The sequence below is a fragment of the Streptomyces paromomycinus genome (genome assembly GCF_003865155.1).
Taxonomy (GTDB): Bacteria; Actinomycetota; Actinomycetes; order Streptomycetales; family Streptomycetaceae; genus Streptomyces; species Streptomyces chrestomyceticus.
The window spans coordinates 3,141,229-3,371,081 of record NZ_BHZD01000001.1 but is presented as its reverse complement, the minus strand read 5'-3'; the positions used below and the strand labels follow the sequence as shown (position 1 = coordinate 3,371,081).

At 72.5% G+C, this 229,853-nt stretch carries 183 protein-coding genes, 1 tRNA gene, 2 pseudogenes and 2 riboswitches (1 of these 188 running past the window's edge); of the genes and pseudogenes, 102 read left to right on the top strand and 84 right to left on the bottom strand.

What is annotated here, in order from left to right:
• Positions 1 to 49: 49 nt before the first annotated feature.
• The 3 genes from OEIGOIKO_RS13600 to OEIGOIKO_RS13590 form a co-directional block, all read right to left on the bottom strand.
• A complete protein-coding gene (locus tag OEIGOIKO_RS13600) occupies positions 50 to 1,474 on the bottom strand; it encodes a cytochrome P450 family protein (protein WP_125054273.1) in 1,425 nt (474 codons plus the stop codon).
• A 35-nt stretch (positions 1,475 to 1,509) separates the two neighbouring features.
• Positions 1,510 to 2,220 (bottom strand): TetR/AcrR family transcriptional regulator, encoded by a 711-nt coding sequence (locus tag OEIGOIKO_RS13595; RefSeq protein ID WP_125054272.1) that lies wholly within the window; start codon positions 2,218 to 2,220, stop codon positions 1,510 to 1,512.
• Between the two features lie 156 nt (positions 2,221 to 2,376).
• Positions 2,377 to 3,222 (bottom strand): protein phosphatase 2C domain-containing protein, encoded by an 846-nt coding sequence (locus OEIGOIKO_RS13590; protein WP_125054271.1) that lies wholly within the window; start codon positions 3,220 to 3,222, stop codon positions 2,377 to 2,379.
• Between the two features lie 707 nt (positions 3,223 to 3,929).
• Between OEIGOIKO_RS13590 and OEIGOIKO_RS13585 the strand changes: the two genes are divergently transcribed.
• The 5 genes from OEIGOIKO_RS13585 (at position 3,930) to OEIGOIKO_RS13565 (ending at position 9,832) form a co-directional block, all read left to right on the top strand.
• Complete coding sequence (locus tag OEIGOIKO_RS13585) at positions 3,930 to 6,941, top strand: sensor histidine kinase (protein ID WP_246177329.1); 3,012 nt, start codon at positions 3,930 to 3,932, stop codon at positions 6,939 to 6,941.
• On the top strand, positions 6,938 to 7,435 hold the full coding sequence (locus OEIGOIKO_RS13580) for a roadblock/LC7 domain-containing protein (protein WP_125044989.1): 498 nt from the start codon (positions 6,938 to 6,940) through the stop codon (positions 7,433 to 7,435). The genes OEIGOIKO_RS13585 and OEIGOIKO_RS13580 overlap by 4 nt, the downstream gene beginning before the upstream one ends.
• On the top strand, positions 7,432 to 7,833 hold the full coding sequence (locus tag OEIGOIKO_RS13575) for a DUF742 domain-containing protein (RefSeq protein WP_031001293.1): 402 nt from the start codon (positions 7,432 to 7,434) through the stop codon (positions 7,831 to 7,833). The genes OEIGOIKO_RS13580 and OEIGOIKO_RS13575 overlap by 4 nt, the downstream gene beginning before the upstream one ends.
• A gap of 4 nt (positions 7,834 to 7,837) precedes the next feature.
• On the top strand, positions 7,838 to 8,503 hold the full coding sequence (locus OEIGOIKO_RS13570) for a GTP-binding protein (RefSeq protein ID WP_174857156.1): 666 nt from the start codon (positions 7,838 to 7,840) through the stop codon (positions 8,501 to 8,503).
• A 72-nt stretch (positions 8,504 to 8,575) separates the two neighbouring features.
• A complete protein-coding gene (locus OEIGOIKO_RS13565; RefSeq protein WP_125054270.1) occupies positions 8,576 to 9,832 on the top strand; it encodes a styrene monooxygenase/indole monooxygenase family protein in 1,257 nt (418 codons plus the stop codon).
• A gap of 58 nt (positions 9,833 to 9,890) precedes the next feature.
• Here the strand turns inward: OEIGOIKO_RS13565 and OEIGOIKO_RS13560 are convergent, their stop codons facing one another.
• The 6 genes and pseudogenes from OEIGOIKO_RS13560 to OEIGOIKO_RS13535 form a co-directional block, all read right to left on the bottom strand.
• Positions 9,891 to 10,388: a hypothetical protein gene (locus OEIGOIKO_RS13560; RefSeq protein WP_125054269.1), complete on the bottom strand. Its 498-nt coding sequence runs from the start codon at positions 10,386 to 10,388 to the stop codon at positions 9,891 to 9,893.
• Positions 10,389 to 10,493: 105 nt separating this feature from the next.
• Entirely contained in the window at positions 10,494 to 11,900 is a 1,407-nt protein-coding gene (locus OEIGOIKO_RS13555) for a C40 family peptidase (RefSeq protein WP_125054268.1), read from the bottom strand.
• Between the two features lie 191 nt (positions 11,901 to 12,091).
• Positions 12,092 to 13,108: pseudogene (locus OEIGOIKO_RS13550) on the bottom strand (chitinase); the annotation flags it as partial.
• Between the two features lie 405 nt (positions 13,109 to 13,513).
• A complete protein-coding gene (locus tag OEIGOIKO_RS13545; protein ID WP_125054266.1) occupies positions 13,514 to 13,777 on the bottom strand; it encodes a hypothetical protein in 264 nt (87 codons plus the stop codon).
• Between the two features lie 136 nt (positions 13,778 to 13,913).
• On the bottom strand, positions 13,914 to 14,654 hold the full coding sequence (locus OEIGOIKO_RS13540) for a TetR/AcrR family transcriptional regulator (protein ID WP_125054265.1): 741 nt from the start codon (positions 14,652 to 14,654) through the stop codon (positions 13,914 to 13,916).
• A gap of 231 nt (positions 14,655 to 14,885) precedes the next feature.
• Positions 14,886 to 15,833 carry an AurF N-oxygenase family protein gene (locus OEIGOIKO_RS13535; protein ID WP_125054264.1) on the bottom strand — a complete coding sequence of 316 codons (948 nt, stop codon included), beginning with the start codon at positions 15,831 to 15,833 and terminating at the stop codon, positions 14,886 to 14,888.
• A 171-nt stretch (positions 15,834 to 16,004) separates the two neighbouring features.
• On the opposite strand from OEIGOIKO_RS13535, the gene OEIGOIKO_RS13530 reads away from it, so the two are divergent.
• On the top strand, positions 16,005 to 17,123 hold the full coding sequence (locus OEIGOIKO_RS13530; RefSeq protein ID WP_125054263.1) for a ferritin-like domain-containing protein: 1,119 nt from the start codon (positions 16,005 to 16,007) through the stop codon (positions 17,121 to 17,123).
• Positions 17,124 to 17,207: 84 nt separating this feature from the next.
• On the opposite strand, the gene OEIGOIKO_RS13525 is transcribed toward OEIGOIKO_RS13530, so the two are convergent.
• The 4 genes from OEIGOIKO_RS13525 to OEIGOIKO_RS13510 all read right to left on the bottom strand — a co-directional run bounded on the left by OEIGOIKO_RS13525 (position 17,208) and on the right by OEIGOIKO_RS13510 (position 21,823).
• Positions 17,208 to 18,062, bottom strand: a complete 855-nt coding sequence (locus OEIGOIKO_RS13525; protein WP_371858916.1) for an ABC transporter ATP-binding protein — start codon at positions 18,060 to 18,062, stop codon at positions 17,208 to 17,210.
• 86 nt (positions 18,063 to 18,148) lie between these two features.
• The gene (locus OEIGOIKO_RS13520) at positions 18,149 to 18,583 is read right to left on the bottom strand and encodes an HD domain-containing protein (protein ID WP_176602595.1); all 435 of its coding nucleotides are present in this window, start codon (positions 18,581 to 18,583) and stop codon (positions 18,149 to 18,151) included.
• A gap of 184 nt (positions 18,584 to 18,767) precedes the next feature.
• Entirely contained in the window at positions 18,768 to 20,222 is a 1,455-nt protein-coding gene (locus tag OEIGOIKO_RS13515) for a penicillin-binding transpeptidase domain-containing protein (protein WP_125054261.1), read from the bottom strand.
• The gene (locus OEIGOIKO_RS13510; RefSeq protein ID WP_125054260.1) at positions 20,219 to 21,823 is read right to left on the bottom strand and encodes an FtsW/RodA/SpoVE family cell cycle protein; all 1,605 of its coding nucleotides are present in this window, start codon (positions 21,821 to 21,823) and stop codon (positions 20,219 to 20,221) included. Before OEIGOIKO_RS13510 ends, OEIGOIKO_RS13515 begins: the two co-directional genes overlap by 4 nt.
• 981 nt (positions 21,824 to 22,804) lie before the next feature.
• Between OEIGOIKO_RS13510 and OEIGOIKO_RS13505 the strand changes: the two genes are divergently transcribed.
• A complete protein-coding gene (locus OEIGOIKO_RS13505) occupies positions 22,805 to 24,043 on the top strand; it encodes a cytochrome P450 (protein WP_206504065.1) in 1,239 nt (412 codons plus the stop codon).
• A gap of 344 nt (positions 24,044 to 24,387) precedes the next feature.
• On the opposite strand, the gene OEIGOIKO_RS13500 is transcribed toward OEIGOIKO_RS13505, so the two are convergent.
• Positions 24,388 to 25,620 (bottom strand): cytochrome P450, encoded by a 1,233-nt coding sequence (locus OEIGOIKO_RS13500; RefSeq protein ID WP_125054259.1) that lies wholly within the window; start codon positions 25,618 to 25,620, stop codon positions 24,388 to 24,390.
• A 1,236-nt stretch (positions 25,621 to 26,856) separates the two neighbouring features.
• Here OEIGOIKO_RS13500 and OEIGOIKO_RS13495 point away from each other — a divergent pair.
• The 10 genes from OEIGOIKO_RS13495 to OEIGOIKO_RS13450 are packed head-to-tail and all read left to right on the top strand — an operon-like array spanning position 26,857 to position 38,950.
• The gene (locus OEIGOIKO_RS13495; RefSeq protein WP_125054258.1) at positions 26,857 to 27,690 is read left to right on the top strand and encodes a sugar phosphate isomerase/epimerase family protein; all 834 of its coding nucleotides are present in this window, start codon (positions 26,857 to 26,859) and stop codon (positions 27,688 to 27,690) included.
• 25 nt (positions 27,691 to 27,715) lie between these two features.
• Positions 27,716 to 28,102, top strand: a complete 387-nt coding sequence (locus OEIGOIKO_RS13490; protein ID WP_218039992.1) for an acyl carrier protein — start codon at positions 27,716 to 27,718, stop codon at positions 28,100 to 28,102.
• Entirely contained in the window at positions 28,099 to 31,566 is a 3,468-nt protein-coding gene (locus tag OEIGOIKO_RS13485) for a thioester reductase domain-containing protein (protein ID WP_125054257.1), read from the top strand. Before OEIGOIKO_RS13490 ends, OEIGOIKO_RS13485 begins: the two co-directional genes overlap by 4 nt.
• 4 nt (positions 31,567 to 31,570) lie before the next feature.
• A complete protein-coding gene (locus OEIGOIKO_RS13480; protein WP_125054256.1) occupies positions 31,571 to 32,479 on the top strand; it encodes a 3-hydroxyacyl-CoA dehydrogenase family protein in 909 nt (302 codons plus the stop codon).
• Positions 32,476 to 32,772, top strand: a complete 297-nt coding sequence (locus OEIGOIKO_RS13475; RefSeq protein WP_125054255.1) for an acyl carrier protein — start codon at positions 32,476 to 32,478, stop codon at positions 32,770 to 32,772. Before OEIGOIKO_RS13480 ends, OEIGOIKO_RS13475 begins: the two co-directional genes overlap by 4 nt.
• Entirely contained in the window at positions 32,769 to 33,881 is a 1,113-nt protein-coding gene (locus OEIGOIKO_RS13470) for an acyl-CoA dehydrogenase family protein (protein WP_125054254.1), read from the top strand. Before OEIGOIKO_RS13475 ends, OEIGOIKO_RS13470 begins: the two co-directional genes overlap by 4 nt.
• Positions 33,878 to 34,882, top strand: a complete 1,005-nt coding sequence (locus OEIGOIKO_RS13465; RefSeq protein WP_125054253.1) for a 3-oxoacyl-[acyl-carrier-protein] synthase III C-terminal domain-containing protein — start codon at positions 33,878 to 33,880, stop codon at positions 34,880 to 34,882. Before OEIGOIKO_RS13470 ends, OEIGOIKO_RS13465 begins: the two co-directional genes overlap by 4 nt.
• Positions 34,879 to 36,042: an HAD-IIIC family phosphatase gene (locus OEIGOIKO_RS13460; protein WP_125054252.1), complete on the top strand. Its 1,164-nt coding sequence runs from the start codon at positions 34,879 to 34,881 to the stop codon at positions 36,040 to 36,042. The genes OEIGOIKO_RS13465 and OEIGOIKO_RS13460 overlap by 4 nt, the downstream gene beginning before the upstream one ends.
• Positions 36,039 to 37,316, top strand: a complete 1,278-nt coding sequence (locus OEIGOIKO_RS13455) for an MFS transporter (protein ID WP_125054251.1) — start codon at positions 36,039 to 36,041, stop codon at positions 37,314 to 37,316. Before OEIGOIKO_RS13460 ends, OEIGOIKO_RS13455 begins: the two co-directional genes overlap by 4 nt.
• Positions 37,313 to 38,950 carry an amino acid adenylation domain-containing protein gene (locus tag OEIGOIKO_RS13450; protein ID WP_125054250.1) on the top strand — a complete coding sequence of 546 codons (1,638 nt, stop codon included), beginning with the start codon at positions 37,313 to 37,315 and terminating at the stop codon, positions 38,948 to 38,950. Before OEIGOIKO_RS13455 ends, OEIGOIKO_RS13450 begins: the two co-directional genes overlap by 4 nt.
• A 10-nt stretch (positions 38,951 to 38,960) precedes the next feature.
• On the opposite strand, the gene OEIGOIKO_RS13445 is transcribed toward OEIGOIKO_RS13450, so the two are convergent.
• Positions 38,961 to 39,740: a 4'-phosphopantetheinyl transferase family protein gene (locus tag OEIGOIKO_RS13445; protein WP_218039991.1), complete on the bottom strand. Its 780-nt coding sequence runs from the start codon at positions 39,738 to 39,740 to the stop codon at positions 38,961 to 38,963.
• Positions 39,741 to 39,848: 108 nt separating this feature from the next.
• Between OEIGOIKO_RS13445 and OEIGOIKO_RS13440 the strand changes: the two genes are divergently transcribed.
• On the top strand, positions 39,849 to 50,546 hold the full coding sequence (locus OEIGOIKO_RS13440) for a non-ribosomal peptide synthetase (protein WP_125054248.1): 10,698 nt from the start codon (positions 39,849 to 39,851) through the stop codon (positions 50,544 to 50,546).
• Between the two features lie 197 nt (positions 50,547 to 50,743).
• Positions 50,744 to 51,223 (top strand): MSMEG_6728 family protein, encoded by a 480-nt coding sequence (locus OEIGOIKO_RS13435; RefSeq protein WP_125054247.1) that lies wholly within the window; start codon positions 50,744 to 50,746, stop codon positions 51,221 to 51,223.
• Between the two features lie 926 nt (positions 51,224 to 52,149).
• Here OEIGOIKO_RS13435 and OEIGOIKO_RS13425 read toward each other — a convergent pair.
• Positions 52,150 to 52,221: transfer RNA gene (locus OEIGOIKO_RS13425), tRNA-Arg, on the bottom strand.
• Positions 52,222 to 52,412: 191 nt separating this feature from the next.
• Here OEIGOIKO_RS13425 and OEIGOIKO_RS13420 point away from each other — a divergent pair.
• The 25 genes from OEIGOIKO_RS13420 (at position 52,413) to OEIGOIKO_RS13300 (ending at position 79,953) form a co-directional block, all read left to right on the top strand.
• A complete protein-coding gene (locus OEIGOIKO_RS13420) occupies positions 52,413 to 52,925 on the top strand; it encodes a response regulator (protein WP_125054246.1) in 513 nt (170 codons plus the stop codon).
• A 97-nt stretch (positions 52,926 to 53,022) separates the two neighbouring features.
• Positions 53,023 to 54,213, top strand: coding sequence for an ArgS-related anticodon-binding protein NrtL (nrtL, locus tag OEIGOIKO_RS13415; protein WP_125054245.1), 1,191 nt, complete (start codon positions 53,023 to 53,025; stop codon positions 54,211 to 54,213).
• Positions 54,214 to 54,495: 282 nt separating this feature from the next.
• Complete coding sequence (gene lysA / locus OEIGOIKO_RS13410) at positions 54,496 to 55,887, top strand: diaminopimelate decarboxylase (protein ID WP_125054244.1); 1,392 nt, start codon at positions 54,496 to 54,498, stop codon at positions 55,885 to 55,887.
• 193 nt (positions 55,888 to 56,080) lie between these two features.
• The gene (locus OEIGOIKO_RS13405) at positions 56,081 to 57,409 is read left to right on the top strand and encodes a homoserine dehydrogenase (RefSeq protein ID WP_125054243.1); all 1,329 of its coding nucleotides are present in this window, start codon (positions 56,081 to 56,083) and stop codon (positions 57,407 to 57,409) included.
• Between the two features lie 8 nt (positions 57,410 to 57,417).
• Positions 57,418 to 58,494, top strand: a complete 1,077-nt coding sequence (thrC, locus tag OEIGOIKO_RS13400) for a threonine synthase (protein WP_125054242.1) — start codon at positions 57,418 to 57,420, stop codon at positions 58,492 to 58,494.
• 377 nt (positions 58,495 to 58,871) lie between these two features.
• Positions 58,872 to 59,789, top strand: a complete 918-nt coding sequence (gene thrB, locus OEIGOIKO_RS13395) for a homoserine kinase (RefSeq protein WP_125054241.1) — start codon at positions 58,872 to 58,874, stop codon at positions 59,787 to 59,789.
• Between the two features lie 361 nt (positions 59,790 to 60,150).
• The gene (gene rho, locus OEIGOIKO_RS13390) at positions 60,151 to 62,208 is read left to right on the top strand and encodes a transcription termination factor Rho (protein ID WP_125054240.1); all 2,058 of its coding nucleotides are present in this window, start codon (positions 60,151 to 60,153) and stop codon (positions 62,206 to 62,208) included.
• Between the two features lie 383 nt (positions 62,209 to 62,591).
• Complete coding sequence (locus tag OEIGOIKO_RS13385; RefSeq protein WP_125054239.1) at positions 62,592 to 63,716, top strand: LCP family protein; 1,125 nt, start codon at positions 62,592 to 62,594, stop codon at positions 63,714 to 63,716.
• Between the two features lie 173 nt (positions 63,717 to 63,889).
• The gene (rpmE, locus tag OEIGOIKO_RS13380; protein WP_030017736.1) at positions 63,890 to 64,114 is read left to right on the top strand and encodes a 50S ribosomal protein L31; all 225 of its coding nucleotides are present in this window, start codon (positions 63,890 to 63,892) and stop codon (positions 64,112 to 64,114) included.
• 183 nt (positions 64,115 to 64,297) lie between these two features.
• Positions 64,298 to 65,377 carry a peptide chain release factor 1 gene (prfA, locus tag OEIGOIKO_RS13375; RefSeq protein ID WP_030017735.1) on the top strand — a complete coding sequence of 360 codons (1,080 nt, stop codon included), beginning with the start codon at positions 64,298 to 64,300 and terminating at the stop codon, positions 65,375 to 65,377.
• A 113-nt stretch (positions 65,378 to 65,490) separates the two neighbouring features.
• Positions 65,491 to 66,330, top strand: coding sequence for a peptide chain release factor N(5)-glutamine methyltransferase (gene prmC / locus OEIGOIKO_RS13370; protein WP_030017734.1), 840 nt, complete (start codon positions 65,491 to 65,493; stop codon positions 66,328 to 66,330).
• 53 nt (positions 66,331 to 66,383) lie between these two features.
• Positions 66,384 to 67,031: an L-threonylcarbamoyladenylate synthase gene (locus OEIGOIKO_RS13365; protein WP_030017733.1), complete on the top strand. Its 648-nt coding sequence runs from the start codon at positions 66,384 to 66,386 to the stop codon at positions 67,029 to 67,031.
• A complete protein-coding gene (locus tag OEIGOIKO_RS13360; protein ID WP_031011585.1) occupies positions 67,028 to 67,690 on the top strand; it encodes an arsenate reductase/protein-tyrosine-phosphatase family protein in 663 nt (220 codons plus the stop codon). The genes OEIGOIKO_RS13365 and OEIGOIKO_RS13360 overlap by 4 nt, the downstream gene beginning before the upstream one ends.
• Positions 67,691 to 68,362: 672 nt before the next feature.
• Entirely contained in the window at positions 68,363 to 69,700 is a 1,338-nt protein-coding gene (locus OEIGOIKO_RS13355; protein WP_125054238.1) for a serine hydroxymethyltransferase, read from the top strand.
• A gap of 99 nt (positions 69,701 to 69,799) precedes the next feature.
• Positions 69,800 to 71,182 (top strand): MraY family glycosyltransferase, encoded by a 1,383-nt coding sequence (locus OEIGOIKO_RS13350; RefSeq protein ID WP_125054237.1) that lies wholly within the window; start codon positions 69,800 to 69,802, stop codon positions 71,180 to 71,182.
• 289 nt (positions 71,183 to 71,471) lie between these two features.
• Complete coding sequence (locus tag OEIGOIKO_RS13345) at positions 71,472 to 71,909, top strand: hypothetical protein (RefSeq protein WP_125054236.1); 438 nt, start codon at positions 71,472 to 71,474, stop codon at positions 71,907 to 71,909.
• Between the two features lie 279 nt (positions 71,910 to 72,188).
• Positions 72,189 to 72,986 (top strand): F0F1 ATP synthase subunit A, encoded by a 798-nt coding sequence (gene atpB, locus OEIGOIKO_RS13340; protein ID WP_030022193.1) that lies wholly within the window; start codon positions 72,189 to 72,191, stop codon positions 72,984 to 72,986.
• 79 nt (positions 72,987 to 73,065) lie between these two features.
• The gene (atpE, locus tag OEIGOIKO_RS13335) at positions 73,066 to 73,308 is read left to right on the top strand and encodes an ATP synthase F0 subunit C (protein ID WP_030595669.1); all 243 of its coding nucleotides are present in this window, start codon (positions 73,066 to 73,068) and stop codon (positions 73,306 to 73,308) included.
• 61 nt (positions 73,309 to 73,369) lie between these two features.
• Positions 73,370 to 73,918, top strand: coding sequence for a F0F1 ATP synthase subunit B (locus tag OEIGOIKO_RS13330; RefSeq protein WP_371859019.1), 549 nt, complete (start codon positions 73,370 to 73,372; stop codon positions 73,916 to 73,918).
• The gene (locus tag OEIGOIKO_RS13325) at positions 73,915 to 74,730 is read left to right on the top strand and encodes a F0F1 ATP synthase subunit delta (protein ID WP_125054234.1); all 816 of its coding nucleotides are present in this window, start codon (positions 73,915 to 73,917) and stop codon (positions 74,728 to 74,730) included. Before OEIGOIKO_RS13330 ends, OEIGOIKO_RS13325 begins: the two co-directional genes overlap by 4 nt.
• 151 nt (positions 74,731 to 74,881) lie before the next feature.
• Positions 74,882 to 76,474 (top strand): F0F1 ATP synthase subunit alpha, encoded by a 1,593-nt coding sequence (atpA, locus tag OEIGOIKO_RS13320; RefSeq protein ID WP_125054233.1) that lies wholly within the window; start codon positions 74,882 to 74,884, stop codon positions 76,472 to 76,474.
• A gap of 20 nt (positions 76,475 to 76,494) precedes the next feature.
• Complete coding sequence (locus OEIGOIKO_RS13315; protein ID WP_125054232.1) at positions 76,495 to 77,415, top strand: F0F1 ATP synthase subunit gamma; 921 nt, start codon at positions 76,495 to 76,497, stop codon at positions 77,413 to 77,415.
• Positions 77,416 to 77,420: 5 nt separating this feature from the next.
• A complete protein-coding gene (atpD, locus tag OEIGOIKO_RS13310; RefSeq protein WP_125044946.1) occupies positions 77,421 to 78,863 on the top strand; it encodes a F0F1 ATP synthase subunit beta in 1,443 nt (480 codons plus the stop codon).
• A 107-nt stretch (positions 78,864 to 78,970) separates the two neighbouring features.
• Positions 78,971 to 79,354: a F0F1 ATP synthase subunit epsilon gene (locus OEIGOIKO_RS13305; RefSeq protein WP_003981308.1), complete on the top strand. Its 384-nt coding sequence runs from the start codon at positions 78,971 to 78,973 to the stop codon at positions 79,352 to 79,354.
• 149 nt (positions 79,355 to 79,503) lie between these two features.
• Entirely contained in the window at positions 79,504 to 79,953 is a 450-nt protein-coding gene (locus OEIGOIKO_RS13300) for a DUF2550 domain-containing protein (RefSeq protein WP_031008108.1), read from the top strand.
• A gap of 180 nt (positions 79,954 to 80,133) precedes the next feature.
• Here OEIGOIKO_RS13300 and OEIGOIKO_RS13295 read toward each other — a convergent pair whose 3' ends face one another.
• From OEIGOIKO_RS13295 to OEIGOIKO_RS13285, 3 genes are all read right to left on the bottom strand, one after another.
• Positions 80,134 to 82,263 carry a glycoside hydrolase family 18 chitinase gene (locus OEIGOIKO_RS13295; RefSeq protein ID WP_125054231.1) on the bottom strand — a complete coding sequence of 710 codons (2,130 nt, stop codon included), beginning with the start codon at positions 82,261 to 82,263 and terminating at the stop codon, positions 80,134 to 80,136.
• A 178-nt stretch (positions 82,264 to 82,441) separates the two neighbouring features.
• Positions 82,442 to 83,137, bottom strand: coding sequence for a response regulator (locus OEIGOIKO_RS13290; protein ID WP_125054230.1), 696 nt, complete (start codon positions 83,135 to 83,137; stop codon positions 82,442 to 82,444).
• Positions 83,134 to 84,366, bottom strand: coding sequence for a sensor histidine kinase (locus OEIGOIKO_RS13285; RefSeq protein WP_246177328.1), 1,233 nt, complete (start codon positions 84,364 to 84,366; stop codon positions 83,134 to 83,136). The genes OEIGOIKO_RS13290 and OEIGOIKO_RS13285 overlap by 4 nt, the downstream gene beginning before the upstream one ends.
• Positions 84,367 to 84,530: 164 nt before the next feature.
• On the opposite strand from OEIGOIKO_RS13285, the gene OEIGOIKO_RS13280 reads away from it, so the two are divergent.
• The gene (locus OEIGOIKO_RS13280; protein ID WP_125054228.1) at positions 84,531 to 85,145 is read left to right on the top strand and encodes a hypothetical protein; all 615 of its coding nucleotides are present in this window, start codon (positions 84,531 to 84,533) and stop codon (positions 85,143 to 85,145) included.
• Positions 85,146 to 85,151: 6 nt separating this feature from the next.
• On the opposite strand, the gene OEIGOIKO_RS13275 is transcribed toward OEIGOIKO_RS13280, so the two are convergent.
• The 3 genes from OEIGOIKO_RS13275 to OEIGOIKO_RS13265 are packed head-to-tail and all read right to left on the bottom strand — an operon-like array spanning position 85,152 to position 87,317.
• On the bottom strand, positions 85,152 to 85,724 hold the full coding sequence (locus OEIGOIKO_RS13275; RefSeq protein WP_125054227.1) for a cob(I)yrinic acid a,c-diamide adenosyltransferase: 573 nt from the start codon (positions 85,722 to 85,724) through the stop codon (positions 85,152 to 85,154).
• Between the two features lie 10 nt (positions 85,725 to 85,734).
• The gene (locus tag OEIGOIKO_RS13270) at positions 85,735 to 86,490 is read right to left on the bottom strand and encodes an ABC transporter permease (protein WP_125054226.1); all 756 of its coding nucleotides are present in this window, start codon (positions 86,488 to 86,490) and stop codon (positions 85,735 to 85,737) included.
• Positions 86,491 to 86,534: 44 nt separating this feature from the next.
• A complete protein-coding gene (locus tag OEIGOIKO_RS13265; protein WP_125054225.1) occupies positions 86,535 to 87,317 on the bottom strand; it encodes an ABC transporter ATP-binding protein in 783 nt (260 codons plus the stop codon).
• Positions 87,318 to 87,399: 82 nt separating this feature from the next.
• On the opposite strand from OEIGOIKO_RS13265, the gene OEIGOIKO_RS13260 reads away from it, so the two are divergent.
• The 4 genes from OEIGOIKO_RS13260 to OEIGOIKO_RS13245 all read left to right on the top strand — a co-directional run bounded on the left by OEIGOIKO_RS13260 (position 87,400) and on the right by OEIGOIKO_RS13245 (position 92,405).
• Positions 87,400 to 88,041 carry a TetR/AcrR family transcriptional regulator gene (locus OEIGOIKO_RS13260; RefSeq protein ID WP_125054224.1) on the top strand — a complete coding sequence of 214 codons (642 nt, stop codon included), beginning with the start codon at positions 87,400 to 87,402 and terminating at the stop codon, positions 88,039 to 88,041.
• 126 nt (positions 88,042 to 88,167) lie between these two features.
• Positions 88,168 to 89,016, top strand: a complete 849-nt coding sequence (locus OEIGOIKO_RS13255; protein ID WP_031008088.1) for a 3-hydroxyacyl-CoA dehydrogenase family protein — start codon at positions 88,168 to 88,170, stop codon at positions 89,014 to 89,016.
• Between the two features lie 266 nt (positions 89,017 to 89,282).
• On the top strand, positions 89,283 to 89,606 hold the full coding sequence (locus OEIGOIKO_RS13250; protein ID WP_031008086.1) for an STAS domain-containing protein: 324 nt from the start codon (positions 89,283 to 89,285) through the stop codon (positions 89,604 to 89,606).
• Between the two features lie 273 nt (positions 89,607 to 89,879).
• Entirely contained in the window at positions 89,880 to 92,405 is a 2,526-nt protein-coding gene (locus OEIGOIKO_RS13245) for an ATP-binding protein (RefSeq protein ID WP_125054223.1), read from the top strand.
• Between the two features lie 141 nt (positions 92,406 to 92,546).
• Here the strand turns inward: OEIGOIKO_RS13245 and nucS are convergent, their stop codons facing one another.
• The gene (gene nucS / locus OEIGOIKO_RS13240) at positions 92,547 to 93,209 is read right to left on the bottom strand and encodes an endonuclease NucS (RefSeq protein WP_031008081.1); all 663 of its coding nucleotides are present in this window, start codon (positions 93,207 to 93,209) and stop codon (positions 92,547 to 92,549) included.
• A gap of 215 nt (positions 93,210 to 93,424) precedes the next feature.
• Between nucS and OEIGOIKO_RS13235 the strand changes: the two genes are divergently transcribed.
• The gene (locus OEIGOIKO_RS13235; protein ID WP_125054222.1) at positions 93,425 to 93,817 is read left to right on the top strand and encodes an SCO5389 family protein; all 393 of its coding nucleotides are present in this window, start codon (positions 93,425 to 93,427) and stop codon (positions 93,815 to 93,817) included.
• Between the two features lie 246 nt (positions 93,818 to 94,063).
• On the opposite strand, the gene OEIGOIKO_RS13230 is transcribed toward OEIGOIKO_RS13235, so the two are convergent.
• Positions 94,064 to 95,092, bottom strand: a complete 1,029-nt coding sequence (locus OEIGOIKO_RS13230; RefSeq protein ID WP_125054221.1) for an LLM class flavin-dependent oxidoreductase — start codon at positions 95,090 to 95,092, stop codon at positions 94,064 to 94,066.
• A 189-nt stretch (positions 95,093 to 95,281) separates the two neighbouring features.
• Here OEIGOIKO_RS13230 and OEIGOIKO_RS13225 point away from each other — a divergent pair, with 189 nt between their 5' ends.
• Complete coding sequence (locus tag OEIGOIKO_RS13225) at positions 95,282 to 95,599, top strand: hypothetical protein (protein WP_031008074.1); 318 nt, start codon at positions 95,282 to 95,284, stop codon at positions 95,597 to 95,599.
• Positions 95,600 to 95,609: 10 nt separating this feature from the next.
• Here the strand turns inward: OEIGOIKO_RS13225 and OEIGOIKO_RS13220 are convergent, their stop codons facing one another.
• From OEIGOIKO_RS13220 to mce, 7 genes are all read right to left on the bottom strand, one after another.
• Positions 95,610 to 97,052: an ABC transporter permease subunit gene (locus OEIGOIKO_RS13220; protein WP_125054220.1), complete on the bottom strand. Its 1,443-nt coding sequence runs from the start codon at positions 97,050 to 97,052 to the stop codon at positions 95,610 to 95,612.
• The gene (locus tag OEIGOIKO_RS13215) at positions 97,049 to 98,332 is read right to left on the bottom strand and encodes an ABC transporter ATP-binding protein (protein WP_125054219.1); all 1,284 of its coding nucleotides are present in this window, start codon (positions 98,330 to 98,332) and stop codon (positions 97,049 to 97,051) included. The genes OEIGOIKO_RS13220 and OEIGOIKO_RS13215 overlap by 4 nt, the downstream gene beginning before the upstream one ends.
• A gap of 160 nt (positions 98,333 to 98,492) precedes the next feature.
• Complete coding sequence (locus tag OEIGOIKO_RS13210) at positions 98,493 to 99,266, bottom strand: ABC transporter permease (RefSeq protein WP_125054218.1); 774 nt, start codon at positions 99,264 to 99,266, stop codon at positions 98,493 to 98,495.
• A gap of 2 nt (positions 99,267 to 99,268) precedes the next feature.
• The gene (locus OEIGOIKO_RS13205) at positions 99,269 to 100,327 is read right to left on the bottom strand and encodes an ABC transporter ATP-binding protein (RefSeq protein ID WP_125054217.1); all 1,059 of its coding nucleotides are present in this window, start codon (positions 100,325 to 100,327) and stop codon (positions 99,269 to 99,271) included.
• 255 nt (positions 100,328 to 100,582) lie between these two features.
• Complete coding sequence (locus OEIGOIKO_RS13200; RefSeq protein ID WP_031008063.1) at positions 100,583 to 101,521, bottom strand: coiled-coil domain-containing protein; 939 nt, start codon at positions 101,519 to 101,521, stop codon at positions 100,583 to 100,585.
• Between the two features lie 114 nt (positions 101,522 to 101,635).
• Positions 101,636 to 105,913 (bottom strand): polarized growth protein Scy, encoded by a 4,278-nt coding sequence (gene scy / locus OEIGOIKO_RS13195; RefSeq protein ID WP_125054216.1) that lies wholly within the window; start codon positions 105,911 to 105,913, stop codon positions 101,636 to 101,638.
• Positions 105,914 to 106,113: 200 nt separating this feature from the next.
• Entirely contained in the window at positions 106,114 to 106,587 is a 474-nt protein-coding gene (gene mce, locus OEIGOIKO_RS13190) for a methylmalonyl-CoA epimerase (RefSeq protein ID WP_125054215.1), read from the bottom strand.
• Between the two features lie 173 nt (positions 106,588 to 106,760).
• Between mce and OEIGOIKO_RS13185 the strand changes: the two genes are divergently transcribed.
• Positions 106,761 to 107,936 carry an acetyl-CoA C-acetyltransferase gene (locus OEIGOIKO_RS13185; RefSeq protein ID WP_125058667.1) on the top strand — a complete coding sequence of 392 codons (1,176 nt, stop codon included), beginning with the start codon at positions 106,761 to 106,763 and terminating at the stop codon, positions 107,934 to 107,936.
• A gap of 88 nt (positions 107,937 to 108,024) precedes the next feature.
• Positions 108,025 to 108,993, top strand: a complete 969-nt coding sequence (gene meaB, locus OEIGOIKO_RS13180; protein WP_125054214.1) for a methylmalonyl Co-A mutase-associated GTPase MeaB — start codon at positions 108,025 to 108,027, stop codon at positions 108,991 to 108,993.
• 880 nt (positions 108,994 to 109,873) lie between these two features.
• Here meaB and OEIGOIKO_RS13175 read toward each other — a convergent pair.
• The gene (locus tag OEIGOIKO_RS13175) at positions 109,874 to 110,512 is read right to left on the bottom strand and encodes a PepSY domain-containing protein (protein ID WP_125054213.1); all 639 of its coding nucleotides are present in this window, start codon (positions 110,510 to 110,512) and stop codon (positions 109,874 to 109,876) included.
• 126 nt (positions 110,513 to 110,638) lie between these two features.
• Between OEIGOIKO_RS13175 and OEIGOIKO_RS13170 the strand changes: the two genes are divergently transcribed.
• Positions 110,639 to 111,301 (top strand): response regulator transcription factor, encoded by a 663-nt coding sequence (locus OEIGOIKO_RS13170; protein ID WP_125054212.1) that lies wholly within the window; start codon positions 110,639 to 110,641, stop codon positions 111,299 to 111,301.
• Positions 111,294 to 112,730: a sensor histidine kinase gene (locus tag OEIGOIKO_RS13165; RefSeq protein ID WP_125054211.1), complete on the top strand. Its 1,437-nt coding sequence runs from the start codon at positions 111,294 to 111,296 to the stop codon at positions 112,728 to 112,730. The genes OEIGOIKO_RS13170 and OEIGOIKO_RS13165 overlap by 8 nt, the downstream gene beginning before the upstream one ends.
• A 161-nt stretch (positions 112,731 to 112,891) precedes the next feature.
• Here OEIGOIKO_RS13165 and OEIGOIKO_RS13160 read toward each other — a convergent pair whose 3' ends face one another.
• The 4 genes from OEIGOIKO_RS13160 to OEIGOIKO_RS13145 all read right to left on the bottom strand — a co-directional run bounded on the left by OEIGOIKO_RS13160 (position 112,892) and on the right by OEIGOIKO_RS13145 (position 115,575).
• Positions 112,892 to 113,368 carry a MarR family winged helix-turn-helix transcriptional regulator gene (locus OEIGOIKO_RS13160; RefSeq protein WP_031008046.1) on the bottom strand — a complete coding sequence of 159 codons (477 nt, stop codon included), beginning with the start codon at positions 113,366 to 113,368 and terminating at the stop codon, positions 112,892 to 112,894.
• 115 nt (positions 113,369 to 113,483) lie between these two features.
• A complete protein-coding gene (locus OEIGOIKO_RS13155) occupies positions 113,484 to 114,257 on the bottom strand; it encodes an AIM24 family protein (protein WP_125054210.1) in 774 nt (257 codons plus the stop codon).
• Complete coding sequence (locus OEIGOIKO_RS13150; RefSeq protein WP_125054209.1) at positions 114,254 to 114,937, bottom strand: AIM24 family protein; 684 nt, start codon at positions 114,935 to 114,937, stop codon at positions 114,254 to 114,256. Before OEIGOIKO_RS13150 ends, OEIGOIKO_RS13155 begins: the two co-directional genes overlap by 4 nt.
• A complete protein-coding gene (locus OEIGOIKO_RS13145; protein ID WP_125054208.1) occupies positions 114,937 to 115,575 on the bottom strand; it encodes an AIM24 family protein in 639 nt (212 codons plus the stop codon). Before OEIGOIKO_RS13145 ends, OEIGOIKO_RS13150 begins: the two co-directional genes overlap by 1 nt.
• 129 nt (positions 115,576 to 115,704) lie before the next feature.
• On the opposite strand from OEIGOIKO_RS13145, the gene OEIGOIKO_RS13140 reads away from it, so the two are divergent.
• A complete protein-coding gene (locus OEIGOIKO_RS13140) occupies positions 115,705 to 116,049 on the top strand; it encodes a DUF3817 domain-containing protein (RefSeq protein WP_125054207.1) in 345 nt (114 codons plus the stop codon).
• Positions 116,046 to 116,351, top strand: coding sequence for an MTH1187 family thiamine-binding protein (locus tag OEIGOIKO_RS13135; RefSeq protein ID WP_125054206.1), 306 nt, complete (start codon positions 116,046 to 116,048; stop codon positions 116,349 to 116,351). Before OEIGOIKO_RS13140 ends, OEIGOIKO_RS13135 begins: the two co-directional genes overlap by 4 nt.
• 23 nt (positions 116,352 to 116,374) lie before the next feature.
• Here the strand turns inward: OEIGOIKO_RS13135 and OEIGOIKO_RS13130 are convergent, their stop codons facing one another.
• Positions 116,375 to 117,382, bottom strand: a complete 1,008-nt coding sequence (locus OEIGOIKO_RS13130) for an ArsR/SmtB family transcription factor (RefSeq protein WP_125054205.1) — start codon at positions 117,380 to 117,382, stop codon at positions 116,375 to 116,377.
• Between the two features lie 118 nt (positions 117,383 to 117,500).
• On the opposite strand from OEIGOIKO_RS13130, the gene OEIGOIKO_RS13125 reads away from it, so the two are divergent.
• From OEIGOIKO_RS13125 to OEIGOIKO_RS13090, 8 genes are all read left to right on the top strand, one after another.
• Positions 117,501 to 118,787, top strand: a complete 1,287-nt coding sequence (locus OEIGOIKO_RS13125; RefSeq protein WP_125054204.1) for an MFS transporter — start codon at positions 117,501 to 117,503, stop codon at positions 118,785 to 118,787.
• A 146-nt stretch (positions 118,788 to 118,933) separates the two neighbouring features.
• Entirely contained in the window at positions 118,934 to 119,620 is a 687-nt protein-coding gene (locus OEIGOIKO_RS13120; RefSeq protein ID WP_125054203.1) for a WXG100-like domain-containing protein, read from the top strand.
• Positions 119,617 to 120,426 (top strand): hypothetical protein, encoded by an 810-nt coding sequence (locus OEIGOIKO_RS13115; RefSeq protein WP_125054202.1) that lies wholly within the window; start codon positions 119,617 to 119,619, stop codon positions 120,424 to 120,426. The genes OEIGOIKO_RS13120 and OEIGOIKO_RS13115 overlap by 4 nt, the downstream gene beginning before the upstream one ends.
• The gene (locus tag OEIGOIKO_RS13110) at positions 120,419 to 120,970 is read left to right on the top strand and encodes a hypothetical protein (protein ID WP_246177327.1); all 552 of its coding nucleotides are present in this window, start codon (positions 120,419 to 120,421) and stop codon (positions 120,968 to 120,970) included. Before OEIGOIKO_RS13115 ends, OEIGOIKO_RS13110 begins: the two co-directional genes overlap by 8 nt.
• A 65-nt stretch (positions 120,971 to 121,035) precedes the next feature.
• Positions 121,036 to 121,566: an SUKH-4 family immunity protein gene (locus tag OEIGOIKO_RS13105; protein WP_125054201.1), complete on the top strand. Its 531-nt coding sequence runs from the start codon at positions 121,036 to 121,038 to the stop codon at positions 121,564 to 121,566.
• A 95-nt stretch (positions 121,567 to 121,661) separates the two neighbouring features.
• Positions 121,662 to 122,171 carry a MarR family winged helix-turn-helix transcriptional regulator gene (locus tag OEIGOIKO_RS13100; RefSeq protein WP_031008030.1) on the top strand — a complete coding sequence of 170 codons (510 nt, stop codon included), beginning with the start codon at positions 121,662 to 121,664 and terminating at the stop codon, positions 122,169 to 122,171.
• Positions 122,172 to 122,224: 53 nt separating this feature from the next.
• Complete coding sequence (locus OEIGOIKO_RS13095) at positions 122,225 to 122,557, top strand: DUF3817 domain-containing protein (RefSeq protein WP_125054200.1); 333 nt, start codon at positions 122,225 to 122,227, stop codon at positions 122,555 to 122,557.
• 145 nt (positions 122,558 to 122,702) lie between these two features.
• A complete protein-coding gene (locus OEIGOIKO_RS13090; RefSeq protein WP_125054199.1) occupies positions 122,703 to 124,403 on the top strand; it encodes an acyl-CoA mutase large subunit family protein in 1,701 nt (566 codons plus the stop codon).
• A gap of 57 nt (positions 124,404 to 124,460) precedes the next feature.
• Here the strand turns inward: OEIGOIKO_RS13090 and secD are convergent, their stop codons facing one another.
• From secD to OEIGOIKO_RS13070, 4 genes are all read right to left on the bottom strand, one after another.
• Positions 124,461 to 126,803 carry a protein translocase subunit SecD gene (gene secD / locus OEIGOIKO_RS13085; protein WP_125054198.1) on the bottom strand — a complete coding sequence of 781 codons (2,343 nt, stop codon included), beginning with the start codon at positions 126,801 to 126,803 and terminating at the stop codon, positions 124,461 to 124,463.
• A gap of 120 nt (positions 126,804 to 126,923) precedes the next feature.
• On the bottom strand, positions 126,924 to 127,448 hold the full coding sequence (locus OEIGOIKO_RS13080; protein ID WP_125054197.1) for a hypothetical protein: 525 nt from the start codon (positions 127,446 to 127,448) through the stop codon (positions 126,924 to 126,926).
• A gap of 245 nt (positions 127,449 to 127,693) precedes the next feature.
• Complete coding sequence (locus OEIGOIKO_RS13075) at positions 127,694 to 129,091, bottom strand: sensor histidine kinase (RefSeq protein ID WP_125054196.1); 1,398 nt, start codon at positions 129,089 to 129,091, stop codon at positions 127,694 to 127,696.
• On the bottom strand, positions 129,088 to 129,870 hold the full coding sequence (locus tag OEIGOIKO_RS13070) for a response regulator transcription factor (RefSeq protein WP_246177326.1): 783 nt from the start codon (positions 129,868 to 129,870) through the stop codon (positions 129,088 to 129,090). The genes OEIGOIKO_RS13075 and OEIGOIKO_RS13070 overlap by 4 nt, the downstream gene beginning before the upstream one ends.
• A gap of 63 nt (positions 129,871 to 129,933) precedes the next feature.
• On the opposite strand from OEIGOIKO_RS13070, the gene OEIGOIKO_RS13065 reads away from it, so the two are divergent.
• On the top strand, positions 129,934 to 131,100 hold the full coding sequence (locus OEIGOIKO_RS13065; protein ID WP_125054195.1) for a UDP-N-acetylglucosamine--N-acetylmuramyl-(pentapeptide) pyrophosphoryl-undecaprenol N-acetylglucosamine transferase: 1,167 nt from the start codon (positions 129,934 to 129,936) through the stop codon (positions 131,098 to 131,100).
• Between the two features lie 62 nt (positions 131,101 to 131,162).
• Positions 131,163 to 132,158, top strand: coding sequence for a GDP-mannose 4,6-dehydratase (locus tag OEIGOIKO_RS13060; protein WP_125058664.1), 996 nt, complete (start codon positions 131,163 to 131,165; stop codon positions 132,156 to 132,158).
• 115 nt (positions 132,159 to 132,273) lie between these two features.
• Here the strand turns inward: OEIGOIKO_RS13060 and OEIGOIKO_RS13055 are convergent, their stop codons facing one another.
• Positions 132,274 to 132,972: a TetR/AcrR family transcriptional regulator gene (locus OEIGOIKO_RS13055; protein WP_371858915.1), complete on the bottom strand. Its 699-nt coding sequence runs from the start codon at positions 132,970 to 132,972 to the stop codon at positions 132,274 to 132,276.
• A 344-nt stretch (positions 132,973 to 133,316) separates the two neighbouring features.
• Between OEIGOIKO_RS13055 and OEIGOIKO_RS13050 the strand changes: the two genes are divergently transcribed.
• The 4 genes from OEIGOIKO_RS13050 to OEIGOIKO_RS13030 all read left to right on the top strand — a co-directional run bounded on the left by OEIGOIKO_RS13050 (position 133,317) and on the right by OEIGOIKO_RS13030 (position 137,570).
• Complete coding sequence (locus OEIGOIKO_RS13050) at positions 133,317 to 134,279, top strand: tetratricopeptide repeat protein (protein WP_125054193.1); 963 nt, start codon at positions 133,317 to 133,319, stop codon at positions 134,277 to 134,279.
• A gap of 626 nt (positions 134,280 to 134,905) precedes the next feature.
• On the top strand, positions 134,906 to 135,538 hold the full coding sequence (locus OEIGOIKO_RS13040; RefSeq protein WP_125054192.1) for a DUF6230 family protein: 633 nt from the start codon (positions 134,906 to 134,908) through the stop codon (positions 135,536 to 135,538).
• Between the two features lie 144 nt (positions 135,539 to 135,682).
• Positions 135,683 to 136,189, top strand: a complete 507-nt coding sequence (locus OEIGOIKO_RS13035; protein ID WP_125054191.1) for a DUF6114 domain-containing protein — start codon at positions 135,683 to 135,685, stop codon at positions 136,187 to 136,189.
• On the top strand, positions 136,179 to 137,570 hold the full coding sequence (locus tag OEIGOIKO_RS13030) for a hypothetical protein (protein ID WP_125054190.1): 1,392 nt from the start codon (positions 136,179 to 136,181) through the stop codon (positions 137,568 to 137,570). Before OEIGOIKO_RS13035 ends, OEIGOIKO_RS13030 begins: the two co-directional genes overlap by 11 nt.
• An 80-nt stretch (positions 137,571 to 137,650) precedes the next feature.
• Here OEIGOIKO_RS13030 and pyk read toward each other — a convergent pair whose 3' ends face one another.
• The 3 genes from pyk to pta all read right to left on the bottom strand — a co-directional run bounded on the left by pyk (position 137,651) and on the right by pta (position 142,548).
• Positions 137,651 to 139,078 (bottom strand): pyruvate kinase, encoded by a 1,428-nt coding sequence (pyk, locus tag OEIGOIKO_RS13025; RefSeq protein WP_031008005.1) that lies wholly within the window; start codon positions 139,076 to 139,078, stop codon positions 137,651 to 137,653.
• A 115-nt stretch (positions 139,079 to 139,193) separates the two neighbouring features.
• Entirely contained in the window at positions 139,194 to 140,405 is a 1,212-nt protein-coding gene (locus tag OEIGOIKO_RS13020; protein WP_125054189.1) for an acetate kinase, read from the bottom strand.
• Positions 140,406 to 140,448: 43 nt separating this feature from the next.
• Positions 140,449 to 142,548, bottom strand: a complete 2,100-nt coding sequence (gene pta / locus OEIGOIKO_RS13015; protein WP_125054188.1) for a phosphate acetyltransferase — start codon at positions 142,546 to 142,548, stop codon at positions 140,449 to 140,451.
• Between the two features lie 229 nt (positions 142,549 to 142,777).
• Between pta and OEIGOIKO_RS13010 the strand changes: the two genes are divergently transcribed.
• The 4 genes from OEIGOIKO_RS13010 (at position 142,778) to OEIGOIKO_RS12995 (ending at position 145,075) form a co-directional block, all read left to right on the top strand.
• A complete protein-coding gene (locus tag OEIGOIKO_RS13010; RefSeq protein WP_125054187.1) occupies positions 142,778 to 143,803 on the top strand; it encodes an ATP-dependent 6-phosphofructokinase in 1,026 nt (341 codons plus the stop codon).
• A gap of 170 nt (positions 143,804 to 143,973) precedes the next feature.
• Entirely contained in the window at positions 143,974 to 144,405 is a 432-nt protein-coding gene (locus OEIGOIKO_RS13005; RefSeq protein ID WP_125054186.1) for a phage holin family protein, read from the top strand.
• A complete protein-coding gene (locus tag OEIGOIKO_RS13000; RefSeq protein ID WP_125054185.1) occupies positions 144,402 to 144,815 on the top strand; it encodes a DUF3618 domain-containing protein in 414 nt (137 codons plus the stop codon). The genes OEIGOIKO_RS13005 and OEIGOIKO_RS13000 overlap by 4 nt, the downstream gene beginning before the upstream one ends.
• Positions 144,815 to 145,075 carry a DUF4235 domain-containing protein gene (locus tag OEIGOIKO_RS12995; RefSeq protein WP_125054184.1) on the top strand — a complete coding sequence of 87 codons (261 nt, stop codon included), beginning with the start codon at positions 144,815 to 144,817 and terminating at the stop codon, positions 145,073 to 145,075. Before OEIGOIKO_RS13000 ends, OEIGOIKO_RS12995 begins: the two co-directional genes overlap by 1 nt.
• Before the next feature lie 136 nt (positions 145,076 to 145,211).
• On the opposite strand, the gene OEIGOIKO_RS12990 is transcribed toward OEIGOIKO_RS12995, so the two are convergent.
• From OEIGOIKO_RS12990 to OEIGOIKO_RS12965, 6 genes are all read right to left on the bottom strand, one after another.
• Positions 145,212 to 145,517 carry a hypothetical protein gene (locus tag OEIGOIKO_RS12990; protein WP_125054183.1) on the bottom strand — a complete coding sequence of 102 codons (306 nt, stop codon included), beginning with the start codon at positions 145,515 to 145,517 and terminating at the stop codon, positions 145,212 to 145,214.
• A 134-nt stretch (positions 145,518 to 145,651) separates the two neighbouring features.
• On the bottom strand, positions 145,652 to 147,310 hold the full coding sequence (locus tag OEIGOIKO_RS12985; RefSeq protein ID WP_125054182.1) for a catalase: 1,659 nt from the start codon (positions 147,308 to 147,310) through the stop codon (positions 145,652 to 145,654).
• Positions 147,311 to 147,448: 138 nt separating this feature from the next.
• Positions 147,449 to 148,441, bottom strand: a complete 993-nt coding sequence (locus OEIGOIKO_RS12980) for a YihY/virulence factor BrkB family protein (protein WP_125054181.1) — start codon at positions 148,439 to 148,441, stop codon at positions 147,449 to 147,451.
• A gap of 134 nt (positions 148,442 to 148,575) precedes the next feature.
• Positions 148,576 to 151,146 carry an ABC transporter permease gene (locus OEIGOIKO_RS12975; protein WP_125054180.1) on the bottom strand — a complete coding sequence of 857 codons (2,571 nt, stop codon included), beginning with the start codon at positions 151,144 to 151,146 and terminating at the stop codon, positions 148,576 to 148,578.
• 42 nt (positions 151,147 to 151,188) lie between these two features.
• Positions 151,189 to 151,971 carry an ABC transporter ATP-binding protein gene (locus tag OEIGOIKO_RS12970; RefSeq protein ID WP_125054179.1) on the bottom strand — a complete coding sequence of 261 codons (783 nt, stop codon included), beginning with the start codon at positions 151,969 to 151,971 and terminating at the stop codon, positions 151,189 to 151,191.
• A gap of 199 nt (positions 151,972 to 152,170) precedes the next feature.
• Positions 152,171 to 152,884, bottom strand: coding sequence for a mycothiol-dependent nitroreductase Rv2466c family protein (locus OEIGOIKO_RS12965; RefSeq protein WP_371859018.1), 714 nt, complete (start codon positions 152,882 to 152,884; stop codon positions 152,171 to 152,173).
• 357 nt (positions 152,885 to 153,241) lie between these two features.
• On the opposite strand from OEIGOIKO_RS12965, the gene OEIGOIKO_RS12960 reads away from it, so the two are divergent.
• A complete protein-coding gene (locus tag OEIGOIKO_RS12960; RefSeq protein WP_125054178.1) occupies positions 153,242 to 157,204 on the top strand; it encodes an nSTAND1 domain-containing NTPase in 3,963 nt (1,320 codons plus the stop codon).
• A gap of 34 nt (positions 157,205 to 157,238) precedes the next feature.
• Here the strand turns inward: OEIGOIKO_RS12960 and OEIGOIKO_RS12955 are convergent, their stop codons facing one another.
• The 6 genes from OEIGOIKO_RS12955 to OEIGOIKO_RS12930 form a co-directional block, all read right to left on the bottom strand.
• Positions 157,239 to 157,946, bottom strand: coding sequence for a S1 family peptidase (locus tag OEIGOIKO_RS12955; protein ID WP_125054177.1), 708 nt, complete (start codon positions 157,944 to 157,946; stop codon positions 157,239 to 157,241).
• Between the two features lie 26 nt (positions 157,947 to 157,972).
• Positions 157,973 to 158,833, bottom strand: a complete 861-nt coding sequence (locus OEIGOIKO_RS12950) for a carbohydrate ABC transporter permease (RefSeq protein ID WP_371858914.1) — start codon at positions 158,831 to 158,833, stop codon at positions 157,973 to 157,975.
• Positions 158,830 to 159,747, bottom strand: a complete 918-nt coding sequence (locus OEIGOIKO_RS12945) for a carbohydrate ABC transporter permease (protein ID WP_125054176.1) — start codon at positions 159,745 to 159,747, stop codon at positions 158,830 to 158,832. Before OEIGOIKO_RS12945 ends, OEIGOIKO_RS12950 begins: the two co-directional genes overlap by 4 nt.
• Complete coding sequence (locus OEIGOIKO_RS12940; protein WP_246177325.1) at positions 159,744 to 161,090, bottom strand: extracellular solute-binding protein; 1,347 nt, start codon at positions 161,088 to 161,090, stop codon at positions 159,744 to 159,746. The genes OEIGOIKO_RS12945 and OEIGOIKO_RS12940 overlap by 4 nt, the downstream gene beginning before the upstream one ends.
• 81 nt (positions 161,091 to 161,171) lie before the next feature.
• Positions 161,172 to 161,870 (bottom strand): response regulator, encoded by a 699-nt coding sequence (locus OEIGOIKO_RS12935; protein ID WP_125054174.1) that lies wholly within the window; start codon positions 161,868 to 161,870, stop codon positions 161,172 to 161,174.
• Positions 161,867 to 163,573 (bottom strand): sensor histidine kinase, encoded by a 1,707-nt coding sequence (locus tag OEIGOIKO_RS12930; RefSeq protein WP_125054173.1) that lies wholly within the window; start codon positions 163,571 to 163,573, stop codon positions 161,867 to 161,869. Before OEIGOIKO_RS12930 ends, OEIGOIKO_RS12935 begins: the two co-directional genes overlap by 4 nt.
• Positions 163,574 to 163,755: 182 nt before the next feature.
• Here OEIGOIKO_RS12930 and OEIGOIKO_RS12925 point away from each other — a divergent pair, with 182 nt between their 5' ends.
• Positions 163,756 to 165,168, top strand: coding sequence for a cation:dicarboxylate symporter family transporter (locus tag OEIGOIKO_RS12925; protein WP_125054172.1), 1,413 nt, complete (start codon positions 163,756 to 163,758; stop codon positions 165,166 to 165,168).
• 79 nt (positions 165,169 to 165,247) lie between these two features.
• On the opposite strand, the gene OEIGOIKO_RS12920 is transcribed toward OEIGOIKO_RS12925, so the two are convergent.
• Positions 165,248 to 165,913 carry a TetR/AcrR family transcriptional regulator gene (locus tag OEIGOIKO_RS12920; protein WP_125054171.1) on the bottom strand — a complete coding sequence of 222 codons (666 nt, stop codon included), beginning with the start codon at positions 165,911 to 165,913 and terminating at the stop codon, positions 165,248 to 165,250.
• 172 nt (positions 165,914 to 166,085) lie between these two features.
• On the opposite strand from OEIGOIKO_RS12920, the gene OEIGOIKO_RS12915 reads away from it, so the two are divergent.
• The 3 genes from OEIGOIKO_RS12915 (at position 166,086) to OEIGOIKO_RS12905 (ending at position 169,599) form a co-directional block, all read left to right on the top strand.
• Positions 166,086 to 167,795: an MFS transporter gene (locus tag OEIGOIKO_RS12915; protein ID WP_371858913.1), complete on the top strand. Its 1,710-nt coding sequence runs from the start codon at positions 166,086 to 166,088 to the stop codon at positions 167,793 to 167,795.
• Between the two features lie 143 nt (positions 167,796 to 167,938).
• The gene (locus OEIGOIKO_RS12910) at positions 167,939 to 168,358 is read left to right on the top strand and encodes a DUF4259 domain-containing protein (RefSeq protein ID WP_125054169.1); all 420 of its coding nucleotides are present in this window, start codon (positions 167,939 to 167,941) and stop codon (positions 168,356 to 168,358) included.
• 176 nt (positions 168,359 to 168,534) lie between these two features.
• Positions 168,535 to 169,599, top strand: coding sequence for an aldo/keto reductase (locus OEIGOIKO_RS12905; RefSeq protein ID WP_125054168.1), 1,065 nt, complete (start codon positions 168,535 to 168,537; stop codon positions 169,597 to 169,599).
• A 45-nt stretch (positions 169,600 to 169,644) separates the two neighbouring features.
• On the opposite strand, the gene glgB is transcribed toward OEIGOIKO_RS12905, so the two are convergent.
• The 4 genes from glgB to OEIGOIKO_RS12885 all read right to left on the bottom strand — a co-directional run bounded on the left by glgB (position 169,645) and on the right by OEIGOIKO_RS12885 (position 178,068).
• A complete protein-coding gene (gene glgB, locus OEIGOIKO_RS12900; RefSeq protein ID WP_125054167.1) occupies positions 169,645 to 171,840 on the bottom strand; it encodes a 1,4-alpha-glucan branching enzyme in 2,196 nt (731 codons plus the stop codon).
• Positions 171,841 to 172,514: 674 nt separating this feature from the next.
• Complete coding sequence (locus tag OEIGOIKO_RS12895; protein WP_125054166.1) at positions 172,515 to 174,086, bottom strand: maltokinase N-terminal cap-like domain-containing protein; 1,572 nt, start codon at positions 174,084 to 174,086, stop codon at positions 172,515 to 172,517.
• A 281-nt stretch (positions 174,087 to 174,367) separates the two neighbouring features.
• Complete coding sequence (gene treS, locus OEIGOIKO_RS12890) at positions 174,368 to 176,068, bottom strand: maltose alpha-D-glucosyltransferase (RefSeq protein WP_125054165.1); 1,701 nt, start codon at positions 176,066 to 176,068, stop codon at positions 174,368 to 174,370.
• Entirely contained in the window at positions 176,065 to 178,068 is a 2,004-nt protein-coding gene (locus tag OEIGOIKO_RS12885; protein WP_125054164.1) for an alpha-1,4-glucan--maltose-1-phosphate maltosyltransferase, read from the bottom strand. The genes treS and OEIGOIKO_RS12885 overlap by 4 nt, the downstream gene beginning before the upstream one ends.
• Before the next feature lie 1,044 nt (positions 178,069 to 179,112).
• Between OEIGOIKO_RS12885 and glgP the strand changes: the two genes are divergently transcribed.
• Positions 179,113 to 181,830: an alpha-glucan family phosphorylase gene (glgP, locus tag OEIGOIKO_RS12880; protein ID WP_125054163.1), complete on the top strand. Its 2,718-nt coding sequence runs from the start codon at positions 179,113 to 179,115 to the stop codon at positions 181,828 to 181,830.
• A gap of 91 nt (positions 181,831 to 181,921) precedes the next feature.
• Here glgP and OEIGOIKO_RS12875 read toward each other — a convergent pair whose 3' ends face one another.
• Both OEIGOIKO_RS12875 and OEIGOIKO_RS12870 read right to left on the bottom strand, forming a co-directional pair.
• A complete protein-coding gene (locus tag OEIGOIKO_RS12875; protein WP_125054162.1) occupies positions 181,922 to 182,209 on the bottom strand; it encodes an antibiotic biosynthesis monooxygenase in 288 nt (95 codons plus the stop codon).
• 96 nt (positions 182,210 to 182,305) lie between these two features.
• On the bottom strand, positions 182,306 to 183,286 hold the full coding sequence (locus OEIGOIKO_RS12870) for a GlxA family transcriptional regulator (protein ID WP_125054161.1): 981 nt from the start codon (positions 183,284 to 183,286) through the stop codon (positions 182,306 to 182,308).
• Positions 183,287 to 183,371: 85 nt separating this feature from the next.
• Here OEIGOIKO_RS12870 and OEIGOIKO_RS12865 point away from each other — a divergent pair, with 85 nt between their 5' ends.
• On the top strand, positions 183,372 to 184,304 hold the full coding sequence (locus tag OEIGOIKO_RS12865; RefSeq protein ID WP_125058661.1) for an NADP-dependent oxidoreductase: 933 nt from the start codon (positions 183,372 to 183,374) through the stop codon (positions 184,302 to 184,304).
• 13 nt (positions 184,305 to 184,317) lie between these two features.
• On the opposite strand, the gene OEIGOIKO_RS12860 is transcribed toward OEIGOIKO_RS12865, so the two are convergent.
• Entirely contained in the window at positions 184,318 to 185,934 is a 1,617-nt protein-coding gene (locus OEIGOIKO_RS12860; protein WP_125054160.1) for a sensor histidine kinase, read from the bottom strand.
• A 67-nt stretch (positions 185,935 to 186,001) separates the two neighbouring features.
• On the bottom strand, positions 186,002 to 186,163 hold the full coding sequence (locus OEIGOIKO_RS41580; RefSeq protein ID WP_170251698.1) for a hypothetical protein: 162 nt from the start codon (positions 186,161 to 186,163) through the stop codon (positions 186,002 to 186,004).
• Positions 186,164 to 186,296: 133 nt separating this feature from the next.
• Here OEIGOIKO_RS41580 and OEIGOIKO_RS12855 point away from each other — a divergent pair, with 133 nt between their 5' ends.
• Positions 186,297 to 187,535 (top strand): helix-turn-helix domain-containing protein, encoded by a 1,239-nt coding sequence (locus OEIGOIKO_RS12855; protein WP_125054159.1) that lies wholly within the window; start codon positions 186,297 to 186,299, stop codon positions 187,533 to 187,535.
• A gap of 79 nt (positions 187,536 to 187,614) precedes the next feature.
• On the opposite strand, the gene OEIGOIKO_RS12850 is transcribed toward OEIGOIKO_RS12855, so the two are convergent.
• From OEIGOIKO_RS12850 to OEIGOIKO_RS12840, 3 genes are all read right to left on the bottom strand, one after another.
• The gene (locus OEIGOIKO_RS12850) at positions 187,615 to 188,289 is read right to left on the bottom strand and encodes a response regulator (RefSeq protein ID WP_125054158.1); all 675 of its coding nucleotides are present in this window, start codon (positions 188,287 to 188,289) and stop codon (positions 187,615 to 187,617) included.
• A 158-nt stretch (positions 188,290 to 188,447) separates the two neighbouring features.
• The gene (locus OEIGOIKO_RS12845; protein WP_125054157.1) at positions 188,448 to 190,091 is read right to left on the bottom strand and encodes a M4 family metallopeptidase; all 1,644 of its coding nucleotides are present in this window, start codon (positions 190,089 to 190,091) and stop codon (positions 188,448 to 188,450) included.
• Positions 190,092 to 190,370: 279 nt separating this feature from the next.
• Positions 190,371 to 192,638: a M4 family metallopeptidase gene (locus tag OEIGOIKO_RS12840; protein ID WP_125054156.1), complete on the bottom strand. Its 2,268-nt coding sequence runs from the start codon at positions 192,636 to 192,638 to the stop codon at positions 190,371 to 190,373.
• Positions 192,639 to 193,205: 567 nt separating this feature from the next.
• On the opposite strand from OEIGOIKO_RS12840, the gene OEIGOIKO_RS12835 reads away from it, so the two are divergent.
• The 4 genes and pseudogenes from OEIGOIKO_RS12835 to OEIGOIKO_RS12820 form a co-directional block, all read left to right on the top strand.
• Complete coding sequence (locus tag OEIGOIKO_RS12835; protein WP_125054155.1) at positions 193,206 to 193,712, top strand: DinB family protein; 507 nt, start codon at positions 193,206 to 193,208, stop codon at positions 193,710 to 193,712.
• Positions 193,713 to 193,777: 65 nt separating this feature from the next.
• A complete protein-coding gene (locus OEIGOIKO_RS12830; RefSeq protein WP_125054154.1) occupies positions 193,778 to 194,668 on the top strand; it encodes an RNA polymerase sigma-70 factor in 891 nt (296 codons plus the stop codon).
• 54 nt (positions 194,669 to 194,722) lie between these two features.
• On the top strand, positions 194,723 to 195,829 hold the full coding sequence (locus tag OEIGOIKO_RS12825; RefSeq protein ID WP_125054153.1) for an NAD(P)/FAD-dependent oxidoreductase: 1,107 nt from the start codon (positions 194,723 to 194,725) through the stop codon (positions 195,827 to 195,829).
• A 63-nt stretch (positions 195,830 to 195,892) separates the two neighbouring features.
• A pseudogene (locus tag OEIGOIKO_RS12820) lies at positions 195,893 to 196,492 on the top strand (Rossmann-fold NAD(P)-binding domain-containing protein); the annotation flags it as partial.
• Here the strand turns inward: OEIGOIKO_RS12820 and OEIGOIKO_RS12815 are convergent.
• On the bottom strand, positions 196,483 to 197,091 hold the full coding sequence (locus tag OEIGOIKO_RS12815; RefSeq protein ID WP_170252031.1) for a TetR/AcrR family transcriptional regulator C-terminal domain-containing protein: 609 nt from the start codon (positions 197,089 to 197,091) through the stop codon (positions 196,483 to 196,485). The pseudogene OEIGOIKO_RS12820 and the gene OEIGOIKO_RS12815 sit on opposite strands and share 10 nt — an antisense overlap.
• Positions 197,092 to 197,169: 78 nt before the next feature.
• On the opposite strand from OEIGOIKO_RS12815, the gene OEIGOIKO_RS12810 reads away from it, so the two are divergent.
• Positions 197,170 to 198,417, top strand: a complete 1,248-nt coding sequence (locus OEIGOIKO_RS12810; protein ID WP_125054151.1) for an FAD-dependent monooxygenase — start codon at positions 197,170 to 197,172, stop codon at positions 198,415 to 198,417.
• Between the two features lie 135 nt (positions 198,418 to 198,552).
• Here OEIGOIKO_RS12810 and OEIGOIKO_RS12805 read toward each other — a convergent pair whose 3' ends face one another.
• From OEIGOIKO_RS12805 to glgX, 3 genes are all read right to left on the bottom strand, one after another.
• Positions 198,553 to 200,544 carry an ABC transporter ATP-binding protein gene (locus OEIGOIKO_RS12805; protein ID WP_125054150.1) on the bottom strand — a complete coding sequence of 664 codons (1,992 nt, stop codon included), beginning with the start codon at positions 200,542 to 200,544 and terminating at the stop codon, positions 198,553 to 198,555.
• Entirely contained in the window at positions 200,541 to 202,469 is a 1,929-nt protein-coding gene (locus tag OEIGOIKO_RS12800; protein ID WP_246177324.1) for an ABC transporter ATP-binding protein, read from the bottom strand. The genes OEIGOIKO_RS12805 and OEIGOIKO_RS12800 overlap by 4 nt, the downstream gene beginning before the upstream one ends.
• 83 nt (positions 202,470 to 202,552) lie before the next feature.
• Positions 202,553 to 204,739, bottom strand: coding sequence for a glycogen debranching protein GlgX (gene glgX / locus OEIGOIKO_RS12795; protein ID WP_125058659.1), 2,187 nt, complete (start codon positions 204,737 to 204,739; stop codon positions 202,553 to 202,555).
• A gap of 644 nt (positions 204,740 to 205,383) precedes the next feature.
• On the opposite strand from glgX, the gene OEIGOIKO_RS12790 reads away from it, so the two are divergent.
• The 7 genes from OEIGOIKO_RS12790 to OEIGOIKO_RS12760 all read left to right on the top strand — a co-directional run bounded on the left by OEIGOIKO_RS12790 (position 205,384) and on the right by OEIGOIKO_RS12760 (position 212,399).
• Positions 205,384 to 206,565 (top strand): L,D-transpeptidase, encoded by a 1,182-nt coding sequence (locus tag OEIGOIKO_RS12790; RefSeq protein WP_170251697.1) that lies wholly within the window; start codon positions 205,384 to 205,386, stop codon positions 206,563 to 206,565.
• Positions 206,566 to 206,789: 224 nt separating this feature from the next.
• Entirely contained in the window at positions 206,790 to 208,013 is a 1,224-nt protein-coding gene (locus OEIGOIKO_RS12785) for a L,D-transpeptidase (protein WP_246177991.1), read from the top strand.
• 210 nt (positions 208,014 to 208,223) lie between these two features.
• The gene (locus tag OEIGOIKO_RS12780; RefSeq protein ID WP_125054148.1) at positions 208,224 to 208,991 is read left to right on the top strand and encodes an enoyl-CoA hydratase/isomerase family protein; all 768 of its coding nucleotides are present in this window, start codon (positions 208,224 to 208,226) and stop codon (positions 208,989 to 208,991) included.
• Positions 208,992 to 209,255: 264 nt separating this feature from the next.
• The gene (locus tag OEIGOIKO_RS12775) at positions 209,256 to 209,807 is read left to right on the top strand and encodes an ATP-binding protein (RefSeq protein ID WP_125054147.1); all 552 of its coding nucleotides are present in this window, start codon (positions 209,256 to 209,258) and stop codon (positions 209,805 to 209,807) included.
• A 461-nt stretch (positions 209,808 to 210,268) separates the two neighbouring features.
• Positions 210,269 to 210,685 carry a hypothetical protein gene (locus OEIGOIKO_RS12770; protein ID WP_125054146.1) on the top strand — a complete coding sequence of 139 codons (417 nt, stop codon included), beginning with the start codon at positions 210,269 to 210,271 and terminating at the stop codon, positions 210,683 to 210,685.
• Positions 210,686 to 210,744: 59 nt separating this feature from the next.
• The gene (locus OEIGOIKO_RS12765; protein WP_125054145.1) at positions 210,745 to 211,572 is read left to right on the top strand and encodes a DsbA family protein; all 828 of its coding nucleotides are present in this window, start codon (positions 210,745 to 210,747) and stop codon (positions 211,570 to 211,572) included.
• Positions 211,569 to 212,399 carry a cytochrome c biogenesis CcdA family protein gene (locus OEIGOIKO_RS12760; protein ID WP_125054144.1) on the top strand — a complete coding sequence of 277 codons (831 nt, stop codon included), beginning with the start codon at positions 211,569 to 211,571 and terminating at the stop codon, positions 212,397 to 212,399. The genes OEIGOIKO_RS12765 and OEIGOIKO_RS12760 overlap by 4 nt, the downstream gene beginning before the upstream one ends.
• Before the next feature lie 103 nt (positions 212,400 to 212,502).
• On the opposite strand, the gene OEIGOIKO_RS12755 is transcribed toward OEIGOIKO_RS12760, so the two are convergent.
• The 3 genes from OEIGOIKO_RS12755 to OEIGOIKO_RS12745 all read right to left on the bottom strand — a co-directional run bounded on the left by OEIGOIKO_RS12755 (position 212,503) and on the right by OEIGOIKO_RS12745 (position 214,524).
• Positions 212,503 to 212,850, bottom strand: coding sequence for a hypothetical protein (locus OEIGOIKO_RS12755; protein ID WP_125044867.1), 348 nt, complete (start codon positions 212,848 to 212,850; stop codon positions 212,503 to 212,505).
• Positions 212,851 to 213,063: 213 nt separating this feature from the next.
• Positions 213,064 to 213,894, bottom strand: a complete 831-nt coding sequence (nadE, locus tag OEIGOIKO_RS12750) for an ammonia-dependent NAD(+) synthetase (protein ID WP_125054143.1) — start codon at positions 213,892 to 213,894, stop codon at positions 213,064 to 213,066.
• Between the two features lie 75 nt (positions 213,895 to 213,969).
• A complete protein-coding gene (locus OEIGOIKO_RS12745; RefSeq protein WP_125054142.1) occupies positions 213,970 to 214,524 on the bottom strand; it encodes a GH25 family lysozyme in 555 nt (184 codons plus the stop codon).
• 535 nt (positions 214,525 to 215,059) lie between these two features.
• Between OEIGOIKO_RS12745 and OEIGOIKO_RS12740 the strand changes: the two genes are divergently transcribed.
• Positions 215,060 to 215,785 carry a phosphatase PAP2 family protein gene (locus OEIGOIKO_RS12740; protein ID WP_125054141.1) on the top strand — a complete coding sequence of 242 codons (726 nt, stop codon included), beginning with the start codon at positions 215,060 to 215,062 and terminating at the stop codon, positions 215,783 to 215,785.
• 98 nt (positions 215,786 to 215,883) lie between these two features.
• Positions 215,884 to 216,147 (top strand): hypothetical protein, encoded by a 264-nt coding sequence (locus OEIGOIKO_RS12735; protein ID WP_125054140.1) that lies wholly within the window; start codon positions 215,884 to 215,886, stop codon positions 216,145 to 216,147.
• 82 nt (positions 216,148 to 216,229) lie between these two features.
• On the opposite strand, the gene OEIGOIKO_RS12730 is transcribed toward OEIGOIKO_RS12735, so the two are convergent.
• The 7 genes from OEIGOIKO_RS12730 to gcvT all read right to left on the bottom strand — a co-directional run bounded on the left by OEIGOIKO_RS12730 (position 216,230) and on the right by gcvT (position 223,456).
• Positions 216,230 to 216,622: a type II toxin-antitoxin system VapC family toxin gene (locus OEIGOIKO_RS12730; RefSeq protein ID WP_125054139.1), complete on the bottom strand. Its 393-nt coding sequence runs from the start codon at positions 216,620 to 216,622 to the stop codon at positions 216,230 to 216,232.
• On the bottom strand, positions 216,619 to 216,891 hold the full coding sequence (locus tag OEIGOIKO_RS12725; RefSeq protein ID WP_125054138.1) for a hypothetical protein: 273 nt from the start codon (positions 216,889 to 216,891) through the stop codon (positions 216,619 to 216,621). Before OEIGOIKO_RS12725 ends, OEIGOIKO_RS12730 begins: the two co-directional genes overlap by 4 nt.
• 187 nt (positions 216,892 to 217,078) lie before the next feature.
• Positions 217,079 to 218,461: an L-serine ammonia-lyase gene (locus OEIGOIKO_RS12720; protein ID WP_030018260.1), complete on the bottom strand. Its 1,383-nt coding sequence runs from the start codon at positions 218,459 to 218,461 to the stop codon at positions 217,079 to 217,081.
• A 141-nt stretch (positions 218,462 to 218,602) separates the two neighbouring features.
• Positions 218,603 to 220,267 (bottom strand): APC family permease, encoded by a 1,665-nt coding sequence (locus OEIGOIKO_RS12715; RefSeq protein ID WP_125054137.1) that lies wholly within the window; start codon positions 220,265 to 220,267, stop codon positions 218,603 to 218,605.
• Between the two features lie 281 nt (positions 220,268 to 220,548).
• Entirely contained in the window at positions 220,549 to 221,808 is a 1,260-nt protein-coding gene (gene glyA / locus OEIGOIKO_RS12710) for a serine hydroxymethyltransferase (RefSeq protein WP_125054136.1), read from the bottom strand.
• A 57-nt stretch (positions 221,809 to 221,865) separates the two neighbouring features.
• A complete protein-coding gene (gene gcvH / locus OEIGOIKO_RS12705) occupies positions 221,866 to 222,240 on the bottom strand; it encodes a glycine cleavage system protein GcvH (protein ID WP_031004355.1) in 375 nt (124 codons plus the stop codon).
• Between the two features lie 88 nt (positions 222,241 to 222,328).
• The gene (gcvT, locus tag OEIGOIKO_RS12700) at positions 222,329 to 223,456 is read right to left on the bottom strand and encodes a glycine cleavage system aminomethyltransferase GcvT (RefSeq protein ID WP_125054135.1); all 1,128 of its coding nucleotides are present in this window, start codon (positions 223,454 to 223,456) and stop codon (positions 222,329 to 222,331) included.
• Positions 223,457 to 223,488: 32 nt separating this feature from the next.
• Positions 223,489 to 223,597: riboswitch (glycine riboswitch) on the bottom strand.
• A riboswitch (glycine riboswitch) is annotated at positions 223,598 to 223,693 on the bottom strand.
• 250 nt (positions 223,694 to 223,943) lie between these two features.
• On the opposite strand from gcvT, the gene OEIGOIKO_RS12695 reads away from it, so the two are divergent.
• Positions 223,944 to 224,696: an AAA family ATPase gene (locus OEIGOIKO_RS12695; protein ID WP_170251695.1), complete on the top strand. Its 753-nt coding sequence runs from the start codon at positions 223,944 to 223,946 to the stop codon at positions 224,694 to 224,696.
• A 199-nt stretch (positions 224,697 to 224,895) separates the two neighbouring features.
• Here the strand turns inward: OEIGOIKO_RS12695 and OEIGOIKO_RS12690 are convergent, their stop codons facing one another.
• Positions 224,896 to 225,696, bottom strand: a complete 801-nt coding sequence (locus OEIGOIKO_RS12690) for a hypothetical protein (protein WP_125054133.1) — start codon at positions 225,694 to 225,696, stop codon at positions 224,896 to 224,898.
• 201 nt (positions 225,697 to 225,897) lie between these two features.
• Between OEIGOIKO_RS12690 and OEIGOIKO_RS12685 the strand changes: the two genes are divergently transcribed.
• The 4 genes from OEIGOIKO_RS12685 to OEIGOIKO_RS12670 form a co-directional block, all read left to right on the top strand.
• Complete coding sequence (locus tag OEIGOIKO_RS12685; protein ID WP_125054132.1) at positions 225,898 to 226,695, top strand: enhanced serine sensitivity protein SseB; 798 nt, start codon at positions 225,898 to 225,900, stop codon at positions 226,693 to 226,695.
• 185 nt (positions 226,696 to 226,880) lie between these two features.
• Entirely contained in the window at positions 226,881 to 227,687 is an 807-nt protein-coding gene (locus OEIGOIKO_RS12680) for an enhanced serine sensitivity protein SseB C-terminal domain-containing protein (RefSeq protein ID WP_030018267.1), read from the top strand.
• A gap of 964 nt (positions 227,688 to 228,651) precedes the next feature.
• Positions 228,652 to 229,653: an ABC transporter permease gene (locus OEIGOIKO_RS12675; protein ID WP_125054131.1), complete on the top strand. Its 1,002-nt coding sequence runs from the start codon at positions 228,652 to 228,654 to the stop codon at positions 229,651 to 229,653.
• Between the two features lie 71 nt (positions 229,654 to 229,724).
• Positions 229,725 to 229,853, top strand: partial view of an ABC transporter substrate-binding protein gene (locus OEIGOIKO_RS12670; RefSeq protein WP_125054130.1) — the 5' end (the start) only. 1,620 nt of this gene lie beyond the right edge of the window; the window shows 129 of its 1,749 coding nt (coding positions 1-129); its start codon is at positions 229,725 to 229,727; its stop codon lies off the right edge, out of view.

Sequence of the window (229,853 nt, the reverse complement as noted above, 5' to 3'; positions counted from 1 at the left end):
CCTGTACGGGCCCCGGTAGGGTCTCCCCGTCCGGGTCTCCCCGTACGGGTCAGCTCTGCGCGTGCAGCCTCAGTGGCAGCCGCCGCAGGCGCCAGGTGCCGGGCTGCCGCAGGCGTTCCTGGTCCTCCAGCTGTTCCGGGGTGAGGGCGAGCGCCAGGTCCGGGTAGCGGGTGAGCAGCTTGCCGTAGGCCACCTCGGCCTCCTGCCGGGCGAGTGAGGCACCCAGGCAGTAGTGCATGCCGTGCCCGAAGCCGACGTGGTCCTCGGCGCGGCCGGCCGGCTGCCGCGTCAGGTCGAGCCGCTCCGGTCCGGTGTAGTGGCGCGGGTCGTGGTTGGCCGCGACGAGGCTGAACATCAGGGCGTCGCCCTGGCGGACCTGGACACCGGCGACCTCGGTGTCCTCCATGGCGTACCGCAGCTGGGTGGCCTGGATCGGCCCGCACCAGCGCATCAGCTCATGGACCGCGCGCGGCAGCAGCGCCGGGTCCTCGTCGATCAGCCGCCGCTGGTCGGGGTGGGTGAGCAGGGCGAGGGTGCCGTTGCTGATGAGGTGGGCGGTGGTCTCGTGACCGGCCAGCACCAGGGTCAGGACCAGGGTGACCATCTCGACGTCGCTCAGCCGGCCGCCGTCGTCGTCCTGCGCCCGGATGAGCCCGCTGAGCAGGTCGTCCCGCAGGGCCGCGCGCCGCTGGTCGATCACCTCGTGGATGTGCGCGATCATCTCCGGCATGGTGGCGCCGATGCGCTTGGGGTTCAGCGAGGCGAGCTCGGTACCGAACCGCCGCCACAGCGCCCGGTCCTCCTCGTCGATGCCGACCAGCTCGCAGATGACCGTGATGGGCAGCGGGTAGGCGAAGTGCTCGACGAGGTCGACGACGCCGTCCTCGGCATGGTCCGGCAACCGCGCCAGCAGCTCGTCGGTGATCCGCTCGACGCGCGGCCGCAGGTCCTGGATACGGCGCGCGGTGAAGGCACGGGAGACCAGGCGGCGCAGCCGGGTGTGGTCCGGCGGATCGCTGGTGAGGATGGTGTCGGTGAGGTACGGGGCCAGGTGCTCGGGGATGCCGAACAGCTCGATCAGCCGGGCACGCGGGTCCTGCTCCGCGCCGATACCGGGCACCAGGGTCGGGTTGTTGACGAAGCGCTGGTCGCGCATCACCTCGCGCACCACGTCGAAGCGGGTCACCAGCCAGATGGGCGAGTCGTCGAGGAACCGGGCGCGCACGAGCGGGGCCTGCTCGCGCAGCGTGCCGTAGCCGGTGTACGGGTTGTCCAGCAGCTCCGGTTCCATCAGGTTCGGCTCGCCCGGGTGGAGGCCGACGTAGGAGGGGAGCGAGGTGCGGTCGGTGGTGGAAGAGGTGGTGTCCGCAGAGGCGGCGGCCGAAGGGGTGGTGGCCGGGGCGGACGCGGTCGAGGGGGAGGCGGTGGAGGCGGGCGGGGTGGCCGCCCGGGACTCGGTGGGCGATGTGGTCATCGTGCGTTCTCCTCCTGATCAGGCGTGACCGGGGGTCACGGGCGGAGCTGGCGCCGTACTTCCTGCCGGCTCAGCTCCTCCAGACGCGCATAGCGCGTGATGACGACGGGGGCCGCCGCGGCGACGGCCTCCGGGTCGGGGTCGCCGGGCGGCTCCAGCGCGGTGCGGACCGTGTGGCACAGCAGGTCGGCCCGCTCCTCCGGGGCGCCCGGAGCGCGGTCGGGAAGCAGCACCTCGGCCTGGACGTAGCCGGTGACCGTCGCCATGCAGACGTACATCTGCTGGTCGACGCTCAGGTCTTCGCGCACCAGGCCGTGGGCGCGCAGGGTGGTCAGCTGCGAGCGCAGCGTCTCGTGGCTCGCCTCCACCAGTTCCACGAGTTCCTTCTTGGCGATGTCGTTGAGGCGCCCGAGGATGTCGGAGTCGTCGAGGTAGAGGGCGCGCAGCACCGGGTCGTCCATGAAGTCCAGGAGTGACCCGCGCAGCGCCCGGCTGGGCAGGATGCAGCGGCGGTCGGCCCGCATCCGGTCCAACTGCCTGCGGTGGGCGGCCGCCTTGGCGCGGAGCACCACGGCCAGCAGCAGCGCGTCCTTGTTCTTCCAGTGCAGGTAGACCGTGCCTTTGCCGACGTCCGCCCGGCGGGCGATCTCGTCGGTGGTCACGCGACGGTAGCCCCAGGCGAGCAGCAGCTCGCATGCGGCGTCCAGGATGCGTTCGCCCCGTTCCGCGCGTTCGTCGGCTTCCACGGCCCCTCCTGACTGTATGACCAGATGTCGAATCTGGTCATACAGTCAAAGCTAGGCCGGGCGGTGCCTGTCGTGACAGGCCCTTTCCAGCCTTACGGGCGGAATTGCGGCGGCTGCTGCCCCGCCCGGCGGCAATTGCCGCCGGGCCCGGCCGGATCACGGCTCGACCAGCACCACCGTCGCGTCGTCGCGGGACTTGCCGCGCGGGAAACGGGCGCCGCCCGGATCGGCGTCCTCCAGCGCCCGCACCCTGTCGACCAGCGCCTGCGGCCCCTCCTTGCGCACCAACGCGAGGCAGTCCGCCCACGAGCCTTCACCGAAGACCTCGACCCACCGTGACGCCCCGTCACTGAGCGCGGCCAGCGACCGTACTTCGGTACGTGGGAGGGAACCGGTGACCGCGCGCGCCGCCACCGCCGGGTCGGCCGCCGCGGTGAAGAACCCGCCCTCGGCGTTGCGCAGCGCCTCCACGGCCGCTCCGTACTCGCGGCCTGCGGCGACGCGTTCGGCGGAGCCGCGCGGCAGGGCCCGTACGGTCTCGCGCAGGGCCTGTACGGCGGGCGGCAGTTCGTCCAGGCGGGTGTCCAGAATGGGCCGTACCGTACCGTCCGGATGCTCGGCGAGCAGGACGGAATCGGACAGGACCAGGTACTCGACGGTGGCCGGCGACCACCGGACGGCCACCGCGGTTGCCTGTGGTGTGCGGGGGTGAGAAAGGTCACAGGTCGACCGGTGAACTTCAGCCGTCCGGGAGATGGCGGCCGACAGCACCTCAGGGAGTGTCATATCCCGGAATGAACCGGACAGTTCGAGCATCGCGCCCCCGAGGCGCGCGGTGTACCACGGCACCCCGTGCGGGCAGCCGGTCCCGTCCGGGGGCGGGGTCACGCCGTCCAGCAGGACCATGACTCCGCCCTGGCCGGAGGCGGGCAGGGCGACGGACGCGTAGTCCTCGTTCGGGTGTTGGGGGTCTCCCGGCTCGGTGGCCAGTTCGATGCGCATGGCGGCCAGTCTGCCGCAGCGCGTCCGGTTTCCCGCGGTGTGCGGACTTCGCCGGGCTCCGGGGCGTATCAGCAGGTCAGGGGCGTGCGGTGGGGCTGAAAATCGCGGTCTGCCGGGATGCGGGCGGGCATCCTTCCAGGCGCCGCACGGTTCTCCAAACCCGCTCGGGGGTTGCGCGAGGTTGCATCCCGGAGCAGTCATGATCGGAAGTTGATGGTCAACTTCCGATTGATGTTCACTCATTCGAGTGGCCGGGTGTACGTTGCCGGGCCGCTGCGCGATGCCGGTGGAATGGTCGTGGCCCGGATCATGGGAGGCGCCAGGCCACTCGTCGCGACGCGCAGAGCCGGGCTGCTTCCCTCGCGGACGTGTGAATTGCTGCGGTCTTCGCACGGGTACGCGCCGCGAGCGAGAGCGAACCGGGTCCGCGGGACCACACGGTGTGGGCAGGCGAGACAGGAATGCGAGCAGCGGTGCGGAAGAAGCGGCTTCGGGACGGCGCGGTCGGGCCGGGATCACCGGCCGGTTCGTTTTCGGGTACGGCGCCGGGCGCGGGTCCGAGCGTGCCGCCGGGGACCGGTGTGCCTGCGGGAGCCAGTGTGCCTCCTGAGGCAGGCATGCTTCCGGGCACCGGTGCGCCTTCCGGAACTGGTGTGCCTCTCGGGACCGGCGTGCCTTCTGGGACCGGTATGTCTCCGGGTACCGGTGTGCCAGCCGGGGCGGCCACGACGCCTCCCGCTGCCGACGCCGTGACCGGAGCGGCCGTCCCCCCGCGCGCGCCCGAGAACACCCCCAAGAGCACCCCGAAGAAGGCCCCGGCGACCCCTGCCCCTGTTCCTGCCCCCGCCCCGGCCGGCCGCCGCGCGCGCGTGCGCAACCGGCTCGTCGGCGCCGTGGCCGTCGCCGCGCTCGCCGTCCTCGGGGCCGGCGCGCCCGCCGTCGTCTCCGCCCTGGACGACGTCCACGACTCCCAGCAGCTCGTCGACCTGGCCGGCCTGAACGCGCACGCGGTCACCCTCGCGCACTCCCTCGCCGACGAGCGCGACGCGATGACCGAGTACGTCGCCGGCGGACGCTCCGCCAAGAACGGCGGCGCCGGGCTCCCGGAGGCCCAGCGGGCCCGGGTGGACCGGCAGATCACCGAACTGCGGGCCGCGTCCCACGGCGCCGCCGGTGCCACCGAGACGTACCGGGCGGCCGACAAGCTCCTCGCCGCGCTGCCGCAGACCCGCCAGAAGGCGCTCTCCGGGCCGGGCCAGGTCACCGAGACCTTCGACGCCTACACGGCCGCCGTCCAGGCGCTCGGCGCGCTCTCCGACGCCATCGCCCGCGGCCTGCCCGCCCGCGCGAGCGACGTCGCCCCGGACGTACGGGCCCTGCCGCAGCTCGGCCGCGCCACCGACCAGGCCGCCGCGGCCCGCGCCCTGCTCGTCCCGGCCCTCGCCGCCGGCGGCCCGCAGGCCCGGCTGACCGCCGCCGCACAGCAGGCGTACGTACGGGAACAGGCCGCGCTGTCGGCCTTCAAGCAGTCCGCGAGCACCAAGGCCCGGGACGCCTACGACCGCACCGTCAACGGCGGCGACGTCAACACCGCCGACAGCTACCTCGCCCAGCTCACCGACCAGCCCCGCCTGGACGCCGACGACCAGCGGCTGAGCAGCGCGCGCGTGAAGACCGCGCTCACCGCCCGGATCGGCCTGATGCGCGGCGTCGAGGCGTCGATGGCCACCGCCGACATCGACCGGCTGGGCGCGCTGCGCGACGACGACGTGACGGCGATGGAGATCCGTATCGCCCTGGTCGGCGTCTGCCTGCTGCTGGCGGTCGGCGCGAGCATCTCCGCGTGGCGCTCGGTGACCCGGCCGCTCGCGGCGCTGCGGCTGGGCGCCGGGCGGGTGGCGGCCGACCCGGCGGGCGAGCCGCCGGTCACCTTCAAGGGCCGCAACGACGAGTTCGCCGACGCCGTACGGTCCGTCAACGCCCTGCACGCCCAGGTGGGCGAGGCCACCCGCCGGGCCGCCGAACTGGAGGGCGAACGCGCCCGGCTGGTCGGCGGGCGCAAGCGGCTGGCCGCCGAGCGCGAGGCGCTCCAGGAGGAGCGGGAGTCGCTGCGCCAGGAGGTCGCGGACCTCACCGCCCGGATGGCGGCCCTGCGCACCGGTGTGCACGGCCGGTTCGTCAACCTCGCGCTGCGCACCCTGAACCTCGTCGAGCGCCAGCTGACCGTCATCGAGTCGCTGGAGCAGAAGGAGCAGGACCCGGACCGCCTGGAAACCCTCTTCAAGCTGGACCACTTCGCCGCCCGGATGCGGCGCAACAGCGAGAACCTGCTGGTCCTGGCCGGTACGGAGCACAGCGCCGGGCAGCCGGGGCCGGTGCCGCTGCTGGACGTGCTGCGCGCCTCGATCAGCGAGATCGAGCGGTACGAGCGGGTGCGCGTCCAGTCGCTGCCGCCGCACGCCCAGGTCGCCGGGTTCGCCGCCGACGACATCAGCCACCTCGTCGCGGAACTCCTGGAGAACGCCACCGCGTTCTCCCCGCCGGACGCCCATGTCGAGCTGTCTGGCTGGCTGCTGGAGAGCGGCGAGGTGATGCTCTCCGTGCAGGACGAGGGCATAGGGATGACCGCGGACCGGCTGGCGGAGCTGAACGACCGCCTCGCGGACGGGTCCGGGAGCGACGACAGTCTGGACACGGCGGACGAGACCCTCGGCCTGGGCCTGTACGTCGTCGTACGGCTCGCCGCCCGCCACGGTGTGCGCGTGCAACTGCGCGACCAGAAGCAGGGCGGGATCACGGCCGTCGTCGTGCTGCCCGCCGCCATCCTGCCCACCCGCCCCGCGCCGGGCTCCGTGGCGCCCCCGCTGCCCGGCGAGGCCGTCCAGAACCTGCCCGGCTCGGTCGCCGAGGCCAACTCCAACACGCTCCAGACGCGGCTGCCGCGCCTGGAGCAGGGCGGGATGGACACCGGGCGGCCGCCCGCCGAGACGGACACGCACGCGGGTACGAACGCGGACGACCCCCTGGTCGAGGCGGCGGAACGCGCGGTGGAGGCGGCGGCGCCCGAGACACCGGCCGGCACCGGTGCGCCGGCCGGTCCCGACGCGCCCGCAGACACCGGCGTGCCCACCACCGGCCCCGGGGTGCCCGCAGACCCCGCGTCCGGTGACGGTGGTGGCGGCCCCGTGGCCGGCGACGCCCCGGCCGCCGGAACGAGCCCGTACGGCCCGCAGTCGCCCGGCCCGTACGCCAAGGAGACCGCGGAGCACGACCGGCCCGCGGAAACGGCACCCCAGGCACCCGGCGCGACACCTTCCGGCACCGCCGCCCCGGCCTCGGCCACGACCGGCGGTCCCGGCACGGCCGGCCCGTACGCCACCGGAACCGGCGAGCCCGCCGGGCCCGGTGCCGCACCCGCCGGGGACGAGAGCGCCGACGCGCCGCGTTGGACCCGGGTGACCGACCAGGGCCTGCCCAAGCGCACACCGCGCATCGTGGCGCAGAAGCCGCCCGCCGTCCCCCGTACGGGCAACGCGGCGGCCACCGCCGAGTCGCTGCGGGCCCGGCTCGGCGGCTTCCAGCGGGGGGCGCGGGACGGCCGGCGCGACGTCGAGGCCGAGATCGCGGAACGTACAGCGGAGCAGACCATCCCACAGACGGACACCGACGGAGCGGGGGCCCCGGGACAGAGCCATGTTGTCGAGGAGGCACGCGATTGAAGGCGCAAGCGCCGGCTGCTTACGGACTGAGCAGTGAGGCACGGAATCTGCACTGGTTGCTGACCAACCTGGTCGACGAGGTACCGGGCATCCGCTCGGTGGCCGTGGTCTCCTCCGACGGGCTGCTGCTGCTCTCCTCCGACCCGGGAGCGGCCGCCGCGGCCCTCCCGGCCGGGCAGCCGGGTGCCCCGGCGGGGCCCCGCGGGTCCAGCGCGGACCTGGCGACCATCGTCTCCGGGCTGGGCAGCCTCACCACGGGCGCCGCCCGGCTGATGGACGGCGGAACGGTCAAGCAGACCATGGTCGCGATGGAGGAGGGCAGCCTCTTCGTCATGTCGGTCAGCGACGGCTCGCTGCTCGGGGTGCACGCCACGCCGGACTGCGACATGAGCGTCATCGCCTACCACATGGCGCTGTTCGTCGGCCGGGCCGGCCACGTCCTGACCCCCGAACTCCGCAGCGAGCTGCGCAAGTCGATGGAGAGCGCCCAGTGAGCACCCCGCCCCAGCTCCCCGTACGCGGCGGGGACAAGAAACCCGCGCGCGTGCGCCCGTACTCGCTGACCGGCGGGCGCACCCGCTTCGGCCACGTCCTGCTCGTGGAGACGTTCGTGGCGGCGCTGGACGCTCCCGAGGAGCGGCGGGAGCTGACGTCCGGCGGCTGGGGCGACCGGGTGATGCCGGAGATGCGGGCGATCGTGGAGCTGTGCCGCCGGATGCGTTCGGTGGCGGAGATCTCCGCGCTGCTCAAGATGCCGCTGGGCGTGGTCCGCGTCCTGCTCAGCGACCTCGCCGACCAAGGAAAGATCCGCGTCTACGGCACCGGGCACGGCACCGGCCGGCCGGACCGCGCGCTGCTCGAAAGGGTGTTGGGTGGACTTCGCAGGCTCTGACACGATGACGGCCGGTACGGCCGGGGTGGCCGGAGCGCCGCGTGGATCCACCGGGGCCGGGGCGCCCGCCGTCGCCGTCGACGACGAGGCGGGGCTGCAGAGCTGGCAGACGGATCGTTCCCGCGCCCCCATCGCGACCAAGATAGTGGTGGCGGGCGGCTTCGGCGTGGGCAAGACGACGTTCGTGGGCTCGGTCTCGGAGATCACTCCCTTGCAGACCGAGGCGGTGATGACGCAGGCCAGCGAGGGCACCGACGACCTGTCCGCCACCCCGCACAAGACCACCACCACGGTCGCGATGGACTTCGGGCGGATCACCCTCGACTCCGACCTGGTGCTGTACCTGTTCGGTACGCCGGGGCAGCAGCGGTTCTGGTTCATGTGGGACGACCTGGTACGCGGCGCGATCGGCGCCGTGGTGATGGCCGACACCCGCCGGCTGGACGACTGCTTCCCCGCGCTGGACTACTTCGAGAGCTGCGGCCTGCCGTACATCGTCGCGGTCAACCACTTCGAGGGGACGGCCGCGTACGCCGTCGAGGACGTGCGCGAGGCGCTGACCGTACCGCCGCACGTGCCCGTCGTGATCATGGACGCGCGCCGGCGGATCACGGTCGTCGAGTCGCTGCTCGCGCTCGTCGCCCACGCCCTCGAAGCCACTCCCGAATAACCCCCGAGCCCCTGCGCCGCCCGCGCACACCCCTGTACCGCCGCCCCCCGTACCTGGGAAGAGAGCACCACCATGCGGAAGATACTCATCGTCGGAGCCGGCCAGTCCGGTCTCCAGCTCGCCCTCGGGCTGCAGGCCCAGGGCTATGAGGTCACCCTCATGTCCAACCGCACCGCGGACGAGATCCGCTCCGGCCGGGTCATGTCCACGCAGTGCATGTTCCACACCGCCCTCCAGCACGAGCGGGACCTGGCGCTGAACTTCTGGGAGAGCCAGGCCCCGCGCATCGAGGGCCTCGGCGTCTCGGTGGCGGCGCCCGGGAGCCACGCGGAGCCCGGCGGCACCCAGCGCGCCGTCGACTGGGTCGGCAAGCTGGACGGCTACGCCCAGTCCGTCGACCAGCGCCTGAAGATGGCCGGCTGGATGGAGACCTTCGCGCAGCGCGGCGGACAGCTGGTCATCCACGGCGCCGCCGTCTCCGACCTCGACTTCTTCGCGAGCCGCTACGACCTGACGCTGGTCTCCGCCGGCAAGGGCGAACTGGTGTCGATGTTCGGCCGGGACGCCTCCCGTTCGCCGTACGACGCCCCGCAGCGCGCGCTGTCCGTCGCGTACGTGCACGGCCTGGCCCCCCGCCCCGAGCACCCCGACTTCGACGCGGTGCGCTGCAACCTCGTACCGGGCGTCGGCGAGCTGTTCATCATGCCGACGCTGACCAACTCCGGCCGTGCCGACATCCTCTTCTGGGAGGGCATACCCGGCGGCCCGCTGGACGCCTTCGCGGGCATGCGGGACCCCGACGAGCACCTGGCGACGACCCTGGAGCTCATGGAGCGCTTCACCCCCTGGGAGTACGCGCGCGCCACGAAGGTCGAGCTGACCGACGCCAACGGCACCCTGGCCGGGCGGTACGCCCCGACCGTGCGCAACCCCGTCGGCCGGCTCCCCTCCGGCGGCCTGGTCCTCGGTGTCGCGGACGTCGTCGTCGCCAACGACCCGATCACCGGCCAGGGCTCCAACTCGGCGTCCAAGTGCGCCGCTTCCTACCTGGCCTCGATCATCGAGCACGGTGACCGCCCCTTCGACGCGGAGTGGATGCAGACCACGTTCGACCGCTACTGGCGGACCGCCCAGCACGTCACGAAGTGGACCAACGCGATGCTCGCCCCGCCGCCCGAGCACGTACTGAACCTGATCGGCGCGGCAGGCCAACTCCAGCCGGTGGCCGACCGCTTCGCGAACGGGTTCAACGACCCGGCGGACTTCGAGAACTTCTTCTACGAGCCGGAGAAGACGGAGGCGTACCTGGCTTCGGTGGCGGGGGCCTGACGGTTCCCTGGCCGGCGCCGGGCTGTCCGGGTGCGGCCGGGTACGAGGCCGGCCGCTCTCACGCGAGAGTTCTGAGCGCTCTGCGGAGCGCGTAGGACGCGAGTGCGGCCGGCGGGACGGCGGTGACGGCCACGAGGAGCCACTGCTGGGCGTAGTGCGTGGCCATGGTGGGGGTTCTGCTGAAGGAGATCATCGGCTTCCACGTGTAGTAGGCCAGGACCATGATCACCTGGGAGAGCGTCGCCCGGCTCGCAGCGTGCACGGCGGTGGGGGCGGTGACGCCGAGCACGAAGACGATCACCGCGTACGGGAGGTAGCCGGAGGCCAGGCGGGAAGCGGCGTCGACGGTCCTTCCGTCGCCGTCGCCGGCGATGGCGATGTAGGCGGACAGGGCGCCTGCGGCGGTGCCGGTGACGAGGGTGGTGACGGTACGGGGCAGTGCCCGTGCCCGCAGGAACGCGGCGCCGGGCCTGGTGGGAGCGGGTGCGGGGCCGGTTACGGGGGCGGAGGCATCGGCGGGGCCGGCGCCCGGGGGAGCTGTGGGATGCGAAGCCATGAGGCCAGTTCACGGCGGGAATGTGCGCGCACGGTGCGCTGTGGATGACCGATTGGTTGCAAAGGCGTAGGCATTGCGCGACCGGTGCCGACCGGTGCCGACTGGTCAGGCCGGTCTCGCCGCCGAGCCGTAGCCCGTGTCGGCGCCCGCCGTCGCGTCGTCCGGCAGGGGCGGCGGGACGTAGGCGCGCAGGGACGGCGCGCCCTGGTCCGGGCGGACGGCGCCCAGCAGGGGGTTCGACGCGACGGGGGAGACCTTGACCCGGGCGCCGGGCCGGGGCGCCTGGACCACCATGCCGTCGCCCAGGTACATCGCGACATGCGTGGCGCCGGGGAAGTAGATCACCAGGTCGCCGGGGCGCAGCGCCCGCAGCGGCACGTGCGGCAGCCGGCGCCACTGCTCCTGGCTGGTGCGCGGGACGGGCCGCCCGGCGTGCGACCACGCCTGCGACGTCAGGCCGGAGCAGTCGAAGGAACCGGGCCCCTGCGCTCCCCAGACGTACGGCTTGCCGACCTGCCGGAGGCCGTACCGCACGGCCCGGTCGCCGCTCGCCGACGGTGCCCGGGACCCGCTCAGCTCGCCGGAGGACACCAGGCCGCGCTGGGCCTCGTCCGTACCCTGCTGCTCCATCCTTCCCAGTTCGGCGAGCTGGTCCTCGGAGAGCGTGGAGAGCAGTTCCTCGACCTCCTTGAGGCGGCCCTCGACCGCGTCCCGCTGCTTCCGGCGCCGCTCGGTGAGCACCTGCTGCTCGTCCAGCGCGGCGCGTGACGCCTTCGCCAGCTCGTCCGCCCGCTTCTCGTTGCCGGTGAGCCGGGCGACGGTGGCGGCCTGGCTGCCGGCCGCCTCCTTGAAGAGATGGCCCTCCTCCAGTACCTCCCGCGGGTCGGCGGAGAGCAGCATCCGCAGGTATGTGGAGAGCCCGGCGGCGGCGCCGCCCTGGTACTGCTGGCGGGCGAGCCGCCCCGCGTCGGCCTGCCCGTCGGCGAGCCGGGTACGGGCGCGGGCCAGCCGGACGTTGAGGTCCTGCGACTCCTTGCGCTGGGCTTTCAGGTCCTCCTCGGTGGCGTTGTACGCCTCGGTGGCCTGCTCGGTCCGCCGGTAGAGGTCCTGGAGCCGGGTCAGCAGGCGGCGGAGGGAGGGGTCCTCGCCGGCGCCGGGGCCGGGGCCGGGGCCGGAGCCGGAGCCGGGGCCGGATGCGGTGCCGGTGTCGGAGTCGGTTACTTCGGTGCCGTTCGGCGCAACGGGTGCGTCCGGTCCGGCGACTCCGTCCGGTCCGGCAACTCCGTCCGGTGCGTCCGGTCCGTCCGGCAGCTCCAGCGCTCCGGTCGCGGCCGGGTCCGGCTCCGGTACGGCGTGCACGGGCGCGGCGGGCAGGGCCAGGGCGACCGCGCCCACCAGCGCCGTCGCGCAGACCGACCGTACGAGCCGGGACGGCCCCGACCGCCCCGGCCCGGTCCGGAGCGGCCTGAACCGCCCCGACGCGCACTGCCCCGACGTGCACCCCTGCGACACGAACCCACCTCCGACGGACAGCTGCGGCTCCGGCGGACCCGCGGTCCGCCGCCCGGTTCGTTCGGATCGTGCCACGGTGGTCGTATCTTCGCCGTGGCGATGGGGCCACCGGAGCGGTACGGTCACCCGATCGGCGGCCGGGGGCGTGTCCCGGCGCCGGACGGCGGCCCGGACGTGCTGCTGAGGGGTGGTCAGCTCCCGTAGTAACGGTCGAAGTTCTTCTGGAACTCCCAGTTGCCGAACCGGTCCCAGTTGACGGACCAGGTCATCAGTCCGCGCATGCCGGGCCAGCGGCCGTGTGTCCGGTAGCTGCCGCAGTCGGTGCCCCGGGTGAGGCAGTTGAGGGCCTTGGTGACCTCGCCGGTCGGGGTGTGCCCGTTGCCCGCGTACGGGGAGGCGGGCAGACCGATGGCCACCTGGGACGGCTTGAGCGCCGGGAAGACGTTGTTCTGGTTGCCGGCGACCGGGAAGCCGGTCAGCAGCATGTCGGTCATCGCGATGTGGAAGTCCGCGCTGCCCATGAAGTGGTACTGGTTGTCCAGGCCCATGATCGGGCCGGAGTTGTAGTCCTGTACGTGCAGCAGGGTCAGGTCGTCGCGCAGCGCGTGGATGACGGGCAGGTACGCGCCGGCGCGCGGGTCCTGGCCGCCCCAGGGCCCCGAACCGTAGAACTGGTAGCCGAGCTGGACGAAGAACGTCTCCGGCGCCATGGTGAGGGTGAACCCGGCGCCGTACTTGGCCTTGAGGGTCTTGACCGCCGAGATCAGGTTGACGATCGCGGGGGTCTTCGGGTTCTTGAAGTCGGTGTCGCCGGTGGCCAGTGAGAGGGAGTGGCCCTCGAAGTCGATGTCCAGGCCGTCCAGCCCGTAGCGGTCGATGATCGCGCCGACCGACTGGACGAACCGGTCGCGGGCGGCGGTGGTGGTGAGCTGCACCTGCCCGTTCTGCCCGCCGATCGAGATCTGCACCTTCTTGCCCGCGGCCTGCTTGGCCTTGACCGCGGCCTTGAACTCGGCCTCGGTCTCCACGCCGGGACACTCGGACTTCGGGCAGAGCGCGAAGCGGATGTCGCCGGAGGTGACGGAGGTCGGCTCGCCGAAGGCGAGGTTGATCACGTCCCAGCTGTCCGGGACATCGGCCAGGCGGGTGTATCCGGAGCCGTTGGCGAAGCTCGCGTGGAGATAGCCGACGAGGGCGTGCTCGGGGAGGGCCTGGGTGCGGGCGGCCGGTGCGGCGGGAGCGGCCGCGGCGGGCGGCGGGCCGGCCTGGGCGGGGGTGACGAACAGGGCCGTGGCGCCGAGGAGGCCGGCGGCCGCGGCGGCCAGGGTTGAGGCCAGTGGTCTTCCGGACAGGCCGGGTCTGTGACTGCGGGTACGGCTGCGGCGCATGGGGGGCTCCTTGTCGACGGCGGTACGGAGGGGCGTACGCGGGTGCCGAAGGGGGTGGAGGGGCCGCCCCTGCGGGGTGGGGCCTTGCCAGGGAGGCGCAGGCGCGGCTCCCCCTGGGCAGGCAGCAAACAGGACTAGACCAGTACTGTCAATGGTCCGGACCAAGTAGGGTGACGGGCGGCCGGGGTTACCGAGCCGTACGGCCGGTGCGCGCCCGCCGTGCGGTCAACGCCGCTTCGTCCACGGCCACTTCGGGCCGCCCGGTGGCCGGCCCGCCGGGTCGTACTCGTACTTCCAGCCCCTGGGCAGGCCCAGCCGCCCCACCCGGCCCGGCGCGCGCCGGTACAGATGCACCGTCGGCGGGCGGCCGTCGTCGTTCGGTACCGGAATCTCGTACGTCTTCGGCGGCTGGCCCGTCGCGCCGACGAGGACCGGCAGCACCCGCCCGTCCAGCGGGCCGCCGACGAACGGGGTGTTCTCGCTTCTCACCCCACCAGTCTCACATCGATGGACAGCCCGGTGAAAGCGCAGGTCAGGCCAGCCCGAGCGGAAACGCGCCCGAGGCGCCCCGGTTCACGGGAGACCCGAGCGGCCCCGGTTCGCAGGGGCCCCGAGCGGCCCCGGTTCAGAGGAGATGGGCCGCGTCGGCCACGATCGGCAGGATCCGCCGGGCCAGCTCGCCGACCGGGCCCTCGGCGGTCTCCATCGCCAGCGCCGACCGCGCCACCCGCCCGGCCTGCTCGTCGGTGGCCGCCGTCGCGGTCAGCAGTGCGACGAAGTGGTCGACGAGCCAGTCCCGCAGCTCGTCCAGCGGCGGCCGCTTGTCCTCGTCCAGCCAGATCAGGGAGGCGGCCTCGACGGCCGTGATCCACGTACGGACCGCCATCCGCAGCCGGGGCGAGGGGGACGCGGCGCCGAGGTGGTGCAGGATCTGCTCGGCGGCGGTGCGCCGCACCTCGTCGACGATCGCGGACGTACGGGCCGTCTCGACGACGCTGCCGCCCTGGAGGAGGGCGCTGAACCCCGCGTCGTGCTCGTCGACGAACGCCAGGTACCGGTCGAGCGCCCGGCCGAGGCGCTGGGTCAGCGGACCGTCCTCCGGCTCGTCGAAGCAGCCCTCCAGGATGTCGGCCGCGCTGCGCAGGGCGGCCTCGTACAACTGCTGCTTGCCGCCGGGGAAGTAGCGGTAGACCAGCGGCCGGGACACCTGCGCGGCGGCCGCCACGTCGTCCAGCGACACGTCTTCGGGAGCGCGCTGGGCGAACAGGCCCAGGGCGGCGGTCAGGAGCTGGGAGCGGCGCTGCTCGACGCTGAGCCTGCGGTAGGCGGGTCGGGGTACTGCTGGGGCGGTGCCGCTGCCGTTCATCCCAGCAGCGTAACCGGCCTGCGGGGAAAGCGCCGGGGCGGGTGCGGGGGGCCTTGGCGCGTTCGTGCGCACGGCCCGCGCCGCGCCGGTGCGCCCTGGAACCGCGTCGGTGCGCACCGGGACCTGGCTGTGCCGGTGCGCACCGAGCCCCGGGTCGTGCCGGTGCGCTGCCGGGCCGGGCCGGCAGCGGTGCCGGGCGTTCCGGCCCGAGTTGCCGCCGCACCCCGGCGGTTACGCCAGCAGCCCCGAGCTCTTCCAGAGCTTGCGGCCCACGCCGCGCAGGACGCCGATGTCGTCGAGGAACTCCGTCAGCCGGCCGGCGCCGGACTGCATCACCTCGCGGCGGTGACCGCTGGCCTTCACCTGCGCGACCGCCTCCCGCCGGTCCAGCCCGACGTTCGTGTAGACCTGCGGGTTGACGAAGGCGATGGAGAAGACGCGGGCCGCCTCGCCGCAGCTGACGCGGGTCAGTTCCTGCTCCCAGCGCGGCGCGGTGACCATCTGGCGGCGCAGTTCCTCGCGCGCGTACCGGACGTGGCGGGCCTCCTCGACGACGTGGATGCGGGTGACGCCGCGCACGATCGTCTGGACCCGCTCGTCCGGGAAGGTCAGCCGCTGCATCCAGTCCAGGATCTCCTCGCCGAGCAGCGTGCAGGCGAACGAACCGGGCGTCGTGGAGACGGTCTTGAGGATGCGCGCGAGGTTGTGGTTGAGGCGGGAGACGGGGTACGCGGGCGCCTCGCCCTTCTGGATCATGCGCGCGAACATCTTCGAATGCCGGCACTCGTCGGCTATCTCGGTCAGGGCGTAGCGGACGTGCGCGCTGGTGACGGACTTGTCGTAGATGTGCCGTACCAGCAGCTGCATCAGGATGATCTCGAACCAGATGCCCAGCGAGGCCAGGGAGGCGGCCTCGTGCCGGGACAGCTCCATCCGCTGCTCCTCGGACATCTTCTTCCACAGCGGGGTGTCGTAGAGGGACACCAGCTCCGGCGGCCAGAACCACTTGCCCTCTTCCAGGGGCGCGTCCCAGTCGAGTTCGGTGTCCGGGTCGAAGGAGTGCTTGGCGGAGGAGTCGAGCAGTCGTTCCGCCACCTGCTCGCGGTCCTTGAGCAGCCCGAGGGCGTCCCGGAGGACTTCCGGCTCCGTCACGGTCGTCGCTGTCGTCACGGTTGTCATGGCTGTGGCTACCTCGCTCGTGGGTTACCCGCGGTCACCGTCTTATGAGACTGCTTGTCAGCAAGCCCGTCAATCCCCTGCGCGCGAATTGTTGACCCGCCGGTAAGTCCGTGTGAGCCTGCCAACGACCGTCACCGGTACGGGGGTCGGAAGCGAAGCGAGGAGGCGCGAGTGTCGAGCCGCGAGCTGTACACGCAGGACCCGGGCGCGTACCTGTGGACCGTGCCGGCGGGCAGTCCGGCCCGTTTCAGCTGGGAGTACGACGACGGCCGGGAGCGGCTGCTGGCCCTCTACCAGAAGGGCAAGGACAAGCAGTGGGACGCGAACCTGCGCATCGACTGGGCGCAGGAGGTGGACCCGTACGACCCGCTCGGCACCCCGGACGAATCGGTTTCCCTGTACGGCACGCCGTACTGGGACAGGATGTCGGACAAGGAACGCGGCGAACTGCGGCAGCACTACGCGGCCTGGCAGTTCAGCCAGTTCCTGCACGGCGAGCAGGGTGCGATGGTCTGCGCCGCGCGGATCGTGGAGACCGTCCCCGACCTCGACGCGAAGTTCTACTCCGCGACCCAGACCATGGACGAGGCACGGCACGCCGAGATCTACAGCCGCTTCCTCAAGGACAAGATCGGGATGCTCTACCCGGTCAACGACAACCTCCAGGCGCTCCTGGGCGACACCCTCAGGGACTCCCGCTGGGACATGCCCTACCTCGGGATGCAGGTACTGATCGAGGGCCTCGCGCTGGCCGCCTTCGGCATGATCCGCGACACCACCACCCAGCCGCTGCCCAAGCAGATCCTGACCTACGTCATGCAGGACGAGGCCCGGCACGTCGCCTTCGGGCGGCTGGCGCTGCGCGACTACTACAAACAGCTCTCCGACGCCGAACTGCGCGAACGCGAGGAATTCGTCATCGAGGGCTGCTACCTGATGCGCGACCGGCTGCGCGGCCTGGAGGTCCTGGAGAACTTCGGCGTCCCCCACCAGGAAGCCGCCGACATCACCGAGAACTCCGAATTCCTCCACCTGTTCCGCAAACTGCTCTTCAGCCGCATCGTCCCGTGCGTGAAGGACATCGGCCTGTGGGGCGAACGCCTCCAGCGCGCCTACGTGGACATGGGCGTCTTCGACCTCGGGAACTCCAACCTGGACCAGCTGATGGCCCAGGACGAGGAACTGGCCGAACAGCTCGACGCGGAGCGCTTCGCGGAGGAGGAGCGCGCACGGGTCGGTGAGGTGGCGGAGGCGATCGCGCTGGGGGAGGAGGACGGGGACACGGCCTGAGAGCGCGGCCCGGACTCGTACCGCCTTGACAGCGCGGCCCGGCCGCGTACCGCGCCGCGCTGTCAAGGCTGCTCAGTTGGACGGTCAGCGACGTCCCGAGCGCGCCAGCCACCGGCCGTCGTGGCAGGTCACCTCGACGGGCCGGCCGAAGCACGCCGTCATACGCTCGCCGGTGAGGACGTCCGCCACCGGGCCCTGCGCCTGCACGCGGCCTTCGCGCAGCAGCAGCGCGTGGCCGATGGCGGGGGAGAGCTCCTCCAGGTGATGGGTGACGGTGACCGTCGACAGACCGGGGCGGCCTTCGGCCAGGCGGTGCATGGTGTCGATCAGATCCTCCCGGGACGGCAGGTCGAGCGCGTTGAACGGCTCGTCCAGGAGGAGCAGCGACGGCTCGGCCATCAGCGCACGGGCGATGAGGAGACGGGCCCGCTGGCCGCCGGAACACACACCGTACGGCCGGTCCGCCAGCTCCTTGCAGTCCAGCTCGGCCAGCAGTTCGTGAGCGCGCTCGCGGGTGGCGTCGTCGTACTTTCCCCAGAGCGGCTGCACGGTGCCGGTCGCGCCGGTGAGGACGACTGTATGGCCGGTGGCGTCCTGGGGTACCTTCTGCGCGCTGGAGACCAGGCCGATCGCGGCGCGCAGTTCGCGTACGTCGACGGTGCCGAGGCGGTGGCCGAGCACCTCGACCGTGCCGGTCGTGGGGAACATCAGCGCGCCGACCAGCCGCAGGACGGTGGTCTTGCCCGCGCCGTTGGCGCCCAGCAGGGCCCAGTGCTCACCGGTGCGTACGGTCCAGTCGATGCTGTCGAGGATGACCTGCCCGGTGGTGAGACGGCGGACGCTCGCGTCGTGGAGGGCCGCGATCACCCGGCTGCCGGGGGCCGAAGGGACTGAGGGGGTCGGAGGGGCGGTGGGGTCCGAGGGCTCCGAGGTCGTCATGGCGGGCAGGTTAGCTGTATGGGGCAGCTTTGTGAGAGTGGTGTCCGGGGTGTGGACCGTGTGGGCCGTGGAGCGCCGGCGGTGCCCTAGGCCAGCCCCAGCAGGCCCCGGACCCGGCGGTACTTCACGGTCAGCCGCTCCCGCGTCGCCGCGTCCAGCACCGCGAGCCGCACCGGGTCCGCGTTGTGCGCCAGGTCCGCTTCCTTGATCAGCAGCGCGCCCGGGGTGGCCAGGATGCGCGCCGTGTACGCCTCGACCGGCTCGCCCGGGCGCTTGGTCACCGCGCGGACCATCGCCTTGGTGCGCGCCGTCAGCGCGGCGCCGGCCAGCCACGCGGGGGTGAGCGCGCCGTCCTCGACGGCGTCGTGCAGCCAGGCCGCGGCGATCTGCTCGGCGTTGCCGCCGCGCGCCCGTACACCTTCGGCGACCGCCGCGAGATGCTCCGCGTACGGGCGGCCGGCCTTGTCCGTCTGCCCCTCGTGGGCCCGGCGGGCCAGCGCCTCGACCTCGGTGAGGGTCAGGAGTGCCCGGTCCCGGTCTCCGGCCTGATGTCCGGGGCCCGGTCGTCCCGTACGTCCCGGTCGTCCCGTACGTTCCGGTCGTCCCGTACGTTCCGGCCGTCCCGTACGTTCGTCTCCCGGCTGCCCCAGCCGACCCGGCTGTCCCATGCGTCCCCCTGCGCATCGCGGTTTATTTCCCCTTACGTCACCGTAGCGCGGCCCGCATCACCGCGCGGGCGATCGGCGCCGCGCTGCCGCCGCCGCTGATGTCCGCGCGGTCGGCGGCGGCGTCCTCGACGACCACCGCCACGGCCACCGCCGGGTCGGCCGCGCCGTCCTTCTTCGCCCAGGAGACGAACCAGGCGTACGGCGTGCCCTTGTTGTCCACCCCGTGCTGGGCGGTGCCGGTCTTGCCGCCGACGGTGGCGCCGTCGATCGCGGCACCGGTGCCGGTACCCCGCGTGACCACGCCGGTCATCATCTCCTGGAGGTGCCGCGCGGTGCCGCGGCTCATGGCCCGGTGCAGGGTCTTCGGCCGGGTGGCGGAGACCGTGTCGCCGTGCGCGTCGATCACCTTGTCCACCAGATAGGGGGCCCGGACCTCGCCGTCGTCGGCCACCGCCGCGGCGACCATCGCCATCTGGAGCGGAGTGGCCGTGGTGTCGTACTGGCCGATGGACGAGAGGGCCACCTGCGCGTCGTTCATGTCGGTGTCGAAGACGCTGCGGGCCGCGGTGGAGGGGATCTTCAGGTCCGCGTCGTTGAAGCCGAACTTCTCCGCGGCCTCCGCCATGCCGTCCAGGCCGACGTCCACGCCCAGGCGGGCGAAGACGGTGTTGCAGGAGACCTCGAAGGCGTGCCGCAGCGACGCGTTCGCGCAGTCGCCCGCCTCGTTGGTGAGCCGGGTGGACGTCCCCGGAAGGGTGTACGGGCTCGGAGTGTCGGTGGCCGCGTCGATGTCGGTGACCTTCCGGTGGTCCAGCGCCGCCGCGGCCGTGACGACCTTGAAGGTGGAGCCCGGCGGGTACGTCTGCTTCAGGGCTCGGTTGATCATCGGGTGGCCGCCGCTCCGGTTGAGCCGGTTCCAGGTGTCGGTCACGGACCGCTCGGTGCCGGACAGCTCGTTCGGGTCGTACGACGGCGTGCTGACCAGCGCGAGGATCTTGCCGGTGCGCGGCTGCACGGCGGCCACCGCGCCCTTTTTGCCGCCCAGCCCCTCGAACGCGGCCTGCTGCACCGCCGCGTCGACCGTGCTGACCACGTCGCCGCCCGGCTGCTGCGCGCGGCTGATGTCGTTCCACAGCGGGACCGGCGCGAGCTGCGGATCGGTGCCGGACAGCACGTCGTCCTCGGCGTTCTCCAGCAGCGAGGTGCCGTAGATCTGGGAGGCGTAGCCGGTGACGGGCGCGTAGAGCGGCCCCTCGGCGTACGTCCGCTCGTACCGCAGTGTGCCGCCGCTGTCGCGCGAGCCGGTCACCGGCTCGCCGTCGACGAGGATGTCACCGCGCGGCTGGCTGTAACGGGCCAGCGCGCCGCGCCGGTTGGCGGAGTTGTCGTCGTAGCGCCCGGCCTCGAAGACCTGGACGCGGACGGCGTTCAGGAGCAGCGCCACGAGCAGGATCAGGCAGAAGACGCTGGCGCGGCGGATGTAGCGGTTCACCGGCGGCTGCCCTGGTCGTCGTGGTCGTCGTGGTCGTCGGGGACGCCGGGGGCGTCGGGGGCGCTCCGGTCGTGGCGGGCGTCGGCGGTGTCGCGGCCGGCAGAGGTGTCGCCGGGGCTGCCACTGTCTCCGCCCCCACCGCCTCCGCCTCCGTATCCGTATCCGTATCCGTATCTGTACGGGAGGTCGTCCTCCTCGTACGGCGGGGCGGAGGCGCCGGACCGGGCGCCGCCGGGGCCCGCCGCCGCGACCACCCCGGTCTCCGCGGCGCCCGGGAGCGGTCGGCGGGCGCTGTCGCTGACCCGGACGAGCAGCGCGACGATGACCCAGTTGGTGACGACGGACGAGCCGCCCTGGGCGAGGAACGGCATCGCCATGCCGGTCAGCGGGATCAGCCCCATCACGCCGCCCGCGATGACGAAGACCTGGACGGCCAGGAGGGAGGCGAGGCCCACGGCCAGCAGCCGGCCGAACGGGTCGCGCAGCGCGAGGCCGGCCCGGAAGCCGCGGGCCACCAGGAGCGCGTAGAGGAGGAAGAGGGCCGTGAGGCCGGTCAGGCCCAGTTCCTCGCCGTAGGTGGCCAGGATGAAGTCGGACTTCATGGCGAAGCCGATGAGGGCGGAGTGGCCCTCGCCCAGGCCGGTGCCGAGCAGGCCGCCGGCGGCGAAGGCGAACAGCGACTGGGCGAGCTGGCTCGCGCCCCGGCCCGTCGAGATGCTCGCGAACGGGTGCAGCCAGTCCGCGACCCGGCTGTGCACATGCGGTTCGAGGACGCCGACGGCGGCGGCACCGGCGGCGGCGAGCAGCAGGCCCACCGCGATCCAGCCGGTGCGGCCGGTGGCCACGTACAGCAGGACGACGAAGACGCCGAAGAAGAGCAGCGAGGTGCCCAGGTCGCGTTCGAGGACCAGGACGCCGACGCTGACCAGCCAGACGGCGACGACCGGGCCGAGCACCCGGCCGGCGGGGAACTGGAGCTTCCACATCCGCTTGCCGGTGTGGGCGAGGGCGTTGCGGTTGGCCGCCAGGTACGCGGCGAAGAAGACGGTGATGAGGATCTTCGCGAACTCGCCGGGCTGGAAGGAGAAGCCCGCCACCCGGATCCAGATCTTGGCCCCGTTCACGGCCGGGAAGAAGATCGGGACGACCATCAGGGCCAGACCGGCGGCGACCGACACATAGGCGTAGCGCTGGAGAGTGCGGTGGTCCCGCAGCAGCAGGACGACGGCGGCGAACAGGCCGACACCTAGTGCGGACCAGACGAGCTGGGTGGGCGACGCCCGGTCGGCGGGCGTCTCCAGGTCGAGGCGGAAGATCAGCAGCAGCCCGAGCCCGTTCAGCAGGATGGCGATGGGGAGCAGCAGGGGATCGGCGTAGGGGGCGCGGAACCGGACGGCGAGGTGGCCCAGGAGGGCCAGGGCGGCCAGGCCCGCCCCGTAGCTCGCGGCGTCGCCCGGGACGGCGTTCTGCCGGGCGAGCCCGACATCGATGTACCCGCAGACGCTGATCAGGACGGCGCCGGCGAGGAGGGCCAGTTCGGTGCCCCGGCGTCCGGGCATCCTCAGGCCCGGTGGGGGAGCGTCCGCCGTGGGTGCGGTCATGACAGGCAACGTAGCAAGCGTTGGGGCATATGTCCTTTATGTCGGGTTCGGTGGGATGGGCGTGGTGCGGTGTGGCGTGGCGTGGGGGTGTGGGGGTGTGGGGGAGCGTGTGCGGGGTGGGGTGGGGTGAGGCGGGATGAGGTGGGGGCGGGGTGGGGGTGGCGGTCGGCGGGTGGAGGCGAGGCGGGTGCGTCGGAGCCGCGCGTACGGTCGTGTGCCGGGGCCGCGTGTACGGCCGCGCGCCGGAGTCGTGCGTCGGAGCAGTGTGCGGCCGTGTGCCGGAGCCGTGTGCCGGAGCAGTGTGTGCGGCCGGGTGCAAGGGGCGTGCGGGTACGGTCGCCCGGTGAACGGGTCACGCGCCGCGCCGGCCCGCGAGGGCTGTCGGGCACGATGCCGGGTCCGGGCGGGCATGGTTGCCGCGGCCGTACGGCGCTGGGCGGGCCTGGTCGGTCCGGTGGTGTCCGGCCGTATCCCTGGCCGGGCGGGGCGGACGCGCGGAACGGTGCGTGGGTTGCCTCGTTCGCCCGTGACGGAAACGGTGGGCCGCGCACCCCGCGTACGGTTGGCTTTCGTCCATGACGCCCGGTAGCTCCACAGCCTCGGCGGTGCGTCGCGGCGCGGCTGCCTACTGGCCCGCGAGCAGGGCCGGTTCGCGCGGACCGGGTCGCGCCGCGGCCGTCTCCGGGGAAGCCCCTAGGGGGCGAACAGGGGTTGTTCCGTGATTGCGCGCAATGGCAGTTTGTAAACTCGCCCTCAAGACCACGCGCACACATATGTACAAGGCTGAGCTCGTCACGCTGGATGCGGCCGACCGGTCCATGGCGCACGTCACATCCGCGAACGCCGAGCGGATGTCCCGGCGTTCGGCAGCCCTTACCGGGGCCCGCCGAGGGCGGGTGACCGTCCCCCTCGACGAAAGGCAGTATTAGCGTCATGACGACTCTCCGTTCCCGGATCATCGCCTGGGCCGGCCGTATGTATATGGCACGGACACGGAAGAAGGGCTTCGACCTGTCTCGGATGTCTTTCTTGCCCGAGTCTGTGTTGATGCCGCTGCGGCGGGACGGGCTGGACCCGGTGGGCGAGCTGGCGACGGTGCGGGAGAAGGAGCCCATCAGCAAGCTGCCGGTGCCGATCGCCGCCAATGTGTGGCTGGTCACCGGCTACGACGAGGTCAAGGCCGTCCTGGGCAAGGGCAACGCCTTCAGCTCCGACTTCACCAACCTCATCGGACAGGCCGGCGCCAGCACCGACCAGAACCCCGGCGGCCTCGGTTTCGCCGACCCGCCGGTGCACACCCGGCTGCGTCGGCTGCTGACGCCCGAATTCACCATGCGCCGCCTCAACCGGCTCACGCCCCGTATCCACGAGATCGTGGAGGAGCGGCTGGACGCCATGGAGAAGGCCGGCGCCGCCGGCGACCCGGTCGACCTGGTCGAGATGTTCGCCCTGCCCATTCCCTCACTGGTCATTTGTGAACTCCTCGGAGTTCCGTACGAGGACCGCGCGGACTTCGAGCGGCTGAGCGCCGCCCGCTTCGACCTTTTCAGCGGCGCCAACGCCTCCTTCGGCGCCATATCGGAATCACTCTCGTATTTCCGTGAGGTGGTGAAGAAGCAGCGGCAGAATCCGGGCGACGGCCTGCTCGGCATGATCGTCAAGGAGCACGGTGACTCGGTCAGCGACGAGGAGCTGGCGGGCCTGGCCGACGGCGTGCTGACCGGCGGCTTCGAGACGACCGCGAGCATGCTCGCGCTGGGCGCCCTGGTGCTCCTCCAGGACGACTCGCACTTCGCGGCCCTCAAGGACGGCGACGAGGCGGCCGACCGCTACGTGGAAGAGCTGCTGCGCTACCTCACGGTCGTGCAGGTGGCCTTCCCCCGGTTCGCGCGCGAGGACCTGGAGATCGCCGGTGTGCAGATCGCCAAGGGCGACGTGGTGCTGTGCTCGCTGAGCGGCGCTGACCGGGACGGCAAGCTGGGCCCCGACATGGAGCGCTTCGACCCGTCCCGCAACGTGCCCTCGCACCTCGCCTTCGGCTACGGCATCCACCGCTGCGTCGGCGCCGAGCTGGCCAAGATGGAGCTGCGCGCCGCCTACCCCGCGCTGGTGCGGCGCTTCCCCGCCATGCGGCTCGCGGTGCGGCCCGAGGAGCTGGCGTTCCGCAAGCTGTCGATCGTGTACGGGATCGAGTCGCTGCCGGTCCGCGTCGACGGCTGAGCCGGAATTTTCCCGTCGTACGCGCTTCAACCGCTTTACGTGTTTCGTCGGCTCTACGTGTTTCGCCGGCGCTGTGCGCTGCACCGGCGCTATGCGCTGCGCCGGTCCGGGTCGGGAGGGCGGAATTTCGCCCTCCCGGCGCACGCAAGGCCTCGATAATCGATTATTTGCAATAATCGATTATCCGCCCGCGCTCGCGCCTGGCCGAAAAGGACGAGGGGTCGGCCAGCGCAATCGTTTCTTTCCGCTTTCCGGAAAGACGGAGGCGTGCCACCCGCAGATTACGGATTCGCGCCGCCCGCGGACTCATCGCGGCCCTGCCCTCACTCCGCCTCCCCCTGCACTCACTCCGGCCGCAGGGTCACCGGCAGGCTGGTGATGCCGCTCAGGAGGTTGGAGTAGTTGCGGCGGGTGTCGCCGCGCAGTTCCACCGAGGCGACGAGCTCGCGCAGGCCGGTCAGCATGGCGGCGATCTCCGCCCGGCCGAGGTAGGCGCCGAGGCAGAAGTGCGGGCCGTACCCGAAGGACAGGTGCTTGTTGGGGGTGCGGCCGAGCAGGAACCGCTCCGGGGCGTCGAAGACCTCCTCGTCCATGTTGGCCGAGTCGCTCCACAGCGTGACGACGTCCCCGGCCCTGATCACCTGCCCCTGCCCGCCGACCGGGACGTCCTCCATGGCCGTACGGCCGAAGTGCAGCGCGGGCGTCGTCCAGCGCAGGATCTCGTCGACGGCGGTGGCGATGTCCGCCTCGCCGCTCTTCAGGGCCCGCCACTGGGCCGGGTGTTCGACGAGGGCGAGTACCCCGCCGGTCATCGACATCCGGCTCGTCTCGTCACCGCCGATGATCAGGCTGTAGCAGTTGACCACGATCTCGTCCATGGTCAGCGGCCGGCCCTCGATGAGGCCGGTGGCCAGCACGCTGACCGCGTCGTCGCCCGGGTTCCTGCGCCGCTCCTCGGCCAGCGTGCCGAAGTACGCCAGGATGTCGTTGCGCGCCTGCCAGGCCGCGACGGGCGACTGGGCGGCGCCGTCGTTCCCGAGTGCCGTCGCGGTCAGTTCCAGCACCTTCGCGCGGTCCGCCTCGGGCACGCCCATCAGGTCGCAGATCGCGGTGAGCGGGATGTCCGCCGCGACGTCCCGGGCGAAGTCGCACTCCTCGCGGGCCACCGCGTCGCGGAGCAGCTCACGGGTGGACTGCCGGATGTGGTCCACCACGCCTTCCAGCGCGCGTGGCGAGAACGCCTTGAGCAGGATCTTGCGGATGTCGGCGTGCCGCGGCCCGTCCGTCACCGCGGCCATCATGCCCGCGGCGGAATCCCCGCCCATCAGCAGCGTGGTGAGGACATTGCCCTTCTCGGACGTGAACCGCTTGTCGTCCCGGTAGATTTCGGAGACGTCCGCGTGCCGGGAAACGACCCAGAACCCCGGCGCACCGCCGACGGAAGGGTGCCAGTAGAACGGCTGCGTCCGCCGCAGATGGCGCCAGACCTCGCTCAGGTCGTACTCGGCGTGGGTACGCGGGTCCGTCAGATCCAGCGTCGCTATGTCCGCAGGGCTCAGCATGATGCGGCTGGGCATGGATTCACCTGCTCCTTAGGCTCCTCGGCCGGAGTCGCCCAGGCGGCCGCTCCGCATTCGCACAGTAGCAACTCGCCACGTGGCGGCGGAGGTCGGTCGTGGCCGGAGTTCATGGACACACACCCCGATGCCGGACTCCGCCTTCGGTCTCTGCCGTCGGTCTCTGCCTTCGGTCTCCGTCGTCGGACTCCGCCGTCGGTCTACGTCGTCGGAATGCTCCGTCGGTCTCCGCCGTCGGACTCCTCCGTCGGTCTCCGCTGCCCGACTTTGTTTCCCCGCATCATGGCCGACCGGCCGGTGCGGTAATCGCCGCGCCGCATTCCCGCACCTTTTCCGGCGCCTCGTTCTCCGTCAACTGCCCATGTCCTGTACGACATCTCGACGTCCCCTCCGTGGTGTGCGCCCCGCACCGGAAGCCGGGCTCCACGACGACGCTGTGACGACATCGCGGCGACATCGCGGCGACATCGCGGCGGCATCGCTGCCGTCGGCCCGACCGGCCGCGTGGGCCGCGACCCGGCGTGCGCCCCGCGGCCGTCGCCGGTGCGGTGCGCCGGTTCCGTCCACGGACGCACGGCCTCCGCGCCGTGTCCGCCGGGCGCGCGGCGCCGTGCTGTCCACGCCGTCCGCCCGGCCCGTCCGGCCTGTTCGGACCACCCGCTCCCGCTTTCGGTCGCTTCGTCCAACTACCCCCTCTGAGCTGCGACTACGTGACCGGACGCGACGTCATGGGGCGACATTTCGCCATATGGTGCGCACAGCGCCGCGTGCTAGCATCCCGGTGTTCGACAGGGCCGGAACAAGGTCGTCAGGATCGTTGGCCGACGGGGGCGCGAATGATGGCAATCGACGAGAGAGCGGACGCGGTGCCGGGCACCGGTGCCCGCTTCGACGGCGCTGTCCGGTGGGCGGCCGGCCGCCGTACCGCACCACCACGCCGCCCGGCGGCCACCGCCTCGTAGCGGACCCCGGACCGGCCTTTCGACCGGATCACCGACAGCCTTCCTTCCCGTGAGCGGACCGTGCCCTGCCCGGAACGGCAGCGGCCGGCACGCGCACCGGTGTGCGGCGCGGCAGCGAGCGGGAAATGCCGCCCCGTACCCGCACACTGCGCCCGTCACGGCCCGACCACCTTTGCGGACGACGGAATTTCGCGCCGGGTCTTTTCCGCGGAAGAAGACCGAAGCTCTCCCGGCCTGCGGGCGGGACGCGCACCGACTAGGAGCGGAACCATCCATGACCAGTCAAATCAGCCTCGGGCTGCTGGTGGACCAGGCGTTCTACGGTTCCCCGTACCAGGGCAAGGACGCGTGGCGGGCCGCCGCCGAACTGGGCGCCGAATGGATCTGCATCGTCGAAGAGGCGATGGACATCGCGCCGGAACGGCTGCTGCAATTCCGTGACGACGCCGACGCGGTGGGCCTGCCCATCAGCCTGACGGCCTGTCACGCATTCGGACTCAGTGATTTCCGCGACGTCGTGCGGGAATTCCACCTCAAGCGCGCCGAAGCCCATGTCGACCTCACCAGGGAACTGGGCGGCGGGGTCATGAAACTGCTCCTCGGCGACTGGTTCTGGCGCGGCATGTGGCCCGAGGAGGCGCAGTGGCAGCTGCTCGCCGCCTCGGTCCGGCGGCTCGCCGACTACGCCGAGTCGCGTGGCATCGCGCTCAGCGTCAAGCCCGAGCCGATGGAGACCTCCCTGGTCACCGACGTCGACGACCTCGTGAGGCTGCTGGACGACGTCGCCTCCCCGGCCCTCCAGGCCAACGTCGACGTCTCCCACCTCGTCGTCGCGGGGGTGGCCGCCTCCGAGGTGGGCCGGCTGCCCGGCCGGGTCAACAGCGTCGACTACTCCGACTCCAACGGCACGTACCACGAGCACCTGGTGCCGGGCGAGGGCGTCGCGGACATGGCCGCCTTCACCGACCAGCTGCTCGCCGTCGACGCCGCCTGGATCGGCGTCGAGGTCGGCCCGTTCGCCGACCCGGAGAACGCCTACGACAAGGTCGGCCGGGCGATGGCCCGGTCCCGCGACTTCTTCGACACCGCGGCCGCGCGGCGTGTCTGACACCGAAACCCTCCCGGAGGCCCCCGTGGCGAATCCCGCAGACCCCGAAGACACCGCGTCCATACCCGCGGACGCGGATCCGCTCCAGCTCGTCCGCCAGGCGTGGCAGGACGTCCTGGGCACCGACGAGGTGCCCCTGGACACCGGCTTCTTCGAAGCGGGCGGCAACTCGATGCTGCTGGTGATGCTCAGCGACGAGCTGTCCGACCGGACCGGCCGCGAGCTGGAGGTCGCCGAGCTGTTCCGGCACGACACGGTGCGCGCCCAGGCCCGGCTGCTGGACCCGTCGTACGAGCCCGAGGCACCGGCCCCGGCAGCAGCCGCCGCCGGACGCGGGCGGCTGCTCGGCAGCGCCCGGCGCGGGCGCGCGGACAGCGGCCCGCAGCAGCCGGAAGGGTCCGCCGCGCGATGAACAGCGAGACCGCCGTAGCGGTGGTGGGCGTCGGCTGCCGGTTCCCGGAGGCCGCCACCCCGGAGGAGTTCTGGAGCAACCTCGACAAGGGCGTGGTCTCGCTCCGCGACATCCCCGCCGAGGATCTGCGCCGCTGCGGTGTGTCCCCGGAGGCGGCCGCCGCGCCGGACTTCGTGACCCGGTCCGGCTGGATCGCGGACCCGGAGCTGTTCGCCGCCGAGTTCTTCGGCCTCACCCCCGTCGAGGCCGAGCTGATCGACCCGCAGCAGCGCCTCTTCCTGGAGGCGTGCCGGGACGGCCTGGAGCGGGCCGGGCACCTGCCGAACGGCGAGCACGGACCGCAGGTCGGCGTGTTCGCCGGGGCGAGCAACAGCACGTACAACACGCTGCTCCAGTACGCCCGCGCCCGTACGGAAGGCCCCGCCGCCTTCGACGACCTGGCCACCCAGCTGGGCGGCGGCATCGACTTCATGGCCCCCCGGGTCTCCTACAAGCTCGGCCTGCGCGGCCCGTCCCTGGCCGTGCAGACCGCTTGCTCCTCCTCGCTGACCGCCGTGCACTACGCGGTCCTCAGCCTGCTGTCGGAGGAGTGCGACATCGCCCTGGCGGGCGGCAGCGGACTGTCGTACCCGTCCGTCGGCTACCGGTACCAGCCCGGCGGCGTGCTCTCCGAGGACGGCTTCTGCCGCGCCTTCGACATCCGCTCCACCGGTACGGGCGCGGGCTCCGGCATCGGCGTCGTCGTCCTGCGCCGCCTGGCCGACGCGCTCGCCGACGGCGACCCGGTGCTCGCGGTGATCGGCGGCAGCGCGGTCGGCAACGACGGCGCCCGCCGGCCCGGCTTCACCGCGCCCAGCCCGGACGGTCTGGCCTCGGTCGTCGCCGCCGCGCTCACGGTGGCCGGCACCGACCCGGCGGACCTGCGCTACGCCGAGGCGCACGGCTCCGGCACACCCCTGGGCGACCAGGTCGAACTGCGCGGCCTGATCGACGGCCTGCGCGCGGCGGGCGCCCGTGCGTCCGACCGCAACCACTGCGCGCTCGGTACGGTCAAGGCGAACATCGGGCACGCCGGGTCGGCCGCCGGCATCGCCGGACTGATCAAGGCGATCCACGTCGTCCGCACCGGCCATCTGGTCCCGCACCCGATGTTCGAGCACGCCCGGGACCCCGGCGTCCTCGCCGACAGCCCCTTCCGCGTCCCCACCGAGCTGGAACGGTGCACCGACGCCGGCCGCCGGGTGCTGGTGAACTCGATGGGCCTGGGCGGCGCCAACGCCTCCGTCGTCCTCGCCCCGCCGCCGGAGCCGGTGCGTCCCGCCGCACCCGTCCGGCCCGTCGTACGGCTCCAGCTCTCCGCCCGGACCCGTACCGAACTGGACGCCCTCTCCCGCGATCTGGCCGACGAGATCGACCAGGACCGGGCCGCGCCCGGGGACATCGCCCACACCCTGCGCGTCGGACGGCAGGTCTTCGCCGAGCGCCGGGTCGTCACGGCGGCCCCCGACCGGCTGGCCGCCGCCCTGCGCCTGCCCCGCCCGCCCGCCGCCCGTACGGTCCGCGCCGGGACGCGCCGCCCCGTCCTGGCCGTCACGGCGGACGGCGAGCACGCGGAGGCGATACGCACCGCGCTGCTGGCGGCCCTGGGCAGCCGTACCGAGCAGCACACCGGCGTGCCCGACGCGCTGCCTGCCGACGCCTACCTGATCGTCGTCGGCGAGGGCGAGAGCGGACCCGGCCGGTACGTGATCCCGGCAGCGGACGGCGCCGACCCCGGCGACCGGATCGCCGCCGCGCTCGCGGACGCCTGGCTGCACGGCGTTCCGGTGGACGCCCGCGCGTTCGACGACGGCAGCGGCCGCCGCGTCACGCTGCCCACGTACCCGTACACCCGGCGGCGCTGCTCGGCGCTGGACGACTCGGTGTTCGACGTGCCGGGCGCCGCTCGCCAGGAACCCGCCCGCCCGAGTGCGCCGGCCGACCGGCCCGCCGGTCTCGAAGGCGAACTGGTCGCCCTCTGGGAGCAGCTGTTCGGCACCGGAGGCATCGGCCCGCACGACACCTTCGGCGCCCTCGGCGGCACGTCCCTGCTCGGCCTGCGGATGACCCTGGAGGTGCAGGAGCGGTACGGCATCCTCCTCAACCTGCACCGCACCGGCGGCAGCCAGGCCACCGTCGCCCGCGTCGCCGAGGCGATCCGCGGCGCGTCCGACCGTACGGAGACGGAAGGCGCCGACGGCGGTACGGACGGCGCGTCCACGGAGGCCGCGGGCGCCTCGCGGGACGCCGCCCTCGTCGACGCCGACCTCGCCCTGGAACTCCCGCCCCGCGCCCCGCGCGACACCCCGCCCGGCACGGACGTCCTGCTCACCGGCGCCACCGGCTTCGTCGGCGCCTTCCTGCTGCACGAACTCCTCCAGGACCCCGGCCACCGCGACAGCCGCGTCTACTGCCTGGTCCGCGCCGACGACGAGGACCACGGCCGCCGGCGCCTGCGCGAGGCCGCCGCCCGCTTCCGGCTCCCCGAGCCCGACCCGGAGCGGGTCCACGTCGTCCCCGGCGACCTGCGGGACGTCGCCGAGGTGTGCGAGACCTACCGTGACGGCGAACTGGCCCGCCGCACCGGCCACGTCGTGCACTGCGGCGCCCACGTCGTCTTCACCGAGCCGTACGAGGTGCTGCGCCCGGCCAACACCCTGGCCACGTACCACCTCCTCGGCTGGATGCGCCGCCACGGCATCACCGACATCAGCTACATCTCCACTCTCGCCGCCTGCGGCCAGGCCCTCGGCTCCGAAGGGCGGCTGCTGGAGCGCCGGGAGCAGCCCCTGGACCCCGAGGCCGGCGGCTACGGCATCTCCAAGTGGGTCAGCGAACGCCTCCTGGACAAGGCCGAACGGGACGGGATGCGGGTACGGGTCTTCCGCCCCGGCCTGATCGGCGGCGACACCACGACCGGCGCCTGCAACGACCTGGACATGCTCTGGCGGCTGGTGGCCGCGTGCCTGGCCGTCGGCGCCCACCCGGCGGACGACATGCCGCTGCCGGTGGCGCCCATCGACCTGGTGGCCCGCGCGGTCGTCCAGCTCGGCCGGGAGCCCGGCTCGGCGGGCCGCGCCTACCACCTGGTCGGCGCGGAGGCCACCACCTTCGCCGCGCTCTTCGCCGAACTGGGCGCGCTCGGCGCGCCGACCCGGCCCGTCCCGGTCGCGGAGTGGGCGCGGCTGGCCGGCCGGCGGGCGCTGGAGACCGGCGACCCGGTGCTGTCGACCATGGCCCTGTACGAGACCCACGACCTGGACACGCCGCGGGTGGACGTGGAAGCCCGGCTGTGGGGGGAGTGGCTGCGCGAGCGCGGCCTGGACCCCCGGCTGGACGGCGGACGGGCCTTGCAGGCTCTGCGTCATCTCGCCGGACACCCCACCTTCGCGGACTTGTTGACCGATGTGACGGAAGGCGCCTGACTCAGTGAGCACCCACAGGACCACCGACAAAACCGCTGACGGGGCGGCGACGGACGACGGATGGGGCGACGGCCGGCCGGCCGTCGTCGGCGCCGGCGTCATGGGCACCGCGCTGGCCACGCTCGCCGTCGGCCGCGGCCTCCCGGTCCTGCTGATCGACGTGTCCGAGGCACAGCTGGAGCGGGCCCGCGACAACGTGCGCCAGCAGCTGCGGCACGCCCGGCTGCTGGGCAAGCTGCCCAAGGGGCCGGACGGCGAGCTGACGCTGAGCACCTCCTACGAGCAGCTGGGCACCGCGGCGGCCGTCATCGAGGCGGTCACCGAGACCACCGAGGCCAAGGTCGAGGCGCTCGGCGCCATCTCGGCCGCGGTCCGCCCCGGCACGCTGATCGCCTCCAACACCTCGGCCGTGCCCGTCGACGAGCTGGCGGGCTACACCCAGCGCCCCGAGGACGTCGTCGGCACCCACTTCATGAACCCGCCCTACCTGATCCGGGCGGTGGAGGTGATCCGCGGACCGCGCACCGGCGACGCGGCGATGGCGGCGCTGGACCGGCTGCTGACCGCCCTGGACCGGGAGGCGATCGTCGTCGGCGACGGCCCCGGCTTCGTCTCCAACCGCATCCTGATGCGGGTGATCAACGACGCGGCCCGGCTGGTCGCCGAGGGCCGCGCCGCCGCCGAGAACGTGGACCGCGTCTTCACCGGCTGCTTCGGGCACCGTACGGGGCCGCTGGCCACCGCGGACCTGATCGGCCTGGACAACATCGTCGACACCCTCAAGGTGCTGCACGACCGCACCGGCGACGACGGGTACCTCGCCTGCGACCTGCTCCTGGACAAGGTGCGGGCCGGCGACTTCGGCCACAAGACCGGCAACGGCTTCTACTCCTACGGAGGAACGCGCGCATGACCACTGTCGACAACCAGACCGACGCGGCGACCGGACCCGGCGCCGGGGACGTCCAGCAGCGCCTGGTGGCGTTCCTCGGCTCCCGTACCGGCGGCGACTGGGACGTGGACCAGGACCTGTTCGCCTCCGGGGCGTTCTCCTCGCTGTTCTCCCTGGAACTGCTCCAGTACGTCGAGCAGGAGTTCCAGGTCACCGTCGAGGGCGACGACCTGAGCCTGGACAACTTCCGTACCGTCCCGGCCATCACCGCGCTGGTCCAGCGGCTGCGCGGCGAAGGAGCGGCAGGGCAGTGACGGCACAGGCGACCGCGGACGCCGCCACCGCTCTCGGCGAACTGGTCGGTGACCGCGCCGAGGAGTGGGACCTGGCCGGCCGGATTCCCGGGGAGACGGTACGGGAGGCGTCCCGGCGCGGCCTGCTGTGCGCCCAGGTCGCCGCGGAACACGGCGGCCTGGGTCTGGACAGCCGGGCCAACGGCGAACTGACCGCGCACGCCGGTTCCCTGTGCGGCTCCCTGCGGTCCCTGATGACCTCGCAGGGCATGGCCGCGTGGACCGTGCAGCGCTTCGGCACCGCGGTCCAGCGCGGCACGTTCCTGCCCCGGCTGACCGGGGGCGAGACGGCCGGCGTCGCGTTCTCCGAGAGCGGCGCGGGCAGCGACCTGTCGGCGATGCGCACGGAGATCCGCCGGGACGGCGACACCGTGCACGTCACCGGTCAGAAGGTCTGGGTGACCGGCGCCGCCTACGCGAGTCTGCTGGTGGTCTTCGGGACGTACGGGGACGGGGCCGCCGTCGTCGTGGTGCCCGCCGACGCCCCGGGCGTACGGATCGAGCGCGTGCCGGACCCGATGGGCTGCCGGGCCGCCGGCCACGCCGACGTGCGCCTGGACGACGTACGGGTGCCCGCCGGTCATCTGCTGTCGGGCGCGGGCCTGCCGGTCGCCCTGCTCGCCACCGCCGCGCTCACCTACGGGCGGCTCTCGGTCGCCTGGGGCTGCGCGGGCATCCTGCGCGCGTGCCTGGACAGCACGGCGGCGCACACCCGCACCCGGGAACAGTTCGGCAAGCCGCTCGCCGACCACCAGCTCGTCGCCCGGCACCTGGCCGAACTGGCCGTCGCCGAGCAGGTCGCCCTCCGGTGCTGCGAGCACGCCAGCGCCTGCTGGGACGAGAACCGGCCGGAGCTGGGCACCCAGGCCGTCGTCGCCAAGTACGTCGCCTCCCGGGAAGCCACCAAGGGCGCCGCCACGGCCGTCCAGGTACTGGCCTCCCGGGGCGCGCGCGACGGCCACCCGGTGGCGCGGGCCTACCGCGACGCCAAGCTCATGGAGATCATCGAGGGCAGCACGGAGATCAGCCAGCTGCTCCTCGCGGACCACGTACGGACGGGCCGGGGATGACGACGACGGACACGGGCAGCAGCGCGGACACGGCCGTCGGGGTGGGGGCGGTGCACTGCCTCCTGCCCGACGAGCTGGTACCTGTCGAGAAGCTGGACGAGATCGCCGGACTGCCGCGCGAGGAGGCCGAGTTTGCGCGCGACTGCGGCATCCGTACGGTCGGCCGGTTCGCCGAGGGGACGACGGCCGCGGGGCTCGCCGCCCAGGCCGTACGAGAACTGCGCGAGCAGGCCCCGGCGGCCCCGGACCCCGACGTCCTGGTGGTCGTCGGCGCCCGCGCCCCCGAGGTGCTGCTCGGCTCCGGCTCCGGCCACGTCGCGCACGAGGCCGGGCTCACCTCCGCGTTCTCCTTCGTCCTGGACGGCCTGGGCTGTACGGGCTCCAGCGCGGCCTGGGCCCTGGCCAGGGACCTCCTCGTCGCCGACCCGGCCCGGCAGTCCGTGATGGTCGCGCACGCCAGCCGCCCGGTCGCCCTGGACCGGGTGCGCCACCCGGTCACCGTCGTCGGCGACGGCGCTTTCGCCATGACCCTGGTGCGCGGTGGCCGTCCCGTACTGCGCGCCCACCGCCAGCACACTGACGGCCGCTTCCACGACCTTCTCCAGGTCGACTACAAGAACGCCCCCTGGTACGAGTGGCGCGAAGAGGTCAGCTCCGCCGACCGCTACCGCTTCGAACTGGCCCTGCACAGCCAGCAGCACCTCAAGCGCCTGGTCGGGCAGGTGCTGGACGACGCGGGCGTGGAACGGCAGCGGATCGCCGCCACGCTCATGCAGAACGTCACCGCGCCGGCCTTCCAGTTCTACGAGACCCTGCTCGGCGTGCCGGTCCACCCCGTGTGCACCGAAAACCTCCAGGCGTACGGCCACACCGGCGCCATGGACGTGGTGCTCAACCTCGACCGGCTGCTGGCCCGCGGCGAACTGGCCCCCGGTGACCTCGTCCTCGTCCTGAACAACAGTCCCGTCGCGGCCTGGGCCGTGACCCTCTGGGAGGTATGACCGGCATGGCGGCCACCGAGACGGCGGAGACCGGCACCCTCACGGACGCGGCGGAGACAGCCGTACGTCCCGCGGTGAAGTGCCTGGTCTGGGACCTGGACAACACCCTGTGGCAGGGCACCCTGCTGGAGCACGACGAACTCGCCCTGCGGCCCGGCGTACTGGAGACGCTGAAGGCCCTGGATGAGCGCGGCATCCTCCAGTCGGTGGCCAGCCGCAACGAGTACGACGACGCCTGGGCCCGGCTGGGAAGCCTCGGCGTCGCCGACTACTTCGTCCTGCCGCACATCGGCTGGGGCCGCAAGTCCGACGCCGTACGCGCCGTCGCCGAGCAGCTGAACTTCGCGCAGAACACCATCGCGTTCATCGACGACCAGCACACCGAACGCGCCGAGGTCGCCTACCACCTGCCGGACGTGCGCTGCTACGACGCGCCCGATGCGGCCGGACTGCCGGGCCTGCCGGACTTCGCGCCCACCGTCACGAGCGACGCACGCCGCCGCCGTGCCATGTACCAGGAGAAGTTCCGGCGCGAGGCCGCCCAGAGCGAGTTCAACGGCCCGGACGAGGACTTCCTGCGCACCCTGGACATGCGGATGCGCATCGACCGCGCAGCCGAGCACGACCTCGCACGCGTCGAGGAACTGACCCTGCGCACCAGCCAGATGAACGCGACCGGCGTGCACTACTCCGACGCCGACCTGCGCGCCCTGCTCACCGACCCGGACCACGAGGTGCTGATCACCACCGTCGAGGACCGCTTCGGTTCGCACGGCGCGGTCGGCGTGGCCCTGCTGGAGCGGCAGCCGGGCCGCTGGCGCCTGAAGCTGCTCGCCACCTCCTGCCGGGTGGTCAACTTCGGCATCGGTACGCAGCTGCTGCGCTGGACCGCCGACCAGGCCACCCGGGCCGGAGTGCACCTGGAGGCCGACTTCCGGCGCACCGACCGCAACCGGATCATGGAGGTCGCGTACCGGTTCGCGGGCTTCGACTCGAAGCCGTGCGCGTGCCAGGAGGACGGGCGGCAGGCGGCTGCCGGAGCCCCGGCGGACGTCCAGCGCCTGCACCTGGTCCCGCAGCGGCAGACCGCGCCGACGACACTGACCGTGACCGGCCCCGCCCTGTGGTCGGGCGACGGCACCGGGACACCGTGGGCATGACGGGCGGGGCCGCGGCGGGCCCGGCGGGCTCCGGCCAGGGCGCCTTCGGGCGGCTGTGGGCGTCCACCGCGGTCTCCGCGCTGGGCGACGGCGTACGGCTGACCGCCCTGCCGCTGCTCGCCCTCTCGCTCACCACCGACCCGCTGCTGATCTCCCTGGTGACGGTCGCCAACTGGCTGCCGCTGCTGCTGTCGCCGCTGGCCGGCGTCTGGGCGGACCTGGCCGACCGGCGCGCGCTGCTCATCGGCGTCGACCTGATGCGCGCGGCCGCGGTCCTGGTCCTCACGCTGACGGTGGTTACCGGTGTGGTGAGCCTGCCGGTGGTCTGCGCGGTGGCGGCGGTGCTCGGGCTGGGCGAGACGGTGCACATCGTGGCGTCCCAGTCGTACCTGCCGATGGTGGTGGACACCTCCCGGCTGGCCGCCGCCAACGGGCGGCTGCACGTGGCCCAGCTGATCTTCCGCGACTCCGCCGGGCAGCCGCTCGGCAGCCTGGCCTTCGTCGCCGGGGCGGGCCTGCCGTTCCTGATCGACGGGGTGTCGTTCCTGTTCGGCGTGGCCCTGCTGGTCACCCTGCCGCGCTCGCCCGGCCCGTCCGCCGGGCCCGCCGGGCCGGGTGCCGGGCCGCGCTGGCGCACCATGATCCTGGACGGCGTCCGCCTGCTGCGCACCGACCGGCTGCTGGCCACTCTGGCGGGCATGCTCGGCGCGCTGAACTTCTGCATGGCCGTCACCGGCACCCTCGAAGTCCTCTACGTCGTGCGCTGGCTCGGCCTCCCGGAAGCCGCCTTCGGCGTGTTCCTGGCCGTCGGCGCGCTCGGCGGCATCGCCGGCGGACTGCTCAACGCGCGGCTGGCCGACCGGTTCGGCACCTTCCCGGCGGCGCTCGGCGGCATGGTCCTGATGGGCGTCGCGATGGTGCTGACGGGCCTGGTGCACCACGCGGTCGTCGCGGCCGCGGGCTTCGCCCTGATGGCGCTCGGCGCCGCCGTCTACCAGGCACTGACCGTCTCCTTCCGCCAGGCCACCACCCCGCCCGACCAGCTCGGCCGGCTCAACGGCGTCTACCGGCTGGTGGGCACCGGCACCATCCCGCTGGGCGCGCTGGCGGGCGGCGCGCTCGCCAAGGCGGTCGAGGTCAACGTCCCGTACACGGCCGCCGGAGCCGTGGTGCTGCTGCTGTTCGCGCTGGTCGCCCGGCCGGTCGTCCGCATGGGGACGGCGCAGGAGCGGCGCGCCGGGGCTCCGGACGCACCGGCGGAGGCCGCCTCGTGAACCTTCCGCCCGCCGTCGGCACCACCCCCGTCCCGCCCGCCGAGGACCCCGTACGCCAGGAGCCCGCCTTGGAAGACCGCACCCTCTACCAGTGGTTCGCCGACTCGGCCCGCCGGTGGCCGGACGCCCCGGCCCTCGAAGTGGGCGAGCAGACCCTGACCTACGGCGAACTGCACCGCCGGGTGCTGGACCTGGCGGCCCGCATCCTCGACGAGCAGCCCGCGGCCGACGGCCCGGTCCGCCCGCCGGCCCGGATCGCGCTGGTCGCCACCCGGACGGTGGCCGCGTACGTGGCGTACCTGGCCGTGCAGCGCCTCGGTTCCTCCGCCGTGCCCCTCAACGCCGACCACCCGCTGCCCCGCAACGTCGGCATCGCGCGCCGTGCCGGGGTCGGCGCCGTCCTCGTCGGCAAGGAGCACCGCGACACGTTCGCCGGGCTCCCCGCGGACTTCCGGCTGCCGGTGACCGTCGTACCGGACGACGCCGACCACCTCCCGGAGCAGCCCGCCGACCCCCTGCCCGCCCACCCCGGCGACCCGGAGGCCGAGGCGTACCTGCTGTTCACCTCCGGCTCCACCGGCCGCCCCAAGGGCGTGCCGGTCCGCCACCGCAACGTCTCCCCGTACGTGGCGTACAACATCGCCCGCTACGAGGCGGGCCCCGGCTGCCGCATGTCGCAGACCTTCGGCCTGACCTTCGACCCGTCCGTGTACGACCTGTTCGTCGCGTGGGGCTCCGGCGCCACCGTCGTCGTCCCGGACAAGGACGAGCTGTACCGGCCCGTGGACTACGTGGTACGCCGCCGCCTCACCCACTGGTTCTCCGTACCGTCGCTGGTCACCACCGCCGAGCGGTACGGCAATCTGCCGCCTGGCCGCGTCACCACGCTGCGCCACAGCTGCTTCAGCGCGGAGCCGGTCACCGCGCAGCTGACCGCGCGCTGGCACGAGGTCGCGCCCGGCAGCCGTATCCACAACCTGTACGGGCCGACCGAACTGACCATCACCTGCACCGACCACGAACTCGCCGACGGCGGAGCCGCCGCGGCGGGCAGCGCCAACGGCACGGTGCCTGTCGGCCGGCCGTACCCGCACATGGAGGCGGTCCTCCTGGACGAGGCGGGGCAGCCCTGCGACGACGGCGAGCTGTGCGTGCGCGGCGCCCAGCGCTTCGACGGCTACCTGGACCCGGCCGACAACGCCGGCCGCTTCGTCCGCTACGAGCCCGGCACGCCCGCCGTCCCGTACGACGGCACCGGCCCGCTCACCCGCGAGCACTGGTACCGCACCGGCGACCGGGTGCGCCGCGAGGACGGCCTGCTGGTGCACCGGGGCCGGCTGGACAACCAGGTCAAGATCATGGGGCACCGGGTGGAGCTGGGCGAGGTGGAGGCCGCGATGCGGCGCCACCCCGAGGTGACCGAGGCCGCCGTGGTGGCCGTCACGGTCAAGGACGAGGTGCGCCTGCTGGCGGCCTACCTGGGCAAGGAGATGCGGGCGCACGAGTTCAGCCACTGGCTGCGGCAGCACGTGCCGCTGCACATGGTGCCGCGCCGCATCCGGCGCCTGGAGGAGCTGCCGCACAACGACAACGGCAAGCTCAACCGGCAGCGGCTCGCCGAGCTGCTGGCGTGAAGGGCGGCGGTCAGGTGCTGCGACGTTGCAGGTCAGCGGGGTGTTCGGGGCCAGCGGGGCATTCGGGGCCAGCGGGGTGTTCCGGGCCGGCGGGGTGCTTCGGGCCGGTGTGCGGGACGGCCGCCCCGATGCGGGGGCGCGCCGTGCTCACCACGGCCGCCACGGCGTCCCGGCGCGCGTCCGTGTGGTCGAGCACGTACAGGTCGCCGTGGCGGGACGGGACATCGCTTTCGTCGGGAAGCCCCGAGAGGTCCAGCGCGGCCAGCCCGCCCAGTGTCGTCCTGCCCAGCTTCACGAAGCACTCCTTGCGCACCCACTGGCGCAGGAAGTACGCGTCCGGGTCGGCGTGTTCGCGCATCGCCGCCCGCTCGGCCGCGCTCAGCACCCGGCCCGCCGCGCCGCGCACGCTGTCCGGCAGCGTCCGCCGCTCCACGTCCACGCCGACCGGCTCGTGGCCCGCCACGGCGGCCACCACGCCCGTCGTGTGCGACAGGCTCACGTACACCTGCGGCAGCCCGGCGAGACCCGGCCTGCCGTGCTCGCCGGAGCCGCAGCCGGGACACCGCTGCTCCAGTACGAGGGAGCCCGCCGGCCGGTCCAGCAGCCGGGCGGCGCAGAGCCGGACGAGGACATGCGCGGCGACGAAGTCGGCCCGCAGAGCCGGGGTCAGGAACGCGTCCGCGCGCCGCCGCTCCACGCCGGTGAGCAGCCGCTCGTACGCCGGGACCGGCCCGAGCACCTCGTCCGTCCCCGCCACCACTGCCGTCGGCTGTCCGCCCGTCCCCGTCACGGAGATCACCCTTCCAGTGCGGCCACGGACCGGGCAAGCCACCCCCATCAGCGCTTTCGCACCTTTTGAACGGCCCGCTCCAGGCGCCGGCCGACGAGTGGAGGACCAGTGAACGACATGACGCAGGCGGCGGGTTCCGTTTCCGCCGAGCCCTTCCCGGAACTTTTCGCCCGGCAGACGGCCCGCACTCCGGACGCCACGGCGCTGGTCTTCGAGGGCACCACCCTGACGTACCGCGAACTGGACGCACGGGCCAACCGGCTGGCGCGCTGGCTCACCGGGCAGGGCGTGGGCCCGGAGACCCGTGTGGCGCTGGTCCTGCCGCGTTCGGTGGAGCTGGCGGTCGCCCTGCTCGCCGTCCTTAAGGCGGGCGGCGCGTACGTACCCGTCGACCCGGAGTACCCCCAGGCCCGCCGCGCCTACATCCTCGACGACGCGGCCCCGGTCCTCGTCCTCGACGAGGAGGCCCTGCCCCGCGACCTGTCCGGCCACCCCGCGACCGACCCCGGCGTGCGCCTTACCCCCGCCCACGCCGCCTACCTCATCTACACCTCCGGCTCGACGGGCACGCCGAAGGGCGTCGTCGTCCCGCACGCGGGCCTCGCCGGGCTGGCGGCCGCGCAGGCCGAGCGGTTCGCGGTGACGGGGGAGAGCCGGGTGCTCCAGTTCGCCTCACCCAGCTTCGACGCGTCCGTCGCCGAGTTCTGCGTCGCCTGGCTGACCGGCGCCGCCCTCGTCATGGCGCCCGCCGCCCGTCTGCTGCCCGGCGCGGGCCTCGCCGGACTGGTCGCCGAACAGCGCGTCACCCACGCCACCCTGCCGCCGTCCGTCCTGGCCGCCCTCCCGCCGGACACCACCCTCCCGCAGATCACCGCCCTGGCGGTGGCGGGCGAGGCGTGTCCGCCGGACGTGGCCGAACGCTGGTCGGCCGGGCGGCGCCTGGTCAACGCGTACGGCCCGACGGAGACCACGGTGTGCGCGTCGGTGAGCGCGCCGCTGTCCGGCCGCGTGGTGCCCGCCCTCGGCACACCGGTCGCCGATGTGCGCCTGTACGTGCTCGACGCGGCGCTGCGCCCCGTGCCGGACGGCGGCACCGGCGAGCTGTACGTCACCGGCTCCGGCCTGGCCCGCGGCTACCTCGGCCGCTCCGGGCTGACGGCGGAGCGGTTCGTGGCCTGCCCGTTCGGGGCGGCGGGCGCGCGGATGTACCGCACCGGCGACGTGGTGCGCCGCCGGGCCGACGGCGAGCTGGAGTTCGTCGGCCGCGCCGACGACCAGGTCAAGGTGCGCGGCCACCGCGTCGAGCCGGGCGAGGTCGAGCAGGTGCTCGGCGCGCACCCGGCGGTCGGGCAGGCCGTGGTCACCGCCCGCGAGGACCGGCCCGGCGACGTCCGCCTGGTCGGCTACGTCGTACCGGCCGACGGCCCCGCGCCGGACGCCGGGGCCGACGCGCACCAGGTCGGTGAGTGGCAGGAGATGCACGACCTGGTCTACGCCGACGAGGCCAAGGCGCAGGACGACGAGCCGCCGTTCGGCGAGGACTTCGGCGGCTGGAACAGCAGCTACGACGGCACCCCGATCCCCGTCGCCGAGATGCGCGACTGGCGCGCCGAGACCGTCCGGCGCATCCTCGCGCTCAAGCCCCGCCGGGTGCTGGAGATGGGCGTCGGCAGCGGCCTGCTGCTGTCGCAGGTGGCGCCCGCCTGCGAGGCGTACTGGGGAGCGGACTTCTCCGCCCCGGCCGTCGAGCGGCTGCGCCGCCAGGTCGCCGCCGTACCGGAGCTGGCGGGCAAGGTCGAGCTGAGCTGCCGGCCCGCCGATGTGACCGAGGGCCTGCCCACCGGGTACTTCGACACCATCGTGATCAACTCGGTCACCCAGTACTTCCCCAACGCCGCCTACTTCCTGCGCGTCCTGCGCAACGCCGTGGACCTGCTGGCCCCCGGCGGCCGGGTCTTCGTCGGCGACCTCCGCAACCGGCGCCTGCTCCGGCTCTTCCGTACGGCCGTCGAACTGCACCGCGCCGCAGCGGACACCGAGCCGGACGCCCTCGGCGCAGTGATCGACCAGAGCGTCCGCCTGGAGAAGGAACTCCTGGTCGACCCGGACTTCTTCGCCGCGCTGCCCGCCGAACTGCCGGACGTGACGGACACCGCCCTCCAGCTCAAGGGCACCCGCCACCACAACGAGCTGACCCGCCACCGCTACGACGCCGTCCTGCACAAGCGGCCCGCCCGTACGGTCTCCTTCGCTGATGCCCCCAGCCTGGTCTGGGGCCGGGACGTCACCGACGAGACCACCCTCGAACAGGCCCTGCGCGACCGGCCCGGACAGCGGCTGCGCCTGACCGGGGTGCCCAACCCGCGCCTGGCGGGCGAAGCGGCGGCCGAGGCCGCCGTCACGGCGGGCCTGCCGGTGGCCGAGGCGCGCTCCAGGCTGGCCGCCACCGGCACCACCGCCGGAGCCGAACCCGAGCAGCTCACCGGACTGGGCGCCCGCCTCGGCCTGTGGGCGGCCGCCACCTGGGCGCCCGACAGCCCGGAAGGCCACTACGACCTTCTCTTCGCGCCGCAGGACGACCTCGCCTCGGCGGCCCCCGTCGGCCTCTGCCGCCCGGCCGGCGACCTCACCGGCCCGCTCGCCGGCCACACCACCGACCCCGGCGCGGCCCTGACCACCGCCGCCCTGGTCACCGACCTCCACCGGCACCTGCGCGACCGGCTGCCCGCCCACCTCGTCCCGTCCGCCCTCGTCGCGCTGGACACCCTGCCCCTGACGCCCAACGGCAAGGTCGACCGCGCCGCGCTGCCCGCGCCCGACCCGGCCCACCTCGGCGACGGCACCGGCGGCCGGGCGCCGCGCACCCCGCGCGAGGGCGTGCTGTGCGAGCTGTACGCCGACATCCTCGGCCTGCCGCAGGTCGGCATCGACGACAACTTCTTCACCCTGGGCGGCCACTCGCTGCTCGCCACCCGCCTGATCGGCCGCATCCGCACCGCCCTGGACGTGGACCTGCCGATCACCGCCGTGTTCGAGGCACCCACCGTCGCCGCGCTCGCCGGGCACGTCGACGCCGCCGCCTCCGGGAGCCGCCCGGCCCTGCGGCCGGTCCCGCGCCCCGACGTGCTGCCGCTCTCGTACGCCCAGCGCCGCCTGTGGTTCCTGCACCGGCTGGAGGGGCCGAGCGCCACGTACAACGTCCCGACCGCGCTGCACCTGTCCGGCGCGCTGGACCACGACGCGCTGCGCGCCGCGCTGGGCGACCTGCTCACCCGGCACGAGAGCCTGCGCACGGTCTTCCACGAGACGGCCGGCGGCACCCCGCACCAGGTCGTCCTCGGCACGGACGACCTGGCCGGACTGCCGTCCGTGCTCTCCGTGGTGCGGACCGGCCCCGACGACGTACGGCGCCTGCTCCGCGAGGCCACCCGCCACACCTTCGACATCGCCGCCGAACTGCCGCTCCGGGCAACGCTGTTCCAGACCGGGCCCGACGCGCACGTGCTGCTCCTGCTGCTGCACCACATCGCGGGCGACGGCTGGTCGTCGGCGCCGCTCTCCCGCGACCTGGCGGCGGCGTACGACGCGCGGCGCCAGGGCCGGGCCCCGCAGTGGGCCCCGCTGCCGGTCCAGTACGCCGACTACACCCTCTGGCAGCGGGACTTCCTCGGCGACCCCCAGGACCCCGCCAGTGTCCAAGCGCGGGAACTCGATTACTGGACACGGCAACTGACCGGCCTCCCCGAGGAGATCGCGCTCCCGTACGACCGCCCGCGCCCCCGGCGTGCGACGTACCGGGGCGACGCGCTGGACCTGGAACTCTCCGCCGCCCTGCACGCGGACCTGCACGCCCTGGCACGCGACACCGGCACCAGCCTGTTCATGATCGTGCAGGCGGGCCTGGCGGCCCTGCTCACCCGCCTCGGCGCCGGCACCGACATCCCGCTCGGCAGCCCCGTCGCGGGCCGCACCGACCAGGCCCTGGACGACCTGGTGGGCTTCTTCGTCAACACCCTCGTGCTGCGGACGGACACCTCCGGCAACCCGACCTTCCGCGACCTGCTGCGCCGCGTCCGCGACACCGACCTCGCCGCCTGGTCCCACCAGGACCTGCCCTTCGAGCAGCTGGTGGAAGCCCTCAACCCGGTGCGGTCGGCGGGCCGGCAGCCCCTGTTCCAGGTGGTCGCCGCCGTGCAGAACGCCCCCGAGGGCGGCTTCGACCGGCTCGGCGTCCGCACCCGCACCGAGCTGGTCAGCACCGGCACCGCCAAGTACGACCTCTTCCTCAGCCTGTGGGAGCGCCAGGGCCCGCAGGGCGAACCGCGCGGCCTGGACGGCTTCGTGGAGTTCAGCACCGACCTCTTCGACCGCTCCACGGTCGCCGCGCTCGCCGACCGGCTCGTCCGCGTCCTGGAGACGGCCGTCGCCACCCCGGACGTACCGCTCGCCCACCTCGACGTCCTGACCACCGAGGAGCACGAGCGGCTGCGGCGGCACGCGTCGGCCGCCCGGCCGGCGGTGCGGCACAGCACCCTGCCCGGACTGTTCGCCGAGCAGGCGGCCCGTACGCCGGACGCCACGGCCCTGGTCTTCGAGGACATCTCCCTCACCTACCGCGAGCTGAACGCCCGCGCCAACCGCCTCGCGCACTGGCTGACCGGCCAGGGCGTGGGCCCGGAGGCGCTGGTGGCCGTGGTGCTGCCGCGCTCGGCCGAGCTGGCCGTCGCGCTGCTCGCCGTCCTGAAGGCGGGCGGCGCCTACGTACCCGTCGACCCGGACTACCCCGCCGAACGGCGCGCCTTCGTCCTGGCCGACACCGCGCCCGCCCTCGTCCTGGACGCCGCGGCGCTGCGCCGGGACCTGTCGGACCTGTCGGCGTATCCGGACACCGACCCCGTGACCGGCCTGCGCCCGGCCCACCCGGCGTACGTGATCCACACCTCCGGCTCGACGGGCACGCCGAAGGGCGTCGTGGTCTCCCACACCGGTCTCGCCGCGCTGGCCGCCGCGCAGGCCGAGCGGTTCGCGGTGACGGGGGAGAGCCGGGTGCTCCAGTTCGCCTCACCCAGCTTCGACGCGTCGGTCTCCGAGATGTGCGTGACCTGGCTGGCGGGCGCCGCCCTGGTCATGGCGCCGGGGGAGCGGCTGCTGCCGGGCGCCGGACTGGAGGACCTGCTCGCCGAGCGGCGCGTCACCCACGCCACCCTGCCGCCGTCGGTCCTGGCCGCCCTGCCGCCGAAGGAGACGCTGCCCGGCGTCGTCTCGCTGGTCGTGGCGGGCGAGGCCTGCCCCGCCGACCTGGTGGAACGCTGGTCGCCCGGCCGCCGCATGGTCAACGCGTACGGCCCGACCGAAGCCACCGTGTGCGCCACCGTCGGCGAACCGCTGTCCGGCCGGACGCTGCCCGCGCTGGGCGCGCCGATCGGCGACGTACGGCTGTTCGTGCTCGACGCGCTGCTGCGGCCGGTGCCGGACGGCGGTGCGGGAGAGCTCTACCTCGCGGGCTCGGGCCTGGCCCGTGGCTACCTCGGCCGCCCGTCGCTGACCGCCGAACGCTTTGTGGCCTGCCCGTTCGGCCCGGCGGGCGCCCGGATGTACCGCACCGGCGACCTCGTACGGCGCCGGACCGACGGCGAGCTGGAGTTCGTCGGCCGCGTCGACGACCAGGTCAAGGTACGCGGCCACCGCATCGAACCGGGCGAGGTCGAGCAGGCGCTCGGCGCCCACCCGGCCGTACGCCAGGCCGCCGTGGCGGCGCGCGCCGACCGCACCGGCGACCTCCGCCTGACCGGCTACGTCGTGCCCGCCGAGGACGCCGCCCGGCAGACCCTCGCCGCCGACCTCCGCCGCGACCTGCTCGCCCGGCTGCCCGCATACCTGGTGCCGTCCGTGATCACGGTCCTCGACGCGCTGCCGCTGACCCCGAACGGCAAGGTGGACCGCAGGGCCCTGCCCGCCCCCGACCCGGCCCGCACCGGAGCCGACGCGGGCGCCCGGGCCCCGCGCTCGCCGCAGGAGGAGATCCTGTGCGAGCTGTACGCCGACCTCCTCGGCGTCCCGGACGTCGGCATCGACGACGACTTCTTCGCCCTCGGCGGCCACTCCCTGCTCGCCACCCGCCTGGTCAGCCGCGTCCGCGCGGTCCTCGGCGTGGAACTGCCCATTGCCGCCCTCTTCGAGGCCCCCACCGTCGAAGCCCTGGTCGAACGCCTCGGCCTGTCCACCGCGCGCACCCGGGGCGCCCTGCGGACCGTGCCGCGCCCCGAGGTGCTGCCGCTGTCGTACGCCCAGCGCCGCCTGTGGTTCCAGTACCGCCTCGAAGGCCCCAGCCCCACCTACAACATCCCCCTCATGCTGCGCATCGACGGCCCGGTGGACGAGGACGCGCTGCGCGCCGCCCTCGGCGACCTGCTCGCCCGGCACGAGAGCCTGCGCACCGTCTTTTGCGAGACCGGCGGCACCCCGCAGCAGGTCGTCCTCGACCCGGCCACCGACCCGGACGCCTTCGACATCCTCACCGTCACCGAGGACGTCCCCGGCGACCCGGAGGCGTTCCGCGCGCTCCTCAAGGAAGGCGCCCGGCACCGCTTCGACCTGACCGCCGACCTGCCGCTGCACGTGCAGCTCTTCCGCGTCGGCCCGGACGAGAACGTCCTGCTCCTGCTGCTCCACCACGTCGCCGGGGACGGCTGGTCGATGGCGCCGCTCTCCCGCGACGTGGCGACCGCGTACGACGCGCGCCGCGCCGGACGGGCCCCGCAGTGGACGCCGCTGCCCGTCCAGTACGCCGACTACACCCTGTGGCAGCGGGACTTCCTCGGCGACCCCGAAGACCCCGACAGCGTCTACGGACGCCAGATCGCCTACTGGCGCGAGCAGCTGAAGGGCCTCCCCGAGGAGATCGCCCTGCCCTTCGACCGCCCGCGGCCGCAGCGCGCCTCCTTCCGCGGCGACTCGATCACCTGGGAGATCCAGGCGCGGCTGCACCAGCGCCTGCACGCCCTCGCGGGCGAGACCGGCACCAGCCTCTACATGGTCCTTCAGGCGGGCCTGGCCACCCTGTTCACCCGCCTCGGCGCCGGCACCGACATCCCGCTCGGCAGCCCCGTCGCGGGCCGCACCGACCAGGCGCTGGACGACCACATCGGCTTCTTCGTCAACACCCTCGTGCTGCGGACGGACACCTCCGGCGACCCGACCTTCCGCGAACTGCTCCAGCGCGTCCGGAGCACCGCCCTCACCGGCTGGGCCCACCAGGACCTCCCGTTCGAGCAGCTCGTCGAAGCCCTCAACCCGGTGCGCTCGGCGGCCCGCAACTCCCTCTTCCAGACCATGCTCACCCTCGACAACGCGCCCGAAGGGCAGTTCACCCTGGGCGGCCACGCCGCCCGCACCGAGCCCGTCCACGTCGACGCCGCCCGCTTCGACCTGTCCGTCTTCCTGACCGAACGGCGCGGCGCGCACGGCGAACGGCCCGGCATGGACGGCGCGATCGAGTACAGCACCGACCTCTTCGACCGGCGTACGGTCGAGGCGCTGGCCGCCCGCTTCGTCGCCCTGCTCGACGCGGTGACCGCCGACCCCGACCAGTCGCTCGCCCACCTCGACGTCCTGACCGCCGACGAACGGGCCCTGCTGCTCGGCGAGGTCAACGCCACCGACCGGCCGCTCCGGCGCACCTCCCTCGCCGCGGCGTTCGAAGCCAGGGTGGCCGAAGCACCGGACACGCCCGCCCTCACCTTCCAGGACACCACCCTCACCTACGCCGAGCTGAACGCCCGCGCCAACCGCCTCGCCCGGCACCTGGCCGACGCGTACGGAGTCGGCGCCGAACGCCGCGTCGCCGTCCTCCTGGACCGCTCCGCCGACCTGGTCGTCGCCATCCTCGCCGTCCTCAAGGCGGGCGGCGTGTACGTACCGCTCGACAAGCGCTACCCGGCCGCCCGGATGCGGCTGATCGCCGCCGAGACCGAGGCCGTCGTCGTCCTCACCCAGCGGGACCTGCCGGCCGCCGCCTACCTCCCCGGCGTCCCGGCCCTGGCCGTCGACGCCTGCGCGGAGACGGCGGCGGACCTCCCCGCCACCGACTTCGCCGTGCCCGCCGCGTACGCCGACTCCGTCGCGTACGTCATGTACACCTCCGGCTCGACCGGCGCGCCCAAGGGCATCGCCGTCACCCAGGGCGACGTGGTGGCCCTGGCCGCCGACCACTGCTGGGCCGAGGACGGCCCCGACGGCGCCCGGCACACCGTGCTCGGCCACGCCTCCACCGCGTTCGACGCCTCCACCTTCGACCTGTGGGTCCCGCTCCTCAACGGCGGCCACCTCGTCATGGCCCCGCCCGGCGACCTCACCCCCGACGACTACCGCACCCTGCTCACCACCCACCGCATCACCGCCGTCCTCCTCACCACCGCCCTGTTCAACCTGCTCGCCGAGGAGTGCCCCGGCGCGCTCGCGGGCGTCCGGCAGGTCTGGACGGGCGGCGAGGCCGCCTCCCCGTCCGCCGTACAGAAGATCCTCGACGCCTGCCCCGACACCCGCGTCTGCAATGTCTACGGGCCCACCGAGGTCACCATGGCGGCCACGTACCACGCGCTGCGCGCACCCCGGCGGATCGCCGGAACGGTCCCCATCGGACGCCCCATGGACAACATGCGCGTCTACGTCCTCGACAGCGCCCTGCGCCCCGTCGCCCCCTCGGTGACCGGCGAACTGTACGTAGGCGGCACCGGCCCGGCCCGCGGCTACCTCAACCGCCCCGCCCTTACCGCCGAACGCTTCGTCCCCGACCCCTTCGGCGCCCCCGGCGCCCGCATGTACCGCACCGGCGACCTGGTCCGCTGGACCGCCGACGGCCACCTCGACTACATCGGCCGTGCCGACTCCCAGGTCAAGATGCGCGGCTTCCGCATCGAACTCGGCGAGATCGAGACCGTCCTGGACTCCCACCCCGCCGTCGCCCAGGCCACCGTCAACCTGCGCGAGATCACCCCGGGCGACGCACGCCTGGTCGCCCACCTCGTCCCCGTCTCCCGGGAAGCCTTCGACGCCACCGCCCTCCGCCGCCACCTGCGCGACCGCCTCCCCGCCTACATGGTGCCGTCCGCCGTCGTGGCGCTCGACACCATGCCGCTCACCCCGAACGGCAAGGTCGACCGCAAGGCCCTGCCCGCCCCCGACCCCCGCTCCGAACTCGGCGGCCGCGGCCCCCGCTCCCCGAAGGAAGAGATCCTCTGCGGGCTGTACGCCGACGTGCTGCGCGTCCCCCGCGTCGGCATCGACGACAGCTTCTTCGTCCTCGGCGGCCACTCCCTGATGGCGACCCGCCTGATCAGCCGCATCCGCACCGCCCTCGGCGTCGAACTGCCCATCGGCGCCCTCTTCGAGGCCCCCACCGTCGCCGCCCTCGTCCAGCGCCTGGACTCCGCCACCGCCCAGGCCCGCCCGCCGGTCAGGCCCGCGGTACGCCCCGAAGCCGTACCCCTGTCCTACGCCCAGCGCCGGCTCTGGTTCCTGCACCGCCTCGAAGGCCCCAGCCCCACCTACAACATCCCGCTCGCCCTGCGCTTCTCCGGCAAACTCGACCACGACGCCCTAAGGGCCGCCCTCGGCGACCTCGTCGCCCGGCACGAGAGCCTGCGCACCGTCTTCCCCCGCCGCGCCCGCGCCGCCCAGCAGATCATCCTGCCGCCCGACTCCGGCCGCGACCTGCTCACCGTCGTCGAGACGGACCCCGACGGCCTGGCCCCCGCCCTGCACGCAGCCGCCACCCACTCCTTCGACATCACCGCCGAACACCCCCTGCGGGCCACCCTCTTCGCCACCGGCCCCGACGAGCACGTCCTCCTCCTGCTCCTGCACCACATCGCGGGCGACGGCTGGTCCATGGCCCCGCTCTCCCGCGACCTCGCCGCCGCCTACGACGCGCGCAGTGCGGGCGAGGAGCCGCAGTGGTCCCCGCTCCCCGTCCAGTACGCCGACTACACCCTCTGGCAACAGGACTTCCTCGGCGACCCGGCCGACCCCGACAGCACATACAGCCGCCAGCTCGATTTCTGGCGCCGGGAGCTGGCCGGCCTCCCCGCCGACATCCGATTGCCTCTCGACCATGCCCGCCCGGAGGTCACCACCTACCAGGGCGACATGTTCCCCATCCACCTCCCCGCCGACCTCCACCAGGGCCTCCACACCCTGGCCGGCGACACCGGCACCAGCCTCTACATGGTCGTCCAGGCCGGCCTCGCCACCCTCCTCACCCACCTCGGCGCCGGCACCGACATCCCCCTCGGCAGCCCCGTCGCCGGCCGCACCGACCAGGCCCTGGACGACCTGGTGGGCTTCTTCGTCAACACCCTCGTCCTCCGTACGGACACCTCGGGCGACCCCACCTTCCGCGACCTCCTCGCCCGCGTCCGCGACACCGACCTCGCCGCCTGGGCCCACCAGGACCTCCCCTTCGAACAACTCGTCGAAGCCCTCAACCCGGCCCGCTCCACCGCCCGCCACCCCCTCTTCCAGACCCTCCTCACCCTCGACAACGCCCCCGAACGCCACTTCACCCTCGGCGGCAACCACGCCCGCCTCGAACCCGTCGACCTGCACGTCGCCCACTTCGACCTCTCCATCGGCCTCACCGAACAGCGCGCCCCCCAAGGCACGCCCGAGGGCCTCGACGGATTCGTGGAGTACAACACCGACCTGTTCGAGCGGGCGACGGTGGAGGGGATGGCGGCGTCCCTCATCACCCTGCTGACCGCGGCCGTCGCCACTCCCGACGCACCACTGTCCGACCTGCTGCCGTAACCCGTGCGGGGCGCCGCGCCACCGGACCACGGGGCGTCGCGCCACTGGGCCACCCGGCGCCCCGCCCCCCGGCCATCCGGCGCTCCGCCCCCCCGGCCATCCGGCGCTCCGCCCCCCCGGCCATCCGGCGCCCCGCCACTGGGCCATCCGAAGCAACCGCCCCTGCGCGGGAGGCGCGCAGGGGCTACACCTGTACCGTGCAGACCTTCCTCCCGTACCCCGACTTCGCCGCCTCCGCCGCCGTCCTCGACGCGCGCCGACTCGGGAAGCAGCGGGTGGAGACCCTCCAGGTCCTGCGCGGCCTCACCGTCCCCGGCTACGGCTGGCGGCACCACCCGGCCGTCCGCATGTGGCAGGGCTACGAGGAAGCACTCGTCCGGTACGGCCTCGAAATGTGCCGCGAATGGACCGCCACCGGCCGCCAGGACACCTGCGCCACCACCCTCACCCAAGACTTCACCACCCACCACCCCCGCACCCCTGTACGCACCTACCCCGAACTCTCCGCCTCCGGCGACCTCCCGAACTGGCTGGGCGACCCGGCTTTCCACCGCAGCCACCAGTCGGCCCTGGTCACCAAGGCTCCGGAGCACTACCGCACCCTCTTCCCCGACGTACCGGAAGGGCTGCCGTACGTGTGGCCGACGTCGGACCGGGGGAGAGGCCAGGAGGCGTGACGTGGGAAAACACCCCCACCGCCCCCTCGCCGTGCGTCGTCCGGCCGCCGGACGGAAGAGGGGGACTCTGCGTAGCGACGGTACAAAGGCTGGAAGGGCGGTCCGAGGAATCGGACCGCCCTTCCAGCGCTGAGGATGCCTTATGACAGTCCCAGGATCATACGGATGCGGTCCTCCACCCAGCCGATGGGGCTCGGCGGCACACATCCCCAGACCTCACCGCGCAATGCAGTGCCAGGGTTCACCATTCGATTTCGTCTCCTGCCGCCAACTCCTCTGCTGTGGCAGGCAGTACACCTGCGGGAGCTGGGGCGGGGGCCCCTTGGCAGAAGGATCGAATCTCCTCAGAGGCTGCCACCTCTGCTGCCTCGCGTGAGAGCAAGCGGAGTCCCTCTCGAAGCGCATCGGAGACCGACGGCAGATCTAGAGACTGCATAACCAGTCGCAGGTCCGCCATTTCGTCGGGCCTCAGCCTGGCCTGCGCCACTTCTGTGGAGCGGGAACAGCTGCCTTTTTGGGGTAGGGCACGGTACTGATCAGACTTCACGGCTTTCACGGCCTTGCCGGCCGAAGGCGTCTTGGTCGTCCTGCCGCGCGCAACGCTTGCCTCGCCCCGCTTCGTACGGGTTGCGGCTGACTTGGCTTTCTTTCCTCGCGTTTCAGGGGCCGTCGTTCCTCCTTCCACAGTCCCGTAGTACGGCTGTCATACAGCAAGTGCCGGGGAAGGGCTCGGCCGGTCAAGGCAGCGCGATGGGGTGGCAAGCGACGCTGGAGGCGCGGGCCCGGAGCGTGGCGCGTGTATCGCAGATGGTGCGTGAACACCGAGAGGCAATGAGAGAGGGCGGGAGTCAGTGAAACTGACTCCCGCCCTCTTCTGTCGGCATCCGCCCTGGTCACATACCAACTTTGGCAGGTGTCCCGGCGAGTGCCCCCGGCAGGATTCGAACCTGCGCACACGGCTCCGGAGGCCGTTGCTCTATCCCCTGAGCTACGGGGGCGTGTCTGCCGCTGCTTGCGGCGACGGGTAGAACACTACCAGCTCCGGAGGGGTGTTCATGAACGGGTCGGGGGAGGGCGGCGTAGCGCATGGGGGAGTGGGGGTGGGGGTGGTCGGGGAAAGGTCCCTCGCACGGGGGCGGAAGTGGGGAAAACCCGGACGCAGCCGGAGGCGCGCGCCTAGTCTCAAGGTGTGCCTGGCTTGTCCGGCCGGGTCCTTGTGGTCGACGACAACAAGGTCATCCGGCAGTTGATCAGGGTCAATCTCGAGCTGGAGGGCTTCGAGGTCGTGACCGCGGCTGATGGTGCCGAGTGCCTGGACATCGTGCATACGGTCGCTCCCGATGTGGTGACGCTCGATGTGGTGATGCCCCGGCTCGACGGGCTGCAGACGGCGGCGCGGCTGCGGGCCGATCCGCGGACGCGGGAGATTCCGCTCGCTGTCGTCTCCGCCTGTACGCAGGCGGAGGTGGAGAGCGGGCAGGCGGCGGGGGTGGATGCCTTCCTGGCGAAGCCGTTCGAGCCCATGGACCTCGTGCGTACGGTGCGGCGGCTGATGAGCCGCGGCGGGGAAGAGGGGGGCGAGGGGACGGCGGATATGGAGGAGGGGGCGGGCAGCGGCGGTGAGGCGGACGCCGGTGCCGGTGCCGGGACCGATGCGGATGCCGGCGGGGGTTCGGAGTCCGTGGTGCGGCCGACCGGCTGAGGGGGCCGGGTGGTGACGGAGGGTGCGGAGCCGCCGGGGCGTCCGGTGGGTGAAACGTGGTGGCGGTGGGGGACCGTTTCTCCCATACGCTGGGGGTGTGACCCCCGCTGAGCTCTCCCGCGCCGTCCAGCGCGCCGTACGTGGCGCCGTGGCTGACGGGGAACTCTCCGTAACGGTTCCGGAGCGGGTTGTCGTACGTGCGCCCGTGCCGGGGGAAGGCGGAGGCGGCGAGACCGACCTCGCGTGCAATGTCGCGCTGCGGATCGCCAAGGAGGCCGGGCGGTCGCCGCGCGAGGTGGCGGAGGTGCTGCGGCGGCGGCTGGTGGAGGTGCCCGGGGTCGGGGGAGTGGAGATCGCCGGCGCTGGATTCTTGAATGTGACGTTGACCCGAACCGCCCGCGCCGAGCTTGTGGGGAGGGTGTTGGCGCGGGGGAGGGTGCAGGGCAGGGCGCAGGGGGAATGGTTCGTGTCGGGGGCTGGGGGCGCGTCGGTGGGTTTGCGGGCTGCGGAGGGCGTGCGGGCCGCGGTTGTGGTCGAGGCTTTGGGGCGGATTCTGCCTGCGGGGGGAGTGGGGGGCCCGGGCAGCGCTGAGGTGGGGGAGAAGGCGCGGGTCGAGGTGATTCGTCCCCGGCCGGTGGAGGTTCGTCACGAGTCTGAGGGGCATGGGGTTTTTCGCGAGTCTGAGGGGCGCGACGTTCGACGCGAGCGCGCGGGGCACGGCGTTCTTTACGAGCATGGAGGGCATGAGGGGGACGTCTCCACCCCCACCTCCCGAGAATGGCGCACCCTCACCGCCCGCCTGGGCCCCGACGAAACCCGCTGGGTGCTGTTGCGGGCCGCGCAGCACGATGCGGTGCGGCTTCCCGCGCGGCCGGTGCAGCGGGAGAGTAATGGGCGGTTTCGGGTGCAGTACGCGTATGCGCGTACGTGTGCGATGACGCGTAACGCCCGGCAGTTGGGGTTCGCGAGCGAGCCGGGGGACGTGGGGGCCACTGAGGGCGGCGGGTGGGAAGTCCGGGAGGTCCGGGAAGTCTGGGCTGCGATGGCCGAGTATCCCGGCGTCGTCGAGGCTGCCGCGCGGCACCGGGCGCCCGATCGGGTCGCGCGGCATCTGGAAGTGACCGCCGACGCCTGGCTGCGATGTCATGACGTGTGTCCGCCGCTGCCCGTCGGGGAGGAGAAACCCTCGGCCGTGCACCGTGCCCGGCTGGCCCTCGCCGAAGCCGCCGGAACGGTGCTCGCCAACGGCCTGCACCTGCTCGGCCTCTCCACGCCCGAACGACTGTGACCCGAACGACTGTGACGAAACGATCGGCCGAGACCGTCCCCGCTGTCCGAGGCTGTCCCGGCGGTCCGCGACCGTCTCGGCGGTCCGAGGCCGTCTCGGCGGTCCGCGACCGTCCCGGCGGTCCGCGACCGTCTCGGCGGTCCACGATCGCCTCGGCTGTCCACGCCCGTCCCGGCCGTCCACGCCCGCCCGAACGTCTGTGATCCGTCCGGCGGCGCCGTACGCGCGGCGACGCCGTACTCGTACCCGAGTACCCGAGTACCCGAGGGGAACCTCCACGCCATGAGCCGCTCCGCACACCCCGCAGGACCCCGTCACGGTGACGTCCTGCCCGAGGGGCACTACACCGCTCCGCCCACCGACCTGAACAGCCTCGACCCGCGGGTGTGGTCCCGTACGGTCGAGCGCTCCGCCGACGGGGTGGTCACCATGGGCGGGATGGACGTGACCGCGCTCGCCGAAGAGTTCGGGACGCCCGCCTACTTCCTGGACGAGGACGACTTCCGGGGCCGGTGCCGGGCCTGGAAGGAGGCGTTCGGGGAGGGGGCGGACGTCTTCTACGCCGGAAAGGCTTTCCTCTCGCGGGCCGTGGTGAAGTGGCTGGCGGAAGAGGGGATGAATCTCGATGTGTGCAGTGGTGGCGAGCTGGCCACCGCGCTCGCGGCGGGGATGCCGGCCGAGCGGATCGCGCTGCACGGGAACAACAAGAGCATCGAGGAGATCACCCGGGCCGTGGAGGCCGGGGTCGGGCGGATCGTGCTCGATTCGTTCCAGGAGATCGTGCGGGTGGCGCACGTCGCGGACCGGCTGGGCAAGCGGCAGCGGGTGCAGATCCGGGTGACGGTGGGCGTGGAGGCCCATACGCACGAGTTCATCGCCACCGCGCACGAGGACCAGAAGTTCGGGATCGCGCTGGCCGGCGGGCAGGCCGCGGAGGCCGTACGGCGGGTGCTGAAGCTGGACGGCCTGGAGCTGACCGGTATCCACTCGCACATCGGGTCGCAGATCTTCGACATGGCCGGGTTCGAGGTGTCGGCGCGGCGCGTGGTGCAGCTGCTCACCGAGGTGCGGGACGAGCACGGTGTGGAGCTGCCGGAGATCGACCTGGGCGGCGGGCTCGGGATCGCGTACACCTCGGACGACGACCCGCGCGAGCCGCACGAGATCGCGAAGGCGCTGGGCGACATCGTGACGCGGGAGTGCGCGGCGGCCGGGCTCGGCGTGCCGCGCCTGTCCGTGGAGCCGGGCCGCGCCATCGTCGGGCCGACCGCCTTTACCCTGTACGAGGTGGGCACCGTCAAGGAGCTGGACGGGCTGCGTACCTACGTCTCCGTCGACGGCGGGATGTCCGACAACATCCGTACGGCCCTGTACGACGCCGAGTACAGCGTGGCGCTGGCCTCGCGTACCTCGGACGCGCCGCCGATGCTTTCGCGGGTGGTCGGCAAGCACTGCGAGAGCGGCGACATCGTCGTACGGGACGCGTTCCTGCCCGCCGACGTGGCCCCCGGCGACCTGCTCGCCGTGCCCGCGACCGGCGCGTACTGCCGGTCGATGGCGAGCAACTACAACCACGCGCTGCGTCCGCCGGTGGTCGCGGTGCGGGCGGGCGAAGGGCGGGTCATCGTCCGGCGGGAGACGGAGGAGGACCTGCTGCGGCTCGACGTCGGGTGAGCCGGGGGTACAGGCACAAGGGCGCGGGGGCGTTGCTCCGGTGAGTGGGCGGCCCCGGCGCCCGGTGGCGGGGCCACCCGTCCGGTGACCGACAATGGTGGAACAGATGTCTCGGCATCCGGACCGGGGCCGGAATTCCCGGTCCGGTGCGTGAGACTGGTGCAGACCGAGCAGGGAAAGCGAAAGAGGTCGAATGATGCGTACGCGTCCGCTGAAGGTGGCGCTGCTGGGCTGTGGAGTGGTCGGCTCAGAGGTGGCGCGCATCATGACGACGCACGCCGACGACCTCACGGCCCGCATCGGCGCGCCGGTCGAGCTGGCCGGTATCGCGGTGCGCCGCCCGGACCGGGTGCGCGCGGGCATTCCCGCCGAGCTGATCACCACGGATGCGAAAGAGCTGGTCAAACGGGACGACATCGACGTGGTCGTCGAGGTCATCGGGGGCATCGAGCCCGCCCGTACGCTGATCACCACCGCGTTCGAGCACGGTGCGAGTGTGGTTTCGGCCAACAAGGCGCTGGTCGCCGCGGACGGTGCCGCGCTGCACGCCGCCGCCGAGGCCAACGGCGCCGACCTGTACTACGAGGCCGCCGTGGCCGGCGCGATCCCGCTGGTCCGGCCGCTGCGCGAGTCGCTGGCCGGCGACAAGGTCAACCGGGTGCTCGGCATCGTCAACGGGACGACCAATTTCATCCTGGACAAGATGGACAGCACCGGGGCGGGTTACTCGGAAGCGCTGGACGAGGCCACGGCCCTGGGGTACGCGGAGGCCGACCCGACCGCCGACGTCGAGGGCTTCGACGCTGCCGCCAAGGCCGCCATCCTGGCCGGAATCGCCTTCCACACCCGGGTGACCATCGACGACGTGCACCGCGAGGGGCTGACCGAGGTCACCGCCTCCGACATCGCCTCCGCCAAGCGGATGGGCTGCACGGTCAAGCTGCTCGCGATCTGTGAGCGGGCCGCCGACGGTGCCTCCGTGACGGCCCGCGTGCACCCCGCCATGATTCCGCTGACGCACCCGCTGGCCTCCGTGCGCGAGGCGTACAACGCGGTGTTCGTCGAGTCCGAGGCCGCCGGCCAGCTGATGTTCTACGGCCCCGGCGCGGGCGGCTCGCCGACCGCCTCCGCGGTCCTCGGCGACCTGGTGGCGGTCTGCCGCAACAAGCTGGCCGGGACCACCGGGCCGGGCGAGTCCGCGTACACGCAACTGCCGGTCGGCCCCATGGGTGACGTGGTCACCCGCTACCACATCAGCCTGGACGTGGCCGACAAGCCCGGTGTCCTCGCCCAGGTCGCCACGGTCTTCGCCGAGCACGGCGTGTCCATCGACACGGTCCGCCAGCAGAGCAAGGACGGGGGTGCCGCCCGCTCCGGAGAGACCGACAACGGGGGAGAGGCGTCCCTCGTCGTCGTCACGCACCGGGCGGCCGACGCCGCCCTGTCGTCGACCGTCGGCGCGCTGCGCGACCTGGACACGGTCCGGGGCGTCGCCAGCATCATGCGGGTCGAAGGGGAGTAAAGGAACCCATGTCTGCCATTTCCACCGCGAGCCGTCAGTGGCGCGGAATCATCGAGGAGTACCGGGACCGGCTGCCGGTCGGCGCGTCGACCGAGGTCGTCACGCTCCGTGAGGGCGGTACGCCGCTGGTGCCCGCCCAGGTGCTCTCCGAGCGCACGGGCTGTGAGGTGCATCTCAAGGTAGAGGGCGCCAACCCCACCGGGTCCTTCAAGGACCGCGGCATGACGATGGCCATCACCCGGGCGAAGGAGGAGGGTGCGAAGGCCGTCATCTGCGCCTCCACCGGCAACACCTCCGCCTCGGCCGCCGCGTACGCCGTACGGGCCGGGATGGTGTGCGCCGTCCTGGTGCCGCAGGGCAAGATCGCGCTGGGCAAGATGGGCCAGGCGCTGGTGCACGGCGCCAAGATCCTCCAGGTCGACGGGAATTTCGACGACTGTCTGACGCTGGCCCGGGGCCTCTCCGAGCGGTACCCCGTCGCACTTGTGAACTCCGTCAACCCGGTACGGATCGAGGGCCAGAAGACCGCCGCCTTCGAGATCGTCGACATGCTGGGCGACGCGCCGGACATCCATGTGCTGCCGGTCGGCAACGCGGGCAACATCACCGCGTACTGGAAGGGCTACCAGGAGTACGCCGCGGACGGCATCGCCGCGCGCACCCCGCGGATGTGGGGCTTCCAGGCGTCCGGCAGCGCGCCGATCGTACGTGGCGAAGTCGTCAAGGATCCGCACACGATCGCGACGGCCATCCGGATCGGCAACCCCGCCTCCTGGCAGTTCGCCGAGCGCGCCCGGGACGAGTCCGGCGGCGCCATCGACGAGGTGACCGACCGTCAGATCCTGGCCGCCTACCGGCTGCTGGCCTCCCAGGAGGGCGTCTTCGTGGAGCCCGCCTCGGCCGCCTCGGTGGCCGGTCTGCTCAAGGCGGCCGACGAGGGCAAGGTCGACCCGGGCCAGCGCATCGTCTGCACGGTCACCGGCAACGGCCTCAAGGACCCGGACTGGGCCGTCGCGGGCGCCCCGCAGCCGGTCACCGTCCCGGTCGACGCGGACGCCGCGGCCGAGCGACTCGGCCTGGCGTAGTCCGCCCCCGGAGGGCGCGACGCACCCGGCCGCGGTTCCCCGCGGCCGGGGGTACGCCCCGAACGTGCGACACCGCGCGAAAAGGGGTTACGGAGCCCGCAGGAACCCCGTAACCTCGGACGCAGCAAACCCTGCAAAGGCTGCAAAGGCGGCCATGGGCCGCGGGCAGCGCGCGACACGCATCGTGCGCCTCCTGTGCGCCCTATGTCGCCACAGAACCTTCCTTCGATAGGCTGGCAGCCAACTCCCCTCCCCACGGCATGTCGCAGTGGTGTGCAGGGCAGGTCAGAACGGTCCCCACGAGCCGGCCGGGCACCCAGGTGCCGCGGCGCTCCGGGGCAGTGCCGCAGCATCACATCAAGGAGAGTCATCGAGCGATGGCCGGTCCAGCGTTCCGCGCCGCCGCCGTCCGGGTGCGCACCCCCGCGACCAGCGCCAATCTCGGTCCCGGCTTCGACGCCCTCGGGCTGTCCCTGGGCCTGTACGACGACGTCGTGGTGCGGGTGGCCGATTCCGGCCTGCACGTCGACATCGCCGGCGAGGGCGCCGAGACCCTGCCGCGCGACGAGAGCCACCTGCTCGTACGGTCCCTGCGCGCCGCCTTCGACCTGCTCGGCGGGCAGCCGCGCGGTCTGGAGATCGTCTGCGCCAACCGCATCCCGCACGGCCGCGGCCTGGGTTCCTCCTCCGCCGCGATCTGCGCGGGCATCGTGGCCGCCCGCGCGGTGACCATAGGCGCCGAGCAGAAGCTGGACGACGCGGCGCTGCTGGAACTGGCCACCGAGATCGAGGGCCACCCGGACAACGTCGCCGCCTGCCTGCTCGGCGGCTTCACGCTGGCCTGGACCGATACCGGATCGGCGCGCGCGATCAGGATGGATCCCGCCGATTCCATCGTTCCGGTGGTCTTCGTACCGGGCAAGCCGGTGCTCACCGAGACCGCGCGGGGCCTGCTGCCGCGGACCGTCCCGCACGTGGACGCGGCGGCCAACGCCGGCCGCGCCGCACTGCTCGTCGAGGCCCTGACCAGGCGCCCCGAGCTGCTGCTGGCCGCGACCGAGGACCGACTTCACCAGGAGTACCGTGCTCCCGCGATGCCCGAGAGCGTGGCCCTGGTGAACCGGCTGCGGGCGGACGGCGTCCCCGCGGTCGTCTCCGGCGCGGGCCCCACGGTCCTCGCGCTGGTCCAGGAGGACGCGGCCGACAAGGTCGCCGGCCTCGCGGGCGAGGGGTGGGCGGCCAACCGGCTGGCCCTCGACGCGGCGGGCACCTCGGTACTGCCGCTCGCCGGGTGATCGACGATTGCCGGTCTTCGAGAGGGGGAATGTTTGTTGGATCCGGTAGTGTTAACCTCAAGTGAGTACGTGACGCCTCTGCGGCGCGGTACTCCGTGTCCCCCATCGGGACCACCTTTCTTCCGGGAGCCTCCCAAACTGCTTGGAGCAGTTGCCTGAGCAGAAGCGAGCACGCTCCGGAATCGGCGTGACGGACATGAGTCACAGACATCTCTTCGCGCCGGAACCATGAACTGATCTCTCCGCCATTTCCGGCGGGACCACCGCCCCGGCCAGGTCCGCGAGTACGGGACCGCAGCCGGACAGCACAACCGGTCGCCGAGCCAGACAGGCCGACGCCCGCTCCAGGGAAGGACCCTTCGTGAGCGACACCACCGATCTGATGGGCGTACGCACCGATGGCAGTGCCACCGCGCCCGCCACGGACGCTCCCGCCGCGCCTGCGCGGCGCCGCCGTTCCGGCACCGGCCTGGACGGCATGGTCCTGGCAGAGCTGCAGCAGGTCGCCTCCAGCCTCGGTATCAAGGGCACCGCGCGGATGCGCAAGAGCCAGCTGATCGAGGTCATCAAGGAGAAGCAGGCCGCCGGCTCCGGTTCCGGCGCCGCCGCCAAGGGCGACGCGCCCGCAGAGACCGAGACCAAGCCCAAGCGCCGGGCCACCTCCAAGGCCCGTACCGGCGAGGAGGGCGACGCCAAGGCCGCGGGCAAGGCGGACGCCAAGGCCGCCGACAAGGGCGCCGGCCAGCAGCAGATCGACATCCCGGGCCAGCCGAGCGACGAGCAGCCGGCCGGCGAGCGCCGCCGGCGCCGCGCCACCGCCGCCGCGGGCAGCCCCGACAGCGCCGGTGAGGCGAAGGCCGAGGCCAAGACCGAGGCGAAGGCCGACACCCGCACCGCACAGCGCGAGGACGCCAAGGCCGAGGCCGCCGCGGACAGCGCCGAGGGCCGCCAGGGCAAGGGCGACCGCCAGCAGGACCGCGGGGACCGCCAGGACCGCGGCCAGAAGGGCGACCGCCAGGGCCGCGGTGAGCGGGGCGAGCGCGGTGAGCGCGGCCAGCGCGACCGCCGCAACAAGAACAACGACGGCGGCGACGGCAACCAGGGCGGCGGCAACCGCCAGCAGCGCGACAACCGCGACAACCGTCGGGCCGACGAGGACGGGGACGACTTCGAGGGCGGGCGCCGCGGGCGCCGCGGCCGTTACCGGGACCGCCGTGGCCGCCGTGGCCGCGACGAGGGCTTCGGCAACGAGCCGCAGGTCTCCGACGACGACGTGCTGATCCCCGTCGCGGGCATCCTCGACATCCTCGACAACTACGCGTTCATCCGGACCTCCGGCTACCTGCCCGGCCCGAACGACGTGTACGTCTCGCTCGCCCAGGTCCGCAAGAACGGCCTGCGCAAGGGTGACCACGTCACCGGCGCGGTCCGCCAGCCCCGCGAGGGCGAGCGCCGCGAGAAGTTCAACGCGCTGGTGCGCCTGGACACCGTCAACAGCGTCTCGCCCGAACAGGGCCGCGGCCGCCCGGAGTTCGGCAAGCTGACGCCCCTTTACCCGCAGGAGCGGCTGCGCCTGGAAGGTGAGCCCGGCGCGCTGACGCCGCGCATCATCGACCTGGTGGCGCCGATCGGCAAGGGGCAGCGCGGCCTGATCGTGGCGCCGCCGAAGACCGGCAAGACCATGATCATGCAGGCGATCGCCAACTCGATCACCCGCAACAGCCCCGAGTGCCACCTGATGGTCGTCCTGGTCGACGAGCGTCCGGAAGAGGTCACCGACATGCAGCGGTCGGTCAAGGGCGAGGTCATCTCCTCGACCTTCGACCGCCCGGCCGAGGACCACACCACCGTCGCCGAACTGGCCATCGAGCGCGCCAAGCGCCTGGTGGAGCTGGGTCACGACGTGGTCGTCCTGCTGGACTCCATCACGCGTCTGGGCCGTGCGTACAACCTCGCCGCTCCGGCGTCGGGCCGCATCCTGTCCGGTGGTGTCGACTCCACCGCGCTGTACCCGCCGAAGAAGTTCTTCGGTGCGGCGCGCAACATCGAGGACGGCGGCTCGCTGACCATCCTGGCCACCGCGCTGGTCGAGACCGGCTCGCGGATGGACGAGGTGATCTTCGAGGAGTTCAAGGGCACCGGCAACATGGAGCTCAAGCTCGACCGGAAGCTCTCGGACAAGCGCATCTTCCCGGCGGTGGACGTGGACGCGTCCAGCACCCGTAAGGAAGAGATCCTGATGGGCAGCGACGAGCTGGCCGTCGTCTGGAAGCTGCGCCGGGTGCTGCACGCCCTGGACCAGCAGCAGGCCATCGAGCTGCTGCTGGACAAGATGAAGCAGACGAAGTCCAACGCGGAGTTCCTGCTCCAGATCCAGAAGACGACGCCCGGTATGGGCAACGGCAACGGCAACGACTGACGCCGGCCCCGTACGAACGGCCCGCCGACGCCCGTAAAAGCGCCGGACCCGGCCGTAGCCGCACGGCTGAGCCCTCCCGGTCACATCGGTGACCGGGAGGGCTTCGTGCTGTCGGCGGAAACCCGCAGATTGTTGCCTTGCGCACACGCGCGGCGCCCGCGGAGGCCACCACTCCGCTTTTCGCCCCCGGACAAAAGACCTGGTCACCCCGGCAAAAGTCGACTTTTGGCCGGAGTTCCGGCGGGCCGGTTTCTAAGAATGGCTCTCAACCCCGTTGTGCAACCCTTCCGGTCTGCCCCCCGTCTTTCAAGGAGCAACAAACCGTGGCCGGACGCTGAACGGTGCGGCGAGGGGCAGCCGAGAGAACGAGGACTGAGGAGCAGATGGCGGACGACAGCAGGGCCGCGAACCCGGCCAAGAGCCGTTCCCGCGGCATACGTGCCACGGGCCGCCGGCGCAAGGGTCCGACCCGGCGCCGCCGCGCCCTGACGATCACTGTGTGCGCGCTGGTCAGCTGCGTACTGCTCGGTGGCGCCGGACTCGGCTACGTCTACTTCAAACTCAACGGCAACCTGAAGGGCGTCGACATCAACGCCGCCCTCGGCAAGAACCGGCCCAAGGACAACGACGACGGGTCGATGGACATCCTCGTCATGGGCTCCGACTCCCGGGCCGGCAAGAACGGCGAGTACGGCACCGACGAGGGCGGCGCCCGCTCCGACACCGCGATGATCGTGCACATCTTCAAGGGCCACAAGAAGGCCAGCGTCGTCAGCGTCCCGCGCGACACCCTGGTCCAGCGCCCCGACTGCACCAAGGACGGCAAGAACATACCGGGCCAGCGCAAGGCCATGTTCAACACCGCCTTCGAGGTCGGCGGCCCGGCCTGCGCGGTCAAGACCGTCGAGGCGATGAGCGGCGTCCGGATGGACCACTTCGTCGAGGTCGACTTCAACGGCTTCAAGAAGCTCATCGACGCCCTGGGCGGCGTGGACATCACCACCACCAAGCCCATCCACGACAACAAGAGCCACCTGAACCTGGAGCCCGGCAAGCACACCCTCAACGGTGAGGACGCCCTCGGCCTCGTACGGACCCGGCACGGCGTGCCCGGCGGCGACGGCAGTGACCTGGGCCGCATCCAGCTCCAGCAGACCTTCATCAAGGCCCTGCTGAAGCAGGTCAAGAGCATCGGGCTGCTGTCCAACCCGACGAAGCTCTACGGCATCGCCGACACCGCCACCAAGGCCATCACCACCGACAGCGACCTGAACTCCGTCAACGCGCTGATGGGGCTCGCCAAGGAGATGGGCGGTATCGGGGCGGACAGCATCGACATGGTGACGCTGCCCGTCACGTACGACCCGAAGAATCCTTCCCGTGTGCTGCCGCTGGAGAAGCAGTCCCGGCAGGTCTGGGACGCGCTGCGCCAGGATCAGGACATTCCCAAGGAAGCGATCAAGGATTCCGCAGGTGACAAGGGTGGAACGGACAGCTACGTGAAGTAGCGGAATCGTTTCTTCACCTCATCTCCCGGCCTCGTCGGCCGCCCGGGAACAAAATCCGGAGCCCCCCGGTTTTGGGAGATGAGGCCAGTCCTGGCAGACTGGACCGTCGGCCCCGGTTCACGTGACGCAATCCGCGGAACGACCCGGAGCCCTCCCGAACCTAGGAGATTCCCTTGAAGCGCGACATCCACCCGGAGTACGTCGAGACCCAGGTCAGCTGCACCTGTGGCGCGTCGTTCACCACCCGTAGCACCGTGGCCGGCGGCACCATCCGTGCCGACATCTGCTCCGAGTGCCACCCGTTCTACACGGGCAAGCAGAAGATCCTCGACACCGGTGGCCGTGTGGCCCGCTTCGAGGCCCGCTTCGGCAAGGGCGCCGGCGCCGCCAAGAAGTAGCGACCCGCAAGGCGCCGGTTCCGTCTCGCCCCGCGAAGGGGCGGCGGACCGGCGTTTTGTCGTCCAGGCCACGGACCCCGCCGGAGGTCCCCGGGGCCCGCGGCCCCGCCGCACACGTGCCGGCAACCGGCAACCGGGAACCCCCGGATCCCGGAAGACACAGCCAGGTGAGGAACCCCCACGATGTTCGAGGCGGTCGAGGAACTGATCGGCGAGCACGCCGACCTCGAAAAACGACTGGCCGATCCCGCGGTCCACGCCGACCAGCGCGAGGCCAAGCGGCTCAACAAGCGCTACTTCGAGCTGACCCCGATCATCACGGCGTACCGCGCCTGGAAGCAGACCGGCGACGACATCGACACGGCCCGCGAACTGGCCGCCGACGACCCGGACTTCGCCGACGAGGTCAAGGACCTCGAAGCGCGCCGCGAGGAGCTCACCGAGAAGCTGCGGCTGCTGCTCGTGCCGCGCGACCCCAGCGACGACAAGGACGTCATCCTGGAGGTCAAGGCGGGCGAGGGCGGCGAGGAGTCCGCGCTGTTCGCCGGCGACCTGCTGCGCATGTACCTGCGCTACGCCGAGCGCGTCGGCTGGAAGACCGAGATCCTGGACGCCAACGAGTCCGACCTCGGCGGCTACAAGGACGTCCAGGTCGCCGTGAAGACCAAGGGCGGCAACGGCGCCACCGAGCCCGGCCAGGGCGTGTGGGCCCGCCTGAAGTACGAGGGCGGTGTGCACCGCGTGCAGCGGGTGCCCGCCACCGAGTCCCAGGGCCGCATCCACACCTCCGCGGCCGGCGTGCTCGTCACGCCCGAGGCCGAGGAGGTCGAGGTCGAGATCGGCCCGAACGACCTGCGCATCGACGTCTACCGCTCGTCGGGTCCCGGCGGCCAGTCGGTCAACACCACCGACTCCGCCGTACGCATCACCCACCTGCCCACCGGCATCGTCGTCTCCTGCCAGAACGAGAAGAGCCAGCTCCAGAACAAGGAGCAGGCCCTGCGCATCCTGCGCTCGCGGCTGCTGGCCGCCGCCCAGGAGGAGGCCGAGAAGGAGGCGTCGGACGCCAGGCGCAGCCAGGTCCGTACCGTCGACCGCTCCGAGCGCATCCGGACGTACAACTTCCCGGAGAACCGCATTTCGGACCACCGCGTCGGCTTCAAGGCGTACAACCTGGACCAGGTCCTCGACGGCGAGCTCGATCCGGTCATCCAGGCGTGCGTGGACGCCGACTCGGCCGCCAAGCTGGCCGCCGCCCAGTAAGCCCCGTAGAACGTCCGTACCACGCCCGTAGAACGAGCCGGAGGAACAGCGTGCCGTCGCCTTCCGGGGGTCACGACCCCCAGCGGCCCCGCCGCGGGCCCAACCCCCGCACCGTGCTGCTCGCCGAGGTGGCCCAGGCCACCCAGCGGCTGGCCGACGCCGGCGTACCCTCACCGCGCTTCGACGCCGAGGAACTCGCCGCCCACGTCCACGGCGTCAAGCGCGGTGAACTGCACCGGGTCCCCGACGCGGACTTCGACGCCCGCTACTGGGAGGCGGTCGCCCGCCGCGAGGCCCGCGAGCCGCTCCAGCACATCACCGGCCGGGCCTTCTTCCGCTACCTGGAGCTGCACGTCGGCCCCGGCGTCTTCGTCCCCCGCCCGGAGACCGAGTCGGTCGTCGGCTGGGCGATAGACGCGGTACGGGCCATGGATGTCGTCGAACCGCTCATCGTGGACCTGTGCACGGGCTCCGGAGCCATCGCGCTCGCCCTGGCGCAGGAGGTGCCCCGCTCCCGGGTGCACGCCGTGGAGCTGTCCGACGAGGCCATGCAGTGGGCCCGCAAGAACGTCGAGGGGTCCCGCGTCGTTCTCCAGCAGGGCGACGCGCTGACCGCGCTTCCCGAGCTGGACGGCCAGGTGGACCTGGTCATCTCCAACCCGCCGTACATCCCGCTGACCGAGTGGGAGTACGTCGCACCCGAGGCACGCGACCACGACCCCGAGCTCGCGCTGTTCTCGGGCCAGGACGGCCTGGACACGATCCGTGGCATCGAACGGACCGCGCACCGCCTGCTGCGGCCCGGCGGCGTCGTGGTCATCGAGCACGCTGACACCCAGGGCGGCCAGGTTCCGTGGATCTTCACCGAGGAGCGGGGCTGGGCCGACGCGGCCGACCACCCCGACCTGAACAACCGGCCCCGCTTCGCCACCGCGCGCAGGGCGACGCCATGACGCGCCCGGCCCCCACGAGTCATCTGTACGTTCCGCACGAGGAGGTCCGTTAAATGGCACGGCGATACGACTGCAGCGACGCGACCGACCGCGCGACCGGTCTGCGCGAGGCCGCATCGGCCGTCCGTCGCGGCGAGCTGGTCGTGCTGCCGACCGACACCGTCTACGGCATCGGCGCGGACGCGTTCAGTGCCGAGGCCGTCGGTGACCTGCTGGAGGCCAAGGGGCGCGGGCGCGGCATGCCGTCCCCGGTGCTCGTCGGCTCCCCGAACACCCTCCACGGGCTCGTCACGGACTTCTCCGAGCAGGCCTGGGAACTGGTCGACGCCTTCTGGCCCGGCGCGCTGACCCTGGTCGCCACCCACCAGCCGTCGCTGACCTGGGACCTCGGCGAGACCCGCGGCACCGTCGCGGTCCGTATGCCGCTGCACCCGGTCGCCATCGAGCTGCTGACCGAGTTCGGCCCGATGGCCGTCTCCAGCGCCAACCTCACCGGGCACCCGTCGCCGCAGGACTGCGACGCGGCCCAGGAGATGCTCGGCGACTCCGTCTCCGTCTACCTGGACGGCGGCCCGACCCCCGCCGCCGTGCCGTCCTCGATCGTGGACGTCACCGGGCCGACGCCGCTGCTGCTGCGGGAGGGCGCGATCAGCGCGGAGGAGCTGCGCAAGGTGGCTCCCGGGCTTGAGGTGGCGAATTGATTGCGCCCCTCGGGCGTGGCATAGCGGGACCCGGAGAGGACAGCTTCCGCACGTTCCGCATCCTCCACGTCAGCACCGGCAACGTCTGCCGCTCGCCCATCACCGAGCGGCTGCACCGGCACGCCCTCGACCTGCGGCTGGGCGCGGACCGCGGCGGCCTGGTCGTGGAGAGCGCCGGCACCTGGGGCCACGAAGGCGCGCCCATGGAGACCCACGCCGCCACGGTTCTGGCCGACTACGGAGCGGATCCGGCCGACTTCACCGGCCGTGAGCTGCTGGACGAGCACGTCATCCGCGCCGACCTGGTGCTGACCGCCACCCGCGACCACCGCGCCCAGGTCATCTCCATGGGCCACTCGGCGGGCCTGCGCACCTTCACCCTGAAGGAGTTCAACCGCCTCGTACGGGCCATAGACCCGGCCACGCTCCCCGAGCCCGACCCGGCGCTGCCCGGCGGCGGGCTGGTCGAACGCGCCCGCGCCCTGGTCGGCGCCGCGGCGGCGCTGCGCGGCTGGCTGCTGGCACCGAACCCGGAGGCCGACGAGGTCTACGACCCGTACGGCGCGCCCATCACGTTCTTCCGCTCCATCGGCGACGAGATCAACCAGGCCCTGGACCCCGTCGTGACGGCGCTGACGGGGGTTCCGGCGCGGGCCTGAGGTGCTGGGCGGGGGCGGGGCTCCTGGGGCCGGGGGAGGGCTGTCAGGGGCGTTGGGGCGGGGGAGGGTTGTCAGGGGCGTTGGGGGCGGTGGCTTCGTTCCGGCCGGCTCTGGGTAGGCCCCCGGTGGGGGAGCGTGTGCGAGCGCCCCGTATGGCGAGCGGTCCCGCCGTAGGCGAGCGGTCCCGCCGTAGGCGAGCGGCCCCGCCGTAGGCGAGCGGCCCCGTCGTAGGGCGAGCGGCTCCGTCGTAGGGCGAGCGGCCCCGGCCCGGCTCGGCCGCGCGGGCTTCGGCGTGGCTGCGCTTGGGTAGGCCCCCGGTGGGGAAGCGTGTGCGGTCGCCCCGTATGGCGAGCGGCCTGATCCCGCCCCGGCTTGGCGTGGAGCATCCTGACCCCCGTCCCGACCCGGACGCGTGAGCTTCGGCGCGGTTGCGCCTGGGTAGGCCCCCGGTGGGGGGATGTGGGTGAGCGCCCCGTATGGCGAGCGGCTCCGTCGTGGGCGGGCGGCTCCACCGTAGGCGGGCGGCCCCCTCGTGGGCGAGCGGCCCCTCGTAGGCAAGCGGCCCCACCCCGTCCCGCCCGCCCCCACCCCCACCAGCTCCCTCCACCGCGCCCCCGCCCCGCCGCGCGCCTACATTGGACCCACGTCCCCGTCCGAGGTCCGGAGCGCGCCATGCCCGCCACCACCACGTCATCCCGGAGCGACATCACGGCTGCCCGTAGGGAGGCGGCCGGGGCAGGGGCGGGACCCGGCGGGTACACGCCGCCCGCCTGGACGCCCGACTTCGCGGGGCTGCTGGAGCAGGACCCCGAGATCGCCGGGGTGCTGCTCGCCGAGGCCGCCCGGCAGGGGGACGGGCTGCAGCTCGTCGCCGCCGAGAACTTCGCCTCCCGGGCCGTGCTGGCCGCCCTGGGCTCCCCGCTCGCCAACAAGTACGCCGAGGGCTATCCGGGTGCCCGGCACCACGGCGGGTGCGAGGTCGTGGATCTCGCCGAGCGGCTCGCCGTGGAACGTGCCAAGGCCCTGTTCGGCGCCGAGCACGCCAACGTCCAGCCGCACTCCGGGTCCTCGGCCGTGCTGGCCGCGTACGCGGCCCTGCTGCGCCCGGGCGACACCGTCCTGGCCATGGCGCTGCCGCACGGCGGGCATCTGACGCACGGTTCCCCGGCCAATTTCTCCGGCCGCTGGTTCGACTTCGCCGGGTACGGCGTCGACCCGCACACCGGCCTGCTGGACTACGACGAGGTGCGCGCGCTGGCCCGCCGGCACCGGCCCAAGGCCATCGTCTGCGGTTCGATCTGCTATCCGCGGCATCTGGACTACGCCGTCTTCCGGGAGATCGCCGACGAGGTGGGCGCGTACCTCGTCGCGGACGCCGCCCACCCCATCGGGCTGGTCGCCGCGGGCCTGGCGCCCAGTCCGGTGCCGTACGCGGACGTGGTGTGCGCGACCACCCACAAGGTGCTGCGCGGCCCCCGGGGCGGCATGATCCTGTGCGGTGCCGAGCTGGCCGAGCGCATCGACCGGGCGGTCTTCCCGTTCACCCAGGGCGGTGCCCAGATGAACGCGGTCGCCGCGAAGGCCGTCGCGTTCGGCGAGGCCGCCACCGACGCCTTCGCCGCTTACGCGCGCCAGGTCGTCGCCAACGCGCGGGCGCTGGCCGGCTCGCTGGCCGAGGAGGGCCTGCCGGTCACCACCGGCGGTACGGACACCCACCTGATCACCGCCGACCCGGCACCGCTGGGGGCGGACGCCCGTACGGCCAGGGGGCGTTGCGCGGCCGCTGGCATCGTGCTGGACACCTGTGCCCTGCCGTGCCCCGAGGACCCGTCAGGACGCCGCCCAGGGCTGCGGATGGGCGCCGCCGCGCTGACCACCCAGGGCATGGGCGAGGACGAGGCGGTGCGGGTCGGCGCGCTGATCGCGGCGGCCGTACGGGAGGACCCGGGCGCCCGCGCGGCGACCGTGGCATTGGTCCGGCGCTTTCCCCCATATCCCCATCCTGGGTGAGCTCTGGAACCATGCGTGGGGCGGGGTTGTCTTCCCTTACGTTCACGGATAGGGGGCGGACACGCATATGGTGTGTGGCTGTGATGGCCAGCGATACCAATGGGGCAGCCCGTGCGTGAATACCTGCTGACGCTGTGCGTCACGGCCGCGGTCACTTACCTGCTGACCGGGCCGGTACGGAAATTCGCCATCGCGGCCGGCGCGATGCCGGAGATCCGCGCGCGCGACGTGCACCGCGAACCCACCCCGCGCCTCGGCGGCATCGCCATGTTCGGCGGGCTGTGCGCGGGCCTGCTGGTCGCGGCCCATCTCACCAACCTCAAGTCCGTCTTCGAGCACTCCAACGAGCCGCGCGCACTGCTGTCGGGCGCCGCGTTGATCTGGGTGCTGGGCGTGCTGGACGACAAGTGGGGCGTGGACGCGCTGGTCAAGCTCGGCGGGCAGATGATCGCCGCCGGTGTGATGGTCCTTCAGGGCCTGACGATCCTGTGGATCCCGGTGCCGGGCATCGGCACGGTCTCGCTGAGCCCGTGGCAGGGCACGCTCCTGACGGTGGCTCTGGTCGTCATCACCATCAACGCCGTCAACTTCGTGGACGGCCTCGACGGGCTCGCGTCCGGGATGGTGTGCATCGCCGCCGCGGCGTTCTTCATGTACGCGTACCGGATGTGGTTCGGGTACGGCATCGAGGCCGCCGCGCCCGCGACGCTGTTCTCGGTCGTCCTGATGGGCATGTGCCTGGGCTTCCTGCCGCACAACATGCACCCGGCGCGGATCTTCATGGGCGACTCGGGATCGATGCTGATCGGGCTGGTCATGGCGGCCGGCGCGGTCTCGGTGACCGGCCAGGTCGACCCGGATCTGCTCAACCTGAAGGCGGGCAGCGTCCGCGAGGCCACCCACGCGATGGTGCCGGTCTACATCCCGCTGCTGCTGCCTCTGACGATCATCGCGGTGCCGGTCGCCGACCTGGTGCTGGCCATCGTGCGCCGAACGTGGAAGGGCCAGTCGCCGTTCGCCGCCGACCGCGGGCACCTGCACCACCGGCTGCTGGAGATCGGCCATTCGCACAGCCGCGCTGTCCTGATCATGTACTTCTGGTCCGCGCTGATCGCCTTTGGCGCCGTGGCGTACTCGGTCAACAACGCGAGCGTGTGGGTCGTGATGGGCATCGTGCTGCTGAGCGCGATCGGGCTGGTCCTCCTGCTGCTGCCGCGCTTCACGCCGCGGGCGCCGCGCTGGATGGAGTGGATGGTGCCGCCGCGGTACCGGCGCAGCGTGCAGGCGGCGGCCGTCGCGGCGGCCGCCGAGGAGAGCGCGGCGGTCGACGAGGCCGGGCAGCTGGACGGGGGACGGACGGCGGACGGCGAGGGCGCTCCGGAGCGGGAGCGGCGGCCGGTGCCGGCGGGCGTCAACGGGGCCACCGCGATCGGTGACCGGTCGCGGTTCACGGACCGGCGTAAGGCCGGAAGTCATCGCTGAGACGCGTTTTCGCTCGTACGAGCGACGCTCGAAAATCCCCCCATTGGGCTACATAGCAGACGAACTGCCGCCGTGTCGCGCTCCAACGCGCGGATTACTGCTCACGTGTGACGGGTAGCACACCGAGCAGGTAAAGACCTCATCAAATAGTTTGTGATACCGTTCACGAAACCCGGCGACAGAGCCGAAGGACCGAAGTGCGACGGTCTTTCGGCCTCAGGTTCTCCCTCAGGCCGGGTCTACGCTCGTCCTTGACGACACCACCCCCATTTTTTGCCGGAGCGCCGCCATGCAGTCCACTGACGCCCGCCTACTTGCCAATGTCTCCGTACCCTCGCTTGCCACCGGCGCCGTCGGCGTCGTGATCAGCGCTGTGGTCGCGGGCGGGCAGGGCGCGATCGGTGCTGCCATCGGAACGGCGCTGGTGCTGCTGCTGATGGGGTCGGGTCTGGTGGTTCTCCAGCAGACCGCCAAGCGCCTCCCGGATCTGTTCCAGATGATGGGACTGCTGCTGTACGCGGTGCAGATCCTGGCGGTCGCGGTCTTCATGATCGTCTTCAAGGACACCACGCTCTTCAATGTCAGGGCGTTCGCCTTCACGCTGCTCGCGACCGTCCTGGTGTGGATCGCCTTCCAGGCCCGCAGCTATATGAAGGCAAAGGTTCTCTACGTGAATCCCGAATCCGCCGACGCGAAGAAGGCGGAAACCACGGGGTCGCGGACGTGAGACGTAGGGCCGGAATAAAAGCCCACGCGAGAGCCTGCTATCGTCCGGTGCCAACTGCGGCGCAGTCGGCGCAGGCGGCTGAGCCTCCAGGTTCCGAGTCAGGGAACCTGTTGCACGTCCGGCCGATGCCTGTGACCCGATCCGGCCCCGCGCCGATCAGCCGCCCCCCAATCCGTAAGACCAGTCCAGTGCCGCACCGTGGCTCAATGCCGCGCCGACACAACGAGGTTGCCGTACCCATGCGCCACGCTGAAGGAGCTCGCGGTGAGTGCTGAAACGATGCTCGCCCTCGACACGGAGTGCCACCTCTTCATCCCGGGGTGTGGCTTCGAGGCCCCGGGCCTTCATTCGTTCGTCTTCGAGCCCCTTTTCACCATCGGTGGCTACGAGTTCAACAAGCCGATGCTGCTGGCCCTGGTCAGCACGGTGATCATCGTGGCGTTCTTCTGGGCCGCCTTCGGCCGCGCCAAGGTGGTGCCCGGCAAGCTGCAGATGATCGGTGAGGCGGGTTACGACTTCGTGCGCCGCGGGCTCGTCTACGACGCGCTCGGCAAGAAGGAGGGCGAGAAGTTCGTCCCCTTCATGGTCGCGCTGTTCTTCTTCGTGTGGATCATGAACCTCTGGTCGATCATCCCGGTCGCCCAGTTCCCGGTGACATCGGTCATCGCGTTCCCCATGGGTCTGGCCCTGGTGGTCTACATCACCTGGCTCGTGCTGACGTTCAAGAGGCAGGGCTTCGTCGGCGGTCTGAAGAACCTCACCGGCTACGACAAGTCGCTCGGCTGGGTCCTCCCGCTGATCATGTTCCTGGAACTGCTGCAGCACCTGATCATCCGGCCCTTCACGCACGCGGTCCGGCTGTTCGCGAACATGTTCGCGGGCCACATGCTCATCCTGATGTTCACCGTCGCCAGCTGGTACCTGCTGAACGGCATCGGCATCGCCTACGCGGGCGTCTCGTTCGTCATGACCATCGTGATGACGGCCTTCGAGCTCTTCATCCAGGCCATTCAGGCGTACATCTTCGTGCTCCTGGCCTGTAACTACATCCAGGGCGCGCTCGCCGAGCACCACTGAGCCCCCAGGAACCCAGCAGTCCCACCAGACGTCCGGTGGCCAACCCCCACCGGTCCATGAAAGAGAAGGAAGACACGGCATGTCCGCGACTCTCGAACTCGCCGCCGGCCTCACTGGCAACGTCGCTTCGATCGGCTACGGCCTCGCCGCCATCGGCCCCGGCGTCGGCGTCGGCATCATCTTCGGTAACGGCACCCAGGCCCTGGCCCGTCAGCCCGAGGCCGCCGGCCTGATCCGCACCAACCAGATCATGGGCTTCGCCTTCTGCGAGGCGCTCGCCCTCATCGGCATCGTCATGGGTTACGCGTACCCGTCGGCCTGATCACGGACCGATCGACGACGCCACTTAGACGGAAGGCATTGATGTGAGCGCCCTGGTGAACATGGCGGCGGAGGTTCCGGAGAACCCCCTCGTCCCGCCGATTCCAGAGCTGGTCATCGGCCTGGTCGCTTTCTTCATCGTCTTCGGCTTCCTCGCCAAGAAGCTCCTCCCGAACGTGAACAAGGTTCTGGACGAGCGCCGCGAGCAGATCGAAGGCGGTATCGAGAAGGCGGAGGCCCTACAGGCCGAAGCCCAGCAGGTCCTGGAGGACTACCGGTCCCAGCTCGCCGACGCGCGCCACGAGGCCGCCCGGCTGCGCCAGGAGGCGCAGGAGCAGGGAGCGACCCTGATCGCCGAGATGCGTGCCGAGGGCCAGCGGCAGCGCGAGGAGATCATCGCGGCCGGCCACGCGCAGATCGAGGCGGACCGCAAGCAGGCCGCGCAGTCGCTGCGCCAGGACGTGGGCAAGCTCGCCACGGAGCTGGCGGGCAAGCTGGTCGGCGAGTCCCTGGAGGACCACGCCCGCCAGAGCCGGACCATCGACCGCTTCCTCGACGAGCTTGAGGCCAAGGCGGCGTCGGACTCGACGAAGGCAGAGGCCGGCCGATGAACGGAGCGAGCCGCGAGGCACTCGCCTCCGCACGCGAGCAGCTCGACGCGCTGACGGACAACACCGCCGTCGACGCCGCGAAGCTCGCCGAGGAGCTGGCTGCCGTCACCGCTCTGCTCGACCGCGAGGTGTCGCTGCGTCGGGTCCTCACCGACCCGGCGCAGGCCGGCGAGGCCAAGGCCGAGCTGGCCGGGCGCCTGTTCGGCGGCCAGGTCGGCGGCGAGACCGTCGACCTGCTCTCCGGCATGGTCCGCTCCCGCTGGTCGCGCTCGCGCGACCTGGCGGACGCGACCGAGGAGCTGGCGTACGGCGCCGACCTCGTCGCGGCGCAGCGGGCGGGCGCCCTCGACGACGTCGAGGACGAGCTGTTCCGGTTCGACCGGATCGTCGCCTCGTCGCACGAACTGCGCGCGGCACTGACCGACCGCACCACGCAGGGCCCGGCCAAGGCCGAGCTGCTGCGCTCGCTGCTGGGCGGCCGGGCCGACCCGGTCACCGAGCGCATCGTGGTCCGGCTTGTCGCACAGCCGCGGGGCCGTAGCCTGGAAGCAGGGCTGAACGCCCTGTCCAAGCTGGCCGCGGCGCGCCGGGACCGCATGGTCGCGGTGGTCACCTCCGCGGTGCCGCTCAGCGACACCCAGCGGCAGCGCCTCGGCGCGGCCCTGGCGGCGGTGTACGGACGGCAGGTCCACCTGAACCTCGACGTGGACCCCGAGGTCCTCGGCGGAGTCCAGGTCCGGATCGGCGACGAGGTCATCAACGGCAGCATCGCCGCACGTCTCGAAGAGGCGTCCCGGCGGATGGCCGGCTGACCCACCCACCAACTCAAGAAGTAGTACGGCGGCCCGAGTTGGGCCGTGGACGCAGTGACATCACGGGGGCAACCGCCCCTGCCTGCGGCGGGGGGACGTGCATGACCCCCGTAAACGACGACGGGCCCAACAAGGAGAGCAGGGAACCCAGATGGCGGAGCTCACGATCCGGCCGGAGGAGATCCGGGACGCGCTGGAGAACTTCGTCCAGGCGTACAAGCCGGACGCGGCCTCGCGCGAGGAGGTCGGGACGGTCAGCGAGGCCGGTGACGGCATCGCGAAGGTCGAGGGTCTTCCCTCGGCGATGGCGAACGAGCTGCTGAAGTTCGAGGACGGCACCCTCGGCCTCGCGCTGAACCTGGAAGAGCGCGAGATCGGTGCGGTCGTCCTCGGCGAGTTCAGCGGTATCGAGGAGGGCCAGCCGGTGCGCCGCACCGGTGAGGTGCTCTCGGTCGCCGTGGGCGAGGGCTACCTCGGCCGCGTCGTCGACCCGCTGGGCAACCCGGTCGACGGCCTCGGCGAGATCGAGTCCGAGGGCCGCCGCGCCCTGGAGCTCCAGGCTCCGGGCGTCATGGTCCGCAAGTCGGTCCACGAGCCGATGCAGACCGGCTACAAGGCCGTCGACTCGATGGTGCCGATCGGCCGTGGCCAGCGTCAGCTGATCATCGGCGACCGCCAGACGGGCAAGACCGCCCTGGCCGTCGACACGATCATCAACCAGCGCGACAACTGGCGCTCCGGCGACCCGAAGAAGCAGGTCCGCTGCATCTACGTCGCCATCGGCCAGAAGGGCTCCACCATCGCGTCCGTGCGCGGCGCGCTGGAGGAGGCCGGTGCCCTGGAGTACACGACCATCGTCGCCGCCCCGGCGTCCGACCCGGCGGGCTTCAAGTACCTGGCGCCCTACACCGGCTCGGCCATCGGCCAGCACTGGATGTACCAGGGCAAGCACGTCCTGATCATCTTCGACGACCTCTCGAAGCAGGCCGACGCCTACCGCGCCGTGTCCCTGCTGCTGCGCCGCCCGCCGGGCCGTGAGGCGTACCCGGGTGACGTCTTCTACCTGCACTCCCGCCTGCTGGAGCGCTGCGCGAAGCTCTCCGACGACCTCGGCGCCGGCTCGATGACGGGTCTGCCGATCGTCGAGACCAAGGCGAACGACGTGTCGGCGTTCATCCCGACCAACGTCATCTCCATCACCGACGGCCAGTGCTTCCTGGAGTCCGACCTGTTCAACGCGGGCCAGCGCCCGGCGCTGAACGTCGGTATCTCCGTCTCCCGTGTGGGTGGCTCCGCCCAGCACAAGGCCATGCGCCAGGTCTCCGGCCGGCTCCGCGTGGACCTCGCCCAGTTCCGTGAGCTGGAGGCGTTCGCCGCCTTCGGTTCCGACCTGGACGCGGCCTCCAAGGCGCAGCTCGCCCGTGGTCAGCGCATGACCGAGCTGCTCAAGCAGGGCCAGTACCAGCCGATGCCCGTCGAGGAGCAGGTCGTCTCCATCTGGGCCGGTACCACCGGCAAGATGGACGACGTCCCGGTCCAGGACATCCGCCGCTTCGAGCGCGAGCTGCTGGATTGGATGGGCCGCGAGAAGAAGGAGCTGCTCACCAGCATCGCCGAGGGCGCCAAGATGTCCGACGACACCATTCAGGCGCTCGCCGACACCGTCGCCACCTTCAAGCAGCAGTTCGAGACCTCGGACGGCAAGCTTCTCGGTGAGGACGCTCCGGTCAGCACGAGCAAGTGACGACGGAAGGGACCTGATCCATGGGAGCCAAGCTCCGGGTCTACAAGCGTCGCATCCGCTCCGTCACCGCGACCAAGAAGATCACCAAGGCGATGGAGATGATCGCCGCCTCGCGCATCGTCAAGGCGCAGCGCCAGGTGGCGGCATCGACGCCGTACGCGAGTGAACTCACCCGCGCGGTGACGGCGGTTGCCACCGGTTCGAACACCAAGCACGCCCTGACGACCGAGGTGGACAAGCCCACCCGGGCCGCGGTGCTGCTCATCACGAGCGACCGCGGTCTGGCCGGCGGCTACTCCTCCAACGCCATCAAGGCCGCCGAGCAGCTCACCGAGCGGCTCAAGGCCGAGGGCAAGGAGGTCGACACCTACATCGTCGGCCGCAAGGGTGTCTCGTACTACGGCTTCCGTGAGCGCAAGGTCACGGAGTCGTGGACCGGCTTCACCGACAGCCCGACGTACGCGGACGCCAAGGCCGTCGCCGGGCCGCTGATCGCCGCCGTCCAGCAGGACACGGCCGAGGGCGGCGTGGACGAGCTGCACATCGTCTACACCGAGTTCGTCTCGATGATGACGCAGACGCCGGTGGACAACCGGCTGCTGCCGCTCAGCCTCGGAAAGACGGCCGAGGAGGCGCAGGAGCCGTCCAAGGGCGAGATCCTGCCGCTGTTCGACTTCGAGCCGTCGGCGGAGGACGTCCTGGACGCCCTGCTGCCGCGGTACGTGGAGTCGCGCATCTACAACGCGCTGCTCCAGGCCGCCGCCTCCAAGCACGCCGCCACGCGGCGCGCGATGAAGTCGGCGACCGACAACGCGGAAGAACTCATCAAGTCGCTCTCGCGGCTTGCCAACGCGGCCCGCCAGGCCGAAATCACCCAGGAAATCAGCGAGATCGTCGGTGGCGCGAGCGCACTGGCCGACGCGACCGCGGGGAGTGACTGACAACTATGACCACCACTGTTGAGACGGCCACGGCGACGGGCCGCGTCGCGCGGGTCATCGGCCCGGTCGTCGACGTGGAGTTCCCCGTCGACGCGATGCCGGACATCTACAACGCGCTGCACGTCGAGGTCGCCGACCCGGCCGAAGAGGGCAAGCTCAAGACGCTGACCCTGGAGGTCGCGCAGCACCTGGGCGACGGCCTGGTCCGCGCCATCTCCATGCAGCCCACCGACGGTCTGGTCCGCCAGGCCACGGTGACCGACACCGGCGCGGGCATCACCGTGCCCGTCGGTGACGTCACCAAGGGCAAGGTCTTCAACACCCTCGGCGAGATCCTGAACGTGGACCCGGCCACGGTCGAGGTCAACGAGCGCTGGCCGATCCACCGCAAGGCCCCCAGCTTCGACCAGCTGGAGTCCAAGACCGAGATGTTCGAGACCGGCGTCAAGGTCATCGACCTGCTGACCCCGTACGTCAAGGGCGGCAAGATCGGTCTGTTCGGCGGCGCGGGCGTCGGCAAGACCGTCCTCATCCAGGAAATGATCTACCGCGTGGCCAACAACCACGACGGTGTGTCGGTGTTCGCCGGTGTCGGTGAGCGCACCCGTGAGGGCAACGACCTGATCGAGGAGATGACGGACTCCGGCGTCATCGACAAGACCGCGCTGGTCTTCGGCCAGATGGACGAGCCCCCGGGCACCCGTCTGCGGGTCGCGCTGGCCGGTCTGACGATGGCGGAGTACTTCCGTGACGTCCAGAAGCAGGACGTCCTCTTCTTCATCGACAACATCTTCCGGTACACCCAGGCGGGTTCCGAGGTGTCCACCCTGCTCGGCCGTATGCCGTCCGCGGTGGGTTACCAGCCGAACCTGGCGGACGAGATGGGTCTCCTCCAGGAGCGCATCACCTCGACCCGTGGTCACTCGATCACCTCGATGCAGGCGATCTACGTCCCCGCGGACGACCTGACCGACCCGGCGCCGGCCACCACCTTCGCCCACCTGGACGCGACCACCGTTCTGTCGCGTCCGATCTCGGAGAAGGGCATCTACCCGGCGGTGGACCCGCTGGACTCGACGTCCCGCATCCTGGACCCGCGCTACATCTCGCAGGACCACTACAGCTGTGCCTCGCGGGTCAAGACGATCCTGCAGAAGTACAAGGACCTGCAGGACATCATCGCGATCCTCGGTATCGACGAGCTGGGCGAGGAGGACAAGCTCACCGTCCACCGCGCCCGCCGCATCGAGCGCTTCCTGTCGCAGAACACCCACGTGGCGAAGCAGTTCACCGGTGTCGACGGCTCGGACGTGTCGCTGGACGAGTCCATCGCGGCGTTCAACGCGATCGCCGACGGTGAGTACGACCACTTCCCCGAGCAGGCGTTCTTCATGTGCGGTGGCCTTGAGGACCTGAAGGCGAACGCCAAGGAGCTGGGCGTCTCCTGAGGCCCGGCGCGTTCCGGGGGCGGCCCTGGCCGCCCCCGGTCCGTACGACCACTAGTATTTGACCCAACATCTGCCGTACCCGGCAGGTGGAGACCCGAGGAGCCATCGTGGCTGAGCTGCACGTCGAGTTGGTCGCCGCCGACCGTCAGGTCTGGTCGGGCGAGGCCAGCCTGGTCGTCGCGCGCACCTCGTCGGGCGACATCGGCGTCATGCCGGGGCACCAGCCGCTGCTCGGCGTGCTGGAGTCCGGTCCGGTGACGATTCGTACGACCGGCGAGGACGGGGACGGCACCGTCGTCGCCGCCGTGCACGGCGGCTTCATCTCGTTCGCCGACAACAAGCTGTCTCTGCTCGCGGAGATCGCCGAGCTGTCCGACGAGATCGATGTCCAGCGCGCGGAGCGGGCCTTGGAGCGGGCGAAGTCGGAGGCCGACGCGGCCGCCGAGCGCCGCGCCGATGTCCGGCTGCGTGCGGTGGCGGGCGTGCACTGAAGCCCTCCACCGACGAGTTCGTCCCTCAGCCGCGGGCTGCGCTGGAATCCTCCAGGGCGGTCCGCGGCTGAGGCAATGCAGGTGCGTTTTCCCCCTCGCGCCCGAACCGGCGCGCGGGTACCCCCATCGAGGCGAGGAGGTCGGTTCGGATGGTCCTCGCTCTGCTCGTGAGCGGCGCGGTCGTCGTACTGGTGCTGCTGGGGCTCTTCGTCTTCGGTCTACGGCGACGGCTCATCCAGCGTTCCGGCGGCACCTTCGACTGCAGCCTGCGCTGGAACGTGCCCGAGGAAGAGGCCGAGCCCAGCGGCAAAGGCTGGATCTACGGGGTCGCCCGCTACAACGGTGACCGGGTGGAGTGGTTCCGCGTCTTCTCCTACGCGCCCCGCCCCCGCCGCCAACTGGAACGCTTCGCCATCGAGGTGCTGGAGCGCCGCACCCCGCAGGGCGAGGAAGAGCTGGCGCTGCTCTCCGACTCGGTCGTGCTCGCCTGCCGCCACCGCGGTACGAGGCTGGAGCTGGCCATGAGCGAGGACGCCCTGACGGGTTTCCTGGCGTGGCTGGAGGCGGCACCTCCTGGGCAACGAGTCAATGTGGCTTAGATAAATTAGATAAAAGGGGCTCATTGGTCGGGGGTGCCCCCGGACGAAGTCTGGGGGAGAGTGAATGTGGCGTAGCCCGGATGGGCTACGGCTTTCGTCTTTGCCGTCTTTCCGCACGCCGAAGGCCGGGAAGGCGGGGGCGACGCCGCCTTCCCGGCCGGTCCGGGGTGGTGAGCCGGGTTACTTCAGGCCGCTGTCGATGGCGGTCATCAGTTCGCCGTTGGCCGTGTCACCGCTGAACTCCCAGAAGAACGCGCCGCCCAGTCCCTGCTGCTTGGCGTAGTTCATCTTGCCGACGATGGTCGCGGGAGTGTCGTAGCTCCACCAGTTGCTGCCGCAGCGGGCGTAGGCGGTGCCGGCGACGGTGCCGGTGGACGGGCAGCTCGCCTTGAGGATCTTGTAGTCCTCGATGCCCGCCTCGTACTTGCCGGGGGCCGGTCCGGTGGCGGTGCCGCCGGGGGCGTCCTGGGTGACGCCGGTCCAGCCGCGTCCGTAGAAGCCGATGCCGATCAGCAGCTTCTTCGCGGGGACGCCCTTGGCCTTGAGCTTCTGCAGGGCCGCGTCGGTGGTGAAGCCCTGCTTGGGCAGGCCGGGGTAGGACGTCAGGGGCGAGTGGGGGGCGGTGGGGCCGGTCTTGTCCCAGGCACCGAAGAAGTCGTACGTCATGACGTTGTACCAGTCGGCGTACTGCGCGCCGCCGCCGTAGTCGGCCGCGTCGATCTTGCCGCCGTCCGATCCGTCGGCGGTGATCGCGGCGGTGACCAGCTGCTTGCCGAACTTGTCGCGGAACGCCTTCATCATGGTGCTGAAGGCCGCCGGGCCGCTGGTGTCGCAGGTCAGGCCGCAGGCGTTGGGGTATTCCCAGTCCAGGTCGATGCCGTCGAAGAGGCCGGCCCAGCGCGGGTCGTTGACCAGCTGGTAGCAGGAGTCGGCGAAGGCCGCCGGGTTCTTGACGGCGTCGGTGAAGCCGCCGGACCAGGTCCAGCCGCCGAAGGACCACAGGAGCTTGATGTTCGGGTACTTCGCCTTGAGCTTCTTGAGCTGGTTGAAGTTGCCGCGCAGCGGCTGGTCCCAGGTGTCGGCGACGCCGTCCACGCTCTGGTCGGCGGTGTACGCCTTGTCGGTGGCCGCGTAGGCGTCACCGATGGTGCACTTGCCGCCCTGGACGTTGCCGAACGCGTAGTTGATGTGCGTCAGCTTGCTCGCGGAGCCCGAGGTGACCAGGTTCTTCACGTGGTAGTTGCGGTCGTAGACGCCCCACTCGGTGAAGTACCCCAGCTTGACCGCGTCGACGGGCTGCTGTCCGCCGCCGGTGGTGCGGACGGTCGTGGCGGCGCTGGCCGGGCCGGTCTGGTCGGCCGTGTCGCGGGCGACGACGGTGTAGGTGTACTCGGTGCCCTTGGTCAGGCCGCTGTCGGTGTAGGCCAGCTTCTCGACCGTGGCGACCTTCGTGCCGTCCCGCAGCACGTCGTAGTTCTTGACGCCCTTGTCGTCGGTGGCGGCGGTCCAGGTCAGCCGTACGGAGGTGTCGGTGACGTCGCCCGCCACCGGCTTGCCGGGCGCGGACGGCGGGTTGTCACCGGGCTGTCCGCCGCCGGTGGTGCGGACGGTGGTGGGCTCGCTGGCGGGGCCGGTCTGGTCGGCGGTGTCGCGGGCGACGACGGTGTAGGTGTACGAGGTGTCCTTCGTCAGGCCGCTGTCGGTGTAGGCGAGCTTCTCGACGGTGGCGACCTTGGTGCCGTCGCGCAGGATGTCGTAGTTCTTGACGCCCTTGTCGTCGGTGGCGGCGGTCCAGGTCAGCCGTACGGAGGTGTCGGTGACGTCACCGGCCACCGGCTTGCCGGGCGCGGACGGCGGGGTGTCTCCGGGCTGCGCCCCGTCGCAGGGGCCGCCGTTGAGCTTGCAGCCGCTCACCTCGCCGCCGCCGGAGCCGGTGCCGATGAAGCCGAAGCTGACCGAGGCGCCGGGGGTGATGGTGCCGTTCCAGTTGACGTTCTTGGCCGTGTAGTGCCCGTTCGCGCCGCTGACCTGGGCGTCCCAGGCGGAGCCGACGGTGGTGCCGGCGGGGAAGTCCCACTCGACGGTCCAGCCGTTGAGGGTGGTGGTGCCGGTGTTCTTCACCGTCCACTGTCCCTGGAAGCCGGTGCCCCAGTCGGAGACCTTGGTGTACGTGGCGGTCGCCGACTCGGCGGCGTGCGCGGGGGTGGCGCCGAGGCCGATGAGCGCCGCCACGGGGAGGAGGAGTGCGGTGAGGGCCGCGAGGGCTCTTCGTCGGGCGTGGGTGGTGCGTGTCAGGGTTCCGGGTGTCACGGATGCTCCCAGGTAAGGGGGTGGAGGTGGGGGAACCTGCGCCGCCCGGTGAGCGCTGTGGGGCGCGCTCACCGCAAAGATGTGAAGGGAGCGTAAAAAGGTCCAGACCTACGGTCAAGAGGTCTGGACCAAAGTGGTTGGCACCCTCCGCCGCGCCCGCCCGGCGCGGCAGCGCCCTTTACCCTTCCCGGCCGTCGCCGACACCCAATTCCTGCGCCAATACCGCCGCTTGCACCCGGCTGCGCAGCTCCAGCTTCCCCAGCAGGCGGCTGACGTGCGTCTTCACCGTGGCCTCCGCCATCGCCAGGTGCTCCGCGATGTCGGCGTTGGACAGGCCCCGGCCGAGGCAGCCCAGGACCTCGCGCTCGCGGCGGGTCAGTGTGTCCAGGACGGCCGGGTCCGGTGCCGAGGGGCCGGCGGGCCGCCGTGCCGTACGGGGGTTGGCGAACTCCGCGATCAGCCGCCGGGTCACGGCCGGGGCGATCATGCCCTCCCCGGCGGCCACCGTGCGCACCGCGTCCAGCAGCGCCGCCGCCTCGCTGTCCTTGAGCAGGAAGCCGGCGGCGCCCGCCCGCAGCGCCCCGAAGACGTACTCGTCCAGGTCGAAGGTGGTCAGCACCAGGACGTCGGCCAGTTGCTCGTCGACGATGGCCCGGGTGGCCGAGACGCCGTCCAGCTTGGGCATCTGTATGTCCATCAGGACCAGGTCGGGACGGAGTTCGCGGGCCAGCCGCACCGCCTCCTCGCCGTCCGCGGCCTCCCCGGCCACGTCGATGTCGGGGGCGGAGCGCAGGATCAGCGCCAGCCCGGCCCGTACGGCGGACTGGTCCTCGGCGATCAGCACCCGGACCGGGCGGCCGGTGGCAGCGGTCATCGTTCCTCTTCCTCCTCGCGGACGGGCAGTTCGGCCCGTACCCGCCATTCCTTGCCGTCGCGGTGGCCGCCGCCCTCGGGTCCGGCCTCGAACCGGCCGCCGAGCAGCTCGATCCGCTCCCGCATGCCGACCAGTCCGGCGCCGGAGCCGGGCGCGCGCGGGCCGGGCCGGTCGCCGAAGGGGCTGGTCACGCGGACGGTGAGCGGGCCGCCGGGTGTGTGGGTGATACGGACCACGACGTCGCCGGGCGCGGCGTGTTTGAGGGCGTTGGTCAGGGATTCCTGCACGATGCGGTACGCGGCCAGCTCCACCGGGGCGGGGAGCCGCGCGCCGCCGCTGCCCGCCCGGGTGTCCTCCAGGGTGAACGTCAGTCCGCTGCTCGCCCCGTTGGCGCGGGCCTGGGCCAACAGCGCATCGAGCCCGTCCAGGGTGGGCGTGGCCTGCGCCTCCGCCGTACCGCCGGGGTCCTTCGCGTCCCGCAGCAGGCCGATCAGCCGCCGCATCTCGGCGAGGCCCTGCACACTGTTCTCGCGGATGACGCCGAGCGCCTCGCGGCTGGCGCCGGGGTCGTCGATGGACTGCGCGGCCGTGGCGTGGATGGCGATGGCGGACAGGTGGTTGGCGACCATGTCGTGCAGTTCGCGGGCCATCCGGGCGCGTTCGGCGATGACGGCCTGCGTACGGTCCATCTCGGCCAGCAGCGCGGTCTGTTCGGCCTCCAGGCGGGCGGCCCGGGCGGCGTTGCGGTGTTCGCGGATGATGACGCCGGTCCAGGCGGGACTGATGGTGATCAAGCCGACGCCGAGACCGAGCAGCAGTGCCTGCGGGTCGCGCAGGACCGCCACCGGGACGATGGTGGCGACTACGGTGAGCAGGACGCTGATGACCGGCACGCGCCGGGCGGTGCCCGGGGGGCCGTACAGCACCGCGGCGTAGACGATGTCGGTGAACATCACGATCGTGACGAGCAGCCCGCCGCAGCACACGTCCGCGACGAGCGCGACGGTCGCCAGGCCCAGCGCGGTCCGCGGGGCGGACCGGCGCAGCAGTTCGGTGCCGGACAGAACGGCCAGCGGCACCAGACCGAGCCAGGAGGGCACGTCCAGCAGCGGCGGGCTGCTGTGCAGGTCCAGTCCCCACAGCAGCAGACCGCCGAGCAGGCCGCCGACGGCGATGCACACGTCGTCGCGGTGCGGGCGCGCCAGGGAGGCGAAGGGTCTCGCGGTCACCCCTCCATCAAACACGGCGGCGCGGCCCGCCGCCTCCACGCCCCGGCCGAACCCGTGGCACCGCGCGCTACATCGAAAGATGCAGCACCGGATCATCGCGGGCGACGAGGTGACGGCCGGATTCCGGGGTGAGCCTGGAAGGGACCGGAAAGAAGGTGAGTCCCGTGATCATCGCGCTGATCGTCATCTGCGAGGTCGGCTTCTGGGTGCTGCTGGCCGGCGGGCTGGCCCTGCGGTACCTGGCGAAGATGCCGCGGGCCGGCATCGCCGTCCTGCTGCTGGAGCCGCTGCTGGAGCTGGTCCTGCTCGTCGTCACCGCCGTCGACCTGAAGAACGGCGCGGAGGCCGACTGGAAGCACGGGCTCGCCGCGGTCTACATCGGCTTCTCGGTCACCATGGGGCACCGCATGATCAAGTGGGCGGACGCCCGCTTCACCCACCGTTTCGCGGGCGGCCCGCCGCCCGTGCCGGCGCCGAAGTACGGGCGGGAGCGCGCGGTCTTCGAGTGGCAGTCGGCAGGCCGCTGGATTCTCGCCGCGCTCGTCGCGATGGGACTGCTGCAGCTCGCGGCCTGGTACGTGGGCGACCCCGCCCGGACCGCCTCGCTGCGTGACTGGCAGACCAAGATGCTCTTCGTCATCGGCATCAACCTGGTCATCGCGGTGAGCTACACGCTGTGGCCGAAGAAGGCGCCGGCGGGGGAGCTGTCCCCGGGCGGCGCGGACGAGCGCGAGCGCGACAAGGCCGGAGCGGCCCAGGGCCCGCCCTCGCCCCGGTGACGCCGCCTACCGCTCGCCGCCCGGCACCCACAGCACGTCGCCCTGCTCCTTGTTGGCCGTGCGGGCCAGGATGAACAGCAGGTCGGAGAGGCGGTTGAGGTAGGTGGCGGTGAGGTGGTTCATGGTGTCGCCGTGCATCTCCAGTGCCGCCCAGGTGGAGCGCTCGGCGCGGCGGACCACCGTGCACGCCTGGTGCAGCAGCGCGGCACCGGCCGTACCGCCGGGCAGGATGAAGCTGCGCAGCTTCTCCAGGCTCTCCAGGTAGTGGTCGCAGTCCGCCTCCAGCTTGTCGATGTAGGTCTGCTCGACGCGCAGCGGCGGGTACTCGGGGTTCTCCACCACCGGCGTCGACAGGTCCGCGCCCACGTCGAAGAGGTCGTTCTGCACCCGGACGAGCACCGTGACGACGTCCTCCGGCAGCGAGCCGAGGGCGACGGCCACGCCGATCGCCGCGTTGGCCTCGTTGGCGTCCGCGTAGGCCGCGATCCGCGTGTCGGTCTTGGCGGTACGGCTCATGTCGCCGAGGGCGGTGGTGCCCTTGTCGCCGGTACGGGTGTAGATGCGCGTCAGATTGACCATACGGGCGAGCCTACGCCGCGGCCCTGCGGAAGGCGCGGGTGCAGACCGCCGCGGCCACCGCGGCGAGTCCGGCGGCGCTCAGCGCGCCGTACAGCACGGGCGTACCGGTGTAGTCGCCCACGTAGGCCGCGCGGACACCGTCCACGAGGTGGCGCAGCGGCATGAAGCGGGAGAGTACGTCCAGCCACCCGGGGGCCAGGGCCATCGGCAGCATCAGGCCGGACAGCAGCATCGTGGGCATGGTGGCGGCGTTGACGACGGGGCCGAACTCCTGCGGTGAGGTGACCTTCAGGGCCAGCGCGTACGACAGTGAGGACAGGGCGACGGCCGTCGCGGCGACGAACGCGAAGCCGATGAGGATGCCGCCGAGCGGCGCCCGCAGTCCCATCACCAGCGCCACCAGCACCAGCAGCCCTGCCTGGAACGTGAGCAGCACGGTGTCCCGCAGCACCCGCCCCAGCAGCAGCGCGAGCCGGCTCACGGGCGTCACCCGCATCCGCTCTACCACCCCGTACTGCTTTTCGAGAATGATGGCGAAGCCGCAGAACGACGCTCCGAAGAGCGCGAGTTGCAGCAGCAGGCCGGGCACCAGGACCTGCCAGGAACTGCCTTCGGAGGCCAGCGGCAGCCGCGTCAGCAGTGGTCCGAAGAAGAGGAGGTAGAGCAGCGGCATCAGGACGCCGAAGAGCATCTGCACCTTGGAGCGCAGGGTCTGCCGGGCGTAGCGCCCGAAGATCAGGGCGGTGTCGGACAGGACGGGGGACATGCGGGGCTCCGTAAGTGGTCGGGCGGTCGGACGGCTACGGGCGGTCAGACGGCTACGGGCGTGGTGTCCACAGGGGCGGGGCCGCGCCCGGTGATGGCGAGGAAGGCGTCCTGGAGGGACGCGTCTGCCGAGCCGGCGTAAGCGGTCTTGAGCGCGCGCGGGGTGCCTTCGGCGGCCACCACGCCCTTGTCCACCACCACCAGGCGGTCGGCGAGCGCATCCGCCTCGTCGAGGTAGTGGGTGGTCAGGACGACGGTGGTGCCGAAGTCCGTACGCAGCTTCCGCACCAGCTCCCACAGCCCGGCCCGGCTGCCGGGGTCGAGCCCGGTCGTCGGCTCGTCCAGGAAGAGCACCGCGGGCCGGTGCAGCAGGCCCATCGCGATGTCCAGCCGCCGCCGCTGCCCGCCGGAGAGCGCCGCGCACGTGCGGTCCAGCAGTCCGTCGAGGCCGAGGTCGTGTGCCAGTTCCTCGGCGCGGGCCGCCGCCCGCGCCTTCGGCAGGCGGTACAGGCGCCCCTGGGTCACCAGTTCCTCGCGTACGGAGATGTGCGGGTCGACGCCGCCGGACTGGGCGACGTAGCCGGTGGCGCGCCGGACGCCCGCAGGGTCGCGGAGCAGGTCGCAGCCGGCGACGGTCGCGCTGCCGCCGGTGGGGGCGAGGAGCGTGGTGAGCATCCGCAGGGTGGTGGTCTTCCCGGCGCCGTTGGGGCCGAGCAGGCCGAGGATCTCGCCGTGTCCGACGGTGAGGCCGATGCCGCGTACGGCTTCGACGGTGCCGTGCCGGGAGGTGAAGGTCCGGCTCAGGCCGGACGCGGTGATGACTGCCATGCCGGCAAGAAAAACAGAGCCACTGAAAAATTGCAATGCCCCCAAAAATCAATGGGCCCCAAGAAGGCGTACGATGCGGGGCATGGCAGAGGGACTCAGGGAGCGCAAGAAGCGGCAGACGCGCCAGCACATCTCGGACATGGCCACCGGCCTGTTCCTGGAGCGCGGCTTCGACGACGTGACCATCGCGGAGATCGCGGAGGTCTGCGAGGTCTCGGTCAACACCGTCTACAACTACTTCCCGGCCAAGGAAGACCTCTTCATGGACCGCGGTGCCGGGCTGGTGGACCGCCTCGCGCGCTACGTACGCGGCCGGGACGCGGGGGAGTCGGCGGCCGCCGCCGTCCTGCGCGAGCTGCGCGAACAGGTGGAGGCCGTCTCGCCCGCCGTCGGGCTCGTCGAGGGGTACGACCGCTTCCTGCGCGTCATCGAGGGTGCCGCCACCCTCAAGGCCCGCCTCTGGCACCTCCAGCAGGAACAGCTCACCCGCCTGGAGGAGACCCTGCGGCAGGAGGCCGGTGCCGCGGCCGACGACTGGCTGCCGCTCCTGGTGGCCGGGCAGCTCAACTGGGTGCACGCCACGCTCACGGCGCACATCGCCCGCGCCGTGATGGCCGGCCGCGCACCCGACGAGGTGTCACGCGAAGCACTCGTCCTGCTCGACGACCTGGAGGACGCGCTGGGCGGAAAGGTCCTCAACTATGCCGTGCGCGGCGGCCGGTGAGCCCGCACGGTGTGATGTCCGTCATCTGAGACGTGACGCGCATCTCTAACCCTCCTATCGATCGCCGCCGGGCGCTAACGTCACTGCCGAGAGCCGTCAGGTGTACAGCGTGTTAGGGGACAGCAAGTGGCAAAGAAGCTCGCCGTCATCGGAGCCGGACTCATGGGGTCCGGTATCGCGCAGGTCTCGGCCCAGGCGGGCTGGGAGGTCGTCCTCCGCGATGTGACGGAAGGCGCGCTGGCCCGCGGCAAGGGCGGCATCGAGGCCTCGTACGAGAAGTTCGTGAGCAAGGGCAAGCTGGCCGCGGCCGACGCCGAGCAGGCGCTGGCCCGGATCACCACCACGACCGACCTGGACGCGGCGGCCGACGCGGACATCGTCGTCGAGGCGGTCTTCGAGCGGATCGACGTCAAGCGCGAGATCTTTACGAACCTGGACAAGCTGGTCAAGGACGAGGCGGTGCTCGCCTCCAACACCTCGGCCATCCCGATCACCAAGATCGCCGCGGCCACCGGGCGCCCCGAGCGGGTGGTGGGCACGCACTTCTTCTCGCCGGTGCCGATGATGCAGCTGTGCGAACTGGTGCGCGGCTACAAGACCAGCGACGAAACCCTCGCCACCGCCCGCGCGTTCGCCGAGTCCGTCGGCAAGACCTGCATCGTCGTCAACCGTGACGTGGCCGGCTTCGTGACCACCCGCCTCATCTCGGCGCTGGTCGTCGAGGCGGCGAAGCTGTACGAGTCCGGGGTGGCCAGCGCCGAGGACATCGACACCGCCTGCAAGCTGGGCTTCGGACACGCCATGGGGCCGCTGGCCACCGCCGACCTGACCGGCGTGGACATCCTGCTGCACGCCACCGACAACATCTACACCGAGTCGCAGGACGAGAAGTTCGCACCGCCGGAGGTCATGCGGCGGATGGTCGATGCCGGCGATATCGGCCGCAAGAGCGGGCAAGGCTTCTACGAGCACTGATTCCGCGTCGGACGGGCCCGGACCCCGCACCGCGCTGTCGCAGCGTCAGGCGCCGCCCCCGGCACGTCCGGGAGCGCGGCGGCCGGGGCTCCGGCCGCCGGCGGCCCGCCCCCGCGGCGGCCGGTGCGCCAGGCGCACGGGTCCGGTGCCGTCACCCTCCGGGGTGAATTCGGTATCGGTTCGCTTACAGGCGGCAACTTCGCCGCATGAGAGGCAGTCAGTTCTGTAGACGTAACGATCGAGCACTCATCACCCGGGGAGCGCATATGCACATCAGGGGCGACCACGCCGAGCTGGTCGTCGGGGGCCGCCTCGACGTCCGCAGCGCGGCGGACGCCCGAACCGTCCTGCACTCCGCCGTCGACTCCGGTCAGGGCGACCTCGTGCTGGACCTGACCGGACTCGACTCGTGGGACGCCACCGGACTCGGCGTGATCATGGGCGCGCACCGCCGCGCCGGGCGGGCCAACCGCCGGCTCGTGCTGCGCGGCGTACCGCCGCAGATGCAGCGGCTGCTGGTCGCCACCCGCCTGCACCGCATCCTCGCCATCGAGGGCGGCATCGCGGCCGAGACCCTGCCGCGGGTCTGACGGCGCGACGGCGCCGACGGCAAGATCAAAAAGCCGCATACCCGAAGGATTCTCACAACACTGTGACGTTCCGGGCAGGAGCGGACCCCGGCGCTTCGTAGATACTGGGCGAAGGTCTAAGGTTCGGTTTTCCGCCGTCCGGTTCGCCGCACGGCGGGCACCGGACCAGAAGCGGCGGCCGGGGAGCACCCCGGCCGGAGGCTGGGGGAGTGCGGACGGCCGGGACGCGAACGGCCGGTCGGCACGCCAAGCGCATCTGGGGGGCATTTCACCATGGACCCGAACACCAACCGGGGACCTGAGGAGTACGGCGAGCAGGACGCCCCTGCCGCGACGCCGACGCCCGCGGCCGGCGGCTCCGCGGCCGCTCCCGGCGGGCCCGCCCGCACCGTACAGCTCGTGTCGGGCCCCTACCTGCTCACCGTCAACCCGGTCGACGGCAGCGAGATCGAACCCTGCCCGCCCGGCGAGCAGCCCGCCGTCCCCGGCAAGCACGGCCCCGAGGAGCGCGCCGAGCTGGCCCGCGCCGCCGCGCCGCCCGCCCTGCCGGTCTCCGCCGGCCGCCAGGGCGCGCTCCTGGAGCGCGCGGAGGAGACCGACCGGCTGGTGCGGCTGCTGTCCCGCGGCAGATCCGTACGGGTCACCGGGCCCTCCGGATCGGGCCGTACGCGGCTGCTGGACGCCGTCGCCACCGCCTGCGAGGGCCTGGCCCCCGACGGTGTCGTGCGGCTCTCCGGATACCGCCGCACACCCACCGACGTGATGTACGAGCTGTTCGCGGCCGTCCACCGGGCCCCGCTGCACCGCCCCGACCGCGGCGAGCTGCTGCGCCTGCTCGGCGAGATCGGCGCCATCGTCGTCCTGGACGACCTGGAGTTCGGCGGCGCCGCGCTGGACGAACTGCTGGGCGCCACCCCCGAATGCGCCTTCCTGTTCGCCGCCACCCCCGACGTCGCCGCGCCCTCGCCCGGCTCCCACCTCGAAGAGGTCCCCCTCGGCGGCATCGGCCGCGACGCCTGCCGCGAGCTGCTGGCGGGCGTCGTCGGCCGGCCGCTCACCGACGACGAGGCCGCGTGGGCCGCCGACCTGTGGTTCGAGTCCGAAGGGCTGCCGCTGCGCTTCGTGCAGGCCGGTGCCCTGCTGCGGCAGCGGACCCGTACCGGCCAGGACACCTTCGACGCGTACGCAGAGCACTCCGACGACGACGCCGCGGCCGGGGACGGCCAGGGCGGCACCGCCGGACCGCTGCCGACCGTCGCCGAGGCCGCCTCGCCCGCGCCGCTGATCGCCGCCGGCCTGAGCGAGGCGGCGCGCGAGACGCTGCGCTTCGCGGTGGCGCTGGGCGGCGAGCTGCCGCACCAGGCACACCTGCCGGCGCTCGCCCAGGACACCCACGCGGACGCCGCCCTCGGTGCGCTGCTGGACTGCGGGCTGATCACCCCGGCCGGGGGCCACTACCGGCTCGCGGCGACGGTCGAGGGCCAGCTGACGGCCGCCGGGTACGACGACGGCGCGGGCGAGCGGGCCCTGACCGCCGCCCAGCACTACGCCTGGTGGGCCGGCCACCCCTCGGTCACGCCCGAGCGGGCGGCCGCCGAGGCCGACGCGATCCTGGCCGCCATGAACGTGCTGACCGGCAGCCGGGAGAGCGGCCACCCCAGCGCCGCCGTCCTGCTGGCCCGCACGGCCGCCCCGGCCTTCGCCGCCGCCCTGCACTGGAACGCCTGGGAACGCAGTCTGCGGCACGGCGCCGAGGCCGCCCGCATCGCCGGGGAGGTCGCCGAGGAGGCGTACTTCCACCACGAGCTGGGCGTCCTCGCCCTCTGCACCGGCAACCTGGACCGGGCGCGGGCCGAGCTGGAAGCGTCCATAGGACTGCGCGGCGTGCTCTCCGACCGGCGGGGCGCGGTCGCGGGACGGCGCGCGCTGGCCCTGGTCGCCGACCGCTCCGGAACGTTCACCCCGCCCGCCGGTACGGCCACGCCGGCCGGCGAGGAGGTCCCGGACGCGCGGACGGAGGAGTCGGCCTCGCCGCCCGGCGGGGTGCCCGCCGCCCTCGCGTCGGCCCCGGCCGTCGACGCGACCGCGCCCACCGTGGTCACCCACGCCGTCACCGGCGGCGGCAAGAACGCCGGCCGGGGCGGCACCAGGACCGGCGGCCGCAAGGCCGTGGTGCTGGGCGCCCGGCGCAACCTGGTCGCCGCGGCCGCGGGCGCCCTGCTCGTCGCCGTCCTGGGCACCGTCGTCACCCTGGGCGCCGTCTCGGGGAACGACAACGGCACGGGCGGGAAGGTCAAGACCGAGCAGTCCGCCGAGCCCGGCAAGGACGGTGACGGCCTGCCCGCCGACCAGCCGGGCACCGACAGCACCCGCACCGGCCAGGGCAGCCGCCCCGGCACGGGCGGTCCCGGCTCGGCCACGCCGGGCACCGGCGGGCAGCCCACCGGCACCCCCGCCCCGAGCACCGGCGCCACGGACCCGACGACCGGCCGGCCCACGGACGGCAGCACGGACCCGACCGATCCGACGACGCGCCCGACCGACCCGACCACCCGGCCCACCGGCACGGGGACGGGCACCGGCAGGCCCACGGACAAGCCGACCGACAAGCCGACGGACAAGCCCACCGACAAACCGACGGACAAGCCGACCGACAAGCCCACGGACAAGCCCACCGACAAGCCGACCAGCCAGGAACCGACCGGGACCACCGGCAACCCGGCGCCCAGCAGCGCCAACGGCAGCAGCTCGGCGGCCACCACCACCTCCGGCGGCACGGGCGGCGGCACGGACGTCTGAGCACAGCACGACGGCCCGGTACGGGACCGTCCGCCTCAGGGGCGGGCGTCCCGTACCGGGCCGTCGTCGTCCGTACCGGCGGGGTCCGCGGGGCCGGGTGAGCTCACTCCCGGCGCCCTGGCCCGTACCGGCCCTGGCCGCTCAGAACAGCCGCAGCTTGTCGTCCTCGATGCCGCGCAGCGCGTTGTAGTCCAGCACGACACAGCCGATACCGCGGTCGGTGGCCAGCACCCGCGCCTGCGGCTTGATCTCCTGGGCCGCGAAGACGCCCTTCACCGGCGCCAAGTGCGGGTCCCGGTTGAGGAGTTCGAGATAACGGGTGAGCTGCTCGACCCCGTCGATCTCACCGCGCCGCTTGATCTCCACGGCGACCGTCGCGCCGTCCGCGTCCCGGCACAGGATGTCCACCGGGCCGATGGCGGTGGGGTATTCACGGCGGATGAGCGAATAGCCCTCGCCGAGGGTCTCGATCCGGTCGGCCAGCAGCTCCTGGAGGTGCGCCTCCACACCGTCCTTGATGAGCCCCGGGTCCACGCCCAGCTCGTGCGCCGAGTCGTGCATCACCTCTTCCAGGGTGATGATGAGCTTCTCGCCCCCCTTGTTCTCCACCGTCCACACACTGCCGTCGCCCTCCTTGAGGGTGCACGGCGGGGACATCCAGTTCAGGGGCTTGTAGGCCCGGTCGTCCGCATGGATGGAGACCGAACCGTCCGCCTTCACGAGGATCAGGCGAGGGGCCGACGGGAGGTGGGCACTGAGCCGGCCCGCGTAGTCCACGGAGCAACGGGCAATGACGAGACGCATGGTGCGCCACGCTACTCGACCGGAGGCCGCCGACGCGATTCGCCCCTGAACCGCCCGCTCCGCCGGCGGCCGGTTGTCTCGGCAATCTTCTGGTGTGCGCCGGGTGCGCGGCATACCGTTGAAGCGGGGGGTCGTGGTCCGGACACGCTCCGTCGCGAAACCCCCGGTCCCATCCCTGAGGCTCCGTCCCGGCGGGGCCGCGAGAGGAGAACCTCATGTCGCTCGACGTCTCACCGGCCCTCCTCGAACAGGCCGAGCGAGGCGAGGTCGACGAAGCGGAATTTGTCGACTGCGTCCGGACCTCCTTGCCCTACGCATGGGGGATGATCAGCTCCCTGGTGACCCAGCTGAAGGTGGACGGCGGCGAGTTCGCCGACAACCGGACGCCGCCGCCGGACGAGCGGGCACGCGGTCAGCTGCTGCGAGCACTGGCGAGTGACGCGATACGCGGGTCGTTGGAACGTCACTTCGGTGTGCGGCTGGCATTCCAGAACTGCCATCGGGTCGCGGTCTTCCCGCTCGACCCGGCGGTGGACGACAGGCTGGCCAAGTTCACCTCCGTCCGGGGCCAGCTGCTGAACCAGTCGCCTGAGCTGCGCGACTGCTGACCGAAGATGCTGCCGCTGCGCAGGCGCGACGGAGACCGTACGGCAAGGATGCGCCGGCGGCAGCATCGGCCGGACCGGCGTGGGTACGGCAGCGTCGGCGCGGCGCGCACGGCGTCCCCCGGGCGCGGGGCCGGGGGACGCCGGGTACGCCGGGCGGTGGCGGACGGCGGCGGGCCCGCGCGAGCCGCCGCCCCCGGAGCGGCCTTCGGCACCGCCTCCGGATCAGCCTCCGGATCAGCCCCTGGATCAGCCGAGCCGCGGCAGCACCTCGGCACCCAGCCGCCGGACGTTCTCCTCGGTGGCGGCCAGGTCGCCGGAACCCTCCACGAGCAGTGCGAAGCGCCGGATGCCGGTCCGCTCCGCCGAGGCCGCGAGCCGGTCGGCGCACCGTTCCGGCGGCCCGACCGGATGCAGGTCGCAGAGCAGTTCCGTGTACGCCAGCGGGTCGCGCATGGCGCGGTGGCGGCCGTCGACCGTCTCATGGGCCGCCAGCCCGCGCCGCAGCCAGCCCGGCATCGCCTTCGTGAGGACCTCGGCCGCGCCCTGCCGGGAGTCGCCGACCTGCACCACCCCGGCCGAGACGTGCTCCGCCGCCGCGACCAGGTCCGGGTCCCGCCCGGCCGCCAGCGCGGTCCGGCGCCACAGCGCCACCATCTCCGCCTTGTCCTCGTCGCCGCAGTGCATCCCCAGCAGCATCGGCAGCCCGCGCTCGGCGGCCAGCCGCACCGTCCCGGGTGAGGTGCACGCGAGGACGACGGGCGGACCGGACGGCATCTCCAGCGACTCGTCGGGCCGCGGTACGACGGCGACCTTCCGGAAGGAGTGACGTGCCCCCGCGGCACCGACCCGCGGCTCGCTCAGCCAGCGCAGCAGCAGGTCCAGCGACTCGGGGAAGTGCTGCTCGTAGGCGGCCAGCCCCGACCCGAAGACCTCCAGGTCCACCCAGGGACCGCCCCGGCCGACACCGAGGGTGAACCGCCCGCCGGAGGTCAGGTGCAGCAGCGCCGCCTGTTCCCCGAGAGCGACCGGATGCTGGGTCGGCAGCACGCTGACGGACGTGCCGACGCCGATCCGGTCGGTACGGCCCAGCAGCAGGGCGGCCAGCGTCGCCGCCGACGGGCAGACCCCGTACGGCACGAAGTGGTGCTCCGCCAGCCAGACGGCGTCGAGCCCGGCCTCCTCCGCGACTTCTGCGGACCGCACCGCCCGGTGGAGCGCCTCCCCCTGCCCCTGACCGGGAAACTGGGCGGCCAGAATGAAAGTCCCAACACGCATCGCTCTTCTGCCTCCTCGCAGCCGACGCGACATCCCCCTAACAGGCAACAACGGGTGACACGTGCCAAGGGCACGGCCTGCGGCGAAGTTTCCCGATGATCGCAGGATTGTGGCGGCCGACTACGCCCCATGACGGAGCCGCGTAGGGTGGTGACGGCCCGTGACCCCGCAGATTTCCCGAGGTGCCCAGTGTCTCCGCGTCGAAACCGCTCTCGCGGCGGTGAGAAGCCAGCCGACCACGCGGGCGGGGGCCGCTACGGCCTGGAACGTACCGAGGAATGGCGCGGCGAGGAGTGGGTCGTACGGCATCTGGGGGGCGGCGGGGCGGCCAAGCACTACCGCTGCCCGGGGTGCGACCAGGAGATCCCGCCGGGGGTGCCGCACGTCGTCGCCTGGCCGCGGGAGGGCGACGTGGACGACCGCAGACACTGGCACAAGGCGTGCTGGAACGCACGGGACCGCCGGAGCGCGCGGCTCCAGCGGTCCCGTAACGCGCCGAGGTACTGAGCGGTCCCCGTCAGACGTCGCGCTTGTGCAGCGCCGCGTACGCGCCGCCGAGGACGACGGCGGTGACGCCCGCGAGGACGAGCAGCGGCTGCCAGCCGGTCGGACCGTCGGGCATGAACGGCTGGCCGTAGAGCGAGGCGAGGTTGTTCGGGACCGAGTACTCGATCAGTTTGGTCGCGAACGGGCGCAGGCTCTCCGAAGTGATCATGAAGACGGCCATCAGCATGGGCAGCAGGACCAGACCCGTCATCGCGCTGATCGCGCCGGCCGAGTGCCGCAGCAGGGTGCCCGCCGCCAGGGACAGCAGGCTCAGCACGGCCACGAACAGACCGGAGCCGACGGTGGCGCGCAGCCACTCGTCACCGGTGGGCGCCGGGCCGGTGAGCATCCCGGAGTGCGCCACCGCGACCAGCGCGTTGGAGACCGTCGTGACGACGAACGTCAGCGCGAACAGGACGATCGCCTTGGCGGTCAGCACCCGCGCCCGGCTGGGGCAGGCCGTGAACGTCGTACGGATCATGCCGGTGCCGTACTCCGAGGAGATCACCAGCACGCCGAGCGGGATCACGCACAGCGTCCCCAGCAGCAGGCCGAACCAGGCGAAACCGAGCTTCGGCTCGACCACCCGGTCCGGGTCCGCCAGGGCCAGCGCCGTCAGCAGCCCGATGCCGACGTTCAGCAGGACCAGCACCCCCAGCGTCCACATCGTGGAGCGCACCGAGCGGATCTTCGTCCACTCGGAGGTGAGCGCGTGCCCCAGGTTGGTCCGGCGCACCGGGATCGGCGAGACGTAGGCCGGGCCGGTGCCGCCGGGACCGGCGGCCTGCCAGGCGGCCGGGATCTGCTGCTGGTGGGGCGGCTGCTGAGCCTGCTGGGGCGCGGCTTGCTGGGGCGCCTGCTGGTGCGGTGCGGGCTGGTGCGGCTGCTGGTAGGGCGCCTGCTGGTACGGCACCTGCTGCGGCGGGGGACCGGCGGGCGGCTGCTGGGCCTGGAGCGTCATGGTGCCCGCGTCCTTGGGCGCGCTCTGGGGGGCCTGCGGTGCGCTCTGCGGCGCGCCGTGCGGAGCCTGCGGTGCGCCATGCGGGGCCTGCGGTGCGGCCTGAGCCTGGAGCATCATCGTCCCGGCCTCCTTGCCGGGCGCGGCGGCCGGCGGCTGCTGAGCCTGGAGCATCATCGTGCCGGCTTCACGGGCCGGAGGCTGCGCCGAGGGCTGCGGCTGGGCCGGAGACTGTTCGGCGGGCTGCCGCTGGGGCGTGTGAGCGGGCGGCTGCGGCTGCTGCTGCGGGGACGCGTGCGCGGCCAGCGGCCGGGGCTCCGGCTGCTCGGCGGGCGGCTGTGCGGCGGGCGGCTGCGCGGGCGGCTGCGGTGCTCCCGCCGGGGGCGTCGGGCCGGTGCCGGGCGCTTCGGTGGCGTGCGGCTCAGGCTGTGGCTGCGGCTGCTGAGGGCTGGTCATCGGGCGTCCTCGGTGTGCGGCTCGGAGATGTCGGCGGGGGCGGCGGGCTGGGCGGCGGGCGGCATCGGCGCCGGGGCGCCGGCCTGCGGACCCGGCTGCGGCTGCCCGTACGGGTTCGGCTGTCCGTACGGCGAGCCCTGGCCGGCCATCGGCGGCGGGTAGCCCTGGCCCGGCGCGCCGCCGGGACCCTGTGCGTACGGGTTCGGCTGCCCCTGGGCCCCGGGGTGCGGCTGACCCGGGTGGCCGGGCTGCCCGTACGGGCCCGGCTGCGGCGCCGCGTATCCCTGCGGCGGCTGCCCCGGCGCGCCCGGGCCCTGCGGCGCGAGACCGGGCGCCTGCTGCTGGAGGCCGGCCCGCTGGTCGGTCGTCGAGCGGTAGTCCACGACCCCCTGCGTCAGCTGCATGTACGCCTCCTCCAGGGACGCCTGATGCGGCGACAGCTCCCACAGGCGGATGTCCGCGTCGTGCGCGAGGTCGCTGATGCGGGGCAGCGGCAGCCCGCTGACGCGCAGCGCGCCGTCCTGCTCCGGTACGACCTGGGCACCTGCCTCGCCGAGCAGCGAGCCCAGCTTCTCGCGCAGCTCCGGCTCGGTGTCCGGCGTACGGACGCGGGCGAAGTCGGCGGAGTTGGCCGAGATGAAGTCCCTGACCGACATGTCGGCCAGCAACTGGCCGCGGCCGATGACGATGAGGTGTTCGGCGGTCAGCGCCATCTCGCTCATCAGGTGCGAGGAGACGAAGACCGTACGGCCCTCGGCGGCCAGCTGCTTCATCAGGTTGCGGACCCACAGGATGCCTTCGGGGTCCAGGCCGTTGACCGGCTCGTCGAAGAGCAGCACCTGCGGGTCGCCGAGCAGCGCCGCCGCGATGCCCAGGCGCTGGCCCATGCCGAGCGAGAAGCCGTTGGAGCGCTTGCGGGCGACGTCCTGGAGGCCGACCACGCCGAGGACTTCGTCGACGCGGCGTGCCGGGATGCCGGAGAGCTGGGCGAGGCAGAGCAGGTGCTGGCGCGCGCTGCGGCCGCCGTGCACCGCCTTGGCGTCGAGCAGGGCGCCGACGTGCCGCGGGGCGTTGGGCACCTGGCGGAACGGGATGCCGCCGATCGTGACGCGGCCGCTCGTCGGGGTGTCCAGCCCCAGAATCATGCGCATCGTCGTGGACTTGCCGGAGCCGTTCGGGCCCAGGAACCCGGTGACGGTGCCCGGCCGCACCTGGAACGACAGGTTGTGCACGGCTGTCTTGGCGCCGTAGCGCTTCGTCAGACCGAATGCCTCGATCATTCTCCGCCCCTCAGAAATGGTTCGGGGCAGAGGTGCTCTCGTACCCCCGTGAGGGTTAGGAGGTTATCCGCAGGCTGACGGTTCCCGTCAAAACGCGGGCCGGCCAGGGGCGCGGGGCCCGCCCGGCCCGCGACGTACGGCCGCCGCCGGCGCCCCGGTCTCAGGCGTCGCGCCGCTTCAGCAGGACGTACCCGCACACCAGGGCGGCCACCGTCCACGCCACCATGACGGCGAACCCGCCCCACGGCCCGTACGGCACCTCGTCCCCGGCCGGCGGCACCACCTGCATCACCTTCTGGCCGGCCTGGTCGGGGAGGTACCAGCCGATCTTCTCGGTGGCCGAGACGTTCCCCAGGACGGTGGAGATCAGGAAGAAGAACGGCATCAGGATGCCCAGCGCCAGCATCGGGCTGCGCAGCATCGTGGCCACGCCCATCGAGAACACCGCGATCAGCGTCATGTACAGCCCGCCGCCCACCACGGCGCGCAGGACGCCCCGGTCACCGAGGGACGCCGCGTGCGCGCCGAGCATCGCCTGGCCGATGAAGAAGGCGAGGAAGGCCGTCACGAAAGAGACGACGAGGGCGAGCAGGGTGGCGACGGCGACCTTGCTGAAGAGGAAGGTGCCGCGCTGCGGTACGGCGGCGAGCGAGGTACGGATCATGCCGGTGCTGTACTCGTTGGAGACCACCAGCACCCCGAAGACGATCATCGCCAGCTGGCCCAGCCCCATCCCGGCGAAGCTGATGGCCGTAGCGTCGAAGGTGGCCCGGTCGCGGGGGGACATGGTGCCGAAGTCGTTGGAGGCGAGCAGGCAGATCAGCGCGCCCAGCGCGACCGTGACGACCAGCGCGATGCCCAGCGTCCACACCGTGGACCGCACCGACCGGATCTTCGTCCACTCCGACTTCAGGACCTGGGATACGGCCGCCATCGTCAGGACCTCCGCTTCGGGTTCCGCCAGCCGGCGCCCCAGCCGCCGCCGGGCGGGGTGCCCGGCGGCGGTGCTCCCGGCGTCCCGGGCGGCGGCGGAGCCTCCGGCAGGCCGTCCTCCGGCGCCGCGGACCGCTGCTCCGTCATGGGCCGCTGCTCCGCCGAGTGCGCGTGGTACTCCACCGATCCCGCGGTCAGCTGCATGAACGCTTCCTCCAGGGACGCCTGCTGCGGGCTCAGTTCGTGCAGCACGATCCGGTGCCGCGCGGCCAGCTCACCGAGGTCGGCGGCGCTCACCCCGTCGACCTCCACCGCCTCGCCGGCCGGCGAGGCCGGGTGCCCGGCGTCCCGGAGCACGTCGAGCAGCCGCTCCCGCTCCGGCGACCGCATCCGTACGTACGCGCGCGAGTTCTCCCGGATGAACTGCGCCATCGAGGTGTCCGCCAGCAGCCGCCCCTGACCGATGACGATGAGGTGGTCGGCGGTCAGCGCCATCTCGCTCATCAGGTGCGAGGAGACGAAGACGGTACGGCCCTGGGCGGCCAGACCCCTCATCAGGTTGCGGATCCAGTGGATGCCCTCGGGGTCGAGCCCGTTGACCGGCTCGTCGAACATCAGGATCTCGGGGTCGCCGAGCAGCGCGCCCGCGATGCCCAGGCGCTGGCCCATGCCCAGGGAGAAGCCGTTGGAGCGCTTCTTGGCCACCCCGGTGAGCCCCACGGTGTCCAGCACCTCGTGGACGCGGGCGCGCGGGATGCCGTTGCTCTGGGCCAGGCACAGCAGGTGGTTGAAGGCGCTCCGGCCACCGTGCACGGCCTTGGCGTCCAGGAGGGCGCCGATGTGTGCCAAGGGGTTGGACAGCTGCCGGTAGTGCCGTCCGTCGATACGGACCTGTCCCGACGTCGGGTGGTCCAGGTCGAGCATCATCCGCATGGTCGTGGACTTGCCGGCGCCGTTGGGGCCGAGGAAGCCGGTGACGATCCCGGGCCGCACGGTGAAGGTCAGCCCGTCCACGGCGAGCTTGTCGCCGTACCGCTTGGTCAGCCCCTCGCTCTCGATCATGTACAGCACGCTAAGCGGGGGCCGGTGCCCCCGCATCTCGGGCGTACCGGACAGCGCGCACCGGGTCCGCCGGTCGCCGGAACGGCTTCGTACGACGGTCCGTACATCTGCTGAAAGCATTCCGCCCGCCCGGCCTCCGGGGAGAGGCGGGGCGGGCGGAGCGCGTCTGCTGCCGTCGGGCGCGGTCCCGGCCGTCACGGGAGCGGGCTGCGGGAACCCACCGGCCGTACCGGCGTCACAACGGCGAACGGCGCCTCAGCGCGACTGCTGCGCCGGGACGCCGCGGGAGATGGGCTCCTCGTCCGCCGGGGTGCCGGCCGCGGCGACCGCCGCGCCGGTGAGCGTCGCGAGCATCTCGCGGACGTTCGTCAGCTGGGCGTTGATGGAGTCCCGGCGGTTGGTCAGCGCCGCCAGCTCCCGCTCGGACTCGCTGCGGATCCGGTCCGCCTTGGCGTTCGCGTCCGCCACGATGTCCTCGGCCTGGCGCTGCGCCGTCTCCACCGTCTGGCGGGCCCGGCGCTCCGCGTCCGTGCGCAGCTTCTCGGCCTCCAGCCGCAGCTGCTCGGCCCGGTGCTCGATCTCCGCCAGCCGCTTCTCGGCCTTGGCCTGACGGGAGGCCAGGTCCCGCTCGGACTGCTCGCGGCGCTTGGCGAGGTTGGTCTCGAAGTCCGCGGCGGCCTGCGCGGCCTTGGCGCGGGTCTCCTCGAAGAGGGAGTCCGCCTCCTCCCGCTTGGACTGCGCGTCCTTCTGCGCCTCGGCGCGCAGCGCGGTCGCCTCGCCCTGCGCCTTCTCGACGATGCGGGCGCCCTCGTCCTCGGCCTTGGCCTTGCGGTCCGTCGCGAACTGCTCGGCGTCGTTGCGGACCTGCTGGGCGGCCGACTCGGCCAGCTCGCGGTGCTGCTCGGCGGCCCGCCGGGCCTCCTCGCGCAGGTCCTTCGCCTCTTCCTCCGCGAGCCGGAGGATCTTCTCGACCCGCGCGCCGAGACCCGCGTAGGACGGTTCGGCGTCGTTGACCTGGGCCTGGGCGTTCTGCGTTTCGAGGTGCAGCTCCTCGATCCGCTTCTCCAGCGAGGTGATACGGGCCAGGGCGCTGTCGCGGTCGGCGACCAGCTTCGAGATGCGGTCGTCCACCTGACCGCGGTCGTACCCACGCCGCACGAGCTCGAAGCCGTAGGGGGAGGAAGTGTCGCTCATGGGGTTCCTGTCGAAAGAGACCGGTGAGGTGATAAAGGGAATCCTAGGGGCCGCAACGGCGTGTCATCGAGTCATTGCGCGTTTGAAGTGGAGAATGGCCCCTCATTCGGGTGGCTACCCCTCAGACTGCTTGCCACTCGAACGAGTTGCGCCCGCCCCCGCCGCGGCCTTCGCCCCGTCCTTGCCACCACCGTTGGCCGGGGCCTCGAAAGACTCCAACGCCTCCAGCACGTCCTGGACACGGGAGATCTCCGTGTTGATGTCCTTGCGGCGCCGCACCAGCACCTCCAGCTCGCGCTTGCCCTCCTCCACGATCTGCGCCGCCTCCGCGCGGGCCTCGGCGCGCAGCCGCTCCGACTCCCGTACGGCCTCGGCCTTCTTCTGCTCGGCCTCCTTGAGCAGCCCCTCCGCCTTCTTGACCGCGGCGATCCGGACCTTGCTGGCCTCGCTGCTGGCGTCCGACACCATCCGCTTGGCCTTCTCCTCGGCCTCCGCCTGCTGCTGCGTGGCCTGCGCGATCAGCTTGTCGACCCGCTCGCCGGCGTTCTTCATCGTCTCCGACGACTCGCGGCGGGCCCGCTCGTGCAGCTCCTCGACCTCGCTCTCGATACGGGCCCGCAGCTCCTCGGCGCGGTCCCTTATCGCGGTGGCGTCCCCGCGGGCCTCGCTCAGCAGGACGTCCGCGTCCGTACGGGACTTCTCGACCCGCGCGTTGCCCTCGGCGGTGGCCTCGGCGACGATCCGGTCGGCCTCCTTGCGGGCCGCGCCCACCATCCGGTCGGCCTGCTCCTCGGCGGCGGTCGCCGACTTCAGCGCCTCCTCCTGGGCCTTGGCCACCAGCTGGTCGGCCTGCTCGGCGGCGTCCGCGCGGCGCTGCGCGGCGTCCTTGCGGGCCGCGTCGACGGTCTGCTCCGACTCCTCCAGCGCCTCGGTGCGCAGCCGGTCGGCCTCCGACTCCGCCTCCTCCTTGATCCGCTCGGACTCGGCACGCGTACGGGTGGCGTGCTCCTGCGCCGAGGTGACGGTGTCCGCCGCCTCCGCGCGCAGCCGGTCCGCCTCCGCGGTGGCCTCGGCGATCATCCGGTCCGCCTGCTCTCGGGCGTCCGCCCGGGTGCGGTCGGCGTCCCGCTCGGCGCCCGCGACGGTCTCCGCCGCGTCCGCGCGCAGCTTCTCGGCCTCGCTGCCGGCCTCGGTCATCAGCTGGTCGGCCTGCTCGGCGGCGTCCGAACGGGTCTTGTTCGCCGCCTCCCGCGCCGCGTCGCCGGTCCGCTCCGCCTCCTGGCGCGCGGTCTCCAGCGCCTCGGCGGCCTCGGCCCGCAGCCGCTCCGCCTCGGCGGTCGCCTCCGCGACCAGCTCCGCGGCCCGCTGCTCGCCCTCGGCCCGCAGCCGCTCGGCGGCCTCCTGACCCTCGCGGACCGTGCGGTCCGCGTCGTCCTGCGCCGAAGAGGTCAGCTCGGTGGCCTCGGTGACGATCCGTTCGGCCTCCGCGCGCGCCTCGGTGAGGAGCTGGTCCACCTGTTCGGCGGCGTCCGAACGCATCCGGTTGGCGTCGTTGCGGGCCTCCGCGCGGGCCCGGTTGGCGTCCTGCTCGGCCGAGGCCAGCGCGTCGGACGCGTCCGTCCGCATCTGCTGCGCCTTGGCGGAGGCGTCCGACACCAGCTTCTCGGCCTGCGCGGTGGCCTCCGCGATCAGGCTGTCGGCCTGCTCGGCGGCGTCCGTACGGGCCTGGCCGGCCGCCTCGCGCGCCTCGTCCAGCGTGCTCTCGGCCTCCGCGCGCAGCCGCTCGGCCTCGGCGGCGGCCTCCGTGCGCAGCCGGTCGGCCTCCGCGATGGCCTCCGCGACCGTGCGGTCGGCGAGGGCCTTGGCGGCCTCGGACTCCTCCCGGGCCTCGCGCCGGGTGCGGCCCGCGTCCTCGGCGGCGCGCTCGCGCTCCGCGTAGGCGTCGGCCCGTACCCGGTCGGCCTCCTCCTGCGCCTCGGTCCGCGTACGGTCCGCGGCGTGCTCGGCGGCCGAGCGCAGCCCGGCGATCTCCTCCTCGGCCTGCTCGTGCAGCCCGGCGACCGCGTCCCGCACCTGCTGGGCGGTCTGCTCCGCGGCGGCGACCAGCTCGGCGGCGCGCCGGTCCGCCTCCTCGACCAGCCGCTCCGCCTCCTCCTGCGCCTCGGCGACCCGCTTGCGGGCCGAGGCGAGCAGCTCCTCGCTCTGCTCGCGTGCGGCGGTGCGCTCCTGGTGGGCCTCCTCGCGGGCCTCGCCGAGCAGCTCCTCGGCCTCCCGGCGGCGGCGGGCCGCCTCTTCCTGGGCGGCGGCCAGCGCCTCGGCGGCCTCGGTGCCCGTACGCTCCGCGGCGGCCGCGGCCTCCGCGCGCACCCGGTCCGCGGTCTCCTGCGCCTCGGTCTTCAGCCGCTCCGCCTCGGCGGCGGCGTCGCTGCGCAGCCGTACGGCGACGGACTCGCCCTCGGCGCGCGCGGCGGACGCGTCGGTCGCCGCCTCCGAACGCAGCCGCTCGGCCTCGTCCTCGGCCTGCTGCTGGAGCACCCGCAGCCGCTCCGCCGACTCCGCCTTGAGCTTGGCGGCCTCCTCCTGGGCCTCCCGGCGCAGCTTCTCGGCCTCGCCGCGGGCGTCGTGCAGCGCCTCCTCGGCCGCGGTGACCTTGCCGGCCGCCTCCGCCTGGAGCCGGTCCAGCTCCTCCTGCACCTCGGTACGGCGCTCGGTGGCGGCCTCCTCGGCCTCCGTGCGCAGCTGCCGCGCGGCCTCCTCGGCCTCCGCCTTCAGCGCCGCGGCGGCCTCCTCGCCCTCGGCGCGCAGCTCCTCGGCCTCCGCACGGGCGCGCTCCAGCGCCTCCTCGGCCTGCTTGCGCAGGGCCGTGGCCCGCTCGATGGCCTCGGTCCGTACCCGCTCGCTCTCCGCGCTCGCGCCCGAACGTGTCTCCTCGGCGTCGGCCTTCGCCTCGGCCAGCAGCTCCTCGGCCCTGGCGGCCGCCTCCTCGATCTGCTGGACCGCCTCACGGCGCGCCTCGGCCCGGATCCGGTCGCCCTCGTCGACGGCCTCGGACCGCAGCTGCTCGGCCTCGCCGCGCAGCCGCCGTGCCTCCTCCTGGAGCTCGACGGTCTTGGCGCGGTACTCCTTCGTGTCGTCCTTGGCGGCGCCCTTGAGCTGCTCGGCGGTGTCGTGCGCCTCACCGCGCAGCCGGTCCGCCTCGGCCTCGGCCTCCCGGCGGACCCGCTCGGCCTCCTCGGCGGCGGCCTTGGTGGTGGCCTTGGCGTCCTCCGACGCCTTGGTCAGCACCTCCTCGGCGGTCCGCGCGGCCTTCGCGAGCTGCGCCGCGGAGTCCTCCGCCGCCTTGGACCTGGCGGCCTCCTGCGCCTCGGCGACCAGCCGCTCGGTCTCCGTACGGGCGTCCGCGCGCAGCTGCTCGGCCTCCGCCTTGAGGGCGTCGGCCTCCTTGGTGGCCTCGGCGACCAGCCGGGCGATCTCCGCCTTGGCGGTCCGCAGCCGCTGCTCCTGGTCCGACTCGGCGGCCGACAGCCGCTTGGCGGCGCTCTCCTGTGCCTCGGTGACCAGCTTCTCCGCCTCGGCACGGGCCTCGCGCAGCGCGCGGTCGGCCTCCTGCAGCCGTTCCTCGGCGGTCTTCGTCAGCTCGGCGGACTGCCGCCGTGCCTCCTCGGTCTCCGTACCGACACTCGTACGGAGCTGCTCGGCCTGCTCGGTGGCCTCCTGGGCCTGGCTGGAGGCGGCGTTCAGCAGCCGCTCGGCGTCCGTACGGGCCCGGCGCAGGAGCGCGTCGGCCTCGGCGCGGGCCTGCTCGGCCTCGCTGCCCAGCCGGGCGCGGGTCTGCTCGGCCAGCCGCTGCGCCTCGGCGCGGGCGGCGCTCAGCGCCTGCTCGGCCTCGGCCCGCGACTCGTCCATGAGCCGGCGCGCCTGCGACTCCGTACGGGCGCGCAGCTGCTCCGCCCAGGCCACGTTCTCGTTGACGTGCGACTCGACGGTCTGGCGGCGCTCGTTGAGCTCCTCGTCCAGCCGGCGGCGCCGTTCGACCGCCTCGGCGTGCAGGTCGGCCTCCATGCGCGCCTGGCGCTCGGCCTGCTCCTGCAGCAGCCGCTGCGTCTGGGCGCGGGCCTCGCGCACCTCGCGCTCGGCGTCCGTACGCAACTGGTCGGCCTGGATCTGGGCGTTGCGCAGCAGCTGCTCGGCCTGATGGCTGACGTTGTCGTAGGCGGGGCGGGCCGCGATGGTGCGCCGCGCCTCGTGGAGCTTGGCTCGCAACACCTCGACCTGGTACCCGAGGTCGTCGGCGTGCTGGACCGCCTTGTCCCGCTCGGTCTTCAGCCGCTCCATCTCGGCCTCGAACTGCGAGAGGTGGTCGTCAGCCTCGTAGCGGTCGTTGCCCCGCACTGCGCGGTCCCATCCGTCCCCTGGTCATGGTGGCGGCCGGCTCCCATCTGCTCGTTCCGCAGCCCGAAATGCCTCGTGCCGGGCGCGTGCTGGAGCTGACCCTTCCGAAGAAATGGTGTCAGATCATCGGCGGAGTGTGGACCGGGCCCCGACCCGGCCCCCGGCCGAAGGTGCACTCTACCGGCCGGGGAAGGGAAAGGTCAGTGCTCAGTCGTGGAGGGAGACGAGGAAGCGGGGCCGGCAGTTCCCTCGTGGGGTGCCGCGGTGACCAGTTCGGTCAGTACGCCGTGGCAGTCCTTGGGGTGCAGAAAGGTGATCCGCGACCCCATGGAACCGGTGCGCGGCGCGTCGTAGAGCACCCGCACCCCCTTCTCCCGGATCGCCTGGGAGTCCCCGTCCACATCCGCCGTCCCGAACGCGATGTGATGCACTCCCTCCCCGTTCTTGGCGAGCCACTTGCCCACCGCGGAGTCCGCCCGGGTGGGTTCCAGGAGCTGGAGGTACGAAGCGCCGCCGTCGGACGTATCGTTGATCTTCAGCATGGCCTCGCGGACGCCCTGCTCCTCGTTGACCTCGGTGTGGAAGACCTCGAAGCCGTACGTGGCGCGGTAGAACTCGACGGTCGCGTCGAGGTTCTCGCAGGCGATCCCGATGTGGTCGATTCGCGTCAGCATGGCTCCAGTGCACCGCCCGCACGCGTGGTTACGCAACGTGCGCGCGATCACACCCGCAGCCCGGTGACCCGGCGTCTACCGCTCAGTACATTGACGGGAACCCTCGTTAACCTCCCTGTACAGGAAGGGCCGCGCTGATGTCGACAGCGAACGGTACGTCCAGCACCACCTCCGTGATCGTCGCGGGCGCCCGTACCCCCATGGGCCGCCTGCTGGGGTCCCTGCGCAGCTTCTCCGGCGCCGACCTGGGCGGCGCGGCCATCAAGGCCGCGCTGGACCGGGCGGGCATCGGCGGCGACCAGGTGCAGTACGTGATCATGGGTCAGGTGCTGCAGGCCGGCGCGGGCCAGATCCCCGCCCGCCAGGCCGCCGTCAAGGCCGGCATCCCGATGAGCGTGCCGGCGCTGACCGTCAACAAGGTCTGCCTCTCCGGCCTGGACGCCATCGCCCTCGCCGACCAGCTGATCCGCGCCGGCGAGTTCGACGTGGTCGTCGCCGGCGGCCAGGAGTCCATGACCAACGCGCCCCACCTGCTGCCGAAGTCCCGTGAGGGCTTCAAGTACGGCGCCGTCGAGATGCTCGACTCGATGGCCCACGACGGCCTCACCGACGCGTACGAGAACGTCGCCATGGGCGAGTCGACCGAGAAGCACAACACCCGCCTGGGCATCGGCCGCGCCGAGCAGGACGAGATCGCCGCCCGCTCCCACCAGCGGGCCGCCGCCGCCCAGAAGAACGGCCTCTTCGAGGCCGAGATCACCCCTGTGGAGATCCCGCAGCGCAAGGGCGAGCCGGTCGTCTTCAGCAAGGACGAGGGCATCCGCGCCGAGACGACCACCGAGACCCTGGCCAAGCTGCGCCCCGCCTTCGCCAAGGACGGCACCATCACCGCCGGCACCTCCTCCCAGATCTCCGACGGCGCCGCCGCGGTGGTCGTCATGAGCAAGGCCAAGGCCGAGGAACTGGGCCTTGACTGGATCGCCGAGATCGGCGCCCACGGCAACGTGGCGGGCCCGGACAACTCCCTCCAGTCCCAGCCGAGCAACGCGATCCGGCACGCACTGGCCAAATCCGGCCTCTCGGTCGAGGATCTTGACCTGATCGAGATCAACGAGGCGTTCGCCGCGGTGGCCGTGCAGTCAATGAAGGATCTCGGGGTGTCGCCGGAAAAGGTGAACGTCAACGGCGGAGCCATCGCGCTCGGTCACCCGATCGGCATGTCCGGCGCCCGCATCGTGCTCCACCTCGCCCTGGAACTGCGGCGGCGCGGCGGTGGTGTCGGCGCGGCGGCACTGTGCGGCGGCGGTGGTCAGGGCGATGCGCTGATCCTCCGCGTCCCCGGCAAGTAACCGCGGCGCGACGGACCGGGCGGGCCGGAACCCGCCCGTCCTCGTGACGCAACGTGACCGTGAGAACCGAGATGGGAGGAGCTGGGCCGTGGTGGACGTCCCCGAACTGGTGGAACAGGCGCGGCAGGGCCGGCCGCGGGCCGTGGCCCGGCTGATCTCGCTGGTGGAGGGCGCGTCCCCGCAGCTGCGCGAGGTGATGGCGGCACTGGCCCCCCTGGCCGGCGGCGCATACGTGGTCGGCCTCACCGGTTCACCGGGCGTAGGCAAGTCGACCTCCACGTCCGCCCTGGTCAGTGCCTACCGCCGAGCCGGCAAACGGGTGGGCGTACTCGCCGTCGACCCGTCCTCCCCCTTCTCCGGCGGCGCCCTCCTCGGCGACCGCGTCCGCATGTCGGACCACGCGTCCGACCCCGGCGTCTACATCCGCTCCATGGCCACCCGAGGCCACCTGGGCGGCCTCGCCTGGGCCGCGCCCCAGGCCATCCGGGTCCTGGACGCGGCCGGCTGCGACGTGATCCTCGTCGAGACGGTGGGCGTCGGCCAGTCCGAGGTCGACATCGCCGGCCAGGCCGACACCACGATGGTCCTGCTGGCCCCCGGCATGGGCGACGGCATCCAGGCCGCCAAGGCCGGAATCCTGGAGATCGGCGACGTCTACGTCGTCAACAAGGCCGACCGCGACGGCGCCGACGCGACGGCCCGCGAGCTCAACCACATGCTCGGCCTCGGCGAGGCCCGAGCCCCCGGCGACTGGCGCCCACCCATCGTCAAGACGGTCGCCGCCCGGGGCCAGGGCACCGACGAGGTGGTAGAAGCCCTCGAAAAGCACCGCGCCTGGTCAGAGGAGCACGGCACCCTGGCGGAACGCCGCCGCACACGAGCGGCCCGAGAGGTCGAGACGATCGCCGTCACCCGCCTGCGGGAACGGATCGGCGACCTGAGGGGGGACCGGCGGCTGTCCGTACTCGCGGAGCGGATCGTGGCCGGGGAGCTGGACCCGTACGCGGCGGCGGATGAGCTGGTGGCGGGGGTTACGGGGGAGGGGACGGAGGGCTGAACGCGATGCGCGCGATGCGCGCGTTGCGCGCGATGGTCTGGTGGTGGGGGTGCGCGTTGTGCGCGGTGGGGCCGGTGGTGGGGGGCTCGGGGCCACTCCGGGGTCACTCCTCGGCATCCTTTAGTTGAAGTGCATCGGATAGTGGGCCAGCGTGCGGACTGCCTGCGGGGAGACCCCTGCGCGACCCCGAGCCCTGGCCGGATGGCGGCTTTCCGAGCGATCGGGCTGGGGACTTTCACAAGCCGGGCGCGTCCCGGTGCGCCCCGGCACCCCGGTGCGCCTCGGCGCCCGAGTGCCCGGGTGCGCGAGTGCCCGAGTGGCCGCGCGTCGTCCGGCGCGTCAGCGTCCGAGTGCGCGAGCGTCCGGGTGCCCAAGTGCCCAAGTGCCCAAGTGCCCAAGTGCCCAAGTGCCCGAGTGCCCGAGTGCCCGAGTGGCCGGGTGTGGTCCGGCGCGTCAGCGCCCGGGTGGCGCGGCGGAGCCGCGTCGGGGTGGGCTGGCCCGGGGCGCGCGTTCCGCCGCCGGGGAGTGGGCTGCCGTGCCGCCCCCTCCCCGTGCGCCTCACCACCAGGAGAGGCGGACCCGGGCGTCATCGAAAACTCCCCCCACCGACCTCGGCTCGCCGAACCGGCCGGAGGGGGCGTGTAGGGGGCCATCCCCGCAGGCAGTCCGCACGCCGGCCCACGTATCAATTCACTTCAACTAAAGGATGCCGAGGAGTTGGCCCCCTGCGCGCCCCCGCCCCCACAACGAAAGCAATGCGAACCGTGCGTCAGCACACACCCCCGCGCGCAGCGCGAAAAACGCCCACCCCGGGCAGGGTGAACCCGCGAACCAGGCCCACCCCACCCGGGGGCACAACATCGGCTTCCCCCCGGGAACGTCAGTCGTCGCGTCCACCATTGTCGTCATCATCCGCATCCCGCGGAGCAACCGTCACCCCAGCAGTCTTCGGGTCAACATGGAGCTTGTGCTCCTTGCCGTCCTTGGAGACGGTCTCGACCTCCCAGACAGCACTGGACCGGTGATCGTCGTCCAGGTCGACGGAGGTGACGGTGCCGTACCGGTCGGCGGCCTTCCGAGCCGCCGCGGAGGCGTCCACGGCGATACCCTTCAGCTCGGCGCGAGCGCGATCAACGCCGTGATCGTCGTCCCCCGCATGCTCGACGCGCTGGTTCAAAACCTTCGCGTCGCCCGCGTCGAGCGTGACCTCGTGCCACTTGCTGTCCTTGCCGAGGACATCGACCTCCCAGACCAGGCCGGGCCGGTCCTGGTCGAGATCGATGCCGGTGACGGTGCCGGGGACGGCCTTCAGGGCCGCCGCGGCGGCCTCGGGGGCGGAGACGGTCGCCGCCTTGGCCTCCCGTGCGTCCTCGTGCACATCGTCGTGGGGCACGCTGACACTGGAACGCGGCGTCGAAGACGCCTCCGGGGAGTCGCCGCTGAAGGCGACGGCGGTCGCGGTGCCGCCGCCGACGAGGGCGGCCGCAGCCACGGTGGCGATGACGATGTTGCGCTTCATGTCGGTTCGTTCTCCCGGATCGATGGGGTGTTGCTCGATGACGTGTTCCACAGTGGCCGGGAGAAGCTGAAGCCAGGCTGAAGTCACCTGAAGGGTTCTTCAGGCGGGCGGTGGCATCGTGTGCGTATGCGCCTGTTGATCGTGGAGGACGAGAAGCGGCTGGCCCTGTCGCTGGCCAAGGGTCTGACGGCCGAGGGGTACGCGGTCGATGTGGTGCACGACGGCCTGGAGGGCCTGCACCGGGCGGGCGAGGGCGCGTACGACCTGGTCGTGCTGGACATCATGCTGCCGGGGATGAACGGCTACCGCGTGTGCGGGGCACTGCGCGCCGCCGGGAACGACATGCCGATCCTGATGCTGACGGCCAAGGACGGGGAGTACGACGAGGCCGAGGGGCTGGACACCGGCGCGGACGACTACCTGACGAAGCCGTTCTCGTACGTCGTGCTGGTGGCCCGGATCAAGGCGCTGCTCCGCCGCCGCGGGCGCACGGCGTTGCCCGTGCTGCACGTCGGGGAGCTGAGCATCGACCAGGGGGCCCGGCGGGTGGAACGGAACGGGACGGAAATCGTCCTGACCACCAAGGAGTTCGCCGTGCTGGAGCAACTGGCGCTCCGCGCGGGGGACGTGGTGTCGAAGGCGGAGATCCTGGAGCACGTCTGGGACTTCGCGTACGAGGGTGACGACAACATCGTCGAGGTGTACGTGAGCGCGCTGCGGCGGAAGCTGGGCGCCGCGGCGATCCAGACGGTGCGCGGCGCCGGGTACCGGCTGGTGTCCGGTGCGTAGGTTCTTCGGGAAGGTACGGGTCCGGGCCGCGGCGGGCGCCTCGCTCGTGGTGGCGGTGGCGCTGGTCGCGGCGGGCACGGCGCTGCTGCTGGTGCTGAAGAACAACCTGGTGGGGCAGGCGGACCTCCAGGCGGAGAACGCCGCGCGGGAGGTCGCGACGCAGATCGCGACCGGCAAGCCGTACGAGAAGCTGGACCTGCCGGACGGGGACGAGCGTCCGGTGGTGGTGCTGGCCGAGGACGGGCGGGTGCTGGCGGCGGGCGACGACGTACGGGCGGTGGACGGGAAGGCCGTGACGGAGCGGCATCCGCCGGCGACGCGGCAGCCGGGCGGGTCCGGGGCCAGTTCCGGTACCGGCTCCGACTCCGGCGACGATGACGACGACGACCGCGAGATCAAGCCGGGCGAGGTCGAGGACAAGGCGCGGCACAGCGGCGGTACGGCGACGGTCGGCCACCGGACGGCGGACTACCGGTTCGCCACCGTCGAGGCCAAGGACACCCAGGGCGACAAGGCCGTCGTACGGGCCGGCGCGCCGCTGGCGGCCGAGCGCGAGGCGGTGGGCTCGGTGCGCACCGCGATGCTCATCGGTCTGCCCTGCCTGCTGCTGGTCGTGGCCGGGGTGACCTGGCTGGTCACGCGGAGAGCGCTGCGCCCGGTGGAGGGCATCCGCCGGGAGATGGCGGCGATCACGGCCAGTACGGACCTGTCGCGGCGGGTGCCGGAGCCGGGCTCACGGGACGAGATCGACCGGCTGGCCCGTACGACCAACGAGACGCTGGGCGCGCTCCAGGAGTCGGTGGAGCGGCAGCGCCGGTTCGTCGCGGACGCCTCGCACGAGCTGCGCAGCCCGATCGCGAGCCTGCGGACGCAGCTGGAGGTGGGCATCGCCCACCCGGAACTGCTGGACGCCGAGGGCGCCGTGGAGGACGCCGTACGGCTGCAGAACCTGGCCGCCGACCTGTTGCTGCTGGCGCGACTGGACGCGGGGGAGCGGCCGGCGGACACCCGGATCGACCTGGCGGCGCTGGTGCGGGAGGAGGTCTCGCAGCGGGTCGGGGACCGGATCGCCGTGCAGGTGGGGGACCTGGCGGGAGTGGAGGTCGCCGGTTCGCGGAGCCAGGTGGGCCGGGTACTGGGCAACCTGCTGGACAACGCGCAGCGGCACGCGGCGGGTGCCGTACGGGCCAGTGTGGTGCGGGACGGCCGGTGGGCCGTGCTGCGGGTCGAGGACGACGGGCCCGGGGTGCCGCCGGAGGAGCGGGAGCGGATCTTCGAGCGGTTCGTACGGCTCGACGACGCCCGCAGCCGGGACGACGGCGGGGCCGGTCTCGGCCTCGCCATCGCCCGCGACGTGGCGGAACGGCACGGCGGCACGCTGACCGTGCGCGACGGCGCGGTCTTCGAACTGCGGCTGCCGACGGCGTAGCGGCCGGGAACCACGGCCGCCACACTCCGCCGACGGCCGGGCCCGCGTCCGTCAGCGGCGTGCGCCGACCGGGCCCGTGGCCGCCGACGATGCGCGCAGGCCGGGCCCGTGGCCGCCGATGACGCGCGGCGGCCTGCCCCGTACCCCCGACGGCGCAGCCGTCAGACCTTGCCGCGGCGCCCCCGCAGGTGCTCGGCCACCGGGGTCAGCGACGCCCGGAGGGATTCGAGGTTCTCGGGGGCGAACAGGTCGATGAAGTGCCGCCGAACGGACGCGACGTGGTGCGGCGCGACCCGGCGCATGGTGTCCCAGCCGTCGTCCGTGAGCACCGCGTACAGGCCGCGGCGGTCGGACTCGCAGCTCTCCCGGCGTACCAGGCCCGCGTTCTCCATCCGGGTGATCTGGTGGGACAGGCGGCTCTTGGACTGCAGGGTGGCGGCGGCCAGGTCGCTCATGCGCAGCCGCCGGTCCTCGGCCTCGGAGAGGTTGACCAGGATCTCGTAGTCGTTGTTGGTCAGTCCGAACGGCTGCAGGTCGCGCTCCAGCTGGTGCATCAGCAGCCGGCTGACGTCCAGGTGGGTACGCCAGGCTCGCTGCTCCTGCTCGGTCAGCCAGGGAGTGTCGCTGTCGGTCGTCATGAATGAATTCTACCCGTGAAAGTTGAATATCGAATTAGTCATGGCTGTGACATGGGTCGGGCGCTCGGTCGGGCGCTTGCTCAGACGTTCGAGGTTACCGTCCGCAGACTACCGCTCACAGCCCGAAGCGGCGCTGGAGCCCCCCGAGGGCGCCCGGCAGCTGCGGCGTTTGTGAGCCACTTTGGCGCGTTGCCTCACCCCCGCCCGGCACCCCCGCCTCGGCCGTGACCTCCCCTGTCGCCAGCTCGGGCATCAGCTGTTCGGTGGACTGCAGCAGCACCGTGCCCGCCCCGACGAACTCGAACTGGTGCTCCTCGCCGGAGACTCCGCCCAGACCCGTGTGCGCCCGTACGCCGCCCAGGAATCCCCGCAGGTACTGGTGGTCGTAGTGGTGGCAGGGCGAGGGGCAGTCGGCCCAGCCCACCAGGGCCTGCGGGTCCACCCGGATCGGCGGCTCCATGAAGACCACCGGGCCGTTGGAGGCGGCCACGAACTTGCCCGTGCCGATCAGCGTGAGGAAGCCCGGAATGATCGACTGCTTCAGCGACAGAGATGGCTGAAACGCGAGCAGGTTGCCCGAGCGAATGGTCAGGTTGCCGTCTTCGAGATCGTAGGAATTGACGTCGAACGCCCGGTCGGCGAGGAGCATCTTGCCCTGGCCCTCGGCGACGACCCAGTCCGCGGCGTGCAAAGGCGAATGGAAGCTGTGGGCGATCAGGCGGTCCAGCGCGCCGTGCCCGATGCCCTGGAAGTCGATCCGCCCGTAATAGGCGATCATCTTCCCCTTCTGCAGGAACCACTGGCCGTTCAGGTCCACGCTGAAGGTGTACTCGTTGACGTTGTCGTCCGAGGGGAGCGTGTGGGGGTCGAGAACGACGGGACCGGTCACAGTTTCTCCTCCGACGCCTGTACGTAGACGGTGCCCTGGCCGGACAGCTCCAGCTGGAACGCCTCTCCCGAGCCGCGGCCGACCATGTCGCGCCAGCCCAGCGCCGTGGAGAGCTTGTTGCGGACGTCGCCGCGGTGCGCCACGTACGCCTGCGGGTCGACGTGGACGGGCCCCTGCGGGGTGATGGGCAGCTCGATGACGCCGCCGTGCGCCATCACGGCCACCGCGCCCTGCCCCTTGAGGGTCGTGGTGAACAGGCCCTGGCCGGTGACCTGGCCGCGCACCATGCCCATGACGCCGCCCTGCGCCCCCATGAACATCGTGCCCTGCCGGAGCGTCCCGTCGAAGGCGAGCAGCCGGTCCGCCTCGACGTACAGGGTCTCGCCGGTCAGGTCGACGACGTGGATGTGGTGGCCGCCGTGGCCGAAAAGGACCGTTCCAGTGGGGGCACCTCCCTGGCCCTCAAGGCCTTGGGAGACTTCCACGGTCATCAGCGGCGTCGCCTCGTTGGCGATCCGCCGGCCGATCATCGACCCGATGCCGCCCTGGCCGCCCTGGATGTTGGGCGTGAAACTGACGTCGCCCTGATAGGCGAGCATCGCGCCGCGCTGGCTGTACAGCCGCTGCCCCGGGCCGATCTGCGCCCGCACCATGCGGGAGTTGACGGAGGTGAACGGCATCAGAGCTCACCGCCGACCGTGTTGCGCTCGCTGGGCTGCACGTACACCAGGCCCTCGCCCTCGAAGCGGATCTGGAAGGACTCGCCGGAGCCCTCGCCTATGAAGGTGCGGAAGTTCACCCCGGACTGGAAGTGCTGCTTGAGGTCGCCGGTGTGCGCGACGTACGCGCCGGGGTCGACCTGGAGCGGGTACTGCTTGGTGACGCGCAGCACCACGGCGGGCCCGTCGGAGACGATCGCGGCCTGGCCGCTGCCCTCGACGGTGGTGGTGAACAGGCCGTTGCCCTGCGAGGCACCGCGCAGCCCGGTGAAGGTGGTGCCGGTGCGCAGCGCGGCGTCGGTGCACAGCAGGTTGCTGGCCTCGACGTACAGCTTCTCGCCGTGCAACCGGACGAGATTGATCTCGCTCGCGCGGTCGGCGAAGTAGCAGGTGCCGTGGCCCTTCACCTCCATCACTTCCATCTGTTCGCCGGTCAGCCGGCGGGTGACCATGCCGCGCAGCCCGTCACCGCCGCCGGTCATCTTCTTGAACGTCATCCGGCCGTCGTAGGCGACCATCGCGCCGTTCTTCGCCTTGACGGCATCGCCGGTCATGTCGACGGCGAGCACTTTGCTCCCCTGGAGCCGAAACTGAGCCACAGGATCGAAGGTAACCGGCGTACCGACCCCTGAACAGTGATCCTTTGCGGGCCTGCAACAATGGGGTCGCCCTTGTGAAATGTCGCACAAGCACATCGTGCCGCCACCTGCCACCCGAACGAGGTTCCCGTGGACATCAAGACCGCTTCCGCCCTGCGCCGGCTCCGCCTGGTCTCCGCCCCCGAGGCGGTTTCGTTCCTGCTGTTGCTCGTCTGCTCGGTCCTCAAGCGGACCACCAGCTTCGACGGTGTGATGGTGATGGGCATGGTGCACGGCGTCCTGTTCATCCTGTACGTGGTGTTCTGGCTGGACGCCTGGAACCGCACCAAGTGGCAGTTCAAGACCGCCGCGCTGTACTTCGTGCTCTCCGTTCTGCCCACCGGCGGCTTCTTCGCCGAGCGGATGCTCAAGCGCGAGGCCGAGGCCACCGTCATCGCCGCCCGCGCCCGCCGGGAAGGCGTGGTCAACGCATGATCGTCGCATTCTCGGTGAGCCCGCTGGGCGTGGGTGAGGACGTCGGCGAGTACGTCGCCGACGCCGTACGGGTGGTCCGTGAGTCCGGTCTGCCCAACCGTACGGACGCCATGTTCACGTCCATCGAGGGCGAGTGGGACGAGGTCATGGACGTCGTCAAGCGCGCCGTGGCCGCCGTCGAGGCGCGCGCCGGACGGGTCTCGCTCGTCCTGAAGGCCGACATCAGGCCAGGCGTCACCGACGGCCTGACCTCCAAGGTCGAGACCGTCGAGCGCCACCTCGCGGCGGACTCCGGCACCTGACCGGCACGGTCACCGGCACCGGCTCAGCGCGGCGGCCTGCCGCCCGCACTCCCCGCGCTGAGCGCGATGCCCAGCGGCGTCCGCTCGTACAGCACCAGGTGTCCCTGCCGGCGCGAGGTCAGCAGTCCGGCGTCGCGCAGCACCGACAGCTGCGCCGACACCGACGACGGCGCGAGCCCCAGCCGCTGCGCCAGCGCCGTGGTCGAGGCCGGTTCGTCCAGCGCGACGAGCACTGCCGCCCGGTTCACGCCGAGCAGCCGGGCCAGCGCCGGGCCGGTCTCCGGCTCCTGCCACAGCCCGCCGATGCCGCGCGCCGGGTAGAGGACGGTGGGCTGCCAGTGCGGCTCGTAGGCGCTCACCACGTCGGGCCACACGAAGACGCTCGGCATCAGCAGGACGCCCCGCCCGTCCAGATCCTGGATCTGCAGGAACCGCGCGCGGGTACGGACCGTGAGGGTGCCGCCGGACCAGGTGATGCGCGGGCTGAGGTCCGCGAACAGCTTCTCCAGCCCGTCACTTGCCAGCTGCCGCGACCGGTAGGCGACCTCCGCCTCCAGCAGCGCGCGCAGCCGGGGCCAGTCCGCCTCCAGCAGCGCGCGCCAGGCCCGCTCCGTGGCGTCGGCCAGCTCCTGCACGGCGGCGGCCGGGTCCGCCAGCATCGCCCGCCCCTTCGAGGAGGCGGCCGCCCCGGGCGTACAGGCCAGCGACTTGGCCAGCTCCGCGTGCGCGATGGCCGGGTCCGTGGCCCGGACCCGCGCCAGCTCCTCTTCGAAAGGCGCGAGTGACGACTCCGGCGGCGGCCCCAGGAAGTCGGGGGTGTAGCCGGGCTGGGGCGACGGCATCAGGAGCCACAGCGCGGACAGGTCCAGGCCCGCCAGCGCCGTACGCATCCGCCGCAGCCAGGGCAGGTGGTAGCCGTGCCGGTCGGTGCGCAGCAGGGTCCGTACGGCTTCGTGGGTCTCGCAGAGCGGCGAGATGGCGAAGCGGATGCGCAGCAGGTCGTCCGCGCCGAAGCGCATGTCCAGCGGCATGACCGAGGCCCCCCTCTCCTCATACCCCCACTCTTCCCACCGAGCGGCCGCATCCGTCATGGATTCGTCCCCCACCGAATAACTGGGGGCCCGAAACCCGGCCCGGCACGCTGCCCCCATGCCCGCCACGCCCTCCGGGCCCGCCACCACGGGCCCCGCCGACCCGCGCCCGGAGCCGCCGCCACCCCCCACCGGAACCGGCTACCGCGCCGTCTTCTCCGTCCCCGAATTCCGCTCCGTCTTCGCCGCACACCTCCTCTCCTCCCTCGGCGTCGTCCTCTGCGAGATCGCGCTCTCCGTACTCGTCTACCGGCTCACCGGGTCACCCCTGCTGAGCGCCCTGACGTTCGCACTCGGCCTGCTGCCGTACGTGGTCGGCGGCACCCTGCTCTCCGCCGTGGCCGACCGCTACCCGGCCCGCCGCGTCCTCGTCGTCTGCGACCTGCTGTGCGCGGCCTGCGCCGCCGCGATGCTGGTCCCGGGCACGCCGGTCGCCGTACTACTGGCCCTGCGCTGCGCGACCGCCGCCATAGCCCCCGTCTTCGCCGGCACCCGGGCCGGGACCTTGGGCGACGTGCTGGGGGACGGCGACCTGTTCGTCCTGGGACGCTCGCTGATCCGCATCGTCAACCAAGGCGCGCAACTCGTCGGCTTCGCCGCCGGGGGCCTGCTCCTGGCCGCTGTGGCACCCGGCGCGGTGCTCGCCATCACCGCCGCCACCTTCCTCGCTTCGGCCCTCCTCCTACGCCTCGGCACCCACTCCCGCCCCGCGCGCAGCACGACCCGCGGAGCACTGCTCGGCGCCTCCCTGACCGGCACCCGGCACCTCCTCTCCGACCGCCGCATCCGATCCCTCCTCCTGCTGACCTGGCTCCCCCCGACCTTCGTCGTCATCCCCGAAGCACTGCTCGTCCCGTACGCGGACTCCCTCGGCGCGGGCCCGGCAGCGGCCGGCCTGCTCATGTGCGCCATGCCCATCGGCGCGATCACCGCCGAAACCCTGGCCGGCACCTACCTCGGCCCCCGGGCCCGCACCCGCCTGACCTTCCCCCTGGGCCTCTTCTGCGTCCTCCCCTCCCTGGGCTTCGCCACCCGCCCCTCACTCGGCTGGGCAGTAGCACTCCTCGTCCTCACCGGCACCGGCATCGCCTACAACTTCGGCGTCGACCGCTGGTTCGTGGCCGCCGTACCCGACGCCCTCCTGGGCCAGGCCATGACGGTGATGCAGGCGGGCCGCATGACGATCATGGGCCTGGGGATGGGGGCGGCGGGGGCGGCGGCCGAGTTCGCACCTCTTCGGGTGGTGATGCCGGCTGGTGGGGTGGTGGGGGCGGCGGCGGTGGGGTGGGTGGTGCTCGAAGTGCGGCGAAACGCGGCCCGGGCCGACGAGGGAGGCCCCGTCTGACGAGGAGTTTTTCCGAAGGCCGTCGAGCGGCGGTTCCTGGCTGCGCGGCCGGTCGCCTCGCTGCCGTCGGCGCTTTTTCCCCGTAGTAGTGTTCGGCCCTCGCACGAGTGATTCGTACGGTCTCGTCGAGGTGGAGGGGGAACGAGATGGGAGTCGTGCTGCCCGACGAGGCGGCCTGGGTACTGGACCTCATCGGTGTCGAGTGGCCCAACGTCGACGAGGACGATTACCGCGACATGGCCGATGGCCTGCGCTCTTTTGCCACCCAGATGCGCGACGGCAAGAACGCGACGGAGGGTGTCGTCCGCGAGTTCCTGGAGGGCAGCGAGGGCTTGGCGACCGCGGCCTTCGAGAAGCACTGGGGCAAGGTCAGCGGCACCCATCTGGAACGCCTCGCCCAGGCGGCCGATCTCGGTGCGACGGCCCTGGACGGTGCGGCCGTCGCGGTGGCCGGTGCCAAGGTGGCAGCCATCGTCCAGCTGGGCATCCTGGCCGCAGAGATCATCGCCGCGCAGGCCGCGGCGCCGTTCACGTTCGGGCTCTCCGAGCTCGGCGCGCTCGGCGCCACCCAGGCCACACGCGTCATCGTCCGGCGGCTGCTGAAGGAGGCGGAGCATCTCCTCGTCGAGGAGCTCATGGCCGTCGCCACCGGCCCGATCTTTTCCGCACTGGGCGGTATGGCCACCGATCTCGTCATCCAGGTCGGCGCCAACGCCGTCGGCCTTCAGGACGGATACAGCCCGGGCAAGACACTACGGGCGGGCGGTGAGGGCCTCTCCGACGGCCTGGACGCCGTCGGCGGGACGTTCACCGGGCGGGGAGGCAACGCGTGAGCGACACCGTCCGCAACGACAAGGATCTGCACGACCGGCTGGCCGACCGGATCACTTCCCAGGCCGACGAGCACGAGTCCGGCGCACGGCCGCACCTGCGCCGTAGCCGTGCCGGGCTGGGGCGTACGCGGGGCCGCGGCAGCATGGCAGCGGCCGTCGAAGGCGGAGCGGAGAAGATCCTCCGGGCCATCGAAGAGGCCGAGGAGCAGCTGCACAAGCACCTGCACGACGTCTCCAAGGGCGTGCGGATCATGGGTGAGAACCACGCGCGCAACGACAAGAACATCGAGACGATGCTGAACGGCATCGTCGATCGCTCTCGTACCCAGGACGGGATTCGCGACGGCGGCGGGATCGGCAAGGACCGGCCGGACCCGACGAAGGACGCCCACGACGTCACCCTGGAATGGAAGCCAGGCATGCCCAAGCAGGCCTTCGAGCGGAAGGCGAAGGCCCTGCAACGGCTCGGTGAGGAGGGGCAGCTCTTCAAGTACAAGGGCAAGACCGAGGACTACCGCGACAAGGAGATCACCAAGAAGTACAAGGGCGCGCTGGAAGCACTGATCCGCAGGAACCACAAGGACGACCCCGAGTTCGCCGAGGAGGCCGCGGTTGCCGCCCGTAAAATGCAACCCGACCATGTCAACGAGCTCCAGACCGGTGGTCCGGACGCGTGGCGTAACCTGCGGATGCTCGATCGGACGACGAACTTCGAGATCGGCACGCAACAGATACGCCCGCAGATCCGGGATCTTCCGGACGGCAATCCGATCCGTATCGACATCAAGTGGTGGCCAGATGACTAGCGTGAGCCCGGGATCGCCCCGTCTGACCGCGACGGTGGACGCCTTGCGGACGGCGCTGGCGGAGAGCACTGACCTGCTCCGGTCCACGCTCGGCGGGACGATCGACGAGGAAACAGCGGCCGCCGCGGCGGCCGACGGGGTTCCACGGGAGTTCCTCGACTTCTGCCGTGTGCTGGACGGAGCGAGCTGTGGCCCTTCCCTGCAGCTCTTCGGCCTGGAGGAGGCCGAAGAGCACCAGTTCTACTGCGGGCCGGTGGCCGACTCCCCGCTGGGCTTGTCCCCGGCGAAGCTGTTCTGCATCGGATTGATCAACGACACGCCGATCTTCCTCGACCGCTCGGGCGGCGGTGTCCTCGGTATCCCGGACGAGCACCGGGAGTGGGTTGACGCGGAACGCTTCGAGCCGCTCGCGCCCGGGCTGGAGGTGTTCTTTCTGGAGCGGCTCGCCACGTCGGAGTACACGCGGTTTGCGTCGGTCGACGACGCATTGGTGGAGTACGACGACTGGCTGAAGCTGCTGCGGCGAGCCGGTCTTGCCGGCTGAGTCGACGGCGAGGCCGGTAGGGCTCGGCAGACACGGACGCACGACGAAGGGAAAGCGGAGAAGGCATGGCCACCCATGACGAGATGACGGAGCTGTTCGGCGCGGACCGGGTGGTCATGCTGGACCGCGCTGTCGCCGAGGAGCGCGGACTGCCGAAGGCCGATGCCGAGGTGCTGTGCGACGTCGGTGTGCCGGTCTTCGTCGACGTGCTGTTCACTCTCGACACCGCGGACGGAGCGCCGGACCCGTTCACCGTCGTGCCGGTGGCCGCGGGGAGCGAAGAGACCCGCATCCTCGTACTGGGCGGTCCGACCGACGACCCCTCGATGCGGTACTGCCTCGACGTGGAGCGCGGCTTCGTGATCCTCATGTCGTTCGGCGAGGAGCCGCAGGCCGAGATCGTGAACCGGACCCTCGCCGACTTCGTCGAGTTCCTGTACCGCTTCGCACTGCGGGCCAGGCACCTGGAGCACGCCGCACCGCAGGATCGCGGTCCGTACACGAAGCAGCTCGTGGAGTACCTGCAGACTCGCGATCGGTACGCATTCGCACAGCCGGACAGCTGGTGGTCGATGGTCTTCGCGCAGGCCGGCTGATGTGCGGGAAGCCCCCTGTCGGGAAATGATCCGACCGGATACCGAACCCTGAGACAGGGCTGACCACGATATGGCCGACCGGTAGGGTCGACGGCGTGCCGAAGCCGCTCAGTCTTGCCTTCGATCCGATCGCCCGTGCCGACGAACTGTGGCAGCGACGATGGGGAGCCGTGCCGTCCATGGCCGCGATCACGTCGGTCATGCGCGCCCATCAGATCCTGCTGTCCGAGGTGGACGCGGTGCTCAAGCCGTACGGGCTGACGTTCGCCCGGTACGAGGCGCTGGTGCTGCTCACCTTCTCCAAGGCGGGGGAGCTGCCCATGTCGAAGATCGGGGAGCGGCTGATGGTGCATCCGACCTCGGTGACCAACACCGTCGACCGGCTGGTGAAGTCCGGGCTGGTGGACAAGCGGCCGAATCCGAACGACGGGCGCGGCACGCTGGCGTCCATCACCGAGCAGGGGCGGGTGACCTGTGACAAGGCGACGCGTGACCTGATGGCGATGGAGTTCGGGCTGGGGGCCTACAGCGCCGAGGAGTGCGGGGAGATCTTCGCGATGCTGCGGCCGCTGCGGGTCGCGGCCGGTGATTTCCAGGACGAGTGATCCGTGGTAGGGGCGGCGAAGATCGCCCCGGAACGGGCGGTTACGCTCGGACCATGAAACGCAGCGTGCTGACCCGATACCGGGTGATGGCCTACGTCACCGCCGTCATGCTCCTCGTCCTGTGCGCCTGCATGGTGGCCAAGTACGGCTTCGACACGGGCAAGGACCTGACGCTCGTGGTCTCCCAGATCCACGGCGTGCTCTACATCATCTACCTCGTCTTCGCCTTCGACCTGGGGTCCAAGGCGAAGTGGAAGTTCGGCAAGCTGCTGTGGGTGCTGATCTCCGGCACCATCCCGACCGCTGCCTTCTTCGTCGAGCGCAAGGTCGTCCGGGAGGTCGAGCCGCTGGTCGCGGAGGGGGCGCCGCAGACGGCGAAGGTCTGAGGCGACGCGCGGGCGCACAGCCGTACAGTCACCAGGCCGCCGGGTCCGTCCGGCGGCCTGCGCGTAGGGCCTGTCGGGTGCTGTTCGGCAACTTCCGGCCGTCAGCCGTCGACAATTAGTAGGACGTCCTAGTAAATTCGGGGGTATGGACGCTGACGCGATCGAAGAGGGCCGCCGCCGCTGGCAGGCCCGGTACGACTCGGCCCGCAAGCGGGACGCGGACTTCACCACGCTCTCCGGCGATCCCGTGGAGCCGGCGTACGGCCCCCGCCCCGGGGATTCGGTCGAGGGATTCGAGCGCATCGGCTGGCCGGGGGAGTACCCGTTCACGCGCGGGCTGTACCCGACCGGCTACCGCGGCCGTACCTGGACCATCCGCCAGTTCGCGGGCTTCGGCAACGCCGAGCAGACCAACGAGCGGTACAAGATGATCCTCAAGGCGGGCGGCGGCGGACTCTCCGTGGCGTTCGACATGCCGACGCTGATGGGGCGGGACTCCGACGATCCGCGTTCGCTGGGCGAGGTCGGCCACTGCGGTGTCGCCATCGACTCGGCCGCCGACATGGAGGTCCTGTTCAAGGACATCCCGCTCGGCGACGTCACGACCTCGATGACGATCTCAGGACCGGCCGTCCCGGTCTTCTGCATGTACCTGGTCGCCGCCGAGCGCCAGGGCGTCGACCCGGCCGTGCTGAACGGCACGCTCCAGACGGACATCTTCAAGGAGTACATCGCGCAGAAGGAGTGGCTCTTCCCGCCCGAGCCGCACCTGCGCCTGATCGGCGACCTGATGGAGCACTGCGCGCGCGGCATCCCCGCGTACAAGCCGCTCTCGGTCTCCGGCTACCACATCCGCGAGGCGGGCGCGACGGCCGCGCAGGAGCTGGCGTACACCCTCGCCGACGGCTTCGGGTACGTGGAGCTGGGCCTCTCCCGCGGCCTGGACGTGAACACCTTCGCGCCCGGCCTGTCCTTCTTCTTCGACGCCCACCTGGACTTCTTCGAGGAGATCGCGAAGTTCCGGGCCGCCCGCCGCATCTGGGCCCGCTGGATGCGCGACGTGTACGGCGCGACCAGCGAGAAGGCCCAGTGGCTGCGCTTCCACACGCAGACCGCCGGTGTCTCGCTGACCGCCCAGCAGCCTTACAACAACGTCGTCCGTACGGCGGTGGAGGCGCTGGCCGCGGTCCTCGGCGGGACCAACTCCCTGCACACCAACGCCCTGGACGAGACCCTCGCGCTGCCCAGCGAGCAGGCCGCGGAGATCGCGCTGCGCACGCAGCAGGTGCTGATGGAGGAGACCGGCGTCGCCAACGTCGCGGACCCGCTGGGCGGCTCGTGGTTCATCGAGTCGCTGACCGACCGGATCGAGGCCGATGCGGAGAAGATCTTCGAGCAGATCAAGGAGCGGGGCCGGCGCGCCGTGCCGGACGGGCAGTACCCCATCGGGCCGATGACGTCCGGCATTCTGCGCGGTATCGAGGACGGCTGGTTCACCGGGGAGATCGCCGAGTCCGCCTTCCGCTACCAGCAGGCGCTGGAGAAGGGCGAGAAGAAGGTCGTCGGCGTCAACTGCCACCACGGCTCGGTCACCGGTGACCTGGAGATCCTGCGGGTCAGCCACGAGGTCGAGCGCGAGCAGGTACGGGTCCTGGCGGACCGCAAGGCGGCCCGGGACGACGCGCGGGTGCGCTCCTCGCTGGACGCGATGCTCGCCGCCGCGCGCGACGGCGGCAACATGATCGAGCCGATGCTGGCGGCCGTGCGGGCCGAGGCGACGCTCGGCGAGATCTGTGACGTGCTGCGCGAGGAGTGGGGCGTGTACACGGAGCCCGCGGGGTTCTGACACAGGCTCTTCCGTACCGGGGGCGGGGCCGTGCGCGGTCCCGCCCCCGGTGCCGTGTCAGACCACCGCGCCGTTCCCGGCCCTGGCCTTGTCGCGCGGGCGGGCCGCGGGTGCCTCCGGGCCCGGGTGGCGGCTCTCCAGGACGACGGCGGCCGGGGTGGCCGTGAAGATCGTCGAGGCGATGCCGAACACGACGCCCGCCAGCAGCGCCACGGAGAAGTCGGCCAGTGAGTCGCCGCCCAGCACCGCGAGGGCGGCCAGGACGAACAGGGCGCCCATGCCGGTGTTCACCGTACGCGGCACGGTCTGGACGATCGCCCGGTCGGCGAGGAGCGTCAGCCCTTGCGGGCCGCGCGCCGCCCGGTCGCCCTTGGCGCCGCGCCGCAGCTCGCGGAGGCGGTCGAAGAGCACGACCGTGTCGTTGACGGAGTAGCCGACGACGGTCAGCAGCGCCGCGAGGAAGACGCTGTCCACCGGTTTGCCCAGCCAGGCGAACAGGCCCACCACCAGCACCACGTCCTGGATCATGGCGAGGACCGCGGCCGTCGCGAACGTCCAGCGGAACCGGATGCTCAGATAGATCAGCTGGGCGGCGACCGCGATGCCCAGCGCGATCAGCGCCTTGCCGCGCAGCTCGCTGCCCATGCTGGGCCCGATCTTCTCGTCCCGCTCGACCTCGACCGTGCCGCCGGGCTTCTGGAGGGACGTGCGGATACGGTCCTGCTCGGCGTCGGTGAGCTGCTCGGTGCGTACGGCGATACCGCCGTCGCCCGACTCCTGGACCACCGCGCGCGGGAAGCCCGCCGCCGAAACCGCCTCGCGCGCCGTCTCGGCGTCCACCGTACGGCTGGTGCTGTACTCGACGAGCCGGCCGCCGGTGAACTCCACACCGAACTCCAGGCCGCGTACGCCGATCCCGGTGACGGCGAGCAGCAGCAGGCCGGCGCCCATGCCCAGCCAGGTGTGACGCCGCCGCATCAGCCGCGGTCCGCGGCGCGCGAGCCAGCGCCGTACCCGCCCCTCGGACGCCATGCCGGTGATCGCGGGCCGCCGCCGCACACAGCCCCGGCGCACCGCCCAGCCCGCCAGCACCCGCGTGATGACCAGCGCCGAGACCATCGAGGCCAGCACACCGATGGACAGGGTGACACCGAAGCCCTTGACCGGCCCGGTGGCGAAGAAGAACAGCAGGCCGGCGGCGAGCAGCGTGGTGACGTTCGAGTCGAGGATCGCGCTCCACGCCTTGCCGAAGCCCTCGCGCAGCGGACGCCGCAGATCGCCGCCGGAGCGGATCGCGCGGCGCGCGTACTCCTCCCTGGCCCGTTCGAAGACCAGCACATTGGCGTCCACCGCCATGCCGATCGCGAGCACGAAACCGGCCAGGCCGGGGAGGGTGAGGGTGGCGCCGAGGGCGACGAGCGTCGCGTACGAGATCAGTCCGTACGCGGCGAGGGCCACCGTGGCCAGCGCGCCCAGCAGCCGGTAGACGACGATGACGAACACGCCGGTGCACAGCAGGCCGATGACGGCGGCGGTGGCACTGGCCTTGATCGCGTCGGCGCCCAGCGTCGGGCCGACGGTGCGCTGTTCGACGACCTCGACGGGCACCGGCAGGGCGCCGCCCTTGACGAGGGCCGCCAGGTCGCGCGCCTCGGTGTCGCTGAAGCCGCCGGTGATCTGGGCGTTGCCGCCGGCGATGCCGGTCTTGCACGGCACGCTCTGCTGCATGCCGGGCGCGGAGATCACCCGGTCGTCCAGCACGATCGCGACCCGCCGGGCCGGATCGCCGGGCGCCGCGCACGCCGCCTGCCCGGTGACCCGCGCCCAGGCGTCCCCGGCGGCGCCGCGGAAGGACAGGTCGACGGTCCAGCCGCGCCCGCCCTGCGCGTCGAAGACGGCCTCCGCGTCCTTGACGCCCTCGCCGGTCAGCGCGGGCGCACCGAGCCGCAGGGCCTGGCCGGGCGTGTCGGGGTCGGCGAGGGTGCGGGTGCGGTCGTCCTTGGCTTTCATCTCCGGCGTGCCCTTGGGGTCCGGCAGGGTGCCGAGCACGGGGTGGAAGGTGAGCTGCGCGGTACGGCCGATGACCTCGACGGCCTGCTTCGGGTCCTGGACCCCGGGCAGTTCGGCGACGATCCGCTTCTCGCCGGAGCGGGAGAGCGACGGTTCGGCGACGCCGAGCGCGTCGATCCGCTGCCGCAGCACCTCCAGCGCCCGGTCGGTGGCGGCGGAGTCGGCACGGGTGGTGGGCGAGTCCTTTGTCTCCAGGACGATCTGGGTGCCGCCACGGAGGTCGAGACCGAGGCGGGCGGGGGTGGTCAGGGCGAAGAACAGGGACACGGCGACGACGGCGAGCGCGATCAGCGCACGCCAGGGCCGCCGCGACGGAGCGCGGGACGGCATGGGGCTCCCCTTCAGGGATACGGAGGCGGGGCGCAGGGCGGTCGCGCGCACCGGGCCGCGACGGCGCGTCGGGGCGTCGCCGGGCATGCCGGTGCTGCGGGCCGCCGTACGCCTGGGGCGTCAGCTGCTCCGTACGAAGGGGGGTCCGCGCGGGCTGCGCGGGGAGTACCGGGCCCAGGGCGGTGCCCGCTCCTGGCGCGGGCCGACGGTCTCGCCGTACCCGAAGGGGGCGTGGCGGGGCGCCGGGGCCGCGGCGGGCAGCGCGCCCGGGAGGCCGGGGAAGCGCGGGAGCGGGAGGACGGCCTGGACGTGGGCGGTGGCGGTCTGGCGGGCCACCGGCCGGTCCGGGGCGGTGCGGGCGTCGGCCCGGGGGTGGCCGGGCGCGGTGCGGGCCGTGAACACCTGGGGTGCGGCGGCGGACGATGGCCGGGAAGCGGTGCCGGCGGGGCCGGAAGCGGTGCCGGCGGGGACGGCAGCGCTGCCTGCCGGACTCGTGGCGGCGGCAGGCGGTGAGCCGGGCAGCAGCGGGCCGGACGTGGCACCCGCCGTCCCGGACGTCCCGGCCAGGACCAGCAGGACGGCCCACAGCCCGGCCAGCGCGCGGGGCAGGACGCCCGGCAGCGCACGGCGTGCTCGTCCGCTCACCGCCCGCCCCTTCCGGTCCGCCCGCCCGGCCCGTACCCGGCCGTGATTGCGGCCCAGGGTAGTACGCCGTTGCCGGACAGGGACCCGTGCATCTCTGTCCAGGAAACCCGTACGGTCTCGCTGGACAGGTTCGGTGGCCCCGTACGGTCCTGTTCGGGAACTCCGTACGGCTCCTGTTCGGGGACTCCGTACGGTCTTGTTCGGGAACCCCGCACGGCTCCTGTTCGCAAACCGTCGGTCCCGTCCTATCCCGCCGGGAAGCGGAGGCGGAAGAGCGCCCCGCCGCCCGGCGCCTGTGCGGCCGTCAGTTCGGCGTGGTGGGCGCGGGCGATCTGGCGGGCCATGGCCAGGCCGAGGCCGGAACCGGGCAGCGCGCGGGCGGTCTCGGCGCGGTAGAAGCGGTCGAAGACGTGCGGCAGGTCCTCGGCCGTGATGCCGGGGCCGTGATCGCGTACGGTCAGCTCCAGGCCGTCCGTGGTGGCGGCCAGTTCCGTCTCGACCGGGCCGCCGGGCGGCGAGAACTTCGCCGCGTTGTCCAGGAGGTTGGACAGCAGCCGGGACAGCCGCGCCGGTACGCCCGGGACGGTCATCCCGGTCGCCGCCCCGTCGGCCCGTACGGTGAACGTGATCTCCGGCCAGTGGCCGCGCGCCGCCTCCACCGCGTGCTCCAGCAGCGCCGCCGGGCGGACCTGTTCCACCAGCGGCTGCGGCTCCTCGTCCCGGGCCAGCTCGATCAGGTCGTTGACGAGGGTGGTGACCTCGCGGAGCTGGCGGCCCAGGGCGCCGGACGCGCGGTCCCGCTGGGCGTCGGTCAGCCGGCCGGCGCGGGCGAGCAGTTCGGCGTTGGTGCGCAGCGCGGTCAGCGGGGTGCGCAGCTCGTGGGAGGCGTCCGCGACCAGCCGGCGCTGTGCGGCGACCGACTGCTCCAGTTCGCCGAGCATGGTGTTGAAGCTGGCGGCGAGGCGGGTGACCTCGTCCTCGCGGCCGGGCGGACCGGCGGGCAGTTCGATGCGGTGCCGGGCGTCGCGGGTGGCGGCGATGCGTTCGGCGGTGGCGGTGAGGCGGGCGACCGGGGCCAGGCCGGTGCGGGAGACCCAGTAGCCGAGGCCGGCCGCCAGCAGGACACCGGCGCCGCCGACTCCGGCCAGTGCCACCGCGGCCTTCCGGACGCCGCGCTGCACGGTGTCCGTGCGCAGTGCGACCTGGAGCGCCTCGTCCTTGCCGCGCAGCCGCACGGTGTACATCCGCACCGGATAACCGGCCACGGTCAGTTCGCTGTAGTACGGCGCGTGCCGCCCGGCGGCGACGGCGCGGGTGGTGTCGTCGACCGGCAGCGCGTAGGGGTCGCGCGGGTCTCTGGACTTGTCGGACGGGACCGACTGGACACAGGGGACGGCCTGGAAACGGCAGCTCGTATCGCCCGCAGTCGGGCCCCAGGCGCGCATCTTCTCGGAGTACTGGGCTGCCGTCTGGGCCAGATTCAGCTCCAGTTGCCGGGTCATCTGGTAGCGGATGATGAAGAACGCCGCCGTGCAGATGCCGACCGCCACCAGGGCCACGGCGGCGGACGCGGCGATCGCCAGCCGGGTCCGCAGCGGCCGGCGCCGCCGCCAGCGCGCGCCCAGGCCGCGCCGCCCGCTCACGCCCGTCCCGCTCTGCCGCCCCGGCCCGGCTGGTCCGGCTCGTCCAGGCGGTAGCCGACGCCGTGCACGGTGTGCACCAGCCGGGCCTCGCCGCCCGCCTCCAGCTTGCGGCGCAGGTAACCGACGTACACGGCGAGGGAGTTGGAGTCCGGCCCGAAGTCGCGGCCCCAGACCCGCTCCAGGATCACCTCGCGCGGCATCACCTGCCCGGGGTGCAGCAGGAGCAGTTCCAGCAGGGCCCACTCCGTACGGCTGAACTCCAGCGGGCGTCCGCCCCGGTGGCCGGTGCGCGTCAGCGGGTCGACGACCAGGTCGGCGAAGGCCAGCGAGGTGTCGTCGGCGGCGCCGGCCGACGCGCGGCGCAGCAGCGCCCGCACCCGCGCGACCAGCTCGTCCAGCGCGAACGGCTTGACGAGATAGTCGTCGGCGCCCGCGTCCAGCCCGTCCACCCGCTCGCTGACCGAGTCCAGCGCGGTCAGCACCAGGATCGGCGTACGGTCGTCCAGCGCACGCAGCCGCCGGCACACCGCCAGGCCGTCCAGGACCGGCATCATCACGTCCAGGACGATCGCGTCCGGCTGCCAGGAGGCCACCTCGGACAGCGCCGCCAGCCCGTCGGCGGCGCCGCGCACCGCGTACCCCTCCACGGTGAGACCGTCCTCGACGGCGGCCCGCACCTCCGGTTCGTCGTCCACGACGAGGATCTTCGGCGGGGACGCGGCGGCGGGCTGCTGGGCGGCGCTCCGGGGCGCGGGGTGCGGTGCAGGCGAGGACGGCATGCACACAGGCTGCCAAACCTCTGTCTTAGAACCTTCTTAGGGCGCTTGACGAGCGTGGCGGCCATGCGCACACCACTCTCAGTCGTCATCGGTGCGGGCGGTACCGGCGGTCACATCTACCCCGGGCTCGCCCTCGCGGACGCCCTGCGCCGGGCCGTGCCCGACGCGGTGGTCTCCTTCGTCGGTACGGAGCGCGGGCTGGAGACGCGGCTCATCCCGCAGGCCGGATACCGCCTGCACACCGTGGACATGATCCCCTTCGACCCGTCGCTCGGCGCCAAGCGCTACCTGCTGCCCGCCGCGCTGCTGAAATCGGGTGCCCAGTGCCGCTCGATCCTGCGTCAGCAGGAAGCCCAGGTCGCGGTCGGCATGGGCGGCTACCCGAGCGCGCCGGTCATCGTCGGGGCGCGGCTGGCCGGGCTGCCCAGCCTGGTCCACGAGTCCAACGCGGTGCCCGGCCGGGCCAACAAGTTCGCCGCCCGGCTCACCCCGCACATCGCGCTCGCCTTCGACCGCAGCCGCGCGCACCTGGCGGGCGGCGAGCGCGCCGAGACGGTCGGCATGCCGCTGGTCGGGCCGCTGGCGAGCCTGGACCGTACGGCGCTGCGGGAGCGGGCGCGCCGGGAGCTGGGCGTGCCGGCCGGCACCCGGCTGCTGCTCGTCAACGGCGGCAGCCTGGGCGCGGCCCGGCTCACCGAGGCCGCGGTCGGCCTCGCGGGCCGGTACCGGTCCCGTACGGATCTGCGGCTGCTGGTCAAGACCGGGCCGGCCGCCCTGGAGGAGACCCGGGAGCGGCTGGTGGCGACAGGCGGCGCGGCGGTCGCCGAGGCCGTCCCGTACCTGGACCGGATGGATCTGGCCTACGCCGCCGCCGACCTCGTGGTGTGCCGGGCCGGTTCGGCGACCGTCGCCGAACTGGCGACGATCGGGATGCCCGCGGTCCTGGTCCCGTACCCGCACGCGCCCGGCGACCACCAGACGCACAACGCGCGGGTGCTGTCCGACGCGGGCGCCGCCGTCCTGCTGCCGGACGCCGAGACCACCGCGGAACGCCTGGACGCACTCGTCACCCCGCTGCTCGACGACCCCGCCCGGCTGGCCGCCATGGGCCAGGCCGCCGACCCGGGCACCCACGCGAGCGCCGCCGACCTGCTGGCCGCCAAGGTCCTGCACCTGGCCGGCCACCCCGCAGCCCACCCCACCACCACCTACCTGAGGGAGACCGCATGAGCCCCCGCACGAGCACCGCCGACCACGCCACCGCCGACCACGCCCCCATCGACCACGCCACCATGGAAGCCCGCTGGAAGGGCCGCACCGTCCTGGTCACCGGCGCCGAGGGCTTCATCGGCTCGACGCTGGTGGACCAGCTCGTCGGGTACGGCGCGAAGGTGCGCGCGTTCGTGCACTACAAGCCGTACGCGGAGAAGGGGCACCTGGCCCGCTACCTCGGTCCGGACAGCCCGGTCGAGATGATCGCGGGCGATGTGCGGGACGCCGGACGGGTGGCGGACGCCGTCGCCGGCTGCGACACGGTCTTCCACCTCGCCGCCCTCATCGGCATCCCGTACAGCTACGACTCGCCCGGCGCCTACGTCCAGACCAACGTCGTGGGCACCGAGAACATCGCCGAGGCGTGCCGCCGCCACTCCGTGCGCCGCCTGGTGCACACCTCCACCAGTGAGGTGTACGGCACCGCCCTGACCGCGCCGATCAGCGAGGACCACCCGCTGCAGCCGCAGTCCCCGTACTCCGCCTCGAAGATCGGCGCGGACATGATGGCGCTCTCCCACTGGCACGCCTTCGAGCTGCCGGTCACGGTCGTCCGCCCGTTCAACACCTACGGCCCGCGCCAGTCCGCGCGCGCCGTCATCCCCACCATCCTGGCGCAACTGCACGCGGGCTCCCGGGAGATCCGGCTGGGCTCGCTCACCCCGACCCGCGACTTCACCTATGTCACCGACACCGCGGCCGGCTTCCTGGCGATGGCCGACTGCGACCGGGCGCTGGGCGAGGTCGTCAACCTCGGTACGGGGCAGGAGATCTCCATCGGCGACCTGGCGCGGTCCCTGATCGCCGCGTCCGGCCGGGACGCCGAGGTGGTGGTGGAGGGCTCCCGGCTGCGGCCCGCCGGGAGCGAGGTCCAGCGACTGCTTTCGGACAATTCGCGGGCGCGCGAGTGGGCCGGGTGGGCGCCGGAGGTGTCCCTGGAGGAGGGGCTGAAGCGGACGTCGGAGTGGGTCGCGGAGCATGTGCACCTGTTCGCGGCGGACCGGTACCAGGTCTGAGGGGAGCGGCGGTACGGGTGCGGGCGCCCGTCGTGCGCGGCTGCCCGTACCTATACCCGTACCTATACCCGTACCCGTACCGGTGTCGGTGCCGGCTCGTGGCCGCCCGGGAGCCTTACGCCCCGGCCGGTCCCGCCTCCGCGAGTCCGGCCAGTCCCGTCAGCAGCAGCGCGCTGAACTGCTGCGCCCACAGTTCGTCCACCGGCTCCGCGCTGACCAGCGCCCGGTGCACGACGGCGCCCGCGATCACGTCGAAGATCAGCCCGACCGCCCGCCCGGCGGCCGCCGCGCCCTCCTCGCCGGCCGGGTCCGGCGGCAGTTCCCCGCGCGCCTGGGCCCGCTCGCGCCCGAGGGTCACCAGCCGCTTCTGCCGTTCGACCACGGCGGAGCGGATACGGATCCGCAGCGCCTCGTCGGTGGTGGACTCGGCGACCACGGCCATCAGCGCGGTCTTGGTCTCCGGGCGGGCCAGCAGCGAGGCGAACTGCAGGACGACGCCCTCGATGTCGGCCTGGAGGCAGCCCCGGTCGGGGAGTTCGAGTTCGTCGAAGAGGACCGCCACGGCGTCCAGGACCAGCTCGTTCTTGTTGGCCCAGCGGCGGTAGAGGGTCGTCTTGGCGACCCCGGCACGGGCGGCCACGTCGCTCATCGTGAGCTTGCCCCAGCCCAGCTCGACCAGCGCGGCGCGGGTGGCGTCGAGGATCGCGCGGTCCGCCTCGGCGCTGCGCGGCCGGCCCGTACGGCTCCGAGGACCCGTACGGGCCGCGGGGGAGCTGGTGCCGGTGAGGGGGCAGCGGTGCATGGGGGCGACCATACCGGCCAGTAGGCGCGGGCCGGCCCGCCCTCGTGAGGCAGATCACCCGTACGGTTCGCGGGAGGGGTTGCCGGGCCGGGGCGCCGGACAGTTACGCTACGGGTCGTAGCGAAAGGGTGGGCCCGTACGGCCCGCCCCGGACGCGACAACCACAGGCCGCGGGTGGGGACCCGGGGCCACCGCAGCACCGCACCGGCCCCCGGGCCGGTGCACGCGGCACCTCCGTCCTGCGCCGGCACGCCGGCGGGCCGCACGGACGGACCGGCACCGCGTGCTTTTTCGCGCACCGTGAATTTTCGGCACCGCTTTTCGCAACGGTCCGCGGAAGGGGGGAGGATAGGCCCATGCAGCCACGCAACATGTCCATGAGTGGAGTCGTCGACCTCGCCGCGGTGAAGGCGGCCGGGGAAGCGAAGCAGAAGGCGGAGCAGGCGCGCGCCGAAGCGGCCCGCACCGGCCGGCCCACGGGCGGCGCCCGTCTGGTGTTCGACGTCGACGAGGCGGGGTTCCAGCAGGACATCCTCCAGCGCTCCACCGAGGTGCCGGTCGTCATCGACTTCTGGGCCGAGTGGTGCGAGCCGTGCAAGCAGCTCGGCCCGCTGCTGGAGCGGCTGGCGGGGGAGTACGCCGGCAAGTTCGTCCTGGCCAAGATCGACGTCGACCGCAACCAGGCACTGTTCCAGCAGTTCGGCGTGCAGGGCATCCCGGCGGTCTTCGCGGTCGTCGCGGGCCAGCCGATCCCGCTGTTCCAGGGCGCGGCCCCGGAGGCGCAGATCCGCCAGGTGCTGGACCAGCTCGTCCAGGCCGCCGAGCAGCAGTTCGGCATCGTCGGCGCGCCCGTCGACCCGGCGGACGCCGCGCCGCAGGAGGACGTCCCGGAGCCGGCCGGCCCGTACGACGCGCTGCTGGAGGCCGCGAACCAGGCGCTGGACGCCGGTGACCTCGACGGCGCCGTCCAGGCGTACAAGAACGTGCTCTCCGACGACCCGGCGAACCCGGAGGCCAAGCTCGGCCTGGCCCAGGCCGAACTGCTGCGCCGGGTGCGGGACCTGGACCCGCAGGAGGTGCGCAAGGCGGCGGCCGACGGCCCCGCCGACGTGCAGGCGCAGATCAAGGCGGCCGACCTGGACCTGGTCGGCGGTCATGTGGAGGACGCCTTCGGGCGGCTGGTGGACACCGTCCGGCGCACGGCGGGCGACGACCGGGAGGCCGCGCGGGTACGGCTGCTGGAGCTGTTCGAGGTCATCGGCACCGACGACCCCCGGGTGATCTCGGCCCGTACGGCCCTGGCGCGGGTGCTGTTCTGATTCCCCTCTGACCCCTCGGTGTCCGGTCACCCGCGCCTCCTGGGGCGCGTGGACCTCATCACTCGGCAGCGGCCACGTTTTACCAAATCTTGGTAATCGTGGCCGCTGTTACTTGGAGTAAGAGGAGCGAGGGGTTTTGCCGGTGTTCCTCCCTGAACACCCCATGTCTCCTCACCAGTGGTGACAACCCTGGGTACCCGCCCGATTTCGCGCTGTCGTGCCGTGGTCATCTCTCCGTTACTCGCAAGTAACGAACCCCTTGTGCGACAGCCGCCGATGCACCACGATCGGCCACGCTCGGTCCATTCCCGCCGCCCGGCAACCGGTCGGCGCCGCGGGGTCCATGGGTCCCCACCGAGTGGCCGGCGGCACCGCCACCGGTCCCGGACAGGGGGGTTCCTGCTCACCCGGCAGGGCCTGTCCGACAAACGCCGCGCGGGAGCGTGGCCAGTGGTTGTCGCTCGGGGGTGATCGCCGGTGCATCGGAACGCCGTACGCCCGTACGCCATTTCGATACGGGCGCTCTCCTTCCCGAGGACGTAGCACTTCTCCCATCCCAGGTACGGCCGCCGTCTTTCGAGACCCGGACCGCGACCGGAGATGTACGTCCGAGAAGGAGGAAAGTCATGGAGTCCCTGGCTCGTGGCGGGACCAGATGGAAGCGGTTCGCCGTTGTCATGGTGCCGAGCGTCGCGGCGACGGCTGCCATCGGAGTCGCCATCGCGCAGGGTGCGCTGGCAGCGTCGTTCAGCGTCTCCGGTCAGCAGTTCAAGGTCACCGCGAAGGAACTCGACGGTACCGGGTTCGTGCAGTACGGAGCCCTCGACAAGGGCAAGGACGGCCAGCACCCGGTCGCCGTGGTGGGGCTGGACTCCGCGGAGATCACCAAGCTGTGCCAGTCGGTCGTCGTGCCGGTGCCGGTCTTCGGCGATGTGACGATGCAGCTCAAGGCGGGCGGCGAGGGCGGCCCGAAGGTCCTGGCGAAGAAGCTCTACATCGACGCCGACGACCTGCAGACCAACGCGACGTTCACCAACGTGGACATCGGCGTCTCGGTGGACGACACCACCAAGGGGCCGGGCCCGGCCAAGCCCGGCGAGGGCGGCAGGGGGGCCTACCTCCCCGGCTCCTTCGCGCAGCAGGCCGAGCATGTCCTGTTCAAGGACGTCAAGCAGCGCGCCTGGGCCACCACGGCCGGCACGTTCCAGCTCAGTGGTCTGCACATGAGCGTCAGCCGCGGCAAGAACGAGTGCTACTGACGCACTGAGCGCACGGGGGCGGGGGCGTGCGCGGCGGAGCGGTTTCGCCGCCCGCGCGCCCCCGCCCCCGTACGCCGGTGGCCGCCGCGCCACGCACCCCAGCTCACGTACCACCGATTAGCCAGTCCCGAGGAGCTGTACGACATGAGCGCCGACACGCGACCACGGCTGAACGAGAAGACCGGCCGCAAGCGCACTTCGTTCCGGGAGTGGCGAGGTCAGCGCCCGTTCTGGGGCGGGGTGCTGACGCTGCTGGCCGGATTCCCGATCATGTACATCCCCTACGCGAACCTCACGATCGGCTCCCTGACCGTCCGGATGGCGACGACCGCGGGCGCCGGCTCGCTGATCATCGGCGTACTCCTGGTCGTGCTCGGCCTGACCATGTGGTTCCAGCCCGCCTCCCGCGTCTTCGCGGGCGTCGCGGCGATCCTGCTGTCCCTGGTCTCCCTGGTGGTCTCCAACTTCGGCGCCTTCGTGATCGGCTTCGCGCTGGGCCTGGTCGGCGGCGCGCTGGCGGTCTCCTGGGCGCCGGGCAAGCCCGTCGCTCCCGAGGGGGGCGAACCGGCCCGGCCCGTGGGCGGCGCACCGGACGACCTGTCAGGAGCGAGCCCGGTCACCGGGACGAACGGGAGGCACAGTGCCGGGTGACGAGCACGAGACGCAGGCGGCCGCCCCGGCGGCGAGAACCGGGCCGCGCCACGCGGCCCCACGCAAACCGCTGCTGACCCGGCTGCACGTACCCGCGGGCAAGGCGATCGCCCTCGCCGCCATGCCCACCGCGGTCCTGATGGGCATGGGCCTGACACCGCAGCTGGCGATGGCCAAGCCGCAGCCGCCGGAGAGCCCGTTCAGGAACGGTCCGTGCGTCAGCGCCCCGGATACGGCGGAGCAGGACGCCAAGGACAAGGCGGAGAAGGACAAGGCGGAGAAGGAGAAGGCGGCCAAGGAGAAAGCCGCCAAGGAGAAGGCCGAGAAGGAGAAGGCGGCCGAGGACAAGGCGGCCGACGACGGGTCCGGCAAGGACCAGGGACCCGGCTCCGGCTCCGGCTCCGGTACGGGCACCACGCCCACCCCCGGCGCCTCCTCCCCGTCCCCGGACAAGGAGGGCCCGCACCGGAAGCCCGCCCCGACCCCGTCCGCGGGCGAGTCCACTCCTCCGTCCCCCTCCGCCACCCCGTCCCCCTCGGAGCAGAACCCCTGGTACGACCCGCTGGGCGTGGGCAAGAAGCTGCACGACGTCTTCCACCCCGGCGACGGCAAGTCCGGCACCCCGAGCACGTCACCGTCACCGTCCCCGTCCTCCTCCGCACCCGCGGGCAAGGACTCCGGCCCCGGCGACACGTCGTCCGGCAAGCCCGGCGGCAAGACCACCGACCGGCTCAAGGACACCACCGACAAGCTGGGCGAGACGGCCGGCGACGCCAAGGACGAGGCGGGCAAGGCGCTGGACGACGAGAAGGACACGGCGGACGACGCCTCGCCGTCGGCCACCCCGTCCCCGTCCCCGAGCGGCAGCGCCGACCCGAACGCCCCCGACGCGGACGGTAAGAAACCCTTCCCCTGCGTCGAGGAGAAGAAGGTCGCGGGCAAGGCCGAGCAGCCGCCGACCGCCGTCCCGAACCAGCCCTGGTACCTGGAGTCCAGCGGCCTGACCCTGCGCGGCCTGGACTACGCGGGCGTCGTCAACCTCACGATGCCGAACGGCCGGACCAAGCAGGCCCTGAAGTTCACCGCGGACAGCATCGACATCGGCGACCTCCACCAGATCGTGGACGGCCCGGCCGGGAAGAAGTACCACGTCCAGGCGGCCGCGGGCTCGACCTCCACGATCCGCGACGGCAAGGTCACCATGTACACCGAGCGCCTCCAGGGCAACCTCTTCGGCCTGATCCCGATCGTCTTCGACCCGGAGCACCCGCCGCCCCTCAACGTCCCCTTCGCGTACTTCACCAAGGTGAAGATCACCCAGGCGGGCCAGTTCGGCGGCACCCTGACGATTCCGGGGCTGCACCACTCGGTCTCGGGCTGAGCCCGGCACGTACGTACGGCGGTGGGCCGCACCCCCTCGGGGGTGCGGCCCACCGCCGTACTCAGGTCGCTCGCCGCGCGTCAGCCGCGGTCGCCGCCCAGGTGGTGGACGCGGACCATGTTGGTGGTGCCGGGGACGCCGGGGGGCGAACCGGCCGTGATGATCATGGTGTCGCCGTCGTTGTAGCGCTGGAGCTTCAGCAGCTCGGCGTCGACCAGGTCGACCATCTCGTCGGTGTGCTCCACGTGCGGCACGACGAAGGTCTCCACGCCCCAGCTCAGCGCGAGCTGGTTGCGGGTGGCGGCGTCCGTGGTGAAGGCCAGGATCGGCTGGGCCGCGCGGTAGCGGGACAGGCGGCGGGCGGTGTCACCGGACTTGGTGAAGGCCACCAGCGCCTTGCCGTTGAGGAAGTCGGCCATCTCGGCGGCCGCGCGGGCCACCGCGCCGCCCTGGGTGCGGGGCTTCTTGCCCGGGACCAGCGGCTGCAGGCCCTTGGACAGCAGCTCCTCCTCGGCCGCCTCGACGATCTTCGACATCGTCTTGACGGTCTCGATCGGGTACTGGCCGACCGAGGACTCGGCGGAGAGCATGACCGCGTCCGCGCCGTCCAGGATCGCGTTGGCGACGTCGGACGCCTCGGCGCGGGTCGGCCGCGAGTTGGTGATCATCGACTCCATCATCTGGGTCGCCACGATCACCGGCTTGGCGTTCCGCCGGCACATCTCCACCAGGCGCTTCTGCACCATCGGGACCTTTTCGAGGGGGTACTCCACGGCCAGGTCGCCACGGGCCACCATGACGCCGTCGAAGGCCGCGACGACCTCCTCCATGTTGTTGACCGCCTGCGGCTTCTCCACCTTGGCGATCACCGGGACGCGCCTGCCGACCTCGTCCATGACCCGGTGCACGTCGTTGACGTCCTTGGCGTCCCGCACGAAGGACAGCGCGACCAGGTCGCAGCCCATGTTCAGGGCGAACTTCAGGTCGTCGATGTCCTTCTCGGACAGCGCCGGGACGTTGACCGCCGCGCCGGGCAGGTTGATGCCCTTGTGGTCGGAGATGACGCCGCCCTCGATGACGATGCAGCGCACCCGGGGGCCGTCGACCTCGACGACCTGGAGCGCGACATTGCCGTCGTTGATCAGGACCGGGTCGCCCTTGGAGACGTCGGCGGGCAGGCCCTTGTAGGTCGTGCCGCAGATGGTCTTGTCACCGGGGACGTCCTCGGTGGTGATGACGAACTCGTCGCCGCGCACCAGCTCGACCGGGCCGTCGGCGAAGGTCTCCAGGCGGATCTTGGGGCCCTGGAGGTCGGCCAGCACGCCGATGGCGCGGCCGGTCTCCTCGGCGGCCTTGCGGACGCGGTGGTAGCGCTCCTCGTGCTCCGCGTGGGTGCCGTGGCTCATGTTGAATCGGGCCACGTTCATGCCGGCCTCGATCAGCGTCTTCAGCTGGTCGTAGGAGTCGACGGCGGGGCCCAGGGTGCAGACGATTTTGGAACGGCGCATGGATCGATCCTATCGTTTGTTTCGGAGCGGAATTATTGGGGCTCGGGTGCCCGGAAGGGGGGACCGGCCAGGCGCCGTACGGGTGCTGTCGGTGCCGGGCCGGTGGTGCCATGGGTCAGTTGCCGACCAGGGCGTATGTCTGGCCGGCGATCTCCAGCTCCTCGTCGGTGGGGACGACGGCGACCGCGACCCGGGCGTACTCCGGCGATATCAGCCGCGCCGCGTCGGACCGTACGGCGTTCAGATCGGCGTCCACCGCCAGGCCCAGCTCCTCCAGGCCCTTGACCGCGGCCTCGCGCACCGGGGCGGCGTTCTCGCCGACGCCCGCGGTGAACGCCACCGCGTCCACCCGGCCCAGCACCGCGCTGTAGGCGCCGATGTACTTCTTCAGCCGGTGGATGTAGATGTCGAAGGCGAGCGCGGCCCGCTGGTCGCCCTCGTCGATCCGGCGGCGGATCTCCCGCATGTCGTTGTCGCCGCACAGCCCGACCAGGCCGCTCTTCTTGTTGAGCAGCTCGTCGACCTCGTCCGCGTCCATGCCCGCCACCCGCTTGAGGTGGAAGACCACGGCCGGGTCGATGTCACCGGAGCGGGTGCCCATGACCAGGCCCTCCAGCGGCGTCAGCCCCATGGAGGTGTCCACGCAGCGGCCGCTGGCCACCGCCGAGGCGGAGGCGCCGTTGCCCAGGTGCAGCACGATGACGTTGACGTCCTCGGGTGCCTTGCCGAGCAGCTCGGCGGTCTTGCGCGAGACGTACGCGTGCGAGGTGCCGTGGAAGCCGTACCGGCGGATGCGGTGGGCGTCGGCCGTCTCCACGTCGATGGCGTAGCGCGCCGCGTGCTCCGGCATCGTGGTGTGGAAGGCGGTGTCGAAGACCGCGACCTGGGGCAGGTCGGGGCGGAGCGCCTGGGCGGTCTTGATACCGGTGATGTTCGCCGGGTTGTGCAGCGGCGCCACCGGCACCAGCCGCTCGATCTCCTTGAGCACCGCGTCGTCGATCACGGTCGGCGCGGTGAACTTCAGGCCGCCGTGCACCACCCGGTGCCCGATCGCCGCCAGCTCGGGCGAGTCCAGGCCGAGTCCGTCCGCGGACAGCTCGTCGGCGACCGCCTTCAGCGCCTCCTCGTGGTCGGCTATCCGGGCCTCGCGCTCGCGCTTGTCGCCGCCGGTGGCCAGCGGGGTGTGGGACAGGCGCGAGGTCTCCTCGCCGATGCGCTCGACCAGGCCCACGGCGAGCCGGGAGCCGTCCTTCATGTCGAGCAGCTGGTACTTCACCGAGGAAGAGCCGGAGTTGAGGACGAGGACGCGGGTGGCGTTGGCAGTCATGAAGCAGCTTTCGGTCGGTTGTGGGGGGCGGGCGGCGGGGGTGTCAGGCGTCGGCGGCGGGCGAGCCGCCCGGGGCCGCACCCTGCGCCTGGATGGCCGTGATGGCCACGGTGTTGACGATGTCCTGGACGAGCGCGCCGCGCGACAGGTCGTTGACCGGCTTGCGCAGGCCCTGGAGCACCGGGCCGACGGCGACCGCGTTGGCCGAGCGCTGCACGGCCTTGTAGGTGTTGTTGCCGGTGTTCAGGTCGGGGAAGACCAGCACGGTGGCCCGGCCGGCGACCTCGGAGTCCGGCAGCTTCGTCTTGGCCACCGCGGCGTCCACGGCCGCGTCGTACTGGATCGGGCCCTCGACCAGCAGGTCGGGGCGGCGCTCGCGGACCAGCTCGGTGGCCTTGCGGACCTTGTCGACGTCCGCGCCGGAGCCGGAGGTGCCGGTGGAGTACGACAGCATCGCGATCCGCGGTTCGACGCCGAACTGCGCGGCGGTGGCCGCCGACTGGATGGCGATGTCCGCGAGCTGCTCGGCGTCCGGGTCCGGGTTGACGGCGCAGTCGCCGTAGACCAGGACGCGGTCGGCCAGGCACATGAAGAACACGGACGAGACGATCTGCGCGCCCGGCTTGGTCTTGATGATCTCGAAGGCGGGGCGGATGGTGGCCGCGGTGGAGTGCACCGCGCCGGAGACCATGCCGTCGGCCAGGCCCTCCTGCACCATCAGCGTGCCGAAGTACGACACGTCGGCCACCACGTCGTACGCCAGCTCGTAGGTGACGCCCTTGTGGGCGCGGAGCTTGCCGTACAGCTCGGCGAAGCGCTCGCGCAGCGGGGAGACCTGCGGGTCGATGATCTGCGCGCCCTCCAGGTCGATGGCGAGGTCGGCGGCGCGCTTGCGGACCGCCGCCTCCTCGCCGAGCAGCGTCAGGTCGCACACGTCGCGGCGCAGCAGGACGTCGGCGGCGCGCAGCACCCGCTCCTCGTTGCCCTCCGGCAGCACGACCCGGCGGCGGCCCGCGCGGGAGCGCTCGATCAGCTCGTGCTCGAACATCATCGGCGTGACGCGGCCGGAGCGGGCGACGGAGATACGGTTCGTCAGCTCGGCGGTGTCCACATGCCGCTCGAACAGGCCGAGCGCGGTCTCCGCCTTGCGCGGCGCCGCGGCGTTCAGCTTGCCCTCGACGGCGAACAGCTCCGCCGCGGTCGGGAAGGAGCCGCCGGAGACGGAGACGACCGGGGTGCCGGGGGCGAGGCGGTTGGCCAGCGCCATGATGTCGGGTCCCGGACGCTCGTCCAGGGTCAGCAGCACACCCGCTATGGACGGGGCGCCGGCGCTGTGCGCGGCGAGCGACCCGATGACCAGGTCGGCGCGGTCGCCGGGGGTCACGACCAGGCAGCCGGGGGTCAGCGCCTTCAGGAAGGTCGGCAGCATGGCGCCGCCGAAGACGAAGTCGCGGGCGTCGCGGGCCAGCCCCGAGTCGTCGCCGAGCAGCACCTCGGCGCCGAGCGCGTGCACGATCTGGCCGACGGTGGGCGCGGAGAGGGCGCCGTCCTCGGGGAGCGCGTAGCAGGGGACGGGCAGGTGGGCGGAGAGCTGCTCGGCGACGGCCGGGTGCTGCGCGGGCGCGACCCGGTTCACGATCAGGGCGACGACGTCGCAGCCCAGCGAGTGGTAGGCGCGGTAGGCGTTGTGGGCCTCGGCGCGCACCGACGCGGCCTCCTGGCCCTGGCCGCCGACGACCGGCAGCACGGCGGCGCCGAACTCGTTCGCCAGCCGGGCGTTCAGGTTCAGCTCCGCCGGCAGGCTGGTGGCGGCGTAGTCGGAGCCGAGCACCAGGACGTACTCGTGGTCTTTGGCCACCCGGTGGAAACGCTCGACGAGCTGGGAGACCAGCTCGTCGGTGCCCTGCTCGGCCTGGAGGCGGGCGGCCTCCTCGTAGCCCAGGCCGAAGACGGTCTCGGCGGGCTGGGAGAGCCGGTAACGGGCCCGCAGCAGTTCGAACAGGCGGTCGGGCCCGTCATGCACCAGCGGGCGGAAGACGCCCACCCGGTCCACGTGGCGGGTCAGGAGTTCCATGACTCCCAGCTCCACCACCTGACGGCCGTCGCCGCGGTCGATACCGGTCACGTACACGCTGCGCGTCACGCGTGCTCTCCGATCCATCCGTCGCTTCGCAAGGTCAAATTTCCCGTTATGGTGAGCTTGCCCCTCTTGACAATACCTGCGGCTGTGGTTAAGCCGCCCCTCCAGTTTTACGCATGTGTCAGCGGGCAGCCGCAGTGGTGCCCGACGCTGTGAGCGCAACGCCGGCCGGCCCGTGAAACAATCGGACCGGCTCACAAGAACCAACAGCGAGCACAGGAGACACAGCACCATGCGTATCGGAGTCCTCACCGCGGGCGGCGACTGCCCCGGCCTCAACGCTGTGATCCGTTCGGTGGTGCACCGCGCCCTCACCGGCCACGACGACGAGGTCATCGGTTTCGAGGACGGATTCAAGGGTCTGCTGGACGGCCGGTACCGCAAGCTGGACCTGGACGCCGTCAGCGGCATCCTGGCCCGCGGCGGCACCATCCTCGGCTCCGCCCGCCTGGAGCGCGCCCGGCTGCGCGAGGCGTGCGAGAACGGCAAGGACCTGGCCCGGGAGTACGGCATCGACGTGCTCATTCCCATCGGTGGCGAGGGCACGCTCACCGCGTCGAAGATGCTCGCCGACGCCGGCCTGCCGATCGTCGGCGTGCCCAAGACCATCGACAACGACATCTCCGCCACCGACCGCACCTTCGGCTTCGACACCGCCGTCGGCGTCGCCACCGAGGCCATCGACCGCCTCAAGACGACCGCCGAGTCGCACCAGCGGGTCATGGTCGTCGAGGTCATGGGCCGGCACGCGGGCTGGATCGCGCTGGAGTCCGGGATGGCCGGCGGCGCCCACGGCATCTGCCTGCCGGAGCGCCCCTTCGACGTGAACGACCTGGTCGCGATGGTCGAGGAGCGCTTCGACCGGGGCAAGAAGTTCGCCGTGGTCTGCGTCGCCGAGGGCGCCCACCCCGCCGAGGGCACGATGGACTACGGCCACGGCGAGATCGACCAGTACGGCCACGAGCGCTTCCAGGGCATCGGCACCGCCCTCGCCCGCGAGCTGGAGCACCGCCTCGGCAAGGAGGCCCGCCCGGTCATCCTCGGCCACGTCCAGCGCGGCGGCACGCCCACCGCGTACGACCGCGTGCTGGCCACCCGCTTCGGCTGGCACGCCGTCGAGGCCGCGCACCGCGGCGACTTCGGCCAGATGACCGCCCTGCGCGGCACGGACATCGTGATGAGCCCGCTGGCCGACGCGGTCACCGAGCTGAAGACCGTGCCGGTGAGCCGGATGGACGAGACCGAGTCGGTCTTCTGACCCACCGCTTTTGCAGCTGACGGCGCGCGTTCCCCCGCCGGGGAGCGCGCGCCTTCGCGTTGCGCGCGCCGGCGGCCCGTACGGCGGCCCGGCACCGTAACGGCCGGCATTCCGGTTAACCGGCCCGTGAGGAGGTACCCGGCGCGCACGAGGAAGGAGGCGTGATCGGGATGAGCGATTTCGTGGATCACCGGACGGTCCGGCCGGACGGCAGGCCGGACAGCAGGCCGGTCAGCGAGCTGGTCACCCAGGCGTCGGAACAGCTGTCCAGCCTGGTGCGCGACGAGATGCGGCTGGCGCAGACGGAACTGGCGCGCAAGGGCAAGCGCTTCGGCGTGGGCGGCGGACTGCTCGGCGGCGCCGGCACGGTGGCGTTCCTGGCGGCCCAGGCCCTGGTGGCGACCGCGATCATCGCGCTCGGGCTGGTACTGCCGCTGTGGGCGGCGGGCCTGGTGGTCGTGGGCGTGCTGCTGGTGCTGGCGGCTGTCCTGGGACTGCTGGGGCGGCAGCGCATCCGCCGCGCCACCCCGCCGGTGCCCGAGGAGGCCGTACGCAGCGTCCGGCAGGACATCGAGACGATCAAGGAGAGGGCCCGGCGATGACCAGTGACCCCGGCAAGGGCGGCGCGGCAGGACCGGACGAGCTCCGGGCCCGTATCGAGCTGACCCGGCAGGAACTCGGCGACACCGTGGCCGCGCTGGCCGACAAGGCCGACGTCAAGAGCCGCGCACAGGAGAAGGCGGCCCGCGTCAAGGACCGGACGCTGCGCCGGACGGCGGCGGTCACGGACCGGATGGCCGGTTCCCCCGCCGCCCGCACGGCCGCTGTCGCGGGCGGCGTGCTGCTGGCCGGCGTCCTGGTGCTGCGCCGCCGCACCCGCTCCCGGGTGCGCCCGTACCCGCTGCGTACGACACTGCGTAAGGAGCTGCGGACCCGGAAGAAGAGCCGGCGTCCGCTCGCCAAGGCGGGCACCAAGGCCCGGCGGGCCTGCCGGAGCAAAGGACACCACTGATGATCAAACTTCTCTACAAGCCCCTGGGAATGGTGTTCGGCGTCCTCGGCGGGGTGCTGGCCGGCGCCCTGTTCAAGCGCCTGTGGAAGCTGGTCGGCGGCGAGGAGGACGCGCCGAACGCCACGGACGAGGAACGCCGCTGGCGTGAGGTGCTGCCCGCCGCCGCGCTCCAGGGCGCGACGCTCGCGGTGGTCAAGGCGGCCGTCGACCGCAGCGGTGCGGTGGCCGTCCGCAAGGCCACCGGCACCTGGCCGGGCTGAGCGCCGGGGCCTGACCCCGTACGCGGCTGCCGCCCGGCGCCGCCGTGCCGTACGTCCGCACGGCGGCGCCGGGCCGTACGCGACAAGGGCCGCGCCCGGCACACGTACCCGGCGGCGTCCCGCCGTCAGGAGGCCGTCACGGCCGGGGATCGACCCGCTGCCAGCGCGGGCGCGCGTCACCGCCCCGGCGCCCCGCGACGGACGCGCAGCGCGGGCACACCCGCTGGACGCGGTCCGCGGCCCCGCCGGACTCGGGCAGGATGTCGGGCCAGGCGATGTGCGGGAACCGCGCCAGCTGCGAGCGGCTGAGCGAGAGCCCGCACACGGTCTGGTTGAGCCCCTGCTCCCAGGCGTGCACCTCGCCCGCCGGCAGCCGCCGCCCGTCCTCGTCGTCCACCCACTGGCCCGATCCCGCGACCGCGTACCGCTTCGCCGCTGCCATGCCCGATCGTTCCTCCTCCCGTGGCGCCCCGCGCGCGAGGCGCGGGGGCCACCTCGGTGCCCACGGGACACGGCCCCGCCGGACCGCCGGCGGGGCCGTGTGTCAGGGCGTCGTCCGTGCGTTCACCGTGCCCGTCAGGAGGCGACGGTATGCCGCTCGTCGGGTACGCAGTGGGTCATCGTCAGCCCGGACACGTCCCGCGGCGGGTTGTCGCCGAGGCGCGTCAGCCGCTCCCGGTCCTCGTCCGTCAGGTCCTGACCCGCCAGCGGCTCCAGATGGGCGACGTCCTTCGGGCCGATGCCCAGGCCCTCGCCGACCCGCAGCCCGAGGTCGTTCTCGACCAGCAGGAAGTGCCACACCATCCGCTCCTGGACCGCGCGGTCGGCCTGCGAGATCAGGTCGGTGAGGTTCTTCACCAGGTCGTCGCGCTCCCAGTCCTCCAGCAGGCAGTACCGCTGGCCCGCCTGGAGGTAGTCGTTGGTGCGCGGGATGCGCTTGCGGGTGAGCCGGCCGCGGATCTCCGGCCCCTGCTCGTCGTGGGTCGGGTAGGTGCCCTCCCGCAGGCCGCCGGTGATCGACGGCTCGTAGTTGACCTCCGGGTTCTGCCCGTGCTGGTCCTGCTCGTACGCCATCAGGCCGTCGCGCTGGTTGGTGTGGACGGTGGCGTGCTTGGCGCGGTTGACCGGGAGCTGGAGGTAGTTCGGGCCGACGCGGTAGCGCTGGGTGTCGCTGTAGGAGAAGGTCCGGCCGATGAGCATCTTGTCGTCGGAGAAGTCCAGGCCGTCGACGAGGACGCCGGTGCCGAAGGAGATCTGCTCGTTCTCGGCGAAGTAGTTGTCCGGCATCCGGTCGAGGACCATCCGGCCGACCGGGCGGGGCGGGAACTCCTGCTCCGGCCAGACCTTGGTGTCGTCCAGCGGATCGAAGTCCAGCTCCGGGTGGTCGTCGTCGCTCATCATCTGGACGACCAGTTCCCACTCGGGGTGGTCACCGCGCCGGACCGCCTCGTACAGGTCCTTCGTCGCGTGGCCCAGCTCCCCGGCCTGGACGGCGGCGGCGTCCTCCTCGGTCATGCTGCGCACGCCCAGCTTGGGCAGCCAGTGGTACTTGACCAGGACGGTGTCACCTGCCTCGTTCACCCATTTGTAGGTGTTGACCCCGAAGCCCTGCATGTGCCGGTAGTCGGCCGGGATGCCGCGCGGGCTGAAGAGGTTGACCAGCATGTGCATCGACTCCGGCGTCTGCGACATGAAGTCGAAGATGCGGGCCGGCTTCTGCTCGTGCGAGACCGGGTCGGGCTTGAGGGCGTGGATGACGTCGGGGAACTTGATGGCGTCCCGGATGAAGAAGACGGCCAGGTTGTTGCCGACCAGGTCCCAGTTGCCGTCCTCGGTGTAGAACTTCACCGCGAAGCCGCGCGGGTCGCGGGCGGCCTCGGAGGAGTCCCGGCCGCCGATCACGGTGGAGAACCGTACGGCCACCGGGGTGCGCTTGCCGGCCTCCTGGAACAGCCTGGCCCGGGTGTGGCGGCCGACCGGTTCGTCGCCCCACTTCCCGTAGCTCTCGAAGTACCCGTACGCGGTCACGCCGCGGGCGTGCACCACCCGCTCGGGGATGCGCTCCCGGTCGAAGTGGCTGATCTTCTCGATGAACTGGTAGTTCTCCAGCGTGGCCGGTCCGCGCGCGCCGACCGTCCGCTGGTTCTGGTTGTCGTAGACCGGGTGGCCTTGCCGGTTGGTGAGCACCGGGCGGTCGTCGCCGGGCGCCGGTCCCTGGCTTGCTACGTCTGTCACTGCTCTCGGTTTCCTTCAGCACTCGAAAGGCGCTCGGGTCCGCGCCGTGGGTGGGGCCCCGGAAGGACAGAGGTACCCACTGGGGCGGCGGTGGTGCAGACGCTCACCTTTTTGGGGCAGTGCGCGCCGGGGCCGCTCTCAGTGGCCGGGCGACGGCTCCCGCTCCGTACGGCGGCGCCGGTGCCGCCACCGCAGGCGGTCCGGCCAGGCACGGGTGTCCCGCGGCTCCACGTACGGCTCCTCCCGCGACGGGTGCCCCTCGGTGATCGCTCGCTGCCGGGCCAGCTCGGCGTCGAACTCCAGACCCAGCAGAACCGCCAGGTTCGACAGCCACACCCAGACCAGGAAAATGATGACGCCCGCCAGGGTGCCGTACGTCTTGTTGTACGAGCCGAAGTTCGCCACGTACAGGGCGAAGCCCGCCGAGGCGGTCAGCCACAGCACGACGGCCAGGAAGCTGCCGGGGGTCAGCCGCCGCAGCCCCTGGTCCCGTACGTTGGGCGTGGCGCGGTACAGGATGGTGATCATCAGCACCACGAGCAGCAGCAGGACGGGCCACTTGGCGACCGACCAGATCGCGATGCCGGTGTCGCCGACGCCCAGGGCGCGGCCCGCCTGCCGGGCCAGCGAGCCGGTGAAGACCACGATCACCGCGCTGGCGGACAGCAGCACCATCAGCACGACCGTCACGCCGAGCCGCAGCGGCAGGGTCTTCCAGGCCGGCCGCCCCTCCGGCAGGTCGTAGACGGCGTTGGCGGCCCGGATGAAGGCCGCTATGTAGCTGGAGGCCGACCACAGCGCGGCCAGCAGACCCACGACGGCCAGCACGCCGCCGGTGCCCGGCCCGTCCTGCAACTGGCGTACCGCGCCGCGCAGGATCTGCTGCGCCGCCTCCGGCGTGATCTCTTCGAGAGTGCCGAGCACGGCGTCGGTCGCCGACTTCCCGATCACCCCGAGCATCGAGACCAGCACCAGCAGCGCGGGGAAGAGGGAGAGCACCCCGTAGTACGTGAGGGCCGCGGCGCGGTCGGGAAGCTCGTCGTCCACGAACTCCTTGGCGGTGCGCCGCAGTACGGACCACCACGAGTGGGCGATCAGCGTGGTGGTTTTCTCGGACGGTTCGGCTGCCATGCCGCTGCGGGTTGCCCTTTCGGGGCGGCCGAACCCTCGGCGCCCGGTACGGGCCGCCGCTACCGCGAAAGCGTCCGCCCCGTCCCTGGGGGAAGAGGGACGGGGCGGACGGGAGGGGCGGGCGCGGCCGCGAGTTACTGGGCGCCGATGGACTCCAGCATGTTCAGACGGGCGGCGCGGCGGGCCGGCCAGGCGGCGGCGAGGACGCCGACCACCAGGGCGATCGCCAGGAAGATGCCCAGGCGGTCCCACGGCAGGATCATCTCGTACGTCGGCATCGAGGCGGCCGTCATCTTGCCGCCGGCCCAGGCGAGGAAGATGCCCACGCCGATGCCGAGGACCGCGCCGAACAGGGAGATGACGACGGATTCCAGCCGGACCATCTGCTTGATGCCGCTGCGGGCCAGGCCGATGGCGCGCAGCATCCCGATCTCCCGGGTGCGTTCGAAGACCGACATGGCCAGGGTGTTGACGACGCCGACCACCGCGATGATCACGGCCATGCCGAGCAGTCCGTAGACCATGTTCAGGACGGTGTCGATGCTGCCGGCGTTCTCCTTGCGCAGCGCGTCCTTGTCCTGGACCTTGAGCAGCGGGCTGTCGCCGAGCGCCTTGCGGATCTCCTTCTCCAGCCCGGCGTCGGGCCCGTTGGCCGTCTTGACCAGGACCTTCTCGTCCTTGAGGGGCTTGACGTGCGGGTCGACCAGCGTGGTGGAGCCGAACAGGTCGCCGACGGTGGCGTTGTCCTCGTAGACGGCGGCGACCTTCAGCCGGGCCTTCTCCTTCTTCTCCGTGCCGGTGAAGAAGCCGACCTCGTGGGTCTCGCCCGTCTTCCAGTGCAGCTTCTCCGCCCGGCTGCGGGAGACCGCCACCCCGCCGTCGCGCACGGCGTCCAGCGAGCCGTCGACGAACGTGAGGCCGGCGACCTTGTCGAGGTGCGCGAGGTCGGTGCCGGTGATCGAGCCGTAGCCGCTGCCGCCGTCCGTCTCGAAGGCGGCCGAGCGCAGCGGCACCGCCGCCTGCACGCCGGGCAGCCGCGCGGCCCGCTTCGTCAGTTCGGGGTCCAGGCCGCGGAAGTTGGCCGTGCTGACCTGGTAGTCCGCGGTCAGGCCCTGGGCGGCCATCTCGTCCGAGGCGCGCTGGCCCGAGACGCCGACGACCGTCATGCCGGTGATCAGGGTGAGGCCGATCATCAGGGCGGAGGCGGTGGCGGCGGTCCGGCGCGGGTTGCGCAGCGCGTTCTCCTTGGCCAGCTTGCCGCTGACGCCGAAGATGCGGGTGGTGACCTTGCCGGTCAGCGAGACCAGCGGCCGGGACAGCAGCGGCGCGAGGACGATGACGCCGACCAGGGTGAGCGCCGAGCCCGCCATGGGGGTCATCATGTCCTCGGCGGTCTTCTGGGTGGACACATAGAGCATGATCGCGACGCCGAGACCGGTGACGACCGCGCCGATGGTGTTGCGGACGACCAGGCCGCGCAGCTTGGGCGCCGCGTCCACGGTGTTCAGCGCCTCGACCGGGGCGATCTTCGCGGCCTTGCGGGAGGGCAGCCAGGCGGCCAGTACGGTCACCAGCACGCCGACGCCGAGCGCGGACAGTACGGCGCTGGGGCTGATGACCAGCGGGCCGTCGGGGAAGCCGGCGCCGTTGGCGTTGAGCACCGCGCGCATGGTGACCGCGATGCCGGTGCCGAGGGCGAAGCCGACGACGGAGGAGACCAGGCCGAGCAGGCCCGCCTCGGCCAGCACCGAGTGCACCACCTGGCGGCGGGAGGCGCCGATCGCCCGCATCAGCGCGATCTCGCGGCTGCGCTGGGAGATCAGCATGGTGAAGGTGTTGGCGATGATGAAGATGCCGACGAACAGCGCGATACCGGCGAACACCAGCAGCGTCTTGCTCATCGCCTGGTTGCTCATCTCGACCATCTTGGCCTGATCGGCGGCGAGCGTGGCGCCGCTGGTCGCCGTCGCGCGGTCCTTCGGCAGCAGCTTCTCGACGGCGGCGGTCAGCGCCTTCTCGTCGGTGCCGGGCTTGGCGGCCACCACCAGCTCGTCGTACTGGCCGGGGTGCACGAACAGCTTCTGCGCGGTGGCGGTGTCGAACAGCGCGAGGCTGCCGCCCGCGGTGACCTGCGGGTCCTCGGAGTGGACGATGCCGACGAGCTTCTTGTGCAGGGCCGGTCCGTCGGTGGCGAAGCGCACGGTGTCGCCGAGCTTCAGGCCGCCCTTCTCCGCGGTGGCCTCGTCGAGGGCGATCTCGCCGGCCGCGGCCGGGCCACGGCCCTGGACCACCGGGTAGCGGCTGTCCTTGCCGCCTTCGCCCGGCTGGTAGTTGGTGGCGACGTTCTGCCAGTCGTTGCCGATCGGCTGGTTGTCCTTGTCGGCGACGGTGGCGCGGCCGCTGACGTTGGCGTGCACGGCGGCCACGCCCGGCAGTGAGCGGACCTGGTCGGCCAGCCGGTCGGTGAGCAGGGTGCTGCGGTTCTGCCCGTCCTCGGGGATGGGCGGCGCGTCGCCCGAGGTGGCCTGTACGGAGACGGCGACGTCCTTGAAGCTCTTGGCCGAAGCCTTCTTGACGGCCTCGCCGACCGTGTCGCTGAAGACCAGGGTGCCGGAGACGAAGGCCACGCCGAGGAGGACCGCGAGCGCGGTCATCATCAGGCGGGCTTTGTGCGCGAGCACATTGCGCAGGGCGGTTCGGAACATGGTGGTGGTGTCAGTCCTGGGGTGAGGTGTCGGCGGCGGGCGTCAGCTCGTACGGTTCTTGGCGTCGAACAGCCGCATCCGGTCCAGGACGGCGTCGGCGGTCGGCTCGTACAGCTCCTCGACGATGCGGCCGTCGGCCAGGAAGATCACCCGGTCCGCGTAGGCGGCGGCGACCGGGTCGTGGGTGACCATGACGACGGTCTGCTGCATCGCCCGTACGGAATTGCGCAGGAAGCCGAGCACCTCGGCGCCGGAGCGGGAGTCGAGGTTGCCGGTCGGCTCGTCGGCGAAGATGATCTCGGGCTGGGAGGCGAGCGCGCGGGCCACCGCGACGCGCTGCTGCTGGCCGCCGGAGAGCTGCGCGGGCCGGTGCTTGAGCCGCCCGGACAGGCCGACCGTCGAGACGATGCGGTCCAGCCAGTCCCGGTCGGCCTTGCGGCCCGCGATGTCCATCGGCAGCGTGATGTTCTCCAGCGCGGTCAGCGTCGGCAGCAGGTTGAACGCCTGGAAGATGAAGCCGATCTTGTCGCGGCGCAGCTGGGTGAGCTTCTTGTCGTTCAGACCGGTCAGCTCGGTGTCCCCGATCAGGGCCGAGCCGGACGATATGGAGTCCAGGCCCGCCATGCAGTGCATCAGGGTGGACTTGCCGGAACCGGACGGACCCATGATCGCGGTGAAGCGTCCGCGGCCGAACTCGACGGACACCTGGTCCAGCGCGACCACCTGGGTCTCACCCTGCCCGTAGACCTTGCTCAGGTCCGTGGCACGGGCGGCGACGGCCGCGGTGGCTCGGGCGGGGGCGGGGAAAGCGGCCGCGTGGGACACGGGTGAACTCCTGGGAAGGGGACGGGCGGGGCCGCCGGGGCGGTCGGGCCCCGGCGGACACCGGTCTCCGCGGGGCCGGAAGGGCCCCGGGAGCCAGGTGTGTGGTGCAGTCCCATTCTTCGCTGTGCGAGGCTCCCGATGCCTCAGCCCGAAGTGGTGAAAGCGGTACCGGCCGGAAGTCCGACCTGGGCGGGGGGTGTCATCCCGTGGGGGGACGGACGTCCGACTTGTGGCCGATACAAGGAGAGGCCCCGGCGGCCGGTTCGGGCCCGAGATCCGGTGCGGCGGCGGCCGGGCGGCGCAGCTCGTGGAAGCCCGGTACGGAAGCCAGTTTCAGGACACCGTCCCACAGCCGCCCCGCCGCCTCTCCCCGGGGAGCGGGAGAGACCACCGGCCCGAAGAAGGCCACCCCGTCCACCGCGACGACCGGCGTGCCGACATCCGTGCCGACCAGGGCGACGGCGCGCGCGTGCGAGGCCCGGACCACCGCGTCGTACTCCGTGGTCCACGCCGCCGCGGCCACCTCGCGCGGCAGTCCCGCGTCCGACAGCGCGCGCTCGATCCCGTCCCACTCACCCCGGTGGTGCAGCCGGACGCCGAGCGCCCGGTAGAAGCGGCCCAGCGCCTCGTGCCCGTACCGCCGCTCCACCGCCGCACAGGCCCGCACCGGCGCCCACAGGTACGCGCCCCACTCGCCGTCCGGGTCCTCGGGGTTGTTCTCCCGGCCCTCGTTGAGCACTTGGAGACTCATCAGCCGCAGACGTATCCCGACCGGGCGGACCCGGGTCACCTCCTGGAGCCACTGCGCGGCGATCCAGGTGTACGGGCAGACCGGGTCGAACCAGAAGTCCGCCGTGACCCCGGAGCCGCAGGCCGCCGTCCACGTCACCGCTTCTGCCGCCCCGCTTGCCACCCTGTCCACCGCGCCCTCCCCGCCGTAGGGACCGGACGCGGCCGGCCACCGCCGGTGCGCGCCCAGAACGTCCCCAGGATGCCATCGGGGAACGTCGCCCGCCCGGCTCTCGCCCGGGCTCCGGGCAGCCGGTCCCGTGACGCCTTCCTCCGTACCGATTCCGTATGCCCGGCGCGCCGGGGGTGCTTGCGGCGCGAGGACGCACGGTACTCGCACCACCCCCGTCTGCCCCCCGACGGCGCCGGAGACAACGACTGTGCAACGCCGCCGAGTTGTCCGAAAGTGCAGCTCGCCCGGGACAAACAAGTCGGACAATGGGAGATCGGGCCGCGGGGGCGGCCCCGGCGCAGGAAGAGGGTGGCGGGGATCGCAGGGGGAGGGCAGCACAAGCCCCGGCTGGGACGGCCCGAACGGCCGGTGGATCCGCAGGCCGGGCCGGTGGAGCGGCTGGCCTGGGAACTCCGCCGACTGCGGCAGCGGGCCGGGACGCCGAGCTACCGCACGCTCGCCAAGACCGCGCACTATTCGGCCAGCACTCTGGCGGAGGCGGCCAAGGGCGAGCGGCTGCCGACTCTGGACGTCGTCCTGGCCTACGCCCAGGCGTGCGGCGGGGAGCGTGCCGAGTGGGAGGCACGGTGGCGGGCGGCCGCCGGGGCCGGCGGCGGCGAACCGGTCACGGCCCGGTGCCCGTACCCGGGGCTGGCCGCCTTCGAGGCGGCCAACGCCCCCGAGTACTTCGGCCGGGCGACCCTCACCAAGGAACTGTCCGGGCGCGTCGAGCAGCACGCGCTCACCGTGGTCTTCGGCGCCTCCGGAAGCGGCAAGTCCTCCCTGCTGCGCGCCGGACTGCTGCCGCATCTCGGCGCCCACTGGCACCCCGTACTGCTGACCCCGGGAGCGCGGCCGCTCTCCGCCCTGGCGGCGGCGGTGGCCCGCCTGGTGGCGGAACCCGGCCCGCCGGGCGGCGGTGGCCCGGCCGCCGACACGGTCCCCGTGGCGGGGGAGGCGGCCGAGGCGGTGGGGGCTGCGGGGAAGGAGGGGGCCGGGGAAGGTGCGGGGGAGGGCGAGGACGGCGGGGGCACGGACGAGCAGGCGCGTACGGACGACCGCCCCACTCCCGTCCCTGAAACCCCTGCCCCTGAACCCTCTGCCCCTGAAGTCCCTGCCCCCGAATCCCCTCCCCCCGAAGACCCCGCCACCCCCCTCCGCCGCAGCCTGGACGACGACCCCGCCGCGCTCGACCTGGCCCTGCGCACCTGGCTCGCCGCGCGGCCGGACAGCGCCCGCGCGCTGCTGGTCGTCGACCAGTTCGAGGAGGTCTTCACGCTCTGCGCCGACGAGGCCGAGCGCACCGCCTTCCTCGGCGCGGTGGCCGACCTGGCCCGTTCCGACGACCGGCGGATCCGGCTGGCCGTCGGCATCCGGGCCGACTTCTACGCGCGCTGTTTCGTCCACCCGGGGCTGGTCGCCGTGCTGCGGACGGCCGCCCAGCTGCCCGTCGGGCCGCCCAGCCGCGCCGAGCTGCGGGACATCATCGCCGAGCCCGCCGTCCGGTCCGGCGTCCAGGTGGACGCCGACCTGGTGGAGGCGGTGCTCGCCGAGGCGGCCGGCCAGCCGGGCGCGCTGCCGCTGGTCGGGCACGCGATGCGGGAGGCGTGGCAGCGGCGGAGCGGCGACACCCTGCGGCTGGCCGACTACCGCGCCACCGGCGGGATGCGCGGCGCCGTCGCGCAGACCGCCGAGCGGATGTACGAGGAGGCCGCGCCCCGGCAGCGGGACGTGATGCGGGCGGTGTTCCTGCGGCTGACCGCACTCGGCGAGGGGACGGAGGACACCCGGCGCCGGCTGGCCCGCCGCGAACTGGACGGTCTGGCCGAACCGCAGGAGATCGACGGGCTGCTGCGCAAGCTGGCCGCCGCCCGGCTGGTGGTGCTGTCCGACGGGAAGGTCGAGGTCGCCCACGAGGCCGTGATCCGGGCCTGGCCCCGGCTGCGGCACTGGCTCGACGAGGACCGGGAGGCGCTGCGGACCCACCGCAGGCTCACCGCCGCCGCCGAGGCCTGGCACGAACTGGGCCGGGACGCGGGCGCCTTGTACCGGGGCGCGCAACTGGCCGGCGCGCAGGCCTGGGAGCGGGTGCACGGCGCCGCGCTCAACGCCCTGGAACGGGACTTCCTGCGCAGCGCCACCGGCGCCGACCGGCGGCGGGGCCGCCGCGCCCGCTGGCTCACCGCCTCGCTCGGTGCCCTGCTCGTGCTCGCCCTGATCGCGGCGGGCATCGCCTTCGAGCAGCGGGCGGACGCCGAGGCGCAGCGCCGGATCGCGGTGTCCCGGCAGTACGCGGCCGAGGCCGCCGAGCTGCGCCGGGAGCAGCCGCAGGCGGCGGCGCTGACCGCGCTGTACGGCTACCGCCAGGCGCCGACGGTCGAGGCGCGGGGCAGTCTGCTCAGCGCCTACGGCGCCTTCCGCGCCAACCAGTTCACCGGCCACACCGGCGTCGTGACGGCCGTGGCCTACAGCCCGGACGGCCGCACCCTGGCCACCGGCTCGGTGGACCGTACGGTCAAGCTGTGGGACACCGCCACCGACCGGCTGCGCGGCACCTTCATCGGCCACATCGGCCCGGTCTACGCGCTCGCCTTCAGCCCGGACGGCCGCTACCTGGCCACCGCCGGGGACGACACCACCGTACGGCTGTGGGACGTCGCGAACCGCCGCCTGCTCGGCGTGCTGGACGGCCCCTCGGGACGGGTGATGTCGCTGTCCTTCTCCCGGGACAGCCGCACCCTCGCGTCCGGCAGCACGGGCGACACGGTCCGGCTGTGGGACGTCGCCTCGCGGCGTCCGGCCGCCGATCTGACCGGGCACAAGGGCAATGTGACGGCGGTGTCCTTCTCGCCGGACGGGAAGGTCCTGGCGTCGGCCGGTGACGACCGTACGGTCCGGCTGTGGGACGCGCGCACCCACCGGCCGCTGGCCACGCTCACCGGACACGTCCAGCCGGTGTTCGCGCTGGCCTTCAGCCCGGACGGGCGCAGCCTCGCCAGCGGGGGCGGGGACCGCACGGTGCGGCTGTGGGACGTCGCCGGGCGGCGCCGGACGGGCGAACTCACCGGTACGGCCGACCGGGTCACCGCCCTGGCCTGGTCGCCGGGCCGCCGTACCCTCGCCGTGGGCAGCTACGACGGCATCGTGCGGCTGTGGGACGTCAGCGCCCGGCACGCGCGGGAGAAGTTCACGGCGCGCGTGGAGTCGGCGAGCGCGCTGTCCTACGCGCCGGGCGGCAACGCCCTGGCCGCGCCCGCGGACGACGACACCGGCACGGTCCGGCTGTGGCGCATCGCCGGCCAGGGCCGGGAGCGGCTCGGCGGCCGGCAGGGCGGGATCACCTCGGTCGCGGTGTCCCCGGACGGCCGGACCATCGCCGCCGCGGGCAGTGAGCTGTCGCTGTGGTCGGCCGACCGGCCGCGGCCGCTGCGGTCGCTCGACGCACCGCCCGGGATGATCACCAGTCTGGTGTTCTCGCCGGCGGGCGACGTCTTCGCGTCCGTGCACGCCGACCGTACGGTCCGGCTGTGGGACGTGCGCTCGGGCCGGCTGCTCGCCGCGCTGCGCGGGCACACCAACACCGTACGGGAGGTGGCCTTCTCGAAGGACGGCAAGCGGCTGGCCAGCGTCGGGGACGACCGCCAGCTCATGCTGTGGGACGTGGCGGGCCACCGGCGCAAGGCCGTGCGCCAGCTCTCCGGCAGCGGCTCCACCGTCACCTTCGCACCGGACGGCAGGACCCTGGCGGTCACCGAGAACGCCCACAACCGGGGCGTCGTACGGCTGTGGGACGCGGTCACCCTCGACGAGGCCGCCCGGTTCACCGGCCGTTCCTACCCGGTCTTCGCCGCCGCCTTCGCCGACGACGGCAAGACCTTGGCCACCTCCGGCACGGACCACGACATCCTGCTGTGGGACGTGCCGGGGCGCCGCCTGGCCGCCACCCTGCGCGGCCACTCCAGCAGCGTCGCCTCGCTGGCGTTCAGCCCGGACAGCCGCTCTCTGGCCTCGGGCGGGGACGACGACACCGTACGCCTGTGGGACGTGGCCGCCCGCAGTACGACGGCCGTGCTGTCCGGGCACACCGGCAGCGTGCTGTCCCTGTCGTACTGGCCCAACGGCCGCTCGCTGGTCAGCGGCAGTGCGGACGGCACGGTGCGGGAGTGGTCCGTCGACGCCGGGGAGACGGCCAGGAACATCTGCCGGCTGAGCCGGCAGGGCCACTGGGCGCAGACGGCGCGGGGCGTGCCGGCCGACTGGTACTGCCGGTGAACCGCCGGGTCCGCGCCCGCGGGCGCGGACCGCGTCAGTGCAGGGTGAGGCCGAACGTCTGGAGCACCGGGACGACCGGCTGGAGGTAGGTGGTGCCGCCGGAGGCGCAGTTGCCGCTGCCGCCCACCGCGAGGCCGACGGCGGTGCTGCCGGAGACGGCGGGGCGGCCCGCTCCCGCACCCGGCTCGGTGCAGGCCGAGGTGCGGACGAGCCCGGACACGGTGCCCTCCGGGTAGTTCACGGTGGCGTTCACGGCGTCCACCCGCCCGCAGTGCTGACCGGCCGTGGAGCCGGGCAGGCACACCGACTGGCCGACGACGGGCCGGGCGGCGCCGGTGACGTCGAGGTACCGGCCGCCGCCGAGGTCGACCTCGCCGGGGGAGGAGACGGCCGGGTTGGTGTAGCGGACGAGGGCGTAGTCCTCGCCCGGGAAGCGCACGGCCTCGGTGACGCCGACGTGGACGGTACGGGCCGCGTCGGCGTACCAGTCCTGGGCGCCGCCCACGCACCGGCCCTCCATGATCGCGTAGTAGCGGCCGCCCTTGGTGGCGTTGAAGCCGACGGTGCAGCGGCCGGACGCGCTGTACAGGACGTTGCCGCCGCGGACCGCCGTCGCGGCGGCCGTACGGGGCGGGCCGGAGTCCGGGGCGGCACCGGCCGGCGGCGCGCCGGTCAGGACGGCCGACGCGGCGGTGGCCAGGGCGGCCAGGCAGCGGAGTACTGCGGTGGGTCTCGGTCTCACGGATCCTCCTCCGTAAAGGGGGTGCGTCAGCCTTTCACCGCGCCGCCCAGCGTGAACCCGCCGCCCAGCCGGCGCGAGATCAGCACGTACAGCAGGACGACCGGCGTCGAGTACAGGATCGAGAACGCCGCCAGCTGGCCGAAGGCGATGGCGCCGTAGTTGCCGAAGAAGGTGAAGATGCTGACGGAGGCGGGCAGTTGCTCGGGGGACAGGAGCAGCAGGAACGGCACGAAGAAGTTGCCCCACATGATGGCGAAGGTGTAGACCGTCACGACCGTGACGCCCGGCCCCATCAGCGGCAGGATCACCCGCCACAGCGTCTGGAACCAGGACGCGCCGTCGGTCCAGGCGGCCTCTTCCAGGGCTCTCGGGATGCCGTCCATGAAGTTCTTCATCAGCCAGACGGCGAACGGGAGCTGGGAGGCGGCGAGGAACAGCGCGGTGCCGTACACCGTGTCGATCAGGTCGACCTGGACGAACAGCGCGTACACCGGCACCATGACCGCGGTGATGGGCAGGCAGGTGGCGAACAGGACGGTCAGCAGGTACGGGCGGCTGAACCGGGAGCGGTAGCGGGACAGCGGATAGGCCGCCAGCGCCGCGCAGGCGACCGTCAGGACGGTGGCGCTGCCGCACAGCACCAGGCTGTTGCGCATCGGCGTGAAGGTGATCTCGTCCGTCAGGACCGCCGAGAAGTTCTCCAGCGACGGCGTCCCCGGCACGCGGACCCGCAGCGTCGCCTCGGTGTCCAGCGAGGAGAGCACCAGCCAGGCGAGCGGTACGGCGAAGGCGGCGGTCACGGCGAGCAGCGCCGCGTCGGCGGCGAGGCGGCGCCGGGTGCGGCGGGTCAGCAGGGGCCTGGTGCGGGAGGCGGGCAACCGCGTCACACCTCCTCGCGCAGCAGACGCAGGTAGACGACGGAGAAGAGGGCGCCCACCACGAGCAGCAGCAGGGCGACGGCGGTGCCGTACCCGATCAGCGACTTCAGGAACGCCTGGTCGTACATGAACACCGGCAGCGTCTGGCTGCGGCTGCCGGGCCCGCCACGGGTCATGGCCCAGATCAGCCCGAAGACGGAGAGGGTCTGGAGGGTGTTGAGCATCAGGTTGGTGCCGATGGAGCGGCGGATCATCGGCAGCGTCACATGCCACAGCCGCTGCCGGCCGCTCGCCCCGTCCACCTCGGCGGACTCGGTGACCTCCTGGGGGATCCCGGAGAGCGCGGCCGAGTAGATCAGCATCGAGAAGGCCGTGCCGCGCCAGACGTTGGCGAACGACACGGCCAGGATCGGCAGCGTGAACAGCCAGTTCTGGGACGGCAGGTGCAGCCAGTCCAGGATCGCGTTGAGCGTGCCGCGCCGCTCGAAGAACGTGTACAGCAGAAAGCCCGCGACGATCTCCGGCAGCACCCAGGCGGTGATGACGACCGCGCCGGTGAGCGTGCGGACGGCACGGGAGGCGCGCTGCATCAGGGCGGCGAGCGCCAGGCCGAGGGTGTTCTGGCCCAGGATCGACGAGACCAGGGTGAAGACCAGCGTCAGGACGACGGCGTTGAGGAAGGCGGGGTCGCCGAAGGCGTGCCGAAAGTTGTCCAGACCCACGAAGGAGGCGGACTCCTGGCCGGTCAGCTGCATGTCGGTGAAGGCGATGTAGACGCAGTAGCCGATGGGCCCGGCGAGGAAGAGCAGCAGCAGGAGGGTCGCGGGGGCGAGCGGCGACCAGCGCAGCAGGGCCGTACGGCGGGGCCGTGCGCCGCGGCCCGCCGTGCCGTACGCGGTGGTCGTGGTGGCGGCGCGGCTCATGGCTTGGCGACGACCTGTCCGTCCACGACGGACCTCAGCTGCTCGTCGTAGTCCGCGGCCCCCTTCCGCGGCGTCGCGTCACCGGAGGTGACCGCCTCCATCGCCTCGCCGATCGCCGCCGACACCTTGGGGTAGACGGGCAGCGCCGGACGGTAGTGGCTGACCTTCACCAGGTCGGTGAAGAAGTCGATGCCCGGGATGGATTTCAGGTACGCGGGGTCCGCCGCCACGTCCTTGCGTACGGCGATCTGGGCGCCGCGCACACACCACTCCAGCGCGTTGTGCCGCGTCTGGAACGTCTCGATCAGCTTCCAGGCCAGATCGGGCTGTTGCGCCTGGCGCGGTACGGACCAGGTCCAGCCGCCCGCCAGGCTGACCCGGCCGGGCGCCGCGCCGCCCTGGGTGGGGAACGCCGTCCGGCCCAGCACCGACGGCCACTCGGGCCACGGCTTGCCGCCGCCCTTCGGCTGCCACTGCTGGCCCAGCCACGAGCCGTCCAGGTTGATCGCGAGCTTCTCCTCGGGCATCAGCTCGGTGGCGACATTGGTCTGGATGTTGGGGCTCAGCGCGTCGGACACGTCGGGGCCGAGCTTCTCCGCGTACACGGTGCGGATGAACTCCAGGCTGTCCCGGAAGCCCTTGCTCCCGGTGACCCACTTCTTCGCCGCCGGGTCGTAGAGCGGGTCCGTGCCGGTGCCGTACAGCAGCATCTCGAAGCCCTGCATCACGGCGGCCTCGCCCGCGCCCTTGCCGGTGTAGACGTTCAGCGGGATGACGCCGGGGACCTCGCGCTTGACGGTGCGGGCCGCGTCCAGCACCTCGTCCCAGGTCTTCGGCCGCCAGTCCTGCGGCAGTCCGGCCTTCTTGAAGATGTTCCTGTTGAACCACAGGCCGCGGGTGTCCGTGCCGTCCGGCACGCCGTACGTCTTGCCGTCCTGTGCCCGCGCGGCGGCCTTCGCGGCCGGTTCGAACTGTTTCCAGTCCGCCCACCCGGCGAGGTGGTCGTCCAGCGGGCGCAGCAGCCCGGCGGTGATGTCCGCGTTGATCAGGAAGGTGTCCTCGTAGACCAGGTCGGGGGCGGTCTTCGGGGAGCGCATCATCTGCTGGATCTTGGCGTAGTAGTCGTTCTCGGACGCCTGGATCGGGATCAGCTTGACCTTCTTGCCCGGGTTGGCCTTCTCGAACGCGCGGGCCACCGTCTCGATGTAGTCGTCCCGGACCTGCACCTTGTTGTTGGTGTCCTTGATGAACGCGACCTCGACGGTGTTCTTGTCGCCTCCCGAGCCACCGCCGCAGGCGGTGAGCGTGCCCGCGGCCAGCACGGCGGCGGTGAGCCAAGTCATCGGAGCGGTGCGGCGCACGGCATGACCTCCAACTAGCCACGGCAGGCTGCCCGGTGACCGTAAGTCAGGGGTAAGGGGAGGTCAATGCCCCATCCAGCGGTACCGCAATTCCGGACGGCCCACCTGACCGTACTGCGGGGCGCGGGCGGCCCGGCCCGTGTCGACGAGATGTTCGAGGTAACGGCGGGCGGTGATACGGGAGATGCCGATCTGCTCGGCGGCCGCGGTGGCGCCGAGGCCGCCGGGGGCGGCCCGCAGCGCGTCGGTCACCAGGCGCAGGGTCGCCGCGGTCAGCCCCTTGGGCAGCGCGGCGGGCTGCGGCGCGCGCAGGGCCGCGAGGGCCCGGTCCACCTCGTCCTGCCCGCTGGCCTCGCCGGCGGCCGCGCGGAAGGCGGCGTACCGCAGCAGCCGGTCGCGCAGGGTGGCGAACGTGAACGGCTTCAGCACGTACTGCACGACGCCGAGCGAGACACCCTCCCGGACGACGGCCAGATCACGCGCCGAGGTGACGGCGATGACGTCGGCGCCGTACCCGGCCGCCCGCAGCGACCGGACGAACGCCAGGCCGTGCCCGTCCGGCAGGAAGAGGTCCAGCAGGATCAGGTCGACGCGGTGCCGGTCCAGGTGCCGCCGGGCCCCGGCGACGGAACGCACCGTCCCGGACACGGCGAACCCCGGCACCCGGCCCACGTACAGGGCGTGGGCGTCCGCCGCCACCGGGTCGTCCTCGACGACGAGCACCCGCAGGGGCGGCGTGTCTTCCGTGTCCGGCCCGGTCATCCGGCGGCGTCCGCCCCGGCGGCGTCCGCCCCGGCCGGAGCCGTCCCGGCCCGCAGCGGCAGGCGGACCGTGAACTCGGCGCCGCCCTCGGGCGCCTCGCCCGCCCGCACCGTCCCGCCGTGCCGCCGCACGGCCTGCCGTACGAGCGCCAGCCCCAGCCCGCGGCCCGCGCCGCCCTTCGTGCTCCATCCCCAGCGGAACACGTCCTCGGCGTCCGCCGCTCCCCGTACGCCGCCGCCGTTGTCCGCCACCCGCAGCAGCAGTTCCCCGCCGTCGGCCAGCGCGGTGACGCGCACCCGGGCGCCCTCCGGCGCCGCCTCGATGGCGTTGTCCAGGAGGTTGCCGAGGACCGTGACCAGGTCGCGCGGCGGCAGGGACGACGGCAGGACACCGTCGTCGATCCGGCTGTCGGCGGTCAGTTCCAGCTCGACGCCGTGCTCGTTGGCCTGGGCGGCCTTGCCGAGGAGGAGGGCGGCGAGGACGGGTTCGGCGACCGCGCCGACGACCTGGTCGGTCAGGGCCTGGGCCAGCTCCAGTTCGGCGGTGGCGAACTCCACGGCCTCGTCCGTACGGCCCAGCTCGACCAGCGAGACGACGGTGTGCAGCCGGTTGGCGGCCTCGTGCGCCTGCGAGCGCAGTGCCCGGGTGACCCCGCGTACGGAGTCCAGCTCGCCGGAGAGCGCCTGGAGTTCGGTGTGGTCGCGCAGGGTGACGACGGTGCCCCGCCGCTCGCCGCCGGAGACCGGCGAGGTGTTGACGACCAGCACCCGGTCGTCGGTGAGGTGCAGTTCGTCGGTGTGCGGGGCGGGGGAGAGGAGGGTCTCGGTGAGGGGCGCGGGCAGGCCGAGAGCGGTGACGGGCCGCCCGACGGGGTCGCCGCGCAGGCCGAGGAGTTCGCGCGCCCCGTCGTTGAGGAGCGCCACCCGCCGCTCCCCGTCCAGCATCAGCAGCCCCTCGCGCACCGCGTGCAGCGCCGCCTCGTGGTAGTCGTGCAGGCGGCCGATCTCGGCGGCGTTCATGCCGTGGGTGTGCCGGCGCAGCCGCGCGTTGACGAGGTACGTGCCCAGCCCGCCCAGTGCGAGCGCCCCGGCCGCGACGCCGGCCAGCGTCAGGACCTCCTGCCGCAGGCCGTCGCTGATCGCCGCGACGGTGATGCCGGAGCTGACCAGGGCGACGACACGGCCGCCGTTCTCCCGGTCCCGCACCGGCATGATCACCCGTACGGACGGGCCGAGCCGCCCCCGGTGCGTCTCGGTGTAGGTCCGGCCCGCCCGCGCCTCCTCGGTGCGGCCCAGGTAGGTGCGGCCGATGGCGGACGGCTCGGGGTGCGTCCACCGCTTGCCCGCCGGGTCCATGACCACGATGAAGTCGACCCCGGCGTCCCGCCGCAGCCGCTCGGTGTACGGCTGGAGCTCCGCGGTGGGATCGGCCGAGCGCACCGCGCGCGCCACCGCCGGCGCGTCGGCGACCGCGGCGGCCACCGCCGTCGTCTGCCGCCGCGCGGTCTCCTCGGCCTGCCGCCCGGCGCTGACGTACGCGAAGGCGGCGTACCCCGCCACCACCACGCCGACCAGCACCACCTGCACGGCGAACAGCTGCCCCGCCAGACTGCGCGGCCACCGGACGCGCGGGCGGCGCGCGCCCGTCACACCAGGTGCTGGGCGCGCGCTGCGCGGCGGATCCCCCCGTCGGGAACGTGGCATGGCCGACAGTCTGCCCGTTCCTTGATGCGTGAACGAAATGCACACAAGGGTGACGGGCGCCACAACGGCGTGCATAGTCACCGGGACTGTTCTGCGTACGGGCCGCGTACCGGCACGACACGGGCCGGATACGGGTTGCAGAGCCGCAGACCGGCGCAGGACCGAAGACCGAGGAGTCAGCCGTGGCCGCACAGACCCCACCGCCCGGGGGGACGACCGAGGAGACCGCACCGCAGCAGAAGCGGGACCGGACGCATTACCTCTACATCGCCGTGATCGTCGCCGTGCTCGCCGGCATCGCCGTGGGCTTCGCGGCCCCCGGCTTCGCCGTCGGGCTGAAGCCGCTGGGCACCGGCTTCGTGAACCTGATCAAGATGATGATCTCGCCGGTGATCTTCTGCACGATCGTGCTGGGCGTCGGCTCGGTCCGCAAGGCCGCCAAGGTCGGCGCGGTCGGCGGGCTGGCACTGGGCTACTTCATGGTGATGTCCACGGTCGCGCTGGCCATCGGCCTGGTGGTCGGCAACATCCTGGAGCCGGGCTCCGGCCTGCACCTGACCGAGTCGCTGCGGCACGCGGGACAGGCCCAGACCAAGGGCGGCGCCGAGTCGACCACGGACTTCCTGCTCGGCATCATCCCGGAGACGCTGGTCTCCGCGCTCACCCACGGTCAGGTGCTCCAGACGCTGCTGGTGGCGCTGCTGGTCGGCTTCGGCCTCCAGGCGATGGGCGCCTCCGGCGAGCCCGTGCTGCGCGGCATCGGGCACGTCCAGCGCCTGGTCTTCCGGGTGCTGTCCATGATCATGTGGGCCGCGCCGGTGGGCGCGTTCGGCGCGATGGCCGCGGTGGTCGGCGCGACCGGCGTGGACGCGCTGAAGTCGCTCGCCGTCATCATGGTCGGCTTCTACGTGACCTGTCTGCTGTTCGTGATCGTCGTCCTCGGCACGCTGCTGCGCCTGATCGCCGGGGTGAACATCTTCGCCCTGCTGAAGTACCTGGGCCGGGAGTTCCTGCTGATCCTGTCCACCTCCTCCTCCGAGTCCGCGCTGCCGCGGCTGATCGCGAAGATGGAGCACCTGGGCGTCAGCAAGCCGGTCGTCGGCATCACCGTGCCGACCGGCTACAGCTTCAACCTGGACGGCACCGCCATCTACCTGACGATGTCCTCGCTGTTCATCGCGGAGGCGATGGGCAGCCCGCTCTCCGTCGGCCAGCAGGTCTCGCTGCTGGTCTTCATGATCATCGCGTCCAAGGGCGCGGCGGGCGTGACGGGCGCCGGCCTGGCGACCCTGGCCGGCGGCCTCCAGTCGCACCGCCCCGAACTGGTCGACGGCGTCGGCCTGATCGTCGGCATCGACCGCTTCATGAGCGAGGCCCGCGCCCTGACCAACTTCGCGGGCAACGCGGTGGCCACCGTCCTGGTCGGCACCTGGACCAAGGAGATCGACAAGTCTCGCGTCGGCGAGGTGCTCGGCGGCCGCCTTCCGTTCGACGAGCGGTCCCTGAGCCCGGACGGACACGGGGCGGACGGCCGCACCGCTGCGGACGTTCCGGAACAGTCGGCGGACGGCACCAAGGAGCCGGCGAAGGTCTGACCGGCCCGGCCGGGCCCCGCGGGTCCGGCATGAGTACGAGCCCCGGCGGCGCTGATCGCAGCGCCGCCGGGGCTCGCTGTCATTCCGCCCGGCCCGTCCCGCCGTCCCCGGCCGCCGGGGGAGCCTCCGCCACCGGCGACGCCTGCGCCTCCCGTACCGCCGCCGCCACCCGCCCGGCCGGTACGCCCGCCGCCGCCAGCACCGTCTCCGCCGCCGCGGGCCCGGCCACCTCGGCGTCCAGGTCACCGTCGTTGACCGCCTGCATCAGCCCGAACAGCATGTGCTCGTGGACGTGCGCGAGTGCGCGCGGGGTGAGCGGTGAGCGGAGCAGGCCCGCCTCCAGACCGCGGGCCAGGATGGTCGTCGCCCGGCTGCGTACGGGCTCCAGGCGGGCCCGGATGCCCGCGTCCGTGACGCTGGACTGGGCGAGTGAGACCAGCAGCCGGTAGCGGTCGGCGCACGCCCAGGTGGCGAGGGTGGCCCGGGCCAGCGCCACGTCGGCGGGCTCGGACGGGTCGGCCGTGCCGTCGGCGAAGGCGGTCGTCACGTCCTCGACGGCGGCGTCCGTCAGCGCGGTGATCAGCGCCTCCCGGCTCGGGAAGTGCCCGTAGACGGTGCGCCGCACCACTCCGGCGGCGCGGGCGATCTGGTCCATGGTCGCGTCCGGGTGCCGCAGCAGTTCGGTCAGCGCGATGTCCATGATCCGGCGGCGGTTGGCGTGGGCCCGGCTGGTGAGTGCGGTCATGGCGCGGCGGCTCCTCGGTCGGCGGACGCGTGCGGTCACGGTCCCGCTCCCGATTCATTTTGCACATGGATGTGCAGGGACGTAAATTGCACACCGCTGTGTAATTGCACGTGGATGTGCAAGTCGTGTGCGGGTACGCGCACGGCACCGAGAACGTTCTTCAGAGTCAGGGGTGAATCGGGTGCCTTCTCCGCAGACCCGGCCGGTCCACGAAACGGACCGGCCCTACACGAAACGCTGGTGGGCGCTGGGCGTGCTGTGCCTGAGCCTGCTGATCATCGTGATGGCGAACACCTCGCTCACCGTCGCGGCCCCCGACATGACCGCCGACCTGGGCCTGAGCAGCTCCGACCTGCAGTGGGTCATCGACGCCTACACCGTCCCGTACGCCGCGCTGATGCTGATGCTCGGCGCCGTCGGCGACAAGTACAGCCGCCGCGGGGCTCTCGTCCTCGGCCTGCTGGTCTTCGCGGGCGGCTCGGTCGCGGGCGCCCTGGTGGACAGCTCCGGCGGCGTCATCGCGGCCCGTGCCGTGATGGGCGTGGGCGCGGCCATGATCATGCCCGCGACGCTGTCCCTGCTGGCCGCCACCTTCCCGCGCCGCGAACGCGCGCTCGCCATCACCATCTGGACCGCGACCGCCGGACTGGCCATCGCCGTCGGCCCGCTCGTCGCCGGCGCGCTGCTGGAGGACCACGGCTGGTCCTCGTCCTTCCTGATCAACGTGCCGGTCGCGGCACTCGGCGTCCTCGGCGCGCTGCTGGTCGTCCCGGCGTCCAAGGCGGGGCACAGCGACCGCCTCGACTACGTCGGCGGCCTGCTGTCCGTGATCTGGGTCGGCTCGCTGATCTACATGCTCATCCAGGGCCCGCACTTCGGCTGGGACGCCCGCGCCGTCGGCGCCGCGGTCGCCGCCGGCGCCGGCCTGGTCCTGTTCGTCGTCTGGGAGCTGCGCCACCCGCGCCCCGTCCTGGACGTACGCCGCTTCGCCCACCGCGGCTTCGCCGGCGCCAACCTCGCCGTCGCCCTCTTCTTCCTCGCGGTCTTCGGCGCGTTCTACTACCTCACCCAGCACCTCCAGTTCGTCCTGGGCTACTCCCCGCTGGACACCGGCATACGGATGCTGCCGCTGGCCGGCGCGGTCTTCGTGGGCGCCGCGCTGACCGGCTTCCTGACGCCGCGGCTGGGCATGAAGGTCACGGTGACCACCGGCATGGTCGGCGGCACCGTCGCCCTCGCCCTGCTCACCCGGGTGGACGCCGGTTCCTCGTACGGTGACTTCCTCGCCCCGCTCATCGTGCTCGGCCTGGCCATCGGCCTGTCCCTGTCGCCGTGCACGGACGCCATCATGGGCGCCTTCCCCGAGGACCAGCTCGGCGTCGGCGGCGCGGTCAACGACACCTCCATCGAACTGGGCGGCTCGCTCGGCATCGCCGTCCTGGGCTCCGTCCTGGCGAGCGCCTACTCCTCCAAGCTGTCCGACGCGGCGGCGTCGGCGGCGGCGCACGGCGGACCGAAGCTGCCCGGCAACGCCCTGTCCACCGCGCAGGACTCGGTGGGCGCCGGACTGGCGGTCGCCAAGGAGGTCGGCAAGCAGGTCGCCCAGGGCGCCGCGCCCAAGGCCGGTCCGGAGAAGGCGCAGGCGCTCGGTCTCCAGCAGGCCCAGGCGGTCGCGGACGCGGTGCGCGGGGCGTTCTCCGACGCGGTGGCGCACACCAGCCTGATCGGCGCGGTCGTGCTCGGCGTGGGGACGGTGCTGGTCGCCGTACTGCTGCCGCGCCGCCGCCGTACGCAGCAGCCGGGCGCCGGTACGGAAGCCCGTCCGGAGGCCGCCCGTGAGCCGGTCGCGGCGGGCAGCGGCGGCGCGTCCACGCGCGACTGAGCCGCAGTCCCTACGTGACGGGGCCGCGCCCGCGCGGCCCCGCACCGCAGCACCGGGTCGATTGTCAGTGGCAGATGCCACGATGCAATCGGCCCGGTGGTGGTTCGGGCGCGTGGGTGGTGACGAGTGAGGGGCGAAGGCCGATGGGGACGTGGGGCATGGGGCTGTTCGACAACGACGGGGCGGCGGATCTGCTGGACGAGCTGGTCGCCATGCCGGAGGACCGGCGGCTCGCCGCCCTGCGGGGCGTGCTGTCCAGCGCCGCCGCCGAACGGGACTATCTCGAAGCGCCGGAAGGCCAGATGGCCGTGGCCGCCGCGGCCCTGATAGCCGCCGCCCGCGCGGACGGCACGGCCCTGGCCGATCCCGTGCACGCCCCCGGCCTGACGGTCCCCGAGCCGCCGCGCAGGCTCGCCGTGCTCGCGGTGCACGCCCTGGACCGGGTGCTCGCGCCGGACTCCGAGCTGGCCGAGCTGTGGGACGAGTCGGACGGCGGCCGGGAGTGGCCGGCTCACCTGGCCCGGCTGCGCGCGGAGCTGACCGGGGACACGGTCCGAGGCTGACCGGAGACCCGGTCCGAGGCTGACCGGCACCCCCGGACCGAGGCCCGTGGCGCGCCCCCGGCCGGGCGTCCGGGGGCGGCCGCGCCACGCCATGCCCGGCCTGCCGTGCGTCCCCCTGGTCCCGCACCTACGGTTGATCGCGGAGCGTCACCCGCACCATCGACCGAGGAGGAACCGTGGAGTACCGCACGCTCGGACGGTCGGGCCTGAAGGTGTCCCGGCTCGTGCTCGGCACTCTCAACGTGGGCGCGCGCGAGCAGTTCGCGCAGATCGGCGGGCTCGGTACGGACGAGGCCCGCCGGCTGTTCGACATCGCGCTGGACGCCGGCGTGAACATGATCGACACCGCGAACATGTACTCCTTCGGCCAGGCCGAGGAGATCACCGGCGAGGCGCTGCGCGGCCGCCGTGACGATGTCCTGCTCGCCTCGAAGGTCCGGATGCAGGTCGGCGACGGACCCAACGAGGGCGGCTCGTCGGCGTACAGCGTCCTGCGTGAGGTCGAGCGCAGCCTGCGCCGCCTCCAGACCGACCACCTGGACCTGCTCTACCTGCACCAGTGGGACGGCCAGACGCCCGTCGAGGAGACCCTGACCGCACTGGACCGGCTGGTCGCCGACGGCAAGGTCCGCTATGTCGGCCTCTCCAACTTCAACGGCTGGCAGATCATGAAGACGCTGTACACGGCGCGGCTGCACGGCCTCACCGCGCCGGTGGCCCAGCAGGTCTACTACACGCCCGAGGCCCGCGAGGCGGAGTACGAGATCCTCCCGGCCGCCCTGGACCAGGGCCTGGGCACGCTGGTCTGGAGCCCGCTGGGGGAGGGGCTGCTCAGCGGCAAGGTCCGGCGCGGGCAGCCGGTGCCGGCCACCACCCGGCAGGGCACCGACTGGCCCGAACCGCACGTGGTCGACAAGGAGCGGGCCTACGACATCATCGAGTGCCTGGCCGGGATCGCCGACGCGCACGGCACCTCGGTCCCGCGGGTCGTGCTCGCCTGGCTGCTCGGCCGCCCCGGCGTCACCGGCCTGGTGATCGGCGCCCGCAACGAGGAGCAGCTGCGCGACGACCTCGCCGCCACCGAGCTGCGGCTGACCGAGGCCGAGACCGCCCGCCTCACCGAACTCTCCCAGCTGCCCGCCTACTACCCGTACTGGCACCGCGTCATGAACGCGACCGACCGCCCGGACCCGGCCGAGGCGCCCTTCCTGGACGGCTGGAAGCGGGCCATGGGCGGCTGAGAGCCGGGGCGCGGGCCGGGGCACCGCCCCGGCCCGCGAGACGCCTCACACCGGCCGCAGCCAGAGCGTCGCCAGCGGCGGCAGCACCGGCGTGATCGACGCCGGCCGCCCGTGCCACGGCACGGACGCGTCCGGCTTCAGCGGATCGGGGTTGCCCACCCCGCTCCCGCCGTAGCGCACCTCGTCCGTGTTCAGGACCTCCCGCCACGCCGCCACGTCCGCCGGCACCCCGACCGGGTACGCGTGCCGCACCACCGGCGAGAAGTTCGAGACCGCCAGCAGCGGGGTGCCGTCCGTGCCGTACCGCAGGAAGGCGAAGACGTTGTCCTCACTGGCGTCGCCGACGATCCAGGAGAAGCCCTCCGGCACGGTGTCCTGCTCCCACAGCGCGGGGGTGTCCGTGTAGCGGCGGTTCAGGTCGCGGACCAGGTCCCGTACGCCCCGGTGGTCGGGCTCGGCGGAGTACGACGGGTCCAGCAGCCACCAGTCGGGTCCGTGCCCCTCCGCCCACTCGGCCCCCTGGGCGAACTCCTGCCCCATGAACAGCAACTGCTTGCCCGGGTGGCTCCACATGAACCCGAGGTACGCCCGCTGGGTGGCCCGCTGCTGCCACCAGTCGCCGGGCATCTTGGAGACCAGCGAGCGCTTGCCGTGCACCACCTCGTCGTGCGAGATCGGCAGGACGTAGTTCTCCGAGTACGCGTACACCATCGAGAACGTCATCTCGTTGTGGTGGTACTTGCGGTGCACCGGCTCCTTGCCGACGTAACCCAGCGAGTCGTGCATCCAGCCCATGTTCCACTTCAGCCCGAAGCCCAGCCCGCCGAATCCGCCGGGCCCCACGTGGTGGGTGGCGCGGGTGACGCCGTCCCAGGCGGTGGACTCCTCGGCGACGGTGACGACGCCGGGGCAGCGCCGGTAGACGGTGGCGTTCATCTCCTGGAGGAAGGCCACCGCGTCCAGGTTCTCCCGCCCGCCGTGCACATTGGGCGTCCACTCGCCGCTCTCGCGGGAGTAGTCGAGGTAGAGCATCGAGGCGACCGCGTCCACCCGCAGTCCGTCGATGTGGAACTCCTCGCACCAGTAGACCGCGTTGGCCACCAGGAAGTTGCGCACCTCGGCCCGGCCGTAGTCGAACTCCAGCGTGCCCCAGTCGGGGTGCGCGGCCCGCGCCGGGTCCTCGTGCTCGTACAGCGGCCGCCCGTCGAACTCCGCCAGCGCCCACGCGTCGCGCGGGAAGTGCGCCGGCACCCAGTCCATCAGCACGCCGATCCCGGCCCGGTGCAGCGCGTCGACCAGGTACTTGAAGTCGTCGGGGGTGCCCATCCGGGCGGTCGGCGCGTAGAAGCCGGTGACCTGGTAGCCCCAGGAGCCGCCGAAGGGGTGCTCGGCGACCGGCATCAGCTCGACGTGGGTGAAGCCCAGGTCCTTGACGTAGGCGGGCAGCTGCTGGGCCAGCTGCCGGTACGTGAGCCCCGGGCGCCAGGAGGCCAGGTGCACCTCGTAGACGGAGAACGGCGCCGCGTGCACCGGGCGCTCGGCCCGCCGCTCCAGCCACGCCGCGTCCTGCCACCGGTGGTGCGAGGTGTGCACGACGGAGGCGTTGGCGGGCGGGCACTCCGTACGGCGGGCCATCGGGTCGGCGCGCAGCGTCTTCGAGCCGTCCGGCCGGGTGATCTCGAACTTGTACAGCTCGCCCTCGCCCAGCCCCGGCAGGAACAGCTCCCACACGCCGGACGAGCCGAGCGAGCGCATCGGGAAGCCGGTGCCGTCCCAGTAGTTGAAGTTGCCGACCACGCGCACGCCCCGGGCGTTCGGCGCCCAGACGGTGAAGCGGGTGCCGGTCACCTCCTGGTGCACCATGGGCATCGCGCCCATCGCCTGCCACAGCTCCTCGTGGCGGCCCTCGCCGAACAGGTGCAGGTCCAGTTCGCCGACGGCGGGCAGGAAGCGGTACGGGTCGTGCACGGTCACGACGTTGTCCTCGTACGAGACCAGCAGTTCGTACTCGGGCACCGCGGACAGCGGCAGCACCCCGCCGAACAGGCCGTCGCCCTCGTCGTGCAGATCGGCCCGCAGCCCCTTGGCGAGCACGGTGACGGCCTTGGCGTACGGCCGCAGCACGCGGAAGAGCACACCGCCGCGCACCGGGTGCGCGCCGAGCAGCCCGTGCGGGTCGTGGTGCGTGCCGCTCAGCAGCCGGCCGCGGTCCTCGTCGCCGAGCGGCGGCGCGGTCCGCACACCGTGGCTGCCGCCGCTGGGCTCCGGGGCGGGGGCGGGGGGCGCGCCGTCGGTCGGCGTGCCGGCGGGCTGCGTACTGCTGGGTTGCGTACTGCTGGGTCGGGTGGTGGCGGTCCGGGAGCCGCCGGGTCGGGCGCTGCCGGTCCGCGTGCGGTCCGGGCGGGTGGCGTCGGGCCGCTCCGGCAGAGGTTCGCCGTGGTCGCGCTGGTGCGGCGGCCGTTCGGCGACCCCACCGGGCCTGTGGGTCTCGCCGGTCTCAACAGTCTCAGCGGTCCGAGTGGGCTCAGCGGTCTCAGCGACCTCAGTGGCATCAGCGGTCTCGACGGTCGCATCGGGCGAGGCGGCCCCGCCGGACCCGGCAGGCTCATCACGCCCCGGCAGGAAGGTGGCCGGGACACCGGACCGGCCGGCGGATGCCTCCGGGGAGGTGCCCCGGACGGCCGTGCCACGGGCGGGCGCGGGTTCTTGCGATGGGCGGCGGGACGACGAACGGGCGGTCACGAGAGGAGCCTCCTCGGCCAGATGTCAGCGATCAGGGTTGTCTGCGATACCTGCGGTGCCTGCGCTGCGGCAGGGGTCTGGTGCGCACCGGGCGCGCGCCCGCGGGACGGGCCGGGGCCGTGCACGCCGGTGCCGGTGCTCCGTACCGCTCCGGGTGGCCCGCTCCGGCGGTTTCATGCGCGCCCATCGGCCCCGTCCAGGTCCGGCCCGGCCCCGGGGTCCGCGCCGGCCGCGCCCCGGGACGCGTGCGCCCCGGCCAGCCGCCGCACCGCGGCCATCGGTACGGGCAGCCAGTTCGGGCGGTGCCGGGCCTCGTAGAGCACTTCGTAGACGGCCTTGTCCGTCTCGTACGCCCGCATCAGCTCGGGCGCCGAGCGCGGATCGAGCCCGCCGGCCTCCGCGTACCCGAGGCAGTAGGCGGCCCGGGTGCGCCGGGCCCACTCCAGCGACCACGGGTCGCCGCCCGAAGGGCCGCTGCGGGCCGCGTAGTCGAACGAGCGCAGCATGGCCGCCACGTCGCGCACCGCGGGCTGCGGGCGCCGCCGCTCGGCCAGCGGCCGGGACGGCTCGCCCTCGAAGTCGATCAGCGACCAGCGGCCCTCGTCGGCGGTCCGCAGCGTCTGGCCCAGGTGCAGGTCGCCGTGGATGCGCTGGGCGGACCAGGCGCGGCCGTCGTGGCCGAGCGCCGCGAGGTCGTCGAAGGCGGTGCGCAGCCGCGCGCAGTACGGGCGCAGGGCGGGCACCACGCGCGCGGTGGCCACCAGCCGCTCATTCATCTGGGCAGCCACCGCGTCGAGTTGCGGGCGGCGCAGTTCGGTGGTGGGCAGCGTCTCGGCCAGCGCGGTGTGCACCTCGGCGGTGGCGTGCCCGAGGGCCCGCGCGGAGCTGGTGAAGTCGGCCTGTACGGCGAGCGCGTTCAGGGCCAGCTGCCAGCCGTCGGCGGAGCCGCTCAGGTAGGGCTGGAGCACACCGAGCGTCACCGGCTCGCCGTCGCCCGCCTCCGGGTCGGTCTCGAACCACGCGGCGGGCGCCGGGACCCGTCCGCACTTGGCGCGGGCCAGCGCCAGCGGCAGTTCCAGGTCGGGGTTGAGGCCGGGCGCGGTGCGCCGGAACACCTTGAGGATGTAGGAATCGCCGTAGACGACCGAGGAGTTGGTCTGCTCGACGGTGATCGGGCGGGCGGGCATCCCGGAGGAGATGGTGCTGTCGGCCACCCGGCAGAACCGCAGGCCGCCGAGCCGTCCCGGCACCCGCAGCCGCTCCAGCAGGAGGGCGCACAGCCGGTTGTCCAGCAGGGCGTCGTAGACCGTGCGCCCGTGCAGCGGGCCGCCGGCGGGGCGGCCGATCACGGCGGGGGCGAGCTGCGGCGGCAGGGCGCTGTGCACACCGAGCAGGAGCTGGTAGCAGTCCCCGCTCGCCACCGGGCCCGTGGGCGACGAGGTGGCCGGTTCGGCCGGGTGCTCCGGCGGCACCGGCTGCGGGGCCCCGGGGGGAGCCGCCGACTGCTGCGCCCGTACGAGCAGGTGCAGCAGCCCCGGTGTGGCGCCACCCGCCGCGCACGGCAGCAGCTCGGTCGCCGACACCAGCTGGAAGCCCGTGATCGGCCGCCCTTTGCCGGCGAACCACCGCTGCCGCGGCAGCCATTCGCTCAGCAGGGGGACGAGTGAGGACAACAGCGCGGGCGCGGTGGTCGAGAGGCGGTCGTGCGGACTGCGGATGGCACGGGTCGAGGCGGTCTCCGACATGGCGTCGCGTCCTTTCCCCGGGCACACGACAGATAGGGCAGAGTGTCCCGGAATGCGGCCTTGACTGTGCGGCGGTGCGGGACGTGTCGGGTGAGGATCGTCCGTACGGCAGCGGCGTCCGTGGGGATTACCCCTGACACCGGGGTTTCGGCGCTGGCTCACCCGGCCCGTGCGGTAGTAGGGAGACTGCCCGTGGGGGCGGGCGGAAAACGCCCGTACCCGTATCGCGGGCGGATACGGGCGGTGGTTTTCCGCCGCCTGCACGTGCGCCGGTACGGTCGCTAGACCGCCCCCCTCCGGAGCCGGAACCAATAGAAGCCGTGGCCCGCCAGGGTCAGCAGATAGGGCCATTCGCCGATGGGCGGGAAACGGACGCCGCCGATCAGTTCGACCGGATGCCGTCCGTTGAATGTGCGCAGGTCCAGTTCGGTGGGCTGCGCGAAACGCGAGAAATTGTGCACGCACAGCACCAGGTCGTCCTGGTATTCGCGCAGGAAGGCCAGCACCGCGGGGTTGGACGAGGGGAGTTCGGTGTAGGTGCCGAGGCCGAAGGCCGGGTTCTGCTTCCGGATCTCGATCATGCGCCGGGTCCAGTGGAGCAGCGACGACGGCGAGGACATCGACGCCTCGACGTTGGTGACCTGATACCCGTAGACCGGGTCCATGATGGTCGGCAGGAAGAGCCGGCCGGGGTCGCAGGAGGAGAAACCGGCGTTCCGGTCGGGCGTCCACTGCATCGGGGTGCGGACCGCGTCCCGGTCGCCGAGCCAGATGTTGTCGCCCATGCCGATCTCGTCGCCGTAATACAGGATCGGCGAGCCCGGCAGGGACAGCAGCAGGGCGGTGAACAGCTCGATCTGGTTGCGGTCGTTGTCGAGCAGCGGGGCCAGCCGGCGGCGGATGCCGATATTGGCCCGCATGCGCGGGTCCTTGGCATATTCCGCGTACATATAGTCACGTTCTTCGTCCGTGACCATTTCGAGCGTCAGCTCGTCGTGGTTGCGCAGGAAGATGCCCCACTGGCAGTTGGCCGGAATCTCCGGGGTCTTGGCCAGGATTTCCGAGACGGGGTAGCGCGATTCCCGGCGGACCGCCATGAAGATGCGCGGCATGACCGGGAAATGGAACGCCATGTGGCATTCGTCCCCGCCCTTGGAGTAGTCCCCGAAATAGTCGACGACGTCCTCCGGCCACTGGTTGGCCTCGGCCAGCAGCACGGTGTCGGGGTAATGCGCGTCGATCTCCGCCCGTACGTGCTTGAGGAAGGCGTGCGAGGCGGGCAGGTTCTCGCAGTTGGTGCCCTCCTCGGCGTACAGGTACGGGACCGCGTCCAGCCGGAACCCGTCGATGCCCAGGTCGAGCCAGAAGCGCAGGGCGGAGAGCATCTCCTCCTGCACGGCCGGGTTCTCGTAGTTCAGGTCCGGCTGGTGGGAGAAGAAGCGGTGCCAGAAGTACTGCTTGCGCACCGGGTCGAAGGTCCAGTTGGACGCCTCGGTGTCGACGAAGATGATGCGCGCGTCCTGGTACTGCTTGTCGTCGTCGGCCCAGACGTAGTAATCGCCGTACGGGCCGTCCGGGTCGGTGCGGGACTCCTGGAACCACGGGTGCTGGTCGCTGGTGTGGTTCATGACGAAGTCGATGATCACCCGCATCCCGCGCTGGTGCGCGGCGTCCACGAACTCCACGAAGTCGGCCAGGTCGCCGAATTCCGGGAGCACGGCCGTGTAGTCCGAGACGTCGTACCCGCCGTCCCGCAGCGGTGACTTGAAGAACGGCGGCAGCCACAGGCAGTCCACGCCCAGCCACTGGAGATAGTCCAGCTTGGCCGTGATGCCCTTGAGGTCGCCGACGCCGTCACCGTTGCTGTCCTGGAAGGAACGCACCAGGACCTCGTAGAAGACGGCCCGTTTGAACCAGTCGGGATCGCGGTCCTTGGCCGGCGTGTCCTCGAACTTGTCGGGGACGGGCTCGTTGACGATCAATTGGGTGACCCTCCGATCGGTGAGGACGGTCGCAGGGAGAACAGGTGCGCGGGCGCCGGAGCGCGGCCCGGGTCGAGGCGCACATAGTTGTCCCTGCCCCAGTGGTAGGTCTCGCCGGTGAGCTCGTCGCGCACCGGGACGGAATCGTGCCAATCGAGGCCGAGTTCCGGCATGTCCAACGACACCGTCGCCTCGTGGGTGTGGTGCGGGTCGAGGTTGACGACGGTGAGCACCGTGTCGGCCCCGGCGCCGTTCCCGGCCCGTTTGGAATAGGCGAGGACGGCGTCGTTGTCGACGTGGTGGAAATGAAGGTCGCGCAGCTGCTGGAGTGCCGGGTGGCGGCGTCGCAAGCGGTTCAGCGTGGTGATGAGAGGAGCGATCGTACGTCCCGCACGCGCCGCTGTCTCCCAGTCCCGGGGCCTGAGTTGGTACTTCTCGGAATCCAGGTACTCTTCGCTGCCACTTCGTACCGGTGTCGACTCGCACAGCTCGAATCCGGCGTAGACACCCCACGCCGGGGAGAGGGTCGCGGCCAGTACGGCACGCACCTCGAACGCGGGCCGCCCGCCGTCCTGCAGATAGGCGTGCAGGATGTCCGGCGTATTGACGAAGAAATTCGGCCGCATGTACGAGGACGATTCCCGCGACAGTTCGGTGAGGTACTCGGTCAGCTCGTGCTTGCCGTTGCGCCAGGTGAAATAGGTGTACGACTGCTGGAACCCGATCTGTGCCAGCGTGCGCATCATCGCAGGCCGGGTGAACGCCTCGGCCAGGAAGACGACGTCCGGATCCGTGCGGTTGACGTCCGCGATGACCTTCTCCCAGAAGAGCACCGGCTTGGTGTGCGGATTGTCGACCCGGAAGATGCGCACCCCGCGCTCCATCCAGAAGCGCAGCAGCCGTTCCGTCTCCCGCACCAGGCCGTTCAGGTCCGCGTCGAACGCGAGCGGGTAGATGTCCTGGTACTTCTTCGGCGGGTTCTCGGCGTAGGCGATGGAGCCGTCCGCGCGGTGGTGGAACCACTCGGGGTGCTCGGTGACCCAGGGATGGTCCGGCGAGCACTGGAGGGCGAAGTCCAGCGCCACCTCCATGCGCAGGTCGTGCGCCGTGCGGACGAAGTGCGCGAAGTCCTCGAAGGTGCCGAGGTCCGGGTGCAGCGCGTCGTGCCCGCCCTCGGGCGAGCCGATGGCCCACGGCGACCCCACGTCGTGCGGGCCCGCGGAGAGCGCGTTGTTGGGGCCCTTGCGGTAGGAGGTGCCGATGGGGTGCACGGGCGGCAGATAGACCACGTCGAACCCCATGGCCGCGACCGCCGGCAGCCGTTCGGCGGCCGTCCGGAACGTGCCGCTGACCGGGGGCGCGCCCTTGCGCACCACCGCGCCCTCGGACCGGGGGAACAGCTCGTACCACGACCCGAACAGGGCCCGGCGGCGCTCGACCAGCAGCGGCACCGTCCGCGAGGCGGTGACCAGTTCACGCAGCGGGTGGCGGGCGAGCGCGGCGGTGACCTCGGGGGTGAGCGCGGCGGCGAGCCGGGTGGCGGCGGGCAACTGCGGGTCGCGCAGGGCGTCCGCCGCGGCGAGCACCGCTTCCCGGCCGTCTCTCTTGGGCACCCCCTCGGCGGCGCGTTCGTGCAGCGCGGCGCCCTCGGCGAGGACCAGTTCGGTGTCGAGACCGGCCGGGATCTTGATGCCGGCGTGGTGGCGCCAGGTGCCGACCGGGTCCGACCAGCCCTCGACGCCGTACGTCCACCGGCCCTCCACGTCCGGGGTGACCTCGGCACCCCAGCGGTCCGTACCGGGCGCCAGTTCGCGCATCGGCGTCCAGGGGCCGGGACGGCCCAGGGGGTCGCGCAGGACGACGTTGGCGGCGACCGCGTCATGGCCCTCACGGAAGACGGTGGCCGAGATCCGGAAGGTCTCGCCGACCACCGCTTTCGCCGGGCGACGGCCGCAGTCGATCAGCGGGTGGAGGTCCAGCACGGGGATGCGGCCGATCATGGGGTCACCTGAAGGTTGGGAGGTGTTACCGGATTCTGTCCTTTCTATCGTTTTTGTGACGGAGGGACGGGCTGCGGGCATGGGCTCTCCTGTCCGCTTTCACTCGGTTGGCGGATGGGGGCGGGGCGGGAAGCCGTGCGGCGCGCCGGGGCGCAAGAGCGGTACCGCACAAGCCTTCCCGTGGCGCGCGGGCGGGCAATCGGGCCGTCCGCGCACTACCGGCACGTAACCGCGGAACGGAATATGACCGGGGCTCCGGACGTGTACGTGCGGCGGCGCGCACGCTCCCGGGCGTCCGGCTCCGGCCCGGCCCGAACGCCGTGCGACGTATTACGGGGCGGCGCCGTTCCGCACTCACCGTCCGGTGCTGACCTGCGACGACGCGATCGGCGAGCCGGGGCCCGCCGCGGTGTTCCGATGCCTGGCCGCCGCTGCGGCCGGCGTGCTCCGCACCTCCTTCGGTCCGGTCCGCCGGTGGGGCGGCAGATGGAGCGCAGCTGTGCGGGCTGCGTGCGGTGCGGCCGGGGACGCGCCGGACGGGGCCCGCACCGCAGTGTCTCCCGGGTTCCACGCCGACGTGATGTCCACACCCGGCGCGAACAGGCCGATTTCGAACGCCAGTTGGACAATGCCGCCCGCCGGATTCCCGGTGCATATGCGTGGCGTGCGTCCCGATCCCCTCCTCAACTCGGGCCGGGGCCGCCGGAGTCGCGGGAGGGAGGGCGGGGTGCCGCACCCGGGCCGGCGGCGTCACCGGCAGCCTTTCGCCCGGTGTGGGCTCGAACAAGAGTGCCCGGGGGTGGGGAACCGGCCATATCGGCCGCACGGGGCGGCCGGGGAGCGGGGGAGGGGCGGGCCCGATCCCGCCGTCCCGGTGTCCCGGGCCGCGCTCCCGGATGGCCGGAAGGCGCCCTTCGGGTGACCGGCTCGGCCGAACGGGTGACGACCCAAGAGGCCCGCCGATCATGGCAGTTGGCGTCCGGATCCGACCGGATTCCGGGCTACCGGGCGAATCGGGCGGCGGTGCGCCGCTACCGTCGTAGCGTGAAGGCCATTCGTCGGTTCACCGTGCGCCCCGTCCTCCCGGAGCCCCTGCGACCCCTCAGCGACCTGGCGCGCAATCTGCGCTGGTCCTGGCACCCCGAGACCCGCGAACTGTTCCACGCCATAGCCCCCGCCGGCCGGCGCCGGGCGGGGCTGGACCCCGTACGGCTGCTGAGCACCGTCTCCGCCGAGCGGCTCGCGGAGCTGGCCGGGGACCGCAGATTCCTGCGCCGGCTCGGCGCGGCCGCCGACGACCTGCAGGACTACCTCTCCGGGCAGCGCTGGTACCAGGGCGCCCAGCAGGGCGGCCGGGACAGCCGGCTGCCCGAGGCCGTCGCCTACTTCTCGCCCGAGTTCGGCATCACCGCCGCGCTGCCGCAGTACTCGGGCGGCCTCGGCATCCTCGCCGGCGACCACCTCAAGGCGGCCAGCGACCTCGGCGTACCGCTCATCGGGGTGGGCCTGCTCTACCGGCACGGCTACTTCCGCCAGTCGCTCTCCCGCGAGGGCTGGCAGCAGGAGCACTACCCGGTGCTCGACCCCAACGAGCTGCCGCTGGACCTGCTGCGGGAGGCCGACGGGACGCCCGCCCAGGTGGCCCTCGCGCTGCCCGGCGGGCGGCAGCTCCGGTCGGTCGTCTGGGTGGCGCGGGTCGGCCGCGTGCCGCTGCTGCTCCTGGACTCCGACGTGGAGGAGAACGGGCCGGGCGAGCGGGACGTGACCGACCGGCTCTACGGCGGGGGCAGCGAGCACCGCCTGTTGCAGGAGATGCTGCTGGGGATCGGCGGGGTACGGGCCGTACGGACGTACTGCCGGCTCACCGGCCACGCCGCGCCCGAGGTGTTCCACACGAACGAGGGACACGCGGGCTTCCTCGGCCTGGAACGCATCCGCGAGCTGGCGGACGCCGGCCGCGAGGGCGGCCCCGGCGAGGCGGGCGGACCGGTCGGGCTGGACTTCGACGGGGCGCTGGAGACCGTACGCGCCGGTACGGTCTTCACCACCCACACCCCCGTCCCCGCCGGCATCGACCGCTTCGACCGCGAACTGGTCGCCCGCCACTTCGGCGAGGCGGCGGAACTGCCCGGCATCGACGTCGAGCGCATCCTCGCACTCGGCCTGGAGACCTACCCCGGCGGCGAACCCAACTGCTTCAACATGGCGGTGATGGGCCTGCGGCTGGCCCAGCGCGCCAACGGCGTCTCCACCCTGCACGGCCGCGTCAGCCGCGAGATGTTCGCCGGACTGTGGCCGGGCTTCGACCCGGAGGACGTACCGATCACGTCGGTCACCAACGGCGTCCACGCGCCCACCTGGGTGGCGCCCGAGGTCTTCCGGCTCGGCGCCCGCCAGATCGGGGCCGGCCGGACCGAGGACGCGCTGTCCGTCGGCGACTCCCGGCGCTGGTCGGCGGTGGCCGACATCCCGGACGCGGACGTCTGGGACCTGCGGCGGGTCCTGCGCGAACAGCTCGTCGAGGAGGTACGGCGGCGGCTGCACGTCTCCTGGCGGCAGCGCGGCGCCGGGGCCGCCGAACTGGGCTGGATCGACGGCGTACTGGACCCGGAGGTGCTCACCGTCGGGTTCGCCCGCCGAGTGCCCTCCTACAAGCGGCTCACCCTGATGCTGCGCGACCGCGACCGTCTGATGGACCTGCTGCTGCACCCCGAGCGGCCGGTCCAGATCGTGGTGGCGGGCAAGGCCCACCCGGCGGACGACGGCGGCAAGCGCCTCGTGCAGGAACTGGTCCGCTTCGCCGACGACCCGCGCGTACGGCAGCGGCTGGTCTTCCTGCCCGACTACGGCATGGCCATGGCGCAGAAGCTCTACCCCGGCTGCGACGTCTGGCTCAACAACCCGCTGCGCCCGCTGGAGGCGTGCGGCACCTCCGGCATGAAGGCGGCGCTCAACGGCTGTCTGAACCTCTCCGTCCTGGACGGCTGGTGGGACGAGTGGTACGAGCCGGACTTCGGCTGGTCCATCCCGACCGCCGACGGCCACGCCACCGACGAGAACCGGCGCGACGAACTGGAGGCCAACGCCCTGTACGAGCTGCTGGAGCAGCGGGTCGCGCCGCGCTTCTACGACCGTGACGACGCCGGTGTTCCGCAGCGCTGGGTCGAGATGGTCCGGCAGACCTTGGTCAATCTGGGACCGAAGGTGCTGGCGGGCCGCATGGTGCGCGAGTACGTGGAGCGGCTGTACGCGCCCGCCGCCCGCTCCCAGCGCGCGCTGACCCCGCAGGCCGCGACCGAACTGGCCGCCTGGAAGACCCGGGTACGGGCCGCGTGGCCGCGGGTCGCGGTGGACCACGTGGAGACCGGCGCCCTGGTGGTGGACCGCGCGGAGCCCGCCGGAGTGCCGGGCGCCCCGCCCAACGGCAGCGCCGAACTGGGCGCCACCCTGGCGCTGCGGGTCCGTGTCGCCCTCGGCGACCTCGCCCCTGACGACGTGGAGGTCCAGGTCGTCTCGGGCCGGGTGGACGAGTCCGACCGGATCACGGACGCCACGACCGTGCCGCTCAAACCGACCGGCGGCCCCGACCTGGAGGGCCGCTGGCTCTACGAGGGCCCGCTCGCCCTCGACCGCACCGGCTCCTTCGGCTACACGGTCCGCGTCCTGCCGGCCCACCGGCTGCTGGTCACCGCCGCCGAGATGGGCCTGCTGGCGGTGCCGTCGGAAGCGACGGGGGAGGAGGCCGGGGTGCTGATGCGCTAAGGGCGGACGCCGCCCGTACGCGGCCGGGGCTTCGCACGGACGACGTGCGGCGCCCCGGCCGGGACGTTCAGCGGTCCGTTCGGCATCCCCTTCAGCGGGACAGCAGGAAGTGCACCTGGCGCGGCCTGACCTCCAGGTCGCTCAGCCCCTCGGGCGTCGCGCCCAGCTCGCGGGCCGCCTCGGCCGCCGCGCGGAAGGTCTCCTCGGACGCGAAGGCGCCGGTGGTGACGACGGCCTCGCCGTCCGGCGTGACCCAGACCCCGACGGACAGGAAGCCCGGCTGCGACCGCGCCGCTTCGGCGACCCGGTGGCACTGGCCGACGAACTCCTCGACGTGCTCGGGGGCCGGATAGTGGAAGGCGACGAAACCGAATGCCATGGCGGTGTCCCCTCTCGGGCGTACGTCTTGGTATGGGCCGAAGCTAGACCGGCCGCACGGCTCCGTACAGTCGCCCGCGGCGCCCGACGGCCGGAATCAGCCCGTCGGGACCGCCGGCTTCTTCTCTTCGGCCGCCCGCGGTGCCCGGAACGTACGCCGGTACGCCTGCGGTGAGACGCCGATGGCGGCGTGCAGGTGCTGGCGCAGGGACGCGCCGCCGGCGAAGCCGACCTGGCCGGCGACCAGGTCCACCGGCAGGTCGCTGGTCTCCAGCAACTGGCGGGCGCGCAGCAGGCGCTGCTGGATGAGCCACCGGCCCGGGCTCAGGCCGGTCTCGTCGCGGAAGCGGCGGTTGAAGGTGCGCAGGCTCATCCCGGCGTGCTGGGCCAGCCGGGCCAGCGTCAGCGGCTCGTCCAGGTGCTCCAGGGCCCACTGCTGGGTGGCCGCGGTGCCGGTCGCGGTCGGCGCGGGCACCGGCTGCTCGACGTACTGGGCCTGGCCGCCGTCGCGGAACGGCGGCATGACACAGGCCCGGGCCGCGTGGTTGGCGACCGCGCCGCCGTGGTCGGCGCGCACGATGTGCAGGCAGACGTCGATGCCGGACGCGGCGCCGGACGAGGTGAGGACGTCCCCGTCGTCGACGAAGAGCACGTCGGGGGTGACCCTGACCTGCGGATACAGGTGGCGGAAGTGATCGCTGAGCTGCCAGTGGGTGGTGGCCGGGCGGCCGTCCAGCAGCCCGGCGGCGGCCAGCACGTACGCGCCGGTGCAGATGGACACCAGGCGCGTACCGGGCCGGATCGTCGCCAGCGCGGCCCGCACCGGTCCGGACAGCTCGGTGGGGACGCGGTCCGGGGCGATGGACGGGATCACCACGGTGTCGGCGGTGCGCAGGATCTCGGGGCCGTGTTCCACGAGGACCGAGAAGTCGGCGCCGCTGCGCACCGGACCGCCGTCGGCCGAGCAGGTCAGCACCTCGTACCGGCCGTCGGCGGCATGGAAGACCCGGGCCGGGATGCCGAGTTCGAAGGGGTAGACGCCGTCCAGGGCCAGGACCACCACACGATGAGGCTGCATGGCACGATCCTATCGAATGATGGCCATCGTGCCATTGTCGCGGCTGCCGGGCCCGGTGATGCTGGACGGCATGAGCGAACACACCATGCGTGCCATCAGCCAGGACGTCACCGGCGGCCCCGAGGTCCTGCACGAGACCGAACTCCCGCGGCCCGAGCCGGGCGTCGGCCAGATCCTGATCGCGGTCCGGGCCGCCGGGGTCAACCCCACCGACTGGAAGCACCGCGCGGACGGCCTCTTCGTCCGGACGCTGCCCCGCGTCCTGGGCTGGGACGTGTCCGGCGTCGTCGTGGCGGTCGGTATCGGCGTCACCCTGCACAAGCCCGGCGACGAGGTCTTCGGCATGGTCCCGTACCCGTACGGCGTCGGTACCCACGCCGAGTACGTCACCGGCCCCGCGCGGGCCTTCGTGCCCAAGCCCGCCGCCCTCGACCACGTGCAGGCGGGCGCCCTGCCGCTGGCCGCCCTCACCGCGTACCAGGCGCTGGTGGACACCGCGGACGTACAGCCCGGACAGCGCGTCCTGATCCACGCGGCGGCGGGCGGCGTCGGCCACCTCGCCGTACAGATCGCCAAGGCCAGGGGCGCCCATGTGATCGGCACGGCCAGTGCCGCCAAGCACGACTTCCTGCGCTCCCTCGGCGCCGACGAGGTGATCGACTACCGGGACACCGACTTCGCCGAGGCCGCCGGCCCGGTCGACGTCGTCCTGGACACCATCGGCGGCGACACCCTCGCCCGCTCCCTGGGCGTGGTGCGCGAGGGCGGCACCGTCGTCTCGATCCTCGCCCGCAGCGCCCCGGAGGACGCCGCGAAGGCCGCCGAGCGCGGGGTCCGCCTCGCGCTGCTGATCGTCGAGGCCGACCAGGCGGGCATGCGCGAGATCGCCGCCCTCGCCGAGTCCGGCGCGCTGCGGGCGCACATCGCCGCGACCTTCCCGCTGGAGCAGGCCGCCAAGGCGCACGCGATGGGCGAGACCGGCCGCACCCAGGGGAAGATCGTCCTTGCGGTGAAGTGACGGAGCGGCCCGTTCACCCGGGCGACGGCCGGTCCCGGCGGTGGACGACGCCCTTGGACGCCAGCCGGCCGTCCGCGAAGCAGAGCTGGTAGGCCACGTCATCCGCGTACGGGCGGGTGTAGTAGTACCGGCACGTGTGACCGGGCGGCGGTTCGGGGGTGCCGTCGGGCGGTACGTCCATGGAGAAGAACGGCAACCGCGCCTCCACGGTCTCCCGGGCGTCACCGGTCCGTACCCGGTCGTACGTCCCGCGGTCCAGGACCGACCAGGACGGGCTGATCAACGCGAAGACCCCCATGAGCAGCAGCAGTGCGGTGAACAGCGCCGCGGGCACCGTCACCGTCTGCACCAGCCGCCGCCGCACCTGCTGCCGGGCGGCCGCCAGTTCCCGCTGCGACCGGGTCCACGGGGCGTGGTCACCGGGGCCGCGCACCGGTGCCCGGCCGGTCGTCGGCAGCCGGGCCGCGACCTCGAACCCGCCCTCGGGGGTGGGCCCGGCACGCAGTTCACCGCCGGCGAGCCGGACCCGTTCGTCCAGCCCCACCAGACCGCTGCCGTCCGGGCCGCCGCCTGGCACCGGTGCGGTGCCGGGCGGCGGCGCGGCGTTGGTCACCGTCACCTCCAGCCGCCGCCCGTCGCCGGTCAGCCGTACGTCCACCGGCGCGCCCGGCGCGTGCTTGGCGGCGTTGGTCAGCCCCTCCTGCACCACGCGGTACACCGCGCGCCCGCCCATCACCGGCATGGTCCCCTCGACCGTCTCCACCGCGCCGTCCCGCCGCAGCGAGACGGTCAGGCCGGCCGACCGGGCGCGTGCGACGAGTGCTTCGACACTGTCGTCCGCCGGCACCCGGGAGGGCTCGGCGCGGTCGTCGGTGCGCAGGACGCCGATGACGTCCCGCAGGTGTTCGGCGGCCGTGCCCGCCGCCGCCCGCAGCTCGCCGACGGCTGCCCGCTGGTCGGGCGCCAGCCGCGGATCGACCTCCAGGGCCCCGGCCCGCAGGGTGAGCAGCGCCAGTTCGTGGCCGAGCGAGTCGTGCATGTCCCCGGCGATGCGGGCCCGTTCACGCAGCCGGGTACGGTCGGCGACCGCCTGCTGTTCGTGCTCCAGCCGCTCGGCGAGCTGCCAGCCCGAGCGGACCAGCGCCGCGTACTGGCGGCGGTAGCGGCCGAGCAGCCACGGCAGGACGATGTTGAAGAGCAGGGTGAGAACGGCGGTGAACCAGGGCCACATGTTGCGGACGAGGACGGCGCTCAGCGGCAGGCTGACGGCCGCGACGCCCGCGAAGAACCACAGCGGGGCGCGGGCCCGTTCGAGCCGTACCCCGGCGAGGTACGCCAGGACGGCCAGCGCGGCGGTGTACTCGAAGGTGAACAGGTCCCGGGACGTCACGAGCCCCAGTGCCACGGGCACGGCGAGTGCCACGAGCGGCCACTTCCGGCGCACCGCCACCGCCGCCGCGAGCAGCGGGACGCCGAACGCCGCCGTCCACGTCCGTACCTCGGGCACCCCGTCGAAGGCGGCGGTGAGCGGCACGGCCAGCGCCAGCCAGAGACAGACGTCCAGCGACCGGGCCGCCCACCGGGGGCGTTCGGCGGCGGGCGGCGCGAACCGGGTGAGGCGAGTGAGCATGACGTCAGCTTCGCCGATCAGGGGCGGTGCGCGCGTCCGACGAAAGTAAGGACCTGGTGTCCGCCCTTCACCCCCCTCTGGCCCAGAACACCCCACCGGCCGCGCCCGCCACGCTGCTGAGGACGGCGAGCAGCCGGTAGGGCAGGTGCTGGACCACTACGTGCACGCCGCCGATACGCAGTTCCAGAAAGGGAGTTGGCGGCTTCTTCTGCTGCTGGCGTGGTGTCATGACGGCCTTCGATCGGTTCGGGATGTTGGATACAGTCCAAGCTCAGCAGCGGCGCACGAGCTTGCGCCAGCGCGCGCGGGAGTCTTGCGTGAGACGGACGCAAGGTGCGGGGCCGGCAACTTCAGGGGGGTCGATGCGACCAGAGCTCGGACCAGGGCATACGGGACGCGGGCCGGACCGGCTCGCCCCGCTGGACAACGTGCCGGAAGGGCCGCGGAAGGTGCTGGTTGCGCGGCTGCGCACCTTGCGCGAGGCGTCCGGCCTGACACTGGCGCAGGTGACGCGAGGGCTCGCGGAGCAGGGCGTCGTGCTCAGCGTGTCGCGGCTGTCGAAGTTCCTCAACGGGCACGAGATTCCCAGCCGCGCGCAGATCGCGGCCCTCCACCAGGTGTGCGACGCGGCTTCGGACACCGCCCGCGCCCGGGAGGCCGTCCGGGCGACCCAGAAGCTGCTGTACGCCGTCGTGGACGCCGAGCGGGAGAGGAAGCCGCTGCGGGCGCACGAATGCGACGTGGCGGAGGCTCGCGAACAGCAGGAACTGCTGCGCGCCGAGGCGGCGGCCAAGCTCGGCACCCTGCGCGAGGAACTGGAGCACGAGCGTGCGTTGCGGCGCAAGGCGGAGGAGGCGCTCCAGCGCCTGGCCGAGCAGGCCGGCGGCCATGCCCGGGAGATCGGCGAGCTCACCCGGGAGCGCGACTCGGCCCGGCGCCGGGTGGCCGAGCTGGAGGACGAGATCGCGCAGGGCGAGGCGGTGGTGCGGCTGCGGCGGTCCGAGGTGCGCCACCTGGACGAGATGGCCGCCGAGACGGCCCGCGAGATCGCCCGCCACGAGGGGACGGACCCGCCGCCCACCGCCCCTTCGGCAGGTCCCCTTTCCGTCACGGACCTGTTCGCCCTCGTGGAGGAACTTCGTGACGCGGACCGTGACGCGGCCGCCGACGTGGCTGTGGACACCTTCTGCGTCGAGTCGCCCGACGGCATTCCCGCTCTCTGGCGGAAGTTCCGCGAGCACAGCCGGAAACTCGACGCCGAGCGGCTCCTCGCCGCCGCGGCCCGGCTCTGCAGCGGAGTCCAGCTCTACCACCTGTGCCGGACCGGGGCGTTCCGGCGTACCGCGTTCATCCTCAACACCGAGGTCGTCACCGGTGACCACCTGATCGACTTCATCGGCGGCAAAGCCCCCGTCGGTGAACTGGCGCGGTTCGGCAAGGCGTGCCACGAACGGGACGACCAAGAGGCCCTGGGCCTGCTCGCCGCCGCGTGCGAGGACCGCCCCGAGGCAGCCGTACGGGACTACTACCGTGAACGCGACCTGCGGATGAACGCCTGGTCACCCGGGCGCCCGCGGCCCTGGTGGCAGTTCTGGCGCTGACGGCTCCCCGCCGCCCGGTTCACGGGCCCTGGACCACCCGGCTCACCCGTCCCGGCTCACCCGTCCCGGCCCACCCGGCTCACGCGTCCCGCACCAGCCCCGCCTCGTACGCGAGGATCGCCGCCTGCACCCGGTTCTTCAGGCCCAGCCGGGCCAGGACCGCGCTGACGTACGCCTTGACCGTGCCCTCCACGACGAACAGCCGCCCGGCGATCTCCGCGTTCGACAGCCCCGCGCCCACCAGGGCGAGCACCTCGCGCTCGCGCCCGGTCAGCTCCTCGGTACGGGACCGCGCCGCGGCCGCCCTGCCCAGCGCCACGCCGCCGAACTGGCTGATGACGCGCCGCGCCACGGACGGCGAGAGGTACGCGCCGCCCTCGGCGGCCGCCCGTACGCCGATGATCAGTTCGCGCGGGTCGCCGGTCTTCAGCAGGAAGCCGCTGGCGCCGGAGCCCAGTGCCCCCGCCACGTACTCGTCCTCGGAGAAGGTCGTCAGCATCACCACCGCCGTCTCCGGCAGCGTCCGGGCCAGTTCGGCCGCGGCGCCGAGGCCGTCCAGCCGCGGCATCCGGATGTCCAGCAGGCACACGTCGGGGCGGTGCCGCAGCGCCAGTTCGACCGCTTCGCGTCCGTCGGCCGCCTCGGCGACCACCTCGACGCCGGGCGAGGCCGTGAGGATGGCGCGCACCCCGGCCCGGATCATCGCCTCGTCGTCCGCCAGCAGTACCCGAACGGTCGCCCCCACATCGTTCATACGCGTCACCCTAGCCAGCCGTACGCCGCCGGCCGCCGCCGGGCACATGGAAGGGCGGTGTCCGAAGGGAGGTTGGGAGCCTCCGGACACCGCCCGGTCGTGGGGTCACCGCCCCAGGAGGGAGCCGGCCGCCGGGTGCCGGCCGGCCGTTCCCGTCCTTACTTCACCGCGACGCCGCTCCACGCCGCCTCGACGCCCTTGACCTCGGCGCCGTCCGCGCCGTACAGGTCGGTGGCCGCCTTGACGGTCGCCTCGCGGGCGCCCTTGTAGTCGGTGTTCGAGGTCATGTACGTGGTCAGGGCCTTGAACCAGATCTTCTCGGCCTTGTCCCGGCCGATGCCTTCGACCTTCTTGCCGTCCGCGGTCGGGCTGTCGTACGTGACGCCGCCGATCTCCTTGGCGCCGCTGCCCTCGGACAGCAGGTAGAAGAAGTGGTTGGCGATGCCGGAGGAGTAGTGCACGTCGACGTTGCCGGCGTCCGGGCTCCAGCTGTCCAGGGACTGGCCGTCCTTGGAGGGCTTGTCCATGTAGCGCAGCGGCTTGCCGTCACCGGCGATGTCGAGCTTCTCGCCGATGAGGTAGTCGCCGGCGTCCTCCTTGTTCTTGGCGAAGAACTCCACGGCGGTGCCGAAGATGTCCGAGGTGGCCTCGTTGAGACCGCCCGACTCACCGCTGTAGGTGAGGTTGGCGGTGGCCGAGGTGACACCGTGGCTCATCTCGTGCGCCGCGACGTCGATCGAGGTGAGCGGCTTCTTGTTGCCCTCGCCGTCGCCGTACGTCATGCAGAAGCAGCTGTCGTCCCAGAACGCGTTGGAGTAGTTCTGGCCGTAGTGGACGCGGGAGGTCGCGCCCTTGCCGTCGCCCTTGATGCCGGCGCGGCCGTGCACGTTCTTGTAGTAGTCCCAGGTCAGCTGGGCACCGTAGGCGGCGTCGACGGCGGCGGTCGCCGGGTCGTCGGCCTTGCCGTTGCCCCACTTGTCGTCCTTGTTGGTGAAGAGCTTGCCCTCGCCGCTCTCGCTGCCGCCCAGGTTGAACGTCGAGTGGCCGCCGCGCCCGTCGTCGGTCAGCTCGTAGCCGTCCGCGCCCTTCTTCGTGCCGATCTCGACGGAGCCGCTGTAGGTGCTGGTGCCGGCGCCGTTCTCGATCCCCTGGTACTGGAAGATCTTCTTGCCGGTGTTCGCGTCGGTGATCACGTGCAGCTGGTTGGGCGTGCCGTCCTTCTGGAAGCCGCCGACCACCGTGTCGTAGGCGAGGACCGGCGTGCCGGAGGCGGCCCAGACGACCTTCTTGGGCGTCACGGCGGCGGCCTGCTGGGCGCCGAAGGACTTCGCGGTGCCCTGGGCGGCCTGCGCGGCGGCCTTCGGGGCGATCTTCGGGGTGGTCGAGGCGACGGCGATCTTCGCGCTGTTCGCCTTGGTGGTGCTCTTGAGCGCACCGCCCTCGGCCCGGTGCACGATCAGGTCACCGCCGAGGACGGGCAGCCCGGCGAAGGTGCGGTCGTAGCGGGTGTGGGTGGTGCCGTCGGCGTCCTTGACGACGTCCTTGACGACGAGCTTCTCCTGGGCGCTCAGGCCCAGTTCCTGCGCGGCCCGGGCCTTGGTGGCGCTCGCGTCGCGCAGCAGTTCGGCGCGGTGCGAGGCGGTCAGCTGGATCGGCGAGGCCGCCGCGGCCTTGGCGGTGGTGCCGGGGCCTGTGGGGGAGGCGCCCGCCGTGCCGGCCGTGACGGCCGCGGCTATCAGTGCGCCGGCGGCTGCCAGCGAGATTCCGGTGGTACGTGCCTTACGGGACAGGTGGGGGGACACGCGTGTGCTCCTTCGACTTTGCCAAGGGTGGGGGTGCAAAGCGATGCGGGTGGTGCTTGCGGGGGAGACTGCCATTCGAACGCGTGCATGTCAGGAGGGGGCCCGGAAGTTGGCGTGAAATCGTCCGTAGAGCGAACATCACTGTTCGTATGCCGGAGCTGCACGCAAAGAAGCGGGCGTCGCTCCTGGTGGGAGCGACGCCCGGTCGAACGGGGTGCGGTAACTGAGCGGCCGGCCACGACGGTCGGCCCGCGCGCGGCCCGCCGTCAGCCGTCAGCTCTAGAAGGTCAGCTTCCAGCTGTTGATGTAGCCGGTGTCCTGCTGGTAGACGTCCCGGACCCGCAGGTTCCAGGTGCCCTCGGCCGCCTCCGAGGAGGCGTTGACGGTGTACGAGGCCTTGACGTTCGCCGCCGAGTCGGCCGCGTTGGAGTTCTTCAGCCGGTACGCCGTGCCGTCCGGGGCCACCAGGTCGATCACCAGGTCGCCGCGGTAGGTGTGCACGATGTCCACGTCCACCTTCAGGGCGCTCGGCGCGTTGCCCGTCCGCGTCACCTTGACGGGCGAGTTGACCGCGCTGCCCGCGTCCGGGATCTGCACGTCGTCGAGGTTCTCGAAGACGTCACCGCCGCTGCCCGGCTTCACGGTCCAGGTGAAGCTCGTGGTGCCGGTCTTGTTGGCGGAGTCGGTGACGGTGACCGTCACGTTGCTGGTGCCCTCGGTGGTCGGGGTGCCCGAGATCAGCCCGGAGTCCGGGTTGATGCTCAGCCCGGCCGGCAGCCCGGTGGCCGCGTACTTCAGCGCGCCCGCGTTGCCGCTGGTGGCCTTGATCTGCAGGCTGGCGGGCTGGCCGACGGTGCTGGTCTGGTTGCCCGGGTTGGTCACGCTGACGCCGGTGTCCGGCACGCGCTGGCCGACGTTGACCGCCGCCCAGGTGTTGGCGACCGTGTTGTACGTGGCGCTGCCCTGGCCGAACAGCTCGGCCGCGGCGGACAGCGTCGCGGTACGGGCGGCCGCGTAGTTGGTGTTCGCGCTCATGTACTTGGTCAGCGCGGAGAACCAGATCTTCTCGGCGTTGGACCGGCCGATGCCGGGCACCGGCAGGTTGTCGTAGGTCGGGCTGTCGTAGTGGACGCCGTTGATGTCCTTGGGCCCGCTGCCCTCGGCCAGCAGGTAGAAGAAGTGGTTGGCCACACCGGACGAGTAGTGGACGTCGATGCCGCCGATGCCGGAGTACCAGTAGTCCTTGGACCGGCCGTCCTTGCTGGGCTTGTCCATGTAACGCAGCGGCGTGCCGTTGCCGTTGATGTCGATTTCCTCGCCGATGAGGTAGTCACCGACGTCGTTGGGGTTGTTGGCGTTGAACTCGACGGCGGTGGCGAAGATGTCCGAGGTGCCCTCGTTCAGACCGCCCGGCTCGCCGCTGTAGGTGAGGTTGGCGGTGGCCGAGGTGACGCCGTGGGTCATCTCGTGGGCCGCCACGTCGATGGAGGTCAGCGGCTTGACGTTGCCGCTGCCGTCTCCGTACGTCATGCAGAAGCAGCTGTCCTGCCAGAAGGCGTTGACGTAGTTGTTGCCGTAGTGCACCCGGCTGTACGCGCCGACACCGTCGCCCCTGATGCCGCTGCGGCCGTGCACGTTCTTGTAGTAGTCCCAGGTCAGCGCCGCGCCGTAGTGCGCGTCCACGCCTGCGGTCTGGGCGTTCTGCGGGGTGCCGTCGCCCCACACGTCGTCCGGGTCGGAGAACAGCGTCCCGGTGCCGGAGGTGCCGCGGTTGAGGTTGTAGGTCTTGTGGTTGCCGCGGGTGGTGTCGGTCAGCGTGTACGAGGGAGCGGTGCCCAGGGTGACCTGGCCGCTGTACATGCTGTTGCCGGTGCCCTCCTGGACACCCTGCCACTCGGACAGCTTCTCGCCGGTGGTCGCGTTGGTGATCACGTGCAGCTCGCTGGGCGTGGTGCCGTCGTCCTGGACGCCGCCGACGACCGTCTCGTACGCCAGAGTCGGCTTGCCGTCGGCGACCCAGATCACCTTGCGCGGCTCCCGGGCGTCCGACTTCTTCGCGCCCTGTGCCTTCGACGCCTTGAGCGCCTTGTCCTCCGCGGCGGCCGGGGCGAGCTTCGCGGTGGTGGTCGGCACGTCGAGCTGCGACCGTACCGCCTTGGTGACGCCGCGCAGCTTGCCGTTGGGCGCCTCGTGGACGACCAGGCCGCCGCCGAGCACCGGCAGTCCCGCGTAGGTGCGCTCGTAGCGGGTGTGCACACTGCCGTTGACGTCCTTGAGGACGTCCTTGACGACCAGCTTCTCCTTGGGACCGAGCTTGAGCTGCTTCGCGGTCTCGGCGGTGGTGGCCCTGGCCTCCCGCAGCAGTTCCGCACGCTGCGCCGGAGTCAACTTGGCGGGCAGCGCGCCAGGGTCGGGCTGCGCGGTGACCTGGCCGGGCCGGGGGGCGGCGGCCGTCCCGGCGCCTGCCTGCACGGTCACGGTCAGCATCGCGGCCATGGCGACCACGGCGCCGGTCGCGACGGCGCGCCTATGGGGGGTGCGTCTCACACTGACTCCTTCTGCGGTGGCCGCGACCGGTGGGTGGGCGGCCGAGGGGGACCGGGCGGCGGAGTGACCGTCCGGGCAGAGCGAGGCAGAACACGTGGAACGTGTGGGGGGAGGCACCAGGTGCGGGTGGTCCGGGCCTTCGAGCGTCGGGCGTGTCGGGCAGCGAGCGTCGAACGGGCCGTGGGCGCGGAGTGGTGCACTGTGGGGCTCCGCGTAACGGATGCGGGGAAGAGTGCCATCCGAGGACCGTTGTTGTCAGTGGCCGGTCAATAGTTGGCCGGAAAACGTCCGTAGAGCGGGGGATCGGGTCCGTATACAGGACGTGACGGTACGTCGATCCCCGCCGGCCCCTCCCCGCACGGCAGCCCCCTCGCACCACGGACCGACAGGCAGTCCGGGCCGCGCGCCCTGGGCGCATACACGTTCGACACACCGTCCGTCCGCCGCCGCGGCGGCGAAGCGCCGTCTTCGGCCACCCGAACAGATCGCGGTGGAAGGGGCCGGAGCGGAATGCGCGTGCGGCGGCACGGCGCGCCCGGCATGATCGGGCGGTCGAAAGGACAGCAGATGCCCACCGAACGAACCGCTCCGCCGATGCGCGGGTCCGAACGCGAAACCCTCCGCGCCTACCTCGACTTCCACCGCGCCACGCTCGCCATGAAGTGCGACGGCCTGTCCGACGAGGACCTGCGCAGCCGGTCCATGCCGCCGTCCGCACTGAGCCTGCTCGGCCTGGTACGGCATCTCGCGGAAGTGGAACGCACCTGGTTCCGGCGGGTGATCGACCAGCAGGACGTCCCCCTGGTCTGGTCACCGGACGGCGACTTCCAGGCGGCGTACGATCCCGGCACGACCACCCGCGAGGACGCGTTCACCGCCTGGCAGACCGAGGTCGACCACGCCCGCCGCATCGAGCGCGCGGCCCCCTCCCTGGACGTCACCGTCCACGCGCCCCGCTGGGGCACCGACGTGTCCCTCCGCGTCGTGATGCTCCACGTCATCCTCGAATACGCCCGCCACAACGGGCACGCCGACTTCCTGCGCGAGGGCATCGACGGGGTGGTGGGCCCCTGAGGGGAGAGGCGCCGCCCCCGGGCCCTCCCGGTGGCCTCCCGCCCCTGTCCTGACATGCTGCGGTCATGACCACGGAAGCCGCCGCAGAGTTCGAGTCGCACCGTCCCCGGCTCTTCTCGCTCGCGTACCGGATGCTCGGTTCGGCGAGCGAGGCCGAGGACGCCGTGCAGGACACCTACCTGCGCTGGAGCGCGGCCGACCGGTCCGCCGTCCGTACCCCGGCCGCCTGGCTGACCAAGGTCATGACGAATCTCTGCATCAACCGGCTCACCTCCGCCCGCGCCCGGCGGGAGCTGTACGTCGGGCCCTGGCTCCCCGAGCCGGTGCTGACCCGCACCGCCGACGGTCCGCTCGGCCCGCTGGAGACCGCCGAGCAGCGCGAGACCGTCTCGCTCGCCCTGCTCACCCTGATGGAACGGCTCACCCCGGCCGAACGCGCCGTCTTCGTCCTGCGGGAGGCGTTCGGCCACAGCCACCGCGAGGCCGCCGAGGTCATCGGCGTCGAGGAGGCGCACGCCCGGCAACTGCACCGCCGGGCCCGCGAACGGCTCGACCGCCCGCGCCGGAACTTCGCCGTGGACGACACCCGGCACCGGGAGATCGTCGAGCGCTTCTTCGCCGCCACGTTCGACGGCGACCTGGCCGGACTCGAACGGCTGCTGGCCGACGAGGTGACCGCCTGGGCCGACGGCGGCGGCCGGGTCACCGCCGCGCGCCGGCCGGTCACCGGGCGCGCGAAGGTGCTCCGCTACCTGCTCGGCCTGGGCTCGCGGCCGGAGGCGGCGGCAGCGGCGTTCGTACCGGCCGAGGTCAACGGCGAACCGGCGCTGCTCGCCCTTCTGGACGGGACGCTGCTGGCCGTCGTCGTGCCGGAGGTCCACGAGGGGCGGGTCGGCGCGGTACGGACGATCGTCAACCCGGACAAGCTCGCCTTCGCCGCCGCTCAGCTCGCGTGACCCGCCTCACAGCCCGGGTTGTCACGGACCCGCCCGCCCGCCGGTTCAGAAGGCATGACTCATCACCTCGTGGTTCTGGGAGCCGGGTACGCCGGACTGGTCGCGGCGAAGGGCGCCGCCCGCAGGCTGCGGCGCCACGGCGGCGTACGCATCACCCTGGTCAACGCGTCGGACCGGTTCGTCGAGCGGGTCCGGCTGCACCAGCTCGCCGCGGGCCAGCAGCTCCGGGACCTCCCCCTGCGCACGCTCCTCGCCGGTACGGGCATCCAGCTGGCCGTCGCCCGGGTGACCGCCGTAGACGCCGCAGCCCGTACCGTCCGGATCGACGCAGCGCCGCACGTCCTCACCTACGACACCCTCGTGTACGCGCTGGGCAGCACGGCCGACACCACCGCCGTACCCGGAGCCGCCACGCACGCCTCCGCCGTGGCCACCCACCAGGACGCGGTCCTCCTGCACGCCCGCACCCAGCACACCCGCGGCCCGCTGGCCGTCGTCGGAGGCGGCCTGACCGGCATCGAGGCGGCCACCGAGCTGGCCGAGGCCCGTCCGGGACGCACCGTGCACCTGGTCACCCAGGGCGAGGCCGGCCCCGGACTTTCCGAACGCGGCCGGCGCTACCTCCGCGGCGCCCTGCGGCGGCACGGCGTCACACTCCACGAGCACACCCGCGTCGGCGAGGTCACCGCGGACGGCCTGGTCCTCGCCGACGGCGGTGGGATGCCGGCCGACGCGGTCGTCTGGGCGGCCGGCTTCCGCGTACCCGGGCTGGCGCGCGAGTCCGGGCTCGCCGTCGACGGCCGCGGCCTGATCACCGTCGGCCCGGACCTGCGCTCGCTCTCCCACCCGGAGGTCTTCGCGGCGGGCGACGCGGTGGCGGCGTACGGGCCCGACGGCTCCGCCTCCCGGATGTCCTGCCAGACGGGCCTGCCGATGGGCGCCCGGGCCGCCCGCAACGTCGCCGCCGCCCTCACCGGCCGCACCCCCGGGCCGCTCCGGCTCCACTACGTCTGGCAGAACATCAGCCTCGGCCGCCACGACGGCCTCACCCAGTTCACCCGCGCCGACGACAGCCCGGTGCCCGCCCTCCTCACCGGCCGCGCCTCGGCGCGCTTCAAGGAGGCCGTCACACGGGGGACGGTGCTGGCGCTGCGCCGGTGAGGCGGCGGGCCGACGACGGACCGCAGCAGCGTCCGCTGGTCACCGAAGTAGTCGTAGACCGTCCGTACGTTCGACATGGTGCTCGGCGCGGACGGTCTGCACTCACGTACCCGCGCCTTGCTGTTCGGCCCCGAAGAGCAGTTCTACCGGTATCTCGGCTACTGCTTCGCCGTGTTCACCATGCGCAACACCTTCGGGCTCACCCGCGAGACCGCCGGACGGGAGGTCCCGGGCATGCTGGCCGCCCTGCGCGAGGCGGACGGCCTGTTCTTCGACGGGGCCGGCCAGATCCGTATGCCCCGCTGGTCCAGCGGCCGGGCCGCGCTGGTCGGCGACACCGCGTCCGCGCCCTCGTTCCTCACCGGACAGGGCACCAGCCTCGCGCTCGTCGGCGCCTGCCCGCTCGCCGGTTCCCCGGCCGGCCGCGACCGCACCGCGGGCTTCGCCGCCTACGAACACTGCTCCCGTGCGTTCGTGGCCCTGAACCAGGCGCAGGCCGGGCACGGCGGCGCCACCCTCGTCCCGACCACCGCCCGGGCCCTGGAACAGCGCAACACCATGCTGCGCGGCCTCGCCACCAGGCCCGCCACGGAGGGACGGCCGGCCCACTCGGCCCTCACCCGGCCCGACTTCGCGCAGCGGCCCGAGCACGACTACTGCTGAACGCTGCCGCTGCCGCTGCCGCTGCCGCTGCCGCTGCCGGTGCCGGCCGGAGCGGTGTGCTGCACGAGGCCGCCGAGGATGAGGGCGAGGCCCGCCTCGAACGCCGCCTCGTGGTCGAGGACCGGGACGTCGGCCGGCAGGTCTTCCTGCGGGCCCGCGTCCGCCTGCTCCTCCAGTACGCAGCCGACCGTGTACCGGCCGGCGGCCAGCATCGCCAGCTGCGCGTCCTTCTCGGGCACGCCGGAGGCGACGAGGAAGGCCAGCTTGCGGCGGATCCGGTCGAGGTCGCCCGTCGGGGTGCTGCCGGCGTGCAGGCGCGCGCCGTCGCGGCGCCGCAGCAGCGTGCGCCGGAAGCTGCGCGAGTTCTCCAGGAACCACTCGCGCCAGTCGTCCCCGGATGACGGCAGCGGTGCGGTGGCGTGCGGGGCCATGGCGGCCTCCGCCATGGCCGCCAGGAGATCCTTCTTGGTCCGGAAGTGGTAGTAGAGCGACGGCTGTTCGACGCCGAGCCGTTGGGCCAGCCGCCGGGTGCTCACGGTGTCCAGGCCCACTTCGTCGAGCAGCTCCAGCGCCTCGGTGACGACGGTCGCGCGGTTCATCTTGGTCACCTTGACAATCTATCGCTGATAGAAGACTCTGAGGAAAATCAATCACCGATAGATTTTGGGGTGGGTGTCATGCCGGACCAGCTCACGAAGCGTTCGCTGCGGATTCTCGTCGCCGGTGGCGGGATCGCCGGGCAGGCGCTGGCCTTCTGGCTCACCCGCGGTGGTCACCAGGTGACGGTCGCGGAGCGGTTCCCGGCGCTGCGCGCCTCGGGCGCCCAGGTCGACCTGCGCGGGCAGGGCATCGAGGCGATCGAGCGCATGGGGCTGCTGGAGACCGTGCGCGGCCGGCTGGTGGACGAGGCGGGTGTGGCCTTCGTCGACTCCCGCGGGAAGCCGAAGGCCACGATCATGGCCAACACCTCCGGCAAGGGGCGGCAGACCCTCACCTCGGAGTACGAGATCATGCGCGGCGACCTCGTCCGCATCCTCCACGACGCGGCCGAGGACGGCACCGAGTACGTCTTCGGCAAGCGCGTCGACGGCTTCGACCAGGACGAGCACCGTGTCACCGCCCACTTCTCGGACGGCACCTCCGGCGCGTACGACCTGCTGATCGGCGCGGACGGACAGGGGTCACGCATCCGGCGGGCGCTCCTGCCGGAGGGCTTCGACCCGTACCGGCGCCTCGGCATCCACATGGCCTACTGGTTCGTCCCGCGCACCGCCTCCGACACCCGCGTCCGCGACACCTGCATGGTCCCGGGCGGCCGCCAGATCATGCGGCGCAGCCACAACGCCACCGAGACCCAGGTGTACTTCGTGCTGCGCGAGGAGTCGGCGGAGGCCACCGCGATCCACCGCGCGCCCGTCGAGCGGCAGCAGAAGTTCTGGGCCGACCGGTTCCACGACGCCGGCTGGCAGACCGGGCGCTTCGTCGCAGGCATGAAGGACAGCCCCTTCTTCTACTCCCAGGAGATCGCGCAGGTGCGCACCGACACCTGGTCCAAGGGCCGCGTGGTCCTGGCCGGCGACGCCGCGCACTGCGCGTCCCCCTACAGCGGCATGGGCGTCTCCGGCGGCCTGGCCGGCGCCTGTGTCCTGGCCGGCGAGATCAACCGGCACGCCGGTGACCTGCCCACCGCGCTGGCGCACTACGACCGCGTCCTGCGGCCCTTCGTCGACGCGATCCAGGCCGAGGTCGACCCGCGCGTCCTGCGCGTGGGCCTGCCCATGAGCAGGCACGCCATCAGCGCCTTCCAGAACGCCACCGCACTGGCCTGCTTCTTCCGCATTCCCGACCTGGTCGCGCGGTTCTCCAAGAAGGACCGCGGAGGCGACTGGAAGCTGCCGGACTACGCGGACGCGTACGCCGCGTGACGGGCCTGCGCGACCGGTGCCCGTGAGACCGCGAACGTGCTCGTGATCTCGCGAACGGGCTCGGGAAACCGCCGAAGTGGCCGTGATCTCGCGCACGTGCTCGCGGAACCGCGGAAGCCGGCCCGCGTCCGCGCCTCACCCCACGCTCTCCCGCCACGCCCGGTGCAGCTCCGCGAAGCGGCCGCGGGCGGCGATCAGTTCGGCGGGAGTGCCGTCCTCGACGATGCGGCCCGCGTCCATCACCAGGACCCGGTCGGCCGTCTCGACCGTGGACAGGCGGTGGGCGATGACCACCGCCGTCCGGCCGCGCAGGACCGTTTCCATGGCGCGCTGGACCGCGCGTTCGCCGGGGATGTCGAGGGAGCTGGTCGCCTCGTCGAGGATCAGTACCCCCGGGTCGGCGAGCAGGGCGCGGGCGAAGGCGACGAGCTGGCGCTGCCCGGCGGAGATCCGGCCGCCGCGCTTGCGTACGTCGGTGTCGTACCCGTCGGGCAGGGCAGCGATGAAGTCGTGGGCGCCGATGGCCCGCGCGGCCCGTTCCACCTCCTCGCGGGTGGCGTCGGGGCGGCCGATGGCGATGTTCTCGGCGACCGTGCCGGAGAACAGGAACGCCTCCTGGGTGACCATGACCACCGCGCGGCGCAGGTCGGCGGTGGACAGGTCGCGCAGGTCGACGCCGTCGACGCGGACGCTGCCGGTACGGGAGTCTTCCGTACCCGGGCGGGGTGACGAGCCGGAAGAGGGGTCGTAGAACCGGGCCAGCAGCTTGGCCAGGGTGGACTTGCCGGCGCCGGTGGAGCCGACGACGGCGACCGTACGGCCCGCGGCGAGGGTCAGGTCGAAGCGCGGCAGCACCTCGCCGCCGGTGCGGTAGGCGAACCGTACGCCGTCGAAGGTGACCTCGCGGCCCGGCAGCGCGCCGGGCCGGTCCGGCAGTGGCAGCGCAGTGGTGGGCTCCGGGACGCTCGGGCGCTGGGCGAGCAGCCCGGCGATCTTCTCCAGCGAAGCGGCGGCGGACTGGTAGGAGTTGAGGAACATGCCGAGGCGGTCGATCGGGTCGTACAGGCGGCGGAGGTAGAGCACCGCGGCCGCCAGCACCCCCAGCGCCAGGCTGCCCGAGGCCACCCGGTACGCGCCCCACAGGACCAGCGCGGCCACCGCGACGTTGGCCACCAGGCGCGAGGAGACGACGTACCGGGCCATCTCCAGTACGGCGTCGCCGTTGGTGCGCTCGTGACGGCCGTTCAGGCGGGCGAACGCCACGTCGTTGGGCCGCTCGCGCCGGAACGCCTGCACCGGGCGGATGCCGTTGATCGTCTCCGCGAACTTCACGATGACGGCGGCCATCGCCGACGACTTCACGCTGTAGACACGCTGGGAACGGCGCTGGAAGGAGCGGACGAGCAGATAGAGCGGCCCGGCGGTGGCGACGGCGGCGGCTCCCAGGCCCCAGTCGAGATAGAGCAGCGTCGCCGTGATGTAGACCGTGGCCAGGACGATGGATATCAGCTCCTGGAGGCCCTCGTTCAGCAGCTCGCGCAGCGCCTCCACGTCGGTGGTCGCGCGGGAGATCAGCCGGCCCGAGGTGTAGCGCTCGTGGAAGTCCAGGCTCAGCGCCTGGCCGTGCCGGAAGATCCGGCCCCGCAGGTCGAGCAGGACGTCCTGGCTGATCCGCGCGGAGACCCGGACGAAGACGTACTGGAGCCCGCCGGCCGCCGACGCGCAGAGCAGGTAGGCCGCCGCCACGGCGATCAGCGGGCCGTGGTCGCCCGCCCGCAGGGCCGGGACGGCGTGGTCGATGGCGAAGGCGACCAGCAGCGGACCGGCCTGCACGGCGGCCTGCTGGAGCAGGAGGAGGACAGCCGCCGCCCAGGCGGCGCGCGTGTGCGGGCGCAGCAACGAGCCCAGCAGGCTGCGCGAGGCGCCCTTGGCGGTGGGCAGGAAATCCTGGGCGAAGGCGTCGGGGGTGGGGTCAGAGGTGGTGTCGGGGGGCGTGTCCGGCGAGGCGCCGGGGGCGGGTCCCGGGGTGGCGGGGGCGGCCGGGGGAGGGGACGGCCGGCGGGACGTGCTGTCGCCGCCGTCCGGGGCGTCGTCCGTGGCCTTGCCCGTACCGGTGCTCGTGGTCATCGCACGCTCTCCCCTTCGTGCCGGGCGGTGCCCGCGCCGTCCGCCGTGCCGGACATCAGCGCCGCGTACTCGGCGTTCTCGCGCAGCAGCTCGTGGTGGCTGCCGACGGCGGCTATCCGGCCGCCGGACAGCAGCGCCACCCGGTCGGCGAGCAGGACCGTGGACGGACGGTGGGCGACGACCAGGGCGGTGGTGGTCGCCAGTACCTCCCGCAGCGCCGCTTCGACCAGCGCCTCCGTATGGACGTCCAGCGCGGACAGCGGATCGTCCAGGACCAGGAAGCGGGGCCGGCCGACCACCGCGCGGGCCAGCGCGAGCCGCTGCCGCTGGCCGCCGGACAGGCTCAGCCCCTGTTCACCGACCTCGGTGTCCGGGCCGTCGGGGAGCGCGTCCACGAACCCGTCGGCCTGGGCGACGCGCAGCGCCCGCCGGAGGTCGTCGGGGCCGGCGCCTTCCCCGCCCATCAGGACGTTCTCCGCGACGGTCGCGGAGAACAGGGTCGGCTCCTCGAAGGCCACCGCGACCCGGGCGCGCAGTTCGTCGCGGGGCAGCGCCGTGATGTCCGTGCCGTCGAGGGTGATGCGGCCGCCGGTCGCGTCGTGCAGCCGGGGGACGAGCGCGGTGAGGGTGGTCTTGCCGCTGCCGGTCGCGCCGACCAGGGCCATCGTCTCGCCGGGGCGGATGTGCAGGTCGATGCCTTGGAGAACGGGCGGGGCGTCGGCGGGGGCGTCCGGGTGGCGGAAGGTGACGCCGTGGAACGCGAGGCCGGTGGCGCCGGGGCCGGTGACGGGCGTCTGCTCCGCCGCCTTCCGGGCGTCGTCCCGGTCCGCCACCGGCTCGTCCAGGACTTCGAAGTACCGGTCGGTGGCGGCCGCCGCGTCGTTGCTCATGGCGAGCAGGAAGCCGATCGACTCCACCGGCCACATCAGGGCCAGGGCCGTGGACAGGAACGCGACGAGGGTGCCGGCCGACAGGTCCCCGTCGGCCACCTGGACCGTGCCGAGCACCAGCGCCGCACCGAGGGCCAGCTCCGGCAGCGCCATGATGCAGGCCCACAGGGCGGCCAGCAGCCGGGCCTTGCGCAGCTCGGTGGTGCGCAGCCGGGCCGTCAGCTCCCGGAAGGCGCGGGCCTGGCTGCGGTGCCGCCCGAACCCCTTGACGATCCGGATGCCGAGGACCGACTCCTCGACGACCGTGGTCACGTCGCCGACCTGGTCCTGGGCCCGCCGCGCGGCCACCGCGTACTTCGCCTCGAAGACCGAGCACAGCACGATCAGCGGCACGATGGGCGCCAGCAGCACCAGCCCCAGCGACCACCGCTGCACCAGCAGGATCACGCAGCCCACCAGGATCGTGGTGGCGTTGACGATCAGGAACGTCAGCGGGAAGGCCAGGAAGAGGCGCAGCAGTTGCAGGTCGGTGGTGCCCCGGGACAGCAGCTGCCCGGAGGCCCAGCGGTCGTGGAAGGCGACCGGCAGCCGCTGCACGTGCCGGTACAGGCTGTCGCGCATCGTGGCCTCGACGCGCGCCAGCGGCCGCGCGACCAGCCAGCGCCGCAGCCCGAACAGGCCCGCCTCCGCGAGGCCGAGCAGGAGCAGGTACCCGCCGCCCAGCCAGGCCCCGCCCGGGTCCCGGTCGGCGATCGGCCCGTCCACCAGCCATTTGAGGACCAGGGGGATGACCAGCCCGATGCAGGACGCGAGCACCGCCACGAACGCCGCCGTGAACAGCCGCGCCCGCACCGGCCGTACGAAGGGCCACAGCCGCAGCAGGGAGCGCACGGCGGAGCGCCGGGCCGGTGGGCGTGGCCGGCCGGCGGAGTCGGGTCCGGGCCCGACAGCGGGGCCGGGTCCGGGGTCGGGGTCGGGGTCGGTAGCGGGTCTGCCGGGCTGCTGCTGTCGTGTCACCTTCGCTGTATCGGCCATCGGTACCGAGAGTACGTCCCGCCACTGACATCACTCACCGGGTTTTCGCCCTGACCCGCGCGGCAGTTGGGGAAGCGGAGGCCTCAGCCTGTCGGCGGAGCCGTCACTCCGGCCACCACACGCAACAGCAGCACCGACCGCTCGGGGACGGTGAGCCGGACGCCCGCGCGCAGCGTGGTCCCCGGCGGCCCGTCCTGGTCCTCCAGGGAGGTGTCGACGACCAGCTCGTACGCGTCGGCCCAGGGCGGCCCCGGCAGGGTGCAGGCGGCCGGGCGGTGGCCGGTGTGCAGGACGGCGAGGAAGCTGTCGTCGGTGACCGGGCGGCCTTCGGGGTCGCGTTGCGGAATGTCGGTCCCGGAGAGGTACATGCCGAGGGTGGGGGTGGGCTCGTACCAGTCCCGCTCGGTCATCTCCGTGCCGCGCGGGGTGAACCAGGCCAGGTCGCGCAGACCGTCCGGGCGCTGCGGGCGGCCGGAGAAGAACGCCCGGCGGCGCAGTACGGGATGGTCGCGGCGGAGCGCCATCAGCCGGGACGCGAGGGTGGCCAGCGCCCGCCATCCCGGGTCGTCGAGGAGCGACCAGTCGACCCAACTGGCCGCGTTGTCCTGGCAGTACGCGTTGTTGTTGCCGCCCTGCGTACGGCCCATCTCGTCACCGGCGACCAGCATCGGGACCCCGGTCGACAGCAGCAGGGTGGTGATCATGTTGCGCAGCTGGCGGCGGCGCAGCGCCTGTACGGCGGTGTCGTCGGTCTCGCCCTCCACGCCACAGTTCCAGGAGCGGTTGCCGTCGGTGCCGTCCCGGTTGCCCTCGCCGTTGGCGGCGTTGTGCTTGTGCTCGTACGAGACCAGGTCGCGCAGGGTGAAGCCGTCGTGCGAGGTGATGAAGTTGACCGAGGCGTACGGGCGGCGGCCGCCCCATGCGTAGAGGTCGCTCGACCCGGAGAGCCGGTAGCCGAGGTCGCGTACGTCGGGGTGCGCGCCGCGCCAGAAGTCGCGCACGGTGTCGCGGTAGCGGTCGTTCCACTCCGTCCACAACGGGGGGAACGCGCCGACCTGGTAGCCGCCGGAGCCCACGTCCCAGGGTTCGGCGATCAGTTTGACGCGGCGCAGCACCGGGTCCTGGGCGATCACCGCCAGGAACGGCGAGAGCATGTCCACGTCGTGCATGGAGCGGGCCAGCGCCGCCGCGAGGTCGAAGCGGAAGCCGTCCACGCCCATCTCGGTGACCCAGTAGCGCAGCGAGTCCGTGATCAGGCGCAGCACGTTGGGCTGCACGACGTGCAGGGTGTTGCCGCAGCCCGTGTAGTCGGCGTAGCGGCGGCTGCCGTCCGCCAGCCGGTAGTAGCCGCGGTTGTCGATGCCCCGGAAGGACAGTGTCGGGCCCAGCTCGCTCGCCTCGGCGGTGTGGTTGTAGACCACGTCCAGGACGACCTCGATACCGGCGTCGTGCAGGGCCCGCACCATCCGCTTGAACTCGCCGACCTGCTGTCCGCGGGTCCCGGAGGCGGCGTAGGCGGCGTGCGGCGCGAAGTAGCCGATGGAGTTGTAGCCCCAGTAGTTGCGCAGGCCGCGGCGGAGCAGGTGGTCCTCGTGGGCGAACTGGTGCACCGGCATCAGCTCGACGGCGGTCACGCCGAGACGGGTGAGGTGGGATATCGCGGCCGGGTGGGCGAGGCCCGCGTACGTACCGCGCAGCTCCTCGGGGACGTCCGGGTGGAGCATGGTGAAACCGCGTACGTGCGTCTCGTACAGGACGGTGTCGGACCAGGGCGTCTTGGGCCGCCGGTCGTCCACCCACTCGTCGTCGCCGTCCTCCGGGGCCTCGTCGGCGACGACGACGCCCTTGGGCACGTACGGGGCCGAGTCGCGGTCGTCGCGCACGGTGTCGGCGACGTGCTGCTGCGGCCAGTCGCGTACGTGCCCGTACACCTGGGCGGGCAGCGTGAACTCGCCGTCCACGGCGCGCGCGTACGGGTCCAGGAGCAGTTTCGCCGGATTCCAGCGGGCACCGGTCCACGGGTCCCAGCGGCCGTGCACCCGGTAGCCGTAGCGCTGGCCGGGGCGCACACCGGGCAGGAAGCCGTGCCAGATCTCGTGCGTCAGCTCGGTGAGCGGGTGGCGGGTCTCGCGGTCCTCGTCGTCGAAGAGGCACACCTCGACGGACTCCGCGCCGCCCGCCCAGAGGGCGAAGTTGGTGCCCGCCACGCCGTCGGGGCCCGTACGGCAGCGGGCCCCGAGCGGCTGCGGGCTGCCGGGCCGTACCGGCACGGGGAGCGGAGCGGCCGGGTCCGCCGCCGCGGCCGCGTCCGGCGCGGGGGCCCGGCGGGGCGGCCGGTCGGGGGGTACGTGGACGCGGTGGCCGTTGACGGGCGCGGTGCCGGCCGCGGGTGCCGCGCCGTTCCCGGACCCGGTGTCGTACCCGGGCTCCGTGCCGTCGCCGGTCTCCGTACCGTTCCAGGACTCCGTACCGTTGCCGGGCTTCCTGCCGTTCCCGGTCTCCGTGCCGCTCCCGGACTCCGTACCGTCCTGCTGCCCGTCCCGCAGGCCGTCCTCGCCCCGCACGTCCCGTACCGACTCCTGTTCGGGTGCGCTCGACACAGGCCAGCCTCCCGCGGCTCATGGCTCGGTCGGACGGGACCGCGCGGCGTCCCGGCCGCGCACCCGGCCCGTCCTCCCCTGTGTTCTTCCCGCAACGGGCCGTCGCCTCACGTTTCCTCGGCGGCGGGGGCCTCGTTGGTCTGTCCGTGACCTATCGCGGCGTGACATATCGGGACATGGAGTGGCGGATCCTGGTAGGGCGGACTCCCGGACGGGCCGCCTCCGTACCTTCCGTACCGGCTCCTACCGTGCGGCGGACCCCGGAGGGGAACCGTCCGCCGCGGCCGCTCCACCGGGGCAGGGGGCCGTCCTCCGTGACGGCCGCCACCGTCGCCGTCCTGACGGCCGCCGTGGCGCTGGCCGGGTGCGGGTTCCCCGATGCGGTGACCGGGGGCAAGCCGCGGTCACCGAAGGAGGCGATCAGGGTGACTCCGGGGGACGGCGCGAAGGACGTACGGGACACCGACCGCATCGCCGTCCGGGTGCCCGACGGGCGGCTGGAGCGGGTCGCCGTCAGCCGCATCGAGGACGACGGCAGTACGCCGGTACCGGGCCGGATCACCCCGGACGGGCTGAGCTGGCGCCCGTCCGGGACGGCCCGCCTCGCGCCGGCCGCCCGCTACACGGTCGACGCGGTGGCCATGGACGGGCACGGGCGCCGCACGGCCCGCCACACCACCTTCACCACCTTCGTACCGCCGCACCGCCTCGTCGGCTTCTTCACGCCCGAGCACGGCGCCACCGTCGGCACCGGCATGATCGTCTCGCTGGAGTTCAACCGCCCGGTCGCCGACCGGGCGGCCGTCGAGCGCGCCGTCTCGGTCACGGCCCGGCCCGCCACCGAGGTCGCCGCCCACTGGTTCGGCGCCCGCCGTCTGGACTTCCGGCCGCGCACCCGCTGGCGGCCCGGTACGCGGGTCTCGATGGACCTGCGGCTGCGCGGCGTACGGGCCGCCCCCGGGGTGCTCGGGACGCAGCGCAAGCAGATCCGGTTCAGGATCGGCCGGGATCAGACCAGCCGGGTTGACGCGGCGGCGCACACGATGACGGTGTGGCGCGGCAGCCGGCGGCTGGCCACGCTGCCGGTGACCGCCGGCAGCCTCACCAGCCCCACCTACAACGGCAGGATGGTGATCCTGGAGCGGCACCCGGTGACCCGCATGGACGGGGACACGGTGGGCTTCGGCGGTGAGTACGACATCCCGGACGTGCCGCACGCCCTGCGCCTGACCACCTCGGGAACGTTCCTGCACGGCAACTACTGGGCGCCGCCGCGTACCTTCGGCGGTGCCAACACGAGCCACGGCTGCATCGGGCTGCGGGACACCCAGGGCGGCGGCCCGGACACCCCGGCCGGCTGGTTCTACGAACGGTCGCTGGTCGGTGACGTCGTGGAGGTCGTGAACTCCCGGGACCGGGTGGTCGCGCCCGACAACGGCCTCGGTGGCTGGAACATGCCGTGGCGGAGGTGGCGGGCGGGCTCCGCGCTGCGCTGAGAGGCCCCGCGGGACGAAGGCTTTTCCGGCCGACTTCGGGGCGAACCGGACTCCCTTCCGTGCGATCCCGCCCCACGCATATCACTTGAGGCCGAACGGTGACATCGCCGGGTGAAGCCACTGTCAGTGGGGTGTGGTTATCTATCGGCTGAGCGTGCGTGGGTAGATATGCGCGTACGGGGGAGTGCGGGCCGGGCGAGGGAACAAAGGGGCCAGTCGTGGACGTGCAGCAGGGGCAGCCGGTGGCGGGGGCGCGGCGGGCGGGGCCGTCGAGGAGCGGCGGGGTGCTCGCGCTGCTGCTGTCGGCGCTGCTGATACTCGTCACCGCCTGCGGCGGGAGCGAGGACAAGAAGGGCGGCGGGACCGATCCGGACAAGCAGCCCTCGCAGGCCAGTGTCACGATCACGCCGAAGGACGGCGCCAAGGACGTGGCCACCGACGGCGCCCTGAAGGTCAGCTCCTCGCGGGGCCGGCTGACCTCGGTCAAGGTCCAGGACGACAAGGGCAATCCGGTCGAGGGCAAGGTGACCGGCGGCTCGGTCTGGCAGCCCGCCGGCAAGCTGCGCGCCGCCACCACGTACAAGGTCGACGCGGTCGCCGTCGACGACCAGCTGCGCGAGTCCGCCCGGCACGCGACGTTCACCACCCTGGTCCCGGAGAACACCTTCGTCGGCCGGTACACCCCGGAGGACGGCCAGACCGTCGGCGTCGGCATGCCGGTCTCCATCAACTTCACCCGCGGGATAACCGACCCCGAGCGCGTCCAGCAGGGCATCAAGGTCACGGCCGAGCCCGCGGTGCCGATCGCCGGTCACTGGTTCGGCAACGACCGCCTCGACTTCCGCCCCGAGACGTACTGGAAGCCCGGCACGAAGGTCACGCTCGACCTCGACCTCAAGGGCGTCGAGGGCCGGCCGGGCGTCTACGGCACGCAGACCAAGCACATATCCTTCACGATCGGCCGCAGCCAGGTGAGCACGGTCGACGTGAAGGCGAAGGAGATGTCCGTCGTCCGCGACGGCAAGAAGATCAAGACGATCCCCGTCACCGCGGGCGGGCCGGGCACCGAGACGTACAACGGCCAGATGGTGATCAGCGAGAAGCACGAGGTCACCCGGATGAACGGGGAGACCGTCGGCTTCGGCGGCGAGTACGACATCGCGGACGTGCCGCACGCCATGCGGCTGAGCACGTCCGGCACGTTCATCCACGGCAACTACTGGTCCGGCCGGTCGACGTTCGGCTCCCGCAACGCCAGCCACGGCTGCATCGGCCTCTTCGACCAGCGCGGCGGCGGGGACAGCTCCACCCCGGCCGCCTGGTTCTACGCCAACTCGCTGATCGGCGACGTGGTCACGGTCAAGAACTCCCACGACGAGACGATCGCGCCCGAGAACGGCCTCAACGTGTGGAACATGTCCTGGGAGAAGTGGCGGTCCGGCCGGTAGGCGCGGACTGACCGGGAGGCGTGGTCGGGTCCGGCCGGCGGCAGTGGTCCGATCGGTGGCTGCGGTCCGGCCGGTGGCTGCGGTCCGGCCGACCGGCGTGGCCCGGCGGCGGCGGGGGCGGCGGTGGGCGCGGCCCGCCACCGTCGGCGTCCGTACCGTTGACCGAAGGGCGCCGGTCCGCACCGCGTTAACGCGGACTAACCTGCCCTCATGACTGTGAACTTCGAGGTCGCCGAGGGCGTCGGCACCATCCGCCTGGACCGCCCGCCGATGAACGCACTGGACGTCGCCACCCAGGACCGGCTGCGCGAGCTGGCCGGGGAGGCCACCCGCCGCGACGACGTGCGCGCCGTCGTCATCTGGGGCGGCGAGAAGGTGTTCGCGGCCGGCGCGGACATCAAGGAGATGCAGAACATGGACCACACGGCCATGATCGAGCGCGCCAAGGCCCTGCAGGACTCCTTCACCGCCGTGGCGCGCATCCCCAAGCCCGTGGTCGCCGCCGTCACCGGGTACGCGCTCGGCGGCGGCTGCGAGCTGGCGCTGTGCGCCGACTTCCGGATCGCCGCCGACAACGCCAAGCTGGGCCAGCCGGAGATCCTGCTCGGCCTGATCCCGGGGGCCGGCGGCACCCAGCGGCTGGCCCGGCTCGTCGGTCCGTCCAGGGCCAAGGACCTGATCTTCACGGGCCGCCAGGTACGGGCCGACGAAGCGCTCTCGCTCGGCCTGGTCGACCGGGTCGTGCCCGCCGCCGAGGTGTACGAGCAGGCGCACGCCTGGGCGGCCCGGCTCGCGGCCGGTCCCGCCGTCGCGCTGCGGGCCGCCAAGGAGGCCGTCGACGCGGGTCTGGAGACCGACCTCGACACCGGCCTGACGATCGAGCGCACCTGGTTCGCCGGGCTCTTCGCCACCGAGGACCGGGAAATCGGTATGCGCAGCTTTGTCGAGGAAGGGCCGGGTAAGGCCAAGTTCCGCTGAATTGTGGCTGGTTGGCGGGGCTGCTGAGGTGTGGCTGACGATCGATGCCTCGTGTGGGGGAATTGCAGTAAACGCCGGAACGCCCCGGAGGGGGCGCGTCCGCCGTGCACGTTCATCGGGTAGGCACATGAGGTCACCGCAGGTCAGCATGGATTCGGCCGGGTTCCCCCTGCCTTCGGCATATGCCAAGGCAGGGGTCCGGAACCGGGCGTTCCGGGCAGGGCATTCCATCGGTTCCGCCCCCGTGACCCCGCGGTAACAGCCATGATGGGGGGCATGGCGGGCCTCGAAGGAATGGAGCAGCCGCGGCCGCGGAGCGGCTCGGCCGCCGCACGCTGGGGACTTCCCGAAGGTCTTCCCGGTGCGCGCGCCCGGAGTGGTCCGCCCGGCGGCGACCCCGCCGCCCGGGCGCTGGAACTGGTGGGTGACCCCACGCTGGACGAGGTACGCCTGCCCTCCCGCCCCGAATCGGCCTTCACCGCCCGCCGGCTGACCCAGTCCGTCCTCCTCAAGCGGTGGAACGTCTCCCAGCAACTGACGGAGCATGCCGTCCTGTTGGTGTCGGAGCTGGTCGGCAACGCCGTCCGGCACACCGGCGCCCGCACCTTCGGGCTGCGGATGCTGCGCCGCCGTGGCTGGATCCGGATAGAGGTCCGCGACCCGTCCCGCGGCCTGCCCTGTCTGATGCCGGTCCATGAGATGGACATCAGCGGCCGCGGCCTCTTCCTCGTCGACAAGCTCTCCGACCGCTGGGGCGTGGACCTGCTGCCGCGCGGCAAGACGACCTGGTTCGAGATGCGGGTCATCGACCGCTGAGCGGTTGTGGCGAGTGGGTTCCGTAGCGGCCGTGAAACGCGACTGGGGCCCTCCCGCGCTGTACGCGGGCGAGGCCCCAGTGTCGACCGCCGGCGGGCGAAAGGGGTGTACCCGCGGGGTCAGGACGACCGTGGCCCGGGTCAATGGGGGGTCGCTGGAACCGACTATCGCAGGCCGGTCGCGACCTTGCCAAAGCGGCAATTGCGGACAAAAGCCATCGAAGGTTGATCAAACGATGCGCGATCAAAGGTGAGCTACGACACCAGCCTTGCATTTAGTGGTTAGGTAATCGATTCCCTCTATGGTTATGCGGACAAGAGCATGGCTTATGCAGGTAACTCGGCAGTGGCGAACGGTGGTCGGTAGCGGGACATCGGGGCCACGGTCCGTAGGATGGGCGGCCGCACACCGGTGCGCCCCGGTGCGCGCCCGGCAGAGGGAGACGGAAGGAGGCCCGGGGCATGGAACGCGTACGCCGTTCGGCCGCCGTGACCCTGCTGCTCCTGCTCGCCGTCACCTTCGCCCCCCTGCTGTGCCGGGTGGGCGGCGTCCCGGCGACGCCGGCCCTGCCGGCCGCCGTGGCTCAGGCCGCCGTGGCGCAGACCGCCGTGCAGGCGGGTGACGACACCGCGGCCGGCCCGGTCGCGCACCAGGCCGTCGCCCAGTCGCCGAAGAAGTGCTCCGGCCAGCACGCCCCCAGCCAGAACGAGTCGGTCCCGGTCCCCACCCCGAACCGCGGTGAGCCCCTGGCGCCGGCCGCCACCGCGCCCGCCCCGATCGCCGTCGCGGCACCCGCCTGCTTCGCGCCGGCCCGCCCGCCCACCGGCACGGCCCCGGCCACCGATCACACCGCGCTCCTGCCCGTACTGCGGATTTAGGCCGCTGCCCGTCAGCCCGGCCCGACCTCCTTCTCACCCAGTACGTCTGGAGCATCCCCATGCCCACTTCCTCGTCATCCGCTTCACCCACCCGCAAGATCGCCGCCATCGGCGCCGTCGTCGCCCTGGTGGTGGCACTCGTCGCCATCGGCATCGCCGTCGGCAAGGCCGTCGAGGGCGGCTCCGACAGCGGCACGGACGCCCCCCGCGCCGCCGCCTCCGTCTCTCCCCAGGAGGACGACGGCCAGCAGAAGCTGTACGACCAGCTCGCGCAGCAGACCAGCCGGCGCACGGAGGGCGACCCGCTCGCCGTCGGCAAGAAGGACGCCCCGGTCGTCCTCGTCGAGTACGCGGACTACCAGTGCTCGTTCTGCGGGCGCTTCACCCGGGAGACCCAGCCCGAACTGATCAAGAAGTTCGTGGACGACGGCACCCTGCGCATCGAGTTCCGCAACTTCACCATCTACGGCGCCGACTCCGAGCGGGCCGCCCGCGCCTCGTGGGCCGCGGGACAGCAGGGCAAGTTCTGGCAGCTGCACGACGAGCTGTACGCCAAGACCAACAAGGGCAGCGCCCTGGCCGAGGACAAGCTCGTCGAGATGGCCCGCAAGAGCGGCGTGGCCGACCTCGACCGGTTCCGCAGCGACCTGAACGGCGCCGCCGCCGAGGCCGCCCTGAAGAAGGACCAGAACGAGGGCTACGGGATCGGCGTCCAGTCCACGCCGTCCTTCCTCGTCAACGGCCGGCCCATCGCGGGCGCCCAGCCCACCGCCGTCTTCGAGCAGACGGTCCGCCAGGCCGCCGAACGGGCGAAGAAGGCCGGTAAGGCCGGTAAGGCGGACGGCGCGGCCGAGGGCTCCGGCAAGGCGGAGGAGCCGGCGAAGTGACGGACATCGGTTACCTCGCCGCCTTCCTCGGCGGCGCCCTCGCCCTGCTCAGCCCGTGCAGCGCGCTGCTGCTGCCCGCCTTCTTCGCCTACTCGCTGTCCAACCCGGGCCGGCTGCTGGCCCGTACCGGCGTGTTCTACCTGGGCCTCGCCACCACCCTGGTCCCGCTCGGCGCGGCCAGCACGGCCACCAGCCGGCTGTTCAACGGCCACCGGGACCTGCTCGTCGCCATCGGCGGCTGGGTGGTGATCGCGATGGGCGTCGCCCAGATCTTCGGCCTGGGCTTCGCCTTCAAGCGGGCCCAGCAGGCCGCGGCCCGAATCACTCCGCGCTCGGCGGTGTCCACGTTCCTGCTGGGCTGCGTCTACGGCCTCGCGGGCTTCTGCGCCGGGCCGATCCTGGGCGCGGTGCTGATGGTCACGGCGGTCAGCGGGTCGCCGGTCCACGGCGCGTCCATGCTCGCCGTGTACGCGCTCGGCATGGCCCTGCCGCTGTTCGTGCTCGCCTTGCTCTGGGACCGGTTCTCGCTGGGCAGCCGGAGCTGGCTGCGCGGCCGGGAGTTCGGTGTCGGGAAGGTGCGGCTGCACACCACCTCGCTGGTGTCCGGTCTGTTCTTCATCGGCATCGGCGTACTGTTCCTCGCCTTCAACGGCACCAGCGCACTGCCCGGCATCCTCGACGCGGACGCGGAGGTGCACGTCGAGGAGTGGGTCTCCCGGGTCGGGAACGCCGTACCGGATTACGTCCTCGTCGCCCTGGTGGCGCTCGTCGTCGCGGGCGTACTGGGACGTATCGCCCTGCGCCCGGAGAAGAAGCGGCAGGACTGAGCGCCCCGGCGCACGGCACGTCCGCACGCCGGCACGCCATCCCGCAACGCCGGTCGCGCCCTCCGCACGCCGGCCGGGCCGCCCGGCCGGCGTGCGGACGCCTCTAGGCGCTGCGGCGCAGGGAGTGGTCCTGCCGGTCCCAGTGGTACGGCTGGTGCGGGCCGGCGTCCGCACGGCGGCGGCGGTCGTTGCACAGCAGGCACTTGCCGTACCCCGGCGGCAGCGGGTCGTCGGGGTCGCCGTACAGCGGATCGACCGCGCCGTGCGGATGTATGGCGCAGCCGGTCGGGCCGGTCAGCGTGCTCAGCGAGCTGGCGGCGGTCAGCGCCTGCCGCAGGACGTCGACGAGCTGGTCGGCGTCCCGCCGGGTGGGCGCCGCCTGGAGGGAGGAGGCGATGTCGGATGCGGTCGTCAGCGCGGTCTGGAGTTCGCGCAGGTCTGCGTAACCCATGCTCCGGAGCGTAGAGGCCCCCACTGACAGTCGATCTTCCGAGCGCGTTTCACGGCTTCGCATGCACCGTTCCTGCCCGCCGCGGGCCACGGTCGAGCACCTTGCGGGTGATCTTCCCCTGGCCGGACCATGACAGGCAGATGACGGGCCGCGCCGGAGCGCCGGGCGAGGGCCGGGACTGCCGGCCCCCGCACCCGTGACGTCCGTGGCCGCTCAGGGGGTCGTCGGCAGCTCCCGCTTGTGGGCCGTGGCGTGGTAGCGGCGCACGATCGCCTCGTACGCCGCCTCGCCGACCGGCTTGCCCTCCAGGAAGTCGTCGATGTCGTCGTACGTGACGCCGAGGGCCTCCTCGTCCGGCTTGCCCGGGTCCAGCGTCTCCAGGTCGGCGGTCGGCACCTTGCGGACCAGCTCGGCCGGGGCGCCCAGCGCCTCGGCGACCGCCCGGACCCGGCGCTTGGTCAGTCCGGTGAGCGGCACCACGTCCGCCGCGCCGTCGCCGTACTTGGTGAAGAAGCCGGAGACCGCCTCGGCCGCGTGGTCGGTGCCCACGACCAGGCCGTCCTGGGCGCCCGCGACCGCGTACTGCGCGATCATCCGCTGCCGGGCCTTGGTGTTGCCCTGGACGAAGTCCTGGTGCCGCTCGTCCCGGAAGGTGATCCCGCCGGCCAGCGCGGCCTCCAGCAGGGCGTCGCTCGCCGGGCGGATGTCGACGGTCAGCACCCGGTCGGGCTTGATGAAGTCCAGCGCGAGCTGCGCGTCGTGCTCGTCGGCCTGGACCCCGTACGGCAGCCGCATCGCGTGGAACGTCGCGTCGTGCCCCGCGTCACGGGCCCGCTCCACCGCCAGCTGGCACAGCCGGCCGGCCGCGGTGGAGTCCACGCCGCCGCTGATGCCCAGGACGAGCGCGCGCAGGCCCGTGGTCGTCAGCCGTTCCGTGAGGAAGGCCACGCGGCGTTCGATCTCCGCCTGGGCGTCGAACGACGCGGACACCTGGAGATCCCGGGCGATCTCCTGCTGCAGGGACGTGGACGCCGGGTCGGTCACGGCTGCTCCTTCGGACGAGGGACCAGCGCGGTACGCAGGGTGCGTGGTGCTGGTACGGACAGGTCTCCTCAGACTCTATGACGGAGCGGCCCACTCCTTCAGGGCGGCCCTGTCCGGGAAGTCGGCCACGTCCTTGTCCAGCGGCCGGTCCGTGTACTGGTGGAAGCGCCACTGCGCCTTGATGCGCGGGTGCCCGGCCGAGACGTAGTCGGCGATCCACAGGCCGTCACCGGCGTACGAGGTCGTGTCGTGGTTGAGCCAGAAGTCGCGGTTGCAGTACAGGATCACCCGGTGTGTGGGCCGCAGCCGCTTGACCTCCTTCAGGAACTGGTCCTTCTGCGCGTTGCTCGCGTACGTGCCGCCGCCGGTGCGCTCCCAGTCCGCCGCCAGCAGGTCGCCCTCCACGGACGCGCACTTCTCGACGAAGTACTTCGCCTGCGCCGCGATGTTGCCCGGCCACAGGAAGTGGTAGAAGCCCACCACGCAGCCCGCGTTGCGGGCCTTGGCGGCCTGCGCGCGCTGATGCGGGTTGATGTACGAGCGGCCTTCTGTCGCCTTGATGACGACGAAGTCCAGTCCGGTCGCCGAGTACGAGGGGTTGTGGGAGCTGACGTCGACGCCATGCAGCATGTGCGGCCTCCTGCCGACCGAAAACGATCGATTACGATGCGTCACGTGGTGTTATCAGCAGTTCAACATGTCCACGGCGCCTTGCGCCAGAGTCTGTCGGCGAACTTCCGCTGATCAACGCGTTGTTGGCGGGCGTACAGCGGCGGTTGACGTTCTTCGACCGAGGATGATCGACCACCGTTTCGGTAGCGATACGTAGGGGCTCGGGCCCCGATTGCGGTGCGGGGGCGCGCGGTCCGGCCACGGAGGGGGCGCGTGTCGGTCAGAGAACCGCCGGAGTTCGGCCAGACCGGGCGCCCGCGCGTTTCGGCCGCCCGCCGGCGTGCACGGCGCCCCGCGCCGGATCGCCCCGCCGGGGGCCCGTACCTCCGCCCCCGCAGCTGCCCCCCGCACATGCACCCGGCACGAACCATCTCTGACCTTGGCAGACTTACCGGATGACGCACGCCGCACGACGCCCCGACGGCGACCGCCCCGCCGGCCCCTCCACGGCCCGCCCCGCCACCGTGCTTCCTCTGTCCCCGGCGGGAGCCCTATGACGCCGTCCGAAACCCGCCCGCGACGGCCCCGCGTCCCCGGCCCGCTCCGCGCCGCCGCGCTGTGCGCCCTGCTCCTCACTGCCACCGCCACACTGCTCGTCGCGCACGACTGGGCCCCGCTCGGCCCGGAACAGGCGGCGCACACTTGGGCCGTGGCCCACCGACCGGACGCGGCGGACACGGCCGCCCTCGTACTCACGACCACCGGCTCCGGCCCCATCCCGTACGCACTGGCCCTCCTGGCGGGTGCACTGGCCGGCCGGAACACGCGCGAACGCCTGCTCGCGGCCGCCACCGCCCTCACCGTCCTCCTCCTCGGCCAAGCGATCCGGTACGGCCTGATGGAACTGATCACCCGCCCGCGCCCCACCGCGGCCGACTGGACCGCACGGGCCACCGGCCACTCCTTCCCCTCCGGGCACTCCACGACGTCCCTCCTGGTGGCCGGCATCCTCGCGTGGGCGGTGCTGACCCGCACCCACCGCGCACCCGCCCGCCGCCTGGCCTGCGTACTGCTCGCCCTCTGGGCGGCGATGGTCGGCGCCACCCGCGTCTACCTGGGCGTCCACTGGCCCGGCGACGTGCTCGCGGGCTGGCTGCTCGCCGCAGCCTGGCTCTCCCTCGCCCTCCACCTCGTACGCACCGGCCGCCTGCCGGTCCCACGCGCCCCCGCCTCCCCGCCCGCCCCCACCGCTGCCCCACGGCCCCCGAACAGTTCATGACCAGCCCAGATGTTCCCCAAGGAAGGCATGGAAAGGCACAGAACCGAGCAACACCCCCGTGGCACCGCACGCACCGCCGGCCCAGGGGGAGGCCCTTCATGGACACCCGACACGACTGCGCGCCACCATGCTGCCCCGCCGCACCGGCACCGGACCCGACCCCGTGCGAAGGACCGCACGACGCGGCCACGATCATCGACCCGCACGGCCGGGAGGTCGCGGGCTGCGTCCACCACTGCGCCCGGGTACTGGCCGGCCTGGAAGGCGCCCGCGTCCACCCGTTCGCCTCGGCGGGCAGCGCCATGGAGATCTACCTCCGGGCCCGCGAACTGCCACCGTGTGCCTGGGAGATAGGCAAGTGAAGGGACTGAGACGCGGGCCGCGGGGCGTTGTCAGTGGCGGCCGTGGTCTGCGGGCGGGTACCGCTCGTAGGCCGGTGTCCCGTCAGATTTTGATGACGCGGACGCCGGTGCCGCACAGCGTCAGGAGGTCCTCGGGGTCCGACGTCAGGATGGTGACGGGGGCGCGTGAGGCCAGCGCGGTGGCGGCCACGATCGCGTCGAGGGCGTACTTGTGGCCATGAAGGCAAGCTGCGGCGAGCAGCTTGCTGGCGTGGCGGGCGATGTCCTCGTCGGGCGGGATGACGTTGACGCGGGAGACGGCGTAGTCGAATCGGGCCTGGTGGGTCTTCGGGTCGCGGGCTTCGACCAGGGTGACGGAACTGGTGACGACCCGGATGTCCTCGGCCTCCGCGGCGGCGAGCCACTCGGTGAGTTCGGGCGTACGCATCACCAGCTTGGACAGGCCCTCGCAGTCCAGGACTAGGCTGCCGCTCATGCCGCGTCCGCCGAGCCGGCAGAGTTCCCGCGCAGGAGGGCTCGTTTGGCTTCGACGGCGGCCTGGTCCACGGGCCCGTGGTCGGCTTCGGCGTCTTCGATGAGTTCACGCAGCCGGTCGCGCTCTAGTTGACGCTGAATGAGGGCCTCGACGTAGGCCGACATGCCCCGTCTGCCGGTACGCGCCTTGAGAGCCGCAATGGTGCCCTCGTGCAGGGAGACGGAGACCGGACGGATCGGACCTTCACCAGGAGCTGGGGAGGTGGTCATGCGACGAGTTTAACAATTTGTTTGTTATCGCGGGTTGTGCCGGGGTGAGTCCGCACTGCGACGCCGCTCGGGCGGCTGCGGTCCAGCGTGCTGTGAGGGAGATGCATCCCCAGGGCCTTCCCGCCGCGTGAGCAGGCAAGGCCCTGGGACGCCGAAGGTCACGAACGCGCCGGCCAGGCTTGCTTCCTCAGCACTCGATGATGTTCACCGCCAGCCCGCCCCGCGCCGTCTCCTTGTACTTGACGCTCATGTCGGCGCCGGTGTCCTTCATGGTCTTGATGACCTTGTCGAGGGAGACGTGGTGGCGGCCGTCGCCGCGCAGGGCCATGCGGGCGGCGGTGACGGCCTTGACGGCGGCCATGCCGTTGCGTTCGATGCACGGGATCTGGACGAGGCCGCCGACCGGGTCGCAGGTCAGGCCGAGGTTGTGTTCCATGCCGATCTCGGCGGCGTTCTCGACCTGCTCGGGGGTGCCGCCGAGGACCTCGGCGAGGCCGCCGGCCGCCATCGAGCAGGCCGAGCCGACCTCGCCCTGGCAGCCGACCTCGGCGCCGGAGATGGAGGCGTTCTCCTTGAAGAGCATGCCGATGGCGGAGGCGGCGAGCAGGAAGCGGACGACGCCCTCCTCGTCGGCGCCGGGCACGAAGTTGACGTAGTAGTGCAGGACGGCGGGGATGATGCCGGCCGCGCCGTTGGTGGGGGCGGTGACGACCCGGCCGCCGGCCGCGTTCTCCTCGTTGACGGCCATGGCGTAGAGGGTGGTCCACTCCATCGCGTTGGCCTCGGCGTTGCCCTCGGCGCGCAGCGCGCGGGCGCCGTTGGCGGCGCGGCGGCGGACCTTCAGGCCGCCGGGCAGGATGCCCTCGCGGGACGTGCCGCGGGACACGCAGTCGCGCATGACCTGCCAGATCTCCAGCAGCCCGGCGCGGATCTCGTCCTCGGTGCGCCACGCCTTCTCGTTCTCCAGCATGAGGGAGGAGATGGACAGGCCGGTCTCGCGGGAGAGGCGCAGCAGCTCGTCGCCGGTGCGGAAGGGGTACTTCAGCACCGTGTCGTCGAGCTTGATGCGGTCCTCGCCGACCGCGTCCTCGTCGACGACGAAGCCGCCGCCGACGGAGTAGTAGGTCTTCTCCAGCAGGGGCGCGCCGCCCGCGTCGTAGGCGAAGAGGGTCATGCCGTTGGCGTGGTACGGCAGGGAGCGGCGGCGGTGCAGGATCAGCTCGGTCGACTCGTCGAAGTCGATCTCGTGGTCGCTGCCTATCTCGGCGCCGAGCAGCCGCAGCCGGCCGCTCTTGCGGATCCGCTCGACCTCGTCGTCGGCGGTCTCGACGTCCACGGTGCGGGGGGAGTGGCCCTCCAGGCCGAGCAGGACGGCCTTGGGGGTGCCGTGGCCGTGGCCGGTGGCGCCGAGGGAGCCGAAGAGTTCGGCCCGTACCGCCGTCGTCTGGGCGAGCAGCCCGTCCTTCTTGAGCCGCCCGACGAACATCCGGGCGGCGCGCATCGGGCCGACGGTGTGGGAGCTGGACGGGCCGATGCCGATGGAGAAGAGGTCGAAGACGGAGATGGCCACGGTGGCGGACTCCCTTGTCTGCTCGTGGTGGACGGTGGAGCAAATGGAGCTAAAGAGGCTAAAGGGGGTAAAGGGGCGGAAGAAGCGGGAGGTACGTTTCTGCGCCGACTGTCGAGCCTAACCCGGACGGCGGACAGACTCTCAGACGGAGGCCATCGGACGGTTGTCCTCCGGTGCAACGGCGGATGTCGCAGGGGAGCCGGTACCCGTGTCGAGGGCGGGGTCGTCGCCGGTCAGGCCCGTTTCGTGGGCGCGGACGCCGGCGCGTACGGCCCAGAAGTAGAAGGCGACGGCGGAGAGCGCGACCAGGGCGATGTCCAGGCCGCCGGGGATGACGCCGTGGCCGCCGAAGTCCGGGCTGCCGAGCGCGGACACCGCGGACATCCAGGCGAGGAAGCCGACCAGCCACCAGGCGGGCGCGAACTGGCGGCGCAGGTTCCTTTCTCCACGGCGCCGCAGCACCACCGCGGCGACCGGCGCGGCCACCAGCGTCAGCAGTGCGACCTTGCCGGTGTCCGGCCACTTCGACCAGTACAGCGCGCAGGCGGCGAAGGCGAAGGTGATGGGGCACAGCACCTTCGCGGCGGGCAGCCGGAACGGGCGCGGCAGGTCCGGCCTGGTCTGCCGGAAGACGCCGACCGCGATCGGGCCGATGAGGTACGAGATCACCATGGCCGCCGAGACCACGCTGGCCAGCGCGTTCCAGCTGTGCCCGACGGTGATCAGCAGCAGGACCGAGAAGCCGAGGTTGAGCCACATCGCGGGCCGGGCGGTGCCGTACCGGGGGTGGACGGCGGCCAGCTTCTTGGGGAAGAAGCCGGTCTCGGCGAGGTTCTGGACCATGTACGCGGCCGACGCGACGTTGGCGATGTTGGAGCCGGCCGGCGAGATGAAGGCGCCGAACTGGAGCATGGTGACGACCCAGTGCAGCATCAGGATCTTGGCCAGGTCGGCGAAGGGCGAGTTGAAGTTCACCCCGTGCCAGCCGCCGGCCTGCGCCAGCTGCTCCGGCGGGACGGCGCCGAGGAACGCGGTCTGCAGGGCGAGGTAGATCACCAGGCCCAGCGAGAGCGCGCCGACCAGCGCGACCGGGATGGCCCGGCCGGGGTTCTTGGCGGCGCCGCCGAGGTTGACCACGGCCTGGAAGCCGTTGAAGGCGAAGACCACACCGCAGGTGGTCACGGCGGTCAGCACGGCCGGCCAGCCGTACGGGGCGAAGCCGCCGTGCGCGGTGAAGTTCGAGGTGTGGAAACCGGAGGCGATCAGCGCGGCCACGGCCAGCACCGGGATCGCGAACTTGACCAGCGTCAGGACCGTGTTGGCGCGGGCCAGCAGCTGGACCGACCAGTAGCAGGTCAGCCACAGCACGAAGGTCAGCAGCAGCGCGACGCCGCTTCCGGTCGGGGTGAGGTGGTTGGTGGCCGGGTCGACCAGGCCCTGGGCCCAGCCGAAGCCCCAGGAGGACATGTACTGGGTGGCGGCGATGGACTCGATCGGGATCAGCGAGGCGACCGCGATCCACACCGCCCAGCCGGTCAGGAAGCCGAGCACGGGGCCGTGCGAGAGGTGGCCGTAGCGGGCCATGCCGCCAGGGATCGGGTACGCGGCCCCGACCTCGGCGTAGGACATCGCGATCATGCCGATGAAGACGGCGCCGATGATCCAGGCGACCAGCGCCGCGGGCCCCGCGACCTGCGCGGCGGAACCGGCGCCGAAGAGCCAGCCGGAGCCGAAGATCGAACCGATGCCGATCATGGTCAGGGCGAAGAGGCCGATCCCCTTGCGGTTGCCCGCGCTCATGTCCATTGCCGTACGTGTTCCGTCCTGCTGTGGTGCGAAGGACCCCGCGTCGTTGAGGGGCCGTTCTCAGCCTATGGGGCGGAAAATCACCGTAAGGCGGACGGAAAAGCGGTGCGCCCGAGGTCAACGACCCCGGGCGCACGGCCTGTTCACCCCGTGGACACCGCCGCGACGGCACCTTTCGGGGCGTACTTCATGAAACGCGTCACACGGCCGCGGCGGACGCGACACAGGGGCGCGCGCCCGCGGACCGCGTGGCGCCGGTCACAGCGACGGCCGCGGGCCGGTCACAGCGACGGGTACAGCGGGTGCTTCCCGGCCAGGGTGGTCACCCGGGCCTTCAGCGCCTCGGCGTCGTACGACGGCTTGAGCGCCTCGGCGATGATGTCGGCGACCTCGCGGAAGTCCTCCGCCGTAAAGCCGCGGGTGGCCAGCGCCGGGGTGCCGATCCGCAGGCCCGAGGTGACCATCGGGGGCCGCGGGTCGTTCGGGACGGCGTTGCGGTTGACCGTGATGCCGACCTCGTGGAGGCGGTCCTCGGCCTGCTGGCCGTCCAGCTCGCTGTTGCGCAGGTCCACCAGGACCAGGTGCACGTCGGTGCCGCCGGACAGCACCGAGACGCCGGCCTCGGTGACGTCGGACTGCGTCAGCCGCTCGGCGAGGATGCGCGCGCCGTCCAGGGTGCGCTGCTGGCGCTCCTTGAACTCCTCGCTCGCCGCGACCTTGAAGGACACCGCCTTCGCCGCGATGACGTGCTCCAGCGGGCCGCCCTGCTGGCCCGGGAAGACCGCCGAGTTGATCTTCTTGGCGAGCTCCTGGGTGGACAGGATCACACCGCCGCGCGGACCGCCGAGGGTCTTGTGCGTGGTGGTGGTCACGACGTGCGCGTGCGGCACCGGGTTGGGGTGCAGCCCGGCCGCCACCAGGCCCGCGAAGTGCGCCATGTCGACCATCAGGTACGCGCCGACCTCGTCGGCGATCCGGCGGAACGCCGCGAAGTCGAGCTGACGCGGGTACGCCGACCAGCCGGCCACGATGAGCTGCGGACGGGTCTCCTTGGCCAGGCGCTCGACCTCGCCCATGTCGACCTGGCCGGACTCCTCGTCGACGTGGTAGGGCACCACGTTGTAGAGCTTGCCGGAGAAGTTGATCTTCATGCCGTGGGTCAGGTGCCCGCCGTGCGCGAGGTTCAGACCCATGATCGTGTCGCCCGGCTTGAGCAGCGCGAACATCGCGGCCGCGTTGGCCTGCGCGCCGGAGTGCGGCTGCACGTTCGCGGCCTCGGCGCCGAACAGCGCCTTGATCCGGTCGATGGCGATCCGCTCGACCACGTCGACGTGCTCGCAGCCGCCGTAGTAGCGGCGGCCCGGGTAGCCCTCGGCGTACTTGTTGGTGAGGACCGAGCCCTGGGCCTCCATGACGGCGGCCGGGGCGAAGTTCTCCGACGCGATCATTTCGAGGGTGGACTGCTGACGGTGGAGCTCGGCGTCGACGGCGGCGGCGACGTCGGGGTCGAGCTCGTGGAGGGAGCTGTTCAGAAGCGACATGACTACTTCCTGGGGTTCGCGGGGCGCACGGCCCCGCCGGGCGGCGGGGTGGGCTTGTCAGCCGGTGAAGGCGGTGTACTCGTCGGCCGAGAGCAGGTCGTCCGGCTCGCCGCTGACCTTCACCTTGAACAGCCAGCCGCCCTCGAACGGGGCGGTGTTCACCAGCGAGGGGTCGCTCACCACGTCCTCGTTGATCTCCGTGACCTCGCCGTCGACGGGGGAGTAGAGATCGCTGACGGACTTGGTCGACTCCAGCTCACCGCAGGTCTCGCCCGCCGTGACCGAGTCACCGACCGCGGGGAGCTGCACGAAGACGACGTCGCCGAGCGCGTTGGCGGCGTGCTCGGTGATGCCGATCGTCGAGACGCCCTCCTCGGCGGCCGACAGCCACTCGTGCTCCTTGCTGTAGCGCAGCTGCTGGGGGTTGTTCATGTCTTGATTCTCCTGGATACGGTGGCGTGCTCGGTGCAGGGGTCTTGACAGGTGAGACGGGAGTACGTCCGGGGCGGGGCCGCGGGCGTCACTTCTGGCGCTTGTAGAAGGGGAGCGCCACGACCTCGTACGGCTCATGGGTGCCACGGATGTCCACCGCCACACCGGCGGTGCCGGGCGCGGCGTGCGCGGCGTCCACATACGCCATGGCGACGGGCTTGCCGAGGGTGGGCGAGGGGGCACCGGAGGTGACCTCGCCGATGACGGCGCCGTCGGGGCCCACGACCGGGTATCCGGCGCGCGGCACCCGGCGGCCCTCGGCGATCAGGCCGACCAGCTTGCGCGGCGGATTGGCCTCGGCCCGGTCCCGGGCCGCCTCCAGGGCGGCGCGGCCCACGAAGTCGCCGCCGTTCGTCGTCTTCTCGAACTTCACGACCCGGCCCAGGCCCGCGTCGAACGGGGTGGTGTCCGTGGTCAGCTCGTGCCCGTACAGCGGCATGCCCGCCTCCAGGCGCAGGGTGTCCCGGCAGGACAGGCCGCAGGGGACCAGGCCCGCGTCCTTGCCGGCCTCGGTCAGCGCCTCCCAGAGGGCGACCGCGTCGGCCGGGCGGACGAACAGCTCAAAACCGTCCTCGCCGGTGTAGCCGGTACGTGCGATCAGCGCCGGGACGCCCGCGACGGTGCCGGGCAGCCCGGCGTAGTACTTCAGACCGTCCAGGTCGGCGTCGGTCAGGCCCTTGAGGATGCCGGGGGACTCCGGACCCTGCACGGCGAGCAGCGCGTACGCGTCCCGGTCGTCGCGCACCTCGGCGTCGAAACCTTCCGCCCGCTCGGTGAGCGCGTCCAGCACGACCTGGGCGTTGGAAGCGTTGGCGACGACCATGTACTCCGTCTCGCCGAGGCGGTAGACGATCAGGTCGTCCAGGATGCCGCCCTCGGCGTCACAGATCATGGTGTAGCGGGCGCGGCCGACGGCGACGCCGCCGATGTTGCCGACCAGCGCGAAGTCCAGCAGATCGGCGGCGCCGGTGCCGGTGACGGTGATCTCGCCCATGTGCGAGAGGTCGAAGAGGCCGGCGCGGGTACGCACGGCGACGTGCTCGTCACGCTCGCTGCCGTAGCGCAGCGGCATGTCCCATCCGGCGAAGTCGGTCATGGTCGCGCCGAGGGCGCGGTGTGTCGCGTCCAGCGCGGTGCGGCGGGGGGCTTCGGTCATGGTGGTGGCTCCCGGGCATGGGTGACAAGACGGTCTCCCCATCTGTCATCGGAACCTGAGAGGTTCACCGGAAGGCCGTGACCGGTCCCGGCTTGCACCTTGGGTGGAGCCACACCACGGCGGCCCGCTTTTCAGATCTGCCTCGCCCGCGCGGTATCGGGGCCTGAGAGATTCAAGGGAGGACTTGCTCCTTCGGCGCCCCGCCGTGACGGCCGGGGACTCTCCCGCGCGGATTCAAACGGCCGGTATGGAGTTGGCTGAGCGTGGCACCCGTACCAGGACGCACACGGTGGTGTGCGGACCGGCACTTGGCGCGCACATCATCGCACGGGATCGCCGGATACAGGAGCCCTGGTCGTACCGGTGTTCGCAGGGGTGTCACGACAGTGTCCTGGGACTGTACGGATCGTGGGATTTCCTTGAAGCGCATTACCTTTTCTTGACACTCTTCGGGTAAGGGGACGGAACCAGGGGAGGGGCGATCACGGTGCACAGGCAGGCCGCACTCGCGACAAGTCCGGGAGGCGCGCCCCCGGGCTGTGTCCCGGAGCCGGTTCCGGCCGCCGTGCCGGGGCCCCGGCGGCTGCCGCTCGGGGTGGTGCGCCCCGGCCGGACGCGTACCGCGGCGCCGGACGCACCGGCGGTGGACGTCGTCGACCTCAGGGACCGCGACACCCCGCGCGAGGCGGCCGAACTGCACTTCGCGGCGGGCGACGTGGTGGTGGTCTCCGGCCTGCCGGGCAGCGGCAAGAGCACGCTCATGATCCGGGTGGTGCCCGCCCTCGACGCGCGCGGCGCCGCCGTGCACCGCATCGACTCGCAGGACGTACGGGAGCGCTGGGAGCGCGGCAGGCTGCGCCGGCTTCCGTACGCGCTCTACCGGCCGCTGGTCCGGGCCTCCCACTACATGGGGCTGCGGCGGGCGCTGCGCTCCGGCGGCAGCGTGGTGGTGCACGACTGCGGCACGCTCACGTGGGTACGCCGCTGGCTCGCGCGCGAGGCCCGGCGCGGGGGACGCGGACTGCACCTGCTGCTGCTGGACGTACCGCCCGAGGTCGCGCTGTCCGGGCAGCGCTCGCGTGGACGCGGAGTCTCCGGTTACGCCTTCGCCCGGCACCGGCGCGCGGTACGGCGGCTGGCCGCCCGCGCCCGGGCGGCCCGGCTCCCCGCGGGCTTCACCTCGGCCGTCCTGCTGGACCGGCCGGCGGCGGGGTCGCTGCGGCATATCGCCTTCGAGTGAGCGCCGCCCTCGGGGGCTTCGGGTACGGGTGCGGCCCGCCTCCTGAGGGGGCGGGCGTCCGTACCCGTCGGTTCAGGTCCGGAATGCCGGACACCTGACGGGCCGTACGGAACCTTCCGTACGGCCCGTCGCGACCGGTCCTAGTCCAGACATATCTCCCGCATCCGCGCCTCCTCCGGACGCTCGGCGCCGGGCCGATCTAGAGGCCCAGGGCCTTGAGCAGCACGGTCGGCAGCGAGAGCACCGATTTGACCAGTGAGGAGCCGTCCTGCTGCTGCGGCGCCTCGGCGGGCTGCTGGCGCGGCGCGTCCGCCGGCGGCTGCGCGTCGGCGGCCGGCTGCGGGTCGGCGGCCTGCTGGGCGCCGTCGCCCGGCCGCGGGTCGCTGACCGGCGCCTTCGGCTGGGCGGCCGACTGGTCGTCCGCCGCGTCCGCGTCGTCCGCCGGCTCCGCCGCGGGCCGGGCCGGACGGTTGGCCGCCGGGGCGGCGGCGGGCCGGTCGGCCGGCTGCTGCAGGCCGCCGAGGAGCTTGTCCAGGCCCAGGATCGTGAAGATGTCGGTGACGGACCGGGAGACCGAGCCGGTCAGGCTCGCGGAGTCGGTGGCCTCCCCGGGGGCCGGGGCCCGGCGCTCGGTCAGCTCGTCCAGCTGTGTGCGCAGGTCCTGCGAAACCCTGCGCAGCCGGACGGAGTCGGCCGTCACCGTGCGGTCGGAGTCCTCGTTCAGCTGGTCCGCCAGCCGCTGCGCGTCCTGGAGGACCGTGTCCAGACGGGTGCGGGCGGCCCGCACCTGCACGGAGTGGCCGCGGCTGTCGGCCGACTTCTCGGCCAGTTCGGTCGAGGCGTCCGCCAGCCGGCCGATGTCGTCGACGATGATGCTCTGGTTGCGGACCGGCGGCTTGGGGTCTTCCGACGCGGCTGCCGCGGAACCCACGGTGCCGAGGGCGAGGGCGCCGACGGTGGCGGCGCTGACGAGGGTGGCGGCGGTCCGGTGCGTTGCCATCAGGAGACGTGCCTTTCTGTAGGAACGGAACGGCAGGGCAAGATCACCCTGGAGCCACCTTGAGAGGGGCGTGTACGGTCCGCAACCGCTCGCGCGCGTTCGGTGGTCGCCCGGACGCACCAGGGCCCCGGCCGCCTGCTGGCGTTAGGGTCGTCGACCAGGTAAAGCGCGGTACGAGCGGTACGGAGCGGGTGGGTGGACATGGACTTTCCGGAGCAGGGCATTCCGCGGCTGGAGTGGCCCGCCAACGAACTGGAGGAGGTGCTCGCCGCCTCGGTGGGGCACCCCGGGGCGGGCGCCCGCATCGTCGAGGTGCTCGGCCGCAGCCGCATATGGGTGCCGCTGCCCAAGGGCGGCGGCCCGGAGAGCGCCGGGATGGGCCGGGCCGGCCTGGACCTGCCCACCGTCGAGATCGGCTCGGCCGCGTACGTCCCCGTCTTCAGCTCCGAGCAGGAGTTCCAGCGGGTGGCCGGGCCGCAGATGTCCTTCGCCGTCGCGCCGGCCGCCGAGTTCGCCCGCGGCCTGCCCCCGCTGCTCGGCATCGCCGTCAACCCGGAGGGCACGGTCGGTGTGCCGCTGCCGCCGGACGCGGTCGCCGAGCTGTGCCGCACCGGCCTCCCGGACCAGCCCGGCGCGCCGAGCGGCGCCCGGGTCCGGCTGTTCGAGCCGGACTGGCAGGAGGAGCCGGTGGACTTCCTGGCCGCGGCCGGGCTGGAGTTCTCGTCGGCGGGTTTCGTGGTCACCGCGCGCCGCGCGCTGGCCAGCGTCGAGGGGGAGGCGCCCGCGCTGTTCGTCGGCGTCCAGGTGGACGCCATGGCCGTCGCGCCGCACGACCCCGCCGTACGGGACGCGGTGACCACCGCCCTCGGACGGGCACTCGGCGGGACACCGCTGACCTGGCCCGTCCAACTGGTCATGCTGGACCTCGCGCAGGGCGACCCGGTCGCCGACTGGATGCTGGAGCGGGTCCGGCCCTTCTACTCCCGCGACGTCGTCTAGCCGTTCAGGCCCCCACGCCCCCCACACACACACCACGCCCCGCGCCCCGGCACGCCCGGGGCGCTCCTTCCCGTGACCGCAAGCCGTGTGCGCTGATCCGGCCGGGGTCCGGACGCAGGCTCTAAGCTGTTGTTGCAACCGGCAGGCGTACCCCACGTGCCTGCCGACAGGAAGGGACGGACCACGTGAGCGCGGGTGCGCATCAGGGAGCGGCTGCCGGGCAGGTCGAGCAGATGCTGCAGCAGGTCTCGCCCGGCCGGTACGACGCCTACGAGGCGTTGCTGCAAGCGCTCGCCGCCGGTCAGGTCTGGATGCTGCTCTGGCACGGCCAGGCCGGTTCGCCCGATGCGCAGTACGGCAACATGGAGGTCGACGGCCTCGGCTACGCGCCGTGCGTGACCTCCGCCCCCGAACTCGCCGCCAGCGGCTGGAACCGCGCCCACGAGGTCGTCTACGGACGGGACATCGCGGCCACCCTCTTCCCCGACCGCTGGGGCCTGTGGCTCAACCCGCACGCCCCCGGCGGCGGCGTCGGCATCCCGTGGCTGGACCTGCGGCGCATCGCGGGCGGCCTGGACCGGCTGCCGGCCGGTCCGCTGCGGATCACCGAACCGGCCATCGAGATTCCCCAGTTCTACGCCCTCCTGGGGCAGAACGCGCACCGCACGCCCGCGGTGCGCTCCCTGCGCCGGGCCTGGGTGCAGCCCGCCCTCGGCGCCCCGTACCTGGCCATCGGCCTGGACCTGTACGACACGGGACAACCGGCCGTGGACTCCGTACGGTTGATGATCCAGCAGTCCATCGGCGCGGTGCCGGAGGGACTGCCCGTCTCGACGGTCGCGATGAACGACGAGTACGACCCGGTCGGCATGTGGATGCGGGCCAACGCGCGGCCGTTCTTCGACCGCGACGCCTACGCGGCGGGCCCGGTGCCCGCGCCCGCCCCGGCCCCCGCGCCGTCGTACGGGTACGGTTACCCGCGCCCGTACTGAGCTTGCCGGCCGGGGCCTGGCTGCGGTCCGGGGCAGCGGGCTCGCCGCGTGCGGATCGCGCGCCTATGGGGGCAAATCGAACGGCCACATCCCCCCAGCAGGGGGATACCCACGGGGCGTGAGCGGGAACCGTGGCGCGCCCCGCCTCACGCCCGGCCTCACGTCACGCTCCGCTTCACGTCACGCCCGGCCTCACGTCACGCCCGGCCTCACGTCACGCCCGGCCTCACGTCACGCCCGGCCTCACGTCACGCCCGGCCTCACGCCACGCTCCGCCTCACGTCACGCCTGGCCTCGCGTCACGCTCCGCCTCACGGTCACGCCCGCCTCACGCCCCCCGCTTTACACCCCGCGTCGCTCCGCCGTTACCCGCCCGACGCCGTGCAATGCCCCCCGCACCGTTACCCACCCGACCCCGCCCCCCGCCCCGAACCGCCCCGAGCCTCACCCCGCCCCCACCGCTTCCCAGGCCGAATTGGGCGCTCCCGCCCGGAAGTTGAGCCCTTGCCGGCCCCGTGCGAACCGCTCAGTCGGGGCGGATGTCCGCATAACGGAGGGCCGTGGGCTACATCACAGTTACGCATCCATTCCCGGCCAGGGCTGGTGAGTGATCGCAACTCGGATGAAGACTCCCGCAGCAGAGGGTTTCGGCCCTGTGTACGAGATGCACCGCTCGTCGTCGCGTGACGTTCCGCGACTTCTGCTTCGCCTGCAACATCCGCAAGACCTGCAACACCTGTACTCGCAACACCTGTACCCGCATTGCCAGCAGTACACGCATCAGTTGCTCCAGCTGTTCCAGAGTTCTCCCCCGTTGCACCAGCAGCACCACTCGCACCAGGGCATTTCCCGCACCAGGGCACCACTCGCACCAGAAGTACCACTCGCACCAGTGATGTGAACCAGGCCGCCGACCGCGGCGCGCAAGGGCCGGCGGCGCCGGCCGAGAGGGGTCAAAGGCACCGTGACCGCACCGATCGAGACCACCGGGGCGGCTGCCGAAGCGCAGCCGGAAGCGGTGCTGGAAGGCGTCGAGAGCAAGCAGATCGAGGGGCGCTCGCTCGGCCAGATCGCCTGGCTGCGCTTCCGGCGCGACAAGGTCGCGGTAGCGGGTGCCATCGTTGTCATCCTGCTCATCGTGATCGCGGCGCTGTCCCGGCCGATCCAGTCCTGGCTGGGACTGGACCCCAACAGCCCGAACCAGGACCTCATCGACCCCAACACCACGCTGCCCAAGGGCGACTTCGGCGGCATGAGCCTGGACCACCCGCTCGGCGTGGACCCGAAGTTCGGCCGTGACCTGCTCGCGCGGGTGCTGGAGGGCTCCTGGGTCTCGCTGATCGTGGCGTTCGGCGCGACGCTGCTGTCGGTGGCCATCGGCACCGTGCTCGGCGTGGTGGCCGGCTTCTACCGGGGCCGGGTGGACGCGCTGATCAGCCGGCTGATGGACGTCTTCCTGGCGTTCCCGCTGCTGCTGTTCGCCATCGCCATCTCGGCCTCGCTCCAGGGCGGCGCCTTCGGGCTCGAAGGGCTGCCGCTGCACATCTCGGTCCTGATCTTCGTGATCGGTTTCTTCAACTGGCCGTACATGGGCCGGATCGTGCGGGCCCAGACGCTCTCGCTGCGCGAGCGGGAGTTCGTGGACGCCGCGCGCGGCATGGGTGCCCGCGGTCCGTTCATCCTCTTCAGGGAGCTGCTGCCCAACCTGGTGGGCCCGATCATCGTCTACTCGACGCTGCTGATCCCCTCCAACATCCTCTTCGAGGCCGCGCTGAGCTTCCTGGGCGTCGGTATCCAGCCGCCCCAGGCGTCCTGGGGCGGGATGCTCAACCAGGCGGTCAAGTTCTACGAGGTGGACCCGCAGTACATGCTCGTCCCCGGCCTCGCGATCTTCGTCACCGTGCTGGCGTTCAACCTCCTGGGCGACGGCCTCAGGGACGCGCTGGACCCGCGCAGCAGCCGCTGACCCCGCCCGGGCGCCGTACGTCCGGCAGCACCCACCCAAGTTTCCGACCAACGAAGGGGAAACCGACCATTATGCGAAGGTCAGTCCCGGTCGCAACGATCGCGGCCCTCACCAGTGCGGGCCTGTTGCTGTCCGGCTGCAGCGGCAAGAGTTCGAGCAGCGGCTCGGCCGAGGCGAACGCCGCCACCAAGGGCATCGTC

Bases quoted from the DNA above. Each gene is read 5' to 3' on its own strand.
- OEIGOIKO_RS13600 (WP_125054273.1), bottom strand. From the start codon at position 1,474: ATGACCACATCGCCCACCGAGTCCCGGGCGGCCACCCCGCCCGCCTCC.
- OEIGOIKO_RS13590 (WP_125054271.1), bottom strand. From the start codon at position 3,222: ATGCGCATCGAACTGGCCACCGAGCCGGGAGACCCCCAACACCCGAAC.
- OEIGOIKO_RS13570 (WP_174857156.1), top strand. From the start codon at position 7,838: ATGACGGCCGGTACGGCCGGGGTGGCCGGAGCGCCGCGTGGATCCACC.
- OEIGOIKO_RS13565 (WP_125054270.1), top strand. From the start codon at position 8,576: ATGCGGAAGATACTCATCGTCGGAGCCGGCCAGTCCGGTCTCCAGCTC.
- OEIGOIKO_RS13560 (WP_125054269.1), bottom strand. From the start codon at position 10,388: ATGGCTTCGCATCCCACAGCTCCCCCGGGCGCCGGCCCCGCCGATGCC.
- OEIGOIKO_RS13540 (WP_125054265.1), bottom strand. From the start codon at position 14,654: ATGAACGGCAGCGGCACCGCCCCAGCAGTACCCCGACCCGCCTACCGC.
- OEIGOIKO_RS13535 (WP_125054264.1), bottom strand. From the start codon at position 15,833: ATGACAACCGTGACGACAGCGACGACCGTGACGGAGCCGGAAGTCCTC.
- OEIGOIKO_RS13525 (WP_371858916.1), bottom strand. From the start codon at position 18,062: ATGACGACCTCGGAGCCCTCGGACCCCACCGCCCCTCCGACCCCCTCA.
- OEIGOIKO_RS13510 (WP_125054260.1), bottom strand. From the start codon at position 21,823: ATGACCGCACCCACGGCGGACGCTCCCCCACCGGGCCTGAGGATGCCC.
- OEIGOIKO_RS13505 (WP_206504065.1), top strand. From the start codon at position 22,805: ATGGCACGGACACGGAAGAAGGGCTTCGACCTGTCTCGGATGTCTTTC.
- OEIGOIKO_RS13500 (WP_125054259.1), bottom strand. From the start codon at position 25,620: ATGCCCAGCCGCATCATGCTGAGCCCTGCGGACATAGCGACGCTGGAT.
- OEIGOIKO_RS13495 (WP_125054258.1), top strand. From the start codon at position 26,857: ATGACCAGTCAAATCAGCCTCGGGCTGCTGGTGGACCAGGCGTTCTAC.
- OEIGOIKO_RS13485 (WP_125054257.1), top strand. From the start codon at position 28,099: ATGAACAGCGAGACCGCCGTAGCGGTGGTGGGCGTCGGCTGCCGGTTC.
- OEIGOIKO_RS13475 (WP_125054255.1), top strand. From the start codon at position 32,476: ATGACCACTGTCGACAACCAGACCGACGCGGCGACCGGACCCGGCGCC.
- OEIGOIKO_RS13465 (WP_125054253.1), top strand. From the start codon at position 33,878: ATGACGACGACGGACACGGGCAGCAGCGCGGACACGGCCGTCGGGGTG.
- OEIGOIKO_RS13460 (WP_125054252.1), top strand. From the start codon at position 34,879: ATGACCGGCATGGCGGCCACCGAGACGGCGGAGACCGGCACCCTCACG.
- OEIGOIKO_RS13455 (WP_125054251.1), top strand. From the start codon at position 36,039: ATGACGGGCGGGGCCGCGGCGGGCCCGGCGGGCTCCGGCCAGGGCGCC.
- lysA (WP_125054244.1), top strand. From the start codon at position 54,496: ATGAGCCGCTCCGCACACCCCGCAGGACCCCGTCACGGTGACGTCCTG.
- OEIGOIKO_RS13405 (WP_125054243.1), top strand. From the start codon at position 56,081: ATGATGCGTACGCGTCCGCTGAAGGTGGCGCTGCTGGGCTGTGGAGTG.
- thrC (WP_125054242.1), top strand. From the start codon at position 57,418: ATGTCTGCCATTTCCACCGCGAGCCGTCAGTGGCGCGGAATCATCGAG.
- thrB (WP_125054241.1), top strand. From the start codon at position 58,872: ATGGCCGGTCCAGCGTTCCGCGCCGCCGCCGTCCGGGTGCGCACCCCC.
- OEIGOIKO_RS13385 (WP_125054239.1), top strand. From the start codon at position 62,592: ATGGCGGACGACAGCAGGGCCGCGAACCCGGCCAAGAGCCGTTCCCGC.
- prfA (WP_030017735.1), top strand. From the start codon at position 64,298: ATGTTCGAGGCGGTCGAGGAACTGATCGGCGAGCACGCCGACCTCGAA.
- OEIGOIKO_RS13365 (WP_030017733.1), top strand. From the start codon at position 66,384: ATGGCACGGCGATACGACTGCAGCGACGCGACCGACCGCGCGACCGGT.
- OEIGOIKO_RS13355 (WP_125054238.1), top strand. From the start codon at position 68,363: ATGCCCGCCACCACCACGTCATCCCGGAGCGACATCACGGCTGCCCGT.
- OEIGOIKO_RS13350 (WP_125054237.1), top strand. From the start codon at position 69,800: ATGGGGCAGCCCGTGCGTGAATACCTGCTGACGCTGTGCGTCACGGCC.
- OEIGOIKO_RS13345 (WP_125054236.1), top strand. From the start codon at position 71,472: ATGCAGTCCACTGACGCCCGCCTACTTGCCAATGTCTCCGTACCCTCG.
- atpB (WP_030022193.1), top strand. From the start codon at position 72,189: ATGCTCGCCCTCGACACGGAGTGCCACCTCTTCATCCCGGGGTGTGGC.
- atpE (WP_030595669.1), top strand. From the start codon at position 73,066: ATGTCCGCGACTCTCGAACTCGCCGCCGGCCTCACTGGCAACGTCGCT.
- OEIGOIKO_RS13330 (WP_371859019.1), top strand. From the start codon at position 73,370: ATGGCGGCGGAGGTTCCGGAGAACCCCCTCGTCCCGCCGATTCCAGAG.
- OEIGOIKO_RS13325 (WP_125054234.1), top strand. From the start codon at position 73,915: ATGAACGGAGCGAGCCGCGAGGCACTCGCCTCCGCACGCGAGCAGCTC.
- atpA (WP_125054233.1), top strand. From the start codon at position 74,882: ATGGCGGAGCTCACGATCCGGCCGGAGGAGATCCGGGACGCGCTGGAG.
- OEIGOIKO_RS13315 (WP_125054232.1), top strand. From the start codon at position 76,495: ATGGGAGCCAAGCTCCGGGTCTACAAGCGTCGCATCCGCTCCGTCACC.
- atpD (WP_125044946.1), top strand. From the start codon at position 77,421: ATGACCACCACTGTTGAGACGGCCACGGCGACGGGCCGCGTCGCGCGG.
- OEIGOIKO_RS13300 (WP_031008108.1), top strand. From the start codon at position 79,504: ATGGTCCTCGCTCTGCTCGTGAGCGGCGCGGTCGTCGTACTGGTGCTG.
- OEIGOIKO_RS13290 (WP_125054230.1), bottom strand. From the start codon at position 83,137: ATGACCGCTGCCACCGGCCGCCCGGTCCGGGTGCTGATCGCCGAGGAC.
- OEIGOIKO_RS13275 (WP_125054227.1), bottom strand. From the start codon at position 85,724: ATGGTCAATCTGACGCGCATCTACACCCGTACCGGCGACAAGGGCACC.
- OEIGOIKO_RS13270 (WP_125054226.1), bottom strand. From the start codon at position 86,490: ATGTCCCCCGTCCTGTCCGACACCGCCCTGATCTTCGGGCGCTACGCC.
- OEIGOIKO_RS13265 (WP_125054225.1), bottom strand. From the start codon at position 87,317: ATGGCAGTCATCACCGCGTCCGGCCTGAGCCGGACCTTCACCTCCCGG.
- OEIGOIKO_RS13260 (WP_125054224.1), top strand. From the start codon at position 87,400: ATGGCAGAGGGACTCAGGGAGCGCAAGAAGCGGCAGACGCGCCAGCAC.
- OEIGOIKO_RS13250 (WP_031008086.1), top strand. From the start codon at position 89,283: ATGCACATCAGGGGCGACCACGCCGAGCTGGTCGTCGGGGGCCGCCTC.
- OEIGOIKO_RS13245 (WP_125054223.1), top strand. From the start codon at position 89,880: ATGGACCCGAACACCAACCGGGGACCTGAGGAGTACGGCGAGCAGGAC.
- nucS (WP_031008081.1), bottom strand. From the start codon at position 93,209: ATGCGTCTCGTCATTGCCCGTTGCTCCGTGGACTACGCGGGCCGGCTC.
- OEIGOIKO_RS13235 (WP_125054222.1), top strand. From the start codon at position 93,425: ATGTCGCTCGACGTCTCACCGGCCCTCCTCGAACAGGCCGAGCGAGGC.
- OEIGOIKO_RS13230 (WP_125054221.1), bottom strand. From the start codon at position 95,092: ATGCGTGTTGGGACTTTCATTCTGGCCGCCCAGTTTCCCGGTCAGGGG.
- OEIGOIKO_RS13220 (WP_125054220.1), bottom strand. From the start codon at position 97,052: ATGACCAGCCCTCAGCAGCCGCAGCCACAGCCTGAGCCGCACGCCACC.
- OEIGOIKO_RS13215 (WP_125054219.1), bottom strand. From the start codon at position 98,332: ATGATCGAGGCATTCGGTCTGACGAAGCGCTACGGCGCCAAGACAGCC.
- OEIGOIKO_RS13210 (WP_125054218.1), bottom strand. From the start codon at position 99,266: ATGGCGGCCGTATCCCAGGTCCTGAAGTCGGAGTGGACGAAGATCCGG.
- OEIGOIKO_RS13205 (WP_125054217.1), bottom strand. From the start codon at position 100,327: ATGATCGAGAGCGAGGGGCTGACCAAGCGGTACGGCGACAAGCTCGCC.
- OEIGOIKO_RS13200 (WP_031008063.1), bottom strand. From the start codon at position 101,521: ATGAGCGACACTTCCTCCCCCTACGGCTTCGAGCTCGTGCGGCGTGGG.
- mce (WP_125054215.1), bottom strand. From the start codon at position 106,587: ATGCTGACGCGAATCGACCACATCGGGATCGCCTGCGAGAACCTCGAC.
- OEIGOIKO_RS13175 (WP_125054213.1), bottom strand. From the start codon at position 110,512: ATGAAGCGCAACATCGTCATCGCCACCGTGGCTGCGGCCGCCCTCGTC.
- OEIGOIKO_RS13170 (WP_125054212.1), top strand. From the start codon at position 110,639: ATGCGCCTGTTGATCGTGGAGGACGAGAAGCGGCTGGCCCTGTCGCTG.
- OEIGOIKO_RS13160 (WP_031008046.1), bottom strand. From the start codon at position 113,368: ATGACGACCGACAGCGACACTCCCTGGCTGACCGAGCAGGAGCAGCGA.
- OEIGOIKO_RS13150 (WP_125054209.1), bottom strand. From the start codon at position 114,937: ATGCCGTTCACCTCCGTCAACTCCCGCATGGTGCGGGCGCAGATCGGC.
- OEIGOIKO_RS13135 (WP_125054206.1), top strand. From the start codon at position 116,046: ATGATCGTCGCATTCTCGGTGAGCCCGCTGGGCGTGGGTGAGGACGTC.
- OEIGOIKO_RS13130 (WP_125054205.1), bottom strand. From the start codon at position 117,382: ATGCCGCTGGACATGCGCTTCGGCGCGGACGACCTGCTGCGCATCCGC.
- OEIGOIKO_RS13125 (WP_125054204.1), top strand. From the start codon at position 117,501: ATGCCCGCCACGCCCTCCGGGCCCGCCACCACGGGCCCCGCCGACCCG.
- OEIGOIKO_RS13120 (WP_125054203.1), top strand. From the start codon at position 118,934: ATGGGAGTCGTGCTGCCCGACGAGGCGGCCTGGGTACTGGACCTCATC.
- OEIGOIKO_RS13110 (WP_246177327.1), top strand. From the start codon at position 120,419: ATGACTAGCGTGAGCCCGGGATCGCCCCGTCTGACCGCGACGGTGGAC.
- OEIGOIKO_RS13105 (WP_125054201.1), top strand. From the start codon at position 121,036: ATGGCCACCCATGACGAGATGACGGAGCTGTTCGGCGCGGACCGGGTG.
- OEIGOIKO_RS13095 (WP_125054200.1), top strand. From the start codon at position 122,225: ATGAAACGCAGCGTGCTGACCCGATACCGGGTGATGGCCTACGTCACC.
- OEIGOIKO_RS13090 (WP_125054199.1), top strand. From the start codon at position 122,703: ATGGACGCTGACGCGATCGAAGAGGGCCGCCGCCGCTGGCAGGCCCGG.
- secD (WP_125054198.1), bottom strand. From the start codon at position 126,803: ATGCCGTCCCGCGCTCCGTCGCGGCGGCCCTGGCGTGCGCTGATCGCG.
- OEIGOIKO_RS13070 (WP_246177326.1), bottom strand. From the start codon at position 129,870: ATGCCGTCCTCGCCTGCACCGCACCCCGCGCCCCGGAGCGCCGCCCAG.
- OEIGOIKO_RS13065 (WP_125054195.1), top strand. From the start codon at position 129,934: ATGCGCACACCACTCTCAGTCGTCATCGGTGCGGGCGGTACCGGCGGT.
- OEIGOIKO_RS13060 (WP_125058664.1), top strand. From the start codon at position 131,163: ATGGAAGCCCGCTGGAAGGGCCGCACCGTCCTGGTCACCGGCGCCGAG.
- OEIGOIKO_RS13055 (WP_371858915.1), bottom strand. From the start codon at position 132,972: ATGGTCGCCCCCATGCACCGCTGCCCCCTCACCGGCACCAGCTCCCCC.
- OEIGOIKO_RS13050 (WP_125054193.1), top strand. From the start codon at position 133,317: ATGCAGCCACGCAACATGTCCATGAGTGGAGTCGTCGACCTCGCCGCG.
- OEIGOIKO_RS13040 (WP_125054192.1), top strand. From the start codon at position 134,906: ATGGAGTCCCTGGCTCGTGGCGGGACCAGATGGAAGCGGTTCGCCGTT.
- OEIGOIKO_RS13035 (WP_125054191.1), top strand. From the start codon at position 135,683: ATGAGCGCCGACACGCGACCACGGCTGAACGAGAAGACCGGCCGCAAG.
- pyk (WP_031008005.1), bottom strand. From the start codon at position 139,078: ATGCGCCGTTCCAAAATCGTCTGCACCCTGGGCCCCGCCGTCGACTCC.
- OEIGOIKO_RS13020 (WP_125054189.1), bottom strand. From the start codon at position 140,405: ATGACTGCCAACGCCACCCGCGTCCTCGTCCTCAACTCCGGCTCTTCC.
- OEIGOIKO_RS13010 (WP_125054187.1), top strand. From the start codon at position 142,778: ATGCGTATCGGAGTCCTCACCGCGGGCGGCGACTGCCCCGGCCTCAAC.
- OEIGOIKO_RS13005 (WP_125054186.1), top strand. From the start codon at position 143,974: ATGAGCGATTTCGTGGATCACCGGACGGTCCGGCCGGACGGCAGGCCG.
- OEIGOIKO_RS13000 (WP_125054185.1), top strand. From the start codon at position 144,402: ATGACCAGTGACCCCGGCAAGGGCGGCGCGGCAGGACCGGACGAGCTC.
- OEIGOIKO_RS12995 (WP_125054184.1), top strand. From the start codon at position 144,815: ATGATCAAACTTCTCTACAAGCCCCTGGGAATGGTGTTCGGCGTCCTC.
- OEIGOIKO_RS12990 (WP_125054183.1), bottom strand. From the start codon at position 145,517: ATGGCAGCGGCGAAGCGGTACGCGGTCGCGGGATCGGGCCAGTGGGTG.
- OEIGOIKO_RS12980 (WP_125054181.1), bottom strand. From the start codon at position 148,441: ATGGCAGCCGAACCGTCCGAGAAAACCACCACGCTGATCGCCCACTCG.
- OEIGOIKO_RS12975 (WP_125054180.1), bottom strand. From the start codon at position 151,146: ATGTTCCGAACCGCCCTGCGCAATGTGCTCGCGCACAAAGCCCGCCTG.
- OEIGOIKO_RS12945 (WP_125054176.1), bottom strand. From the start codon at position 159,747: ATGAGCCGCGCCGCCACCACGACCACCGCGTACGGCACGGCGGGCCGC.
- OEIGOIKO_RS12940 (WP_246177325.1), bottom strand. From the start codon at position 161,090: ATGACTTGGCTCACCGCCGCCGTGCTGGCCGCGGGCACGCTCACCGCC.
- OEIGOIKO_RS12935 (WP_125054174.1), bottom strand. From the start codon at position 161,870: ATGACCGGGCCGGACACGGAAGACACGCCGCCCCTGCGGGTGCTCGTC.
- OEIGOIKO_RS12930 (WP_125054173.1), bottom strand. From the start codon at position 163,573: ATGCCACGTTCCCGACGGGGGGATCCGCCGCGCAGCGCGCGCCCAGCA.
- OEIGOIKO_RS12920 (WP_125054171.1), bottom strand. From the start codon at position 165,913: ATGACCGCACTCACCAGCCGGGCCCACGCCAACCGCCGCCGGATCATG.
- OEIGOIKO_RS12910 (WP_125054169.1), top strand. From the start codon at position 167,939: ATGGGGACGTGGGGCATGGGGCTGTTCGACAACGACGGGGCGGCGGAT.
- OEIGOIKO_RS12895 (WP_125054166.1), bottom strand. From the start codon at position 174,086: ATGTCGGAGACCGCCTCGACCCGTGCCATCCGCAGTCCGCACGACCGC.
- OEIGOIKO_RS12885 (WP_125054164.1), bottom strand. From the start codon at position 178,068: ATGATCGGCCGCATCCCCGTGCTGGACCTCCACCCGCTGATCGACTGC.
- OEIGOIKO_RS12875 (WP_125054162.1), bottom strand. From the start codon at position 182,209: ATGGCATTCGGTTTCGTCGCCTTCCACTATCCGGCCCCCGAGCACGTC.
- OEIGOIKO_RS12870 (WP_125054161.1), bottom strand. From the start codon at position 183,286: ATGCAGCCTCATCGTGTGGTGGTCCTGGCCCTGGACGGCGTCTACCCC.
- OEIGOIKO_RS12865 (WP_125058661.1), top strand. From the start codon at position 183,372: ATGCGTGCCATCAGCCAGGACGTCACCGGCGGCCCCGAGGTCCTGCAC.
- OEIGOIKO_RS12860 (WP_125054160.1), bottom strand. From the start codon at position 185,934: ATGCTCACTCGCCTCACCCGGTTCGCGCCGCCCGCCGCCGAACGCCCC.
- OEIGOIKO_RS41580 (WP_170251698.1), bottom strand. From the start codon at position 186,163: ATGACACCACGCCAGCAGCAGAAGAAGCCGCCAACTCCCTTTCTGGAA.
- OEIGOIKO_RS12855 (WP_125054159.1), top strand. From the start codon at position 186,297: ATGCGACCAGAGCTCGGACCAGGGCATACGGGACGCGGGCCGGACCGG.
- OEIGOIKO_RS12850 (WP_125054158.1), bottom strand. From the start codon at position 188,289: ATGAACGATGTGGGGGCGACCGTTCGGGTACTGCTGGCGGACGACGAG.
- OEIGOIKO_RS12835 (WP_125054155.1), top strand. From the start codon at position 193,206: ATGCCCACCGAACGAACCGCTCCGCCGATGCGCGGGTCCGAACGCGAA.
- OEIGOIKO_RS12830 (WP_125054154.1), top strand. From the start codon at position 193,778: ATGACCACGGAAGCCGCCGCAGAGTTCGAGTCGCACCGTCCCCGGCTC.
- OEIGOIKO_RS12825 (WP_125054153.1), top strand. From the start codon at position 194,723: ATGACTCATCACCTCGTGGTTCTGGGAGCCGGGTACGCCGGACTGGTC.
- OEIGOIKO_RS12815 (WP_170252031.1), bottom strand. From the start codon at position 197,091: ATGAACCGCGCGACCGTCGTCACCGAGGCGCTGGAGCTGCTCGACGAA.
- OEIGOIKO_RS12810 (WP_125054151.1), top strand. From the start codon at position 197,170: ATGCCGGACCAGCTCACGAAGCGTTCGCTGCGGATTCTCGTCGCCGGT.
- OEIGOIKO_RS12805 (WP_125054150.1), bottom strand. From the start codon at position 200,544: ATGACCACGAGCACCGGTACGGGCAAGGCCACGGACGACGCCCCGGAC.
- OEIGOIKO_RS12800 (WP_246177324.1), bottom strand. From the start codon at position 202,469: ATGGCCGATACAGCGAAGGTGACACGACAGCAGCAGCCCGGCAGACCC.
- OEIGOIKO_RS12780 (WP_125054148.1), top strand. From the start codon at position 208,224: ATGACTGTGAACTTCGAGGTCGCCGAGGGCGTCGGCACCATCCGCCTG.
- OEIGOIKO_RS12775 (WP_125054147.1), top strand. From the start codon at position 209,256: ATGATGGGGGGCATGGCGGGCCTCGAAGGAATGGAGCAGCCGCGGCCG.
- OEIGOIKO_RS12770 (WP_125054146.1), top strand. From the start codon at position 210,269: ATGGAACGCGTACGCCGTTCGGCCGCCGTGACCCTGCTGCTCCTGCTC.
- OEIGOIKO_RS12765 (WP_125054145.1), top strand. From the start codon at position 210,745: ATGCCCACTTCCTCGTCATCCGCTTCACCCACCCGCAAGATCGCCGCC.
- OEIGOIKO_RS12755 (WP_125044867.1), bottom strand. From the start codon at position 212,850: ATGGGTTACGCAGACCTGCGCGAACTCCAGACCGCGCTGACGACCGCA.
- OEIGOIKO_RS12745 (WP_125054142.1), bottom strand. From the start codon at position 214,524: ATGCTGCATGGCGTCGACGTCAGCTCCCACAACCCCTCGTACTCGGCG.
- OEIGOIKO_RS12740 (WP_125054141.1), top strand. From the start codon at position 215,060: ATGACGCCGTCCGAAACCCGCCCGCGACGGCCCCGCGTCCCCGGCCCG.
- OEIGOIKO_RS12735 (WP_125054140.1), top strand. From the start codon at position 215,884: ATGGACACCCGACACGACTGCGCGCCACCATGCTGCCCCGCCGCACCG.
- OEIGOIKO_RS12730 (WP_125054139.1), bottom strand. From the start codon at position 216,622: ATGAGCGGCAGCCTAGTCCTGGACTGCGAGGGCCTGTCCAAGCTGGTG.
- OEIGOIKO_RS12725 (WP_125054138.1), bottom strand. From the start codon at position 216,891: ATGACCACCTCCCCAGCTCCTGGTGAAGGTCCGATCCGTCCGGTCTCC.
- OEIGOIKO_RS12715 (WP_125054137.1), bottom strand. From the start codon at position 220,267: ATGGACATGAGCGCGGGCAACCGCAAGGGGATCGGCCTCTTCGCCCTG.
- glyA (WP_125054136.1), bottom strand. From the start codon at position 221,808: ATGTCGCTTCTGAACAGCTCCCTCCACGAGCTCGACCCCGACGTCGCC.
- gcvH (WP_031004355.1), bottom strand. From the start codon at position 222,240: ATGAACAACCCCCAGCAGCTGCGCTACAGCAAGGAGCACGAGTGGCTG.
- gcvT (WP_125054135.1), bottom strand. From the start codon at position 223,456: ATGACCGAAGCCCCCCGCCGCACCGCGCTGGACGCGACACACCGCGCC.
- OEIGOIKO_RS12690 (WP_125054133.1), bottom strand. From the start codon at position 225,696: ATGGCAACGCACCGGACCGCCGCCACCCTCGTCAGCGCCGCCACCGTC.
- OEIGOIKO_RS12685 (WP_125054132.1), top strand. From the start codon at position 225,898: ATGGACTTTCCGGAGCAGGGCATTCCGCGGCTGGAGTGGCCCGCCAAC.